Origin of the sequence: Leifsonia sp. A12D58 (assembly GCF_047530025.1) — a bacterium.
Lineage (GTDB): Bacteria > Actinomycetota > Actinomycetes > Actinomycetales > Microbacteriaceae > Cryobacterium.
Map to the genome: position 1 here is coordinate 860263 of NZ_JBLJAT010000001.1, position 228644 is coordinate 1088906.

At 62.7% G+C, this 228644-nt stretch carries 215 protein-coding genes, 10 tRNA genes, 1 pseudogene and 1 riboswitch (1 of these 227 running past the window's edge); of the genes and pseudogenes, 135 read left to right on the forward strand and 91 right to left on the reverse strand.

Annotated elements, in window-relative coordinates; all coding sequences use genetic code 11:
- Positions 1–2 precede the first annotated feature (2 nt).
- The 6 genes from ACMT3I_RS04165 (at position 3) to ACMT3I_RS04190 (ending at position 4522) form a co-directional block, all read left to right on the forward strand.
- The gene (locus ACMT3I_RS04165) at positions 3–338 is read left to right on the forward strand and encodes a spore germination protein GerW family protein (protein ID WP_414803173.1); all 336 of its coding nucleotides are present in this window, start codon (positions 3–5) and stop codon (positions 336–338) included.
- A 278-nt stretch (positions 339–616) separates the two neighbouring features.
- Positions 617–727, forward strand: a riboswitch (TPP riboswitch).
- 31 nt (positions 728–758) lie between these two features.
- Positions 759–1388, forward strand: a complete 630-nt coding sequence (locus ACMT3I_RS04170) for an ECF transporter S component (RefSeq protein ID WP_414803174.1) — start codon at positions 759–761, stop codon at positions 1386–1388.
- Positions 1388–2881 (forward strand): ABC transporter ATP-binding protein, encoded by a 1494-nt coding sequence (locus ACMT3I_RS04175; protein WP_414803175.1) that lies wholly within the window; start codon positions 1388–1390, stop codon positions 2879–2881. The genes ACMT3I_RS04170 and ACMT3I_RS04175 overlap by 1 nt, the downstream gene beginning before the upstream one ends.
- Positions 2878–3663 carry an energy-coupling factor transporter transmembrane component T family protein gene (locus ACMT3I_RS04180; RefSeq protein ID WP_414803176.1) on the forward strand — a complete coding sequence of 262 codons (786 nt, stop codon included), beginning with the start codon at positions 2878–2880 and terminating at the stop codon, positions 3661–3663. The genes ACMT3I_RS04175 and ACMT3I_RS04180 overlap by 4 nt, the downstream gene beginning before the upstream one ends.
- Positions 3650–4243: an AAA family ATPase gene (locus ACMT3I_RS04185; RefSeq protein ID WP_414803177.1), complete on the forward strand. Its 594-nt coding sequence runs from the start codon at positions 3650–3652 to the stop codon at positions 4241–4243. The genes ACMT3I_RS04180 and ACMT3I_RS04185 overlap by 14 nt, the downstream gene beginning before the upstream one ends.
- Positions 4244–4252: 9 nt before the next feature.
- On the forward strand, positions 4253–4522 hold the full coding sequence (locus ACMT3I_RS04190) for a hypothetical protein (protein ID WP_414803178.1): 270 nt from the start codon (positions 4253–4255) through the stop codon (positions 4520–4522).
- A 46-nt stretch (positions 4523–4568) separates the two neighbouring features.
- On the opposite strand, the gene ACMT3I_RS04195 is transcribed toward ACMT3I_RS04190, so the two are convergent.
- From ACMT3I_RS04195 to orn, 5 genes are all read right to left on the reverse strand, one after another.
- Complete coding sequence (locus ACMT3I_RS04195; RefSeq protein ID WP_414803179.1) at positions 4569–5828, reverse strand: hypothetical protein; 1260 nt, start codon at positions 5826–5828, stop codon at positions 4569–4571.
- A 49-nt stretch (positions 5829–5877) separates the two neighbouring features.
- Positions 5878–7122, reverse strand: coding sequence for a D-alanyl-D-alanine carboxypeptidase family protein (locus ACMT3I_RS04200; RefSeq protein WP_414803180.1), 1245 nt, complete (start codon positions 7120–7122; stop codon positions 5878–5880).
- Between the two features lie 24 nt (positions 7123–7146).
- A complete protein-coding gene (locus ACMT3I_RS04205; RefSeq protein ID WP_414803181.1) occupies positions 7147–7497 on the reverse strand; it encodes a metallopeptidase family protein in 351 nt (116 codons plus the stop codon).
- 55 nt (positions 7498–7552) lie between these two features.
- A tRNA-His gene (locus tag ACMT3I_RS04210) sits at positions 7553–7628 on the reverse strand.
- A gap of 46 nt (positions 7629–7674) precedes the next feature.
- Positions 7675–8295, reverse strand: coding sequence for an oligoribonuclease (gene orn / locus ACMT3I_RS04215; RefSeq protein WP_414803182.1), 621 nt, complete (start codon positions 8293–8295; stop codon positions 7675–7677).
- 80 nt (positions 8296–8375) lie between these two features.
- Between orn and ACMT3I_RS04220 the strand changes: the two genes are divergently transcribed.
- Complete coding sequence (locus ACMT3I_RS04220) at positions 8376–8636, forward strand: thioredoxin family protein (protein ID WP_414803183.1); 261 nt, start codon at positions 8376–8378, stop codon at positions 8634–8636.
- 26 nt (positions 8637–8662) lie between these two features.
- Here ACMT3I_RS04220 and ACMT3I_RS04225 read toward each other — a convergent pair.
- Positions 8663–8735: transfer RNA gene (locus ACMT3I_RS04225), tRNA-Arg, on the reverse strand.
- A gap of 76 nt (positions 8736–8811) precedes the next feature.
- Between ACMT3I_RS04225 and nadE the strand changes: the two genes are divergently transcribed.
- Positions 8812–9633 carry an ammonia-dependent NAD(+) synthetase gene (gene nadE, locus ACMT3I_RS04230; RefSeq protein ID WP_414803184.1) on the forward strand — a complete coding sequence of 274 codons (822 nt, stop codon included), beginning with the start codon at positions 8812–8814 and terminating at the stop codon, positions 9631–9633.
- 36 nt (positions 9634–9669) lie between these two features.
- On the opposite strand, the gene ACMT3I_RS04235 is transcribed toward nadE, so the two are convergent.
- From ACMT3I_RS04235 to ACMT3I_RS04250, 4 genes are all read right to left on the reverse strand, one after another.
- The gene (locus ACMT3I_RS04235; RefSeq protein WP_414803185.1) at positions 9670–10422 is read right to left on the reverse strand and encodes a hypothetical protein; all 753 of its coding nucleotides are present in this window, start codon (positions 10420–10422) and stop codon (positions 9670–9672) included.
- A gap of 83 nt (positions 10423–10505) precedes the next feature.
- Positions 10506–10730 carry a hypothetical protein gene (locus ACMT3I_RS04240; protein ID WP_414803186.1) on the reverse strand — a complete coding sequence of 75 codons (225 nt, stop codon included), beginning with the start codon at positions 10728–10730 and terminating at the stop codon, positions 10506–10508.
- Between the two features lie 77 nt (positions 10731–10807).
- Positions 10808–11755 (reverse strand): DMT family transporter, encoded by a 948-nt coding sequence (locus ACMT3I_RS04245; protein ID WP_414803187.1) that lies wholly within the window; start codon positions 11753–11755, stop codon positions 10808–10810.
- A gap of 3 nt (positions 11756–11758) precedes the next feature.
- Positions 11759–12766 (reverse strand): aldo/keto reductase, encoded by a 1008-nt coding sequence (locus ACMT3I_RS04250; RefSeq protein WP_414803188.1) that lies wholly within the window; start codon positions 12764–12766, stop codon positions 11759–11761.
- 17 nt (positions 12767–12783) lie between these two features.
- On the opposite strand from ACMT3I_RS04250, the gene msrA reads away from it, so the two are divergent.
- The 5 genes from msrA to ACMT3I_RS04275 all read left to right on the forward strand — a co-directional run bounded on the left by msrA (position 12784) and on the right by ACMT3I_RS04275 (position 16851).
- Positions 12784–13308: a peptide-methionine (S)-S-oxide reductase MsrA gene (msrA, locus tag ACMT3I_RS04255; protein WP_414803189.1), complete on the forward strand. Its 525-nt coding sequence runs from the start codon at positions 12784–12786 to the stop codon at positions 13306–13308.
- Between the two features lie 225 nt (positions 13309–13533).
- On the forward strand, positions 13534–14061 hold the full coding sequence (locus ACMT3I_RS04260) for a single-stranded DNA-binding protein (RefSeq protein ID WP_414803190.1): 528 nt from the start codon (positions 13534–13536) through the stop codon (positions 14059–14061).
- 38 nt (positions 14062–14099) lie between these two features.
- Positions 14100–14612, forward strand: coding sequence for a DUF6993 domain-containing protein (locus ACMT3I_RS04265; RefSeq protein WP_414803191.1), 513 nt, complete (start codon positions 14100–14102; stop codon positions 14610–14612).
- 5 nt (positions 14613–14617) lie between these two features.
- Positions 14618–16300: an energy-dependent translational throttle protein EttA gene (gene ettA / locus ACMT3I_RS04270; protein ID WP_414803192.1), complete on the forward strand. Its 1683-nt coding sequence runs from the start codon at positions 14618–14620 to the stop codon at positions 16298–16300.
- Between the two features lie 11 nt (positions 16301–16311).
- The gene (locus ACMT3I_RS04275) at positions 16312–16851 is read left to right on the forward strand and encodes an acyl-CoA thioesterase (RefSeq protein ID WP_414803193.1); all 540 of its coding nucleotides are present in this window, start codon (positions 16312–16314) and stop codon (positions 16849–16851) included.
- A 43-nt stretch (positions 16852–16894) separates the two neighbouring features.
- Here ACMT3I_RS04275 and ACMT3I_RS04280 read toward each other — a convergent pair whose 3' ends face one another.
- Together ACMT3I_RS04280 and ACMT3I_RS04285 are read right to left on the reverse strand one after the other, a co-directional pair.
- On the reverse strand, positions 16895–17389 hold the full coding sequence (locus ACMT3I_RS04280; RefSeq protein ID WP_414803194.1) for a Rieske (2Fe-2S) protein: 495 nt from the start codon (positions 17387–17389) through the stop codon (positions 16895–16897).
- Positions 17386–18264 (reverse strand): acyl-CoA thioesterase, encoded by an 879-nt coding sequence (locus tag ACMT3I_RS04285; RefSeq protein ID WP_414803195.1) that lies wholly within the window; start codon positions 18262–18264, stop codon positions 17386–17388. Before ACMT3I_RS04285 ends, ACMT3I_RS04280 begins: the two co-directional genes overlap by 4 nt.
- Positions 18265–18333: 69 nt before the next feature.
- On the opposite strand from ACMT3I_RS04285, the gene ACMT3I_RS04290 reads away from it, so the two are divergent.
- Positions 18334–19014, forward strand: a complete 681-nt coding sequence (locus ACMT3I_RS04290) for a hypothetical protein (protein WP_414803196.1) — start codon at positions 18334–18336, stop codon at positions 19012–19014.
- On the opposite strand, the gene ACMT3I_RS04295 is transcribed toward ACMT3I_RS04290, so the two are convergent.
- From ACMT3I_RS04295 to pepN, 4 genes are all read right to left on the reverse strand, one after another.
- On the reverse strand, positions 19015–20676 hold the full coding sequence (locus ACMT3I_RS04295; protein ID WP_414803197.1) for an FAD-binding dehydrogenase: 1662 nt from the start codon (positions 20674–20676) through the stop codon (positions 19015–19017). It lies immediately after the preceding gene.
- A gap of 52 nt (positions 20677–20728) precedes the next feature.
- The gene (locus tag ACMT3I_RS04300; protein ID WP_414803198.1) at positions 20729–21160 is read right to left on the reverse strand and encodes a globin; all 432 of its coding nucleotides are present in this window, start codon (positions 21158–21160) and stop codon (positions 20729–20731) included.
- Positions 21153–22409 (reverse strand): mechanosensitive ion channel domain-containing protein, encoded by a 1257-nt coding sequence (locus ACMT3I_RS04305; protein WP_414803199.1) that lies wholly within the window; start codon positions 22407–22409, stop codon positions 21153–21155. The genes ACMT3I_RS04300 and ACMT3I_RS04305 overlap by 8 nt, the downstream gene beginning before the upstream one ends.
- A 102-nt stretch (positions 22410–22511) precedes the next feature.
- Entirely contained in the window at positions 22512–25070 is a 2559-nt protein-coding gene (gene pepN, locus ACMT3I_RS04310; RefSeq protein WP_414803200.1) for an aminopeptidase N, read from the reverse strand.
- A gap of 149 nt (positions 25071–25219) precedes the next feature.
- Between pepN and ACMT3I_RS04315 the strand changes: the two genes are divergently transcribed.
- Positions 25220–26206 carry a DUF2332 domain-containing protein gene (locus ACMT3I_RS04315; RefSeq protein ID WP_414803201.1) on the forward strand — a complete coding sequence of 329 codons (987 nt, stop codon included), beginning with the start codon at positions 25220–25222 and terminating at the stop codon, positions 26204–26206.
- A 28-nt stretch (positions 26207–26234) separates the two neighbouring features.
- Here the strand turns inward: ACMT3I_RS04315 and ACMT3I_RS04320 are convergent, their stop codons facing one another.
- From ACMT3I_RS04320 to ACMT3I_RS04335, 4 genes are all read right to left on the reverse strand, one after another.
- Positions 26235–27671 carry an MATE family efflux transporter gene (locus ACMT3I_RS04320; RefSeq protein ID WP_414803202.1) on the reverse strand — a complete coding sequence of 479 codons (1437 nt, stop codon included), beginning with the start codon at positions 27669–27671 and terminating at the stop codon, positions 26235–26237.
- A gap of 108 nt (positions 27672–27779) precedes the next feature.
- A complete protein-coding gene (locus ACMT3I_RS04325; RefSeq protein ID WP_414803203.1) occupies positions 27780–28226 on the reverse strand; it encodes a MarR family winged helix-turn-helix transcriptional regulator in 447 nt (148 codons plus the stop codon).
- A 73-nt stretch (positions 28227–28299) separates the two neighbouring features.
- Positions 28300–28521 (reverse strand): hypothetical protein, encoded by a 222-nt coding sequence (locus ACMT3I_RS04330; protein WP_414803204.1) that lies wholly within the window; start codon positions 28519–28521, stop codon positions 28300–28302.
- A gap of 83 nt (positions 28522–28604) precedes the next feature.
- Entirely contained in the window at positions 28605–30095 is a 1491-nt protein-coding gene (locus tag ACMT3I_RS04335) for an SDR family NAD(P)-dependent oxidoreductase (protein WP_414803205.1), read from the reverse strand.
- A gap of 70 nt (positions 30096–30165) precedes the next feature.
- On the opposite strand from ACMT3I_RS04335, the gene ACMT3I_RS04340 reads away from it, so the two are divergent.
- The 6 genes from ACMT3I_RS04340 to ACMT3I_RS04365 all read left to right on the forward strand — a co-directional run bounded on the left by ACMT3I_RS04340 (position 30166) and on the right by ACMT3I_RS04365 (position 35994).
- Positions 30166–30768 carry a DsbA family protein gene (locus tag ACMT3I_RS04340; protein WP_414803206.1) on the forward strand — a complete coding sequence of 201 codons (603 nt, stop codon included), beginning with the start codon at positions 30166–30168 and terminating at the stop codon, positions 30766–30768.
- Between the two features lie 39 nt (positions 30769–30807).
- Positions 30808–31296 (forward strand): ribose-5-phosphate isomerase, encoded by a 489-nt coding sequence (locus tag ACMT3I_RS04345; protein WP_414803207.1) that lies wholly within the window; start codon positions 30808–30810, stop codon positions 31294–31296.
- Positions 31297–31298: 2 nt separating this feature from the next.
- Positions 31299–32297, forward strand: a complete 999-nt coding sequence (locus ACMT3I_RS04350; RefSeq protein ID WP_414803208.1) for an Fpg/Nei family DNA glycosylase — start codon at positions 31299–31301, stop codon at positions 32295–32297.
- A 10-nt stretch (positions 32298–32307) separates the two neighbouring features.
- Positions 32308–33804 (forward strand): amidohydrolase, encoded by a 1497-nt coding sequence (locus ACMT3I_RS04355; protein ID WP_414803209.1) that lies wholly within the window; start codon positions 32308–32310, stop codon positions 33802–33804.
- A gap of 116 nt (positions 33805–33920) precedes the next feature.
- Positions 33921–35321 (forward strand): sensor histidine kinase, encoded by a 1401-nt coding sequence (locus ACMT3I_RS04360; RefSeq protein ID WP_414803210.1) that lies wholly within the window; start codon positions 33921–33923, stop codon positions 35319–35321.
- A gap of 4 nt (positions 35322–35325) precedes the next feature.
- Positions 35326–35994, forward strand: coding sequence for a response regulator (locus ACMT3I_RS04365; protein ID WP_414803211.1), 669 nt, complete (start codon positions 35326–35328; stop codon positions 35992–35994).
- Here ACMT3I_RS04365 and ACMT3I_RS04370 read toward each other — a convergent pair.
- Both ACMT3I_RS04370 and ACMT3I_RS04375 read right to left on the reverse strand, forming a co-directional pair.
- Positions 35927–36556 carry a DedA family protein gene (locus tag ACMT3I_RS04370; protein WP_414803212.1) on the reverse strand — a complete coding sequence of 210 codons (630 nt, stop codon included), beginning with the start codon at positions 36554–36556 and terminating at the stop codon, positions 35927–35929. The genes ACMT3I_RS04365 and ACMT3I_RS04370 overlap by 68 nt on opposite strands.
- A gap of 416 nt (positions 36557–36972) precedes the next feature.
- A tRNA-Gly gene (locus ACMT3I_RS04375) sits at positions 36973–37043 on the reverse strand.
- Positions 37044–37365: 322 nt separating this feature from the next.
- Here ACMT3I_RS04375 and ACMT3I_RS04380 point away from each other — a divergent pair.
- The 11 genes and pseudogenes from ACMT3I_RS04380 to ACMT3I_RS04430 all read left to right on the forward strand — a co-directional run bounded on the left by ACMT3I_RS04380 (position 37366) and on the right by ACMT3I_RS04430 (position 47167).
- Positions 37366–37442 (forward strand) — tRNA-Pro (locus ACMT3I_RS04380).
- A 39-nt stretch (positions 37443–37481) separates the two neighbouring features.
- Positions 37482–38873, forward strand: a complete 1392-nt coding sequence (gene tig, locus ACMT3I_RS04385) for a trigger factor (protein WP_414803213.1) — start codon at positions 37482–37484, stop codon at positions 38871–38873.
- 156 nt (positions 38874–39029) lie between these two features.
- Positions 39030–39629: an ATP-dependent Clp protease proteolytic subunit gene (locus ACMT3I_RS04390; RefSeq protein ID WP_414803214.1), complete on the forward strand. Its 600-nt coding sequence runs from the start codon at positions 39030–39032 to the stop codon at positions 39627–39629.
- An 18-nt stretch (positions 39630–39647) separates the two neighbouring features.
- A complete protein-coding gene (locus tag ACMT3I_RS04395; protein WP_414803215.1) occupies positions 39648–40319 on the forward strand; it encodes an ATP-dependent Clp protease proteolytic subunit in 672 nt (223 codons plus the stop codon).
- Positions 40320–40349: 30 nt separating this feature from the next.
- Positions 40350–40526, forward strand: a pseudogene (locus tag ACMT3I_RS04400) (AAA family ATPase); the annotation flags it as partial.
- A 152-nt stretch (positions 40527–40678) separates the two neighbouring features.
- On the forward strand, positions 40679–41092 hold the full coding sequence (locus ACMT3I_RS04405; protein WP_414803216.1) for an AAA family ATPase: 414 nt from the start codon (positions 40679–40681) through the stop codon (positions 41090–41092).
- Positions 41093–41172: 80 nt separating this feature from the next.
- The gene (clpX, locus tag ACMT3I_RS04410; protein ID WP_414803217.1) at positions 41173–42453 is read left to right on the forward strand and encodes an ATP-dependent Clp protease ATP-binding subunit ClpX; all 1281 of its coding nucleotides are present in this window, start codon (positions 41173–41175) and stop codon (positions 42451–42453) included.
- A 72-nt stretch (positions 42454–42525) separates the two neighbouring features.
- A complete protein-coding gene (locus ACMT3I_RS04415; RefSeq protein WP_414803528.1) occupies positions 42526–43614 on the forward strand; it encodes a benzoate/H(+) symporter BenE family transporter in 1089 nt (362 codons plus the stop codon).
- A 27-nt stretch (positions 43615–43641) separates the two neighbouring features.
- On the forward strand, positions 43642–44481 hold the full coding sequence (locus ACMT3I_RS04420) for a methyltransferase domain-containing protein (RefSeq protein WP_414803218.1): 840 nt from the start codon (positions 43642–43644) through the stop codon (positions 44479–44481).
- Between the two features lie 63 nt (positions 44482–44544).
- Positions 44545–45972, forward strand: a complete 1428-nt coding sequence (locus ACMT3I_RS04425; protein ID WP_414803219.1) for a class I adenylate-forming enzyme family protein — start codon at positions 44545–44547, stop codon at positions 45970–45972.
- Positions 45953–47167, forward strand: coding sequence for a thiolase family protein (locus tag ACMT3I_RS04430; protein WP_414803220.1), 1215 nt, complete (start codon positions 45953–45955; stop codon positions 47165–47167). Before ACMT3I_RS04425 ends, ACMT3I_RS04430 begins: the two co-directional genes overlap by 20 nt.
- Before the next feature lie 34 nt (positions 47168–47201).
- Here ACMT3I_RS04430 and ACMT3I_RS04435 read toward each other — a convergent pair whose 3' ends face one another.
- From ACMT3I_RS04435 to ACMT3I_RS04470, 8 genes are all read right to left on the reverse strand, one after another.
- Positions 47202–47471 (reverse strand): hypothetical protein, encoded by a 270-nt coding sequence (locus ACMT3I_RS04435; protein ID WP_414803221.1) that lies wholly within the window; start codon positions 47469–47471, stop codon positions 47202–47204.
- A 5-nt stretch (positions 47472–47476) separates the two neighbouring features.
- Complete coding sequence (locus ACMT3I_RS04440) at positions 47477–47923, reverse strand: N-acetyltransferase family protein (RefSeq protein WP_414803222.1); 447 nt, start codon at positions 47921–47923, stop codon at positions 47477–47479.
- A complete protein-coding gene (gene valS / locus ACMT3I_RS04445) occupies positions 47924–50518 on the reverse strand; it encodes a valine--tRNA ligase (protein WP_414803223.1) in 2595 nt (864 codons plus the stop codon).
- Positions 50519–50628: 110 nt separating this feature from the next.
- Positions 50629–51315, reverse strand: coding sequence for a hypothetical protein (locus ACMT3I_RS04450; protein ID WP_414803224.1), 687 nt, complete (start codon positions 51313–51315; stop codon positions 50629–50631).
- Between the two features lie 99 nt (positions 51316–51414).
- Positions 51415–53112 (reverse strand): dipeptide ABC transporter ATP-binding protein, encoded by a 1698-nt coding sequence (locus ACMT3I_RS04455; protein WP_414803225.1) that lies wholly within the window; start codon positions 53110–53112, stop codon positions 51415–51417.
- Positions 53109–53972 carry an ABC transporter permease gene (locus ACMT3I_RS04460; protein ID WP_414803226.1) on the reverse strand — a complete coding sequence of 288 codons (864 nt, stop codon included), beginning with the start codon at positions 53970–53972 and terminating at the stop codon, positions 53109–53111. Before ACMT3I_RS04460 ends, ACMT3I_RS04455 begins: the two co-directional genes overlap by 4 nt.
- Positions 53969–54904 (reverse strand): ABC transporter permease, encoded by a 936-nt coding sequence (locus ACMT3I_RS04465; protein WP_414803227.1) that lies wholly within the window; start codon positions 54902–54904, stop codon positions 53969–53971. Before ACMT3I_RS04465 ends, ACMT3I_RS04460 begins: the two co-directional genes overlap by 4 nt.
- A gap of 3 nt (positions 54905–54907) precedes the next feature.
- Positions 54908–56545, reverse strand: a complete 1638-nt coding sequence (locus tag ACMT3I_RS04470) for an ABC transporter substrate-binding protein (RefSeq protein WP_414803228.1) — start codon at positions 56543–56545, stop codon at positions 54908–54910.
- 104 nt (positions 56546–56649) lie between these two features.
- Here ACMT3I_RS04470 and ACMT3I_RS04475 point away from each other — a divergent pair, with 104 nt between their 5' ends.
- From ACMT3I_RS04475 to ndk, 5 genes are all read left to right on the forward strand, one after another.
- Positions 56650–57267 (forward strand): TetR/AcrR family transcriptional regulator, encoded by a 618-nt coding sequence (locus ACMT3I_RS04475; protein WP_414803229.1) that lies wholly within the window; start codon positions 56650–56652, stop codon positions 57265–57267.
- Positions 57268–57521: 254 nt separating this feature from the next.
- Entirely contained in the window at positions 57522–60947 is a 3426-nt protein-coding gene (gene ileS / locus ACMT3I_RS04480; RefSeq protein ID WP_414803230.1) for an isoleucine--tRNA ligase, read from the forward strand.
- Positions 60940–62316: a bifunctional folylpolyglutamate synthase/dihydrofolate synthase gene (locus ACMT3I_RS04485; protein ID WP_414803231.1), complete on the forward strand. Its 1377-nt coding sequence runs from the start codon at positions 60940–60942 to the stop codon at positions 62314–62316. The genes ileS and ACMT3I_RS04485 overlap by 8 nt, the downstream gene beginning before the upstream one ends.
- Positions 62313–62693, forward strand: coding sequence for a DUF4233 domain-containing protein (locus tag ACMT3I_RS04490; protein WP_414803232.1), 381 nt, complete (start codon positions 62313–62315; stop codon positions 62691–62693). Before ACMT3I_RS04485 ends, ACMT3I_RS04490 begins: the two co-directional genes overlap by 4 nt.
- Positions 62690–63112, forward strand: coding sequence for a nucleoside-diphosphate kinase (ndk, locus tag ACMT3I_RS04495; RefSeq protein ID WP_414803233.1), 423 nt, complete (start codon positions 62690–62692; stop codon positions 63110–63112). The genes ACMT3I_RS04490 and ndk overlap by 4 nt, the downstream gene beginning before the upstream one ends.
- A 186-nt stretch (positions 63113–63298) precedes the next feature.
- Here the strand turns inward: ndk and ACMT3I_RS04500 are convergent, their stop codons facing one another.
- Complete coding sequence (locus tag ACMT3I_RS04500) at positions 63299–63898, reverse strand: vitamin K epoxide reductase family protein (RefSeq protein ID WP_414803234.1); 600 nt, start codon at positions 63896–63898, stop codon at positions 63299–63301.
- Positions 63899–64175: 277 nt separating this feature from the next.
- Here ACMT3I_RS04500 and ACMT3I_RS04505 point away from each other — a divergent pair, with 277 nt between their 5' ends.
- Positions 64176–66857, forward strand: a complete 2682-nt coding sequence (locus tag ACMT3I_RS04505) for an Rne/Rng family ribonuclease (protein WP_414803235.1) — start codon at positions 64176–64178, stop codon at positions 66855–66857.
- A gap of 104 nt (positions 66858–66961) precedes the next feature.
- Here ACMT3I_RS04505 and ACMT3I_RS04510 read toward each other — a convergent pair whose 3' ends face one another.
- A complete protein-coding gene (locus tag ACMT3I_RS04510; RefSeq protein WP_414803236.1) occupies positions 66962–67249 on the reverse strand; it encodes a DUF4031 domain-containing protein in 288 nt (95 codons plus the stop codon).
- Between the two features lie 221 nt (positions 67250–67470).
- Here ACMT3I_RS04510 and rplU point away from each other — a divergent pair, with 221 nt between their 5' ends.
- The 14 genes from rplU (at position 67471) to ACMT3I_RS04580 (ending at position 77726) form a co-directional block, all read left to right on the forward strand.
- A complete protein-coding gene (rplU, locus tag ACMT3I_RS04515) occupies positions 67471–67779 on the forward strand; it encodes a 50S ribosomal protein L21 (RefSeq protein ID WP_414803237.1) in 309 nt (102 codons plus the stop codon).
- A gap of 19 nt (positions 67780–67798) precedes the next feature.
- The gene (gene rpmA, locus ACMT3I_RS04520) at positions 67799–68056 is read left to right on the forward strand and encodes a 50S ribosomal protein L27 (RefSeq protein ID WP_092323831.1); all 258 of its coding nucleotides are present in this window, start codon (positions 67799–67801) and stop codon (positions 68054–68056) included.
- 77 nt (positions 68057–68133) lie between these two features.
- Complete coding sequence (gene obgE / locus ACMT3I_RS04525; RefSeq protein ID WP_414803238.1) at positions 68134–69849, forward strand: GTPase ObgE; 1716 nt, start codon at positions 68134–68136, stop codon at positions 69847–69849.
- Positions 69846–70643, forward strand: a complete 798-nt coding sequence (gene proB / locus ACMT3I_RS04530) for a glutamate 5-kinase (protein ID WP_414803239.1) — start codon at positions 69846–69848, stop codon at positions 70641–70643. The genes obgE and proB overlap by 4 nt, the downstream gene beginning before the upstream one ends.
- Positions 70644–70652: 9 nt before the next feature.
- Positions 70653–71921, forward strand: a complete 1269-nt coding sequence (locus ACMT3I_RS04535) for a glutamate-5-semialdehyde dehydrogenase (RefSeq protein ID WP_414803240.1) — start codon at positions 70653–70655, stop codon at positions 71919–71921.
- A 60-nt stretch (positions 71922–71981) separates the two neighbouring features.
- A complete protein-coding gene (locus ACMT3I_RS04540) occupies positions 71982–72188 on the forward strand; it encodes a hypothetical protein (protein ID WP_414803241.1) in 207 nt (68 codons plus the stop codon).
- Positions 72189–72202: 14 nt separating this feature from the next.
- On the forward strand, positions 72203–72802 hold the full coding sequence (nadD, locus tag ACMT3I_RS04545; RefSeq protein WP_414803242.1) for a nicotinate-nucleotide adenylyltransferase: 600 nt from the start codon (positions 72203–72205) through the stop codon (positions 72800–72802).
- The gene (locus ACMT3I_RS04550; RefSeq protein ID WP_414803243.1) at positions 72799–73671 is read left to right on the forward strand and encodes a hypothetical protein; all 873 of its coding nucleotides are present in this window, start codon (positions 72799–72801) and stop codon (positions 73669–73671) included. Before nadD ends, ACMT3I_RS04550 begins: the two co-directional genes overlap by 4 nt.
- A 58-nt stretch (positions 73672–73729) precedes the next feature.
- On the forward strand, positions 73730–74107 hold the full coding sequence (gene rsfS, locus ACMT3I_RS04555) for a ribosome silencing factor (protein WP_414803244.1): 378 nt from the start codon (positions 73730–73732) through the stop codon (positions 74105–74107).
- Positions 74108–74178: 71 nt separating this feature from the next.
- Positions 74179–74255, forward strand: a tRNA-Ala gene (locus tag ACMT3I_RS04560).
- Positions 74256–74739: 484 nt separating this feature from the next.
- On the forward strand, positions 74740–75510 hold the full coding sequence (locus tag ACMT3I_RS04565) for a TIGR00645 family protein (protein ID WP_414803245.1): 771 nt from the start codon (positions 74740–74742) through the stop codon (positions 75508–75510).
- A gap of 6 nt (positions 75511–75516) precedes the next feature.
- A complete protein-coding gene (locus ACMT3I_RS04570; RefSeq protein ID WP_414803246.1) occupies positions 75517–75924 on the forward strand; it encodes a YchJ family protein in 408 nt (135 codons plus the stop codon).
- Between the two features lie 134 nt (positions 75925–76058).
- Complete coding sequence (locus ACMT3I_RS04575; protein ID WP_414803247.1) at positions 76059–77105, forward strand: LLM class flavin-dependent oxidoreductase; 1047 nt, start codon at positions 76059–76061, stop codon at positions 77103–77105.
- 63 nt (positions 77106–77168) lie between these two features.
- Positions 77169–77726, forward strand: coding sequence for a hypothetical protein (locus ACMT3I_RS04580; RefSeq protein ID WP_414803248.1), 558 nt, complete (start codon positions 77169–77171; stop codon positions 77724–77726).
- A gap of 167 nt (positions 77727–77893) precedes the next feature.
- On the opposite strand, the gene ACMT3I_RS04585 is transcribed toward ACMT3I_RS04580, so the two are convergent.
- Positions 77894–78415: a hypothetical protein gene (locus ACMT3I_RS04585; protein WP_414803249.1), complete on the reverse strand. Its 522-nt coding sequence runs from the start codon at positions 78413–78415 to the stop codon at positions 77894–77896.
- Positions 78416–78504: 89 nt separating this feature from the next.
- Positions 78505–79422 carry a LysR family transcriptional regulator gene (locus ACMT3I_RS04590; RefSeq protein WP_414803250.1) on the reverse strand — a complete coding sequence of 306 codons (918 nt, stop codon included), beginning with the start codon at positions 79420–79422 and terminating at the stop codon, positions 78505–78507.
- 72 nt (positions 79423–79494) lie between these two features.
- Between ACMT3I_RS04590 and ACMT3I_RS04595 the strand changes: the two genes are divergently transcribed.
- On the forward strand, positions 79495–80433 hold the full coding sequence (locus ACMT3I_RS04595) for a DMT family transporter (RefSeq protein WP_414803251.1): 939 nt from the start codon (positions 79495–79497) through the stop codon (positions 80431–80433).
- 387 nt (positions 80434–80820) lie between these two features.
- Here ACMT3I_RS04595 and ACMT3I_RS04600 read toward each other — a convergent pair whose 3' ends face one another.
- The 3 genes from ACMT3I_RS04600 to ACMT3I_RS04610 form a co-directional block, all read right to left on the reverse strand.
- Complete coding sequence (locus ACMT3I_RS04600; RefSeq protein ID WP_414803252.1) at positions 80821–81441, reverse strand: DUF4232 domain-containing protein; 621 nt, start codon at positions 81439–81441, stop codon at positions 80821–80823.
- 318 nt (positions 81442–81759) lie between these two features.
- Positions 81760–82155: a hypothetical protein gene (locus tag ACMT3I_RS04605; RefSeq protein WP_414803253.1), complete on the reverse strand. Its 396-nt coding sequence runs from the start codon at positions 82153–82155 to the stop codon at positions 81760–81762.
- Between the two features lie 883 nt (positions 82156–83038).
- Complete coding sequence (locus tag ACMT3I_RS04610) at positions 83039–84010, reverse strand: zinc-dependent alcohol dehydrogenase family protein (protein ID WP_414803254.1); 972 nt, start codon at positions 84008–84010, stop codon at positions 83039–83041.
- A gap of 70 nt (positions 84011–84080) precedes the next feature.
- Between ACMT3I_RS04610 and ACMT3I_RS04615 the strand changes: the two genes are divergently transcribed.
- Positions 84081–84692, forward strand: coding sequence for a TetR/AcrR family transcriptional regulator (locus ACMT3I_RS04615; RefSeq protein ID WP_414803255.1), 612 nt, complete (start codon positions 84081–84083; stop codon positions 84690–84692).
- 226 nt (positions 84693–84918) lie between these two features.
- On the opposite strand, the gene ACMT3I_RS04620 is transcribed toward ACMT3I_RS04615, so the two are convergent.
- Positions 84919–85836, reverse strand: coding sequence for an NADP-dependent oxidoreductase (locus ACMT3I_RS04620; RefSeq protein WP_414803256.1), 918 nt, complete (start codon positions 85834–85836; stop codon positions 84919–84921).
- Positions 85833–86441 (reverse strand): TetR/AcrR family transcriptional regulator, encoded by a 609-nt coding sequence (locus ACMT3I_RS04625; protein ID WP_414803257.1) that lies wholly within the window; start codon positions 86439–86441, stop codon positions 85833–85835. Before ACMT3I_RS04625 ends, ACMT3I_RS04620 begins: the two co-directional genes overlap by 4 nt.
- Positions 86442–86503: 62 nt before the next feature.
- Here ACMT3I_RS04625 and ACMT3I_RS04630 point away from each other — a divergent pair, with 62 nt between their 5' ends.
- A complete protein-coding gene (locus tag ACMT3I_RS04630) occupies positions 86504–87400 on the forward strand; it encodes an oxidoreductase (protein ID WP_414803258.1) in 897 nt (298 codons plus the stop codon).
- Positions 87401–89063: 1663 nt separating this feature from the next.
- On the opposite strand, the gene ACMT3I_RS04635 is transcribed toward ACMT3I_RS04630, so the two are convergent.
- Both ACMT3I_RS04635 and ACMT3I_RS04640 read right to left on the reverse strand, forming a co-directional pair.
- The gene (locus ACMT3I_RS04635; RefSeq protein WP_414803259.1) at positions 89064–89459 is read right to left on the reverse strand and encodes a hypothetical protein; all 396 of its coding nucleotides are present in this window, start codon (positions 89457–89459) and stop codon (positions 89064–89066) included.
- Positions 89460–89792: 333 nt separating this feature from the next.
- Positions 89793–90365, reverse strand: coding sequence for a uridine kinase family protein (locus ACMT3I_RS04640; protein ID WP_414803260.1), 573 nt, complete (start codon positions 90363–90365; stop codon positions 89793–89795).
- Positions 90366–91069: 704 nt separating this feature from the next.
- Here ACMT3I_RS04640 and ACMT3I_RS04645 point away from each other — a divergent pair.
- Positions 91070–91990 carry an aminoglycoside phosphotransferase family protein gene (locus tag ACMT3I_RS04645; protein WP_414803261.1) on the forward strand — a complete coding sequence of 307 codons (921 nt, stop codon included), beginning with the start codon at positions 91070–91072 and terminating at the stop codon, positions 91988–91990.
- Between the two features lie 468 nt (positions 91991–92458).
- Here ACMT3I_RS04645 and ACMT3I_RS04650 read toward each other — a convergent pair whose 3' ends face one another.
- Entirely contained in the window at positions 92459–93007 is a 549-nt protein-coding gene (locus ACMT3I_RS04650; protein WP_414803262.1) for an RNA polymerase sigma factor, read from the reverse strand.
- On the reverse strand, positions 93004–93537 hold the full coding sequence (locus ACMT3I_RS04655; RefSeq protein WP_414803263.1) for a hypothetical protein: 534 nt from the start codon (positions 93535–93537) through the stop codon (positions 93004–93006). Before ACMT3I_RS04655 ends, ACMT3I_RS04650 begins: the two co-directional genes overlap by 4 nt.
- 497 nt (positions 93538–94034) lie before the next feature.
- On the opposite strand from ACMT3I_RS04655, the gene ACMT3I_RS04660 reads away from it, so the two are divergent.
- Positions 94035–94538: a GNAT family N-acetyltransferase gene (locus tag ACMT3I_RS04660; RefSeq protein ID WP_414803264.1), complete on the forward strand. Its 504-nt coding sequence runs from the start codon at positions 94035–94037 to the stop codon at positions 94536–94538.
- A 666-nt stretch (positions 94539–95204) separates the two neighbouring features.
- On the opposite strand, the gene ACMT3I_RS04665 is transcribed toward ACMT3I_RS04660, so the two are convergent.
- From ACMT3I_RS04665 to ACMT3I_RS04675, 3 genes are all read right to left on the reverse strand, one after another.
- Positions 95205–96017, reverse strand: a complete 813-nt coding sequence (locus tag ACMT3I_RS04665) for a hypothetical protein (RefSeq protein ID WP_414803265.1) — start codon at positions 96015–96017, stop codon at positions 95205–95207.
- A complete protein-coding gene (locus ACMT3I_RS04670; RefSeq protein ID WP_414803266.1) occupies positions 96014–96577 on the reverse strand; it encodes an RNA polymerase sigma factor in 564 nt (187 codons plus the stop codon). Before ACMT3I_RS04670 ends, ACMT3I_RS04665 begins: the two co-directional genes overlap by 4 nt.
- 475 nt (positions 96578–97052) lie before the next feature.
- Positions 97053–97853, reverse strand: coding sequence for an oxygenase MpaB family protein (locus ACMT3I_RS04675; protein ID WP_414803267.1), 801 nt, complete (start codon positions 97851–97853; stop codon positions 97053–97055).
- Between the two features lie 198 nt (positions 97854–98051).
- Between ACMT3I_RS04675 and ACMT3I_RS04680 the strand changes: the two genes are divergently transcribed.
- Positions 98052–98615, forward strand: a complete 564-nt coding sequence (locus tag ACMT3I_RS04680) for a YceI family protein (protein WP_414803268.1) — start codon at positions 98052–98054, stop codon at positions 98613–98615.
- 36 nt (positions 98616–98651) lie between these two features.
- Here the strand turns inward: ACMT3I_RS04680 and ACMT3I_RS04685 are convergent, their stop codons facing one another.
- The 4 genes from ACMT3I_RS04685 to sepH are packed head-to-tail and all read right to left on the reverse strand — an operon-like array spanning position 98652 to position 102699.
- Positions 98652–99308, reverse strand: a complete 657-nt coding sequence (locus ACMT3I_RS04685; RefSeq protein ID WP_414803269.1) for a TMEM175 family protein — start codon at positions 99306–99308, stop codon at positions 98652–98654.
- A gap of 20 nt (positions 99309–99328) precedes the next feature.
- Complete coding sequence (locus ACMT3I_RS04690; protein ID WP_414803270.1) at positions 99329–100366, reverse strand: FUSC family protein; 1038 nt, start codon at positions 100364–100366, stop codon at positions 99329–99331.
- Complete coding sequence (locus tag ACMT3I_RS04695; RefSeq protein ID WP_414803271.1) at positions 100363–101508, reverse strand: winged helix DNA-binding domain-containing protein; 1146 nt, start codon at positions 101506–101508, stop codon at positions 100363–100365. The genes ACMT3I_RS04690 and ACMT3I_RS04695 overlap by 4 nt, the downstream gene beginning before the upstream one ends.
- A gap of 21 nt (positions 101509–101529) precedes the next feature.
- Positions 101530–102699: a septation protein SepH gene (sepH, locus tag ACMT3I_RS04700; protein WP_414803272.1), complete on the reverse strand. Its 1170-nt coding sequence runs from the start codon at positions 102697–102699 to the stop codon at positions 101530–101532.
- A gap of 196 nt (positions 102700–102895) precedes the next feature.
- Here sepH and ACMT3I_RS04705 point away from each other — a divergent pair, with 196 nt between their 5' ends.
- Positions 102896–103189, forward strand: a complete 294-nt coding sequence (locus ACMT3I_RS04705; protein ID WP_414803273.1) for a DUF4193 domain-containing protein — start codon at positions 102896–102898, stop codon at positions 103187–103189.
- A gap of 12 nt (positions 103190–103201) precedes the next feature.
- Here the strand turns inward: ACMT3I_RS04705 and ACMT3I_RS04710 are convergent, their stop codons facing one another.
- Positions 103202–103651 (reverse strand): DUF3093 domain-containing protein, encoded by a 450-nt coding sequence (locus tag ACMT3I_RS04710; protein WP_414803274.1) that lies wholly within the window; start codon positions 103649–103651, stop codon positions 103202–103204.
- Between the two features lie 38 nt (positions 103652–103689).
- Between ACMT3I_RS04710 and dut the strand changes: the two genes are divergently transcribed.
- The 4 genes from dut to acnA all read left to right on the forward strand — a co-directional run bounded on the left by dut (position 103690) and on the right by acnA (position 108746).
- Positions 103690–104193 (forward strand): dUTP diphosphatase, encoded by a 504-nt coding sequence (dut, locus tag ACMT3I_RS04715; protein WP_414803275.1) that lies wholly within the window; start codon positions 103690–103692, stop codon positions 104191–104193.
- Entirely contained in the window at positions 104190–104813 is a 624-nt protein-coding gene (locus ACMT3I_RS04720) for a DUF3710 domain-containing protein (RefSeq protein ID WP_414803276.1), read from the forward strand. Before dut ends, ACMT3I_RS04720 begins: the two co-directional genes overlap by 4 nt.
- Before the next feature lie 35 nt (positions 104814–104848).
- Positions 104849–105631, forward strand: a complete 783-nt coding sequence (locus tag ACMT3I_RS04725) for a DUF3159 domain-containing protein (protein ID WP_414803277.1) — start codon at positions 104849–104851, stop codon at positions 105629–105631.
- A 268-nt stretch (positions 105632–105899) separates the two neighbouring features.
- Complete coding sequence (acnA, locus tag ACMT3I_RS04730) at positions 105900–108746, forward strand: aconitate hydratase AcnA (RefSeq protein WP_414803278.1); 2847 nt, start codon at positions 105900–105902, stop codon at positions 108744–108746.
- 122 nt (positions 108747–108868) lie between these two features.
- On the opposite strand, the gene ACMT3I_RS04735 is transcribed toward acnA, so the two are convergent.
- On the reverse strand, positions 108869–109354 hold the full coding sequence (locus ACMT3I_RS04735) for a GNAT family N-acetyltransferase (protein ID WP_414803279.1): 486 nt from the start codon (positions 109352–109354) through the stop codon (positions 108869–108871).
- Between the two features lie 54 nt (positions 109355–109408).
- Between ACMT3I_RS04735 and ACMT3I_RS04740 the strand changes: the two genes are divergently transcribed.
- Positions 109409–110071, forward strand: a complete 663-nt coding sequence (locus ACMT3I_RS04740) for a thermonuclease family protein (RefSeq protein ID WP_414803280.1) — start codon at positions 109409–109411, stop codon at positions 110069–110071.
- A gap of 12 nt (positions 110072–110083) precedes the next feature.
- Here the strand turns inward: ACMT3I_RS04740 and ACMT3I_RS04745 are convergent, their stop codons facing one another.
- Positions 110084–110245 (reverse strand): hypothetical protein, encoded by a 162-nt coding sequence (locus ACMT3I_RS04745; protein WP_414803281.1) that lies wholly within the window; start codon positions 110243–110245, stop codon positions 110084–110086.
- Between ACMT3I_RS04745 and ACMT3I_RS04750 the strand changes: the two genes are divergently transcribed.
- Complete coding sequence (locus tag ACMT3I_RS04750; RefSeq protein WP_414803282.1) at positions 110235–110639, forward strand: VOC family protein; 405 nt, start codon at positions 110235–110237, stop codon at positions 110637–110639. The two genes, ACMT3I_RS04745 and ACMT3I_RS04750, sit on opposite strands and share 11 nt — an antisense overlap.
- Positions 110640–110655: 16 nt before the next feature.
- On the opposite strand, the gene ACMT3I_RS04755 is transcribed toward ACMT3I_RS04750, so the two are convergent.
- Together ACMT3I_RS04755 and ACMT3I_RS04760 are read right to left on the reverse strand one after the other, a co-directional pair.
- Positions 110656–111303 carry a LysE family translocator gene (locus ACMT3I_RS04755; protein ID WP_414803283.1) on the reverse strand — a complete coding sequence of 216 codons (648 nt, stop codon included), beginning with the start codon at positions 111301–111303 and terminating at the stop codon, positions 110656–110658.
- Between the two features lie 104 nt (positions 111304–111407).
- On the reverse strand, positions 111408–112094 hold the full coding sequence (locus ACMT3I_RS04760; RefSeq protein ID WP_414803284.1) for a DJ-1/PfpI family protein: 687 nt from the start codon (positions 112092–112094) through the stop codon (positions 111408–111410).
- Between the two features lie 75 nt (positions 112095–112169).
- On the opposite strand from ACMT3I_RS04760, the gene ACMT3I_RS04765 reads away from it, so the two are divergent.
- On the forward strand, positions 112170–112706 hold the full coding sequence (locus tag ACMT3I_RS04765; protein WP_414803285.1) for a GNAT family N-acetyltransferase: 537 nt from the start codon (positions 112170–112172) through the stop codon (positions 112704–112706).
- A 64-nt stretch (positions 112707–112770) separates the two neighbouring features.
- Here the strand turns inward: ACMT3I_RS04765 and ACMT3I_RS04770 are convergent, their stop codons facing one another.
- Both ACMT3I_RS04770 and ACMT3I_RS04775 read right to left on the reverse strand, forming a co-directional pair.
- On the reverse strand, positions 112771–113484 hold the full coding sequence (locus ACMT3I_RS04770) for a DedA family protein (RefSeq protein ID WP_414803286.1): 714 nt from the start codon (positions 113482–113484) through the stop codon (positions 112771–112773).
- Between the two features lie 143 nt (positions 113485–113627).
- A complete protein-coding gene (locus tag ACMT3I_RS04775) occupies positions 113628–115106 on the reverse strand; it encodes a carboxylesterase/lipase family protein (RefSeq protein ID WP_414803287.1) in 1479 nt (492 codons plus the stop codon).
- 140 nt (positions 115107–115246) lie between these two features.
- Between ACMT3I_RS04775 and dxs the strand changes: the two genes are divergently transcribed.
- Together dxs and ACMT3I_RS04785 are read left to right on the forward strand one after the other, a co-directional pair.
- Positions 115247–117202, forward strand: coding sequence for a 1-deoxy-D-xylulose-5-phosphate synthase (gene dxs / locus ACMT3I_RS04780; protein ID WP_414803288.1), 1956 nt, complete (start codon positions 115247–115249; stop codon positions 117200–117202).
- A gap of 160 nt (positions 117203–117362) precedes the next feature.
- The gene (locus ACMT3I_RS04785) at positions 117363–118340 is read left to right on the forward strand and encodes an aldo/keto reductase (RefSeq protein WP_414803529.1); all 978 of its coding nucleotides are present in this window, start codon (positions 117363–117365) and stop codon (positions 118338–118340) included.
- A gap of 70 nt (positions 118341–118410) precedes the next feature.
- Here ACMT3I_RS04785 and ACMT3I_RS04790 read toward each other — a convergent pair whose 3' ends face one another.
- From ACMT3I_RS04790 to ACMT3I_RS04805, 4 genes are all read right to left on the reverse strand, one after another.
- Entirely contained in the window at positions 118411–120573 is a 2163-nt protein-coding gene (locus ACMT3I_RS04790) for a 3-hydroxyacyl-CoA dehydrogenase NAD-binding domain-containing protein (protein ID WP_414803289.1), read from the reverse strand.
- Between the two features lie 2 nt (positions 120574–120575).
- Positions 120576–121775, reverse strand: coding sequence for a thiolase family protein (locus ACMT3I_RS04795; RefSeq protein WP_414803290.1), 1200 nt, complete (start codon positions 121773–121775; stop codon positions 120576–120578).
- Positions 121776–121851: 76 nt separating this feature from the next.
- Complete coding sequence (locus tag ACMT3I_RS04800) at positions 121852–123048, reverse strand: ribonuclease D (protein WP_414803291.1); 1197 nt, start codon at positions 123046–123048, stop codon at positions 121852–121854.
- Positions 123041–123637, reverse strand: a complete 597-nt coding sequence (locus ACMT3I_RS04805; protein ID WP_414803292.1) for a DUF3000 domain-containing protein — start codon at positions 123635–123637, stop codon at positions 123041–123043. Before ACMT3I_RS04805 ends, ACMT3I_RS04800 begins: the two co-directional genes overlap by 8 nt.
- 25 nt (positions 123638–123662) lie before the next feature.
- Here ACMT3I_RS04805 and ACMT3I_RS04810 point away from each other — a divergent pair, with 25 nt between their 5' ends.
- Positions 123663–124892, forward strand: coding sequence for an alpha/beta hydrolase family protein (locus tag ACMT3I_RS04810; RefSeq protein WP_414803293.1), 1230 nt, complete (start codon positions 123663–123665; stop codon positions 124890–124892).
- Between the two features lie 15 nt (positions 124893–124907).
- Here ACMT3I_RS04810 and ACMT3I_RS04815 read toward each other — a convergent pair whose 3' ends face one another.
- Together ACMT3I_RS04815 and ACMT3I_RS04820 are read right to left on the reverse strand one after the other, a co-directional pair.
- The gene (locus ACMT3I_RS04815) at positions 124908–125348 is read right to left on the reverse strand and encodes a SufE family protein (protein ID WP_414803294.1); all 441 of its coding nucleotides are present in this window, start codon (positions 125346–125348) and stop codon (positions 124908–124910) included.
- A 23-nt stretch (positions 125349–125371) separates the two neighbouring features.
- Positions 125372–126274, reverse strand: a complete 903-nt coding sequence (locus ACMT3I_RS04820; RefSeq protein WP_414803295.1) for a sulfurtransferase — start codon at positions 126272–126274, stop codon at positions 125372–125374.
- Positions 126275–126457: 183 nt separating this feature from the next.
- On the opposite strand from ACMT3I_RS04820, the gene zapE reads away from it, so the two are divergent.
- Both zapE and ACMT3I_RS04830 read left to right on the forward strand, forming a co-directional pair.
- Entirely contained in the window at positions 126458–127513 is a 1056-nt protein-coding gene (zapE, locus tag ACMT3I_RS04825; protein ID WP_414803296.1) for a cell division protein ZapE, read from the forward strand.
- Between the two features lie 213 nt (positions 127514–127726).
- Positions 127727–128947, forward strand: coding sequence for an ammonium transporter (locus ACMT3I_RS04830; RefSeq protein ID WP_414803297.1), 1221 nt, complete (start codon positions 127727–127729; stop codon positions 128945–128947).
- 73 nt (positions 128948–129020) lie between these two features.
- Here the strand turns inward: ACMT3I_RS04830 and ACMT3I_RS04835 are convergent, their stop codons facing one another.
- Both ACMT3I_RS04835 and ACMT3I_RS04840 read right to left on the reverse strand, forming a co-directional pair.
- A complete protein-coding gene (locus ACMT3I_RS04835; RefSeq protein ID WP_414803298.1) occupies positions 129021–130463 on the reverse strand; it encodes a sugar porter family MFS transporter in 1443 nt (480 codons plus the stop codon).
- Between the two features lie 91 nt (positions 130464–130554).
- Positions 130555–132021: a sugar porter family MFS transporter gene (locus tag ACMT3I_RS04840; protein WP_414803299.1), complete on the reverse strand. Its 1467-nt coding sequence runs from the start codon at positions 132019–132021 to the stop codon at positions 130555–130557.
- Positions 132022–132237: 216 nt separating this feature from the next.
- On the opposite strand from ACMT3I_RS04840, the gene ACMT3I_RS04845 reads away from it, so the two are divergent.
- The 3 genes from ACMT3I_RS04845 (at position 132238) to ACMT3I_RS04855 (ending at position 135955) form a co-directional block, all read left to right on the forward strand.
- On the forward strand, positions 132238–134481 hold the full coding sequence (locus ACMT3I_RS04845) for an Ig-like domain repeat protein (protein WP_414803300.1): 2244 nt from the start codon (positions 132238–132240) through the stop codon (positions 134479–134481).
- A gap of 195 nt (positions 134482–134676) precedes the next feature.
- Positions 134677–135372, forward strand: coding sequence for a lysoplasmalogenase (locus ACMT3I_RS04850; RefSeq protein WP_414803301.1), 696 nt, complete (start codon positions 134677–134679; stop codon positions 135370–135372).
- A gap of 139 nt (positions 135373–135511) precedes the next feature.
- Complete coding sequence (locus ACMT3I_RS04855; protein ID WP_414803302.1) at positions 135512–135955, forward strand: hypothetical protein; 444 nt, start codon at positions 135512–135514, stop codon at positions 135953–135955.
- 252 nt (positions 135956–136207) lie between these two features.
- Here ACMT3I_RS04855 and ACMT3I_RS04860 read toward each other — a convergent pair.
- Positions 136208–136280: transfer RNA gene (locus ACMT3I_RS04860), tRNA-Val, on the reverse strand.
- A 171-nt stretch (positions 136281–136451) separates the two neighbouring features.
- On the opposite strand from ACMT3I_RS04860, the gene ACMT3I_RS04865 reads away from it, so the two are divergent.
- From ACMT3I_RS04865 to ACMT3I_RS04880, 4 genes are all read left to right on the forward strand, one after another.
- Positions 136452–136523: transfer RNA gene (locus ACMT3I_RS04865), tRNA-Gly, on the forward strand.
- A 61-nt stretch (positions 136524–136584) separates the two neighbouring features.
- Positions 136585–136655: transfer RNA gene (locus ACMT3I_RS04870), tRNA-Cys, on the forward strand.
- Positions 136656–136684: 29 nt separating this feature from the next.
- Positions 136685–136756 (forward strand) — tRNA-Val (locus ACMT3I_RS04875).
- 106 nt (positions 136757–136862) lie between these two features.
- Positions 136863–136934 (forward strand) — tRNA-Gly (locus tag ACMT3I_RS04880).
- Positions 136935–136994: 60 nt separating this feature from the next.
- Here ACMT3I_RS04880 and ACMT3I_RS04885 read toward each other — a convergent pair.
- Positions 136995–138854, reverse strand: a complete 1860-nt coding sequence (locus tag ACMT3I_RS04885; protein ID WP_414803303.1) for an FUSC family protein — start codon at positions 138852–138854, stop codon at positions 136995–136997.
- 107 nt (positions 138855–138961) lie between these two features.
- Entirely contained in the window at positions 138962–140182 is a 1221-nt protein-coding gene (locus ACMT3I_RS04890) for a glycosyltransferase (RefSeq protein ID WP_414803304.1), read from the reverse strand.
- 205 nt (positions 140183–140387) lie between these two features.
- Between ACMT3I_RS04890 and ACMT3I_RS04895 the strand changes: the two genes are divergently transcribed.
- The 15 genes from ACMT3I_RS04895 to ACMT3I_RS04965 all read left to right on the forward strand — a co-directional run bounded on the left by ACMT3I_RS04895 (position 140388) and on the right by ACMT3I_RS04965 (position 155406).
- The gene (locus tag ACMT3I_RS04895; RefSeq protein WP_414803305.1) at positions 140388–140942 is read left to right on the forward strand and encodes a HEAT repeat domain-containing protein; all 555 of its coding nucleotides are present in this window, start codon (positions 140388–140390) and stop codon (positions 140940–140942) included.
- Between the two features lie 65 nt (positions 140943–141007).
- The gene (locus ACMT3I_RS04900; protein WP_414803306.1) at positions 141008–142087 is read left to right on the forward strand and encodes a hypothetical protein; all 1080 of its coding nucleotides are present in this window, start codon (positions 141008–141010) and stop codon (positions 142085–142087) included.
- Positions 142088–142180: 93 nt separating this feature from the next.
- Positions 142181–144106, forward strand: a complete 1926-nt coding sequence (gene thrS, locus ACMT3I_RS04905) for a threonine--tRNA ligase (protein ID WP_414803530.1) — start codon at positions 142181–142183, stop codon at positions 144104–144106.
- A 1-nt stretch (position 144107) separates the two neighbouring features.
- On the forward strand, positions 144108–144680 hold the full coding sequence (locus tag ACMT3I_RS04910) for an HIT family protein (RefSeq protein ID WP_414803307.1): 573 nt from the start codon (positions 144108–144110) through the stop codon (positions 144678–144680).
- Positions 144681–144760: 80 nt separating this feature from the next.
- A complete protein-coding gene (gene pdxS, locus ACMT3I_RS04915; RefSeq protein ID WP_414803308.1) occupies positions 144761–145663 on the forward strand; it encodes a pyridoxal 5'-phosphate synthase lyase subunit PdxS in 903 nt (300 codons plus the stop codon).
- A gap of 10 nt (positions 145664–145673) precedes the next feature.
- Positions 145674–146264, forward strand: a complete 591-nt coding sequence (pdxT, locus tag ACMT3I_RS04920; RefSeq protein WP_414803309.1) for a pyridoxal 5'-phosphate synthase glutaminase subunit PdxT — start codon at positions 145674–145676, stop codon at positions 146262–146264.
- Between the two features lie 45 nt (positions 146265–146309).
- A complete protein-coding gene (locus ACMT3I_RS04925) occupies positions 146310–147074 on the forward strand; it encodes a YebC/PmpR family DNA-binding transcriptional regulator (RefSeq protein ID WP_414803310.1) in 765 nt (254 codons plus the stop codon).
- 7 nt (positions 147075–147081) lie between these two features.
- A complete protein-coding gene (gene ruvC / locus ACMT3I_RS04930; protein ID WP_414803311.1) occupies positions 147082–147723 on the forward strand; it encodes a crossover junction endodeoxyribonuclease RuvC in 642 nt (213 codons plus the stop codon).
- The gene (ruvA, locus tag ACMT3I_RS04935) at positions 147720–148394 is read left to right on the forward strand and encodes a Holliday junction branch migration protein RuvA (protein ID WP_414803312.1); all 675 of its coding nucleotides are present in this window, start codon (positions 147720–147722) and stop codon (positions 148392–148394) included. The genes ruvC and ruvA overlap by 4 nt, the downstream gene beginning before the upstream one ends.
- Complete coding sequence (gene ruvB / locus ACMT3I_RS04940; RefSeq protein ID WP_414803313.1) at positions 148391–149425, forward strand: Holliday junction branch migration DNA helicase RuvB; 1035 nt, start codon at positions 148391–148393, stop codon at positions 149423–149425. Before ruvA ends, ruvB begins: the two co-directional genes overlap by 4 nt.
- 75 nt (positions 149426–149500) lie before the next feature.
- Positions 149501–149899, forward strand: a complete 399-nt coding sequence (yajC, locus tag ACMT3I_RS04945) for a preprotein translocase subunit YajC (protein WP_414803314.1) — start codon at positions 149501–149503, stop codon at positions 149897–149899.
- A gap of 63 nt (positions 149900–149962) precedes the next feature.
- Positions 149963–151723, forward strand: a complete 1761-nt coding sequence (gene secD / locus ACMT3I_RS04950; RefSeq protein WP_414803315.1) for a protein translocase subunit SecD — start codon at positions 149963–149965, stop codon at positions 151721–151723.
- Positions 151723–152730, forward strand: a complete 1008-nt coding sequence (gene secF, locus ACMT3I_RS04955; RefSeq protein WP_414803316.1) for a protein translocase subunit SecF — start codon at positions 151723–151725, stop codon at positions 152728–152730. The genes secD and secF overlap by 1 nt, the downstream gene beginning before the upstream one ends.
- A complete protein-coding gene (locus tag ACMT3I_RS04960; RefSeq protein ID WP_414803317.1) occupies positions 152727–153080 on the forward strand; it encodes a rhodanese-like domain-containing protein in 354 nt (117 codons plus the stop codon). The genes secF and ACMT3I_RS04960 overlap by 4 nt, the downstream gene beginning before the upstream one ends.
- Positions 153081–153153: 73 nt before the next feature.
- On the forward strand, positions 153154–155406 hold the full coding sequence (locus ACMT3I_RS04965; protein WP_414803318.1) for a RelA/SpoT family protein: 2253 nt from the start codon (positions 153154–153156) through the stop codon (positions 155404–155406).
- A 698-nt stretch (positions 155407–156104) separates the two neighbouring features.
- Here the strand turns inward: ACMT3I_RS04965 and ACMT3I_RS04970 are convergent.
- Together ACMT3I_RS04970 and ACMT3I_RS04975 are read right to left on the reverse strand one after the other, a co-directional pair.
- On the reverse strand, positions 156105–157337 hold the full coding sequence (locus ACMT3I_RS04970; protein ID WP_414803319.1) for a DUF349 domain-containing protein: 1233 nt from the start codon (positions 157335–157337) through the stop codon (positions 156105–156107).
- Positions 157338–157439: 102 nt separating this feature from the next.
- Positions 157440–158330 (reverse strand): peptidylprolyl isomerase, encoded by an 891-nt coding sequence (locus tag ACMT3I_RS04975; protein ID WP_414803320.1) that lies wholly within the window; start codon positions 158328–158330, stop codon positions 157440–157442.
- 90 nt (positions 158331–158420) lie between these two features.
- Between ACMT3I_RS04975 and ACMT3I_RS04980 the strand changes: the two genes are divergently transcribed.
- The 11 genes from ACMT3I_RS04980 (at position 158421) to aroB (ending at position 169955) form a co-directional block, all read left to right on the forward strand.
- Positions 158421–159860, forward strand: a complete 1440-nt coding sequence (locus ACMT3I_RS04980; protein WP_414803321.1) for an AAA family ATPase — start codon at positions 158421–158423, stop codon at positions 159858–159860.
- Between the two features lie 201 nt (positions 159861–160061).
- Entirely contained in the window at positions 160062–160691 is a 630-nt protein-coding gene (gene rpsD, locus ACMT3I_RS04985; RefSeq protein WP_414803322.1) for a 30S ribosomal protein S4, read from the forward strand.
- A 129-nt stretch (positions 160692–160820) separates the two neighbouring features.
- Complete coding sequence (locus ACMT3I_RS04990) at positions 160821–161189, forward strand: DUF948 domain-containing protein (protein WP_414803323.1); 369 nt, start codon at positions 160821–160823, stop codon at positions 161187–161189.
- Between the two features lie 51 nt (positions 161190–161240).
- Complete coding sequence (locus ACMT3I_RS04995; RefSeq protein WP_414803324.1) at positions 161241–161465, forward strand: hypothetical protein; 225 nt, start codon at positions 161241–161243, stop codon at positions 161463–161465.
- Between the two features lie 54 nt (positions 161466–161519).
- The gene (alaS, locus tag ACMT3I_RS05000; RefSeq protein ID WP_414803325.1) at positions 161520–164174 is read left to right on the forward strand and encodes an alanine--tRNA ligase; all 2655 of its coding nucleotides are present in this window, start codon (positions 161520–161522) and stop codon (positions 164172–164174) included.
- A gap of 4 nt (positions 164175–164178) precedes the next feature.
- Positions 164179–164652, forward strand: coding sequence for a Holliday junction resolvase RuvX (gene ruvX / locus ACMT3I_RS05005; RefSeq protein ID WP_414803326.1), 474 nt, complete (start codon positions 164179–164181; stop codon positions 164650–164652).
- A complete protein-coding gene (gene mltG, locus ACMT3I_RS05010) occupies positions 164653–166236 on the forward strand; it encodes an endolytic transglycosylase MltG (RefSeq protein WP_414803327.1) in 1584 nt (527 codons plus the stop codon).
- On the forward strand, positions 166214–167113 hold the full coding sequence (locus tag ACMT3I_RS05015; protein ID WP_414803328.1) for a shikimate dehydrogenase family protein: 900 nt from the start codon (positions 166214–166216) through the stop codon (positions 167111–167113). The genes mltG and ACMT3I_RS05015 overlap by 23 nt, the downstream gene beginning before the upstream one ends.
- A 20-nt stretch (positions 167114–167133) precedes the next feature.
- Positions 167134–168345, forward strand: coding sequence for a chorismate synthase (aroC, locus tag ACMT3I_RS05020; protein WP_414803329.1), 1212 nt, complete (start codon positions 167134–167136; stop codon positions 168343–168345).
- Positions 168346–168366: 21 nt separating this feature from the next.
- Positions 168367–168870, forward strand: coding sequence for a shikimate kinase (locus ACMT3I_RS05025; protein ID WP_414803330.1), 504 nt, complete (start codon positions 168367–168369; stop codon positions 168868–168870).
- Positions 168870–169955 carry a 3-dehydroquinate synthase gene (gene aroB, locus ACMT3I_RS05030; RefSeq protein WP_414803331.1) on the forward strand — a complete coding sequence of 362 codons (1086 nt, stop codon included), beginning with the start codon at positions 168870–168872 and terminating at the stop codon, positions 169953–169955. Before ACMT3I_RS05025 ends, aroB begins: the two co-directional genes overlap by 1 nt.
- A gap of 65 nt (positions 169956–170020) precedes the next feature.
- On the opposite strand, the gene ACMT3I_RS05035 is transcribed toward aroB, so the two are convergent.
- The 6 genes from ACMT3I_RS05035 to ACMT3I_RS05060 form a co-directional block, all read right to left on the reverse strand.
- Positions 170021–171502 (reverse strand): SPFH domain-containing protein, encoded by a 1482-nt coding sequence (locus ACMT3I_RS05035; protein WP_414803332.1) that lies wholly within the window; start codon positions 171500–171502, stop codon positions 170021–170023.
- Between the two features lie 173 nt (positions 171503–171675).
- A complete protein-coding gene (locus ACMT3I_RS05040; RefSeq protein ID WP_414803333.1) occupies positions 171676–172533 on the reverse strand; it encodes a DUF4097 family beta strand repeat-containing protein in 858 nt (285 codons plus the stop codon).
- Between the two features lie 2 nt (positions 172534–172535).
- Complete coding sequence (locus ACMT3I_RS05045; RefSeq protein ID WP_414803334.1) at positions 172536–173540, reverse strand: aldo/keto reductase family protein; 1005 nt, start codon at positions 173538–173540, stop codon at positions 172536–172538.
- Positions 173541–173577: 37 nt separating this feature from the next.
- Positions 173578–175047 carry a DHA2 family efflux MFS transporter permease subunit gene (locus ACMT3I_RS05050; RefSeq protein ID WP_414803335.1) on the reverse strand — a complete coding sequence of 490 codons (1470 nt, stop codon included), beginning with the start codon at positions 175045–175047 and terminating at the stop codon, positions 173578–173580.
- A gap of 43 nt (positions 175048–175090) precedes the next feature.
- On the reverse strand, positions 175091–176146 hold the full coding sequence (locus ACMT3I_RS05055) for a zinc-dependent alcohol dehydrogenase family protein (protein WP_414803336.1): 1056 nt from the start codon (positions 176144–176146) through the stop codon (positions 175091–175093).
- 120 nt (positions 176147–176266) lie between these two features.
- The gene (locus ACMT3I_RS05060) at positions 176267–177169 is read right to left on the reverse strand and encodes a 3-methyladenine DNA glycosylase (RefSeq protein WP_414803337.1); all 903 of its coding nucleotides are present in this window, start codon (positions 177167–177169) and stop codon (positions 176267–176269) included.
- Between the two features lie 165 nt (positions 177170–177334).
- On the opposite strand from ACMT3I_RS05060, the gene ACMT3I_RS05065 reads away from it, so the two are divergent.
- Positions 177335–178102, forward strand: coding sequence for a hypothetical protein (locus ACMT3I_RS05065; RefSeq protein WP_414803338.1), 768 nt, complete (start codon positions 177335–177337; stop codon positions 178100–178102).
- Between the two features lie 27 nt (positions 178103–178129).
- Here ACMT3I_RS05065 and hutI read toward each other — a convergent pair whose 3' ends face one another.
- The 6 genes from hutI to ACMT3I_RS05095 form a co-directional block, all read right to left on the reverse strand.
- Positions 178130–179323, reverse strand: a complete 1194-nt coding sequence (hutI, locus tag ACMT3I_RS05070; RefSeq protein ID WP_414803339.1) for an imidazolonepropionase — start codon at positions 179321–179323, stop codon at positions 178130–178132.
- Positions 179320–180777, reverse strand: a complete 1458-nt coding sequence (locus ACMT3I_RS05075) for an amidohydrolase family protein (RefSeq protein WP_414803340.1) — start codon at positions 180775–180777, stop codon at positions 179320–179322. Before ACMT3I_RS05075 ends, hutI begins: the two co-directional genes overlap by 4 nt.
- Entirely contained in the window at positions 180774–182009 is a 1236-nt protein-coding gene (locus tag ACMT3I_RS05080) for an allantoate amidohydrolase (RefSeq protein WP_414803341.1), read from the reverse strand. Before ACMT3I_RS05080 ends, ACMT3I_RS05075 begins: the two co-directional genes overlap by 4 nt.
- Positions 182006–183739 (reverse strand): urocanate hydratase, encoded by a 1734-nt coding sequence (gene hutU, locus ACMT3I_RS05085; protein ID WP_414803342.1) that lies wholly within the window; start codon positions 183737–183739, stop codon positions 182006–182008. The genes ACMT3I_RS05080 and hutU overlap by 4 nt, the downstream gene beginning before the upstream one ends.
- 159 nt (positions 183740–183898) lie before the next feature.
- On the reverse strand, positions 183899–184402 hold the full coding sequence (locus ACMT3I_RS05090; protein ID WP_414803343.1) for a GNAT family N-acetyltransferase: 504 nt from the start codon (positions 184400–184402) through the stop codon (positions 183899–183901).
- Positions 184403–184939: 537 nt separating this feature from the next.
- On the reverse strand, positions 184940–186532 hold the full coding sequence (locus ACMT3I_RS05095; protein WP_414803344.1) for a DUF222 domain-containing protein: 1593 nt from the start codon (positions 186530–186532) through the stop codon (positions 184940–184942).
- 639 nt (positions 186533–187171) lie between these two features.
- Between ACMT3I_RS05095 and ACMT3I_RS05100 the strand changes: the two genes are divergently transcribed.
- Positions 187172–187618, forward strand: a complete 447-nt coding sequence (locus ACMT3I_RS05100) for a hypothetical protein (protein WP_414803345.1) — start codon at positions 187172–187174, stop codon at positions 187616–187618.
- Between the two features lie 82 nt (positions 187619–187700).
- Here ACMT3I_RS05100 and ACMT3I_RS05105 read toward each other — a convergent pair whose 3' ends face one another.
- Both ACMT3I_RS05105 and ACMT3I_RS05110 read right to left on the reverse strand, forming a co-directional pair.
- Positions 187701–188186, reverse strand: coding sequence for a DNA alkylation repair protein (locus ACMT3I_RS05105; RefSeq protein WP_414803346.1), 486 nt, complete (start codon positions 188184–188186; stop codon positions 187701–187703).
- 143 nt (positions 188187–188329) lie between these two features.
- Positions 188330–188650, reverse strand: coding sequence for a DUF4287 domain-containing protein (locus tag ACMT3I_RS05110; RefSeq protein ID WP_414803347.1), 321 nt, complete (start codon positions 188648–188650; stop codon positions 188330–188332).
- 141 nt (positions 188651–188791) lie between these two features.
- Between ACMT3I_RS05110 and ACMT3I_RS05115 the strand changes: the two genes are divergently transcribed.
- Positions 188792–190720, forward strand: coding sequence for a BCCT family transporter (locus ACMT3I_RS05115; protein ID WP_414803348.1), 1929 nt, complete (start codon positions 188792–188794; stop codon positions 190718–190720).
- A gap of 233 nt (positions 190721–190953) precedes the next feature.
- Positions 190954–191991 (forward strand): SDR family oxidoreductase, encoded by a 1038-nt coding sequence (locus tag ACMT3I_RS05120; protein WP_414803349.1) that lies wholly within the window; start codon positions 190954–190956, stop codon positions 191989–191991.
- Between the two features lie 38 nt (positions 191992–192029).
- On the opposite strand, the gene ACMT3I_RS05125 is transcribed toward ACMT3I_RS05120, so the two are convergent.
- Positions 192030–192728, reverse strand: coding sequence for a M50 family metallopeptidase (locus tag ACMT3I_RS05125; protein WP_414803350.1), 699 nt, complete (start codon positions 192726–192728; stop codon positions 192030–192032).
- A gap of 157 nt (positions 192729–192885) precedes the next feature.
- On the opposite strand from ACMT3I_RS05125, the gene ACMT3I_RS05130 reads away from it, so the two are divergent.
- The 3 genes from ACMT3I_RS05130 to ACMT3I_RS05140 all read left to right on the forward strand — a co-directional run bounded on the left by ACMT3I_RS05130 (position 192886) and on the right by ACMT3I_RS05140 (position 195932).
- On the forward strand, positions 192886–194082 hold the full coding sequence (locus ACMT3I_RS05130) for a Fic family protein (RefSeq protein WP_414803351.1): 1197 nt from the start codon (positions 192886–192888) through the stop codon (positions 194080–194082).
- A 207-nt stretch (positions 194083–194289) separates the two neighbouring features.
- Complete coding sequence (gene fdhA, locus ACMT3I_RS05135; protein ID WP_414803352.1) at positions 194290–195507, forward strand: formaldehyde dehydrogenase, glutathione-independent; 1218 nt, start codon at positions 194290–194292, stop codon at positions 195505–195507.
- A 104-nt stretch (positions 195508–195611) separates the two neighbouring features.
- A complete protein-coding gene (locus ACMT3I_RS05140; protein ID WP_414803353.1) occupies positions 195612–195932 on the forward strand; it encodes a DUF6457 domain-containing protein in 321 nt (106 codons plus the stop codon).
- 5 nt (positions 195933–195937) lie between these two features.
- Here ACMT3I_RS05140 and ACMT3I_RS05145 read toward each other — a convergent pair whose 3' ends face one another.
- Positions 195938–198262 (reverse strand): FdhF/YdeP family oxidoreductase, encoded by a 2325-nt coding sequence (locus ACMT3I_RS05145; protein ID WP_414803354.1) that lies wholly within the window; start codon positions 198260–198262, stop codon positions 195938–195940.
- 261 nt (positions 198263–198523) lie between these two features.
- On the opposite strand from ACMT3I_RS05145, the gene ACMT3I_RS05150 reads away from it, so the two are divergent.
- Positions 198524–199624 carry an ATP-binding protein gene (locus ACMT3I_RS05150; protein ID WP_414803355.1) on the forward strand — a complete coding sequence of 367 codons (1101 nt, stop codon included), beginning with the start codon at positions 198524–198526 and terminating at the stop codon, positions 199622–199624.
- Between the two features lie 66 nt (positions 199625–199690).
- On the opposite strand, the gene ACMT3I_RS05155 is transcribed toward ACMT3I_RS05150, so the two are convergent.
- Positions 199691–200068 carry a VOC family protein gene (locus ACMT3I_RS05155; RefSeq protein ID WP_414803356.1) on the reverse strand — a complete coding sequence of 126 codons (378 nt, stop codon included), beginning with the start codon at positions 200066–200068 and terminating at the stop codon, positions 199691–199693.
- A 78-nt stretch (positions 200069–200146) separates the two neighbouring features.
- Positions 200147–201025 carry an alpha/beta fold hydrolase gene (locus ACMT3I_RS05160; RefSeq protein ID WP_414803357.1) on the reverse strand — a complete coding sequence of 293 codons (879 nt, stop codon included), beginning with the start codon at positions 201023–201025 and terminating at the stop codon, positions 200147–200149.
- A 102-nt stretch (positions 201026–201127) separates the two neighbouring features.
- Here ACMT3I_RS05160 and ACMT3I_RS05165 point away from each other — a divergent pair, with 102 nt between their 5' ends.
- From ACMT3I_RS05165 to ACMT3I_RS05185, 5 genes are all read left to right on the forward strand, one after another.
- Positions 201128–203038 (forward strand): BTAD domain-containing putative transcriptional regulator, encoded by a 1911-nt coding sequence (locus tag ACMT3I_RS05165; RefSeq protein WP_414803358.1) that lies wholly within the window; start codon positions 201128–201130, stop codon positions 203036–203038.
- Between the two features lie 277 nt (positions 203039–203315).
- Positions 203316–204773: a catalase gene (locus ACMT3I_RS05170; RefSeq protein ID WP_414803359.1), complete on the forward strand. Its 1458-nt coding sequence runs from the start codon at positions 203316–203318 to the stop codon at positions 204771–204773.
- 43 nt (positions 204774–204816) lie between these two features.
- Complete coding sequence (locus ACMT3I_RS05175; RefSeq protein WP_414803360.1) at positions 204817–205125, forward strand: antibiotic biosynthesis monooxygenase family protein; 309 nt, start codon at positions 204817–204819, stop codon at positions 205123–205125.
- Entirely contained in the window at positions 205122–206159 is a 1038-nt protein-coding gene (locus ACMT3I_RS05180) for an NAD-dependent epimerase/dehydratase family protein (RefSeq protein ID WP_414803361.1), read from the forward strand. Before ACMT3I_RS05175 ends, ACMT3I_RS05180 begins: the two co-directional genes overlap by 4 nt.
- The gene (locus tag ACMT3I_RS05185; RefSeq protein WP_414803362.1) at positions 206140–206733 is read left to right on the forward strand and encodes a dihydrofolate reductase family protein; all 594 of its coding nucleotides are present in this window, start codon (positions 206140–206142) and stop codon (positions 206731–206733) included. The genes ACMT3I_RS05180 and ACMT3I_RS05185 overlap by 20 nt, the downstream gene beginning before the upstream one ends.
- 10 nt (positions 206734–206743) lie before the next feature.
- Here the strand turns inward: ACMT3I_RS05185 and ACMT3I_RS05190 are convergent, their stop codons facing one another.
- Together ACMT3I_RS05190 and ACMT3I_RS05195 are read right to left on the reverse strand one after the other, a co-directional pair.
- Positions 206744–207718 (reverse strand): NYN domain-containing protein, encoded by a 975-nt coding sequence (locus ACMT3I_RS05190; protein ID WP_414803363.1) that lies wholly within the window; start codon positions 207716–207718, stop codon positions 206744–206746.
- A 52-nt stretch (positions 207719–207770) separates the two neighbouring features.
- Positions 207771–208340, reverse strand: a complete 570-nt coding sequence (locus ACMT3I_RS05195) for a hypothetical protein (protein WP_414803364.1) — start codon at positions 208338–208340, stop codon at positions 207771–207773.
- Between the two features lie 132 nt (positions 208341–208472).
- On the opposite strand from ACMT3I_RS05195, the gene ACMT3I_RS05200 reads away from it, so the two are divergent.
- From ACMT3I_RS05200 to ACMT3I_RS05220, 5 genes are all read left to right on the forward strand, one after another.
- Positions 208473–209456, forward strand: coding sequence for a CHAD domain-containing protein (locus ACMT3I_RS05200; RefSeq protein ID WP_414803365.1), 984 nt, complete (start codon positions 208473–208475; stop codon positions 209454–209456).
- Positions 209457–209515: 59 nt separating this feature from the next.
- Positions 209516–209953 carry a type II 3-dehydroquinate dehydratase gene (gene aroQ / locus ACMT3I_RS05205; RefSeq protein WP_414803366.1) on the forward strand — a complete coding sequence of 146 codons (438 nt, stop codon included), beginning with the start codon at positions 209516–209518 and terminating at the stop codon, positions 209951–209953.
- Positions 209954–210065: 112 nt separating this feature from the next.
- Complete coding sequence (efp, locus tag ACMT3I_RS05210; RefSeq protein WP_414803367.1) at positions 210066–210626, forward strand: elongation factor P; 561 nt, start codon at positions 210066–210068, stop codon at positions 210624–210626.
- The gene (gene nusB, locus ACMT3I_RS05215) at positions 210626–211045 is read left to right on the forward strand and encodes a transcription antitermination factor NusB (RefSeq protein ID WP_414803368.1); all 420 of its coding nucleotides are present in this window, start codon (positions 210626–210628) and stop codon (positions 211043–211045) included. The genes efp and nusB overlap by 1 nt, the downstream gene beginning before the upstream one ends.
- Before the next feature lie 73 nt (positions 211046–211118).
- Positions 211119–211844: a DsbA family protein gene (locus ACMT3I_RS05220; RefSeq protein ID WP_414803369.1), complete on the forward strand. Its 726-nt coding sequence runs from the start codon at positions 211119–211121 to the stop codon at positions 211842–211844.
- 19 nt (positions 211845–211863) lie between these two features.
- Here ACMT3I_RS05220 and ACMT3I_RS05225 read toward each other — a convergent pair whose 3' ends face one another.
- Complete coding sequence (locus ACMT3I_RS05225) at positions 211864–212397, reverse strand: SixA phosphatase family protein (RefSeq protein ID WP_414803370.1); 534 nt, start codon at positions 212395–212397, stop codon at positions 211864–211866.
- 176 nt (positions 212398–212573) lie between these two features.
- Between ACMT3I_RS05225 and ACMT3I_RS05230 the strand changes: the two genes are divergently transcribed.
- From ACMT3I_RS05230 to ACMT3I_RS05290, 13 genes are all read left to right on the forward strand, one after another.
- Positions 212574–214049, forward strand: a complete 1476-nt coding sequence (locus ACMT3I_RS05230) for an APC family permease (protein ID WP_414803371.1) — start codon at positions 212574–212576, stop codon at positions 214047–214049.
- A 121-nt stretch (positions 214050–214170) separates the two neighbouring features.
- A complete protein-coding gene (gene pyrR, locus ACMT3I_RS05235; protein ID WP_414803372.1) occupies positions 214171–214734 on the forward strand; it encodes a bifunctional pyr operon transcriptional regulator/uracil phosphoribosyltransferase PyrR in 564 nt (187 codons plus the stop codon).
- Positions 214734–215684 (forward strand): aspartate carbamoyltransferase catalytic subunit, encoded by a 951-nt coding sequence (locus tag ACMT3I_RS05240; RefSeq protein ID WP_414803373.1) that lies wholly within the window; start codon positions 214734–214736, stop codon positions 215682–215684. The genes pyrR and ACMT3I_RS05240 overlap by 1 nt, the downstream gene beginning before the upstream one ends.
- Entirely contained in the window at positions 215685–217043 is a 1359-nt protein-coding gene (locus ACMT3I_RS05245) for a dihydroorotase (protein WP_414803374.1), read from the forward strand.
- Positions 217036–217635, forward strand: coding sequence for a hypothetical protein (locus ACMT3I_RS05250; protein WP_414803375.1), 600 nt, complete (start codon positions 217036–217038; stop codon positions 217633–217635). The genes ACMT3I_RS05245 and ACMT3I_RS05250 overlap by 8 nt, the downstream gene beginning before the upstream one ends.
- Position 217636: 1 nt before the next feature.
- Positions 217637–218818 (forward strand): glutamine-hydrolyzing carbamoyl-phosphate synthase small subunit, encoded by a 1182-nt coding sequence (carA, locus tag ACMT3I_RS05255; RefSeq protein WP_414803376.1) that lies wholly within the window; start codon positions 217637–217639, stop codon positions 218816–218818.
- Positions 218818–222105 (forward strand): carbamoyl-phosphate synthase large subunit, encoded by a 3288-nt coding sequence (carB, locus tag ACMT3I_RS05260; RefSeq protein ID WP_414803377.1) that lies wholly within the window; start codon positions 218818–218820, stop codon positions 222103–222105. The genes carA and carB overlap by 1 nt, the downstream gene beginning before the upstream one ends.
- Before the next feature lie 22 nt (positions 222106–222127).
- A complete protein-coding gene (pyrF, locus tag ACMT3I_RS05265; protein ID WP_414803378.1) occupies positions 222128–223015 on the forward strand; it encodes an orotidine-5'-phosphate decarboxylase in 888 nt (295 codons plus the stop codon).
- Positions 223008–223928, forward strand: a complete 921-nt coding sequence (gene gmk / locus ACMT3I_RS05270) for a guanylate kinase (RefSeq protein ID WP_414803379.1) — start codon at positions 223008–223010, stop codon at positions 223926–223928. Before pyrF ends, gmk begins: the two co-directional genes overlap by 8 nt.
- Before the next feature lie 113 nt (positions 223929–224041).
- A complete protein-coding gene (gene rpoZ, locus ACMT3I_RS05275) occupies positions 224042–224299 on the forward strand; it encodes a DNA-directed RNA polymerase subunit omega (RefSeq protein WP_414803380.1) in 258 nt (85 codons plus the stop codon).
- A gap of 26 nt (positions 224300–224325) precedes the next feature.
- Complete coding sequence (gene coaBC, locus ACMT3I_RS05280) at positions 224326–225567, forward strand: bifunctional phosphopantothenoylcysteine decarboxylase/phosphopantothenate--cysteine ligase CoaBC (protein WP_414803381.1); 1242 nt, start codon at positions 224326–224328, stop codon at positions 225565–225567.
- 15 nt (positions 225568–225582) lie between these two features.
- Positions 225583–226776, forward strand: a complete 1194-nt coding sequence (metK, locus tag ACMT3I_RS05285) for a methionine adenosyltransferase (RefSeq protein WP_414803382.1) — start codon at positions 225583–225585, stop codon at positions 226774–226776.
- Between the two features lie 2 nt (positions 226777–226778).
- A protein-coding gene (locus ACMT3I_RS05290; protein ID WP_414803383.1) for a primosomal protein N' crosses the window boundary here: on the forward strand, positions 226779–228644 show its 5' portion. The gene runs 174 nt beyond the window's last position; the window shows 1866 of its 2040 coding nt (coding positions 1–1866); it begins with the start codon at positions 226779–226781; its stop codon lies off the right edge, out of view.

A 228644-nucleotide genomic window follows, 5' to 3' on the forward strand; every position in this document is an offset into this window, starting at 1 on the left:
TCATGACGAATCTTGCACTCAAGCTTGCTGAGAATGCCCGCTCGATCGGCGTCTCATCCGCCTATGGAGATCCCGTGCAGATCGAAGGCGTCACCGTGGTTCCGGTCGCACTCGTGCAGTACGGCTTCGGCGCGGGTGGCCAGGACGCTGATTCCGGAGCCGATGGATTCGGTGGCGGCGGCGGAGGCGGCGTGTCGATTCCCATCGGCGCATACGTGAAGCACGGCACTTCGGTCAGGTTCGACCCGAACATCATCGCGCTGCTGACTGTCGGCATCCCCTTCGTCTGGGTGGCAGGGCGTGTGTTGATCCGCTTGATCCGCGTGATCAAGCGCTAGCAATCAGCTTGTACCGCGTCAGCTCTTACTGAGGCGTCTCCACGCGCGACGGCGCCATCCCGGCTTCGGCCGCAGGAATCGCGGCCAGTGCCATGGTCCGCTCACCGGTAACCCCTTGTGGATGCGCCGACGCCGGAGCATCCAGGTGCGGAGCAGAAACACCATCAGCCCTGCGAGAACCAGCAGAATACCGATCATGCCAGGCACTGCCTTCGGCGCGCAGCGATGACGCCTGCCCGAATTGATTCCATAGTGCGATTCTAGGCTGCGGCTATAATCGAACTGAACACGGGAGTCCGGTGAGCCGGGCTGAGAGGAAGCTTCTCAAGCTTCGACCGTCGAACCTGATCTGGATCATGCCAGCGCAGGAAGGCTTCTCTAACCCGTGCCCTGTATTAATCTACGGAAAGGGCACGATCAGTGCATTCAACAACAACTCAGACCGAATCCAGAACGAAAACTCCGGCCAGAAGCTATCGATGGCGTGTCGTTGACATCGTCGTAGCCAGCGTGATCGGTGTCGCAAGCGGACTGATCTTCGTCGTCTGGAACCAGGCAGCCAACCCGCTCAGTGGGCTGCTCCAGCCGGTACTTCCCGGCCTGCAGGCTCTTCTGGGTGGCGGATGGCTCTTCGCCGGCGTGCTCGGCGGCCTCATCATCCGCAAACCAGGAGCCGCAATTTACACCGAGCTCCTTGCGGCTGTGGTCTCGACGCTCATGGGCAACGAGTGGGCATCGCTCACCCTGGTTTCAGGGGTCGTGCAGGGACTGGGTGCAGAGCTTGTCTTTGCCCTGTTCCTCTACGCCAACTATCGCCTCTACGTTGCGCTGCTCGCCGGTGCGGGAGCCGGTCTCGCGCTGGCGATCAACGATCTGCTGCTCTGGTATCCGGGTTCTGCCGCAGCCTTCGCGAGCATTTACACGATCTCAGCGATCGTCTCGGGCGCTGTCATCGCCGGCTTGCTGTCGTGGCTTGCCGCCCGCGGACTTGCCAGGACGGGTGCCCTCAGCCGCTTCGCCTCCGGGCGGGAGGCCGGGAAGCTGGTTTGATGACCGGGTCATCATCACGCAGTACCTCAGCCGCGGGCGCGTCAGTCGTCGCCCGCGGCTGGGGCTGGCGCCATGCGGGTCGGCGAAAATGGGCGCTCTCCGGCATCGACCTCCGCATCGAGCCGGGTGAGAAAGTTTTGTTGCTCGGCACGTCAGGGGCAGGGAAATCGACGCTCATGCACGCCCTTGCCGGCGTGCTCGGCAGCGACGAAGAGGGCGAGGAGCGCGGCGAACTCAGAATCGACGGCGCCGACCCCCGTGCAACTCGCGGTCGTGCCGGACTGGTGCTGCAGGATCCGGATTCCCAGGTGATCCTGGCTCGTGTCGGTGACGACGTGGCCTTCGGCTGCGAAAACATGGGTGTGCCGCGTGATGAGATCTGGCGACGGGTCGCCACTGCGCTGGAGATGGTCGGTCTCGACCTGCCGCTTTCACATCCGACCTCACGTCTCTCCGGCGGCCAGAAGCAACGCCTCGCCCTCGCCGGAGTCCTGGCGATGCAACCCGGCTTGCTGCTGCTTGACGAGCCGACGGCCAATCTCGACCCTGTCGGAGTGCGAGAGGTGCGGGATGCCGTCGCACGGGTGACCGCGCAGACGAACTCCACCTTGATCGTGATCGAACACCGGGTCGCCATCTGGCAAGATCTTGTCGATCGGGTGATCGTGCTCGATCCAGACGTGGGGATCCTGGCTGATGGCACCCCGGACGACGTGCTGCGTTCCCAGGGACCGCGCCTGGCCGCCAGCGGTGTCTGGGTTCCTGGAATCGCGCATCACAGCATTCCGCGGCAACCCCTCGCCGCGCGGGCAGCATTCGGTACCTTGCTTCAGGCCGAGTCGTTGGCGATCGCACGCACGAAGGGCACGATCGTGCAGGCTGGCATTGACCTTGCCGTGACCGCGGGCGAAGTGCAGTTGATCACCGGAGAGAACGGTGCGGGCAAGTCAACTCTCGCGCTGACGTTGGCCGGCCTGCTGAAGCCGGCGGCAGGACGCGTCGTTGCGGCGCCACGCTTTTCTGACGGGGCTGGTACCGAACCGATCTCGTGGATATCTCGGGCGCTCTTGCCCCGGATTGGCACCGTCTTCCAAGACCCGGAGCATCAGTTCGTGGCTCACACCGTGCACGCTGAACTCGCTGTCGGGCCGCGGGCGCTCAAGATCGATGTGAAAACCATCGCCACCCGAGTCAGCGAACTTCTGGAGCGGCTCCGCCTGTCGCATCTCGCCGAGGCGAACCCGTTCACGCTGTCTGGCGGCGAGAAACGTCGTCTGTCGGTTGCGACGGTCCTCGCGAGCAAGCCGCGGCTCCTCATCCTGGATGAACCGACGTTCGGCCAGGACTTCCGTACCTGGCAGGAGATCGTCGGCCTGTTGGCCGAACTCGCCGATGAGGGCACCGGAATCGTGGCGGTCTCCCACGACGCTGAACTTGTCGCTGCACTTGCCGACCGGGTGTTCACCCTCGATTCCGCGGGAGTCGTGCAATGACCGATGTTCTCACGCCAGAGCGAGCAGACACGGCGATCGCCCGGATCAACCCTGTGGCCAAGCTCGCCGCATCACTTTTGCTGGCCGCAGTGCTTGTGCTCACCATCGACTGGGTATCCGCCGCCGTCGCCCTGGCGTGTGAATTCGTGCTGTTCTTCTTCGCCGGTGTGTCATTCAAGTCACTGATGTTCCGCACAATTCCTATCTGGATCGCGGCGCCGGCGGCCGCGCTCACCACGCTGCTCTACGGGCGCGCGTCGGGGGACGTGTACTGGTCGTTCGGCTTCGTGCACGTGACTGACGGTTCGATCGAGCTTGCGATCGCCACGTTCTTGCGCATCCTGGCCATCGGACTCCCCGCTGTGGTGCTCTTCATCACCGTCGACCCGACCGACCTCGCCGATGGGCTCGCGCAAGTGGTCCGGCTTCCGGCGCGATTCGTCCTTGGCGGGTTGGCGGGCCTGCGCCTGGTCGGCCTCTTCCTCGACGACTGGCGCGCGCTTGAGCTGGCCAGGAGAGCACGTGGGCTCGGGGATGGGCGCGCACTGGCCAGGCTCGGGAGCCAGGCATTCGCGCTTCTCGTGCTGTCGATCCGGCGGGGGAGCAAGCTGGCCACTGCAATGGAAGCCCGCGGCTTCGGTGCAGACAATAAGCGCACGTGGGCGCGCGAGTCGACGTTCGGTACAAGGGAATGGGCCTTGGTCGGCACTGGTCTGCTGATCGCCATCCTTGCGGTCGTGGCGTCAGTGGCAACGGGGAGTTGGAACTTTGTCCTCGGCTGACAACGGTGAGCGACGGCTGTGGCTTACTCCGTCGTCGGCGCTCGACGCGCTCACACGTGCGATCGCAGCCGCACCCGCGACTGCAGTGGTGCTCATCGACGGGCCGAGCGGAGCGGGCAAGAGCACCCTCGCCGATGACTTGGTCGCGAGCTGGCCGGGTGCCAGAGCGCCCCAGCTTGTGCGTCTCGACGACATCTATCCTGGCTGGAACGGTCTTGATGCCGGCGCAAGGCAGGTGACGGAATCGCTACTTGCCCCACGTCTGGCAGGCGAACCTGCCGCATGGCAGCGCTGGGACTGGACAACCCATACGCAGGCTGAATGGCATCAGGTGGATGCCGGCCAGCCATTGATCGTTGAGGGGTGCGGGGCGCTCGCCCGCGCGAACACCCCGCTCAGCGACATCCGCATCTGGCTCGATGCTGACGACCAGACCCGAAAGACGCGCGCCCTCGAGCGTGACGGCGGCGCGTTTGACGCATTTTGGGACCAGTGGCAGGCCGAATGGGAGGAGTACTACCGACGGGAGAATCCGGCGGAGTGGGCGACAATCCGCCTCTTTTCGAGCACCGGAGACTAGGTTGGTGCCATGACTAGTCCTGACTCAGAACCTCGTTACATCGCCGAGTTTATTGACGGTCCGCTTGAAGGGCACGTCGACTCCCGTGTGTTCATACACGGAAAGCACTCTCCCCGGATCAGCATGGTGGTGGCCGTCGAGGGGCTCGAATCTCTGCTGTGGTATGACGAAGTTGACAACAGGGACGTCGAGGGTGAGCTGCACGTTCGCTATGCGTTCGATGCAAGCGATAGCGACCCGTACGTTGTTGAAGACGGCCATGAGATCGACTACCCGTAGCTCGGTCGCTTGACTCAGCGCCTTGGAGAGTCAGTCCCTTGGAGAGTCAGTCTCTTCGAGAGTCGATGAGCGCTTCGATCGTGGGGATCGGATTCATCAGTCTCCAGCCCAGTCCTGGATCGCTCAGTGTGCCGTCGAGGATGAGGGGAGAGGCGACCTCGTTCGTGCCCGTGGTGACAACCGCGCGTCCGATGTCTGCCCCGGCGTGACCGGTGGAGATTTCCCTGAGAGTGATGTCCGGCCTCGGCGTCCGGCCCGTCTGCCAGCCCAGTTCGCTCCTCGCCGTGGCCACCACGCCGGAGGCCGTCTGACCCCATGCGGTGACATACGTCACGTAGACGTCGCCCTCTGTGAGCAGCGGCACTGAGCCCACCCCTCCGTGCGCACTGGCCATCAGGGCCGTCACGTCGGCAGTGAGCGTGTCGTAATCCGGTTCGCCCATGATCGCTCCGGTGAAGCTGTACACGCCGGCGTCGTCGCCCACAGGCGGAGTGGACAACGTCGCGGTGAACAGCAGGCAGATTCCTGCGGCATCCGTGGAACTGAGGGAGACCCCCATTACTCCGAGCTCGGGGAGGAACGACGTCGTGTTGATCACACCGGGCATGCCGGCAAGGGCCGCTGCCGGGTCAGCCAGCATTTCGCTGAAAACCGGTTCGGAGGCTGCGAGAGCGGTCAGTCGTGCGAGGTCAGTAGCCGTGCCAACGCTGGCGTCATGCAAGCCGTTGGTGTCAACGACGGTGATGCCCGTGAGGTCGTGCGCGGCGAGCCAGGCCGATGCTGCGATGAGGTAGGCATCCACCGAACCGAATGCCCAGGCGGCCAGGGTGTCTGCATGGTTGTTGCTCGAGCCGAGGACCATTGCCTGCAGCAGCTCGCGCTCGCTCCACGTATCGTCGACGATCACGGCGACGGTTCTGGCGCCATCCGCTGCGTAGTTGGCGTAGTACGCGAAGTCTGCGTCGGTGATCGTGACGGCCGGGCCGTCGTCGCCCGGCGCAAGCGGGTGGGTGTCCAGCACGACGAGGGCCGTGACGACCTTCGTAGCCGATGCCATCGGCAGCGGCTCAAGCTTGCCAGCGGATGCGATGGGCGCCAATCTCCCTGGCGCGATGATGGCGCTGGCTCCGTTACTTGGCATGACAGGCGGTGACGGAACAGACGCTGACATCGCGGGGGAAACCAATGTTGCCGTCGCAGCGGGCAGCGGGCCGATCAGGAGTGCCGATCCGTAGGCAGCGAGGGCAAAGACCAGGAATGACACGCCAAGGACGCCCACCAACCGGCCCAGACGAAAGGTATTCATGGCATCAGGCTAGTCACGCCCAGCCGAGACGGGCAGGGCGGTTCGTTGATTAGTGTGAGCGTGAGGCGATGAATGCGCCGATCACCGGAATGGGATGCAGCAGTCTCCAGCCTGGCCCCGGGTCGGTGAGCGAACTGTCAAGGACCAACGGCGACGACACCGGTGTGTCGCCCAATGTCATAGCGACGCGACCGACGGTTTTACCGGCACGGCCGGTGGAGACTTCGTCGATCGTGATGTCGGGCTTCGGGAACTCAGCGGAGAGCCAGCCCAGCTCGGTCTTGGGGGTCGCGACAACCCCAGAGGAGCTCTGGCCCCACGGAGTCTCGAAGGTGACGTACGCTTCCCCTTCGGACAGGATCGGAAGCTGGCTGACGCCGGCGCGTGCGCTGGACATGAGAGCCGTCAGATCTGCTGTGAGCGTGTCGTAATCCGGTTCGCCGATGAAGGCTCCTGCGAAGCTGTACGCGGTGTCTCCGGACCCCACAGCGCCGGTGAACAGGAAACATATACCTGCTTCGTCGGTGTAGCTGCGTGAAATGCCGGTGATGCCCTCTTCAGCCAGGAACGCCGTGGTGTTGTTCACCCCGCGCAGGCCGGTGAGCGCTGACGCCGGTTTGGCGAGGATCTGCGTGATCACCGGATCGGATCCGGCCAGGCCGGCAAGCTTCGCCAGGTCGACACCGGTACCTGCGCTGTCATCATGCAGGCCGTTGGCATCCGCCACCGTGATTCCTGCCAGGTCGTGCTCATCGAGCCAGGTGGTGGCCGCCGCGAGATAGGCGTCGACCGAGCCGAAGGCCCAGCGTGCGAGTGTGTCAGCGTGATTGTTACTGGATCCGAGGATCATTGCCTCGAGCAACTCGCGCTCGCTCCAGGTCTCGCCGGCAAACACGGCAACTGTCCTGGCGCCGTCCCTGCCGTAGTTGATGTAGTCGGCGTAGTCGGCGGCAGTGATCGTGACATCCGGTCCGGCGTCATCGATTGCGAGCGGCTTGGCGGACAACACAACCAGTGCGGTGACGATCTTGGTGGCCGATGCCATCGGCAGTGCCTCGGCCTGGCCTGCAGATGCAATCGGGGTACTGGCTCCCGTCGCAATGATTGCGCTGGCGCCGTCGGCGGGCAACTGCGGAGGCGACGGATTCGGTGCGGCGGATGCAGGGGAGACCAGAGTCGCTTGTGCGGCGGGGAGGGGCCCGATCAGCATTGCGGGGCCATAGAGACCGATGGCGAGAATGACGACAGCACCGCCCAGGATGCCAAGGAATCGACCTGGACGAAAGTTGCTCATTGCCTCAGGCTAACGCGGGACCGCTCACGCCCAGCCGAGCTCATGCAGCCTGTCGTCATCGATTCCGTAGAAGTGCCCGATTTCGTGAACCAGGGTGACATGAATCTGATCGCGAAGCTCGTCGAGATCGGCCGATACATCAAGAAGCGGTTCGCGGAAGAGGACGATTCGATCGGGCATGTCGCCAAATCCGTACTGGTCGCGTTCGGTGAGAGCGACGCCGTCGTACACGCCGAGCGTGTCGAGCGTGCCGTTCTCTGGTCGATCCTCGACGACGAAAACTACGTTCTCGAGTCCGTCGACCATGTCGTCGGGAAGAAGGTCGAGCTCATCGACGACGAGACGTTCGAATTCTTCCGAATCGATCTGGAGCATCAATCGGCCTCCCGTTACGAATTGAAAACTCGGGACTTGAGGACTTCGATTTCATTGGGGTGAGTAACGGGGATTGAACCCGCGACCTCCTGGACCACAACCAGGCGCTCTGCCAACTGAGCTATACCCACCATGTTTGCTTTCTTCCTTTCGGTCGAAGGCAACTCAAGAATACTATTACAGATTTTGGCCGTACGTTGACACGACCTCGGCCGCAATGGTCTTCGCCTGGTCGCTTGTGGGCCCAGGATCCGCGACAAATACAGCTTTTCGGTAGTAAGCAAGCTCGCGAATTGATTCCAAAATATCTGCGAGAGCGCGGTGTCCGCCGTCTTTTGCGGGCGAGTTGAAGTACGCACGGGGGTACCAGCGACGCGAAAGTTCTTTGATCGATGACACATCGACGTTGCGGTAGTGCAGGTGGTTGTCGAGGCGCGGCATATACCTGGCAATGAATCCACGGTCGGTGCCGATGGTGTTTCCGGCCAGAGGGGCCTTCTGCTCAGCCGGAACGAACTTCAGGATGTACTCGATCACTTCGTATTCGGCTTCAGCGACGCTGACGCCGTTCGGGATCTCTTCGATGAGTCCGGACGTCGTGTGCATGTTGCGCACGAAGTCGCCCATGTTCTCCAACGCCGAGTCATCAGGCTTGATCACGATGCTGATGCCTGGATCGAGGATGTTGAGGTCGTAGTCCGTGATCACTACCGCGATTTCAACGAGTTCGTCAGATTCCAGGTCAAGGCCGGTCATCTCACAGTCGATCCATACCAACCGGTCACTGCTATTTGTCATGCGTCGAGTCTAACGGGGGCCATTGGGCTAGCTGGAGGCGAGAGTGCAGAGTCTCTCTGCACGTATCTAGACTGGAACCCATGGAACTCACCCTGTTCTCCTCCTCCTTTTGTGACCCGTGCATTCAGACCCGATCGGTACTTGCCGAAGTTGAGCGTCTCGTGCCCAACGCGACGGTGCGCGTCGTCGACGTGGCATCCAACATCGACGAGTCGGAGGCCAGCGGCATCAGGTCGACCCCAACAGTCGTCGTGAAGAGCGAAGACGGCACAGAGGTGTTCAGGGCAGAGGGAGTGCCGTCGCTCGCGCAGGTGCTTGTTGCAGCTGCAAAGGCGATCTAGCAACAGCGTGAGCTGGTTGTACAGGGTGCCCCCGGCAGGATTCGAACCTGCGACCAAGAGATTAGAAGGCTCCTGCTCTATCCCCTGAGCTACGGGGGCGGCTCATCGATTCTATTACGAGCATTCAGGTCGCTCGTGCAGCGTCCGGTGGTCAACGGATTGGTAGATTCGTTTCATGCGAGAACTTCAGGCGCGAATCATCGCGGATTTCCAGGTAGCTCCTTCGATTGATCCCGGGGCGGAAATTCGCCGCAGGGTCGATTTCCTCAAGGCATATGTCGTGAAGACGGGTGCCAGGGGGCTCGTTCTCGGGATCAGCGGCGGGCAGGACTCATCGCTGGCTGGTCGCCTGTGCCAGCTGGCGAACGAAGAACTGCAGAACGAGGGCGTTCCAAGCACGTTTATCGCTGTTCGGCTGCCGTACAACACCCAGCACGATGAGGACGATGCCCAGTTGGCGCTGACGTTCATCAAGCCGGAACGGTCAGTGACCTTCAACATCCAGCGCCCCGTCGACGGCTTCGAACTCGAATTCGCCGACAGCCTCGGTGAAGAGATGAGCGATTTCAACAAGGGCAACGTCAAGGCGAGGTCGCGCATGATTGCCCAGTACGCCATTGCGGGACAGTACGGGTTGCTCGTGGTGGGCACCGACCACGCCGCAGAAGCCGTCACAGGCTTCTTCACGAAGTTCGGCGACGGGGGAGCAGACATCCTGCCACTTTCGGGCCTGACCAAGCGACAGGGCAAGCAGCTGCTCGTCGAGCTCGATGCGCCAGAGCGCCTCTACGTGAAGGTTCCGACGGCTGACCTGCTCGACCACAACCCCGGACAGACCGATGAAGCGAACCTCGGCATGTCGTATTCGGACATCGACGATTTTCTTGAGGGCACAGACATCGACGCGGATGTCGCTGATGCAATCGAGGCGCGGTACCTCGCTACAGAACACAAACGCCGCACGCCAGTGTCACCAGCTGATTCCTGGTGGCGCTGACGCACGGCGTCTGTTCGTGCTGAGTTGCTGAGGCGCCTAGCTGCCTAGCTGGCTGGCTTGCTGCGTGGGTACGGCTGCCGTTGGCTCTGCTGCAGGCGGTCGCACTTCGAGTGCCTGCACGTCGTCAAGCAGACGCTGGGTCTCTGTTGACGGTGATGCAGCATCACGAGGCGTGTAGCCGACTGTCGCACCTGCGAGAGGCGCTGCCGGTGCGAGCGGGGCCGCGAACTGTTCATGGTGCTGCTTGGCGACCCAGGCATCCTGGTCTGCGACGACGCTGCTCTCTGGAATGGCGCCGTGCGCCTTCCAGCGCTCCAGGTCGCCCTGGAAGATTTTGCGAGCTCGTGACGGCTTGAGCTGCCAGTCGACGAGGCGGTCCCGAAACTCGAGAACTGCCGGTTCGAGCTGGTAGCCGAAGGTGGCCGAGGTGCGCTTGAACTCGGCGAGTTGGTGTGCCGCCCAGTTCGCTGCAAGGCTCGAACCCTTCACAGGAAGCAAGCGAACCTGGATGTCGGCCTGGCCAACAGCACGATCCGCAAGCACCTGCTCCTGTGGAGTCAGCGAGTTCCACACGGAGGCCTCGGTGGCGGCATCCACCAGGGCGCCGATTGCCGCTGCGCGCAGCTCGCGATCGCGCTGATTGATGAGCCCGCGAACAGCTCCACGAGAGATCCAGGCAGCCAGCAGGCTGGCCAGGATGATCGCAATTACGAAGATGATCGCGCCATAAAAAACCGGGAGTGTGCTGGCTGCTGTGAGCCAGTCAACGAAACTATTCCACCACTGCATGTGCCGCACTTTACCGGCGCTGACCCTCGTTCGCGGGGAGTTTCAACGGCGCGCCACAAGACCTGAAACGGAGGGTCTGGACGTCAGGATCTGAAACAGTCTGCGGCGTCGTCGATGCGCCAAAAGACGCCCAGCTCGAGGGTTCGTGCCGCCATTGTGACGCGACGAGCAAGGAATCGATCGCCGTCGGCATCCGCTCTTCGTTCGATGTGTCCGAGAATCGCGCCCGACGAATCGGCGACCCTCCATAGGCCGTCTTTGACCTGCACGAGTGCGGGCGATCGTTGGATGCTACGTACTGCGGTCATGGAAAACCTCTCAGTGTCAGCCGGCCGCGTGAATGTGAATTCAGGCTAGAAGCAGCCACCGACACTGCACGTTGTGATCAGGAGCGCCGCGTGGCGAGGTGCTGACTGGCGAGATCGAGGTCAACAACCTTGTTCGAGCGGGCTGTCTGTGCAACGACGATGCCGATGAGCACCAGGATCGCGCCGATGATCTGCACGGTGTCAAGTGATTCCCCGAGCCAGAAAAACGCAAACGCAAAGGCGAAGATCACCTCCGATGCCGACACGATGCCTGCCGCTGTGGCTGTGAGGCGTGCGAGCGCCATGAACGACAGCAGATAAGGCGCAAACGAGCCGAAGACGCCGTTCCAGAGCAGCAGGCCCCAGAGCGGTGCGGCAAAGGCATCGAGAGATCCGCCCAGCGGGATCTGCTCGGTGAGTGTGCCCGGCTCAATGGTCCACCAGCTGCTGAAGATCAACCAGAACGCGCTCGCGAAGAGCATCGACCAGAACGAGACAGCCAGGGGAGACGTTGAGGTGACCTGGCGTTCGCCGACCAGAAAATACACGGCGAGGCAGACAGCGGCCAGAATCCCGAAAAGCACTCCGAGACCGTTGAGCGGGCTGGCCCACACCTGCGCGACGATCGCCATGCCGACGAGCACCGCCGCGATCGCGCCCCAGATTCGCGGCTTCACGCGTTCCTTGAACAGGAACCGCGCAATGACGGCGACAAGCAGGATTCCTGAGTACTCGAACATCAGCGCGATACCCACGGGCAGCAGGCTGATAGCCAGCGCGTAGAACCACTGGATCAGGGCAACCCCGGCGATGCCGAGAACGGCCATCACCAGGAGCTGCCTGCCACTGATCCTGAATGCTTGTCGGTTGGTGATGAGCAGAATGACACCTGCTAGCACAGTGATCGCGCACACTCGCGCCAACGTCAATTGTGCGGGCGTGATGCCCGACTCGACGATGAGCTTGGTGGTGCTGCCGTTCAACCCGAACAGCAGCGATGCGAGAAGTGCGTACAGGTAGCCCAATCGTTAGCCTCGGGCTGTGCCGTGCACGGCAAACGGCTCGATCATGGCGATTTCGTCCTCAGTGAGGGCTGGGAAGTCCAGGGCGCCGATGTTCTGCTCAAGCTGGGCGACACTGCTCGCACCGATCAGGACAGACGTGACGGCGTCCTGACGCAGGATCCACGTGACGGCCAGCTGGGCCAGAGTCTGGCCGCGTCCCGCTGCAATGGCGTTCAGGGCGTTGGCCCGTTCCAGGTACGTGTCGGTGAGCGCATTCTCCGAGAGGAAATGGCTGGTGGCCACCCGTGAATCCGCCGGCACGCTGCCGCTGAGGTAGCGGTCGGTCAGCAGGCCCTGGGCGAGGGGGGAGAAGACGATGCTTCCGACACCCAGTTCGTCGAGCACGGGGAACAGCTCCTCTTCGGGCTGTCGATCGAACATCGAGTATCGCGGCTGGTGAATCAGCAGCGGGATCTTGTGTTCGGCCAACGCCGCAGCGGCTGCCCGTGTCTGTTCTGGGCTGTAGTTCGACACACCGACGTACAAAGCCTTTCCCTGCTGCACAGCCGTGGCGAGTGCTCCCATCGTTTCTTCGATGGGAGTCTCGGGGTCTGGTCGGTGGGAGTAGAAGATATCGACATAATCGAGGCCCAGGCGGCCGAGGCTTGCATTCAGCGACGACAAAACGTGCTTGCGGGAGCCCCATTCTCCGTAGGGGCCCGACCACATGTCGTAGCCGGCCTTGCTCGACACGATGATCTCATCGCGGTACTGGCGGAAGTCTTCGGCGAAGATGCGGCCGAAGTTGGTCTCGGCGGCTCCAGGAGGGGGGCCGTAGTTGTTCGCCAGATCGAAGTGCGTCACGCCGAGGTCGAACGCGCGTCGAAGGATCGCGCGCTGGGTCTCGATCGGGCGTTCGTGACCGAAGTTGTGCCACAGACCGAGCGAAAGTGCAGGCAGCTTCAACCCACTGCGGCCGGTACGGCGGTAGGTCATGGAATCGTAGCGATCTGGGGAGGCATCAAAGGTCATGGGGTTACTCTATGACGGTGGAAACTTTTGTAGTTGCAGGCGGATGCTTCTGGTGCCTCGATGCTGTCTATCGCGTTCTTCGCGGGGTCAGCGACGTCGTATCGGGTTACACCGGCGGAACGGACCCGAACCCCAGCTATGAGGCAGTGTGCACCGGTCATACGGGACATGCCGAGGCCGTGGCCGTCACGTTCGATCCCGATGTGATCCCGCCCCGCGTCATCCTCGATGTCTTCTTCACGCTGCACGACCCGACCCAGCTGAACCGTCAGGGAGCAGACGTCGGAACCCAGTACAGGTCAGCGATGTTCTACGCCAACGATGAGCAGAAAGAGCTCTTCGAGGCGGCCAAGGAGCGTGCGTCCGAGTGGTGGGATGCCCCGATCGTGACGACCATCGAGCCTCTCGGTACGTTCTACGTTGCTGAGGATTACCACCAGGACTTCTTCGCCAAGAATCCAGGCCAGGGCTACTGCATGGCCGTCGCGGTTCCCAAGGTCAACAAGATCCGCAAGTCATACTCCGAGTACATCAGCGCCTAGGCGCGATACGTCGAGGCGGTTCCCCAACAGCACCGAGAGCGCCGGGGTATCCACTGGCGTGCACTCTTCCGACCTGACAGGGTCTTCTTCGTCTGAGACTGGGTGAACGCAGCCCGGGACGACGAAACTGGCACGAGTGGTTGATCCCGGGCTGTGCGTGCAGGCATCCGTTCTGTACAACTGCCGGACCACGTCCGGCGCACGACGTCGTGCCGGGAGAGCTCTATGAGTGACGTGATCACCCTGAGGGGAAAAGTGGGGTCGGCGCCGGTTCAGGTGGTGACGGGCGGTGGCCTGATCGTCTGCAATTTCAGCCTGGCGACCGATGTTCGGCAGCGTGACAAGGTGACCCAGAAGTGGATCACCAGCGGTACGAACTGGTACAGGGTTGCTGCCCAGTGGCACCTCTCGCACAACGTCGTCACCTCGCTGAAGGTGGGTGACCACGTCATCGTGGTGGGGGAATTACGTCTCACTCCCTGGGACAACGGTGTGCGTAAGGGCACGAATATCGAGATCATCGCCGACTCGATCGGGCACGACCTGTACTGGTGCACCAGCACTACGATTCCTGCACCGCCTGGCTCTCGTCACGGTTCGGAGCAGGCAGAGCAGCATGAGTGGGCGGATGCCGGCACTGACGCACATGATTCCCTTGCCGACGTCATCGATCCTGATACTGACGACGAGGTGCGCACCGGCGACGGATTTCTTCCAACGGGGACGAGCGGGTTTGCCAGCTTAGAATCGTAGCCAGCAGGCTCGCACCATGCGGCCAGGAAAGGACGAGTGTGTCGGGACTTCGCACGCAATCTGGCCGCACATTCGCATTGAAGACGTGTGCAGCAGCGCTGGTGGTCTTTGGTTCGCTCGGACTTTCCGCCTGCACGACTGCGCCGGTTGAACAGCCGACGAAGGCGCCGACGCCGACGCCGACCGAGGCTGCCGCGCAGGAAGCGCCCCCCGTGGCGTTGGTGCTAGCGCCAGAGAAGAGCGCCGCAGACAACCTCGAGTACTTCACCTCGGTCGCTGGCACCGTCGTCGAAGCCGATTCCAACGCGGGTGGCCGGGCATTCGTCGATGCACTCGTGGTCGGCGGATTCGACAGGGCGGCAATGCAGGTCACCGCCGACACCACAAGTGTCGACCTCGCCGCAGACTCCGTGCAGTTTTCTGTCGCCTTCAACGGAGAGTGCCTCGTCGGCCAGTACGGACCGGCCAGCGGCGGCGTCCAGAGCATGGTTGCTCCACTACTCGGTACCGGAACGTGTCTCGTTGGGGCCACTCGCCAAATAGACTGGTAGGCACTATGGCCGAATACATTTACCAGATGGTCCGCGCCCGCAAAGCGGTTGGCGACAAACTCATCCTCGACGACGTCACAATGTCGTTCTTCCCCGGTGCCAAGATCGGCATCGTTGGCCCGAACGGTGCCGGAAAGTCGACCATTCTCAAGATCATGGCCGGCCTCGACACCCCCAGCAATGGTGAGGCCAAGCTGACGCCTGGCTTCTCGGTCGGCATCCTGATGCAGGAGCCGGAACTCGACGAAACCAAGACTGTGCTCGAAAACGTGCAGGAAGGCGTTGGCCCAATCAAGGCCAAGCTTGACCGGTTCAACGCGATCTCAGCTGCAATGGCCGAGCCCGACGCCGATTTCGACACCCTGCTCGCCGAGATGGGCGTTCTGCAGGAAGAGATCGACCACGCCGACGCGTGGGACCTCGACTCCCAGCTTGAGCAGGCAATGGATGCACTGCGAACGCCGCCGGGTGACTACGAGGTCGCAAACCTCTCAGGTGGTGAGAAGCGTCGCGTCGCACTGACCAAGCTGCTTCTGCAGAAGCCTGACCTCCTGCTCCTCGATGAGCCCACTAACCACCTCGACGCCGAAAGCGTTCTCTGGCTCGAGCAGCACCTTTCCAAGTACCCGGGCGCCGTTCTGGCCGTCACTCACGACCGTTACTTCCTCGACCACGTCGCCGAATGGATCGCAGAGGTCGACCGCGGCCACCTGTACCCGTACGAGGGCAACTACTCGACCTACCTCGAGAAGAAGCAGGAACGCCTGCAGGTTCAGGGCAAGAAAGACGCCAAGCTTTCGAAGCGCCTCGCCGAAGAACTCGACTGGGTGCGTTCAAACGCGAAGGGCCGTCAGGCCAAGTCCAAGGCCCGTCTGGCTCGCTACGAAGAGATGGTCACAGAGGCCGAGCGCACCAGGAAGCTCGACTTCGAAGAGATCGTCATTCCTGTCGGCCCGCGCCTCGGTTCGCAGGTCATCGACGCGAAGAACCTCAAGAAGCAGTTCGATGACCGTGTGCTCATCGACGGCCTCAGCTTCACGCTGCCCCGAAACGGCATCGTCGGCGTGATCGGCCCGAACGGTGTGGGTAAGACCACGCTGTTCAAGTCGATCGTCGGCCTTGAGCCGCTCGACGGCGGAGAGCTCAAGATCGGTGACACCGTCGAGATCTCGTACGTCGACCAGACCCGTGGCGGCATCGACCCGAACAAGAGCCTGTGGGAGGTCGTCTCTGACGGCCAGGACTACATCCAGGTCGGCAGGACCGAGATTCCATCCCGTGCCTACGTCTCGACCTTCGGGTTCAAGGGACCAGACCAGCAGAAGAAGGCGGGTGTGCTCTCCGGTGGTGAGCGCAACCGCCTGAACCTCGCTCTCACCCTCAAACAGGGCGGCAACCTGTTGCTGCTTGACGAACCGACAAACGACCTCGACGTCGAAACCCTCGGTTCGCTTGAGAACGCGCTCCTCGAGTTCCCCGGTTGTGCAGTGGTCATCACACACGACCGGTGGTTCCTCGACCGCATCGCGACGCACATCCTTGCGTACGAAGGCACAGACGAGAACCCGGCAAACTGGTACTGGTTCGAGGGTAACTTCGAGTCGTACGAGCAGAACAAGATCGAACGCCTCGGTCCGGATGCGGCAAAGCCGAGCCGATCCACTTACCGCAAGCTGACGCGCGACTAAGTAGCCAACCGATGAAACTGCACGTGCCCATTCGGCTTCGATGGTCTGACCTCGATGCGTACGGGCACGTCAACAATGCTGAGATGCTGCGCCTCCTTGAGGAGGCGCGCATCCAGGCATTCTGGTTGACCGACGAAGAAAACGGTTCTGTCTTTTTCGATACGGCCGACCGGCCAGCAGCCGGCGCGAGCACGGCCGTCGGGGCCAGTACGGCTATTGGAGCCAGTACTGCTGTTCTCGACGGCCGGCCAGGCGCAGATACGCTGACGCTCATCGCCCGCCAGGAGATCGAGCATCTGGCGCCGGTGCCCTACCTCAGGCAGCCGATCGATGTGCGCCTCTGGCTCGGCAAACTGGGCGGTGCCAGCCTCGAGGTCTGTTACGAGGTCTGGTCGCCCGTCGGTGTCGATCCCTCTGTGCTGTACGCCAGGGCAAGCACCACAATCGTGCTCGTCGATGCGGCCAGTGATCGGCCGCGACGAATTAACGACACTGAGCGCGCCGCATGGACGCCATACCTGGACGAGCCGATCGAATTCAGGCGTCGCTAAGCCCAGAGACCATCTGGGACCAGCAGGGATCAGCTGGGTGCGCTCAGCCTGCGACGACCTCATCGCCGCTCACGCTGACGGCGACAGCTGGCAGTGGCTTCTTGGCAGGCCCGGCGATCACCTCGCCCGTCGTCGAGTTGAATCGCGAGCCGTGGCACGGGCAATCGAGCTCTTTCTTGGCTGGGGCGACCTTGCATCCCTGATGAGTGCAAATAGCGCTGAACGCCACTACTTTTCCCGTAGTGGGCTGCGAAATGATGATCGGCGCGTTGTCGAGGACTGCGGAGATCGATCCGCCCACCGGGATGTCGGAGAGCTTCGCGATCGCTGCACCAGGAGACTCGGCCGGGGGTGCTTCAGTAGCTGGTGATTCAGGAGTCGGTGCTTCAGCAGTTGGTGACGTCGTCGCCTGAGCTGTCTGGCTCGCGCCGGTGTCTGGCTCAGGACTGGAGCAGGCTGCCAGGGCAAGTGCCGCGCCCGCAACGCTGGTACCAAGCAGAATCGTGCGTCGTGGAACCTGGGCTGCGTTGGCCATCATGCCTCCTTGTTGGATGGAACCCTCACCATGCCCTCTTGGGCGACCGAGGCGAGCAGAATGCCGCTCCGACTGTAGATGCTGCCTGTCGCCAGTCCGCGACCACCCTGCGCTGACGGCGAATCCTGAACGTAGAGCATCCATTCGTCGACACGGCCGAAGCGATGCCACCACATGGCGTGGTCGAGGCTGGCAACCTTGAGGCCACGCTCGATCCAGGCGATCCCGTGGCGGCGCATCACGGGCTCCATGATCGAATAGTCACTCGCATACGCAAGTGCTGCCCTGTGCAGGTCTGGGTCGTCAGGCATCGGGCCGAGGGTCTTCATCCACACGGCCTGCTTGGCGGTGTGCTCACCGTCGACCGAGAGGTAGATCGGGGAGGGGACGTGACGGATGTCGAACGGGCGTTCAGTCGCCCAGTACCTGGCGATCGAGTGATCGACCTGCGAGAGGGAGTCTGCGGCGGTCGGCAACGACTCGGGGTCGGGGAGGTCGGCCGGCATCTCGATCTGGTGTTCGAGGCCTTCGTCGTCGTCCTGGAACGAGGCGATCATCGAGAGGATCGGCACGCCATCCTGATACGCCTGCGTGCGCCGGGTGGAGAACGATCTGCCGTCATGGATGCGATCGACCGAGAAGGTGATGTTCTGGTTGACGTCGCCAGGGCGAAGAAAATAGCCGTGCATCGAGTGGACATGTCGATCGTCAGGCACTGTGCGCATCGCCGCAACCAGCGATTGGGCAAGCACTTGCCCGCCGAAGACGCGTCCCTGTGGCATCCACTGGGACGGGCCTGTGAAGATGTCTTCGCTGGTGCGTGCGCCGGTATCGGTCAGATCCAGGGCCGCGAGAAGGGCTTCAATCGGTTTGTCCATGCTGTCTCCTGACCCGAGCGCTGCCGACGCGGCGCAAACCACAACTTACCTTGGTAGTTTAGACAGCAGATGAGCCAGTCATTTTCTCTTACAGATTCCCTCTCCCTTCGTGACCTGCAGGTATACCTGTCGCGCGCCAGTCGAGTCGAGGACGGTTCGGTGCGCCTGATTTCGGCAGCCGGCGTCCTCGCCGTCTACACCGCGATTCTGTATCCGCGCGGGTTGCTCGACACCAGCCCAACGGTGCTGGGTCTGCGCACATTCGCGCTCAGTGAACAGGTCGACCTCGATGTCGTTGTTCCTGTGCGATCGCTGCTCGATCGGGTAGCCCGCCTGCAGACGCTGAACGGCGAGGAATCGGATGAACCCGTTTCGATCTCTGTTCCCCTGCAGGTCAACACCGTGACCTGGGCCGGGATCTCACCGCCGCGCGGCGGCTGGAAGGCGCTGGGCCAGACGGATGCCGCGGTTCTGGAATCTGCTGCACGTGCAGGGATCGATGAGGTCGCGGCTGCGATCCCGACCGGGACGGGCGAACAGCTCGTTCAGCGGGTGCGCTCCGATGTGTGGAGCCGTCCCATCGACGCGCTCGAGCACGTGCCCGCCGGTGCCGGATTCGCTGCATTCAGCCTCGGGTTCCTGGCCGACGGCGATCCTGTCAATCTATTCGACACCGGAACCTGGACACGCCTCAGCACGAGTCGCGGACACGTCCTGGTGAAGCGCAAGGCCTGGTCGCTGAACTCCTAGCTACAGCGCCGCAACCACCGCGCGGCCGGCCGTGCGCCCGGAGAACAGGCATCCGCCCAGGAATGTGCCTTCGAGTGAGCGATAGCCGTGTACGCCGCCGCCGCCGAAGCCACTGGCCTCTCCTGCGGCGTACAGGCCTGGAATAGGCGTGCCGTCAGCGCCGAGAGCCCGAGCCGACAGGTCGGTCTGAATCCCACCCAGGCTTTTGCGGGTGAGGATGTGCAGCTTGACCGCAATGAGCGGACCGGCCTTCGGATCAAGCAGCTTGTGCGGGCTCGCCACACGGATGAGCTTGTCGCCGCGATAGTGCCTGGCCTGCCTGATCGCGTTGATCTGGGCGTCCTTCGAGAAGTCATTGTCGAGTCCGCGATCACGCCCGCGGATCTCGGCTTCGACCCTGGCTGCGTCGATCGTGACCTCGGGGGAGAGCCGCTGCATGCCCGTCAGGAGCTCCGGCAGGGTGTCGGCAACCACGAAGTCGACCCCGTGACGTTTGAACGCCTCAACGGCGCCTGGGGCGCCGGGAGTGACGCGCTTGGCGAGCAGCTTGAGATCCTTGTCGGTGAGATCGGGGTTCTGCTCACTGCCCGACAGCGCGAACTCCTTTTCGATGATCTTCTGAGTGAGAACGAACCAGCTGTAGTCGTATCCGGTTTTCTGAATGTGTTCGAGGGTGCCGAGGGTATCGAACCCAGGAAAGAGCGGAACAGGCAGGCGCTTGCCCGTTGCGTCAAGCCACAACGACGACGGTCCGGGCAAAATGCGGATGCCGTGGGCGGCCCACACCGGATCCCAGTTGGTGATGCCCTCGGTGTAGTGCCACATCCGGTCGCCGTTGATGAGCGTGGCGCCCGCCTCTTCGGCAATGCCGAGCATCCGTCCGTCGACATGCGCAGGCACGCCGGAGAGCATTGTCTTCGGTGGCGTGCCGAGCCGGGCAGGCCACCGCTTGCGAACGAGGTCGTGGTTGCCGCCGATTCCGCCGCTGGTCACGATGACAGCGGATGCCCACAGCTCGAAGTCACCGATCGCCTCGCGTGAGCTCGCAGCGCCACGCACAGCATTGCTCGGAGTGAGTCGGCTTCCCCGCACGCCGGTGACAGCTCCATTTTCGACGATGAGCTCGTCGACCCTGTGCCGATGCAGCATCGTGACCAACCCTGCAGCGACCCCGTCGCGTACCTCGGCGATGAACGGTGCAAGCACGCCGGGGCCTGTACCCCAGGTGATGTGAAAACGAGGCACAGAGTTGCCGTGCTCAAGCGCGGTGTACCCACCACGCTCCGCCCAGCCGACGACGGGAAAAAACCGTACCCCCTTCTCATGAAGCCAGGCGCGCTTCTCGCCTGCCGCGAAGTTGAGGTAAGCCTCGGCCCAGCGTTTCGGCCAGGCGTCTTCTTCACGGTCGAAGCCGGCGCTGGCGAACCAGTCCTGGGTCGCAAGCTGCAGCGAATCCCGCACACCCATGCGCCGCTGTTCGGGTGAGTCGATCAGGAACAGCCCTCCGAATGACCACCACGCCTGTCCGCCCAGGGAGGCGGCGGGCTCCTGGTCAACCAGAAGCACCCGCTTGCCTGCCTTGACGAGCTCAGCTGTTGCGACGAGACCGGCCAGCCCCGCTCCCACAACGATGACATCGGCTGTTGATGGTGGTGTGCTCAATGCGACTCCCTTGTCGGCAATGGTGCGCGGATCTGAAACGGCGAGCTGGGACTCAGTCGTCGAATGTATTGAGCATGGCGTGCGCTGCCCTGTCCAGATAATCCCACAACTGGTCCCGCTGCAGTGGCGGAAGTTCCATCGTGTCGAGCGCATTCTTCATGTGAAGCAACCAGCGATCGCGGGCATCGGGGTTCACCTTGAACGGCTGGTGCCGCATTCGCAGACGCGGGTGGCCACGCTGTTCGCTGTACGTGCCCGGTCCGCCCCAGTACTGCTCGAGGAACATGGTGAAGCGTTCGGCCGCTGGACCGAGGTCTTCTTCTGGATACATCGGCTTCAGGACAGGGTCGCCGGCAACGCCCTCGTAAAAGCGGCTGACCAACTGCTCGAAGAACGGTCGACCGCCGACCTGCTCGTAGAAGCTCGGTGTGACGGCAGCGCCGTTCTCACCGTCGCGCAGGTGGATTCCGGACTTCTCACTCATCGGTGGCCTTCGGGTTCGGGTTGGATGGGTTCTGGGCCGGCTTGTTGGCTGGCTTCGGTGATTCCGGCTTCGGTGATTCCGGCTTAGATGCAGCAGGCTTCTGTGCATCAGTCTTCTGCGTGGGGCTCTGCACTGTGCTGATGCTGCGGGCATCCCTGGAGGGCGAAATCGCCGTCGGTGAACCGATGTTCTTCGCTGCGGCGTCTCTGTCCGCTGCATCCTTCGCGGCCTGGGCTCGATCTGCCCGCGCCTTGGCCCTGGCCTGCTTGGGAGTGAGAACGGGTTCTTCAGAAACGGGAATCGGACGGGTACGCGGGGGCTTGGCGCCCATCACGCTTCCCGCGTTCTCGAACCCGGTCAGCACGACAGTGTTGAGCGACGGCAACTGGATGCCGAGCTCGTCAAGCCCCTTCTTCAGGCGCAGGCGAAGCTCGCGGCCGACATCGTCCTTGGCCGTTGTGCGAGTCTTCACCACGACGCGAATGATCATTGCCTCGTCAGAGATCGACTCGAGACCCCAGATCTCCGGGCGCTCCATGATGCGAGAACGCCACTTGGGGCTGGCGGCCATGTCGAGTGCGATGCGCAGGATTGAGGCCTGCACTTCATCGACGTCGGTGTCATACGGAACTGCGAGGTCGACGATGACTCGTGACCAGCCCTGCGACATATTTCCGACGCGCAGGATTTCACCATTGCGTACGAACCAGAGCGTGCCGTTCACGTCGCGCACCTGCGTGATGCGGATGCCGACGGATTCGACGACACCGGTTGCCGGGCCGAGGTCGACGACGTCTCCGACACCGACCTGGTCCTCCATCACCATGAACAGGCCGTTCAGGACGTCTTTAACGATGTTCTGGGCACCGAAACCGAGACCGGCACCGAGTGCAGCGGTCAGCAGGGCGAATGAACCGATGATGTTGCTGTCGATCTCGTTGACGATCAGGATGAGAGCGACAACGAGCAGGATGACGTTGACGATGTTGCTGAGGACTGAGCCCAGCGTGCGGGTGCGCTGGACGAGCCTGACGGCAGCCAGCGGCGAGGCCAGAAGCGATTGGGTGTCGTTGACGTTCTGCTTCTTCTTGGCGCCAGAGACGATCTGCCTGACAACACGTTCGATCGCGAAGTGCAGTACCCAGCGCACCGCAAATGCCACAACGATGATGATGATGATACTGACAAGTGGGCCGAGGAACGGGGTATCGAAAAAGACCTCGACTGAATTCCAGAATGTGTCGTCCATATGGTCGCCATTCTACTGAGCGTGGTTTGTGCGAACCCTGAGCCAACACCAGATGGCCCGACCATTTCTGGTCGGGCCATCTGGCTTTCTAGCGCGGAGAAACTACTGCGCGTCGCGCTCCTGAGCGGCAAGGGCGCGCTCAACACCGGCCAGGTTCTCAACGATCAGGCGGCGAAGTGCTGCTGGCTCTGAGTTGGCGTCGAGCCAGTCGCGCGTCTTGTCGACGAGCTCCTGGTTCACCAGCGGCGACGGGTAGAGACCGACAATGAGCTTCTCAGCGATCGCGTATGAACGCGACGCCCAGATCGGCTGCAGCATGTCGAAGTATGCGCTGACGAACGGTTCGAGCAGCGTGGTGTCATCAGCACGCAGGAAGCCTGCTGCCGTGACGCGCACGATGGTGTTCGGCGCGGTGTCCACGTCGATGAGCGACGACCAGGCCGCCTGCTTGCCCTCTGCCGTTGGGATCGCTGCGCGAGCCTGTGCAGCCGACTGTGCACCGGTTGCCGTGTTGTCGGCAGCGAGGGCAGCATCGATCTCTGCAGCCCCTGCAACTCCACCGGCGACGAGCGCAATGAGCAGCTCCCAGGCCAGATCGGTGTCGATCTCGAGTCCATCGAGCTTCTCGGTACCGTTCAGCAGCGCTGACACCGCAGCGAGCTGCGTGGGAGTCGACGCAACAGAGGCGAAGAACTTCACGAACTGGAACTGTGCGTCACTGCCGGCTTCTGCTCCCCGTGCAAGCTCGAGAAGTGCATCGCCGACCTCGGCCACGATCGCGTCGCGGTGCGCCGAAGTGACGTAGCTCGTCGCCGTCAGCACCAGCTGGCCGAGAACCGTGCGGAGCGTCGTCGACTCTGTCTCCGTCGCAATGTTGTTCAGCACCAGGCGTACGAAATCACGCGGCGCGGTCTCTGCGTCGCGCGTCGCATCCCAGGCCGAGCCCCAGACGAGTGAACGCGCAAGCGGGCTCTCGATGGCTGCAAGGTTTTCGATCGCCACGTTCAGGCTGGTCTCGTCAAGACGGATCTTGGCGTATGCCAGGTCGTCATCGTTGAGCAGGATGAGCGCTGGGCGGGTGTGACCGACCAACTCTGCGACATCAGTGCGTTCGCCGTCGACATCAAGCTCGATGCGGTTGGTACGAATGAGCTTGCCGTCCTGCAGCTCGTACATGCCGATGGCCAGACGGTGCGGGCGGATCGTCGGGTAGTCGGCGGCAGCAGTCTGCAGCACGGTGAATCCGGTGATGACTCCGTCGTCGTCGAGCGTGATCTCGGGGCGCAGCGTGTTGACGCCTGCCGTTTCGAGCCACAGCTTCGTCCACTCAGACAGGTCGCGTCCGCTGGCGGCCTCGAGCTCGACCATCAGGTCGCTCAACTCGGTGTTGCCCCAGGCGTGCTTCTTGAAGTACGCGGCGACACCGGCGAAGAACGCGTCGATGCCGACCCAGGCGACGAGCTGCTTGAGTACTGATCCGCCCTTGGCGTACGTGATGCCGTCGAAGTTAACGAGCACGTCTTCCAAGTCGTTGATCGTGGCAACGATGGGGTGGGTCGACGGCAGCTGGTCCTGCTTGTATGCCCAGCTCTTCTCCATAGCGGCGAAGGTGGTCCAGGCTTCGGTCCACTCCGTGGCTTCTGCCGTCGCGATCGTCGATGCCCATTCTGCGAACGACTCGTTCAGCCACAGGTCGTTCCACCACTTCATGGTGACCAGGTCGCCGAACCACATGTGGGCGAGTTCGTGCAGGATCGTGACGACGCGGCGTTCCTTGATGGCATCCGTCACCTTGGAGCGGAAGACATACGTCTCAGTGAACGTCACAGCGCCGGCGTTCTCCATTGCTCCGGCATTGAACTCGGGAACGAAAAGCTGGTCGTACTTGTCGAATGGGTACGCGTAGTCGAACTTCTCCTCGAAGTATGCGAAGCCCTGACGGGTCTTTTCGAAGATGTAGTCAGCGTCGAGGAACTCAGACAGGCTCTTGCGGCTGAAGACGCCGAGCGGGATCGTGCGGCCATCGCGTGACGTCAATTCGCTGCGCACGACGGCGTACGGGCCGGCGACGAGTGCAGTGATGTAGCTCGAGATGGTGTGAGTGGGAGCGAACGCCCAGGTCTTGCGCGCTGCGCCGGCCTCAGTCGTGCCTGCGTCAGTGGGAACAGGAGTCGGCGAGTTGGAGACGACTTCCCATTCGGCCGGGGCCGTCACTGTGAACGCGAACGTCGCCTTGAGGTCAGGCTGCTCGAAGACGGCGAACATGCGGCGAGAGTCAGGCACCTCGAACTGGCTGTAGAGGTAAACCTCCTGGTCGACGGGGTCGACGAAGCGGTGCAGTCCCTCACCGGTGTTGGTGTACAGCGCGTCGGCGACGACGGTCAGTTCGTTCTCTGCCGCCAGGCCATCAAGCTGAATGCGGATGCCATCGCTCACGACTGCGGGATCGAGGGCGGTTCCGTTCAGGGTGACTGAGTGGACAGTCTTGGTGATGGCGTCGATGAATGTCGAGGCGCCTGGGGTTGCGGTGAACTTCACCGTGGTGGTGCTGGCGAACGTCTCAGGCCCGGTAGTCAGGTCGAGCGTGACGTCATAGCTGGTAACTGCAACGAGCGCAGCACGCTCTTGGGCTTCGACCCTGGTCAGGTTTTCTCCGGGCAACGATTTCTCCAATTCGATTCAACGACTCACCAGCGCTCGTGGCGGCGGTGCACGATGATCAAGCCTAGCCATGATCATCAGGTGCATGGCCATGATCACCCACCACGGGGTTAGTGTGCAGGCATGGGCGGCAGCTGATGAAGGCCAGCATGGATCCCACGGCGGCAACGGCAGAACGATATCGCGCCTTCGCTGATGTCGAAGCGCGCGGTATGAGCGCCTGCTACGAAGCCTGGGCGCATGGCGTGGCAGTGGATCCACAGACAATCGCGTTCATCAACCGGCTGCCGGCCGCCAAGCGCCAGCCCAACCTTGTCTTCAGTGCCGCACGCCTTCACGGAGCGGGAGCGGGTTCGTATGAAACGTTCGCCCATTGGCTCGCTGAGCACTGGGATGAGGTCCAGAACACCTGCCTCACCCACGCGACGCAGACCAATGAAGCTGGTCGCTGCGCCACGCTGCTGCTGGCGCTCGCCGCACTCGACGGGCCGCTTGCGCTGATCGAGGTGGGGGCATCCGCTGGACTGTGCCTGTATCCCGATCGTTACAGTTATCGATATCACCGGCCAGACGGAACCGAGGTGTCGCTGCACCCACAGACTGGACAGAGCGCCGTTGTGTTGGACTGCGCAGTCAGCGGCCCAGTCCCAATTCCTGACATGCTGCCCGAGGTGATCTGGCGGGCAGGAATCGACCTGAATCCGTTGGATGTGCGAAATGAAGCGGATGTCGCCTGGCTTGATGCGCTGATCTGGCCTGAGCACGACGACCGGCGTGCGCGCCTGGCTGCTGCGATCACGATAGCCAGAGCTGAACCGGTCGAGATAGTGCGTGGCGATCTCAACGACACGATCGAGCAACTGGTGGCGCGTGCACCGGCAGGCGCCACGATTGTTGTCTTTCACACTGTGGTGCTCGCCTACCTCGACGAAGACGCTCGAGAGCGCTTCGCGGTGACGATGGCTCGCTTGCCGGTGCGCTGGCTGGCGAACGAGGGGCGCACTGTCGTGCCCGGTGTGGCGAAGCAGCTACATGAGTTGCCAGCCGTAGCGAGTGACTTCGTTCTATCGCTCGACACGATGCCGCTGGCGTTCACGCAACCGCACGGACGCACGCTGCGCTGGCTGAATGCGTAGCGAACGGATCGTGCGCCAGCTGCGATCGCTAGGCCGCTGCCGCCTGGAGGGCGGTTTCGGCGCGCTCCGCGCTGCCCCCTGCGAGGGCGCGGCTGAGTGATCCGCGCAAAGCCAGCCACATGACAACCCCCGCGACAAGTACGAGCCCCTCGCTGACCGTGAGCGCCCAGATAATGCCCCCGAGACCGAACCACAGATTGGCAAGAATCACGATCGGAATGAAAAGGATTCCCTGCGTCATTGACATGATTGCTGCCGGTAATGCGCGACCTGCTGCCATGAACAATGACGTGATAAGTCCGACGAAGCCGTTGAAAATCATTGACACAAGCTGCGCAGTGATGATTGTCATACCGAGGGCGAGCAATGAGGTGTCAGCCACGAACACGGAGAACACCTGATCCCGAAAGGCGAAGACGGCTGTTGAGAAAATGAGGGCGATGCTGCCGACAGCGATCGCCGCACCGCGTAGCGCTGCACGCAACCGAGCGCTGTCTCCCTTTCCGAATGCGTACGCGAGCAGCGGCAACACTCCGATGGTGACGCCCATGATGAGAAACTCGGGAACCTGCGCGATACGTACGCCGACCCCGATGGCAGCGAGTGGACCGTCACCGTAGCCTGCTGCGAGGTTGTTGAGCACAAGCGATGTGACGATGAGGAATCCGGCTTGCAACAGTTCGCTGACCCCGACGCCGAACACGGGTTTCACGACGGAGGGAGACAGCGTGAACCACTTCGGCGCGAGGCTCACCTGCTCGCTGTTGCGTGTCAGCCAGGTCACGAAGTAGGCAACGCTAATCACGTTGGCAAGGCCAACTGCCAGCGCGGCTCCGGCGACTCCCCAGTGCAGGACGAGGATGAACAACACGTCGAAGACCAGATTCATGATCGTGGAGATGATGAGCCCGTTCATCACCTGCCTGGCGGCGCCCTCGGCGCGCACGAGCTGCTCGAGACAGAATCCTGCGGCGAGAACCGGAACGAATGCGAGTGTGACGCCGACGAAGGCGCTCGTCGCTGGGACAGCAGCGCCGCTCGCGCCGAGCGCAGCGACGAGCGGATCGAGAAAGACGAGGCCGATGGCGCCGAGCAGCGCTCCGACAATCACGGCACCCCACACAGAGAACGACGCGACGTGCTTGATCTCGCCGGCTCGTGCCGGATCCTGTTCTGAGGCGCCGAGCAGCCGAGAGATGAGCGCGCTGCCGCCTGTGCCAAACACACCGCCAACCGCCATGACGAGTCCCAGGATCGGTGCACCGAAGGTGACTGCGGCGAGGAGAGTCGAATCGTGGAGTGAGCCGATGAAGCCGGCATTGATGACGTTGTAGATGGCGCTGACGATGAAGGCGGCTGCCATGGGGACGCACAAATGGATGAGGGCGCGCACGATCGGCGCGGTTGAGAGGTACCAGCGGTTGCTACCGGCGTTCTCGGATGCTGCGGGGTTCGAGCTGCTCATGGGTGCTCCCTTTCGGGCAGGACTGGGCCGTTTTCGGGCGTGGCTGAAGACGCGCCGTCGGACGCCGGCGCGGTGGAGGACAGGATGCGAGGAGCCCCGCCCTGTTGGCTAGGGTCGGGAGGGTCGCGGCAACTCTGCAGTCACCTTCGTAAGGAGTGCAGAGAGAGCGTCTCGTTCTTCCGTGTCGAGTGGGGCGAGGATGTCCTCCTCCGCGCGCTTCATGGCAGCGTCGAATCCTGCGACGAGATCGATGCCGGCCGCCGTGGCGTAAACGCGCTTACTGCGTTCGTTCCCGGCTTCAGTGCGCCGCTCAATGAGACCTCGACGCTCGAGTCCCTGCAACAGGCTGGAGACGCTCGCCGATGACGTACGCGTGATCTCGGCGATATCGCGCTGTATCGCGCCGGGATTCTGAACGAGGAACCCAAGCACGAAGCCCTGCTGGTGGCTGAGGTCGCGTTCGCGGGTCCACTCAAGGGCTGCCTGCTGCTGTGCCCAGCCGATCCAGCGGAGCAAGTCAAGACTGCTGGGGAGCGGTGTCTCTGATACCTTCATGGTTAGAACTCTAATTGTTAGAGTTCTAACTGTCAACTCTCATGCTGCAAATGCCTCGAGTTGGTCAGTACAGCTAGTCGACCAACTCGATCTGCGTCGAAATGAAGTGTTTCTCAGCCGGCGATAGCGTGACAGCGTCATCAGTGATCGCTTCGATGTGGCACAGCGAGCAGATTTCATTCACCACGTGCATGGGGACTGCCTCATCGAGATGAGCGACGATCCACTGCTTGGCGGGAATGTCGAGGTGCGGCCACCACTGCTCGATTGGCGGCAGAACGGTTGAATTCGGCATGTCAGCTCCTTGGTGCAAGACCGGTACGAGACCTCTGATGTGCACCTTCAACGATACGCGCTTGCCCGCACTCCGGGCAGGGGCTACCAGCTTCCTGGTTTGTAATCCTTGAGGAAGACACCAGTGAGGTCTTCGCCTGCCTCGCCGCGCACGATGGGGTCGTAGACGCGCGCTGCGCCATCCACCAGGTCGAGAGGGGCGTGGAAGCCTTCCTCGGCCAGGCGCACCTTGGTCGGATGCGGACGTTCATCGGTGATCCAGCCCGTGTCGACGCTTGTCATCAGGATGCCGTCAGACAGCATCTCCTTCGCGCTCGTGCGGGTGAGCATGTTGACGGCCGCCTTGGCCATGTTGGTGTGCGGGTGACCAGGTCCCTTGTAGCCGCGCCCGAAGACGCCTTCCATTGCAGACACGTTGACGATGTAGGTGCGACGAGCGGGGGATGACGCCATCGACGCCCGCAGGCGGCTCACGAGCAGGAACGGTGCAGTCGTGTTGCACAGCTGGACTTCGAGCATTTCGAGCGGGTCGACATCTTCGACGTTGGCCGTCCAGCTGTTCGCCTTGTGCAGGTCGGGCACCAGCCCGCCGGCATCAATGGCGGTACCGTCAGCAAGACGCTCAAGCGACGAGGAGCCAGGCGCCAGTGCGAGGTTGGTCAGGTCAGCTGCCGTGAGGCCACCCGTACCAGAGAGCGCTGCAGCCGCCAGGATGGGGTGGCTGGCCACCGAGGCAGCCAGAGCGAGCGGATGCGCGTCGCTGGTGTGCCCGAACGTCACGATCTCTGGCAGTGGGCCATCGGGCAGCGGTGACGACTCAGCCTCGACGAGGGGCGCGTACGACCCGGCAGAGCGACGCACGGTCTGCGCTGCATTGTTGATGAGGATGTCGAGTGGGCCTTGTTCTGCGACCGAATCGGCCAGGCCGATCACCTGGGCGGGATCGCGCAGGTCGATGCCCACGATGCGCAGGCGGTGCAGCCAGTCTGCTGAATCCGGCATGGCGGCGAAGCGGCGAACTGCATCGCGAGGGAAGCGGGTGGTGATCGTGGTGTGGGCACCGTCACGCAACAGGCGCAGGGCGATGTACATGCCGATCTTCGCGCGGCCACCGGTGAGCAGGGCGCGCTTGCCGGTGAGGTCGGTGCGGGCATCGCGCTTCTCGTGACTCATGGCAGCGCAGCTCGGGCAGAGCTGGTGGTAGAAAGCGTCGACGAGGGTGTACCGCTGCTTGCAGATGTAGCAGGGGCGGGCAACAAGGAGTTCGCCGGCGCTCGGGGCCTCGGTGCCCCGGGTGAGCTCGGCGCCACGGGTCTCGTCGTCGATCCTTGTCGGAGCGCCGGTCGCCGTCGCAGCGATGACATCGCGGTCAGCCTCGGCAATCGCCTGGCGCTTCTCTGCGCGGCGAACCACCTTGACAGACTTGAACATCTTGGCTGTCGCCTGGCGAACTGTGGTGAAGTCAGGGTCGTCAGGGTCGATGTCACTGAGGGAAGCCAGAACGCGGAGGGTGACCTCGAGATCATTCGGGTCGATGCCAGGCGCCGATTCGGGGAGGGAAAGCTCAGAGGTCATCAGAGAATTCTACGACGACCAGCCTGAAGGGCTGCCCAGATGAATGCGAGGACACCCTTAGGGTTGTCGCATGACTGATTCCGTTGACTTCTGGTTTGACCCGTCGTGCCCGTGGGCCTGGATGACCTCGCGGTGGGTCGACGAGGTGGCCCGTCAGCGCGACCTTGACGTGACCTGGCATGTGATGAGCCTGGCCGTGCTCAACGAGGACAAGGATGTCAGCGATGAATACAAGGCGTTCTTCCCTCGCGCACTGAAGTACACCCGTCTGGTGACGGCCGCACAGCAGCTGCACGGCCAGGAGATCGTCAAACCGCTCTACGATGCGCTTGGCACTCGCATCCACCCCGGCGACAATACGAACCCCGACGAGGTGATTCCTGCGGCGCTCGCCGAAGTCGGTCTGCCTGAGAGTTTTGCCGCATACGCGGACAGCGACGAGTTCGATGCAGAGATGCGCGCGAGCCACTTCGAGGGCATCAACAAAGTGGGTCAGGACGTCGGAACCCCGGTGATCGCTGTCAATGGCGTCGCATTCTTCGGCCCTGTCATTTCGCCGGCACCGAAGGGCGAGGAAGCCGTCAAGCTCTGGGACGGCGTCGTCGCCGTGGCCAGCTACGACGGATTCTTCGAGATCAAGCGCACGCGCACCAGAGGGCCGATCTTCAACTGAGTGCCAAAACAGCGGATGAGTGCTGAATAGACTGTTTTCATGCGCATCCATATCGCCACCGACCACGCCGGACTGGATTTCAGCCAGTACTTGATCACCCACCTCACTGAGGCAGGTCACGATGTGATCGACCACGGTCCGACGAGCTATGACGCACTCGATGACTACCCGGCGTTCTGCATCAACGCGGCGCAGGCAGTGGTGAACGATCAGGCTGAGGGCGTTCAGGCGCTTGGCGTCGTCTTCGGCGGTTCGGGCAACGGCGAGCAGATCGCAGCGAACAAGGTCGCCGGCGCTCGCGCCGCCCTGGTCTGGAACCTGAGCACCGCAACGCTGGCCCGCGAACACAACGATGCCAACGTCATCTCGATCGGCGCCCGTCAGCACAGCATCGAGGAGGCCACGAGCTTCATCGATGCATTCATCAACGAACCGTTCTCCGGGGACGAGCGTCACGCGCGTCGCATTGCCCAGCTCGCCGAGTACGAACTCACCGGCGACATCGCAGGCAAAGGCGTCGACCACTAGCCGTGCCTGAGGGACATTCGGTTCATCGCATCGCCCGTCAGTTTGCCCGCAACTTCGTGGGCCAACGGGTCGCTCTTTCCTCGCCTCAGGGCCGCTTCGCTGCGGGCGCTGCCGAACTCGATGGTCATGTGATGACAGACGCCAAAGCTGTCGGCAAGCAGATGTTCCTTGAATTCGACAACGGGCTGTGGTTGCGCGTGCACCTCGGCCTCTACGGCGCCTGGGATTTTGCCGGCGAAATACAGATGGATGCGACGATCGCGTCGGCGAATGGCCGTATGGGGCAGACCAACCAGCGCGGAACCGATATGGCGTTGGACACTGACCCGGTGTTCGATACAGACGGCGAGAACTCGATGCACAGCATTGGTGCGCCTCGGCGTACCAGGGTACGGATGTCGGAGCAGGAGAAAGAAACGGGGGAGATCGGTACGTTCCCGCCCGAGCCTGTTGGCCAGGTGCGGGTACGTCTGCTCACGGACACCGTCTGCGCGGACCTCCGCGGTCCGACCGCCTGTGAAGTGCTGACGCCCGACCAGGTCGATGCCGTGCTGGCCAGACTTGGACCGGATCCCTTGCTTGACTCAAGCAAGGCGGCCGAAGACAGATTCACGACGATGGTGCGCAAGAAGAACACGCCCATCGGTCTTCTGCTGATGGACCAGTCGGTCGTCAGCGGAATCGGCAATGTGTATCGAGCCGAGATGTTGTATCGGGCCAGGATCAATCCGTATACGCCAGGAAAGCTGCTGCCGGAAGAAACTGTCAGAGGACTCTGGCGCGACTGGGCGCACCTGCTCGAAATCGGTGTCACCACCGGCCAGATGATGACCATGGACCAGCTGTCGCCAGACGACTACGTCAAGGCAATGGCCAGCCGTGCTGACAGGCACTGGGTGTACAAGCGCGAAGGCCTGCCCTGCCGCGTCTGTGGAGTGCACATCACACTCGAAGAAATGGGCGCCCGCAAGCTGTACTGGTGCCCGAACTGCCAGAAGTAGCATGAGTGCCATGACGCTTGTTCTGCGCGACGCTCGACTGCCGGGCAGCGATGACGTCACCGATATTGAGATCCTGACAGCAGCGGATGGCACAGCAACCCTCGGACGCATGGGGTACCTCGGTCCTGGCAGCGCCGGTACCGACGAGCTTGATCTCTGCGGACGCTTCGTCGTCCCCGGCCTCTGGGACAATCACGTGCACTTCACCCAGTGGGCGCAGACATCCAGGCGTCTGAATGTCTCGTTGGCGACGTCAGCCGCCGAGACTGCTGCGCTGGTCGCCCGGCGTCTCGGCTCACAAACAGCACGTGCGGCGATCAATACTGAGACACTTGTCGGCTTCGGATTCCGCGATGGCCTCTGGCCTGATGTGCCGTCACGGGCAGTGCTCGATGCCGCGTCTGGGTCGGTTCCGGTTGTACTGATCAGCGGTGACCTGCACTGCTGCTGGCTGAACTCGGCAGCCCTTGCCCAGCGCGGGTATGGCGATCATCTCACCGGCCTGTTGCGAGAGGCCGCGGCATTCGCTGTAGTCGAAGAGCTGGGGCTCGTGGCAGAGGACGTGATGGACGGCTGGGTTGCCGACGCTGCGCAGGCTGCTGCGGCGCGCGGTGTCGTCGGCATAGTCGACATGGAAATGACCTGGAACCGTGACGACTGGGCGCGTCGTATCGCCGCGGGTAACACGGCGCTCAGAGTTGAGTTCGGTGTCTACAGCCAGGATCTCGACAGGGCGATCGCCATGGAACTCACGTCAGGCGCGATCGTCGACGGCACCGATGGCCTGCTCTCCGTCGGCCCGTACAAGGTCATCACCGATGGATCGTTGAACACCCGGACTGCGTATTGCTTCGATGAATACCCGGGGCTGGCCGGGCTGCCGGGGTCGCACGGGTTGCTCACCGTGCCGACGGACGAGCTCGTCAGCTGGATGCGGAAGGCCAGTGTCGCCGGCCTCAGGCCTGCAGTGCATGCGATCGGTGACCACGCGAACACTCTCGCCCTTGATGCCTTCGCAGCGGTGGGTTGTGGCGGCAGCATCGAGCACGCGCAGTTGTTGACCAGCACGGACATCGTCCGGTTCGCTGAGCTCGGGGTCGTGGCCAGCATGCAACCCGAGCATGCGATGGATGACAGGGATGTCGCAGACGTGTTCTGGGCGGGCCGTACCGAGCGCGCATTCATGCTCGCCAGCCTGCAGGAAGCAGGGGTCGAGCTTGCGCTCGGCTCTGACGCCCCTGTCGCGCCGCTTGATCCGTGGGTGAGCATTGCAGCGGCTGTCGGGCGCAGCCGGGATGACCGCGAGCCGTGGCACCTCGAGCAGGCGATCTCGCGGCAGGCAGCGCTGGCCGCCAGCGCGCGGGGTCGACATGCGGTGTCGAGTGGGGAGGTCGCCGATCTGGTTGTCTGTGAGATCGACCCTTACGTGGCATCCGTTTCGGATCTTCGGCAGATGCCGGTGGCCGCCACCATGTTGAATGGCCGGTTCACGTACTCCCGGCTCTAGCGTGTGACGGACGCGGGGGTTTACCCCCGGTCGTTTTCGGATGCGCACCCCATGCTGTTGATCGCTCCGCGCGGCGACACTGGATACAGGTCACAACACGTAGGAGAACTGATTTCATGAATACGTCATCGATGGATATGCCCATACGGCGGAGGGGATACGGCTCGCTGTGGGCAGGGGTGCCGCGCGAACTCGGATTCTTGCTTCTCACTCTCCCCGTTGTGATCGTTTCGTTCACCGTTCTTGTCACGCTCTTCAGCCTGGGTGCCGGGCTGGTCGCGCTCTTTGTTGGCCTGTTCGTCATCGTTGGCGCGCTCTACGCTGCCAGGGGGTTCGGCGCGTTCGAACTGACGCGGCTGCGCCTGGCCGGGCAGCCGCCTATCCAGGAGCCACGATGGAATCCCCGCAACGAGCCGGCCTCTGCGCTCCGTACTCTTCTCGGGCCCCTCGTCAACGGCCACTACTGGCTGTATCTGCTGCACGGCATGGTCGTGAATTTCACCGTGGGTCTGCTGACGTGGTGCGTCACGGTCGTCTGGGTGGCTGCTGGTCTCGGGGGAGTGACGTATTGGATCTGGGGATGGGTCACCTCGGGCAATACCGGTGCGAACCTGCACGAGCTCATTCTCAACTGGCTAGCGCCAGGCACGGTGCTGCCTGTCGATTCGCAGACGGCCGAGATCATCCTTCAGTTCCTGCTGGGCGTCGTGTTCCTGTTGACGTTGCCGCTGGTCACACACCTGTTCGTGCTGCTGCACAACGCCATCGCACGGGGGATGCTCGGGGCCTGGCCATCTGAGGCATTGCAGCAGGAAGTCGCCGATCTCTCGGCATCCCGTGGGGCAGCCGTCGCGGCCGAGAACCAGTCGCTTCGTCGCCTTGAGCGCGACATCCACGATGGTCCGCAGCAGCGGCTGGTGCGGATGCAGATGGATCTGGCCAGTGCCGAGCGCAAGCTCGACGCCGATCCGGAGGCCGCGAAGATACTCATCGACGAAGCGCGCGCCCAGGCCAGCGAGACGCTCGAAGAACTCCGTGCGCTCTCTCGTGGGCTGGTTCCGCCGATCCTTCAGGACCGCGGACTCGTCGCCGGGCTCGAGTCGCTCGCCGCGCGGAGCACGATTCCGGTGCAGATCGAGATGCACCTCGACCACACACAGGAGCTTCCGTCTGAGATCGAACGCAGTGCCTACTTCATCACGTCCGAGTTTCTGACGAATGCGGCCAAGCACTCGAACGCAACGCTGGTGCGTCTGCACGCAGCGCTCAGACGAGCAACAGACGGTACGAGCTGGCTCGATATCTGGGTGATCGACAATGGCAACGGTGGCGTCAACGTCACCGATGGTCATGGGCTTGCGGGACTTGACGAGCGTTTGCGTGGACTTCGCGGCATCCTGAGTGTCGACAGCACCCCCGCCGGGACCACGATGGGTGCTCACATCCCGCTGCCGGCAGCAGCTTCGGCACTGCAGCAGAGTCCGGTACTGGGCGAGAGCACGGCCCCCGTATCCTGAATGCATGACTGACGCTGTACCTGCTGCACGACCGCTTCGACTCGTCCTCGCCGAGGATTCCGTCTTGCTCCGCGAGGGGCTGGTACGACTCTTCGACGAGGCCGGGTTCGAGACGGTTGCAGCGTACGGCGATGCGGTGGGGCTCCTCGCGGAGATCGAGGCGCTGAAGCCCGACCTGGCGATTCTGGACGTGCGGATGCCACCGACGTTTCGTGACGAAGGCATCCAGGCGGCACTTGAGCTGCGAAAGCGGATGCCGGCCATCGGCATCCTGCTGCTCAGCCAGTATGTCGAGGGCACTTATGCCCACGAGCTGCTTTCTGCAGGAGAGGGCGGACTCGGTTACCTGCTGAAAGATCGCGTCGCATCGCTTGATGAGCTGCAGGACGCCGTTGCACGTGTGAGCGCAGGCGGAACAGTGCTCGACCCTCAGGTCGTCAAAGAATTGCTCGCCAGGCGCACTGATCCGCTGCGCGCATTGACGCCCAGGGAACGGGACGTGCTGGGCCTCATGGCCGAGGGACGCACCAACGCCGGTATTTCTGAGGAGCTGACTATCGGTGTTGGGGCAGTCGAGAAGAACGTAACTGCCATCTTTCAGAAGCTCAACCTTGAGGATTCGGGAACGGATCACCGTCGGGTGCTTGCCGTGCTGACGTTCCTGCAGCGCTAATTCTGTCGATGATGACGCCGACGGCCAGCGCGATTCCCACGCCGAGTGCAGCCCCCAGTACTGGCTGGTCCCGCACCCAGTGCCCGGCGAGCATTCCTATGAGAACCGAGTAGATCGCCCAGCAGCCGCCGGCCAGAACGGTAAGCGGCCAGAACCTGCGATACGAAAATCGGATGGCGCCCGCGGTCATGTTCACGGCGATGCGGCCAATGGGAATGTAGCGGGCGATGAGCAGCATCGTCGTTGCCCGCCTGTGCAACCCGCGTCTGGCCCAAGCGAAAGCGGTCAGCGCGCGACGGTGTCGCATCCAGCAAAAACGTTCGGTGCCGATCGTGCGCCCGAGCCAATACGCGATGTTGTCACCGACTGCGGCGCCGAGTGCCGCCAGCACGACGATGACGATGGGGTTGGGGGCTCCGGTGCTTACGCCGATCGCAGCCGCGACGACGACGATGCTCTCGCTGGGGACAGGCGGAAAGAACCCGTCCACCACGACGATGACGAAGACCACGAGATAGACCCAGGGGGAGTTCACTGTAGTAAGCAGAAAGTCCGAGAGCATGTCCATGCGAGCTGATCGATTCAGTTGGTTGTGGCGTCAGTACAGCGAATTCGTCGCCATTTCAGGCTAGAAGAGTGCGGGGAATTCGGCATCACTCCCGGGTTGTTCGACCGTCATCCGCGAGGATGACTGCGGGGAGTTGGCGGTAGCGCCACCAGGTTGATCGAGGAAGACGTCACAGGCGAAGCGCCGGAAATGTTCGCGCTGAGCGAAAAGCACAGCGAGGAATAAAACGAATGCAGAGATCGCCGTCGTCGAGTCACCTGACAGGTTCGACCTCATACCGGCGTATCGTCTCGCGCCCCCAGACACGAAAGAGATCACCCATGCACAACGGGTGTAAACGAGGGTCGGCACGCCCGGAATGCAAAAAGGACCGGCCACATGGCCGATCCTTTTTGCTGAATATTTTTCTGAGGGGCTGACGAGAATCGAACTCGCATCATCTGTTTGGAAGACAGAGGCTTTACCACTAAGCTACAGCCCCGAATCCGGCGTGTTTCCGCCGGGATTTCGTATTCAGTTATTGGTCACTCTCGCGCAAAGCACGGGATTGATGGGTACGCGTAGTCAGTGTGAAAGACAGAGGGTCTACCATTGACCTACATCCCCAAGCCCGTGTTCGCTGGGCACTCGAATAGCGTAGTACATGTTTGAGTGACCGATGTGCACCATCGATGTGACAGCTCGATGAAAGGCGTCGGTGACATCAGGCGTCCGATCCTGTGCAGTAGACTGACCGAGGTCAATCTGCGAGCTAGGTGAAAATCTGGGCATCGTGATTGATCAACCGGGTTGAAAGTAATGCCCGGGGCGTAGCTCAGCTTGGTAGAGCGCTCGGTTTGGGACCGAGAGGTCGCAGGTTCGAATCCTGTCGCCCCGACCATTTACCCCAGAACATCGTTCAATAACAGGAGATCCCTACGTGAAGTCCACGATCGAAAAGCTGAGCCCGACCCGCGCCAAGCTCACCATCACGGTGACGGCCGATGAACTCAAGCCGAGCATCACCCACGCATACGGCCACATCGCCGAGCAGATGAACATCCCCGGCTTCCGTAAGGGCAAGATCCCGCCGGCACTTGTCGACCAGCGCGTTGGCAAGATGGCCGTTCTCGAGCACGCTGTCAACGAAGGCCTTGACGGTTTCTACCGCGCAGCCGTTGAAGAGAACAAGCTCCGCCCGCTCGGTCGTCCGTCGGCCGACATCGTTGAATGGCCGAGCGACAAGGACTTCTCCGGAGACCTGCTGCTCTCGATCGAGGTTGACGTTCGCCCCGAGATCGAGCTGCCCTCCTACGAAGGCCTCAAGCTGACCGTCGACGCCGTTGAGGTGTCAGACGAAGAGGTCGCCGAAGAGCTCGACAAGCTTCGTAGCCGCTTCGGTACACTCGTCACCGTCGACCGCCCGGCCACCACTGGTGACTTCGTGCAGATCGACCTGAACGCGTCGATCAAGGGCGTCGAGGTCGACACCGCCAGCGGCATCTCATACGAGGTTGGCTCAGGCGACCTGATCCAGGGCATCGACGAAGCCCTCGAGTCACTCACCGCCGGCGAGACCACCACCTTCAACTCCGACCTTCTCGGTGGAGACCACGAGGGCGAGACTGCAGAGATCACCGTCACGGTGACCGCAGTCAAGGAGCGCGAGCTTCCCCCGCTCGACGATGACTTCGCTCAGATCGCCAGCGAGTTTGACACCGTCGAAGAGCTGAAGAACAGCCTCAAGACTCAGGTCGAGCGTTCCAAGGTCTTCGGCCAGGGCAGCCAGGCTCGTGAACTGCTCCTCGACCAGCTTCTTGAGGCCGTTGAGGTCCCGATCCCTGAAGCGATCATCGAAGACGAAGTTCACCGTCACCTCGAGGGCGAGAACCGCCTCGAAGACGCTGAGCACCGTGCAGAGGTCACCGAGTCGAGCGAGAAGACGTTCCGTCAGCAGATCCTGCTCGACACCATCGCTGAGGCAGAGAAGGTCCAGGTCAGCCAGGACGAACTGACCCAGTACCTGATCCAGGGCGCAGCCCAGTACGGCATGGACCCGAGCGAATTCGTTCAGGCGCTGTCGTCCAACGGCCAGATCCCATCGATGGTTGCTGAAGTTGCTCGCAACAAGGCACTCGCCATTGCCCTCGGCAAGGCAGAGGTCGTTGACTCCAACGGCGACAAGGTTGACCTCGCTGAGTTCACCGCTGTCGTTGCCAACGACGAAGCCGCTGCAGACGCTGAGGCAGACGACGCTGAAGAGGCACCGGCTGAGGCCGAGGCTGCTGAAGCAGAGGCAAAGCCGAAGAAGAAGGCTGCAGCCAAGAAGTAATTTTCACCTGCATTGCATAAAGGGCCGGATGTCGATGACATCCGGCCCTTTTGCCTTGTTTGCACCTCCCGCAATCTGCCGAGGGCGAACACGCCGGTTCTGGCGCGTTAGCTCCGATAGATTCAATTTCAAGCGATAACTGAAACGGAGCACGACATGGCCGACCAGACACCTACACCCGGTGTTTTTGACCGACTGCTGAAGGACCGCATCATCTGGCTCGGCTCAGAGGTCCGTGACGACAACGCCAACGAGATCTGTGCAAAGATCCTGCTGCTTGCCGCAGAGGATTCTGAGCGGGATATCTTCCTGTACGTCAACTCACCAGGTGGCTCGATCACAGCAGGCATGGCAATTTACGACACGATGAAGTTCGTGCCGAACGACATCGTGACCGTGGGCATTGGCCTTGCGGCATCCATGGGCCAGTTCCTGCTGTCCTCTGGCACGAAGGGCAAGCGGTACATCACGCCTAATGCCCGCGTCCTCCTGCACCAGCCATCAGGCGGATTCGGCGGCACTGCAGCCGACATCCAGACTCAGGCCAAGGTCATCCTTGACATGAAGAAGCGGATGGCTGAGCTCACGGCAGAGCAGACCGGCAAGTCGGTCGAGCAGATCCTCATCGACAACGACCGCGACAACTGGTTCACTGCCCAGGAGGCTCTGGACTACGGTTTCGTTGACCACCTGCGCGAGTTTGCGTCGGAAGTGGTCGGCGGCGGCGGCACCGACGACTCAGTGAACAAGAAGTAGAACGGGCAGTACACAGACATGGAATTCACGAATTTTGGTCACCAGGCTGGCGGACGCGCACCGCAGGCGCCAGAGGCTCGTTACATCCTCCCTACGTTCGAAGAGCGCACGGCATACGGCTACAAGCGCCAGGACCCGTACGCCAAGCTCTTCGAAGACCGCATCATCTTCCTCGGCGTGCAGATCGATGACGCATCCGCTGATGACGTCATGGCGCAGCTCCTCGTTCTTGAGAGCCAGGACCCCGACCGTGACATCGTCATGTACATCAACTCACCGGGTGGCTCGTTCACCGCGATGACGGCGATCTACGACACGATGCAGTACATCCGTCCGCACATCCAGACGGTCTGCCTCGGCCAGGCGGCATCAGCCGCCGCGGTCATCCTCGCCGGAGGTACCCCGGGTAAGCGCCTTGCGCTCCCGAACGCCCGCATCCTCATCCACCAGCCCTCAGCCGGTGGCCAGGGCGGCGGACAGGCATCCGACATCGAGATCCAGGCCGCTGAGATCCAGAGGATGCGCGAGTGGCTGGAAGAGACGATCTCCCACCACTCGAACCGCACCCCTGAGCAGGTTCACAAGGACATCGACCGCGACAAGATTCTCGGTGCATCCGAGGCACTTGAGTACGGCCTGATCGACCAGATCCTGACCTCACGCAAGAACGTTCCGACGCTCGTTAAGTAACGACACGTCACAACACAGAGACGTAACCCTATGGGCGCGGCGGATGAGTGGCTGACTGACAGTCGCCTTATCCGCCGCGTTTCTGTGTCTCGCGAACGCGAGGTCGACAGGGCAGTCTGGCCTGCGACGCTTCCCGCGGTGCAGAGCGTCATCGACGAGGGTTTCGACCTGGGCGCAGGCGTCACATTTCTGGTTGGTGAGAACGGCAGCGGTAAGTCGACGATCATCGAAGCCGTCGCCGCAGCTGTCGGACTCCCCGCAGAAGGCGGCACTCTGAACGGCGGTCAGACCACAAGGCAGAGTGAATCTCCGCTGGTCGACTGGCTTGATGTCGAGCGTGGGGCTGCGCGGCATGCGTCATGGGGATTTTTCTGCGCGCTGAGACGATGCACGGGTACTACAGCTATCTGGAGTCGCTCGACGGCAGCCCGGATGCCGACCTGCACGAGCTCAGTCACGGGGAGTCATTTCTCGAACTGCTCGATCGCAAGGCGAGCAAGCGTGGCTTCTACGTTCTCGACGAGCCGGAAGCCGCTCTATCGTTCACGTCGACTCTCAGCGTGGTGCGGGCGCTGTCGCTCCTGGCGGACAACGGCTCCCAGATCCTCTGTGCCACGCACTCACCCGTACTGGCCTCGCTGCCGGGAGCTCGCATCCTGGAACTCGGTGATTGGGGGATTCGAGAGTCTTCGTGGGAAGATCTGCAGATCGTTGGGGAGTGGCGTTCATTCCTTGTTGCACCCGAACGCTATCTGAATCGACTGCTGGAATGACGTTCGCCTGTCGCTGCGCAATGTTGTCTGTCGTACCAGCTAGGCTCAAATACAGCGACACCCACGAAGGAGGCTGACAGATGGCACGAATAGGCGAAAGCGCCGACCTGTTGAAATGCTCCTTCTGCGGGAAGAGCCAGAAGCAGGTGCAGCAGCTCATTGCCGGTCCCGGCGTGTACATCTGCGACGAGTGCGTCGAGTTGTGCAACGAGATCATCGAGGAGCGCCTCGCAGAAGCGGGCGAAGAAGAGGGCTCGAGCGAATTTGACCTGCCCAAGCCCAAAGAGATCTTTGGTTTCCTTGAGGAGTACGTCATCGGCCAGGAGGCCGCCAAGCGTGCACTCGCCGTTGCTGTCTACAACCACTACAAGCGTGTTCGTGCCCGCAGCACCCTCACCGCTGCCGAAGCGATGCACGACGATGTCGAGATCGCCAAGTCGAACATCCTGCTGATCGGCCCGACCGGCTGTGGCAAGACCTACCTCGCTCAGACTCTGGCCAAGCGCCTCAACGTACCGTTCGCCGTAGCGGATGCCACGGCCCTCACCGAGGCCGGGTATGTCGGTGAAGACGTCGAAAATATTCTTCTGAAGCTCATCCAGGCCGCTGACTATGACGTCAAGCGTGCCGAGACGGGCATCATCTATATCGACGAGATTGACAAGATCGCCCGCAAGGCGGAGAACCCGTCGATCACTCGCGATGTGTCTGGCGAGGGTGTGCAGCAGGCGCTGCTCAAGATCCTCGAAGGCACAGTCGCCTCGGTACCCCCGCAGGGCGGGCGCAAGCACCCGCACCAAGAATTCATCCAGATCGACACGACGAACGTACTGTTCATCGTTGCCGGTGCATTTGCCGGGCTCGAAGAGATCATCTCGTCACGTGCGGGCAAAAAGGGCATCGGCTTCGGTGCCCCGCTGCACAGCAAGGGCGACGACGAAAACCTGTTCAGCGAGGTTCTGCCTGAAGACCTGCACAAGTTCGGGCTGATCCCCGAATTCATCGGCCGGCTTCCGGTCGTGACGACTGTCACGCAGCTCGACCAGGTCGCGCTTATGCAGATTCTCACGGTGCCGAAGAACGCCCTGGTGCGCCAGTACCAGCGCATGTTCGAACTCGACGGTGTCGAGCTCGACTTCGAACAGCCGGCCCTTGAAGCAATTGCAGACCTGGCGGTGCTTCGTAAGACGGGCGCCAGAGGCCTGCGGGCGATCATGGAAGAAGTGCTCGGCCCGATCATGTTCGAGGTGCCGTCAAGCAGCGAGGTTGCCCGCGTCGTTGTGACCCGAGAAGCCGTGCTCGAGAATGCTGCCCCGACCATCGTGCTTCACGCCGAGCGTCGCGAAGAGAAGTCCGCATAACCCATCATTCAGCCGATCACCGCTGGCATCGTCGCCGCGATAACGGGTTTCGCCAGTTCGTTCGTTCTGGTCATCGCCGGGCTTCACGCTGTCGGAGCGAATGATGCCCAAGCGGCATCCGGGCTGTTGACGCTGTGCCTGCTTGTCGGAATCGTCTGCATCGCGCTGCCGCTGGTCTTCAGGATTCCGCTGTCCTTCGCGTGGTCGACGCCGGGTGCAGCATTGCTGGTTGCGGCCGGCGGCAGCACCAACAACTTCGGCGCTGCCGTCGGAGCATTTATGGTCTGCGGCGTGCTCATCGTGCTCAGCGGCCTCTGGCCGGCGCTTGGGCGTGCGATCACGAGCATCCCCAAGCCCCTCGCGAGTGCGATGCTCGCCGGCATCCTGTTTCCCATCTGCCTCGCCCCCGTGACGGCTGCCGTCGAGCAGCCGCTACTGGCCATTCCCGTCATCGTCGTGTGGCTGGTGCTGTTTCGGCTGGCGCCGAGGTGGGCAGTGCCCGCGGCAATGCTTGTCGCAGCGATCGGTATCGCCTTGACTGCAGGAACAGACTGGCTGAGCGCAAGCTCCTCACAGCCAGCTTTGGTCTTCACCGCTCCGGTCTTCGATCCGCTTGTCATCGTCAGCCTCGGTATCCCGCTGTTCATCGTGACGATGGCGGGCCAGAACGTTCCCGGTTTCGTGGTGATGTCGACCTTCGGGTACCGGGCTCCTCCGCGTGCGGTGCTGGTGAGCTCTGGCGTGGCAACAGCTGCCGGATCGGTCTTCGGCGCACACAGCATCAACCTGGCAGCGATCACGGCAGCGCTGATGGCGAGCCCGGAGGCGCATCCAGACAAGGACAAGCGCTGGATCGCGACAGTCTCGTCTGGCGTCGCCTACCTGCTGATCGGGCTGGGGGCCGGGTTTGCCGCTGCCCTCGTGTCTGCCTCCCCGCCGATCCTCATCACCGCCGTCGCTGGCCTTGCACTGCTCGGAGCGCTGGTGACCAGCGTGACGGGTGCGCTGGAAGACCCCGCACACCGCATCACTGCCATTGTCACGTTCCTGGTCACGGCATCCGGTGTGTCGATCATCGGCATTGGGTCGGCGTTCTGGGGTCTCGTCATCGGCGGCGTCCTCATGCTGTGGCTGGGTTGGAAACGCCCCGTACGCGCTTAGCCGACTTTCTGGCTGTAGCCTCGACTCATGCCTGACTTTCCAGACCCTGTTGACTCTCCCCAGCGCGACGAATACATGCATGGTCACCACGAGAGCGTGCTGCGTTCGCACGCCTGGCGCACCGTCGAGAATTCAGCGGCCTACCTGATCCCTGAGCTTGCCGCCGGTCTCGCCGTGCTTGACGTCGGGAGCGGTCCTGGAACGATCACAATCGACCTCGCGCGCAGGGTTGCGCCCGGATTCGTCACGGGTGTTGACGCCTCTGCCGATATCGTTCTGCAGGCGAGTGCCCTCGCGCACGACGAGGGCATCCACAATGTGAGCTTCCACGTCGGCGACGTCTATTCGCTGGATTTTGATGACAACACCTTCGACATCGTTCACGCGCACCAGGTGCTGCAGCACCTGGCCAACCCGGTAGCCGCGCTCAAAGAGATCAAGCGAGTGCTGAAGCCTGGCGGTCTGCTCGCCGCTCGCGACGTCGACTACGGCGGAGTCGTCTGGTACCCGGAGCTGCCCGGATTGGCATCCTGGATGAAGGTCTACCGCGAGGTCGCCTTCTGGAACGGGGGAACGCCGGATGCCGGTCGCGCCCTCAAGGCGTGGGCGCACCTGGCCGGATTCACCGGAGTGGTGAGCAGCGCATCGATGTGGTGCTTCGCATCAGACGCCGAACGTGAATGGTGGGGCGAGTCATGGGCAGCCAGGGCTACTGAATCGAGTTTCGCGGCCCACGCGATTGAATCGGGTTCTGCGACGCTGGCAGACCTACGCGAAATGTCTGCCGCGTGGCTGGGCTGGGCAGGTAACCCCGATGGCTGGATGGGCATGCCGCACGGAGAGATTCTCGCCCGCCTCGCCCTCTAATGCCTGGCGTGAATACGACTGGCGTGACTCTGACGGACCGTGTGAATGCCTGTCATTGATCGAGTGAACCACTGGGCTATGGTGAAGCCCGATGCGACGGCTGTCGTCGTCGGAACAGACTCTCTGACGTACGGCGAGCTTCAGACCCTGGCGACCGAGCGACTCCGTGGCACGGCGGGTGACACCCTGACCATGCTGTGCCAGCCGAACGGCACCGATGTGGCCGTCGGTTTCATGGCTGCTGTGGCGGGGACGGGGCGATGCGCAGTGCTTGATCCTCTTTGGCCAGGCGCGCAGCGTGACGAGATCGTTGATCGACTACGCCGCCTCGATGCTGCCGACCGCGATGCTGCCGAGCGCGATGCAGCCGATGGAGAGGCAGCCGATGGAGAGGCCATCGAGCGCGTGTTTGCTGACGGCCCCGGTGAGTCGGTATTCCTCTACGGACTGACCTCCGGGACCACATCGGTACCCAAGTGCTTCACCCGGACGCGAGCATCCTGGCAGCTCGCCTGCGCAGCCAGCACCGATTACTTCGGCGTGACTGAGCGGGAGCGCACCCTGGTTCCCGGCCCGCTCTCGGCCAGCCTGAGCCTGTATGCACTGACCGAGTCGTTATACGCCGGTGCGGCCATCCATGCCCTGTCTGTCTTCGATGTCGGAGCCGCTATCGACACCATCGTTCAGCACAGCATCACGCGGCTTGTCGCCGTGCCCGCTGCCCTGCGACTAATCGTCGAACGCGGTCAGGCTGCCGACGTCGACGGGAGTTCGATTAGCAGCGTTGTCAGTGCAGGTGCAGCGCTCGACGCCCGCACCCTCGCCGTTATCAGGCAGTGGATCCCCGGGGCAACCGTGTACCAGTACTACGGCGCTGCCGAGCTGAACTTTGTCTCCGCCGAGGTACTCGGAGATGTTGAGCGCGATGCCACAGCAGTCGGCGCTGCATTTCCCGGGGTGGAGATCAGCATCAGGGACAACGAAGGCAACGAGGTTTCCAGCGGCGTATCCGGTGAAATCTTCGTACGCAGCGCTTTGGTCAGCAATGGGTACAGCTGGGGCGACGATGGGCGCGCGTTCCGTCGCGAGGGGGACTGGTGCACCGTCGGTGACCTCGGCACTCTCGATGCCGATAGGATCCTGCACCACCTCGGACGTGGCTCAGACATGATCGTGACCTCGGGGCACAACGTCTACCCGCACGAGGTTGAAGCAACGATCTCGCGGATGCCAGGGGTCGATCAGGTGGTCGTGACGGGCACGCCTGACCCGCGCAGGGGCAGGCGTGTCGTTGCCGCGATCCTCGGCGACAACGACCTCTGCGCCGACGAGCTTCGCGGTGCTGTTGCCCAGAAACTTGCAGGGCCCAAGCGCCCGAGAACATACCTGCGACTGAAGGAGCTGCCCCTCACCCCTGCGGGTAAGGTCAGTCGTCGCTTGCTTGAACAGTGGATCGTTGAAGGAGACGCCCGTGTCAGACCCCTTGGCTGAGGACGGTTCCGGGATCGAGTCCCGCGTTGATCTCCGTAGAATTCCGGTGGTGATCCTTGGGCGTCGCACGGCCTTCGGACGCAAGAATGGATCATTGCGCAGCGTCCGTGCCGAACACCTTCTTGCCCCTGTGCTGCGCGCCCTGGTTGATGACTCGGGCATCCAGGCTGATGAGATCGACGACGTCATCATCGGTAACGCCGTCGGCGGTGGTGGCAACGTGGCGAGACTGGCTGCCCTCGACGGCGGCCTTCCGGTGAGCGTGCCAGGCCTGACCATTGACCGGCAGTGTGGGTCAGGGCTCGAAGCGATCGTGCTTGCCTGCCGACTGATAGCCGCAGGTGCCGGCAGCCTGTATCTGGCAGGCGGCGTCGACAGCTGCAGCACAGCGCCCCTCCGCGCCCATCGGCTCTCATCGACTCCTGAGCAGCCCGATTTCTATACGCGCGCCCAATTCTCACCGGACTCAATTGGAGACCCTGACATGGGTGTCGCTGCCGAGAACGTGGCTGCCCGGTATTTGATCGACCGAGATCGTCAGGATAGGTTCGCTGCGCAGAGCCATCGGCGGTCTCTCGCCGCACGGGCCGCGGGGGAGTTCGACACCGAAATCGTGCCCATCCAGACAGGCCAGGCGCTGGTCGAGACCGACGAAGGGCCGCGCGCCTCACTGGTTGAAGCAACACTCAGGCGTTTTCCCCCGGTGTTCGCGGCACACGGCACGGTCACCGCAGGCAATTCCTGCGCGGATGCCGACGGTGCGGTTGCCGTCATCGTGACGAGCCTGGCCAAGGCGAGGGAGGTCGGGTTCACCCGTTCGCTCCGCTTCGTTGACAGCGCTGCCGCTGGTGTCAACCCGCACTATCTGGGTGTCGCCGGTGCCGTGGCGACTGCCGAATTGCTCGAGCGCACGGAGATCACGGCGGGTGACCTGGCGCGAACCGAGTACACCGAAGCGTTCGCTGCGCAGGTGTTGGCCTCATGCGACCTGATGGGACTCGACGAGAACGACATCAACCTGCAGGGCGGAGCGCTGGCAGTCGGGCATCCGTTTGGAGCGTCGGGTGCCCTGCTCGTGCTGCGACTGCTGCAGCAGAGCGCTGCGACAGGAGCCGATGGTGACCTCGGGCTCGCCGCGCTCAGTATCGCCGGCGGCCTGGGAGTGTCGTCACTCTGGCAGTGGGGCGAAAGCTAGATAGCTTTCGTCCCACTGACGGAGTAGTTAATCGTTAGATCCAGTCGTCGTCATCGTCGTTATCGACGAGGACGGGCTGGGTGATGGTGGCGCTGTCATCCTTCTTGCTATAGCGGATGACGGTTCCATCGTCGAGTTCGATGACGGGACTGCCTTCCAGCCAGGTCAGCGTCCATCGCCAGGCCGATGTGTCAGTGTCGCCAGCGGCGAGCTCTTCTTCAACGGCATGCAGCGCGATTTCAACGACCTCGGGCAGGTCGGACGGCGCAGTGCCACCGAGCGGCCAACGGCTACCAAGTTGCATTGTTCCTAGACTTCCTGCTCGTAGGTGACCCATTCGGTGCGGGTCGCGATGTCGTCGTACAGGCGCTGGGCCGCTTCATTGTCTGCAGCCGTGAGCCACTGCACCTGGTGCAGGTGGTGCGCCTTGGCGTAGTCCTTCACGTAGGCCATCAGCTGGCGGCCGATGCCGTCGCTGCGGGAGCTCGGCACCACGTACAGGTCGTCAAGGAACAACGCCTGGTCAGCGCTCAGCGTGCGCGGGAACTCGCGGAAGTGAACGAATCCGACGAGTTCACCGTTCTCATCGACAGCAACTGCGCCGTCGAGATCGTGGTTCTTGTCGATGATCCAGCTCCAGACGCGGAGTGCCTTTTCATCGGTGAGCTCGCTCTCATAGAACTCGCTGTAGCCCTCGAAGAGTCCGAGCCAGGGGAAGAAGTCCTTGTCCCCAAGTGGACGTACGTGTACTGACATTCAGTTCTCCTCACTCTCTGACACTGTTTCAAGAACAATGTCAGTCACAGTCAGTTCATCCCCCTCAACAAATGTTAATTCGTTGATTCGACCAACTGCTCTGAGATCTTGAGCGGACTGGGCAAGCAAGCTCACCTCGTCCTGTGTACCGCTAATTACAGCAGAAACTACCGCAGACTTCTGAGAAGCTTTGGCATCAGTTTTTGCGCGTCGGATGCCCGTGAGTGCACGACTGGCCAGACCGAGCAGTGCAACGTTGCCCGTAGCGCCTGCTTCGAGGTCGGCGGCGCTGGGCCACGGCGCGGTGTGCACAGAGCCGTCATTCGACCATGACCACGCTTCTTCAGTGGCGAACGGCACGAACGGGGCGAACAAACGCAGCAGCGTCGACAGCGCGATACGGAGTGCGGCGACGGCCGAGGCCTGCGCGGCATCCTTCTCGCCGTACGCGCGCTCCTTGACCAGTTCAAGGTAGTCGTCGCAGAACGTCCAGAAGAAGCTCTCGGTGAGCTCAAGGGCGCGTGCGTGGTCGTACTTCTCAAACGCGGTGGTTGCCTGGGCAACGACCTCGCGCAGGTTGGCGAGCATGCTCGCGTCAACCGGCTCTGTGACCTGGGCGCTTGCGTCACCGTCGAAGGTGAGGATGAACTTCGACGCGTTCAGGATCTTGATCGCCAGACGGCGACCGATCTTGATCTGGGTCGGGTTCTGCGGGTCGAATGCGGCATCCGTGCCGAGGCGTGACGAGGCAGCCCAGTAGCGGACGGCGTCCGAGCCGTGCTGTTCAAGCATGCCGGCCGGCGTGACGACGTTGCCCTTGGACTTCGACATCTTCTTGCGGTCAGGGTCGACGATGAAGCCGGAGAGCGCCGCGTGCTTCCACGGGGCAACTCCGTGCTGCAGCTCTGAGCGCAGCATGGTGGAGAACAGCCAGGTGCGAATGATGTCCTGACCCTGAGGGCGCAGGGAGTACGGGAACACCAGGTTGAACAGCTCAGGGTCCCGCTCCCAGCCACCTGCAAGCTGCGGGGTGAGTGAGGAGGTAGCCCAGGTGTCCATGACGTCGACTTCGCCGACGAATCCGTTGGCGATTCCGCGCTGCGCCTCATCGAAGCCTGGTGCCGGCTCGCTTGACGGATCGACAGGCAGCATCTCGCGGGTGGCGAGGATCGGCTCGTCGAAGAGCGGGTTGCCGTCTGAATCGAGCGGGTACCAGACGGGCAGCGGTACGCCGAAGAAGCGCTGGCGAGACACGAGCCAGTCACCGGTGAGGCCGTTGACCCAGTTGTCGTAGCGCACCTTCATGAATTCGGGGTGCCACGCAAGTTCTGATCCGTGCTCGAGCAGGCGGGTGCGGAGCGCTTCGTCCTTGGCGCCGTTGCGGATGTACCACTGACGCGTTGAGACGATCTCGAGGGGCTTGTCGCCCTTTTCGAAGAACTTGACGGGGTGGACGATCGGCTTCGGCTCGCCGATCAGGTCGCCGCTGGCACGCAGCAGGTCGACCATTGTCTGCTTGGCGGAGAAGACAGTCTTGCCCACGAGCTGCTCGAAGGCGGCGGTGCCGGCCTCTGAGACGATGACCTCTGGCTTCTCAGCGATGATGCGGCCGTCGAAGCCGATGATCGCGCGGTTCGGCAGCGAAAGTTCACGCCACCAGACGACATCCGTCACGTCACCGAACGTGCAGATCATTGCGATTCCGCTGCCCTTGTCCTTCTGGGCGAGGTGATGAGCGAGGATCGGTACCTCGACGTCGAACAGCGGCGTGCGCACCGTGGTGCCGAACAGTGGTTTGAAGCGCTCGTCATCGGGGTGTGCAACGAGGGCGACACAGGCGGCGAGTAGCTCGGGACGGGTCGTCTCGATCTCGATGGTCTCGCCGTCAGGCTTGTGGAACGAGACGCGGTGGTACGCGGCAGGCTGGTCTTTGTCCTCAAGCTCGGCCTGGGCGACTGCGGTGCGGAACGTGACGTCCCAGAGGGTCGGCGCCATGGCCTGGTATGCCTCGCCGCGCTCGACGTTGCCGAGGAACGAGAGCTGCGAGGTGAACAGTGCCTCGTGGCCGATGGTGCGGTAGCTCTGCTTCCAGTCGACCGACAGGCCGAGTGTGCGCCAGAGCGCTTCGAACTGCTTCTCGTCCTCGGCGGTGAGGCGTTCGCACAGTTCGATGAAGTTACGGCGGCTGATCGGCTTCTGATCGGCGGCCTTGATGCTCTTGCCGTCTCCACCTTCGTATGGCGGAACGAATTCTCCGTCGTACGGCAGGGTCGGGTCGCAGCGCACACCGTAGTAGTTCTGCACGCGACGCTCAGTGGGCAGGCCGTTGTCGTCCCAGCCCATCGGGTAGAAGACCTTTTTGCCGTTCATGCGCTGGAAGCGGGCAACGACATCCGTGTGGGTGTACGAGAAGACGTGACCGATGTGCAGCGAGCCGGATGCCGTCGGCGGCGGCGTGTCGATCGAGTAGATCGACTCGCGCGTGGCGTTCTCACGGTCGAATCGGTAGGTGCCCTGGTCTTCCCAAACGGTTTCCCATTTGGTTTCCAACCCTTCGAGGGCGGGTTTTTCTGGGACGCGGTCGGCGGCGCTCATGATTCTCCGGTTCGTTATGTACGGCACCGTGTCGATGGTGAGGTGCCTCAAGTTTTCTCAGTCCAACTTACCGGTAGCGCGCAGTGTCGCGAAGTTGCCAGGCCAAGTGGCTAGCGCCGACGCCCGGAATTCCGCGGTGAGATCGGGGTGCTTGTCTGGACATCCGGGTGTTCAGACGGCAGCGCGTGCCGCTCACCTGCAGCCAAATGCCGCTGCTGCTTTGCCTCCCAGCTCTCAAGCAGCTGTCGTACAGACTCGAGCGCGGCCCACTCGACACACTCGGTGACCGGCTTGCCGCAGCTGCAGCGAAGCGGCTGATTCGGTTGCGGCTTGGCGTCACTCAGCTGGTGCTGGGTGCTGATGCGCCAGAGGGCAGCCATCGCTCGGTCGTAGCGCAGCAGGGCGGCATCGGTTTTGCGTTCGGCACTCTTGACCAGATCGGTTTCAAGGATCGCTCGAACCTCGGCCGACTGGGTCTGATCGAAATCGCGTGCAAGCACAGCACTGAACTGTGCAACCTGCTCCTTGGCTGCGTCAAGCTCGGCGATGAGCAACGCGATCGTCTGGTCGGCCGCCGCGGTCTGGGCAGCATGCTCGGCGAGAGCCCTTGCATACAAGTCGCTCCACAGTTGTACGTGGTCGGCGTCTCGGCGTTCAGCATGCGTGTTGCCGGTGTGGGCGACGCAGTGCGAGCAGACCACCTGATCGCTCGGGGAACTGAACACGAATTCCTGCGGGCTTCGGCAGCACCAGCACTGCACGGTGATCTTCTGGTGAAGCTGATACTGGTGGGCCACGAATACTCCTGGGTGACGGCGGGTGCGACGGCACGATTTTCACTGCGTGCTGACGCTGATCGTATCGGAGGGACGCCGTAGATTTCAGGTCGCCTCTTTTCAGGACAACCGGGGCACAGCGTCCAGAAGCTCACGCGTATACGGATGCTCGGGGTGAGCGAAGACCGTGCGGGTGTCGCCCTGCTCAACGATCCGGCCCGCCTGCATGACGGCGACGCTATCACTGACGTGCTGGATCACCCCGAGGTCATGCGAAATGAACAGCATGCTGAGCGACAACTCGCGCTGCAGGTCGGTGAGCACGTCGAGCACCTGGGCCTGAACTGTCACGTCGAGCGCCGAGACGGGTTCGTCGCAGACCAGGATGTCAGGACCGGATGCCAGTGCCCTGGCTATACTCACCCGCTGGCGTTGTCCACCGGAGAGCGTTGCGGGTCGGCGATCGAGCACCGTGCTTGCCAGTCCAACGCTGTCGAGCAGTCGACGCGCCTCCGCCAGCGTGTCAGACCGGCTGCGCAGGTTATGGTGCCGTCCGTCACCCCGCACAGCGTCGTGCAGGATGTCGCCGACCGACAGCCGTGGATCGAACGAGTCTTGCGGGTCCTGGTACACCACACCGATTCGTGCCCGGAGTGCTCGCTTGTCCCTCACCGATGCGGTACTGAACGGCCGGCCGAACAGGCGTACCTCACCGGCATCCGGTTCGGTCAATGCGAGGACGAGGCGAGCCGTCGTGGTCTTGCCTGAGCCCGACTCGCCGACAATGCCGAGCGTGCTGCCACGCTGCAGGCTGAACGAGATATCGTCGACGGCCGTTTGTCGGGTACCACCGCGCAGGACAAATGTCTTGGTGAGGCCAATGGCGTCAATGGCCGGTGAATGCTCATCGTCAGGGGGCAGCGTCGACTGCGTCGCGGTGCGGTCAGTCACGGGATGTGCTCGCGCACTCAGCCGGGTACCGCGCGGCTTGTCAACCGGAATGGCCGCGATCATGGCCTGGGTAACCGGATGCACGGGGGCCGTGAGTACCTCCGCCGTCTGGCCGATCTCCACGATTCGACCCTCGCTCATCACGGCAACGCGGTCGGCGATGCGTGCGACGACGGCCAGGTCATGGCTGACGAGCAGGACGGCGGTGCCGCGCTCCTTCAACGATTCCAGCAACTGCAGGATCTGCGCCTGTACCGTCACGTCAAGTGCCGTCGTCGGCTCATCCGCGATGAGGAGCGGCGCATCAAGGGCGATGGCGGACGCAATCAGGGCACGTTGGCGTTGGCCGCCGGAGAGTTCCCCCGACCGGTTCGCAAGCAACGACCGTGCATCCGTGCCCTGCAGCCCGACGCTAGCCGCGAGTTCTGCCACCCGAGTCTGGATACCGGCCCTGTCCAGTGACGTGTGCAGGCGCAGCGAGTCGGCGATCTCTCTGCTAATCGGACGCAGCGGGTCAAGAGAGCCGAGGGCGTCCTGCAGCACGAGCCCGACATCCGTTCCCCTTCTGGTGCGCCACGCACGTTCAGACAGCTCGAGGACTGACGACCCGCAAATCTGCAGCTCATCCGCCCGTACCCAGGCGCCTGCGCCGGCCAGTCCGAGCAGGCTTCGCGCTGTCACGCTTTTGCCAGAGCCTGATTCGCCTACTATCGCCAGGCACTCACCAGGCGCGATGCTGAACGACACCGAGTCGACGACAGCAGTGTGCGGGGCGAACCCGACGCTCAGGTTGCGTACCGAGACCACGGCGCTCGCCGCATCCCGGATTGGCGGAGCTGATGCCGGCAGGGGAGTAGTACGACTCATGCGTGTCGCATCCGTTTCTCGATGGCGCGGCCGAGCACTGTGGCCGTCACCGCTGTCAGCACGATGAACAGGCCAGGGAAGAAGCTCATCCACCAGCCCGTGGTGATGTAGGTGCGACCGGCAGAGAGCATTGCGCCCCACTCTGCGGCTGGCGGCTGAGCGCCAAGACCCAGGAATGACAGGGCAGATGCCCAGACGATGGCCTGGCCGATGCCCAGGGTGCCGAGCACGAACAGGGGAGCCAGAGTGTTGGGCAGGATGTGCCGACGCAGGATCTGCCCACGCGTGCGGCCGAGCGCGGTTGCGGCTTCCACGAACCCCGAGCCCCTGATCGAGATGAGCTGCGAGCGGATTATGCGTGCGTAGCCGGGGGCTGTCGACAGGCCGACAGCGATTGTCGCTGTCGCAGGCCCCGGTCCGAGGATCAGGATGAACAGCAGGGCCAGGAGCAATCCAGGAAATGCGAACATCACTTCGAGGAGTCGATTGACACCGAAGTCGACGGCCCTGCCTAGAGTTCCCGCGATTGTGCCGAGCACGACTCCGAGGCCGAGTCCGATCGCTGTGGCGACGAGTCCGATCAGCAGAGAGCTACCGGCGCCGTGGATGACTCGGGTGTAGATGTCCCGCCCGGATTCATCGGTACCGAACCAGTGGGCCACAGATGGCGAAGCGAACGCATCAACCGGATTGATGGCCAGGGGATCACCTGGCGCGAGAAGCGACGGCCAGATGCCGGCGACGACAATGAAGACCGCGAAGAGCACTGCGGTGATGTCGATGAATCCGATCCGGCGGGTTGCAGCGCTCTTCTGTACTCTGAACCGGCCAAGTCCTGCCTGTACTTCGAGTTCGCTCATGCGTTTCGCACCCGGGGATCGACGATGCGGCTGAGCGCATCGGTGGTTATGGTCATCAGGATGTAGGCGAGAGCAACAACGAGCACCACTCCGAGTACGACAGGGACGTCGCGTACCGTGACAGCGTTGAGCAGGGTGCGGCCAAGGCCCGGCCTGGCAAAGATCGTCTCGACGACCACAGCGCCACTGATGAGTGAACCGAACGCCCAGCCAGACAGGCTGATTGCAGGGAGGGCGGCATGCCGCAACACATGGCGCATCCGGATGCCGATGTCTCCCTCGCCCCGAGCCCTGGCCGAGACCACGAACGGTGCATCAAGGGCGGCGCTCATGGGTTCTCGCATCACCTGGCCGAGAAACCCGGCGAGCGGGATGGCCAGGGCGAGCATAGGCAGGATGAGGCCGATCGGCCCCGGCGTACTGATGGGCGGCAGCCAGCCGAGCCACGAACTGAACAGAACGATGAGGGCAGTCGCCAGCCAGAAGCTGGGCAGTGCTGCCGCGACGATTTCAATGCCGGACCCGATTGCCCAGGCGACGCGCCCCCCGCGCGTCGCCCAGACTACGAGCCCCACAGCGATCAGCCAGGCTACCGCCAGAGCACAGATCGCCAGGATTAGAGTTCCCCACAGCTGGGAAAGGATAAGTGGCGCGACATCCACCTTGAGCGCATACGAACGGCCCAGGTCGCCCGTGAGTAGCCGGCCCAGTTGAGCCAGATACTGCACGGGCAACGACTGATCGAGACCGTACTGGACGCGGACGGCGGCCAGTGCCTCTGGCGAGGTCTGCGATCCCGGCCCACCGAGAAGCGCCTCGGCGGGATCGCCAGGGATCAGCCGAACCGCGAAGAACGTCAGGGTCGCGACGGCCCAGAGCACGAAGACAGCGCCACCGATTCGCAGTAGGCACCACCGAGCGAGTTCTCTCACGCGTTAGTTCAACCACGCATCGTAGAAGGTGGGTGTCGATACTGTCGGCAGCGCCCTGACGCCCTCGACATTGGCACCAAGCAGGTAATGGTTCTGCTGGTCGTAGAGCGGCAGCACGTAGTAACCCTCGAGCAGCAGGTTCTGTGCATCCGTGTAGAGCGACGCACGCTCATCCGCTTCGGACGTCTGACTTGCTGCAGACAGGTAGCCATCGAGCGTCGGGTCATTCACCTGGGAGTGGTTGGCGAAGTAGCCGCTCGGCGCGGGAGTGATTCCATCTGAGTGGTAGAGGAAGCGCAGCACGTCAGGGCCGACCTTCGTATACGGGGCACTCACCGCGTCGTACGCATTGGAACCCAGGGCGGTGTACCAACTGGAGAGGTCCATCGGAGAGAGCGTCACATCGAAGCCTGTCTCCTTGGCCGTTGCCTGGATCTGTTCGAACACCGACTGTTCTGCGGGGATCGACTGGTTCGTGCTCACCGGGAAGACCACGCTCAGGCGCTTGCCGTCTTTGACGCGGTACCCATCGGCGTCCCTGGCCGTCCACCCTGCTGCATCGAGCAAGGTGTTTGCGGCATCAGGGTCGTAAGCAAACAGGTCGGGACGGGAGACGCCAAGGGGTTCGATGCTCGACAGTGCCGATGTCGAGCGGGCGGCGGTGCCGAAGAAGAGGCTTGAGACGGCGTCATCGACGTTCGCACTGCGCACAAAGGCTTCACGCACGTGTTCGTCGTTGAACGGCGCCTTGCCCGCGTTCAGCTCGATTCGGTTGGATGCTCCGGGCCGCGGGGCGTCGAGGTGCTGGATGTTCCCGCTCTTATCGGCCTGCACGATGGTGTCAGGCTGCGCATTGTCGATCACGTCGACCTCGCCGGCCTGCAGTGCGGCATACCGGGTGGCGGAGTCAGGAATGAACTTCCAGGTGATCTGGTCGAGGTAGGCGGAACCCGAGTGCTCGGCATCCGCTGGAGGGCTGGTGTACTCGTCATTGCGGGTGAGGGTGATCGAATCCTGCTTCACCCAGTCGGAGACGACGAAAGGGCCGGTGCCCACGGGGGAGAGGCAGTTCTCGTCGAGGGTCCTGGCCAGGGCTGTGGGTGATTCGATGGCGACCCATGGCTGTGACAACGATTCGAGCAGGGCGCTGTCTGGCGTGCTGAGGTGGATGCGGACGACCAGGGGAGAGACCGTCTCGGTGCTCGTTATCTTCTGCAGGCCGAGGTAGCCCGTCGACGACCCCGTTTCAGGATTCTGCACGTGAGCGATGTTCGCCTCGACTGCTGCGGCATCGAATGGAGTGCCGTCGGTGAAGGAAACCCCGTCACGCAGGGTGAAATCCCACGACAGGCCGTCGTCGCTGACCTGCCAGCTGTCGGCGAGCCACGGAATGATCGTGCCGCTGGCGTCGCGGGACACCAGGGACTCGAGATACTGCGTGCTCACCAGCGCTTGGGGGTAGTTGCCACCGACGTGGGGATCGAGACACGTCGGCTCGGCATCGCCTGATGCATAGGTGAGCGTGCCGCCAGGGGTGGGAGAGCCGTCGGATGCGCCAGGCGCCTGGCTCCCCGTGCATCCGGTGAGTGCAAGGCCAGCCAGGCTGGCCGTGGCGATGAGCAACAGGCTTGACTTCTTCATTCACGTCTCTTTCGCATGGCGAGGTCACCCGCCAACTGTGCAATTATTGGACTGAGTACATTAATCGTGCTCAATCTCTATCCTAGGGTCTGACGGAGGAAAACGTGATTCAGGCAGGTTCGGCCGGTGCAGGACGGCCACGCGGTTCATCGCGCGAAATGCTGCAGGAGGCGGCGGCAGAGTTGTTCCTGGAGCAGACATACGCGCGCACCAGCATCGACCAGATCACCCGTCGCGCCGGGGTGAGTCGCAATACGTTCTTCAACTACTTCACAGCCAAGAGCGACCTGCTCTGGGTCGAGGTCGACGCCAGCCTGGCCGAGCTTCCCACGGCGCTCGCCGCAATCGACGCCACAGTGCCGGTCGTGGATGCCGTCAAGCAGGCACTTCTCGAGGTTGCTGCAACGTTCGGCCCGTCGCGGGTACCGTGGGCGCTGACTCAATCCGACCTGATGGGAACGACTAATGACCTGGAGGCCTCTGCGCTGTCTCGACTTGCCGCCCAGGCCAGGCTGGTGACCGACATAGTTGCGCAGCGGACGGGCAGGGCGGGAGGCGATCTCATCTGTTCGAGCTTTGCCATGGCGGTGTTCGCCGCAGCGGGAGCCGGTGCCCTCAGCTGGGCAGCGGCTGGTGTCACGCGAGGCAATCTAGCGCAGTACGTCGACGACGCGGTGTCCCCGGTCTGTGCCGGATTCCGCCTGGAGTTGGGCTTCGGGTAGAATCGATGGCGAATGACGTCGATCCGGCTATCACCGGTGAGTCTTCGGAAGAACGAATCATCGCCTGTGCGGGGTGTTTCAAGTAGAACCGAACGGGTTCGGCCCGTCACAGCCGATGAATAAGCGGTCGCAGAATGTTTCGCACGTGTGGAACAGATGCGGCAAGCGAGGTGGTACCGCGGCGAATCCGACACGGATCGTTCGTCCTCGTGGAACAGGCCAGCATTTCCGTATTACGCCCGTCCAGGAGAAACATGACGTACCCCAAGGATTCAAGCTCAGCCTCCGCCACATCCGGTCAGGATGCACAGCAGGGCGTTGCAGCATCGCCGAACTTTCCGGCCATCGAGACCGAGGTCCTGCAGTTCTGGAAGGACGACGAGACCTTCCAGGCGTCGATCGACAACCGCGAGGGCGCCCCTGAGTGGGTCTTCTATGACGGGCCTCCCTTCGCCAACGGCCTGCCGCACTACGGTCACCTGCTGACCGGCTACGCCAAAGACCTGTTCCCGCGCTACCAAACGATGCGCGGCAAGCAGGTGCACCGACGCTTCGGCTGGGACACCCACGGACTGCCGGCAGAGCTCGAAGCAGAGCGTCAGCTGGGTATCACAGACAAGAGCGAGATCGAGAAGATGGGTCTCGCCGCCTTTAACGAGGTCGCCCGCGATTCAGTTCTCAAGTACACGCACGAATGGCAGGACTACGTCACCCGCCAGGCACGCTGGGTCGACTTCGAGAACGACTACAAGACGCTCGACATCACATTCATGGAATCGGTGATCTGGGCGTTCAAGCAGCTGCACACCAAGGGCCTCGCCTATGAGGGCTACCGGGTTCTCCCATACTGCTGGCGCGACCAAACCCCGCTGTCCAACCACGAACTGCGCATGGACGACGACGTCTACAAGATGCGTCAGGACCAGACGGTCACCGTGACCTTCCCTCTCGTCGGCACCAAGGCAGAGAGCCTCGGCCTGACAGCGGTGCGTGCACTGGCCTGGACGACCACCCCGTGGACCCTGCCGACCAACCTCGCGCTGGCCGTCGGCCCAGACATCCAGTACGCCGTACTGCCTGCAGGCCCGAACGGCACCCCGGATGCCACGGTGCTGCGCGAAGACAGCTCGAGCGTTCACCCCGGCGGAGCGACAGAAGTCCTCGGTGCCGAGTACATGCTGGCCATTGACCTGGTCGGCAACTACGCCAAAGACCTCGGCTACGACAGTGCCGAGGATGCCCTCGCTGCTGTCTCCCGCACGGTCACCGGATCCGACCTCGAGGGCGTCGAGTACGACCGCCTGTTCGACTACTACGCGGACACCGAGATCTGGGGCACTCAGAACGCCTGGCGCATCCTGGTCGCCGATTACGTCACGACGGCAGACGGTACAGGCATCGTGCACCAGGCGCCCGCATACGGTGAGGAAGACCAGAAGATCTGTGAGGCCGCCGGCATCCCGGTGATCATCTCGCTCGACGATGGCGGCAAGTTCCTCTCCGAGGTCACAGAGGTGGCCGGTCAGCTGTGGTCTGACGCCAACAAGCCGCTCACGCAGCTGCTCAAGGCTGAGGGACGTCTCATCCGCCAGGCCAGCTACGAGCACTCGTACCCGCACTGCTGGCGCTGCCGCAACCCCCTGATCTACAAGGCCGTGTCGAGCTGGTTCGTGCGCGTCACTGACTTCCGCGACCGTATGGTCGACCTCAACCAGGAGATCAACTGGGTTCCTGACAACGTCAAGGACGGCCAGTTCGGCAAGTGGGTGGCTAACGCCCGCGACTGGTCAATCAGCCGCAACCGCTACTGGGGTTCACCGATCCCGGTCTGGAAGAGCGACAACCCTGACTACCCGCGCGTTGACGTCTACGGTTCGCTCGACGAACTCGAAGCAGACTTCGGCGTGCGTCCGACCGACCTGCACCGTCCGTACATCGACGAACTGACGCGGCCGAACCCCGACGACCCGACCGGGCAGTCGACGATGCGCCGCATCACCGACGTGCTCGATGTCTGGTTCGATTCTGGTTCGATGCCATTCGCCCAGGCTCACTATCCGTTCGAGAACCGCGAGTGGTTCGACAGCCACAACCCGGCCGACTTCATCGTCGAGTACATCGGACAGACACGCGGCTGGTTCTACGTGCTGCACGTGCTCTCCACCGCACTGTTCGACCGTCCGGCGTATAAGAACGTCGTCAGCCACGGCATCGTGCTCGGCAACGACGGCCAGAAGATGTCGAAGTCGCTGCGCAACTATCCAGATGTCAACGAGGTCTTCGACCGCGACGGCTCTGATGCGATGCGCTGGTTCCTGATGAGTTCGCCTGTCCTCCGCGGTGGCAACCTCGTCGTGACAGAAGAGGGCATCCGCGAGGGTGTCCGGCAGGTCATGCTTCCGCTTTGGAGCACCTGGTACTTCTTCTCGCTCTACGCGAATGCGTCGGGTGAAAACGGCTATGAGGCCACCTGGCGCACCGATTCCACGGATGTGCTCGACCGCTACCTGCTTGCCAAGACCCGCGATCTGATCGAAGAGCTGACGCTCGACCTCGACAACCTTGACAGCACGTTGGCGGCCGGCAAACTGCGCGACTTCGCTGATGTGCTGACCAACTGGTACGTACGTCGGTCCCGCGACAGGTTCTGGGCAGGCGTCGCAGCTGACGGCACAGGTTCAGAAGCATTCGACACGCTCTACACGGTTCTCGAAACCGTCACCCGTCTTGCAGCCCCGTTGCTTCCGCTCATCTCTGAGCGCATCTGGCAGGGTCTGACCGGCGGACGCAGCGTGCACCTGACGGACTGGCCAGACGCGTCGGCGTTCCCGGCAGACGAGCGTCTTGTGAGCGCAATGGACCAGATCCGCGTGATCAGCTCCACCGTGCTCTCGCTGCGCAAGCAGGCCGGCCTCCGAGTGCGCCTTCCGCTGGCAGCGCTCACCGTCGTCGCAGCAGATCCGGATGCCCTGTCGGCCTTCGACGGTATCCTGCGCGATGAGCTCAACGTCAAGCGTGTCGAGTTCGCCCAGCTCGCCGATGACAGTGCGGCCTCGTACGGAATCACGTCGAAGCTGACCGTCAACGCCCGCGCAGCAGGCCCCCGTCTCGGCAAACGGGTCCAGCAGGTCATCAAGGCTGCCCGCAGCGGCGACTGGTCAGAAACCGACGGTGTCGTCACCGCCGGTGGGATCGAACTGGCAGCAGGTGAGTTCGAACTCGAACTCGCCGTCGACAACAGCTCAGAAGAGCGGGGCATCGCGTTGGCCTTGCTGCCCGGTGGCGGCTTTGTGCTGCTCGACACCAAAACCACCCCTGACCTTGAGGCCGAAGGCTTCGCCCGCGACATCATCCGTGCGGTTCAGGACACTCGCAAGTCGGCAGGATTCAATGTGAGCGATCGCATCCACCTGCACCTGGTCTTCGCCGACGAGGCGGATGTCGCGTCGTTCACGCAGGCCGTCGGCTCAGAAGGCGCCGTCGTGGATGTCGCAGCAGAGACACTCGCGACTGTACTGCGAGTGCACGAGCACGCACTCGACTCCCTGCCGTCCGAGTGGCTGTCGGCCGTCACAGGCGAAGTCGTCGAACACTTCGTGTCATACCCTGCCGGTCAATACGCAAACCGCGGCGGATTCCTCGTCGCAGTATCAAGAGAGACCCCGCTGATCAATGTCTAATTCATCCGACCTACCTGCAGACGCCTTCCGCGAGGCTGGTGACGCCGTGTACCAGGCGCTCCTCTCCCGTGTCGGCGAGGGTTCGCCCCAGCCGCGCCTCGAACCGACGAGGCGTGTCCTCGATCTGCTCGGCGACCCGCAGACGGCCTACCCGATCATCCACATCACCGGCACGAACGGTAAGACCAGCACGAGCCGGATCGCAGAGAGCATCCTGCGCGCGTACGGTCTGCGCACCGGTGTGCTCACCAGCCCGCACCTCGTCCGCTTGAACGAGCGCATTATGATCGATGGCCAGCCCATCAGTGACGAAGCGCTTGCCGAGAACTGGGCAGACATCATGCCGTACATCGGCATGGTCGACGCGGAGCTGGCCGAGGCTGGCGAAGAGACTCTGACATTCTTCGAGGCGCTGACCGTGCTGGCGTATGCCAGCTTCGCTGATGCGCCCGTCGACGTTGCAGTCATCGAAGTCGGTATGGGAGGGGAGTGGGACTCCACGAACGTGGCCGATGGCCAGGTCGCCGTCTTCACCCCGATCGCCCTCGACCACACAGCGCGCCTCGGAAACACCATCGCCGAGATCGCCAGGACCAAGTCGGGCATCATCAAGCCGGCGGCGTCAGTTGTCAGTGCAGCCCAGACGCCCGAAGCACGCACCGAACTCGAGCGTGCCGTCGAGCTGACCGAGGCCACCCTGGCCACGGAGGGCGACGGATTCGCACTGATCTCCAGCCAGGTCGCCGTCGGCGGACAGCTGATCTCGGTGCGTGGCCTCGCCGGAACGTACTCTGATGTCTTCTTGCCGTTGTACGGAACCCACCAGGCTCAGAACGCCGCTGTGGCCATCGCCGCTGTCGAATCGTTCCTCGGCGGTGGCAGCCAGCCGCTCTCCGACGAACTGGTGATTGAAGGGCTGGGCGGTGCAACGTCTCCCGGCCGTCTGCAGCTCGTCGGCATCGAGCCGAGCGTCTTTGTTGACGCTGCGCACAACCCGCACGGAGCAGCAGCACTGGCCGCAGCTCTCGGCACCTACTTCAACTTCGAAGAGATCGCTTTCGTCATCGGTGTCCTTGCCGACAAGGACTCCAGCGGAATCGCGTCTGCCCTGGCGCCGATCCCGGGTGCGTTCTTCGTGACGCAGTCGCAGTCAGACCGTTCGATCGCGGCTGATGAGTTGGCAGACACCATCGCCAGCCAGGTCGGCGATGAGCGGGTCTACCGCTTCGACGACCTGGTCGGTGCAGCGGATGCCGCGCGCACCTGGGCGAGCGAATCGCCCAAGCGCGCAGTCGTGATCACCGGATCAATCACCGTCGTGGGTGAAGCGCTTGCCCTCTCCGAAGCAGGGGAATGGATGACGCCGTGAGCGCCAGAGCAAACAAGACACCCAGGCCACGTCGCGCGCCGGCGGCTCCCTCTGTGAAGCGTTCACTCGCCTCGATCGTGCTCGGCTTCGAGCTCATCGTGGTGTTCCTGGCAGCACTCGTGCTGTTCGGACTCAAGTCATTGCCGCCCGCAGTCGCGCTCGGCGGTGGTGCGGTGCTCTGCCTGGTGATGGTCGCGACCCTCGCGATGCTCCGTCACCCGTGGGCATACGGTGTCGGATGGGCCATCCAGGTTGTCGTCATCGTCTGCGGATTCTTCAACCCCGCTTTGTTTATCGTTGGTGCAATATTCGCCGCCATGTGGACCTACTGCATGATTAACGGCGACAGAATTGATCGTCAGAAGGAGATCGCATGAGTACAGACATCGAAGAGACACTGGTCCTGGTTAAGCCGGATGGCGTTGCCCGCAACCTGACCGGAGAAATCCTGCGTCGGATCGAAGCCAAGGGTTACTCCCTCGTCGACATCAAGTTCCTGCAGGCTGACCGCTCGCTGCTGGCGAAGCATTACGAGGAGCACGAGGGCAAGCCGTTCTACGAGCCCCTCGTCGAGTTCATGGAGAGCGGCCCGATCGTCGCCATCCGTATCGCAGGCAACAGCGTCATCGAGGGCTTCCGCTCGCTGGCCGGCACCACAGACCCGACGACTGCCTCTCCCGGCACCATCCGGGGCGACCTGGGCCGCGACTGGGGCCTCAAGGTTCAGCAGAACCTCGTGCACGGCTCCGATTCCCCCGAATCCGCCGCCCGCGAACTCGGACTCTGGTTCAAGTAGGCCCCGAACCTCAGCGGGCACGAGGCCCGTACGCGAAACGCGCGGCTGCTGTCATCATTCGGTGACAGCAGCCGCGCGTTTTGTCGTGGTCGTGGCTTCGGTCGTGTGGTCGTACACCGCCGTACTTCGCGGGGCAGCGCACCACATCGCTGGGCAACGCAGGCATCACTCGCGGAACTGAGCGAGCTAGAGGCGGTGCAGCACATCCATCTGCACTTGTGCCAGAACCGCGACGACGATGTAGCAGGCCACGGAGATAAGGACTATCCAGGAATACCAGCCGGCTGCCAGCCGCCTGACAGATTCCTTTGCCGGAATATTGCCGGACTTCAGGTTGTATAGGGTCACGGCGAAGAACAGCGGGATGACAACAACCCAGGTCACCATGCACCAGGGGCACAAGATGTCGAGCACGTAAATGCTCTGTGAGATGAGCCAGATAACGAAGGCCATCGCACCGATCACGCCGACGTTCAGTCCCAGCCAGAACCAACGGGCGAATCGCGCTCCGGCCAGGATTGCCATGCCGATCGTGATGACGACGCTCCACGCCGCAATACCGATCAGTGGGTTGGGGAAGCCGAACAGCGAGCCCTGCCATGAATTCAAGTTGGTGCCACAGCCGATCAGCACGCTGAAGTTGCATGAGAGCTGCGCATCGGCATCCTGAAGCAGGTGGATCTTGTCGATGGTGAGCGCGAACGCTGCGGCGAAACCGATGGCGCCAGCAATAATGAGGAAAATTGCCAGCCCCTTGGGGGCGGTTCGGGGTTCTGTCTCAGACACCTTCGGATTATGACACGCGGCTGCACCACGTTCCTGCCGAATGCATGCGATAATTAAGAAAGTCATCTGAGCCGCGCTCAGAAAGACGCCACAGAAGGCTTAATGGGTGAAATCGCCCAGATTCATTGGTCCCACGACCAAAGGTATTAGCAACCAGAGCCAAGAGCCGGTTGCATCATTGAAGGATTCGTGAGGAAACGCCCAGGCGCTACCTCACACGAGAGAGTAACCGGATGGATGGCGCGGCCGCCTATACCGGTCAAGGAGTGCACCAGAGATGGTGGAAGACAACGACAACAAGAAGCGCAAAGGCCTTTTCGGCACTCGCAAAAATTCACGCAAAGCAGCGGTGACACCACCGCCGGTCGAAACACCGGTCGAGGCAGAACCCCAGACAGTGACCCCCATCGACGCTCCGGCGACGGTGACCCCCGTAGAGGCGGCTCCAGTGCAGAAGCCGGTAACGGATGTCATCGAGGCCGACGCAGTCGTGGCTGAAGCAGAAGCGACCGAGGCGCCCGCCGAGGTGAAGGAGCCGGTGCGTCGTCCAACGACGTCGCTGATCTTCCAGGCTCCCGACATCCTGCCGCTGCCGCCGCGCCAGAACGACCGTGACCAGCGTGACCAGCGCGATGATGACGATGAAGAGCCGTCGACGATTCGTCGTCGTGCGCGCCGCCGCAGTGGCGAAGAGAACCGTTCAGGGTCTGATGACCCGGCCAACACTGTCGTCAAGGTGCGTACGCCCCGCGAGCCTGAGCTCATCACTGAGCCGCAGCGCATCAAGGGCTCTACCAGGCTTGAGGCGAAGAAGCAGCGTCGTCGCGACGGCCGCGATGCAGGTCGCCGTCGTCCGGTCATCACCGAGGCTGAGTTCCTTGCTCGCCGCGAGTCCGTCGACCGCGTCATGGTCGTGCGCGCCAAGCACAACAAGATTCAGATCGGTGTTCTCGAGGACGGCGTGCTCGTTGAGCACTACGTTGCCAAGAACCAGGATGCGTCGCTGATCGGCAACGTCTACCTCGGTAAGGTGCAGAATGTGCTGCCCAGCATGGAGGCCGCATTCGTTGACATCGGACGCGGTCGCAATGCTGTGCTCTACTCCGGTGAAGTCGACTGGGATGCCGCAGCCGAGAACTCAGGAAACGCCAGCCAGGCCAGGCGCATCGAGCTCGCGCTCAAGCCGGGCGACAAGGTTCTCGTGCAGGTCACGAAGGACCCCGTCGGTCACAAGGGCGCCAGGCTCACCAGCCAGATTTCTCTGCCGGGCCGCTACCTCGTATACGTGCCGAACGGTTCGATGAATGGAATCAGCCGCAAGCTGCCAGACACCGAGCGCGCCCGCCTGAAGAAGATCCTCAAGGAAGTTCTTCCCGAAAACGTCGGCGTCATTGTCCGCACGGCTGCAGAAGGCGCGACCGACGAGCAGCTCACGCTCGACGTCAACCGCCTCACCGCGCAGTGGGCAGACATCAGCAAGCAGGTTGAAACAGTTCTGGCGCCTGCGCTGCTGCACAGCGAACCCGACCTGCTCATCAAGATCGTCAGGGACGTCTTCAACGAGGACTTCCAGAAGATGGTCATCTCTGGTGACGAGGCTCGCCAGACGATCGAGAACTACCTTCGTCAGGTCGCTCCCGATCTCGTTGAGCGTGTTGAGCGCTACGAGGGCGATGGCGACGCTTTTGATGACTTCCGTATCTCGGAGCAGATTGAGAAGGCTCTCGACCGCAAGGTCTGGCTGCCGTCCGGTGGCTCGCTGGTCATCGACCGCACAGAGGCCATGACCGTTGTCGACGTCAACACCGGCAAGTTCGTCGGCTCAGGCGGAAACCTCGAAGAGACTGTCACCAAGAACAACCTCGAAGCTGCAGAAGAGATCGTTCGCCAGCTGCGTCTGCGCGACATCGGCGGCATCATCGTCGTCGACTTCATTGACATGGTTCTCGAATCGAACCGCGACCTCGTGTCGCGCCGTCTGATTGAGTGCCTCAGCCGTGACCGCACGAAGCACCAGGTTGCCGAGGTCACGTCGCTCGGTCTGGTGCAGATGACGCGCAAGAAACTGGGCCTTGGCCTTCTCGAGTCGTTCAGCGAGAACTGTGAAGCCTGTGCAGGCCGTGGAATCATCGTGCACCACGATCCCGTCGTCAAGCACCGCCAGACCGCACAGCCGCCGCAGGAACGTCGTCCCCGCAGCAAGTCGGGTGGCAACGGCAATAACCAGGCCTCCAACAACAACGGTGGTAACAACAACGGTGGCGGCCGGGGTAACTCAAATTCCAACGCCAACGCCAACTCCAACTCCAATGGCAGCGCAGGCAATGGGGCAAGTGAGGCCAGCGCCAACGGTCACACGCAGTCTGCAGTCGGCACCCACGGAATCACCGAGGATGCAAAGCACGCACTCGCCCTGATTGCCGCGCGCACCATCCCGCACACCGGTGCCATCACGCTTCCGAGCGCAGAGGCAGTGCAGAAGGATGCAGCCAAGACGGATGCAGCCAAGGCGGATGCCGTGACAGCTGAAGCCACAACGGATGCAGCCGAGAAGTCGGCAGAGGTTCCGTCGCGTCGCCAGGAGCGCACCAGGTCGCCTCGCGGCGAGTCGGGGCGCGCCCAGCGGTCACAGGCAGCCGCTGATAAGGCTGGCGTTGAGAAGGCTGGCGTTGAGAAGGCTGAAGCTGCAGCAGTCGTCACGAAGCCAGAGGTGACCACGGGGTCGGCGACCGAGCCGGTGCCTGCCACCATCCTCGACATTCCCGTCACCACGTCTGCACGCAATAAGCGTCCGGTAAGCAAGCAGGTCACCGACCAGCTGCTCGATTCGGTTCTTGAAGCCTTGCCTGAGCCCAAGCAGCCGGGACAGGGCCGTTCGCGCAGTCGTCGAGTCTCGACCTCCGGCTTGTCAACCGCAGGGTCCAACCCTGTTGTGACCAAGCAGGGTTCAGACGACTAACTCTCAATCGCTGTCGTAACCGACCGCTTCGGCCCCTGGCTGAAGCGGTCGGTTGTTTAACGGCAGGTTCGCAGCTTGGAGTGATCTGTCCCCGTCACGGTGCGTCAGTGCGCGCGACGAGCGCGCTCAGCGCGTTCCTTGCCGCTCACTCGGAGCCCGCTTGCCTGTAAGCGACGAACGAGGTCCCGATATGAGACCGGAAGGGCTCCAGCGGCCACGAGGGCCTTATGGCGGGCAGCTGGGACGTCATAATGGTCAAGATCGAAGCTCCGACGAGGCAGATTATTGGCCTCGGCGAACGAATGCAGCTCTTCAAGTGACGTGTCACTGACTAAATGTGACCAGAATGTGCCGTGAGCGGGCCAGTCGGCACTGTCTATGAGCACTGTCATGGCATCATTGTAAGGAAGGCGATAGTGCGCAAGCACGATTCGCCCTCAGTTTGACCGGGACCCCCGGATCAGATAAAGTTGACCGTTGGTGTGCGCTGGGTGTCATCTCGCGCGTTTGCCAAGGTTTCCTGGTTGCATTGAACTGATTTGGTTGTGCAGCCCAGTAACTTTCCATAATAGGAATCGGAGCCCCAGGGGCTCCCCAGAGATAGGTACGTAAAGTGGTTTACGCAGTTGTGCGCGCCGGTGGCCGGCAGGAGAAGGTAGAGGTCGGCACCATCGTAACGATGGACCGAATCAAGGCTGACAAGGACGGCAACGTCGAGCTGGCCGCTGTGCTTCTCGTCGACGGCGACTCCATCACGTCTGACTCGAAGTCGCTGGCTAAGGTCAAGGTCACCGCCGAGGTTCTTAACGACCTCCGTGGCCCGAAGATCGTTATCCAGAAGTTCAAGAACAAGACTGGTTACAAGAAGCGTCAGGGGCACCGTCAGGAGCTCACGCGCGTCAAGGTAACTGGCATCGCCTAAGGCCTGAGGAGAAGAACAGATGGCACACAAGAAGGGTGCGAGTTCCACTCGCAACGGTCGTGACTCAAACGCACAGCGCCTCGGCGTGAAGCGCTTCGGTGGTCAGGTTGTCAGCGCGGGCGAGATCATCGTCCGTCAGCGCGGCACTCACTTCCACCCCGGCGTCAACGTCGGCCGTGGCGGCGACGACACACTGTTCGCTCTCGAGGCTGGCTCGGTCCAGTTCGGTGCGAAGGGCGGCCGCAAGGTTGTCAACATCGTGGTGGCTGCCGAGTAGGCATCCATAGCTTTTCAAAGGTGAGGGCGGGCTTCGGCTCGCCCTTACTTGTTTTCGCCACCTGAAAGGGGCAATTCATGGCCACATTCGTCGACCAGGTCACGCTGCACTTGCGAGCGGGCAACGGAGGCAACGGCTGTGTCTCGGTAAAGCGCGAGAAGTTCAAGCCTCTTGCCGGCCCCGATGGGGGTAACGGTGGTAGCGGTGGAGACATCACGCTCATCGCTGACCCGCAGGTGACAACACTTCTCGGCTTCCACCGAGCACCGCACCGCAGCTCCGCAAACGGCGGCCCAGGAATGGGTGACCACCGCAACGGCTACAGCAGCGATGAAGTAGAACTTCTCGTTCCGCTCGGCACCGTCGTCAAGGACGCCGAAGGAAACGTACTCGCCGACATGACCGAGCCTGGTTTCCGGCTCGTTGTCGCACCCGGCGGCCAGGGCGGCCTCGGCAACGCGGCACTCGCGACACTCAAGCGCAAGGCCCCAGGCTTCGCGCTCCTTGGAACTCTCGGCTGGGAAGGCGATGTCTTCCTCGAGCTGAAGACAGTTGCCGATGTCGCGCTTGTCGGTTACCCGTCGGCCGGCAAATCAAGCCTCGTCGCCTCGATCTCGGCCGCTCGGCCTAAGATCGCCGACTACCCGTTCACCACTCTTCAGCCGAACCTCGGTGTGGTGCAGGCGGGCGATGCCCGCTACACGGTCGCCGACGTTCCTGGCCTCATTGAGGGCGCCAGTGAGGGCAAGGGTCTCGGGCTCGAGTTCCTGCGTCACGTCGAACGCTGCACCGCCCTGCTGCACGTCCTTGACTGCGCAACCCTTGACCCGGGCCGCGATCCGCTCAGCGACCTGGAAATCATCAAGACAGAGCTGGCTGCCTACCCGGTACCCGAAGGACAGAAGCCGCTCCTCGAGCGCCCGCAGCTGATCGCCCTGAACAAGATCGACGTGCCCGAAGCTCGTGAGCTTGCCGAATTCGTGCGTGCCGATCTCGAAGAGATGGGCTACCGCGTCTTCCTGATCTCCACGGCGACGCACGAGGGCTTGAAGCAGCTGAACTACGCACTCGCCGAAACGGTTGAGGTGGGTCGCCAGGAGGCCGCTGCCCTTGCAGCAGTCAAGCCGCGCATCGTGTTGCGTCCGAAGGCTGTCGACGACGGCGGTTTCGTCGTCAAGGTCGAGGGTGGCTCGTTCGGTAACATCTTCCGTATCCTCGGCACGAAGCCTGAGCGATGGATTCAGCAGACAGACTTCAAGAACGATGAGGCCGTCGGATTCCTCGCTGACCGCCTGGCCAAGCTGGGTATCGAAGACGAATTGTTCAAGGCAGGAGCCGTTGCTGGTTCCACCGTCATCATCGGCCCTGGCAACGGTGTCGTCTTCGACTGGGAGCCCACGCTGACGTCGACGGCAGAGCTCATCACCGCTCCTCGTGGAACCGATGCGCGACTCGACGATTCACGCAGGCGCACAAGCAACGAGCGTCGCGAGACGTACTTCGGTCGCATGGACGCCAAGGCAGCAGCCCGCGCAGAGCTCATCCGTGAGCGCGAAGCTGGTCTGTGGCACAGCGAGGGCGAAGAGTTCAGTGGCGCCCTGTATATCGCGGGGCAGTCAGATGAGACTCCGGCCGACGCCGAACTCGATGGCTCCGAGCAGTCAGCGGATGTCGTTGCAGATGGTGTCGTTGCAGACGGTGTCGAATCAGATGCTGAATCGGTTGACGCTTCCGATGCAGACGTCGATGGCAGCGAATCGAAGAGTGTGAGCGTGGAGGGCGAAGCCGAGTGAGCATCCTCGAGCGGGATCAGGTCGCGGCCGCAGCGCGCATAGTCGTCAAAGTCGGATCTTCTTCGATCAGCGGCGAAAACGCCGGCCAGATTGCCCCGCTCGTTGATGCGCTTGCCGCGTCACACGCCAGAGGAGCCCAGATTGTTCTGGTCTCCTCTGGCGCCATCGCCACGGGAATGCCGTATCTGCACCTCAATGGGCGTCCGACAGACCTTGCGACTCAACAGGCTGCGGCCTCGGTTGGCCAGAACGTCTTGATCTACCGTTACCAGGACAGCCTTGACCGCTACAGCATCGTTGCAGGTCAGGTACTCCTCACCGCGGGCGACCTGGAGAATCCGTCGCACCGCAGCAACGCGCAGCGTGCAATGGACCGGCTGCTCGACCTGCGCATCCTTCCCATCGTGAACGAGAACGACACCGTCGCCACTCACGAGATCCGCTTCGGCGACAACGATCGCCTGGCCGCAATGGTCGCCACACTCATCAAGGCCGACCTCCTCGTTTTGCTCAGCGACGTCGACGCGCTCTACACCAAGCCGCCGCACCTTCCAGGGGCGACGCGTATCCACTCGGTTCGTCATGGAGATGAGCTTCCCGGCGTTGAATTCGGGGCGACGAGCGCCGACGGTGTTGGTACAGGGGGAGCGGTCACGAAGGTGTCTGCTGCTCGTATCGCAGCGGATGCCGGCACAGCTGTTCTCGTGACGGCCACCAGCCTTGTCGCAGAGGCGCTCAGGGGCGACGCTGTCGGCACATGGTTCGAGCCCACAGATCGCCGGACACTCCCGTAAACTTGCGGCATGTCGCAGACTGAGTCTTCCGCAACCGTACTCACCCCCATTCTCGATGCAGCTCGCGTCGCATCACTGTCGCTGGTGACAGCCACGACGCAGCAGAAGAACAGCGCGCTTCTGGCGATCGCTGAGCAGCTGCGGGGTAACGTTGCGTACATCATCGACGCCAATGCGCTCGATCTGGCGAACGGCCTGGCCAACGGCCTGGGCGACGGCCTGCTTGACCGCCTGACACTTGATGCCGCCCGGATAGAGTCGCTTGCTGAAGCCGTGACGTCCATCGCCGCCCTCGGTGATCCCGTCGGTGAAGTCGTACGAGGCAGCAGCCTTCCGAACGGTGTCAAGATCAGCCAGGTGCGGGTGCCATTCGGCGTAATCGGTGCCATCTATGAGGCGCGACCGAACGTCACTGTCGACATCGCGGCGCTGGCACTCAAGAGCGGGAACGCTGTTGTGCTCCGGGGCGGATCCGCCGCCGAAAACAGCAATCGCGTGCTCGTCACCCTGATCCAGGCCGCGCTGGCCTCCGTTGACCTGCCTGCCGAGAGCGTGCAGACGATCGATCAGTTCGGGCGAGAGGGCGCAACGCTGCTGATGCAGGCACGCGGCGCAGTCGATGTCCTGATCCCGCGGGGGAGTGCCAACCTGATCAACACCGTTGTGTCCGAATCCAAGGTTCCCGTCATTGAAACCGGTGCCGGCATCGTCCACATCTTCCTCGATGAATCGGCGACGACGCAGTGGGCTGTCGACATCGTGCACAACTCCAAGGTGCAGCGCCCGAGCGTCTGCAACGCTCTCGAGACTCTGCTCGTGCACGAGGCAGCAGCGGAGCGCCTGATTCCCGCGGTCCTCGCCAGGCTCGCTGCATCCGGGGTCACGATCCACGCCGACGATCGTGCCCGAGCGCTCTACCCGGACGCTGTGGCTGCGACCGACGACGATTGGGCCACCGAGTACATGTCACTCGACCTGGCCGTGCGGGTCGTCGACTCCCTCGATGACGCGATTGACCACATCCGTACGTACTCGACGAAGCACACCGAATCGATCATCACGAACGACCTGGCGAACGCGGAGCGATTCCTGAACGAGGTGGATTCTGCTGCAGTGATGGTCAACGCTTCGACACGATTTACCGACGGCGGCGAATTCGGTTTTGGTGCTGAAGTGGGAATTTCAACCCAGAAACTGCACGCACGCGGCCCGATGGGACTGGCCGAATTGACCAGCACTAAGTGGATTGTGCGTGGCACCGGACAGGTGCGCGCCTAGGCAACACTAGAATGGTTCGGTGGCGTAAGCCTCGACCGTGTGTGTGAATGGAGAATCCCCATGTCATTCGTGACTACCCTGCTTGCCGAGACCGAGCACGTTTCGCTCCCGATGCCGACGTGGGCATACGGCCTGATCGCGCTTGTGATCTTCATCGCACTCGGAGTCACCCTGTGGACTTACCGTGACGTCGCCAACCGCCACAGCGAAAAGGCTGCGGCCTACGCCAAGGCGCACGGCAACACATCCGGCCACGGCGGCCACTAACCGCTGGTATTCAGGTGACTGAAGCGGGTCGGCGCCCACGCATCGGTGTCATGGGCGGTACGTTCGATCCGATCCACCACGGGCACCTCGTGGCAGCAAGCGAGGTTGCGAAGAGTTTTGACCTCGATGAGGTCGTCTTTGTGCCGACGGGGCAGCCCTGGCAGAAGCACGACGTGACGCGGGCTGAACACCGCTACCTGATGACGGTGATTGCAACGGCATCCAATCCGAGCTTCACCGTGAGTCGGGTCGACATCGACCGCACGGGTCCGACGTACACGATCGACACGCTTCGCGATATTCATCTTGAACGACCGGATGCAGAGCTGTTCTTCATCACCGGAGCGGATGCCATCGCGCAGATTCTGGGTTGGAAAGATGTCCAGGAGCTCTGGGATCTCGCCCATTTCGTGGCTGTGAGTCGACCGGGACATGAGCTGACTGTTTCGGGATTGCCGAACCAAGACGTAAGCTTGTTGGAGGTACCGGCTTTGGCGATCTCTTCGACAGACTGCCGGGCACGGGTGAATCGGGGCTTCCCGGTCTGGTATCTGGTCCCTGATGGGGTCGTCCAGTACATCTCAAAGCATCATTTGTATCGGAGTGTGGCATGACGTTGGGTAACGACCCGCAGCCACTCACGCGGCGGCAGCTACGTGAACAGGCTCGCGGGCAGGAGCCTGCGCAGGCTGCAGATTCGACCGAATCCGTTGAGATCGTTGAATCTGTCGAGTCCGCTGAATCTGTCGAGGCCGTTGACGAGCCAGCGCGCACCCACCCCGCACCGACCGCGCACGACGAAGAAGACTTCGTCCGCGAACGCACGTTGAGCCGTCGTGAGTTGCGTGCCATGCTCGCCGCGCAGAGCGGCATTCCTGCCGAAGACGACGGCGTCGACGATCCGGTAGATCCACTCGGGTCAGCTGACCAGGACGCCACGGCGGGCGAATCTGCTGACGAGGCACGGACGAAGCTCAATCCGCCGATCGGTCACTGGTCTGTTGACCGCGAGGTTGACGAGCACGTGCAAATGGTTGAACGGCCCGCAGGATCGTTCGATCAGCTGATGTCGCGTGGTGTCGGTGCCGGTGGTATCCCCACAACGACCAACGCACTCATACTTCCCGCGATTCCACAGCAGGGAACGGCATCCGGACCGCTCACGAGCACGGGTGAGATCCTGATCACAGGATCGATCGATCTTCCGCGCAGTCTCGGATCGACGGGTCAGCATCCTGATCACTTTGATTCTGCGGACGTCGATCACATGCTCGACCAGCTCGATGAGGGCGTTTCTACGAGTTCTGTCGCTCCCGTGAGCGCCAGCAAGGCTGTGAGTACCCACACATCGACGCGTGGCGTCATGACGCCACCCAAGAAGAGCAGCGCGTCAGTCCCGATGATCCTGTCGATAACCGCGGCGGTTCTTGCCGTCGGTGTGATTGCACTGGTCTTCGCTGGATACCTGTTCAAGATTTTCTAATGCACCACCTTTCACCCCGCACGCTCCAGTCGTGCACAATGACACTGAGGTTTACCCGATGACTGCAACTACCCACGCTCTCGAGCTTCTCAAGGTGGCCGTCGCCGCCGCCGACTCGAAAGCGGGGGAGGACATCATTGCGATCGACGTTTCAGAGCCGCTGCCGCTCACTGACGTCTTCCTGATTGTCACCGGTCGCTCGGAGCGCAACGTCGTTGCAATCGCCGGCGAGATCGAAGACAAGCTGATCGAGTCAGGTACCAAGCCGCTGCGTCGCGAAGGCCGCGCTGAGGGTCGCTGGATCCTGCTCGACTTCGGAGACCTCGTCGTTCACGTCTTCCACGAAGAAGAGCGCGTGTACTACGGCCTTGAGCGTCTGTGGAAGGACTGCCCTGTCGTTCCCGTCGAGCTGCCGACCCGCGAAAGCATGAGCTAGTCTCGGTTTCGTTTTTCTAGGGATCGTGTAGTAATCTAAACAAGTTGTTTCGGAGGAATTCGAAACAAAATGGGTCCATGGCGCAGCCCGGTAGCGCACCTGCATGGCATGCAGGGGGTCAGGGGTTCGAATCCCCTTGGATCCACCATTAGAAGAAAAGCTCGGCACTGTGTGCCGGGCTTTTCTTCGTTTAACAGCGCCACGAAATAGATTCGAAAAAACTTCTTGAATCTTTCTTGAATCTTTTTTCGACCAATCTGGCTGTCTACACTGGCGTGATGCCTGAAGACCCAGCGTCGCGACCGTGCCTGGCTTCTTCTCTGTCAGGAGCAGCACAGCTCGTATACAACCGTTTCACCCGCGCGTGGCATCGAGAACACCCTGATGGCTCGCAGCAGGGGCTGATCGCTGCGTGGCGGCGCTACCGGAGTACGTCGGTCGACGTCCGCGGCCGCATCTAGGCATCAGGGCCGGAAGCGCCATGTCAGCGGCTGGCCACAGCGGCCGACGACCGCTCATGGCCGCTGTAGATCTGCTGACAATCCGTCGCATCGAATTCGCTGTGGTCTGAGAGGAACTTCAGATTCAATAAAATTGAACTCCCTCGACTCTGGAGTGCCTTTTTGTATAGCGTGCCGCCTCAACGTGAATATCGACCCCAGTCCGCCTGGCTGAAGAGCGTCGGATACCTCATCTTCTTCAGCCGTTGGCTGCAGGCACCGCTCTACGTCGGTTTGATCATTGCCCAGCTGATCTATGTCATCGTCTTCATGAACGAGCTATGGCACCTTGCCGTAGAGGTCGCGACCGACTGGTCGCACATCGACGAGTCAGTGATCATGCTCGGCGTTCTCGGCCTGATCGACGTGGTCATGATCGCGAACCTGCTGATCATGGTGATCATCGGAGGCTACGAGACCTTCGTCTCCCGCATCGACATCGACGGCCACCCTGATCAGCCGGAGTGGCTCTCCCATGTCAATGCAAATGTGCTCAAGGTCAAGCTGGCGATGGCCATCATCGGTATCTCCTCAATCCACCTACTGAAGACCTTCATTGGCATCAACGACCTCGGCGCCAACGGAGCGACCACCGCCGTCGACGAGACGACCAACATGACATATACGTCAGAGGGCGTGTTCTGGCAGGTCATCATCCACGTCGTGTTTATCCTGTCTGCACTGGCCCTCGCCTGGATCGACGCCATGTCTCAGCGGATGGAACACGGCCACATCCCGATCGAAAACGGCCTCGCTTCCGGCGGCCACGTCAGTCTTGGCCAGTCGGCCGCGGCCGATGCCGATGCCGAGCCTGCAGCCATCGAGCACTCCTGCACCTGCGGCCGTGACCACAGTGATGCCCACGCGCTGACCGCAGGCGACCGTGCGGGTCAGAACGTCTAAAGACCCATGACCAGCCCTCTCGTGCTTGATCAGGCCGGCCGCTGCCCCTGCCTGAGTGGCGAGGTCTATGGCGCGTGCTGCGGACCGCTTCACAGCGGTGCTGCAGCCGCTCCGACCGCTGAGCGATTGATGCGTTCGCGTTTCACGGCGTTCGCCTGCCACGACAACGCCTATCTCCTGAGCACCTGGGCGGCCTCCACCCGGCCGGCGTCTCTCGAATTTGATGCTGACATCCGTTGGACGCGCCTCGACATCCTGCGGACCGAGCGGGGCGGAATGCTCGACACGGTGGGCATTGTCGAGTTTCGTGCCTACTACCGCATTGATCGCGAGCCGCGCGAGCCGCGCGACCAGCACGAGGTCAGCACCTTTAGCCGCGAAAACGGTCGCTGGGTGTACGAGGGCGAACTCTAACCTCGACAGCCCCGCTCCAGCCCCAAGTCACAGCTGGGGGAATAGTATTCGTGCCGGTACGGTTCAGCGAATAGATGCGTATGCATCTAAATAGTATCCGGCGTCTGCGCCGGAAAAACGCGAGGAGTAGACGAATGGCGCACGAAATCGAATTGGGTCTCGACACCTTTGGTGACGTGACAGTCGACGCGAACGGCGAGATTCTCTCTCAGCCCCAGGTGCTGCGCAATCTTGTTGCCCAGGCCGTGCTTGCCGATCAGGTCGGTGTCGACTTCATCGGTATCGGAGAGCACCACCGCGAAGACTTTGCTGTCTCGGCCCCTGAGGTGGTCCTGGCCGCTATCGCTGGCCAGACCACCCGAATCAGGCTGGGAAGCGCGGTCACTGTGCTGAGTTCAGACGATCCTGTGCGCGTCTACCAGCGCTTTGCCACGCTCGATGCTGTGTCGGGTGGGCGCGCAGAGGTGATACTCGGCCGCGGCTCGTTCACCGAATCATTCCCGCTGTTCGGACTCGACCTCGGTCAGTACGAGACGCTCTTCGAAGAGAAGCTTGAGCTCTTCGCCGAATTGTTGAAGGAAGAACCGGTCACCTGGACGGGCACGACCCGTGCTGCGCTGAACAACCAGAGGGTGTACCCGACGACAGACTCCGGCTCAATCAAGACTTGGGTAGGCGTCGGCGGCAGCCCAGAGTCGGTCATTCGAGCGGCGCACTACGGACTCCCGCTCATGCTCGCCATCATCGGCGGATCCCCCCTCGCCTTCGCGCAGTTCTCTGACCTCTACCACAGGGCCCTCACCCAGTTCGGAAAGCCGATTCAGCCCATCGGCGTGCACTCGCCGGGCTACATCGCCGTGACCGACGAGCAGGCGCGCGAAGAGGCCTGGCCGCACATGAAGGCGATGCAGGATCGGATCGGTCGTGAACGCGGCTGGGGCCCGATGACCAGGGCCGACTTCGACCGCGCAACAGGCCCCGATGGTGCATCATTCGTCGGCTCTCCCGAGACCGTCGCACGCAAGATCGCCAAGGTTGCCACTGCACTTGGATTGAGCCGATTCGACCTCAAATACAGCAACGGCACACTCCCGCACGAGAAGCTCATGACGAGCATCGAATTGTATGGCACCGAGGTTGCGCCTCGCGTGCGCGAGCTGTTGGCTGAGGCTTCCGCCTGACTTGACCCCCTCGTCTGGGGGCCGCACAATGGGGCAACAGCGCATCGAGCAATGGAGTAACAAATGACGGATTTCTTCCCGACCGCAGAGACCAGGGTGCTGCCCCAGAACGCTGACGGCAGAGCCGACGAGACCCAGGTGATTGCTACTCAGGCGGCTGGGGGAGAACCCACGCCGACCGGAGACAATCCGGCCACGGACGATGATCGAACCGAAAACAAGCGTCCGCTGTTCAACGCGAGGGAATGGACGCCACCCAAGGGCGCGCTCGTTGTCGTCGTCGGGATGATCGCGCTTGCGACCGCATTCATCGTCATGTTGTTCGTGGACGTCACCCCGGCAAGCATCAATGCGCTTGCGGTCATCGCGACGCCCATTGCGGTGCTTGTCGCCGCTTACTACGGGATAACGCTCAGTATCCAGCAGGTGCGGAGCGAGCGCGCCGAGAAGGAGCGCGCGATTGCCAGGGCTGAAGCCGCAGATATCGCCAGTCGTGAGAGCGAGGTCTGGGCGGCTCAACTCGAAGCAGGGCTCCGCGTGGCAATGGTCAAGATGTCGTCAGCTGGCATTGGGACAGACGAGGTCACCAAGGCTGCAGGAACACCAGAGGGCTTCTTCTAACCAGAGTGATCCCACAAGGGCGGACAGCGCAAGCTGTCCGCCCTTGTTGTTATTGCGCGCCACTTCGAGATTTTTGCTGTCTCGCCCACGGCCACGTGATTGACGATACGGAAAACCGCATGGCTTCACGCGGTATCAGATCCGGCGCCGCTTCGGACAGGTTGGTTTCAGTCGAGGGCGGCAGAGCCACGCGCCGGGTAATCGGGCGGCAAGTAGTCCCTGACCGTGAGTGTGTACATCGCCGGCATATCCCACGCGCCGGGGACCTCAATCTCTTGGGTCGATGCTCCTGGATCAATCGCGGAAATCTCATATCCGTCCTCGGAGGAGTCCCAGTGGCCATCTGCATCCTGCACCAGTGTGTCCTGCTTCAGGTACAGACGGAGGTCCGTTGCGTCTCCGGTCTGGAAGTTCTTGAGCACGATCCAAACTGAACCGTCCTTCCGGCGCTGGATATCGACGGTGCCGGTGGTTTCTACTGCCTGCGATACGAACTCCCCGCTGAGAGGCAGTTGCTGGTCGAACTCGCTTAGCTCAGGTGTTTCGGCGGTTGCGGATGCAATCGGAGAGCTTGAGGCGGGCGCCTGTTGCGACGAAACAGGACTGGACGCAAACGCGCATCCGCCCGACAACATCGTGACCGGAATTCCGACCGCGCCAACCCATCGAAATGCCCGTATCCGCCCCATACGACCACCCTAGATGCCCACGCCGCATCAACCGGCGATTCGAGGCAAGCGAGGAAGCAGCGGGACGCCTGAATAGGCAGCGCATTCGGCTAGCGGATAGGCGGACGCCCTGTCAGGCCTTTCGCAATGGATCTGATCTGTGACAGCACCAGTTTCACGTTGGCGCGCTCGAGTGTTTCTGGTCGGGCGAGGCAGTCGATGTATCGGCCGAGCCCGGGATGGGCAAGTTGGCGGAGGACCAGTTCGGGATGGTCGTGGAGGTTGTTCGTGTACCGGGGCATCAGCGCGATGCACCCACTAGCGGCGACAACAGCGGCAGCGACGAGGAACTCGTTGATGCGATGCATGATGCGCGCCTCGCTGCCGCCGATGCCCGCAATCACTGTGAGAGCTTGCTCGAGTGGGAAACCCTCGTGCACGGCAACCCATGCCTCGTCGCGGAGATCCGCTGGTTCGATCGAGGCTTTCGCTGCCAGCGGGTGGTCGCGTCGGACGACGATGTCCAGGGGCTCAAACAGGAGCGGTTCCACGCGCACTGACGCCGGCCATGACGGGCTGCCGACCAGCCGGTGCGCGAGGACGAGGTCGTGGCCCGAGGTGAGGGGGGGGAAACGCTCTTGTGCCACGTCGAAATCGCTCAGACTGACGCGCGGCTGATCCGGGCTGTTCAACGCGGTGATAAGCGGACCGAACACCGCCAAGCCCGCACTGTGGAAAGCCGCCACTGAAACAGGGCCCGACCGGTCGCCCTGAAAACCTGCCACTGCCTGTCCGGCGCGTTCGAGCGCCACTTCGACGTCGATCGCCGCCACCGCCAGCGCCCGCCCCGCATCGGTGAGTGCCGTTCGTCGTCCGTCCTTGAACGTCAATGGGGCGGACGAGTGACGTTGCAATGCGCTGATCTGCTGTGAGACCGACGACGGTGTTACGTGCAGAGCCGCCGCGACGGCGGCAATGCTGCCCCGATCACTCAACTCTCTCAAAGCGCGAAGCTGGCCCAGTTCCATAAGTTCAAACTAAACCATTCGTCACGAAAGTCCTGTCTTGTCTTGTGCAAGGTTGAGCCGAACCATGGAGGAGTGACTACTTTTCTGACCCGATTCCGCGTCGACCTGCTCCTGCTCCTCGTTGCCGCCTCGTGGGGATCGACGTACCTCGCGGCCAAAGAACTTGTCTCTCCGAGTTCTGTGGTGGCACTCCTGGCGCTACGCATGCTGCTCGCCGCGGCCATCATGGCGGCAATCGTGGCCGCTCGGCGCAACCGTGTCACCGCTCCGGAACTGCGCGTGGGTGCGACCCTCGGACTATTGCTGGCCGCCGTGTTTACCTTCGAAACCTTCGGGATATCCCACACCTCGGCCACGAATGCCGGACTTATCATCAGCCTGACGATCGTGTTCACCCCAATTCTTGAATCCATCGCATCCGGTCGGCGGCTGCCCGGCAGGTTCTTCCTCGCCGCCATGATTGCCGTCATGGGGGTCGTACTTCTCGCCGGTAACGGCGCACTCCGCCCGCCGACTCTCGGCGACTTGCTTGTCCTTATTGCCGCAATCGTTCGCGCAGTCCACGTCACGTCGATGCATAAGCTCACTACCGAAAAGCCGATGGACTCGCTTCATCTCACGACGGTGCAACTAGCCACATGCGCGGCACTCTTCTCGGCGACATCACTGTTTTACGGCGACTCAATCCCGCACTTCCTCACGCAGCTCGACCCTGGACGCGGAATGCTCTTCCTGTACCTTGTTCTCGCTTGCACGGTCTTCGCCTTCTTTGTGCAAACCTGGGCGGTCAGGCGCACATCACCATCGAGAGTCAGCCTCCTCCTCGGGACCGAGCCCATCTGGGCCGCAATCATCGGAATCGCGATCGCCCACGACAGCGTGGGACTTGTCGGATATTGCGGTATCGCCCTCATCCTCGCCGGAACAGCGTGGGGTCGCTCCGTCGAGCAAGGCCACCGCCTCGCGGTCCACCCACCCGACCGCCAAGGGCCGACAGCTGTACCTGCATGAAATTTGGGTCTTTTTCTGGGCTCCGTTTCCGCAAGCCGGACGTCCGCAGAGACGCATGCAGACCGTTTCGCCACCGAGACAATCGTTTGGGCCGTCAATCCCGTATGGTCCGTCCGAGAAAATTCCCGGGCATGGGTCATCAAACGGACACATAAAAGCTGTCTTGGAACCCTGCGGATGCAAGTCAGGTCCGGATGGCTGGGCCTCCACATTCAGCGGTGCTGCGAACCCAGACAAAGTCTGTGGTAATTTCTGCGGCCACGGAGCCGGCGGCCTAGTAGGCCTTGATGGTGCCCTGTTCAGACGGGTCGCTGAGCTATTGGGCTGTAATGTGGGCCGCCGCGACACGGCGATAGCCTGCCGATCGCAGCATGGCATCGGGCGGAGTTATGATGCAGGAGTGCTTGGTCCTGCCGAGAAATCGCTCCGAGCATCGGCGCAGACCTGCAGATCGGCTGGTGCGTCGATGCCCGGCCCAGCACCGTCCGATGTGACGAGCACCCGGACTGTTGTCGCGGTCGTCGGTGTGCAGTCGTACGTGCCCACTTCCGTGAGGAGCGCTTGTACCTCGGCCGACTCGCCCGGGGCGAGAGCCCCGGGCTCGGGGTCGGCGATGCCCATCATCTTGTCGTCCCTGCTGGTGAGTAGGGTGCCGTCGGCGCCGAGCAACAGCACCCCGGGCCACCCGTAGTACGAGCAGGATTGCTCCGACACGTTTGTGAGCACGATCACGAACCCGTCCCGATCTGCCTCCGAAAGGTCGGGTCGGTCCACGAGCTCGGCGGCGAGTTGCTCGTCCTGACACCGATCGTTGGGCCAAACAGGATCCGCTGCCTCATTCTGCGGGGTCGCAGTCGGAGTCGCAGTCGGAGTCGCAGTCGACGTCAGCGCGCTGGCCGGCGATGATGCCGGAGTTTCGGCAGCCGCGGCGGCGCAGCCAAGCAGCGCAAGAACGGGGAGTGTGAACAGCGCGGCGAGGGCGGCGCGGCCATTTCGGGTCTTCAGCATGCGACGAATCCTTTGAACGAAACGGACAGAACTGAGGCGGTCTATGACAACTGTCTCGTTGACAGCGTCCGGATCTGAGGAAATGGTCCCTCGCAGTGCAGATCACCAGCTGCCCCGCCTGTAGCTGCAACGATCGAGAGCGAAACTCGCTCCGCGTCCCTATCCTCCCAGCGCGCTGTAACCGGCTTCGCCTCCGAAACGCACCCATTTCAGGTGACACAAGAGATGCGGCATCACCGAACGCGCACATTCGAGCCCTTACAACGCAGCGCGTACGTCTCGGGTACAGCCAGCTCGTGCCGTTAAAGCCTGTGGCTGTTAGCTCTTTGTGGCGGCATTCTGTGCTTGCAGCGTCTTCGACAGGTTAGTTGCGGCTATTTCTCGTCGCCGCTGGCGATGCCGGCTGGCTCCGATTGAACCACCGATAATGCCAACCGTGATGGTCAAAACTGCGCCGAGCCACGGTCCGAAAATCAGATTTGCGTTGGATAGAATCACTCGGTTTTCTCGTTCGTGCTCCGAGAGCAAACCCAACCATGCGTTTGGGCTGGCCAACAGCAAAATTCCGATCAAAACAACCCCAAGAATGTATTCCGCCCAGATGCCCGGTCTTGGCTCTTTCCGGTCGAAGAGCACGGCAAGGAGGCCCACGACAAGTGGAGAAACGATCGTCGCAAGAATCACGACCATCGGTTCTAAGAGAGCGGAGTCCATAGCTGAACACTACCTTTGGGATGATGCGCGTCCGCTCGCACGAACGGCTAGCTCTCGGCTCGGACGAGAGTTTCGGGGACACACGCATACCTTGGCGCAGCGGGCTCTGAGCATACGCAGCAGATGTGTCGGATTTTTCCGTGAAGCGACGATCGCCGCTCCTCGCTTTGCGGTGCACGGCCGGCCGGCCGCCAGTTGTGTCTCGAAACCCTAGGGATATGAGGCGTCTCACGAGCCACCTCTGGTAGGCGCCACGAGTGATCCGTAACCTATGGTTTGTGACACACATCGGTTATGAGACATCCCGCCCTGGTGAGCTTCTCTCCCGTCAGTAGCCGACAGGTCCAGCGCCAGGATCTAATTCGCCAGCTTCAGACAGTCTTGGTCGCGCTCAGTCTGCGCGCTCCTGCAACGGCAGGTATGGCCACAGCGGCAAGTAGCGCGGCGAAGCTTGCAGCAGTGAGCGCCGTCAGGAACCATCCAGGCGATTCCGTGAGTGACGCCCCAGACGCATCGAAATACCGGCACTCTAATCCAACTGGCCAGACCATGAATTCCCCGGCCGCGCCCCGCTCGAGGTCCGCGCCGGCGGGCAGATGCTGAGACATAGCGCATTGATAGTCCGGGCTGCGGGTTTCGTAGGCGGCACCCAAGATGGGAAGTCCACACACCAGCGCGAGCGCAAGAAGGACGCCCATCGTTCCGATCACAAGGCTGCGACTCATCGTCCGATGAAACCACATCGATGCAGCAGTCTGGGGACGTTCGGGTGGTAGCGGGTTTGCAATCCTGGCTGCTTCGGATTACGTCAGTTCAGAGTCTTGGATCCCATGGGATATGAGACGGGTCGATTGCGAGACACATCCGTCGGGTGCCCCTCAGGCTAGGGAGTGAGCACGATCCGGCCGAACACGACACCTAGGTCCATCTGACGGTGCGCTTCGGGAGCTTGATCGAGTGGCATAACTGCGTGGATGGCGGGGTGCAATTCGCCGCGCGTGGCAGCCTCAAACATGTCGATGCGAGCGGCGTCTCTCTGCTCTGTGGGTATCGATGCGAGGCTGAATGTGGCAAATGAACGCGACTGTTGAAATGCTTGCGTGAGGCGCGTGCCGAAGTCGGCGGGCGGAAATCCAGCTACGGCTCCGACGAGGATCATCCGACCATTCGGGGCGAGCCGGTCCATAAACGCCGGCACGTCTGCTCCACCTACGACGTCGATGATGACGTCGAACGACTCTGAGATTATCGAATCACCCTTGCCTGCGCGATCGAGAACTTCGGTAGCCCCGAGCTTTCTCAACTTACGACCGCGGTCGACCGACGAGGTGGTGACGGCAACGACCTTCGCACCGCCACGACGAGCGAGTTCCACTGTCGCGATGCCGATGCTGCCCGCTGCACCGCGCACCAGCACCGATTCGCCCGCCGAGAAGTGCGCGTGGGCAAGAGCGAAATGCGCCACGGTCGCTGCGCTACCGAGCGTCACTGCCTCGATCGATGTCAATGCGGCCGGGAGTGGTACCAGTTCGCTTGCGAGGGCGACCGCGAGTTCGGCGTAACCGCCGTCCGTCCCGGTGAATGCCCACACGCGACGTCCGATCCACGACGGGTCGACGTTCTCGCCGACAGCGACCACCGTGCCGCTGACCTCGCTGCCGGGGACCATTCCGATCGGAAATGAGGCCCCCAGGGTTCCGCGGCGTATGACTGCATCGACGCCGCCGACGCCGATCGCCTCTACTCGGATCAGTGCATGGTTTGCCTCCGGGGTCGGCACGGGAACCTCGATTATGGCCATTCCACTGGGATCTCCGAACTCCTGGATCACTACTGCGCGCATCATCTTCTCCATGTGGTTCTTCCTATGAGGTACGGTCAGAAGATTAGTGGACGCACCCGTCCGCTGATGGGAAATGGTAATCATGAAGGCACAGACGTCTCAGTTGCTACGCGTCGACGCGCAGGACAATCGCGACCGGATATTGGCGGCTGCACGGGTGCTGTTTGCCGAGCAGGGCCTCGATGTAGGCATGCGCGAGATCGCACGCCGCGCCCAGGTCGGACCAGCAACTCTGTACCGCCGCTTCCCAACGAAGCAGCATCTCATTGACGAAGCTTTCGCTGTCGAGCTGCGATCCTGCCGTCAGATTGTCGCCGATGGCTGCGCCAACGCTGACCCGTGGCAGGGATTCGTGTCCGTCGTGCACCTCCTGACGGCTCTCAACGTCCGCAATCGGGGATTCGTTGATGCATTCATATCGACCGACCCGTCAGCAGACGCTTTCTCGTCCCATCGCCGCGAGCTACTGCACATGCTTGCTGAACTAGCTCGACGCGCTCAGACCGCCGGCTCCCTGCGAGATGACTTCGTCATTCAGGACTTGGTACTTGTTCTTCTGGCGGGACGAGGACTCACCTCGGTTTCTCCCGCTGGTCGCGACATCGCCGCGAGCCGCTTCGCCGCGCTTGCCATTGACGCATTCCATGCGCCGGATTTGGGTGCGTGTGACACGACCCATTTGCCGGTCGGCTAGCGCACCCAGTATGTCCCAAGCGGTTGCGCCGGTTCCGTTGTCGCTGCGTGCCCGCTGAGCCCGCCCGATCAATGCCCGCGAAGGTGCACGAGTTGCACGTGGATTCGCGTCTCGTATCCCTACGGATGCGAGACAGGTCAAGATTCGAGACTAGTCTGTGGCTTTAGACGCCGGTTGGCGGGGTTTTGTTGCCGAGTGGTGGCGGGGCGGCCCGGTGTCGTGGTTGCTATATCGTGACGACTATTTTCCCGTGGGTGTGTCGTGCGGCTTGCGCGATGACGGCATCTTGAATGCGGGCGAGCGGGAATTCTTCGGCGATTGGGACGTGTAGTTGTCCGGCGAGGACGGCGTCGGTGATGGTGTCCATGGCGTGTGGGTCGGCGTCTTGTGCGCCGGTTGCTGAGACCCCGGTAGGCAGGGCTGTTCCGGCGGCAATTGCGGAGATCCGGCTGCTTGGGACTCCGAGCCTGAGGGCGGCGTGGACGGTTTCAGTTCCGAAGAGGTCGGTCGCGGCGGTGACGTGCGCGCCGGCCATTGCCGCGATCCTGTTGGCGAGGTCCGGGCCGTAGCCGATCGGTTCGGCCCCAAGTTCCCGAAGGAATCGTGCGGTTGTTGATGCTGCTGTGCCGATGACGGTGGCGCCGCCGAGCTTTGCGAGTTGTACGGCGAACACTCCGACGCCGCCTGCAGCGCCACCGATCAGAATTGTGTCTGAGGAGCTGACGCCGATGGCGGAGAGCGCCGCCGATGCCGTCAGTCCGGCAACGGTCAGGGTGCTCGCGACATCGTCGGGGATACCGTCCGGAGTGCGGTACACGGTGTCGGATCGGTCGACAATGAGGTGGTCCGCGGCGGCTCTGCTGGAGACGCTCCCAAAGACCCGGTCGCCTACGGCGTAGCCGAGGGAGGTATCCGTGACCTCATCGATCACGCCGGCGAAGTCGTGTGCGAACCCCGAGGGGACAGCGACACCGAACGCGGCCGCGAGAGCGGGCGTGGAGGAAATCATCCAGTCCATAGGGTTCAGCCCGATCGCTGTGACACGCACACGCGCCTCGCCCGGCCCCGGGTGCGGTTCGGCGATGTGTCGCAGGAGAAGCCGATCGGGTCCACCAAATCGCTCATAAATCACGACGCGGCTCACGAGCGCACATCCCGGGAATTGTTTCCCGGTGAAGCGATGAACCGGGGCACGGCGTTGTCCACGAGTTGTGGCACGGTCTCCGGCGATACTACGCCGCAGTTCACCAACGCGGCGATCCCTTGAAGCGCCGCCAAGAACACAGTCGCCGTCATCTCGGCCTCACCCACAGGCACGACCCCGTCGTGTTCTCCGTCGTGAAAGAGCTGCAAGAGCGGCTTGAACGTCCTGGCTGCGCTCGCGCCGATGACCCCATCACCATTTGCTCTCTCGTGCCGGAACATGACATCGACAAGGTTCGCCTTCTCGACGGCGAAGGCGACGTAAGCCCCCGCCACAAGGCGCGCTTGGCCTTGCAGCTCGGGTGTCGAAGCGATCGCCCGGGTAATTTCCTCGCCGAGCTGTTCGAAGCCTTCAACAGCCAGGGCCTGAAGAAGGTGTTGGCGGTCGGCAAAATGCCGAGCCGGCGCTGTATGGGACACACCGAGATCCCGCGCCAGCTCGCGAATCGACAACGTTTCCGCGCCACGATGACCAAGAACAGTCATGGCTCGATCTAGAAGAGCCTCCCGGAGATTGCTCCGCCGATAAGAGATATTTTCCGCCATGAGGACAGCCTACCCATCTGGTTGCCGTTGACAACACTGTTGGCACTGCCTACGGTCGGAGTATGACTCGACTTACTTCTGCCTCCCTCATTCCAGACCAGACCGGACGTACGGCGGTGATCACGGGTGGCAATAGCGGCATCGGCTACGCGGCGGCGGCAGCTCTCTCCGCAAAGGGTGCCCGGGTGATCCTCGCGAGCCGCGACCTCGACAAAGGCCGGGCCGCTGCGGAGAATATCGGGTCCGGTGCAGAAGCTCGTCGCCTTGACCTGTCCTCGCTGTCATCGGTGCGCGCGTTCGCCGATGGCATCGACGGATCGATCGACTACCTGATCAACAACGCCGGGGCCATGAGCAGCACCCGGCAGATCACCAGGGACGGTTTCGAAAGCCAGTTCGGCGTGAACCACCTCGGCCACTTCGCCCTCACGAACCTGCTGATCGATCGCGTCACCGCCCGGGTCGTGACCGTCAGCTCCGCCGCGTACAGCTCCGCGTCAATTGATTTTGACGACTTACAGTGGGAACGCCGCCCCTACAGTCCATTCGGCGCCTACGGACAATCGAAGCTAGCGAACCTGCTGTTCACAGCCGAACTGCAACGACGCCTCACGAGTGCCGTCTCACTCGTGCGCTCCAACGCCGCCCATCCCGGCTGGGCATCGACAGGATTCACCATCACCAGCGGGAACCGAGTCCTTGACCGCTTGAGCGCCCTCGCCACTCCACTGATGGCACACGGGCCAGAAGGAGGCGCACTCCCCACCCTCCTCGCCACCACCAGCGATATCCCCGGCGACTCCTTCGCCGGCCCCAGCCGATTCGGAGTCCGCGGACCCGCCACCCTGGTCGACCGCTCAGCGACAGCAAGCACCCCCCAGCTCGCACAACGACTCTGGACTGTTTCCGAAGAACTCACCCGCACCACCTTCCCGCTCGCTTCGAAGACCGCCGCCTAAACCATCGCGACCGGTCAAGAGCCCGCTGGGAATCACGGGCGCGAAGCTGTAGCGAATTCGTTCGTATCCGCTACAAGCGGGCGAGCTTGTTCGAGACGGCGAGGGCGTCCCGGATCTGTGCGGGCCAGTTCAGGGCACTTTGTAGTGTGACTGTTAGTGCTTTGTGGCGGCCTTCTGTGATCGCTAATTGGCGCATCGACCTGGTTATCCGCGTTGGCTCGGCGTGGGTGGTCAGCGTCTCGTATCCCATGTGTTTCGACACACTGAGGTTATGAGACAACTGCGAATGAACGTCCTATGGCATCGTCTTGGCCCGCCGCGATGTGCTCCACCTCATGAACTTTGCCTGGCGGCGGCTTTGGCGTCTTCGAACCCTTGAAGCCCCCAACGGATATGAGGTACTCAGGTTACGAGACACTAGAGCTTGCATTAGCGTCGCACGCTTTGAGTTCGGGATGAGTAACGGCTTGCGTTCAATTGCTCGATTGAGCTCACCAGGGGGAGAGATGGTCAAATCAATACAAAGGCGGGCGCGAGCTGGGGAGCTGATCACTTCGATTGCTGTGGTCGTCCTGGCCTGCTGCTCGAGACCGAGTTGCCCGCAGGTCGAGCCACATTCAGCTGCTGATGTGCGAGGGATGGTGGCGCTACGGGGTGCCTATGCGACGACCGCAGCGTCCATGAACTCGTCCCTGTGAATAATCGCGTAGAGGTCGTTGTTGCGCATGTCATTGCAGCCGCTGTTGTCGCGGCGGTCCTGACCGCGACACTGGCGGCAGGACAAGCTGCGTCAGTGTTGGGCAACGCCATCCTTGGGAACAATGACGCCGTTGTAGCTCAGGCTGCACGGACGTACGTAGCATTTACGGTCGTGCTGGGAGCGGTCTTGGCTGTCTTGGCCTCCGCACGGTTCTCCGAAAGCCGACGGCGGATGTGCGCCGCATGGGGTCCAAAGACCGCGATCGCAGCCCTCTTGGTAGTCCTCGTGCTCTTCGGATTCCTCGCGTTCAGTTTTATCCAGATCGAACCCCCGGACCCATGGACTGGACGGCAACTTCTTGCCCGGGACGCCCGAAATTGGTTACCGGCGATAACGTGCCTCACCTTCATCGGTGCGTTGTCCTGGAGCCTATTCTCGCCCACGACATATCTGAGGCCACACCGGCTACTTAGATCGGCCGCGGTGGTTGCCGCCGCCCTTCCGGGCGCCATCGCGGCATTGTGGTTCGTTTGGCGAGCATGACGGGTCGCCGCGAGGCGCTTCTTCCATCTCACCAAGAGCCCCAGCCGACGTGGTCCTCTCATATCCCATGGGATACGAGGCACTTGGGTTACGCGACAGTTGCCGACGCGAGCCCAGCAACGACCAAGATGACGATCCAGGCGACGCCGATCGACGGCACGCGCCGGGTTGTGCGGGCGAGTCTCGGATCAATTTCGGTCACATCCACGAGCCTATCGAGGACGCTCCACGCAGCACAGCGAACCGCACACCTGCAGCAGGGCAGCGTGCGTTTGCGTGGGCCATCTTTATTGACGTTCGGGGCCCACCGGGGCGAGACTGTCTTCTGGTCCCTACTCCACGCGTCCTGCCCGATTTCGGGGTGAGCCCAGAGAGATCATCGTCTCCCTTCCCACCGCGGTCGCTGTCGTAGGAGCGTTCCTACCCGCCGAAGAGATCGGCGAAGTACAGCGCACCGTTGATGTTGCCCACGCCGACAAAGATCATAGCCAACGCCAACAACACAGATATGCCCCCCGCCCACATCGCGCCCAACACGCGCGCTCCCGCTCGCGCCGATGAGAACCAGGAGAGGCCAGCCAGCACCAACGAGACAGCAGGAAGCAGGAGTGTGAAAAGCATGTCCCGTTTATGTTCGGTTGCCAAGGCAAGGTAGAACTCAGGCGGGTAGTCGTCGGGATCAAAAATGAACCCTGAGACAGCAAGGAGGAGCAACGAGACGAATGCGACGGCAATCACGATCCCGGCGAGAACGAGTGCGCCGGTCGACTGCCAGGGGCGCGACGGCGGATGATGAGGCGGCGTGAGCGAGTCCATACTGGCAGTCTCCCAGCCACAGAACGTAAATGCGTCATCATAGGGAGGGACAGCTGGCCATGCTGACACCTACGACATTGCAAGCAGGCATCAGCGGAAGCTGCTCACGTGAGGTGTCGATCACTTTTGGACTCGAAGGTGTCGTGTTTTCGACGTCCCACACCGCATCCGGCCCGGCCTGGAGACTGGCTCAATGTCTTGCAACCCATGGGTTTTGAAGCACTTCGGTTTCGAGACACCTCACCCATCAATCGGATCGCAACGGGCGACCGGCACAGCTCCTAAGGCCCGAGGTTTCCGACCAACGGAACGGTCTCGGTCAGCTACCGGCGCTTAGGCGGGGACGAATAGGCAATCGGCCGTTGGCCGTGGGTTGAAACGCGCGAAGAAATCTCGCTCGTTGGGCACCCAAACCTCGTCCCAGAGTCGATCGTGAGACCGCCCAAGTTGGTGGTCGCGGGCCTTGCCTCTTGCTGTTGCGACGGGGAGGTCGAGGTCGACCCAGATTGTGAGATCGAAGGCTCCGTCCAGATCTGGATGGAAAAGGCCGATCGCGTCAACGATAAGGACTTGGGCCGTCGGTATGGCCTCAGGAGCACTCAACTGCCGTGTTCCCCAATCAAAGCGACGGAAGGCACCAGGCTGCCCTTGTCGAAAAGGATTGAGCACTTCTTCGCGTAGGCGGATCCTTCCCACGCCGTCCCAGTCGGAGGAGCGCTGGTGGGATCTGTCAGGATCGAGGAAATCGTCTCCACGAATACGGGCGCTTCCTTCGATGGAGGCGGTCAATTGACGGGTGAGTGTGGACTTTCCCGATCCTCCGAACCCAGAAACACCGACAGTGATCGAGGAATCTTGACTGCGTAGATCTTCAATGGTGTCGATGATCGTTCGCGTTGTACTCACGCGCCCATCCTAGGAGGAGCCTCCTCGGTCCCCGCGAATCGGACCCGAGGAGAGTTCAAGAAGTCCTAATCGAACATCTCGTCTCCCTAGCGAATCGAGACGTCTCACCCTTCCGTTCGTCGCGGGTCGCGTCGCCGGGACTGGTCCCAACGTCTCGTATCTCATGGGTTTCGACACACGGCGGTTACGAGACAGGAGTGAAGTGCCCGCTATCGTGATGTTCCCCGCAAGAGGAACCGCATACGACGACGATGGATCATGAACTGGCGCGGTGACCGGCGGTGCCGAGATCGCCGTCGGGGATCGTGCGCCTCGTCATTAGTGGTGCGGCGTAGGGAGTGGTGGGGCGTGACCTGCGATCCATCAGCAACAAGTCTTCTCGGTATCGGCGTATCCATCGTGAGTCGGCGGCGGCCGAGCACTGGAAGCGCAGCGAACGTCAGCCTGCATGAATGACGAGCATGGCCATCCGGCGAGGTTCCTCGGGAGCGAGCGGCGCGTTCGGATGCGTCATGGCGACTTCTCTGCGGCGTTCGGGGAGATGAGTGCCTCCACCCGACGCTCGTCGCGGGAATAGGCGATCTCCTACGTCTCGTATCCTGTCACGCGACCGCGGAAGTTGAAGCGTTGCTAGCCATGGGTTCGACTGACCGTTAGGGGATCGTTGAAACACGCGAGCAAAGGCGTTGGCTACAATGTGCAGCATGAGTGGCGCGCATGATCTTGGACCCGTGCCTTCCCGCATCACTGTCGACAGCGAACTAGTGCAGCGGCTCATCGCCACCCAATTTCCCCGGTGGTCTGCCCTCCCTGTCACGCCGGTCGCCCTCGGCGGATGGGACAACTGGACATTCCATCTCGGCCCGGAAATGTCGATCCGCCTACCTAGCGCGGCTGAGTACGCCCTCGCGGTGGAGAAGGAGCAGCATTGGCTCCCCCAGATCGCCGGCCAACTCCCGTTGCCCATTTCGACCCCTCTGGGGAAGGGCCGCCCGAGCGAGGATTATCCGTTTTCGTGGTCCGTCTACGCGTGGCTCGACGGAGAGACGGCCGCCGCCGATCGCGTTGCCGACCCGCTTCGATTTGCTGAGGACCTCGCCAACTTCCTCGGGGCATTGCAACAGATAGACCCCACCGGCGGACCGCGCCCTGGTACGCATAATTGGTTCCGCGGCGGCTCGCTGCGCACTTTTGACGCGACAACACGAAACGCGCTGAGTGTTCTTAAGGGCCGAATCGACGTCGGGCTCGCGGAGGACATTTGGGGCGCGGCTCTGAGCGCTCCTTGGGATCGTGCGCCAGCGTGGTTCCACGGCGACATTGCTCAAGGCAACCTGTTGCTCGTCGATGGCCGGCTGGCGGCCGTCATCGACTTTGGAACCTGCGGCGTGGGTGATCCATCCTGCGATCTTGCGGGAGCCTGGACACTACTGACCTCGGAGGGTCGAAATGTGTTCCGGAACCAGCTGGACATCGACGCGCCGGCGTGGGCGCGTGGGCGCGGCTGGGCGTTATGGAAGACGCTTTCTACCTATGCGGGGACCTTCGACCAGAAGGACGACGAGTCACGCGCTGCTCACCGCGCCCTTGAAGCAATCTTCAACGAATACGAAAGCTCGAAGTGAATTGGCCGTCCGGTTAACGACGCTCTCTTAGACGTCTCAATTGGGGATATTCCTGCGCACTTAATTGGCCGCTCTCAACCGGGCGGGGGATGTGCTGCCGCCAACTGGCCGTTAGATTTGGTCCGAATCGAGCATTCGGACCGAACCATGCTTCTTTTCCGGGCACTACGCCCCCCCTCACTCGCGGACAATTCGGTGAACCAACTCGGCCCGCTGGCGTTCGGTCCACCAAACAAGATTCCCGCGCCGAGCTGACTCTTTCCCTACCGCCGTGACCGCGCCAGACGCTTGTCCTCATGCCGCTCGCTTCTGCAGCTCGTTTTTTCCGCACCGGGCTTGATGCGGGAGATGTCTAATGCCGCGCTGTCGCATATCCGATGGGTTACGACACGCTTAGGTTACGAGACAGCTCACCCATGAAGAAGTAGCACGGCTTAGGCGGCCGTGAATCGTTCTGGATCTGGCACATCACTTAGCTGCGGCGATCCGCAGCTCGTGGGGCGGTGCGCCGAAGTCCGTACGCAGAAGCTCACGGGCGCGCGCATACCGGGAGCGTGTGGTGGAGGCGGAGGCGTTCATCACGACCGCGGCCTGGGTGAGACTGAACCCTTCCCAGTGCACGAGTCTGACGAGCTCTTGGAGCCTCGGCGGGAGCCTGTTGATGGCCGCCCGAACGTCCTCGGCTATGTCGACGGACTCAGACTCTGTCGGATGGGCGAGGACAGCTCGGGTGAGTTCCAATCGCAGCCGTTCGACAGCGGCGGTTCGGCGCCGATTGGTTCGCCACGCCGAGGACAAGACTCGGGACGCGATACCGAACAGCCACATCCGGGCTTCCGTTTCCACGGCGGGGATTCGGTCTGCTCGCTTCCACGCCACGATCATGACTTCGCTGAGCAAATCGGCTGCGTCCGCGCGCGTGTCGAGACGCCGCTCGAAATAGGCGAGCAAATCCGACGAGTGGAGGCGCAGTGAACGAGTGAGCGTGGTCTCGGTCGATGCGCGGTCGTGGCTCATCGCTCCGCCCCGCCGCACTCGCCGGCGCTCTCAATCGTGAGACCCGCACTGGGGAGTTGCACGTTCTCCATCTGCTGGATCATGGCGTCTTGAATCGCCAGCGCGCGCGCCAGGGACTCGGGATTGGGCGCTCCCTGAGTGAGCTCGAGATATGCCCTGACGTCCACCGATTCGATGTCGAGACCCATTAGGTACTCGCGCGCCGCGATCAACGATGCAGTTTCCGATTTCGGGTTCGACGTGTCGACGACGCGGAATCCTTCCTTGCACCAGTCCTGACCGTTCGAATACGAGGTCTCATTGTCCGTATGCCCGAACCAGGCGAGCAGTGATGGCGCGGCTGCCGCGAGGGAGAGCCCGCCGCCGAGCAGTGCGACCGCTACAAGGCATGCGGTTACCAGTCTCGGACTCCGGCGCTTTCGGGGAGCCCGCTCTGTGACAAGCTCATCCATGGCGTGGGTCAGGTCCGGGCTGCGCACTGTGACCTGAGGCGGTGAGGCGGCCAGCCACCTGTCGAGATCATTGATCATGTAGTCCTCCTGGGGACGAACGTGGGCACTTACCTCTACATGTCCGCTCGACCTCGAAGCGTCCATTGTCGCAAGCAATTGCACAGCAGACGATATCGTCCGTTCAGCGGGCGTTGGATCGGCTCTTGCGCCATTCGCCGAACATGGCGCACCCTGCTTTGATCGACAACGGCCCATGCCGCCCAGTTGAGTGTTCCCTTGCGAGAAGCCTCAGAACCTTCGCAGCAGCCCAATGCGGTCCGTGCGTGTGTGAGCTGTCTCGTATCCAATGGGTTTCGCGACAGTTGGGTTATGAGATACTCCAGCATCGATCGGCTCGCTATTGGACGGTCGGCACCCAGTTCGCGGAGTCGCACAAGCGGACCCTCCCCGCGAATTCTGCGCTGTTCTCGAATCCGCTGGGGACGGCTCGGACTGCCTGTCCAGCGATGGACTCGCGAAGAGCGATAGACTGCTGATATCAAAACCTTCACCCGGCCGGGTGGAGGTTTTTCTGTATGACCACTTCACCGAAATCATTTTGCGTTCTCGCTGCTGGCGAAGAGCACCGCCCTCTGCTCGAACAGCTCTGGACGATGTTCCGACACGATATGTCCACGTTCACGGGAGCGCTTCCTGACAACAACGGGCGTTTCCGTCAAGAACGCCTGGACGCAGGATTAACCGAGCCGGGCTGGGCCGTGTACCTGTTTTGGCTAGGTTCGTCACCCGTTGGGCTGGCAGTGGTGCGCGGGCTCGATACCGACGAACGGATCATGAGCAGCTTCTTCATCGTGCATGGCGCGCGCCGCTCCGGAGTTGGCAGAGCCGCGGTGAGACACATTACAAGCCTGCAACCCGGAACATGGTCAGTCGCGTTCCAGGACAGCAACACGGTGGCGTCTCGGTTTTGGTCGACCGTGGCTGCTGAGGCAGACGGTCACTGGACGCTGGAGCATCGCGAGGTACCTGGCCGCCCGGCCCTTCCGGCCGATGCCTGGGTTCATTTTCGAGTCCGATAGCCGATTCCTAGCCGGACAGGTTGAAGGTCGCTGAACCGACTGCCTCTACACCCACGGATGTGGTTTTCGGCGTTCTGTCACAGTTATTTGTCGCATTAGCCTTGATCCGTGCTGCGTCAGAGCGGGAGTAGATGTCTCGTATCCGATGGGTTTCGACACACTGAGGTTATGAGACACCTCAGGTATTGGCATCGGCCCCGACGTCGGAGCTGACGGCGACCCGTATCAGCGGGCAGAAAGTCGTCCAATGAACGGACGAATCCTTGCAAGTGGTTTGAAATAAGAGATTCCAAACCCGCTCCGACTCGACACTGCCTCCTACAGGAAGCAGCCCGAAGGGGTCAGGTGGCAACTGTCGTCGCTATAGAGTTCTCGGCGGGACACCCGCACCAGGCTCTCTTGATCGAATGAAAGGAGCTCCTGCTTGTCCTTCGTTCGTGGGTCCATCCGTACTCTCTCGGATGGGCGAGACGGTCTCATGACCCGAGGATACGAGGCGCCTCATCCCGAAAGGTGCAGCACTTCATGTCAGCGATCTATTGGGCCGACAGGCGATCGTTGCTGGGCCGCGCCGTCGTTGTTTACGGAGCAGGGGGGGGGTAGATCGACTGCGTCGGGGCGGATGGCCGATGACGCCGAGGGTGATTCCATGCCCACGGTCTCGAGCTACTCCGGAAGGACGGGCTGGGCGTCGGTCATGACGGTCCCGTCCGTTAGAGTGAGGCTGTATTTGAGGTCGGGTGCGGGGCCGCCGTTGCCTTCGGTGGCCTCCCCAAAAGCGTGTCCGGGCCACCAAGCGATGAACCGACCGTCGTCGACGGTGGCGTGGACCAGGTCGCCATCAGCCGTTGTGATGCTCACGGCGGTAACGTCGCTACCGACATCTCCGATATTGAAAGCCGCCGCGGGCGATGCTCCCAGTCCGAACAGCCCCCTTTCAGAGAACTCAGTGATAGACCCTTCGGTGAACTCTCCGCCGATTGGGGTTGCGCCTTCGCCCCCGGTTGAGCCAGCCATAACGTGCTCGGGTTGGGTCGCACCGACCGGCAAATACAGGAGGCAAGTGGCTGTCTTGAAATCATCCGTAACTGCGGCGATCCCGATCCAATCGCCTCGTCGTTCAGCGAGGACAACTTCGGCCCCGGGCGTGCCTGCGGCTTCTATGCAGGCGGCGCCCGCAATGGTTCGTTCGTTCGTGGTGACGGAGGTCGGGACTACCGTCCACGACGCATAGGCAGGGGCCGGTGTGAGTGCGCCGGTGAGCACAAGCCCAGTTACAGCTGCGGCGGCAAGCCCCGCCACAGCCAACGGCCAACGCCGACGTGAGGTCGAGGACTGCGTCGGCGCTTGCTCGAGGATCGGCGTCAAAAGAATTTGTTCCTTGCGGGCGTCGGTTCGACGTTTGGTTGCGTCATCGCCCTCCACCTTGGGCGCGATATCAAGGGCCTTCAGGGTGCGTGTCAGATCGTGATCGTTCATGCGGGCATCTCCGTCGTCGAATGTGCGGGTTGTAAAGAGGGCGTTGGGGCGGTGCCGTCCATGCTGCGGCGTAGTGCGTTGCGGGCGCGATGGAGACGAATGCGATACGCCGACGCGCTGATTCCAAGTGCTTTGCCCGCGGCCACCGCGGGCAGCTCCTCCCACAGCGCTAGGGACAACACCTCCTGCTGGCTATTCGAGAGCAAGTGCCAGGCGGTGATGAGGTCCAGCTGAAGGGTTACAGCATCTGGATTTAGATTGCTTGTTGAGCGTGTCGAGTTGGCGATCCGTACGCCGAGCTGCGCGTACCGCTCTCTCGAGCGGTGGTCATTGAGCAGACAGTTCCGAGCCACACCGAATAGCCAAGCGCGCGCGGCATCCTTTGTGAGTGGGACATCATCGAAGCGCCGCCAAGCGATCAAAAACGCCTCGTGAGTGAGATCCTCGGCTACGTCGAAGTCCGCTCGACGCCGGATGAAGCGAAGCACATCAGCATGGGCACTGTCATATAGAACGGAGAATCGTTGCTGTCGAGTCGGGACGGTTCCAGGTGGGCTCATACCTAGTACATGTCCCGAGTTAGGGCGATGTTACAAACTCGGGTCTGGAAAATCACGAGCTTGGCCTGCCGAGACGTTCCATCCCGTGCTCGGGCTCAAGTGCAAAAAGAAACTGAGAATGCATAGCCTCATTGAACTCGGCTCAGAATAGCCACACAACAGCGTGGGTCCAATCCGATTGTCACATCAGTCTCGTAACCCTAGGGATATAAGACATCTCATGCTCCTGACCTGCAGTTTTGCAATATTGCCGGAATTTCGTGGCTCGGCGAGTCTCATAACTACGTCGCATAACCTCTGAGCTAAATTAAAGTAGTCATCGTTAGTTATGAGACACCGCGGGAGCGGTGCGAAGAAGCTGATCGGCCACGCGAGGGTACGACACAACAACTAGCTCGCGTGTGAACTCACAGCCTTTGCGCGAGCAGCCTGGGAAGCCGCACCCTTTCACAGATCTCTGTCCGCGTGGCTTCCTTCACACGTCCGCTCGCCCGCCGGGCGTTTCGATGCGACTCCGGAGCACGCGCAGGTAGTGGTTCTTCGGCCATTGTCGAAGCGACCGGGGGAGTTTCGGGTAGATCAGGCGGGTGAGGCCCATCACGCGGTCAAAACGCTTCTGCCGCCTTGCTGACCACTGCAGCTCAAACGGCTCCCTGAGCTCTGCCGGGAGCAGTCCTGTAGTGATCAGCCGGCCCAGGGGCATCATGGCGCGCAACCACAGTGGTCCGCTCCGGGGATGAAGCAGCGCATGTGCGGCTGCGACGGCGGCTGGCGAAGGCACGAGAGTGACGAGTCGTGAATCCCAGTAGCGTGCGAAGTCGGCACGAGTCCGCGGCCAGTATCCGCTCGGAACCTGCAGCGATGTCGCGAGCTTCTCGTAGCCGTCGTAGAGTTCGTCGGCCACAGCCGGCTCGAGATTGCCGAAGACGAGGCCGTACATGGTTGCGGCGGAGTCGTACAAGGTGCCAGCAACCCAGAGCTGCAGCTCTGGGTTGAATGCGTTGTACGACGGGCGATGAGCCTGCTCGCCTTCGGCGGCCCCATGTACCGGAACGTGGGCGCGATTAACACGCCTGACCACCTCGGCAATTTCGTCCGGTGTGCCGAATGCGACGGTGTACACATACGTGAGGGTTGCGTGAAGTCTGTCGAGCGGCCTGGTCACGAAGTCGCTGTGTTCGGCCACCCCGCGGCCCACTGCCGGGTCGGCGAGCTGAAGCAGGATTGCGCGCCCGCCAGCAGCGATCAGTACCGATTCGCCGGCGAGGTCAAGCATGTGCCACGTCTCCCTGGGTAGGAGGTCGAGCATAGCGGCACCAGTGCTGACGCTTCCGTCAGTTGACTCAAAGTGTTCATTTACCATTTCCAAAAAATGTCCACTCATTCGGAATAACTCGCAGGTTCATGCGCTTGCATACATCTATGGGCAGGGAAACTGTCCGATGACTTCCATCAGTTCACACAAGGAGCACGCATGAGCGACACACTGGCTACCACCATCCCCGGCTACAGGGCAGGCACCTGGACCATCGACCCCACGCACAGCGAGGTCGGCTTCAGCATCCGTCACATCATGATCAGCAAGGTCAAGGGCAAGTTCGAGACGTTCAACGCCACATTCGTCACTGCTGAGAACCCGCTTGAGTCGTCCGTCACCGCTTCGGCAGCGGTCGCTTCAATCAACACCAACGAGGCGAACCGCGACGGCCACCTTCGCACCGGCGACTTCTTCGACGCAGAGACCTACCCGACGATCGACTTCGTCTCGACCGGCGTGCGTGAGGTCAAGGGCGACTTCCTCGTCGACGGCAACCTGACCATCAAGGGTGTCACCAAGCCCGTCACGTTCGATTTCGAGTTCGGTGGCTTCGGCCAGGACCCGTACGGCAACTACAAGGCCGGCGCGACGGCTAAGGCCGACGTCAACCGTGAAGACTTCGGTCTGACCTACAACGCGGCACTGGAGACCGGTGGCGTGCTCCTCGGCGAAAAGGTGACCATCACCATCGAGCTGCAGGCTGTTCTGAACCAGGCGTAATCAACGCTCAAGCATTCCAGCTGCACAAGCGGGGCCTCACGAGTCGTGGGGCCCCGCTTTGTGCGTTCGGGCCCGACCGGCCAGGCGCGTGACCAGCGGACCGAGAGCGAACAGCAGGAAGGCGTACGACCCCACGAAGCCCGAGAGTGCGACGACAACGATGCCGGTAATAACCGCAATGATCCCGCCAATCCTGTTCGCGGAGACGAATACCGGGCCGGTGTGCGGTTGCAACAGCTGTCTGGCCGGCTTCGTCGCGTAGAACCACTGACAGGTTCCGAACAGGATCACGAAGAGGAATGTCACCGGCAGTACCATCTGGCCGATGAGGTAATCGGAGTATTCACTGTTCAGACTCGTCGCAAAAGGCACAAATACGACGCCGAGCAACCGGATAATGTTCAGCCAGATCATGATGCTGTCAACAGCGACGATGTATTCGAATTGGCGAACGTGCAGGCTCCAGAGGAGTCCGAGCAACAAGAAGCTGATGACAAAGCTCAGGATCGCCGGGCCTTGCTTCAGCAGGGCATGCCATAGTTCGGCGTTTGAATTGACATTGCCGATGGCATCGACGCTGAGGTTCAAGACCAGCAGGGTGGCTGCGATTGCGAAGACGCCGTCTGTGAAGGCTTCGAGGCGCCTGGTCGACAGAGTGCGGGGAGCGGATGTCGATGCCACGGGGTTCGTCATGGCGGGAGCCTACTCCCGCCCTACTCTCCTGTGATCTCCTCGCGAACACGGCGCAGATCTTCCATCAGCGATCCGATCAGGATCCAGTGCTGGGGATGCGGAGTGTGGATACGTAGTGGCGCTGTCAATGCCGGCTGGGATTCAGCCTCGGGAACGGGGACGTTTTCCGGATCCTCAGTGTGTCTGCCGAGCAGGCGGAGGTCGTGGGCGGCGCGTTTGAGCTCGAGCGAGAGCGCACGAACAGTCGGCTCCAGGTGCAATGAATCGTCGTAGTGGTCTCTCACCGCGCGGGTCATGCCGATGGCCCGCGTGACGAGCGTCGAGAGCTTCTCGTTGAGGTCGATCTCGGCCTGGAGCTCTTCCCTGAGCTTGCCCTGCCTGGGATTCAGCGTGAGGCTTTCGTCTGCCTGGCCTATAGCCTTGTCTGCTGCCGTTTGCATCGGACGCAGCAATCTGGCCTCAATCATCATCTCCTGAAGTTCGGCCGACGTTCGTGGCTTGATCAGGGCGGCCGCCACGTTGTCGAGCGTGTTCGCGACCTCGCTGACCAGGCGGGCAACGGCATCCTTTGCCGGCGCGAGTGCCACAGGCGGCACGATGATCACATTGACCAGCAGCGCGATCACCGCGCCGATGATCGTCTCGATGATCCGTTCTAGTGCGTAGTTGGGGGTCGATGCGCCGATGGAGAGCACCAGCATGGCGCTGATCGGAATCTGGTTCGACGAGCCAGGGGACAGCCTGAACAGCCAGGACAACATGACGCACAAAACGATCGCGAGCAGCACGATCCAGGTTGAGCTCCCGAAGAAGAATCCGACGCCGTATGCGATCAGAACACCGAGGATAACGCCAATGCTGCGTTCGATCGCCTTGCTGAGCGACTGGTTAATGCTGGGTTGGACGACAAGAAGTGCAGCGATGGCCGCGAAGACAGGAAGCTCGCCTGGCAGGAGCAGTTGGGCGACAAGCCACGCGAGGATCATGGCGACCGACGTCTTGACGGCTTGCAGGAGCGGTACGCGATCCTCAGTCCGAATTGTTGCGGTCACTTTCACGACTTCAGGTTATCGCTCCCCGTGAGGACATCCACAGTGCGGCCGAAGAAGCGGCCGTATGCCGCAACCGATCGTGCGAATCCCGCGGTAGCGCTCCCACTGAGCGGGGTAAACGGCTGCGCGGTCACAGCGAGAGTCGACTTTTTGCCAGGTGGTTTTCGCCACGTTCCTACGATCCGACCGCCCACGACGATGAGTGGCAGAAACATTCCGTTCTTGCCTGGTACGACTTTCTGATAGTCATCGGCAGAGATGATGAGCGAGCGGTCCTGATAGCCGAGCAGATACTCGTCAAATGGGCCGAGGGTCATCACTGGGCTGCGCTGGCGATGGCGGGGCAGGGCGTCATTGGCCCCGGGGGCTTCGCCCGATGCCACGCAGAAATAGCGCTCACCATCGACCGACAGCTCGCTCAGCGCAGCTGCGGCAACGGAAAAACCACGTTTGGCATCGGTGAGCGTGAGCTTCGTCCACCAAGCGAAGTCGGTGATGGTTGCAGGGCCATGCCCGGCGAGGTAGCGGAGCACGAACTCTCCGAGTGCCTCGTCGCGCTCAAGAAGCCGGGGAGCAGGCACCCATTCACTGAGTAGAACCAGCATCTGCTGACCGTTCACCTCGCGCCCCCAGCACAGTACGCCCGTCTGGGCGAGGTGCCAGACGAGGTGATAGCCGCGCTGTCCTGTCGTCGCGATGCCGTGGGATTCAAGTGCCGCCATGAACTGTGCGCGGGTGAGTTCGCCGCCGCCGCCCAAGACCTCCAGAGCCACCGCACGCGCCTGGGCAACGGTGTCGGCGTCGAGTTCCAGTTGCTTGCGCCGGGTGGTGGTGCCGGCGATCAGGCGAGCGGTGGTGAGCTCAAGCATCCAGTTCAACTCGCGGGCGGGCACAAAATGGAGGGTGCCGCGCATGGGCCAGGACCTGACGAGAGTGCCGGCATCCAGCGCCGCGGTTACGTCGGACTCAGCGCTGCCAGGAGCCCGGACGCCGAGCGCCCATTTTCCGCCGATGAAATCCTGCGCCTGCACGGCGAGCATCCGTTCGGCTACGTCGACAACGCTCGACGTAGCCTGAGAATCGGCTGCGAGTAGCTGCGCAGACAAGCGCAGCCCCACGATGTCTCTTCGTGAGGCTGCGATCACCATGAATTCGGTGGTTGTCCGGGATTAGGCCAGGTCGTCGTCGGTGCGGGCGCCGAACACGATTTCATCCCAGCTGGGCATCGAGGTTCGGCCACGCTTCGTCGGTGTTGCGTTGGTTCGCGCCTGTGCCTGAGCGGCCTGGGTGGCCCACACGTTCTGAGTGGGAGCTGGGGCCGGCGCGGGCGCTGGCGCTGGCTCAGGAGCCTCTGGTTCTGCCGATGCGTCATCATGTGCATCAAGTCTCACCAGCGCTTCGAAAGCGGAAGACGGCGACTCGACGAGTCGGATTCCCTGCGGGGAAGCCGGTAGTTCGTCCGGTGTTGCACTGGTCTCGTCTTCGCCGAATGAAGCGGCTTCGCGTTCTCCGCGTCGACGGCGAAGTGCCTCAAGCAGATCTGCTGTCTCGCTGAGCGACTGGGTCGGCTCGTCTGCGCGCTTGATCGCGGCCCGTGACACGGCGTCGGTGGTTCCTGCCGGACGGCTGTATGGCAGCGGTTCAAGCAGGGGAGCTGTGTCGTTCAGGATTTCGTCAGCGAGTGACTCCCTGAACGTGAATGCGCCACTGTCGAAACGGGAAATATCAGCTGCACTCGTTTCAGCGCCGACAGCACGCAGCCGGGGGATGAGCGCACCCTTCAGGTCGCCCTGCTGGGAGAGCGCAATTGCTTCGCTACCGATAGGGGTGAGCGAGTTCTTTTTGGGCTCAAAGCCCCAGCGGGCATCGTGGTCGATGTCATCAGCTGTGAATGACAGCTTGACGATCCACCCTCCTGCCGGCTCTTTCCAGCTCGCCCAGCGTTCGTTCGTGGCGCCGAGCGCAGCGAGTCGTTCGCGGATGACGCTGCCGAAGTTGGCATTGTCATCGAGCGGGTCTGGATCTATGGCGGTGTGCACCGGCACGCTGAGCGCCGATGTGACGACGTATTCGCGCTCGGCGACAACCGGCCCCTCGAACCGTCGTACGTAGTCGAGCGAGGCTCCTGTGACCGCTGCGACATCCTCGGCGGACATTCCTGAACGGATGTGTGCCTGGATTTCACGCGGCGACAGCTTGGGGCCTGACGACGATTCCGTTTGGGTTTGGCGAAGCCGGGACTGGAGAACTTCGTCAATGGCGATACGGAAACGATCGCCATCTTCTGACGCTGCAAGCAGCGCCCCGTTCTCGACTCCGATAACTTTCAATTCCTGCATGGCGAAAGCCCTCTCGCGATCACTGTTGGGTAAAGACTGTCACGCATAGGGCCGTTTCTGCGGGAATACAGCGGGCGTGCCGGAAGTTGAGAAAATAGCTGGCCAGATAAACAGGACAGTGGTTTGCTATTCCTCTCGGATTGATGCAAACTATGGCCGCCGATTTCGTTTGATCGGCGTAACTGAATGGATGGGCATGGCAACCGATTACGACGCACCGCGGAAGACCGAAGACGACTCTGAGTCGATTGAGGCTCTCAAGGAGCGTGTGCCTGACAAGATGTCCGGAGTAGTGGATGTCGACGACGCTGACAATCCAGGTGGGTTCGACCTTCCTGGTGCTGACCTGTCAGATCTCGACCTCGATGTCGTCGTCCTGCCCCCGCAGGCCGACGAATTTACCTGCGTACAGTGCTTCCTGGTGAAGCACCGCTCGCAGATGTCACACGAGACCAAACTCGGTCCGGTATGTCTGGAGTGCGACGCCTAAGCGTCCACGCTCCTACACTGTTGGCCGTCGCGATCCATTGATCGCGGCGGCCAATTTTTTTGGCTGCCTTGTCGAAATCAGCCAGTACGGCGCAGGGTCGTTCGGGTCGAGGATCGGAAGACGCACCACTGGCTGCACCCATCCACGGATGAGGAGCCAGGCCCTGGCATCAAGCTGTGTTCCGCGCTGGGCAGTGGCCTCAGCGCCCTCGTACACCTCGGGCTCTCCGAGCATTTCGGTCCGGATCCGGGCATTTCCCGCGGTCAGCACGCCGTCAGCGACGGTGATAACCGGTGAGGTGAGCGTCAGGATGACCACGCAGCCGCCGTAGAGAATCACGGCAGTGATGATCCCGGCGAGTGCCGAGATCGGCGCAAAGACCAGCATGCTGGCGGGGATGACGAGCGCGGTGAAGATGAATATCCAGGGGGTGGGCCAGAGTTTTTCACGATATGCAGGCATGGCTCTATTCGATCAGACTTCTGCACTACCCTCGACACGTGGCAGAAAGCGTCGAAGTACTGATAACCGCGTCCGTTGTTCCCAGTTACGCCCACCCAGGCGATGCAGGAGCAGACCTTCACTCAACCGAGGCCCTTGTTCTCGGCCCAGGTGAGCGAGCCCTCGTGGGCACCGGAGTGTCGATCGCACTCCCGGACGGATGCGCTGCGTTCGTCGTGCCTCGGAGCGGCCTGGCCGCGAAGCACGGCATCACCATCGTGAATTCCCCTGGCACAGTCGATGCCGGCTACCGCGGCGAGATCAAGGTCACGCTGCTGAACACCGACCTGACGAGCCCGTACGAGATTTCAGTGGGCGATCGCATTGCCCAACTCATCATCATGCCCGTCATCCGGGCCAACTTTGTTCCCGTTGATCGCCTGCCGGGCAGTCAGCGTGGCGAAGGCGGATTCGGATCGACAGGTTTTTCCGAACATCAGGCAGCACCGACCACCGCTCAGGCGGATGCATCGGTCGCCGACACAACAGGAGGAACCCTGTGAGCGACACCCAGAACCCCGACGAGTTTCCTGAACCGCTGGAAAAGTCGGCCCCGGAAGACCGTGAGACCGAAGGTCCTCTCGACGAGTCTGAGGCGAACCCTGTTCGCCCATACGTCGACCTGGGCGGAATCAAGATCCTGCCCAGGGAGGGCCTGCACCTCCGCCTCGAGATCGAAGAAGGAAGCAAGCGCGTTGTAGCCATCGGCCTCGACTACGCCGGCTCCACGCTGCAGGTCCAGCCGTTCGCAGCGCCGCGATCAAGTGGACTGTGGCACGAAATCCGCGACCAGATCGCAGACCAGATCGCCAAGCAGGGCGGCACGACGACCGAGCGCGAAGGCAGCTTCGGACCAGAACTCGTCGCAGAGATTCCCGTAGCAGCGGGTCAGGGCGCTGGTGGAACCACCCGCATTGCTCGATTCATTGGCGTCGATGGTCCTCGCTGGTTCCTGCGTGGCGTCATTGCCGGTGAAGGTGCAGTAAACGTCGAAGCCGCGCAGCAGATCGAAGACCTCTTCAGGAGCATCGTCGTCGTTCGTGGCAACGCACCTATGCCGCCCCGCGACTTGATTCCGCTTCGGATGCCGGCCACGCCAAGCGGCGAGCCGACAGACGCCTGATCCCACGCACGCCTCACAACCGGATGACTCAAGCCATGACCAACGCCAATTCGCGTAACGACGACGAATCATCCTCAACAGAGCCGGGCGCCGACCAGTCGGTGCCCGGCGCACTGGGCCAGGGCCTGGCGGCTGCAGCCAAGCGCAGTGGTCTGGGTCAGGTGGCTGAGGGGCAGGCGCCCACCGGCGCTGCGCTGCTGAAGGCGATGGGTGGCATCCGAGGGCTAGCCGAGACGATCCTGCCTGGGCTCGTTTTCCTTGTCATCTACACGTTCACCTTCAACGTGCCGCTTTCGCTTGCCGCGTCTGTCGCCGTTGCCGTGGTGTTCACCGTCATTCGGATCATCGGCCGCACGCCGGTCACACAGGCGGTCGCCGGACTCATCGGAGTCGCGGCATCCGCTGTGCTCGCACTGATCAGCGGCAGGGGCAGCGACAACTTCGTTCTTGGTCTGCTCACCAACGCCGGATACGCACTCGCGCTGCTTGTTTCGCTCTTCGTGCGGTGGCCGCTCATCGGGTTGGCCGTCGGTTACCTGATGGGTGACGGTCTGGCCTGGCGCACCAACAAGGCCAAATTCAGGGCGATGCAGCTGTTGACGCTGTGCTGGTTCGGCATGTTCGCCGCGCGCCTGATCGTTCAGCTGCCGCTCTACCTCGCAGACAACGTCAGCGGACTCGCGTTGACCAAGCTGCTGATGGGTATTCCTCTGTACGCACCGCTCCTGCTGGTGTCCTGGCTCGTCGTTCGGGCGATTTACCGTCCTGCCGCCGTCCCCACTGATGCGCCGGCTGGCGACACGCCCCCTCAGTCGTAGCGCCAGAACGATTCTCAGCGGTCAGCTGCTCGTATCCGGAATAGAGTTCTTCTATCGTTTCGCGAAACGCCGCGGCCGGGTCCATGGCCGGGAATAGCACCGAGACCAATGCTAGAGTTATCTCGACGTCGAGATAGTTTGGCGCACAGAATCGGCTCACCGTATGGGATGCGAGTAAGGCTTACCTTGCTAGCTCCATCGGGTTGTGGCCACAAAGATTGATAACGGCCTGCGGCTTTCCGTCGGCTTCCACGAAGGAGAGGGCATCGTGTCTGAGCCAATCAATACGACGGTAAACAGTTTTGGAGCAAAGGACACCCTGCGCGTCGGGCAGACAGACTATGAAGTCTTTCGCCTCGACGCCGTAGCCGGTTACGAGAAGCTGCCATTCAGCCTGAAGGTGCTGCTCGAGAACCTTCTCCGCACCGAAGACGGCGCCAACATCACCGAGGCGCACATCCGTGCCCTGGGCGAATGGGTTCCCACCGCTGAACCAGACACCGAGATCCAGTTCACGCCGGCACGCGTGATCATGCAGGACTTCACCGGTGTTCCCTGCATCGTCGACCTCGCCACAATGCGTGAGGCTGTCGAAGCGCTCGGCGGCGACCCCAAGAAGATCAACCCGCTCGCGCCAGCAGAGATGGTCATCGACCACTCGGTCATCGCAGACCTCTTCGGCACCGAGAACGCTTTCGAGCGCAACGTCGAGATCGAGTACGAGCGCAACGGTGAGCGGTACCAGTTCCTCCGCTGGGGCCAGACCGCATTCGACGACTTCAAGGTCGTACCGCCGGGAACCGGAATTGTCCACCAGGTCAACATCGAGCACCTGGCCCGCGTCACCATGACCCGCACGGTCAACGGGGCTCTCCAGGCCTACCCTGACACCTGCGTCGGCACCGACTCGCACACCACGATGGTCAACGGCCTCGGTGTGCTCGGCTGGGGCGTCGGCGGAATTGAAGCAGAGGCTGCCATGCTCGGCCAGCCCGTTTCGATGCTTATCCCCAAGGTTGTCGGCTTCAAGCTCAACGGCGCGATCCCCACCGGTGTGACCGCGACGGATGTCGTTCTCACGATCACCCAGATGCTGCGTCGCCACGGCGTCGTCGGCAAGTTCGTCGAGTTCTACGGAGCAGGCGTCGCCCAGGTGCCGCTGGCCAACCGTGCCACCATCGGCAACATGAGCCCCGAGTTCGGCTCGACGGCTGCCATGTTCCCGATCGATGACGTCACCCTCGACTACCTGCGCCTCACCGGCCGCAGCGACGAGCAGGTTGCGCTCGTTGAGGCGTACTCGAAGCTGCAGGGCCTCTGGCACGACGCATCCGCTGAGCCCGTCTTCAGCGAGTACCTCGAGCTCGACCTCAGCACGGTTGTTCCCTCGATCGCCGGCCCGAAGCGCCCCCAGGACCGCATCGAGCTGTCCAAAGCCAAGAGCCAGTTCGAGATCGACCTCGACAACTACGCCACCCCGATCTCGGGTGTCGATGCGGCGCTCGAGGGCACCTTCCCCGCTTCAGACCCGCTCGGTTTCACCGCGCAGGACGAAGACAGCGCCCACGATCTGTCGCACCACTCGCACGAGTCGCGTCACCACAGCCACAGCCCCGCGAAGCACACGCAGCCCACAGAGGTTGCGTTGGCCGATGGCCGCGAGTTCACCATCGACAACGGTGCAGTTGCAATCGCGGCAATCACCTCGTGCACGAACACCTCGAACCCGTCAGTCATGCTTGCGGCCGGTCTGCTGGCCCGCAACGCATCGTTGAAGGGCCTGAAGAGCAAGCCATGGGTTAAGACCACGCTCGCACCTGGCTCGAAGGTTGTCACCGACTACTACGCGAAGGCCGGCCTCAACGGCTACCTCGAAGACCTCGGTTTCTACCTCGTCGGTTACGGCTGCACCACGTGCATCGGTAACTCCGGCCCGCTTGAAGACGAGATCTCGGCTGCGATCAACAAGAACGACCTCGCCGTCACCGCCGTTCTCTCCGGAAACCGCAACTTCGAGGGTCGCATCAACCCCGACGTGAAGATGAACTACCTGGCCAGCCCGCCGCTGGTCATTGCATACGCACTCGCAGGGTCGATGAACTTCGACTTCGAGACGGATGCCCTCGGTAAGGACCACGACGGCAACGACGTGTTCCTGGCAGATATCTGGCCAGACGCCGCCGAGGTGCAGAAGACCATCGACGAGTCCATCGACTCGGGCATGTTCGAGACCCAGTACGCCGGTGTCTTCGAGGGTGACGAGCGCTGGAAGTCGCTCGAGACGCCGACCGGCGCCACCTTCGAGTGGAACCCGGAGTCGACCTATGTGCGTCGCCCCCCGTACTTCGAGGGAATGACCATGGAGACCACCCCGGTGTCCGACATCCAGGGTGCCCGCGTTCTGGCCAAGCTTGGCGACTCGGTCACCACCGACCACATCAGCCCGGCCGGTTCGATCAAGGCGGATAGCCCTGCAGGTAAGTACCTCGACGAGCACGGCGTTGCTCGTGCCGACTACAACTCGTACGGGTCGCGCCGCGGAAACCACGAGATCATGATCCGTGGAACCTTCGCCAACATCCGTCTGAAGAACCTGCTGCTGGATGGCGTTGAGGGCGGCTACACCCGCGACTTCACGCAGCCAGAGGGCCCGCAGTCGTTCATCTACGACGCATCGCAGAACTACCAGGCTGCCGGCACCCCGCTGGTCATCTTCGGTGGCAAGGAGTACGGCTCCGGCTCGTCACGCGACTGGGCGGCCAAGGGCACCAGCCTCCTCGGCGTCAAGGCAGTCATCACCGAGAGCTTCGAGCGCATCCACCGCTCGAACCTGATCGGTATGGGTGTCGTTCCGCTGCAGTTCCCGGCCGGAGAGACCTGGGCATCGCTCGGCCTCGACGGCACTGAGTCCGTTTCGATCACGGGCCTCGAAGAGCTGAACAACGGCACGACGCCGAAGACGGTTCGCGTTGTTGCAACCCCGACTGAGAACTCGCCGGCCGGCAAGGCCGTCGTCGAGTTCGACGCCGTGGTTCGCATCGACACCCCGGGTGAGGCTGACTACTACCGCAACGGTGGCATCCTGCAGTACGTGCTGCGCTCACTCGTCGCGTAGTCGTATCGTCTAGACGCTTCGTCTCACACAGAAGGGGCCGGATTCGATTGAATCCGGCCCCTTCTGCATGCCCGCGCCCCGTGTGGCGGCTCGCGCCCGCTCTAGCGGTAGCGGCGTGCCACTCAGGGCGCGGTAGTGGGGCGCAGAACGCGCAGCATCGCGAAGTTGGTCAGCGCAACGCCGCGCAGGACAGGCTCGCGCTGCTCGGTGACGACGAACCCGTGCGCGGCGAAGAACGGGCGCGCTGTCAGGCTGGCGTGCGTCGTGAGCGTCTGGATGCCGCGCGCCAGCGACCGGTCGACCACCTCGTCCAGGAGGGCCGTCGCCACCCCGCGCCTGGCCCAGTCGGGGTGCACGAACATCATGTCGATGTAGCCGGTCGCATCGAGGTCGGTGAAGCCGATCACCCGGGAAGAGCCGTCGTCGACAGCGACGAGAGTTTCTGCCTGCATCCGCTTCTGTGCCCAGGCGCCAGCGTCCCGGTCGCTGGGGGCCCATGCGGCGAGCTGCGCTGCGGTGTAATTACCGGCGGCGGTTTCGTGGACAGCGCGAGTGAAGATCTCGAGCGTTGCACGAGCATCAGTCGGCTCGTATAGGCGAATCAGCACGTGAAGAATTCTAGGTGCGCAGACCCAGCGCATCGCGTGCCATACGCTCTGAGGGTGCGTAGGAGAAAATTCGGCTGGTTGGGCAGGTTCATCGTCATCGCAGTCGGCGTCGCTGCGCTCGTCGCGTTTATGCCGCTGATCGGCCCGATTGTCGCGAACTCGCCATCGACCGTCAAAGGCTTTCTGTCGTCGGCAGCGGATGTCAGCACGTCGTCAGACGGGCCGGCCAGCGTGGCCGACGATTCGCCGGCAACCGCTGCGGAAGCGGCGGAGCCAGTCGCCCTCTCAGTGCCTGCACGTCCTGATAGTGCAGCGCCGATGGTCGTCGACTATGTGCACGACGGCGACACCTTGTTTCTTGTGCCCGCTGACGGATCGTCAGGGGACAGGCTCAAGGTTCGCCTGATCGGCCTTGATACCCCCGAGATCGGAGACAACGCCGAGTGCTTCGGTGCGGAGGCGACCGAGACCCTGCGAGCACTGTTGCCGGAGGGCAGCCAGGTGTTCGCGGCCGCAGACCTCGAGCCCACCGACAAGTACGGCCGCAGCCTCTTCTACCTGTGGACAGCGGACGGCAGCTTCGTGAACTATGAACTCCTGGCACAAGGTGCTGCAGGCACGCTCTCGATTTCGCCGAACATCGCGTACCAGGATGTCTTCCGCGCCGCCGAGGAAGCTGCTCAGGCCGCATTCGTCGGGCTATGGGGAGCTTGCTAGCGCCCCGAGTGGCTAGACGGAACGCTTGCGTGCCACGACCATCGCTCCGACGGCGATACCGGTAATGAGCAGACCTCCGACGCCGAACAGCAGGGGAGCCAGCGGCGTATCCGCAGGCGACGGGCTGTCGCTCGTGGTCGCCTGACTCGTGAATACTGAATGGATGGAACGCAACCTGCTTGTCCCGGAACTGTCAGTTCGCGACCTCGCCGCCAGCCTCGACTTCTATGTCCACGGAGTTGGCTTCGCTGTGGCCTACACTCGCTCAGACCCGGCCTTCGCCTACCTGGACCTCCGGGGCGCTCAGCTGATGCTCGAGGAAGACCATGAGGAGGCGTGGACCACCGGTTCCCTCGACGGGCCAAGAGGGGCAGGGTTCAATTTGCAGATCGAGATTCCCGATGTGCTCGCTGCAAGCAACCGTCTCACCGGAATGGGTGTCTCACCTTTCAGAGAAGTGACAGAGAGCACGTACGACACAGCCGAAGGGCCGTGGACACAGCTCGAGTACCTGGCTCAAGACCCCGACGGTTACCTCATTCGCCTCGTGCAACGACTCTCGACCTGACGCACGAGTGCCGACCTTATGGGGTGCCAGCGGGGGCTGGCGCGTCAATCGCGAGTTTCAGGCCGATCGCGCCGAGGAGTGTGCCAGTGACCCATTTCTGCCAGCGTATCCATGCGGGCTTGCGCTGCAGGAACAGGGCGACTGAGCCTGCGGCCAAGATGATCGCACCGTTAACCGCGACGCCGACGAGGATCTGGATCGCGCCGAGCTGGAATCCTTGTGCCACGATGCTGCCGGCGGCAGGGTCGATGAACTGCGGGATGAGCGCGAGGTAGAGGATCGCGACCTTCGGGTTGAGCAGATTCGTCAGGAGCCCCATACGGAAGAGTTTGCCGAACGAGTCCCGAGGAAGTTCATTGGTCTCGAACAGCGATTTCCCTCCCGGCCGAAGCGTCGTGTAGGCGAGCCAGAGGAGGTAGATGGCGCCCGTGACCTTCAGTGCGATGAACAGCCACGGGACGACGAGGAAGATTGCCGCTAACCCTAGGTTGGCCATGACCATGTACACAACAAAGCCAACCGCGGTCCCGGACAGTGACATCAACCCGGCACGCCATCCCTGGCCGATGCTGCGAGAGACCAGATACATCATGTTCGGCCCGGGGGTGAGGGCGAGCCCAAGCTCGATGAGAGCGATACCGGCGGCGGCGGACAACGAGATCATGCACGCTTCTTTCATGAGGTGGATTCAACGGGCATCCCCCTCGATGCTGCACCCAGTCTCCCATTCCTTAGAGCTCAGGCACGATGCACCTGTGTCGTCGTCGGCTATTTCTCGGACAGCGCGGCAGCCGCTTGCCGCACCGGGTCCAGCCTTGTCGCTTCGGCGTCTCGCCGGCCCGCCGTGATCCAGTCCGGGGGAGCGTTCTTCGGGGATCCCGTTGCGAAGGGCGGCTCAGGGTCGTATTCGATGGTCAGCTGGATTCGCTCTGCAGCTTCACGACCTCGAAGGTTTTCCACGAGAGAGAGCGCAAAGTCGATACCGGAAGATACTCCAGCACCAGTGATGACCGCGCCGTCGCGGACGACCCGCTCGCTCGTGGGAATTGCGCCCAGCTCGGAAAGCATGTGGAGGGATGCCCAGTGGCTGGTGGCTCGTTTTCCTTTGAGGAGTCCCGCGGCACCCAGAACGAATGAACCCGTGCAGACGGACGTGACAAAGGAGGCCGCGTCGGCTTGGCGGCGGATGAAGCGAAGCACATCGCTGTCAAGCATGGCGTCGAACGCTCCCGCTCCTCCCGGGACGAAGAGCACATCCGACGGCGGGGCGGTATCGAACGTTGCGGTGGGAACGATCGCCCACCCGCAGTCCGTCACGACCGGGTCGAGAGTTCGTGCCGCGAGAACAACGCGGGTATTGCTCATCCGGGCGAAGATCTGCGCGGGGCCGGTGAAATCCAGTTGAGTGAGCTGCGGGAAAAGCGCTACGACAATCGTGATCTCGGCGTCAAGCATGTCTCAAACATAGCGATGACAAGCAGGTCGGAACGCATCCGATGGCCCTGTTCCGGTATGCGTCAGACTGGTGAGATGCTCAAGGATCTCTCGCTGCCGGCTTCTCTCGCGATACGGAATGGCTCTGTCACGCTTCGCAATGCCACCGAAAGGGACCTCGACGCCCTCATGCAGCTGTTGGCCGACGACACTATCAGTGCCACACGCGGCGATGTCGGCGATGCAGACGACCGACCTGCGTACCTCGCGGCGCTCCGCGCAATCGTCTCGGACCCGGCGAACGCCCTCATCGTGACCGTCGACGCTTCTGACACTCTGGTCGGCACAATGCAACTGACGCGCATCCCGGGAATGGCCAGGAGGGGATCAACGCGCCTTCTGGTGGAGGCGGTGCGAGTCAGGGGCGATCAACGTTCGAGCGGCATCGGCAGCGCCATGATGCGGTGGGTAACGGATGTCGCAGCCCGCGAACTTGGTTCGAGCCTTGTGCAATTGACATCCGACGCCGCACGGCGCGACGCGCACCGGTTCTACGAGCGTTTGGGCTTCACTGGGTCGCACATAGGATTCAAATACCGAGTCACCAACGGTCACAGGTCAAACCAGCGATGACCAATCGGGCGTGCGATTGATTCCGGGCGTGCCTGGCCGCCCTACCGCCGGGCCGCTCTGCCGCTCAGTCTGACGTTGCGAGTGACTTCGCGTCGTCGGATGCGATGGGCCGCTCGTCGGCCTGCGCGGCGCGAGACCGACGGGTGCGGAGGGCAGTGCGCCCGGCCTTGCTCAGTTCGAGCAGGATCGGAATTCCCGAGATCAGGATGATGCCGATGATGAAGAACTCGGAGTACGTGGCGACAAACTCGATCTGGCCGAGGAAGAAGCCGACCAGGGTGAGACCGACGCCCCACAGGAATGCGCCGACCAGGTTGAACGAGATGAATGTGCGGTAGCTCATCCGGCCAACACCTGCTGCAACGGGAACAAAAGCCCGAAACACTGGCAAGAAGCGCGCCAGGATGATTGCCTTGCCGCCGTGCTTCTCGAAGAAGGCATTGGTGCGCTCAACATTCGCGGGGTTGAAGAACTTGCTCTCTTTACGCCTGAAGATCGCCGGCCCGGCTTTTCGGCCGAGGAAGTACGCGAGTTGGTCACCGGCGAATGCCGCGACGAAAATGACCCCAGCTGTTAGCCAGATCGGGAAGTCGACAAATCCAGTCGCCGTCAGCAATCCAACGGTGAACAGCAGGGAGTCGCCGGGCAAGAACGAGAGCACGATCAGGCCGGTCTCCGCGAAGATGACGGCTGCGACGCCGATCAGGATGAACGGACCGAACCAGTGGATCAGCCAGTCGGCATCAAGAAAGTCGATACCCAGGAGGGTGGGGTGCATGGGAAGGAGGTTCCTTTCGGCGGGCCGCGGCCAGAAGTATTCATCACACGGCACGTATCAGCTTTGAGAATAACAGGCATGCTGGGGAGAGCCCTTTGAGCAGCCAGCGATCGGTACGCAGCGGTAGTGTCGGCCAGAGTGCCCTACTTGCGCCACGCTGCGCGTTCAGCGTCGCGAGGTGCGTGCGTAACGGGGTTGGCATCGCCGTCCCAGACCTTCACAGGTCGAAAGGCGTTCCAGGCCGGCCAGCCCGGGTTTCCTGACCTGGCGAACTCCACCCACGCCGAGTGCATGGCGCTGGCGAGAGGCTGGGGTGCGTCTGGACCCGCTAGGGCCGTGGCATCCTCGCTGGCAAGGGCGTCGAAGACGAAGCCGAGTTCCAGTGCGTGGCAGGCACCGAGATCTTCGACGGGTGAGCGCCAGGAGAATTCATACACGTGGGTCGCCGCCTCCCGTTCGGTCAGGCGCGCGTCGGCGATCTTGTTGATGGGTACCCGCAGCAACAAGTCGGTGGCCAGTGCCCCGAATAATTCGCCGACGCTGGCACCGGGGCGGTTGCGGCGATACATCGCCACAGTGCGTGGTGAGATCTTGAACGTGAGCATGGCCGCGGCGATGTGCAGCCAGCCGATCTTCTTCAGCAGCCCGGTAGGAATGAACCAGAGTCGGTATTCCTCGGTGTTCGACCCGATGAGCAGGGGGATGTCGGATCCCGCTCCGACGGAGATCGCTTCGGCCGGGTCGGCGAGAATCAGATTGTCGTCGATCGTGAGGTTGAATGCCGGGCCACCGGTCAGGGGAGTGGTGCCGGCGGTTACTTCGCGCTGGGCCTCGAGAAGTCGATCTGCCCTGATTCCGGCGAAGGCGGCACGGGTCGCCTTCACACCCAGGTTCCTGGCCATCAGATCGCTGATCCCCTTGGTCTTCGCTCGGGGTCTGGCATCCGGTGGTCCACTCTGCATGATCGCCTTGTCGAACAGGTCGCGGGCGTCTGGATGGGCAAGCAGCGCTGCGATACAGATTGCACCTGCCGATTCACCCATCACCGTGACGTTGTCGGGGTCTCCACCGAACTGGGCAGCATTGCGGCGTACCCAGCGGAGCGCTGCAACGATGTCGGCAAGGCCGAGATTGGTGTCAGCTCCATCGATCACCGAGAACCCCTCAGCGCCGAGCCTGTAATTGACGCTGATGAACACCGCTCCGTCGCGGGCGAAGGCTGTCCCGTCGTAGACGGGCAGCGCATTCGAACCACGCGTCAACGAGCCGCCGTGTATCCAGACGATCACCGGATGCCAGCGCACGGTCGGCGTCTCGGACGGCGCCCAGATCGCCAGGTTCAAGATCTCATCGCCCGGCACTGTCACCGTCGACAAATATCGCTCCATGCCGCCGGAGTACGGGAGTTGTGGCGGCGTCGGTCCGTGACGCCCGCAGTCGCGTTCATCGTCGTGCGACGGCGCCGGCTGTGGGGGAGCGAAACGGTTCGGGCCGACAGGGGCAGCGGCATACTGCACGCCCAGGTATCTGTCGACGCCGGCGACGCGAAGTCCGCGGATGATGCCGGTCTCGATTACAACGGCCGGAGCGATGTCTGCTCCGGTAGTTTCAGGCTGTGTCATGGTTCTCCCTACGGGCGCTCATTCCACGCTCATCATGCCCGACATTGGGACGTGGACGCTTTACCACGTGCTCACCCAGCCGAGCAGCGTAGAATTGCGAGAACTGTTCGACCGGCTTGCCGGTTCATGAAAGGTAGTGCATGACCCTCCTCGAGTCGATTAAAGGTCCTCGCGACCTCGATGCTCTCTCGAAGGATCAGCTGCTGCAGCTCTCCGCCGAGATCAGGGATTTCCTCGTACAGGAGATCGCAAAGACAGGCGGGCACCTCGGCCCCAATCTGGGTGTTGTCGAGACGACGATCGCCATCCATCGGGTCTTTGACTCGCCCAAGGATGCGATCGTGTTCGACACCGGACACCAGTCATACGTACACAAGCTCCTGACCGGGCGTCAGGACTTCAGCAGGCTGCGCCAGAGCGGCGGCCTCGCGGGTTATCCGCAGCGTTCAGAGTCCGAGCACGACATTGTCGAGAGTTCACACGCGTCAAGCTCACTGTCGTGGGCAGACGGCATTTCTCGCGCATTCACCATGACCGGCCAGAACGACAGACACGTCATTGCAGTCGTCGGCGATGGCGCACTCACCGGCGGTATGACGTGGGAAGCGCTGAACAACATCAGCGACGACAACGACCGTCGCCTGATCATTGTCGTCAACGACAACGGTCGCTCCTATGCCCCGACGATCGGTGGCATGGCTCGCTTCCTCAACACGGTGCGCACCCGGCGCAGCTACCGAAACCTCTACCTGTCGAGTCGTGAGGCGTTCGACCACCTCGGCGCTCCAGGACGAGCTGTCTATCGCGGTGTGCGCGGCGGCCTTCACGGGTTCCTCAGCCGGTTCTCCAATACCGAGGCGCTGTACTCCAACCTCGACATCAAGTACATCGGCCCCGTCGACGGTCACGACCTCGACGCTCTCCAGGAGGCACTGTCCCAGGCGAAGGGCTACGGCGCGCCGGTGATCGTGCACACGATCACTCAGAAGGGCAAGGGCTACGACCCTGCCGTCCAGGACACAGCCGACCAGTTCCACGCCGTCGGTCAGATAGACCCAGAGACAGGCGAATCTGTCGAAGCTGCAGGCAACCCGAGCTGGACCTCGGTATTCGCCGACGAGCTGCTGAATCTGGCCACGGCCAATCCCCGTCTTGTCGGTATCACTGCGGCGATGCTCCGTCCGACAGGTCTGCACCGCATGGCAGAGCGTTTTCCCGACCGCGTTCACGACGTGGGGATCGCAGAACAGCACGCCGTGACATCCGCTGCCGGCCTCGCCTTCGGCGGACTTCACCCGGTAGTCGCCCTCTACGCCACCTTCATGAACCGTGCGTTCGACCAGGTGTTGATGGATGTCGCACTGCACAAGGCAGGCGTCACCTTCGTTCTTGACAGGGCCGGTGTCACAGGCCCCGACGGCCCCAGTCACCACGGCATGTGGGACCTGGCGATCCTGCAGGTAGTGCCAGGCATCAAGCTTGCTGCACCACGTGACTCGATCCGCCTGCGAGAAGAACTCGCCGAAGCTGTCGCCGTCGAAGACGCACCGACCGTGCTGCGCTTCCCCAAGGGCAGCACCGGTACTGAATTCACGGCTCTTCGTCGCCTTGACGACGGCGTCGACGTGCTGCACGAGTCGGTCCAGCACGACGTGCTGATCGTGACAGTCGGGCCGATGGCCGGCATGGGCCTCGAAGTTGCGGAGCGCTTGGCAGCCCAGGGGATCGGCGCGACGGTCATCGACCCGCGCTGGGTCGTTCCTGTGCCGAAGAGCGTCATCGAACTGGCCAGGTCGCACCGCCTGGTGGTGAGTATCGAGGATGGCATCAGGGTCGGTGGCATCGGCACGCGCATCCGTCAAGACCTGCGTGAAGCCGGCGTCGACACCGCGGTGACCGAGTTGGGGCTGCCAGACGAGTTCCTCGACCACGCAACGCGTGCTCAGATCCTGGAGCATGCTGGCCTCACCTCGCAGCAGATTGCCCGCGACGTGATCGATATGGTGCTCGGCAGCAAGTTGCCGCGGGCCAGGCCGCTGTCCGCAGACGGTACGAACACCGGCTCGATTCCGCTCACGCAGCGCCCCGCAGAGTAGCGCCAGGGGCCGAGCCTGAGAATCCGCCTAGGTGGTGCCACAGGCTGGGCGCCGAGGGTTGCCTGCCCCACCGGACAGGGTTAGCGTTTGGCCGGTCGTTGGAGACCGTCTCACCCTCTGTCTGAGGTGCTCCGGCGGCAGGGAGCAGGGGTTGTCGACCATGAAGCACATCACGCTGGGAACCGGTGGCCTCGAGGTATCGCGCCTTGGGCTCGGCTGCATGGGAATGTCTGCTTTCTATTCGGGTGCAGGCAGCGACGATGCCGAATCGATCCGGACGATCCACCGCGCAATCGACTTAGGCGTGACGCTACTCGACACCGCCGAGATGTATGGCCCGTATCTCAATGAGGAACTGCTGGGACGCGCACTCGTGCAACGGCGCGACGAGGTGGTGATTGCCACGAAGTTCGGCACGATCCTGCACAGGGGAGACGGGTCACGCGGCCTTGACGGCAGCGCAGAAAACGTGCGGCTGGCTGTCGAAGGGTCACTGACCCGTCTGGGCACTGACCGTATCGACCTGTACTACCAGCACCGAGTCGACCCAAACACTCCGATCGAAGAAACAGTCGGGGCACTGTCTGAGCTGATCAGCGAGGGCAAGATCCATCACTATGGACTCTCGGAGGCGGGACCAGAGACCATCAGGCGTGCCCATGCTGTGCATCCGATGACCGCTCTGCAGACCGAATACTCGCTCTGGACTCGAGACCCCGAAGCCGAAATCCTGCCGCTACTGCGCGAACTTGGCATCGGCTTCGTCGCGTACTCGCCGCTCGGGCGGGGGTTCCTCACCGGAGCCATCCGCTCGGTTGATCAGTTCGACGCCGATGACTTCCGCCGGGCCAACCCCCGTTTCGAGGTCGATAACCTGGCGGCCAACGCGCGCATCGTCCAGCAGGTGGATGCTGTGGCGGCCGAGCTTGATGCCACTCCGGCTCAAGTTGCCCTGGCGTGGCTGGTGGCGCAGGGCAATGACATCGCGGCGATACCGGGTACCAAGCGGGTTGAACGGCTTGAAGAAAACGTAAGAGCTGATGCCCTCGAACTCAGTGCCGACCAGCTCGCTGCTCTGGATGCAATCGAGGCGCCCGCCGGGGATCGCTACGCGGATATGACGCCGCTGAACCGCTGAACTGCTTGATCGCTTCACACACAGGGCGGGCCCGATCATCTCATGGTCGGGCCCGCCCTGTGTGTGGCCGCTACGCGCTGGCCGAGACCAGGGCCTCGCTGCCTACGCCGCGCACAGGCGGGTGGTGGAACGTGTCACCGAAGACGCGTTCGCTGGCGCCGACCCTGTCGAGGTATGGCGTGATGCCACCCATCTGGAACGGCCAGCCTGCACCGAGGATCATGCAGAGGTCGATGTCTTCGGCCGCGTGAACAACCTCGTCGTCGAGCATCCGCTTGATTTCGTCTGCCAGGCCATCTTCGACTCGACGAAGGATCTCGTCGCCCGTCATCGCCGTCGTGCCGCCTGACACGATCTTCACGGCGCCCTTGTCGAAGCCCTTGACCTTGCCCTTCGAGTCGCGCTCGAGGATGCGGCCGTACTCTGCGAGCTTGTGCAGGTTCTCGCTCTCAAAGAAACGATCGGGGAATGCCGCGTGGTGCGTGTCGAGCACGTGAGCCCCGACCTTGAGGCCGACGAGCTCGAGCAGCTCGAACGGGGTCATCGGCAGGCCGAACGAGTCGAGCGCGTGGTTGACCACATCGAACGGGGTGCCAGTGTCGACTGCGTTCATCGCTTCGCCGAGCAGTTTCGCCAGGATGCGGTTGACCACGAAACCAGGGGTGTCCTTGGTGATCACGGCAGTCTTGCGCAGCTTACCCGCGACGACCATTGCCGTTGACAGGCTCTGCTCGTTCGTCTGCGGGGCGTTCACGACCTCGATCAGCGGCATCACTGCAACCGGGTTGAAGAAGTGGAAGCCGACCAGGCGCTCTGGATGCTGAAGTTCTGCGCCGATCTGTTCGACGGAGAGCGACGACGTGTTCGTTGCCAGGATGGCGTCCGGAGCGATGTACTGCTCGATTTCGGCGAAGACTGCCTGCTTTACGCCGAGTTCTTCGAAGACAGCCTCGATGACCCAATCGCAATCAGCGAAGTCCGCCTTGTTGGTGGTGCCGGTCACAAGGGCCTGCAGGCGGTTGGCCTCATCCTTTGTGATGCGTCCCTTGCCTTCGAGGGCGGCGATCTCATCGTGGATGTACGCGACACCCTTGTCGACACGGGCCTGGTCGAGGTCGGTGATGACGACGGGAACCCGCAGGCGACGAACGAACAACAGGGCGAACTGGCTGGCCATCAGCCCTGCGCCGATGACGCCAACCTGGGTGATCGGCTTGGCGAGGGACTTGTCCGGAGCGCCAGCAGGCCGCTTGGCGCGCTTCTGCACCAGGTTGAATGCGTAGATGCTCGCTTGCAACTGGTCACCGGTCACGAGTGTGGCAAGTGCGTCGTCTTCTCGCTCGAAGCCCTCGGCCTTGGTGCCGCCCTTGGCTGCCTTCAGCAGGTCAAGTGCCATGTATGGCGACTTCGCGACTGTGCCGATGCGGCTCTCGAGCATCTTGCGGGCGATGCCGACCGCGGCATCCCACTTGACGAGGCGTTCAACCTTGCCCGGGGTGTTGGGCCTGGACACCTTGGTGGTGCCGGCGATAACGCCGTCGGCCCAGGCGATCGACTTCTCCAGGAACATCGATGACGGGAACATCACATCCGCGATACCGAGCCCAAGAGCATCTTTGCCCTTGAGCGTGCGGTTGTTCTTGAGCGGGTTCTCGATGACGACCTTGAGGGCGTTCTCGATGCCGATGAGATTCGGCAGCAGGTACGCACCGCCCCAGCCGGGAATCAGGCCGAGGAACACCTCGGGCAGTGCGATCGCGGGAACCGATTCGTCGACGGTGCGGTAATCGGCGTTCAGACCGATTTCCAGGCCGCCACCGAGTGCCAGCCCATTGATGAACACAAACGACGGCACACCCAGCTCTGACTGCTTGCCGAGGGCGTAGTGGCCGAGCTGTGCCAGCTGCTTGCCGACGGCGAACGACGGAATCTCGGCGACCTTGCTCAGGTCTGCACCGGCGGCCAGGATGAACGGCTTACCCGTAACGGCGACACCGTGGACCTCTCCGCGAGCTGCACGCTCCTTCAGAGCATCCATTGCCGCTGCGAACTCGAGCAGGGTTACCGGGCCGAGGGTGTTCGGCCTGGTGTGATCGCGTCCGTTGTCGAGGGTGACAAGTGCAAGGGTGCGGCCACCAGAGATCGGAACGTCACGCACATATGAGTGGGTGACGACCTCGTCGTCAGACAGCGCGACGAGCGGGCCGAAGTCGATTGTTGAGTAGTCGGTCATCGCTATTTTGCCTTCCGATTGAAGTGCGGGTTCTCCCAAATAACTGTGCCGCCCTGGCCGAGACCGACGCACATCGCAGTCAGTCCGTAACGGACCTCAGGGTGCTCGCGGAACTGCGCGGCGAGCTGGTTCATCAGACGCACGCCTGAGGACGCCAGCGGGTGGCCGATGGCGATTGCGCCGCCCCACTCGTTGACCCTGGGGTCGTCGTCGTCGATACCGAAGTGGTCAAGGAACGAAATGACCTGCACGGCGAACGCCTCGTTCAGTTCGAACAGGCCGATGTCAGTGATGGAGAGGCCTGCCTTACGCAGCGCCTTCTCCGTCGACGGGACGGGACCGAGGCCCATGACCTCCGGCTCGACGCCGGCGAAGGCGAAGCTCACCATCGTCATCTTGACGGAGAGGCCGAGCTCCGTGGCTGTGTCGCCACTGGCGAGCAGGCAGGCCGTCGCACCGTCGTTCAGACCCGATGCGTTACCGGCAGTGATTCGGCCGTGGGGACGGAACGGAGTCTTCAGCGCGGACAAGCCCTCCATTGTCGTCTCGGGACGGGGCGCCTCGTCACGTGTGGCCAGGCCCCAGCCTGACTCGCTGCGGATGGCGACTGGCACCAGATCGGGCTGGATCTTGCCCGCCTCGTATGCAGCGGCAACCTTCTGCTGGCTGCGCAGTGCATAGCGGTCTGACCGCTCTTTCGTGTACGAGGGGAAACGGTCGTGGATGCGCTCCGCTGTCGCCCCCATCGCGAGTGCGTCTTCGCTGACGAGTCGCTCAGAGAGGAACCGGGGGTTGGGGTCGACGCCGGCACCCATGGGGTGTCGTCCCATGTGCTCGACGCCACCGGCTATGGCCAGGTCGTACGCGCCGAAACCGATAGCTGAGCCCATGGTGGTGACGGATGTCATCGCGCCGGCGCACATACGATCGATGGCGAATCCGGGCACTGACTTCGGCAGCCCGGCCAGGATCGCGGCCGTGCGGCCGAGCGTCAGGCCTTGGTCACCGGTCTGGGTCGTTGCAGCGATTGCGACGTCATCGATGCGATCGCCTGGCACGCCAGGGTTTCGCTCCATCAGGCCGATGATCGCCTTCACCACCAGGTCGTCTGCCCGGGTGTTCCAATACATGCCTTTTTCGCCGGCGCGCCCAAACGGGGTACGAACGCCATCGACGAAGACGACTTCTGCTCTCTCGGCCACTTTGCCTCCATTGTTGGATCAGATCAAAAACGATCCTACGGGGGGCAAAATTACAGACAGAATCCTTTGACTGTTTCTACGAATCCGATTCCGGTGCCGCGTCGATCGTTTGGTGGGCTTCCACAAAGGCATCGGTGATTAACTGTGCAGTTGCTTCAATCTGCCACGGCCTGGCGCCGAGCGTGCGGAGTGCGTCCGACACAGATTCAACCGTGACAGGCTCCGGCGGAGTCCAGGCCAAACGACGCAAATACTCAGGCGTGAGCAGATTTTCGATGGGGATCTCGAGCTCTTCGCCTCGGACGACCAGGGCCGCACGAGCAGCCTTGTATCGCACGTCTGCCTCAGGGTTGCGGTCGGCCCACGAGCGCGGCGGGGGCAACGTATCACCGTTGGTCTTGAACGATGGAAGGTCTTCGGTGGTAAGACCTGCCTGCACGGCGGTCCACCAGCGATCGAGCTCGCTTCGGCTTGCGCGTCCGCTGAACTCACGCAGTTCGGCCAGCGCATGCTTGGATGCCGGCGCGACCCGGGCTGCGGCGACAAGGGAGGCATCAGGTACGAGCCTGCCCGGCGAGACGTCGAGCTGCTGCGCGAGCTCATCCCGTGCCTGCCAGAGTTCACGCGCAATCGCGAGGTTGCGCTGGCCGCGCACCGAGTGCACACCAGACAACTTTCGCCACGGGTCTGGCCGCTGCGCCTTTGTTTCCTTAGCGAGGGTTGCAGCGAATTCTTGATCTGCGATTTCAGTCTTGCCTGCCTCGGCGAGCATCTCGACCATACGATCGTGCAGATCCGGAAGGAACTCGACGTCGAGCGCCGCGTAGACGAGCCACGACTCTGGCAGCGGCCTGGTCGACCAGTTGGCTGCCGAATGCTCCTTGGCGAGATGCGTGCCGAGCAGCTCCTCGACGACAGTGCCGAGGCCGACTCGGGGAATGCCGAGCAGCCGGGCAGCGAGCTCGGTGTCAAAAATGGTAGCCGGGTCGATGCCGACCTCGCGCAGGCAGGCGAGATCCTGGCTTGCCGCGTGCAGAATCCATACTTCATCGGAGAACGCGTCGTTCAGCTCGGAGAAGCTGCCGATGGCCGGCGGGTCGAACAGGAACGTGCCTGCGCCGCGTCTGAACACCTGGATCAGGTATGCACGTTGCGAATACGTGAATCCGGATGCGCGTTCAGCGTCTATACCGATGGGCCCTGTTCCCTGCGCCAACGTCTCAATCGCTGCAAGGTAGTCATCCCGAGTATCGATGACCTGATGATCAGCCACGTGCGGCCCTCCTGGCAGCCAGCGAACTCACGCCTTCGCCTGCCGGGGGCAACCCGGCCAGCATGCACAGGAGCTCACCCCAGCCTTCCAAATGTGATGCCAGGTTACGACCCAGCGGCGTCCAAGACGCCCGAAGTTCAATTTGCGCGCCGTCGCCCTGCTGTGCGAGTTCACCAAAACCTGAGGAAATGATCTTGGTGGCAGTGCCTGATGCGGCCTCGTAGTGGGCACCGTGGGCTTTGAGTGCATCGACGAGCCAGGACCACGCGACTTCAGCGACGAACGGATCGAGTCCGATGTCGGTTTCGAGCGGGGCTTGAGCGAAGCAGACGACACGGAACGCGCCACCCCACTCTTCGGGCTCTTCCGGGTCGTAGAGCAGAACGAAGCGACCGGTACCGAGGTCGGAGTCGCTGCCATGCCTGGCTGGCTTGACATCGGCGGCGAAGGCGATTGCGTACGGCGCGAGGCCGGATGGGGCAGTCATTTCGTGAACAACAAGGTCGTCGCGGGTAGCACTTGCGCGAATTGACTCGCAGGCTGCGGTGAAGACCGCTGGTGGCGGTTGCTGATCTTGTGTTTCGGGCACTTCTGCAGACTAGAGTTTTTTCCAGGTGCTGTCGCTCCGGCACGCCGAACTTCTGGAGGTGTGCCTGGTGCGCAAACGTGGTCGAGATCGTCAATCACTCTCGGTCGCTGAGCTCTCGGGGTTAGCAATCGGGACTGCAGCAATTTTTGCTGCCGCTGCCTTGTCGACGCTCGCGGCCGTCATGGCCCGAAAGGTGGTGACGCCACCGACTCGCAACGAAGAGGACGTGCGGATCCTCGGTGTCGACGATCACGCGCACACCGTGACTCTCAATTCGACGGGTCAAACGATTCTGCCTGGCCGATATGGGCTGTGGTTCAACAAGGACACCGGTCACGCGAGGATTGGAGAAATCCTCTCGTCGACGCCGACAACGGTGACCCGCACCCTGATCGATGTCGATTTCGGCGACATCCACTCGGCGAAACGCGGAAGAACCGGCGCCTGGTTCTATTTGGGACCCTGGGATCTCGAGCTGCCGTTCGAGAACGTCGAAATTCCCACGTCGCTCGGAAACGCCCCGGCCTGGCTGATTCCTTCAGCACACTCAGCTCAGTCAGGTCGGTGGGTGATCCAGGTGCACGGCAGGGGAGTGCGCAGGCAGGAAGCGCTGCGGGCACTGCCGGTATTCCACGAGGCTGGCTTCACCGCGTTGCTTGTGTCGTATCGGAACGATGGTGACGCACCCCAGAGCAACGACAAGCGCTACGGTCTGGGCGACACCGAGTGGCAGGACGTCGATGCCGCGCTCGAGTACGCGGCGGCCCACGGAGCTACAAGCGTGGTGCTGATGGGGTGGTCGATGGGCGGTGCCATCGTGCTGCAGGCGGCAACCAGGTCGACGCACCGCGAGCTGATCAACGGGATCGTGCTGGACTCTCCGGTCGTCAATTGGAATGACGTTCTGGCCTACCAGGGCAAGCTACTGCGGCTGCCGGCTCCTGTCGCAGTGGGAGCGGTACATGTGCTCAGTCAGCGCTGGGGCGGACTGTTCACCGGTCAGGAAGCGCCGATCGATTTTCATCGGCTCGACTTCGTGGCCAGGGCAGGCGAACTCGCCCTGCCGATGCTCGTGATGCACAGCGATGATGACGGTTACGTGCCATCAACGGCATCCAGGCAGCTCGCCGAGCTTCGGCCAGACATCGTCACATTCGTGCCGTTCACCGTGGCTACCCACACGCGACTGTGGAACTACGACCGTGACAAGTGGAATGCGGCGATCGCCGAGTGGTTGGCCGTCGTCACTCGTTAGCAACACGGTTACCGCTTACGAAGCGGTGCGCTCCCGAAGCTGGCGCTTAGTGCGGGCAAGCATGGCTGTCATACCTCTGATTCGCAGGGGAGAGACAGCCTGTGTCAGTCCGATCGTCAGTGGGTAGTCATCCGGAACGTCGAGCACGGCGTCGACGCTCAGGCCATCAAGGCCCTGCGCCAGGATTGACGCAAAGCCGCGCGTGGTCGGCGACTCCCTGGGGGCTGTCGCGTAGAGATGAACCGCACCTGCCTCGTCGACCTCCACAAAGATGTAGACCGGTGACTGGCACTCCACCACGCGCTCAAACAGATCGGGATGATCCTGGTAGCGCTCAGGCAGCCCGGGGAGTTCGCCCGAGAACTCGAGCAGGAGCTGCAGGCGGTCCGATTGCTCAAGGGAGAGGAAATCCTCTCGGATCTCAGTCAGCTTGGCGGGAAGTTCTGTTGAAGTCATCTCGACTAGTGTCCCACGCCGTTCTAGCGCGGAGCTGGGGCTTCACCGGGTTCGTTGCCGACCGCGATCGGTACTCGCACTGAGCTGCCCCATTCTGTCCAGGAGCCGTCGTAGTTACGCACGCCATCAAAGCCGAGCAGGTGGGTGAGTACAAACCAGGTGTGGCTTGAACGCTCACCGATCCGGCAGTATGTGATCACATTGTCGCCCGGGGCCAGCCCGGCCTCGCCTCGGTAGATCGCCTCGAGCTCCTCGCGGGACCTGAAGGTCGCATCCGGTGCCGCAGCGCGTGCCCACGGCACTGAAGCTGCTGACGGAATGTGGCCGCCGCGCAGAGCACCCTCCTCGGGGTAAGCCGGCATCGTGGTCCGTTCGCCCGAATACTCCTCGGGCGAACGCACGTCGATCAGCGGGTTGCCGAAGTGTGCGAGCACGTCCTCACGGAATGCGCGAATCGGTGCGTCGTTGCGTGGCACAACCGGGTAGTCGGCCTGATCAACGGGAGTGGCTGCAGTGGTCAGTTCCCGGCCTTCGGCGATCCACTTGTCGCGCCCGCCGTCGAGCAGACGAACGTCTTCGTGGCCGAAGAGAGTGAAGACCCAGAGGGCGTAAGCGGCCCACCAATTGTTCTTGTCGCCGTAAATCACCACTGTCGAGTCACGCGCGATCCCCTTGGATCCGAGGACCCTGGCGAACTCGTCCGAACCGATGAAATCGCGCTCGACCGGATCGTTGAGGTCGGTGTGCCAATCGATCTTGACGGCTCCAGGGATGTGGCCTGTCTCGTAGAGGATGACGTCTTCGTCTGACTCGACGACGACCAGACCGTGGGTGCCGAGATGTTCCTGCAGCCAGTCGGTCGAGACTAGACGCTCCGGGTGGGCATACGCGGCGAATTTCGGTGCCGGGTCGAGTTCGACTGACATGGTGAACCTCCAGAGGGCGCCGGCCGGCGCAAGAAATCGGGGTGAGTGCGGATTAGGCTTGTGACCTGCCCGCGTATCGAATCTACGCAATCCGGGCGAGCACCGCTTACATGCGGTAACCCTTTGAAACACGTGAAGCCCAGACTTCAGTGTTGCCTGACCGAGAGATACGGGAAATCGGATATGACGCACGGCGCCACTCAGCGGGCCGATCGGTTGATCGATCGCACACCGAACATCACCGGTGCAGAGATCGTTGCCGATCTGGTTCCACCGCCCCAGTTCGAGAGCGCTTCATTCGAGTCGTATCGACCTGACGCCGACTTTCCGTCGCAGGCCGCGGCAGTATCGCGACTGGGTGAGTTCGCTGGAGTCTGGCGTGCGCAGCAACGGCCGGGAGGATTCTTCTCTCGCAACCGCAAGGTGAAGGCTGAACTGCCCGGTATCTATCTCGACGGTGGCTTCGGTGTCGGTAAGACCCACCTGCTTGCCTCGCTTTGGCACGCGGCGCCAGGGCCGAAGTACTTCGGCACATTCATCGAATACACCGCTCTTGTCGGTGCCCTCGGCTTCGCAGACACCGTCGCTCAGTTGAAGGGCGCCAAGCTGATCTGCATCGACGAATTCGAACTCGACGACCCAGGCGACACGATGATGATGACCCGGCTGCTCGGCGAACTCATCGCAACGGGAACCCGGGTCGCGGCGACATCCAACACGCCACCGAACTCTCTGGGTGAGGGCAGGTTCGCTGCCTCCGACTTCATGCGCGAGATCCAGGCCATGTCGTCGAACTTCGAGACGCTGCGAATCGATGGCCTCGACTATCGCCGCCGCGACACCGAGGGGCGCGCAACGACAGTGGAGCCGGAAGGACTCGATCACATGGTCGATTCACTGATCCAGCGTGGTTCGAGCGTGACTGAAGATGACTTCGGTGCGCTGATGCGCCACCTGGCGACCGTGCATCCGTCGAAATACATCAAGCTGATCCGCAACGTCGATGTCATCGGCATCAGGGATGCCTTCTTGCTCACCAATCAGACCGATGCGTTGCGGCTTGTCGCATTCATCGACCGCGTCTACGACGCCGAGATCCCGATCATCTCAAGCGGCCTGGCGCTGAATGACGTCTTCGACGCCGACATGATGAATGGCGGCTACCGCAAGAAGTATCAGCGGTCGCAGTCTCGGATGGTCGCGCTGACCACGGGGGAGCTACCTCCGCACAGCGCTTAATGCGCCACGGCGGTTAGCGCCCCACAACGGTTTCATGGGGTTCCGAAACATCCTTTTAACATCATCGGCCTGTCCGTAACCGGCTCGAAACATCCCGGGGTACCTGTCGAAATGTCGAGGATCGAGTATGGGCATACCCGAGATGGACGTGCTCCTCGTGAACACAGCCTCACTCGCGGTAAACCTGAAACTCGAGAGGTGTGAGGACAACCTATGGACACGGGCAGCATTGCTTGGGGAATAACAGCCACCGCATTGGTTCTGTTTATGACCCCCGGCGTCGCATTCTTCTACGGCGGTTTGGTCAAGGCCAAGAGCGTCGTCAGCATGATGATGATGAGCTTCGGCGCACTGGGATTGATCAGCGTGTTGTGGATTCTCTACGGCTTCAACATGAGCGCAGTCGACGGCCCGACGCAGTTTGCGGGCAACCCATTCTCCGACTTCGGTCTCGGCGCACTGGCAACGGGCGATTCGGCCAACACCGACCTGCTGGGCGCCACATACGGTGCTACCTTCGCGATCATCACCGTCGCGCTGATCTCGGGAGCGATCGCTGATCGCGCCAAGTTCGGCTCATGGATGATCTTCGCCGGTATCTGGGCGACGCTCGTCTACTTCCCGGTTGCGGCCTGGGTCTGGGGCGGCGGCTGGATCATGAGCCTCGGTGACACTCTCGGCCTCCCCGCTGTGATCGACTACGCAGGTGGTACCGCAGTCCACATCAACGCCGGTGCCGCAGCGCTTGCGCTGGCCATCGTCCTCGGCAAGCGTGTCGGCTTCCAGAAGGGCATCACCAAGCCGCACAACGTTCCTCTGGTGCTCATCGGAGCCGCAGTGCTGTGGTTCGGCTGGTTCGGCTTCAATGCCGGTGCTGAATGGCTGAACGGGCTCGAGAACGTCGGCATCATCGTCATCAACACCCTCGGTGCAACGGCCGCGGCAATCATCGGCTGGATCATCGTCGAGAAGGTCAAGGACGGCAAGGCGACTGCTGCTGGAGCGGCATCCGGTGCAGTTACCGGTCTGGTCGCCATCACCCCGGCGTGTGCAAACCTCGAACCAGGCTGGGCACTGCTCCTCGGTGTACTCGCCGGTGCAGTTTGTGCCATGGCGATCGAACTGAAGTTCAAGCTCGGCTTCGATGACTCGCTCGACGTCGTCGGCATCCACCTCGTCGGTGGCCTCATCGGAACGCTGTACCTCGGCTTCTTCGCCATCGACACCGGCCTGTTCACCGGTGGCGACTTCGGTCAGCTCACCGTCCAGGCGATCGCAGCATTCTCCGTGATGATCTACTCCTTCGTCATCGCGCTGGTGCTCGGCTTCGCCATCGAGAAGACCATCGGATTCCGCATCAAGCACGAAGACGAGCTCGCAGGTGTCGACACCTTCGTCCACGGCGAAGAGGGCTACGCACTCGAAACGGTCTAGTCAATAATCACGGCAGACGCCTTCGGGCGGTGGGCGGTGAGGCAAGCGGATGTGTCACACACATCACGCATCCTCACCGCCCTTTGTCTGCACCTGGCTTCTTCTTATTGACAAAGAGCGTATCGGCCTCCTCGAGAGACATACCGTTCGTTTCCGGCACCACTCGGAACACGAAGATGAACGATAGCGCGGCGAATACGGCATACATGCCGTACGTGAAGACCAGGGAGAAGGCCGCGAGCGGTGGGAACGACACGGTGATGAGGAAGTTCGCAATCCACTGAGCGGATGCTGCCAGGCCGAGCGCACGTGCCCTGATCGAATTCGGGAAGATCTCGCCGAGCAGCACCCAGACTACGGGTCCCCACGAGGCTCCGAACGAGATGACAAACAGGTTCGCGGCGATGAGGGCGATCGGGCCCCAGATTCCGGTGAGCGAGGGAGCGCCGTCCACTGTGACGGCCTGCGAGAACGCAATCGCCATAACCGCGAGCGTCACGGCCATTCCGGCGGAGCCGAACAACAGGATGGGGCGACGACCGACCCTGTCAACCAGAGCGATGGCGACGAGGGTGACCAGGATGTTGGTCACCGCCGTATAGACCGAAATCGTGAACGAATTGCTCTCGTCGAATCCGACAGACTGCCACAGGGTTGTCGAGTAATAGAAGATGACGTTGATGCCGACGAACTGTTGGAACATCGAGAGCGCGATGCCCACCCAGACAATGGGCTTCAGCCCGAATGCCGGTCCGCGCAGGCTGCCTGGTTTGAGGGCGCGCTGGTCGATCTTGATGCTTTCCTGTATATCCCGCAGTGATCGATCAAGCTCATCGGCGGGGACGATGGTCGCCAGGATGTCTCTGGCTCGATCGTCTTTACCCTTCTGGATGAGGTAACGGGGCGACTCGGGCAGGAGTAGCGCGATCGCTCCATAGACGACGGCCGGAACGGCTGCGGCCAGGAACATCCAACGCCACGCTTCGAGACCGAGCCACAGTTCGTTCGAAGCCCCACCCGCCGCTCCAGCGAAGAGCGCATCGGAGAGCAGCGCAGCGAAGATTCCGACGGTGATGGCGAGCTGCTGCAGAGAACCCAGCCGGCCGCGCATCTTTCGTGGGGAGATCTCAGCGATATAGGCGGGCGCGATCACCGACGCGATGCCAATGCCGAGGCCGCCGATGACACGCCAGAAAATCAGGTCCCAGACCGAGAACGCCAGTCCAGTGCCAAAGCTGCTGACCAGGAAGAGGACTGCCCCGACGACCATTGTCGGGATCCGCCCCCACCGGTCCGAAATGCGCCCCCCGAGGTATGCGCCGATTGCGCAACCGATGAGTGCGCTGGCAACCGCAAACCCGGTGAGACCTTCCGAGAGGTCGAACTCACCTGAGAGGGCGTCGACGGCCCCGTTGACGACTGATGAATCGAATCCGAAGAGGAAGCCGCCGACGGCTCCCGCGACGGCAAGCGCGATGACTCGCGCGGTATGCGAGTTGTTCGCTGATGTGGCCACGTTCCGACGCTACATCGACAAGCCCGCCGAGGGGATAGGCAGTTTCGGTCGGTTTCGCCTCAGGTGGTGCGCAACAGCATCCGCTTGCGTGTTAGACCCCGACTCCCTCTTCCACGGGGGTGGAGGGAGCGGTGCCCTTCTTCTTTTTCGAGACGAAGAGCGTTTCGGCCTGTTCAAGTGACATGCCGTTGGTTTCTGGTACGAGACGGAACACGAAGATGAAGGAGAGCGCTGCGAACACGGCGTACATGCCATAGGTGAGCACCAAGGAGAGTTCGGCCAGAGGTGGGAACGAGACGGTGATCAAGAAGTTTGCAATCCACTGAGCGGATGCCGCCAGGCCGAGCGCGCGCGCCCTGATCGCGTTCGGGAAAATTTCGCCGAGAAGCACCCAGACGACAGGGCCCCATGAGGCGCCGAACGAGATGACGAACAGGTTCGCGGCGATGAGCGCAATCGGTCCCCATGCCCCCGTGAGGGAGGGCTCACCATCGACCGTGACGGCCTGTGAGAAGGCGATTGCCATCACGGCGAGGGATACGGCCATGCCGGCGGAACCGAACAGCAGGATGGGACGGCGACCGACCCTGTCGACGAGCGCGATAGCGACGAGTGTCACCGCAATGTTGGTGACCGACGTAACGACAGAGATCGTGAAGGAGTTACTTTCGTCGAAACCGACTGACTTCCACAGCGTTGTCGAGTAGTAGAAGATGACGTTGATGCCCACGAACTGCTGGAACATCGACAGGGCGATGCCGATCCACACGATGGGCTTCAGGCCGAATGCACGGCCGCGCAGGCTACCGCTTGTCTTGGCGAGCTTGTCAGCAGCGATGCTGTCCTGAATGTCACGCGTCTGGCGTTCAAGCTCGTCGGCGGGGACGATCGTCGCCATGATGGCGCGCGCCTTCTCTTCCTTGCCGTTCTGCATCAGGTAGCGAGGAGACTCGGGCAGTAGCAGTGCGATCACGCCGTACACGATTGCGGGAACTGCACTGGCGAGGAACATCCATCGCCATGCCTCAAGGCCGAGCCAGAGTACGTTCGCGGCGCCATCCGCTGCGTTGGCGAAAATCGAATCAGACAGTAACGCGGCGAAGATGCCGATCGTGATCGCGAGTTGCTGGAGTGATCCGAGGCGTCCGCGCATCTTGCGGGGTGAAATCTCGGCGATGTATGCGGGAGCGATCACCGATGCGATCCCGATTCCCAGGCCGCCGACGATGCGCCAGATGATGAGATCCCACACCGAGAAGGCAAGTCCGGTGCCGAACGCGCTCAGCAAGAAGAGTGCAGCGCCGACGAGCATCGTGGGGATGCGACCCCACCTGTCAGCGAGACGCCCTGCGGCATAGGCGCCGATGGCGCAGCCGATGAGGGCGCTGGCGACGGCGAAGCCGGTGAGCGCTTGGGAGAGCTCAAACTGGCCTTGGAGCGCATCGACAGCTCCGTTCACAACCGAAGAGTCAAAGCCGAACAAGAAGCCACCTACGGCGCCTGCGACTGCCAATGTAATGACTCGGGCGGTCTGGGAAGTGCGGGCTGAAGATTTCACCCTACGACGTTACATTGCAAAAGAAGCTGTCTTGACCGCCTGGCCCATGCTTGGGGGGTTGAGGGGGAGTTGGCAGCTTCTTTCTTGACGTGTTCTAGCCCGCAAAGTGGGGTCAACGCATGCTGCGGTTTCGCAGAGTTCCCCTCCCGAGCGCTGCTAGCGTGTGGATTCGTAGCGACTCGCTACAGGTTGTTACGAACTGAAAAAGGTTACTGGATGCACCGCCGCACTACGCCTGCCCTCCGCCCCCGCCCGCGTTCAATCCGGGGCTCCCGTTCCACGTTTGGCGGCGCTGGGGTGGTGGCGCTGCTCGCCCTGCCTCTGGTTGCCGTGGCTCTTCCGTCGCCGAGTGCGCAGGCAGCCCCGTCAGCCCTTCCCGCCACCGCGACGACTACTGCCGTCGTGGGGCGCGTCGCTGTGCATGGCCAGACCGGCAACGGATATTCGTTGCAGGGCGGTACCGTTGACCCGCAGACCAACCGCCTGTACCTGGCGGATTCCACTGCAGACAATGACCCGAGCCTCGCGATTGTCGAGCTGGACACGAACTCGGTGCGCAGTGTTGTGCTCGGCGGCCCGGCTGGCGCCACCGCGATGGACGCCGCAGTATCGTCCGTTGACGGGTCTGTCTATGTCGTGCAGACAGCTCCAACAGCCAGCGCATCGGTGGTCTCGATCGTTGACCCAGACGCCGACTACACCGCATCGACTCCACCGACGGTGTCCGTCGGTTTCAACGCTCAGAAGATCGACGTTGGCGCCGATGGCCGTGCATACGTCACGAGCCTCGACGACGGAACCGTGTCTGTGCTGTTGCCGGTGGGAGGGCCGACGAAACTGGCGGTCGTGCAGACGCTCACTGGGCTCGCGACGGCGGAGGCGACGACGGCGCTGGATGCGACACGAGGCGTGCTTTACATCGCAAGCGAGCGAACGAGCACGATCACATCTATCGATGTGTCGGCGAGTCCGGCCGCGGTGAACGGCACGTTTGCCGTCGATGATGCGCCAACTGGAATCTCGGTGGACGCGGCAACGGGAGATGTGGTCATCGTTACCCCTGATTCGAATTCCGTCTCCTGGTTCACTCCGACAGTCGGCGGGAGCATCGCGGCCCCGAACCGTACAGAGGCACTGGCGACCGATGCCTCTGACACGTCCGGCGCGTTCGTTCTGCCCCTGTCGGCTAGCGTCCGAGCCGACGGTAGCACTCTCGTCGTTTCTCAGGTGAACGGCACAACGACCTCATTCGTCTCTGTGATACCGGCGGTGGTCGACGCACAGCACCCAGTGCGGATGGTCGCAGTGGGCGACCTGGCATTCTGGGGAATCGAAGATTCCCGCGCCGGTGGCACCCTCTACGTGCCGAACGCCGGGAACGGGAATGTGTCTGTGATCACTGACGTGACTCTTGCGTCGGTTCCAGCCCTCGTGTCGTATGGGGCCACGGCGTCACTCAACGCAACCCTCGCTCGCGCCGATGGCCAGCCGATCACGGCATCCGTTGCTTTCACGGATGCCGGTGGTGCGTCACTCGGTTCAGCGCCCGTTGACACCAATGGCCTCGCGTCTCTCGACCTCGGTGTGCGCGCCGTCGGTGACGTGCAGTTCACCGCGTCAGTTGCAGTGCCATCCACGCTCTCGCTGGCTGTGAGTGGCAGCGCGACGACTAGCAAGGCCCAGACCACGACAACCGTTGTGCTTGATCGAACCAGCGTATGGGAGGGTGCTGATGCCGTAGTCACCATCTCGGTGGTCGGTGCCCATGGCGCGAGTGGCACCGCGCCCACGGGTGCCGTCACTCTTCGTGACGGCACGGGCGCAGCTCTGGGTCGCGCGGTATTGGATGCAGGCAGTTCACGTGTGGTGCTCGCCGGCCTCTCAGTGGGCACAGCGAAGCTCACGGCGACCTACGACGGTGACGACTCGTACCTGGCATCTACATCCGCTGGTGTGGCGCTCACGGTCGCAGCGCGCACGCCCGATCTCGTCCTTGACAATTCCGAGTTGGTTGTGGGCGGCGAGGTCACGCTACAGCTGACCGGTTTTGCGCCGAACGAGAGTGTGGATCTTACGCTGCACTCCGACCCGATTCGGCTGGGCTCCGCGACGATGAACGCTACAGGAAGCGGTTCATTCACGTTCACGACGCCTGTTGTCGACCCAGGCAACCACACGATCATCGCTGTGGGTGCGGCGTCGGGCCGGACGGTTTCGTTCTCCGTCACGGTTGCGCAGGCACCGGTCGTGCTCCCGACCCCGTCCCCAGCACCCACCCAGAGTCCCGCACCCGCAGCATCAGCGCCAACTCCGGTTTCCAGCCAGAGCGGGGCATTGGCATCAACAGGAGTCGATCCGATCGGATCCGGCGCCGCAGCTGGCGGACTCGTGCTTCTTGTGCTTGGCCTGGTCATGATCGCGATTCGTCGCAATCGACGATCAGTGTTTCGGCAGGACTAGCCGTTCAACGAGTAGGCACAGGACGCACCGCGGGCGCCGCCATCGAACAGGGTTCGGGGCGGCGTTCCGCGTCTCTGTGCTCCCATACGACAGCGGATGTCATTGCCAGCCGCGATTGGGCACCGAAACGTCGTGCAACGTGGGGGAGTCTCAGTACAGTGAGTGGGACATCTGTCCCACAGCGAAGTGAGTATCGTGCCACATTCCCGCACAACAGTCCGACCGTCATCCGTTGTCGCGTTTCTGCCACTCATGGTGGCCAGCGCGGTTCACCTGGTCGCGATTCTGCTGTCTCTGGACGATGTCGTGGTCTGGACCAAGCCGTTGCTCATGCCTGCGTTGGCAATCGGGCTTGTCTGGGCAGCGCCGATTCGTCGCTCCCGCGTGATCGTGCTCGGGGTCGTTGCCCTGTTCTTCTCGTGGGCGGGAGACGTCACGCTCGTCTGGTTCGTTATCGGGCTGGCGTGCTTCCTCATCGCGCACATTGCCTATCTGGTGCTGTTCGTCACCCAACTGGCTGTGCGCCGGATGCAATGGTGGGCCATGGGCTACGCGGTCTGGCTCGTTGTACTGCTCGTGCTGCTGGTGCCGAACACCGGCGATTTGGCGATCCCGGTCGTTATCTACGGCACAGTACTGTGCGGGATGGCGGCAGTCGCGTCTCGCTGCAACCGCTGGATCGCGCTTGGCGGGGCGTTCTTCGTGGCCTCCGACTCGATCCTGGCCATCAACCTCTTCCTGGATCCGGGCATACCGGTGGTGCAATTCTTGATCATGGGCACATACATCGCTGCCCAGACGCTTATCGTGTGGGGAATCGTTCAGTACGAACGTCGAAGGGTTGTGGCGCCGGCTCCAGCGCTCGCTGATCCGGTACGCAACCCCGCGTAGACTTGACAGCCGCAAGCGACCGAGGCGCCACGATCTGGGGCCGTACGCGTTGAGGCGACCGCCGTTTGGCGTGCTCACCTGCCGGATCCGGCACGACGCGTTCCGTCACGCTTGCACGCACTCAAGGAGAACCACAGAAATGAAGTCGACCCGTATGGTCACAGTCGCAGCCATAGCCCTTGGCGCTGCAGTTGCATTCACCGGATGTACTGCCGACGCCGCATCCACAGATACCTCGACTGCCGTGAACGTGTGCAACGAGGTGCGCGACATCACCAACGGCGCCCTCAACACACTCGCGGGCGACATCACGACAGATCAGGCGGCAACCGCAGGCTACTTGGGCGAACTGGCTGCACGCGCAGACGCCCTTGTCGGATCCGTTGACGACTCGGCTGCAGACAAGGCGTTCACCGAGTTCTCTGCAGAACTCAGCGCGGCTGCCGACTACGTCGCGGCAGCTCCAGTGCCGGCTGCGGATGCGACTGAAGACGACGCCGAGGCAGACCCTCAGCTCACCGCCACCGTTGCTGCTGTGCAGGACGCGGCTGCTGAGGCCAAGGCGAACTGCAGCGCGCAGTAGCGCGAGCGCAATTCACGCCGACAATCGCCGGGCTGGCACGCAGAGTGACCAGCCCGGCGATCGTCGTTTGAGCAACCCGTACTGGTTCGGTTTGTCGGGCGCTGGCCAGGTTGAGATCCTGAGCGTGTTCGGAAAACAGGGCGAGCGTATGCACCTCAGCGCACGATCCACGTCGTCGACCCACGTCGTCGACGCAGCCCTGATCCAGTGCGTAGAAACAAAAAACCCCCGGGATAACCGGGGGTTTTGTTGTGGGCGATACCGGACTCGAACCGATGACCTCTTCGGTGTGAACGAAGCGCGCTACCAACTGCGCCAATCGCCCATGCAGTCGAACTATGTTCAACCGCGATTTACGATACTAGTCCACGGGCGGAACGCGGCGCACATCGGCAGGCGCGAAACGCCGCTCAGTTCTTCAATTTGGTTTCCACGCCCGCTTCGGTATAAAGTCTTCTACGTCGCAGAGATGCGGTAAACAAAAACAAAACAAAGTGCGGATGTGGCGCAGTGGTAGCGCATCACCTTGCCAAGGTGAGGGTCGCGAGTTCGAATCTCGTCATCCGCTCGAATGGAACAGAATCGCCTCGAAAGGGGCGGTTCTCTTCATTTGGTGCAGAACCCAAAATGGTGGATTGGCCGAGAGGCGAGGCAGCGGCCTGCAAAGCCGTATACACGGGTTCGAATCCCGTATCCACCTCAATTCTTGAGAACTAGTTCACAAGATATGGGCGATTGGCGCAGCGGTAGCGCGCTTCCCTGACACGGAAGAGGTCACTGGTTCGATCCCAGTATCGCCCACAGTAAAACCCCCGAGAAACCGGGGGTTTTGTTTGTTTAAGTTGGTCACGTGAATTGTGCATGCACGACCAGCTTGAACTCGAGAAATTCCTCCGAGAATTTTTCTGCGGATGTGGCGCAGTGGTAGCGCATAACCTTGCCAAGGTTAGGGTCGCGAGTTCGAATCTCGTCATCCGCTCAGATTCAAAAATTAGTTTCACGAAGAAGCCCGCCAGGGAGATCTGGCGGGCTTCTTCGTTTAATTCGCCTGGCGGTCTGGCAGCGTCTGGAGCAGATGCTGCTTGGCAGAGCCAACCTGCCTGGCCAGGTCCCACAGCGTCGATGACGCCGCGCCGGAAGTCTCTGGCGCGGTGCCCTGCTCGCTATTGCCCGTCAGGTCGTCCGGGTTCAGCGCCTGGATGATCTGGTCAAGATCATCGCGGGTCAGCTCTGTGCCGTCGGCCAGGGCTGTCAGGTCGCGCAACCCGGTGCGCAGCTTGTCGAGCTCGTCGAGCTGCCTGTCGTCGAGGCGATCGCGGTCAGGTACCAGCTCGTCCTGCATCCGTGTGGCGTCCCTGAGCAGGGCGATTTGCTCAGGTGGCAGTTGACCCGTGCCGTTCGAAGAGGCACGGAGCGCGGCTTCTGTTGCCTCTGTCGCCTTCTCGATACGTCGCCGTAGCGGCGCGGGTCGAAAGCCGGGGATCACTGTGAAACCCAGTACAACTCCTACCAACACCGCGCACACAGTGAGCCCCACATACTGCACCAGGAGGTTGACCGCGTTCAGATCGCGGGTCACGGAGTTGAAGCCGACGCTGACAATGACCATGAATGCGCCGCCCAGGGCCGGGCGGGTGACGATGTACCACAACCCCAGGCACAGGGCGACGACGGCTATGGCTGTGAGGTAGGTGGACGGCACTACCAGCAGGATCACCGCGACAGCAAGTGAGCCGGAGACCAGTCCGATAATCTTGTTTCTCGACTTAGTCGCGGTGTCACTCAAGCTGGTCTGGAGGATGCTGAACGTGGTCAGCAGCGTGGTGGAGACCAGCGGGTCACCCCGCTCCAGACCTGAGGTGATCAGCAGCATCAGTAGAACAGCGAGCGCGGTGCGGAGCGCGTGCCTGACCTGGATGGACTGCAGCCTGGCAGACGGGTGGAGCACCGCGTCCTGGAGTCGGTGGCGCCGGTGGCGATCAAGCTGAACTGGGGTGGTGTCGTGCTCCAGCATTGCTCGTTCGACGGCGTCCAGGGCGCGTGTTGTATCGGTGAACGGTGCCTCGGTGCTGGGGGCCGACGCAATCAACGAGGCACTGGCGGGCATGTCCCGCCTGGGCTTGGCCTTTAGCTCCTCGGCGAGCTCGTGAGCCCGCCCTCTCAGCTCGGCGGCGTCTGCGGTGCCGCCAGCGTTCGCCAACTCTGCGGTGTGCAGGGCCAGGCGATAGCGGGATGCCCCTTCGAGCGCGTCGGCGAGCCAGCGCTGCCGGCCGTCGCTGAGCCAGGTGCCGAACGCGGTGGCGGTCGCGGCGCTTGGATCGTCGGCGACGAGTATCTCGGCTATCTGCTCTCTTGTCGGCTTGGAGGGATCAGAGATTCCCATCAGGATGCGCAACAGGAGCGCTACGACGACGCCCGCAATGGCGGCTGCGAACACCTGCTGGTGGTCTGCGCCGCCCATAGGTGCGTAACCGTAGCCGAACATCGTGGTCATCCCCAGCCCCAGTCCGGCGTTACCGAAGCGTGAACCGAGCAGCGGAAGCAGCGCAGCCACGAAGGTGAGGATCACCACGAGCGCGATCGCCGCGGGGCGCGAGGCCTCGGCCACCAGGCGCGGGACTGCCGCTGCGAAGACCAGCAGCGGCCCCATCACCGCGGTGATGCGGAGGTCGGCTCTGAGCGGGCCGCCCATGAATGCCACCAGCGAGAACATGCCTGTCAGCCCGCCGATGATCCCGGCTGCGCCTGCCCCCCAGGCATCGGCGAGCAGTACGGAGGGGAGCACAACTATGATCATCAGCACCATCAGCATCGGGGTGCCTTTGGGACGCTTGGGATGCGTAGTGCGCTTAGGGCGCTCGGGGCGCTTGGGCGCTTCGGTGATACCAGAGCCGTCCACGTGTCCTCCTCGACGTTGGTGGCGCGTTTATGCCGATGGTAGGTCGGATAGCGCGGGATGGCCAGAGGTGGCGGCTGTGGGTCCGGCAGCGTGCCGGGGGTTCGTGTTTATGCTGTGCTGATCGCGGACAGCGCTCCGGCTCGTTCGTGCGTCTTCGCCCTGGCGTCCCGATAGAGCTCTTCATAGCGCTTGGTGATCGCTGTGCTGTCGTGGGTGAGGGAGTGTTCGTATGAGTGACGCCTCATGGCGGTGTATGCCTCGTCGGGGAGCGTCAGAATCGTCTCGATGGCGTGTGCGAGCTCAGCGGGGTTCCGTGGCGGCACAAGGATGCCGTTCAGTCCTCTGTCGATGAGATGTGGCAGTGCCATGGCATCCGCCAGTACCACGGGCACGCCACTGGCCATCGCCTCAAGGGTGGCGATGCTCTGCAGTTCGGCTGTCGACGGCATCGCGAAGAGCGACGCTTGCGTGTAGAGCTCGTCGATCTGGGCATCAGTCACTCGGCCGTGGAACTGCACTCGGTCGGCGATGCCCAGCGAATCGGCAAGTTTTTCAAGACGGCGCAATTCGGTGCCGCCGCCGACGATGTCGAGGTGGGCATCGAGGGCGACTGACACCTGCGCGAAAGCCTGCAAGAGCGTGTCCAGGCGCTTTTCGGCGTCAAGCCGGCCAACGTAGAGCACCCGGTTTCCCGGTGGCCTGGTGAAGTGAGGGGCGAATCGGCTGAGGTCAACACCGCACGAGAGGGGGATCACAGAGCCGACCGTCGTGTTCTTCGCGAGGTAGTTGGCAGCGATCGGGGTGGGGCTGGTGACGATGTCTGCCTCGCCAAGCACAGAGGATGCCAGATTCCAGCCAAACCGCGTCAGTGGTGGGTGGAGTTGGCGGGGGAGTCCGCTGTACTCGATGATGTTATCCGGCATGACGTGGTTGGTTGCGACCAACGGAATATGCCTGGCCCGCGCCGCGATGCTGAGTGAGCGCCCGATATTGATGAACGACTGGATGTGAACGACATCCGGCTCGATTTCGTCGAGAACACTACACACGGCTTTGGCGATCTCCCATGGAGGGGGAAAGCGGATCCAGTCGTGCAGGAGCCAGCGGACGCTCCGTAGGCGGTGAACCGTGATCAGCTCGCCATCGAGCAGTTCGGTCGCGGTGCTACTCGAGAGATTCGTTGACGGCGCGACGACGTGCACCGAGTGCCCGCGGCGCGACAGCCGAACGGCGAGGTTGCGGGCAAAGCGCGCGGCACCGTTGATATCTGGTGCAAAAGTATCTGTTCCGATAAGAACGCGCATCGGACGCGTAGACGTGTCAGGCAACGGTGTGTATTCCAATCTCGTAGACGGCGACTCTGTGTCATCAGCGGGTGGGGATTGCCGTTGTCGGCTTGATGCTAGCGCACTCTCATTTCGAATAAATACACGCTGTCTACTGTGCCTAGCAGAATCCTCCTGATACAAGCGCACACGGCGCATGTGGCGTTGCCAGCATCTGGCCAGTGCAGCACGGTAGCCTTGAGAGGTTATGCGCGCCGAATCAGAGTCACAGCCCACCGTCCCCGTCGATCTTCCGCTTGCCGAGCGACTGGATGCGGCGGTGGCCAGATATACCGAAGCCGGCGTCCTGTCCCGCGCAGTCGCCCTCACAGAGGGCGCAATGGCCGGAGAAGACTTCCTCCTCTATGTCGGGGGTCGCCACGCCCAGGGGCTGCTCGACGGTGCTCCCGCCCTGTACTGGCCTGAGCTCTGGGGGATGCGTGCGCTGCTGCATGTGTGGGACCCTTCAGCCGGAACCGCAGTGAAGGCCGGCCTGGAGAACCAGGCGTGGCGTGTACGCGAAATGGCCGCCAGAGTGAGCCAGGAACGCGAACTCAATGTCGCGTCGTCGCTGGTGACCCTCCTCACTGATGAATCAGCACGTGTTCGTGCCGCTGCCGCCCACGCTCTCGGTGCGTGCGGCCGCGAAGAAGACCTCCCGGCCCTTGAAGCGCGTTTGCGCGATCCCGACAAGGACGTTCGTCGCGCTGCCCAGCAGGGTCGCGACCAGTTACGTCGCCGCTTCCCGCAGCCAACCGAATAATTCTGCCGGCTAAATATTTTGCGCTGCCCTCGGCTTTCGCCGGGGGCAGCGCTAGTGTCACGGATGTGCTCACGTCGACGCCGGCAACCGTTCGTTCCACCGTCCACACGCATGCCACGCGAATCGAATCCCGGGCCATCATGGTGGCCGCAGGCGCCTTCATTCTCTCGGCGCTCACCGCTCTGATCGTGATGCGCGGGATCACCCTGCCGCTGTGGAAAGACTTGTCGGTCGGAGTGCTTGCCATCCTCGCGGGGTCGGTTGTCGGCGCCGCAGCCTACGTGCTGAGCGCATATGACACCAGGAGCCGCAACGCAGCGACGACAGGCGTGAAACTGCGACTCCTGCGATTCGCCTGGGATACAGCCGCACTCACGTTCACTCACGTCGCCGTCTTCGCGATGCTGTGCCTGGTTCTGTTCTCGACTCTGCAGGACGCCTTTCTGGGGCTTGAGGTCGATGCCCTGACCGGGATGGTGCTTGTTGGCGTGGCCGGAGCAGCCTGCGGCTATTTCCTGTACCTCTCGGCGTCGTCGATGACCGCGTACAAGATGTCGAGCCTGCTCGCGGTGTTCCTCAGCAGCGGAGTGCTGCTGAGCATGACAACGGCGAGCGATCCGGATTGGTGGCACGCCAACTTCAGCAGTCTCGGCACGACAACTGATATATCCGGCTTCGCCTTCAACGCGACACTGACCATCGCCGGCGCGACGATCACGATCCTCGCCGACTACCTCACCAACGACCTGATGCGGTGGACGGCGCAGCAACGGGGCGAGGCAACCGCGCATATCAGCGTGGTGAAGTGGGCGCTCGTCACGATCGGCATCATGTTGGCTTTCGTCGGGCTCGTGCCCGTTGACGAAATCCTGCTCATTCACAACATTGCTGCCTCTGGCATGGTCGTGGTGTTCTTTGCATTGATGATCGGCCTGCGAAAGCTCGTGCCTGGCTATCCAGAAACGTTCTTCGTTCTGAGCTACGGCTTTCTTGCCGCGATCATCATCGCCGCGGTGATGTTTTTTCCCGTCGGCTATTACAACCTGACAGCTTTCGAGTTGATCTCAGCGGCTCTCATCTTCACCTGGCTAGTGATTTTCGTACGCAACACCGCCGCTGTCACTGCAGATGCTGAGTCCCCGTAAAGTTCTCCCACTAAAGTTAACGGGTACACCAAAACAGGGAGTTATTACGTGGCTGACGGCTTTGAGCTATTCACTGATCGATCTGTTGTCGCAATGCGCGTCAACGGCGAGCTCAAGGATCTCGCAACAACGATAACTACGACGGATGTCGTCGAGCCGGTCACCATCGATTCGCCCGATGGTTTGAACATTTTGCGCCACTCTGCAGCCCACGTGCTCGCGCAGGCCGTGCAAACGATCAACCCAGAAGCCAAGCTCGGCATCGGCCCGCCCGTCACCGACGGTTTCTACTACGACTTCGATGTCGAGCAGCCATTCACGCCAGAAGACCTGAAGGCCATCGAGAAGTCGATGGACCGCATCATCCGCTCTGGCCAGCGTTTCGTGCGCCGTGTCGTCACCGACGACGAGGCCCGCGCTGAGCTCGCGAATGAGCCATACAAACTTGAGCTGATCGGCCTGAAGGGTGGAGCAGCATCCGAGACCGAAGACAACGAGTCAGTCGAGGTCGGTGGCGCAGAGCTCACCATTTACGACAACGTCGACCCGAAGACGGGCGAGACGGTCTGGAAGGACCTCTGCCGGGGCCCGCACCTGCCGAACACCCGCATGATCGGCAACGGCTACTCGCTCACCCGCCTGGCCGCCGCGTACTGGCGCGGTTCTGAGAAGAACCCGCAGCTGCAGCGCGTCTACGGCACGGCATGGCCGACCAAGGACGAGTTGCGCGCATACCAGGCGCGCATGGAAGAGGCAGCGAAGCGCGACCATCGCAAGCTCGGTGCAGAGCTCGACCTGTTCAGCTTCCCCGAGGAGATCGGTTCAGGTCTCGCGGTGTTCCACCCCAAGGGCGGCATCATCCGTCAGGAGATGGAGAACTACTCGCGTAAGCGTCACACCGAGGCCGGATACGACTTCGTCTACACGCCACACATCACCAAGTCGAACCTGTTCGAAACCTCTGGGCACCTCGACTGGTATTCAGACGGCATGTTCCCGCCCATGCACCTCGACGAGGAGCGCGACGCTGACGGACACGTCACCCGTCAGGGCGTCGACTACTACCTCAAGCCGATGAACTGCCCGTTCCACAACCTCGTCTTCCGTTCAAGCGGCCGCAGCTACCGCGATCTGCCGATGCGCCTGTTCGAATTCGGCAGTGTCTACCGCTACGAGAAGTCCGGCGTTGTACACGGACTCACCCGTGTGCGCGGCATGACGCAGGACGACGCTCACATCTACACGACCCGCGAGGGCATGAAAGAGGAGCTCACAAGCACCCTCAACTTCGTGCTTCAGCTGCTCGCCGACTACGGCCTGAACGATTACTACCTCGAGCTGTCGACCAAGGACCCGAAGAAGTTCGTCGGTTCTGACGACGCGTGGGAAGAAGCGACGGCGACGCTGGCCGAGGTTGCGGCGGCATCCGGTCTCGAACTCGTTGCAGACCCAGGAGGAGCCGCCTTTTACGGCCCCAAGATCTCGGTGCAGGCACGCGACGCCATCGGTCGCACCTGGCAGATGTCGACGATCCAGCTCGACTTCAACCTGCCTGAGCGCTTTGACCTCGAATACACAGCGTCTGACGGAACCAAGCAGCGTCCCGTGATGATCCACCGTGCACTGTTCGGCTCGATCGAGCGGTTCTTCGCTGTGATCACCGAGCACTACGCCGGTGCATTCCCCGTCTGGCTCGCTCCTGTGCAGGTCGTCGGCATCCCGATCAGCGAGCAGTTCGGACCGTTCCTTGACGAGGTCATCGGAAAGCTCAAGGCCGCCGGTGTGCGTGCAGAGGTCGACAATTCTGACGACCGCATGCAGAAGAAGATCCGCAACCACACCAAGGCCAAGGTGCCATTCCAGCTCATCGTGGGCGAAGAGGACCGCGCCAACAACGCTGTCAGCTTCAGGTTCCGCGATGGCACGCAAGAGAACGGTGTGCCGGTCGATGACGCGATTGCTCGCATCCTCGCGTCCATCGAGTCTCGTGCGCAGGTGACGACACAGGGTCAGGTCTAACGTGAGTGCGAACTTCCCAGAGGACGCCGCAGGCGTCGAAGTGGAGAACTCGTCAGAGTTCGCCGCTGTTCCTGATGCCTTCCAGCGCCTCTGGACTCCGCACCGCCTGGTCTACATCCAGGACGGGCAGCAGCCGCACCCCGATGACTGCCCGTTCTGCCTCGCCCCGGGAATGGATGACGAGAAGGCACTGATCGTTGCCAGGGGAAAGCACGCATACGTACTGTTGAACCTGTTCCCGTACAACAGTGGCCACCTCCTGGTCTGCCCGTACCGTCATGTTGCGACATATGACCTGGCGACACCGGAAGAGGTTGCCGAAATTGGTAGCCTCACCCAGACGGCGATGCGGGTGTTGAAAGAGGTGTCGCACTGCGATGGCTTCAATCTCGGCATGAATCAGGGCCGGATTGCAGGGGCGGGAATCGCAGAGCACCTGCACCAGCACATCGTTCCGCGCTGGGCGCTCGACGCGAACTTCTTCCCGATCATCGCTGGCACGAAGGCGCTTCCGCGTCTGCTCGGCGACGTCAGGCAAGAGATCGCCGACGCCTGGCCCAGTGACACCGACTAAGTTTTCTCACTCAACGCCGTACTGGCCGCTGGAGCCCTGCGGTACCTGATGCACCATCACGCAAGGAATAGAATCCACGTATGACTGAGACCACTCCCGCAGAGCAGTTTGGCTCCAGCCGCGTCAAGCGCGGCCTGGCTGAGATGCTGAAGGGCGGCGTCATCATGGACGTCGTCACCGCAGAGCAAGCACGTATCGCAGAAGACGCCGGCGCCGTTGCCGTTATGGCACTCGAGCGCGTTCCGGCCGACATCCGCTCACAGGGCGGCGTTGCCCGTATGAGCGACCCCGACCTGATTGCGGCGATTCAGGCCGAGGTATCGATCCCAGTTATGGCCAAGGCCCGTATCGGCCACTTCGTCGAGGCGCAGGTTCTGCAGGCCCTCGAGGTTGACTACATCGACGAGTCAGAGGTGCTGAGCCCGGCCGACTACGTGAACCACATCGACAAGTGGAACTTCACGGTTCCCTTTGTCTGTGGCGCGACGAACCTGGGTGAGGCACTGCGCCGCATCAACGAAGGTGCGGCGATGATTCGCTCGAAGGGTGAAGCCGGTACCGGTGACGTCTCAGAGGCGACCAAGCACATCCGCAAGATCAAGGGTGAGGTCGCAGCCCTCGCCGCGCTGAGCAAGGACGAACTGTACGTCGCAGCGAAGGAACTGCAGGCCCCGTACGAGCTCGTTGTTGAGATCGCTGCGACCGGCAAGCTTCCCGTCGTGCTATTCACCGCCGGTGGCGTCGCAACACCTGCCGACGCAGCAATGATGATGCAGCTCGGTGCAGACGGCGTGTTCGTTGGCTCTGGCATCTTCAAGTCGGGCAACCCGGCACAGCGCGCGGCCGCGGTCGTCAAGGCTGTCACCTTCTACGACGACCCCAGCGTTATCGCTGAGGTCTCGCGCGGACTCGGAGAGGCAATGGTCGGCATCAACGTGTCAGACCTCGCCGCCCCGCACCGCCTCTCAGAGCGCGGCTGGTAATACACAACAGATGATCGTTGGAGTTCTCGCCCTGCAAGGCGATTTTCGTGAGCACGCACAGGTGCTTCGGTCGCTCGGCGCAGAGGTCGAGTTCGTACGTCGCCCGGAAGAATTGGCCCGCGTCAGCGGCTTGGTGATTCCGGGCGGCGAATCCAGCGTGATGGACAAGCTGTCGCGCACCTTCGGGCTCGCCGAACCGTTGAAGGCCGCCATTCGCGGCGGGCTTCCGGTGTACGGCACCTGCGCGGGACTAATCATGCTTGCCGACACGGTGATCGACGGCATCGCAGGCCAGCAAAGCCTCGGCGGCCTCGACATCGCTGTACGCCGCAATGCGTTCGGCTCGCAGACCGCATCGTTCGAGACTGATCTCGACATCCCCGCGGTCGGTGAAGAGCCAGTCCACGCGGTCTTCATTCGTGCCCCCATCGTCGAGACTGTCGGGCCTGCGGCAACCGCTCTGGCCTCTGTGGCGGATGGTCGTTGCGTGGCCGTTGAGCAGGGAAATCTGCTCGGGACGTCTTTCCACCCCGAAATTACGGGCGAATACCGTATTCACGAGTACTTTTTGACAAAGGTTGCAACTGCCGGCCTGAACTAGAATGGCTAGGCAGCAGCACTATGAGAGCGACACAACGGGAGATTCATGTCCGGGCATTCCAAATGGGCGACTACTAAGCACAAAAAGGCAATCACCGACTCTCGTCGGGCCAAGGCTTTCGCCAAACTGATCAAGAACATCGAAGTCGCAGCCAAAATGGGCGGCGCCGACCTCTCTGGTAACCCCACGCTGGTGGACGCCATCCAGAAGGCCAAGAAGACTTCTGTTCCGAACGACAACATCGATCGCGCGGTCAAGCGCGGCGCCGGCCTCAGTGGCGAGTCCGTCGACTACATGAACATCATGTACGAGGGCTACGCAGCGAACGGCGTCGCCATCATGATCGAGTGTCTGACCGACAACAAGAACCGGGCTGCAGCCGAAGTTCGCACGACCATGAGCCGCAACGGTGGCACCATGGCAGATCCAGGCAGTGTGGCGTACAACTTCCACCGCAAGGGGATCGTTGTCGTTCCGCACACCGAGAACGTCACTGAAGACGACGTTCTGATGGCAGTTCTCGACGCCGGCGCAGAAGAGGTCGTCGACGAGGGCGAGACCTTCGATGTGTTCTGTGAGCCCGGCGACCTGGTTGCCACCCGCACCGCGCTACAGGATGCCGGCATCGACTATGACTCGGCCGACGCCGCATTCGTACCGTCGCTCAAGGTCGAGGTCGACGTTGAGACCGCTCGCAAGGTGTTTCGCCTGATCGATGCACTCGAAGACCTTGACGACGTGCAGAACATCTACAGCAACTACGACATCACGCCAGAGGTTCAGGCCGAACTTCAGGCTGACGAGGAGTAGCAACCGCATGTCGGTCCGGGTGCTCGGCATCGACCCCGGGCTGACGCGCTGCGGCGTCGGCATTGTCGACGTCTCAGGCAATCGCTCCGCTCGGCTCGTCGACGTGACGGTGCTCCGCACAACGCCTGACATGCCACTCGAGCAGCGTTTGTTGTCGATCGGTGACGGTCTCGAGGAACTCCTCGATCGCCACAAGCCACAGTTCGTTGCACTGGAGCGTGTTTTCGCCCAGCAGAACGTGAGCACGGTCATGGGTGTAGCCCAGATCAGTGGCGTCGCGATGCTGCTCGCAGCCCGGCGCAGCCTGCCCGTCACACTCCACACGCCGAGCGAGGTCAAGGCCGCGATCACCGGCTATGGCTCCGCCGACAAGAAGCAGGTCGGTACGATGGTTGCCCGCATCCTTGGGCTGGCAGAGATCCCGAAGCCTGCGGATGCCGCTGACGCACTGGCGTTGGCGATCTGTCATGCCTGGCGCACGGGGGCGGCAGGCGGCGCCCTGCCGACAACCTCGGTATCTGGCGTGGTGTCAGGAGCTGGCAGTGCGGCGGCTCGGGGAACCGGCGCACAGACGCCGGCCCAGAAAGCATGGCTCGCCGCTGAGCGTGGCGCGGCAGCGTCGGTGGCTCCCCGTAGTCTGAAGAGGTGATTTCTTCAGTTCGTGGTCTTGTCCTCTCCGCCCTCGGTTCAACGATCGTCATTGAGGTTGGGGGAGTCGGACTGGCGCTTCAGGTGACCCCGGCGACGGCGTTTTCTGTGCGCGTGGGTGCCGAAGCGCGACTGTCAACCACACTCGTCGTCCGAGAAGATTCCCTGACGCTCTATGGCTTCAACTCTGCCGACGAACTCGCAGTGTTCGAGCTGCTTACCGGCGTCACCGGCGTCGGTCCCAAGTCGGCACTAGGGGTACTGGCTGCCCTTACTCCGTTGCAGATCGCACACGCCGTCACCGTTGACGACGACAGCGCGTTCCGCAAGGTTAGCGGCATCGGCCCGAAGACGGCCAAGCTGATCGTGCTCTCGCTCGCCGGCAAGTTGAACGCGATCGCGCTTGCGGCTCCAGCGGCCGTACCCGGAACGCCTGGTGGAGCCACAGGGGGCAACGCAGCCGCTGTATCCGCTGGCGTGCAGGCTGCACTGATCGGCCTGGGTTGGTCGGAGCGGGTTGCTGCTGAGGCCGTCGATGAGATTTTGGCAGAGACCGGGGGAGACGAGCCCATCGTCGTCGGCACCATCCTGCGTCTGGCGCTGGCCAAGCTTGGCCCGGCCAGGCAGTCGACGGCATCGGCCGCCGCAGCGACGCGCGGTGCTTCATCATGAGCGACGACCCGAGCATCGAACTGACGAACCCAGCCGTCGACGGAGATGTTGAGCTTGCCTTTGAAGGCGCTCTTCGTCCGCAGAGCCTCGATGAGTTCGTCGGCCAGCACAAGGTGAGGGGTCAACTGCAGTTGCTGCTGACCGCGGCAACGATGCAGCAGCGAACGCCAGACCACATCCTGCTTGCTGGGCCTCCCGGTCTCGGAAAGACAACGCTGGCCATGATCGTGGCGCACGAAGGCAACCGGCCTCTCCGGATGTCGAGCGGTCCGGCGATCCAACATGCAGGCGACCTGGCCGCTGTCTTGTCGTCGCTCGTTCCCGGTGAGGTGCTCTTTATTGATGAGATTCACCGGATGGCTCGCTCGGCCGAAGAGATGCTGTACCTGGCAATGGAAGACTTCCGTATCGACATCATGGTCGGTAAGGGTGCCGGCGCAACGTCGATTCCGCTCGACCTCGCGCCGTTCACCCTGGTGGGGGCTACGACGAGGTCTGGACTGCTTCCAAACCCATTGCGCGACAGATTCGGTTTCACTGCCCACCTGGAGTTCTACTCAGACGACGAACTTGCCGAAGTACTGGCTCGCGCTGCGATGCTCCTTGGCCTTCCCGTCGACAGCGAAGCACTGGCCGAGATTGCCGGTCGCTGCCGTGGCACACCGCGTATCGCGAACCGGTTGTTGCGCCGTGTGCGCGACTACGCCCTGGTCCACGGTGGAGACCCCGATATTGCGGCGGTTCATGCAGCTCTCGAACTGTACGACGTCGATGAGGTCGGCCTCGATCGGCTCGACCGCGAAGTCATGAATACGATCTTGACCCGTTTTGGGGGAGGGCCAGTTGGCCTGAATACTCTGGCTGTTTCTGTGGGTGAGGAGCCCGAGACGATCGAAGCGGTCGTTGAGCCCTTCCTGGTACGGATAGGCTTCCTCACGCGTACACCTCGAGGACGAGTGGCGACTCCGCGGGCCTGGCAGCACATGGGCCTTCGCAATCCGCAGCTTGGACTCACCCTTGATGACTTATAATTCAAGCTGGTTCGCACGGTTCCGCGCTCACGCACCGCGGAAGTCGCACCGCAATTCGGAAGGTTTTACAGTTTTATGGATCCGTTGACACTCATCATGCTCGCCGTACTGGCGTTGCTCGTTTTCTTCATGTTCCGCAACAGCCGCAAGCGCCAGAAAGACACCGCTTCGCTGCAGTCGAAGATGGTCGCCGGAGCCAAGGTCATGACGAACTTCGGCCTCTTCGGAACCATCGTCTCGATCGATGAAGAAGAGAACAAGGTTGCGCTTGAAATCGCACCGGGCACCATCGTTGAGATTCACCGCCAGACGATCGCTCGCGTTGTCGAGCCCGTTGCCGATGACGAAGAGTCAGCTGACGCAGTAACCAGCCTTGACAGCACTTCTTCGTTGAATGAGCCGGAGTTCGGCGAGCGTAACAACGACGTCTCTGGCGACGTTTCAGGTGACGAACCCAAAAAGGGCGACGCGTAACTAATCCCTCTCCCGTGCCCGCGCAATAGAGCGCGGGCACGAGCATAGAAAGCTGAGTTCAAGGTGGCAAAGTCGTCGACCCCGGTCAAAAAGGCCTGGCGTTCCCTGAGCTGGCTGGGCGTGATCATCGTCGGTCTGTTCGCAATCAACGCCGTTGGCGTGATGACCGGTAGTGGTTCATGGACTCCGAAGCTCGCGCTCGACCTCGAGGGCGGTACCCAGATCATCCTGGCGCCCAAGCTCGAGTCAGGTCAGACAGTTTCGTCTGAGCAGCTCAACCAGGCAGTCTCGATCATCCGTCAGCGTGTTGACTCCTCCGGTGTCTCTGAGGCCGAGATCAACACCCAGGGTGGCAAGAACATCGTTGTGTCTATCCCAGGCACGCCTGATGAAGAGACGATCAACCGCATTGAATCATCGGCGAAGCTTGAGTTCCGGCCCGTCCTCGTCGCTGGACAGCCGTCGAACTCCGCCGTTGGTGCTGATGGAACAGCAACGCCGACACCGGCAGCACCCGTCGATCCGAGCCTTGAAAGCACGCCGACTGTCAGCCCCACCGATGCCAGCGACCTGAACTACGTCACGCCTGCCCTACAGGCCGAGTACGACGCTCTCGACTGCAGCACCCTTGACACCTCGCAGGTCGCCCCGGCAAATGAGCCGCTCGTCACTTGTGAAGCCGATGGTTCGGTCAAGTACATCCTCGGCCCTGTCGAAGTCAGCGGCGAGAACATCAAAGACGCGACAAACGGACAGGTCACGACCTCGAGCGGTGCAACCACCGGCGAGTGGGCAGTCAACATCGTCTTCGACAGCACCGGAACCAAGCAGTTCGCTGAGGTCACCACGCGCCTCAGCGGTCTGACCGGCGTACAGAACCAGTTCGCGATCGTTCTTGACGGCAAGGTCATCTCGGCGCCGCGCACACTGGCGGTCATCACCAATGGCGAACCACAGATCACCGGTTCGTTCGATCAGGATTCCTCGAAGGCCCTCGCCGACCAGCTGAAGTTCGGTGCGCTGCCGCTCAGCTTCGTTGTGCAGAGCCAGGACACCATCTCTGCGACGCTGGGTTCCACCCAGCTGACCAGCGGATTGATCGCCGGCCTCATCGGTCTGATCCTCGTTGTCATCTATTCACTCCTGCAATACCGGCTGCTGGGTCTCGTGACCGTCGCCTCGCTTGCGGTTGCGGCTGTGATCACCTACTTACTCATCACGATCCTGTCGTGGCGGGAAGGCTACCGACTGTCGCTGGCCGGTGTCGCCGGTCTAATCGTCGCCATCGGTATTACCGCCGACTCGTTCATCGTGTACTTCGAACGTGTACGTGACGAGTTGCGCGACGGGCGCGGGCTGGTGTCATCAGTCGAAGCCGGCTGGAAGCGCGCGATTCGAACGATCCTGGCCTCGGACACCGTAAACTTCCTGGCTGCCGCCGTGCTGTTCATCGTTGCGGTCGGAAACGTGAAGGGCTTCGCTCTCACGCTGGGACTGACGACCATCGTCGACGTTGCCGTCGTGATGTTGTTCACTCACCCCATATTGCAGCTGCTGTCGAACACGAAGTTCTTCAACGAGGGCCACAAACTGAGTGGTCTCGACCCCCGAGCACTCGGCGCGGTGTACCGCGGCCGTGCGCAGTTCGCTCCGTCGGCCGCGGTCTCCCCGACGAAGGCGGCGTCCGCCAGTCGTGAGGCCGCAAAGAGGCAGACGATTGCAGAACGTAAGGCAGCCGAACTCGCCGGATCCAGCAGCTCCAAGCCTGCAAGCACTGATGCGCCGAACAACACTGATGCGCCGAACAAGGGGAAGGATTCCTAATGGCTAGTTTCGCCCAGTTCGGTAACGACCTGCACACCGGCAAGCGCTCATACAACATCGTCGGTCGACGTAAGACCTGGTACCTCGTCGCCGGCATCATGATCTTGATCGCCATCGTCGGCCCGTTGCTTCGCGGCGGTTTCGTCTTCGGCATCGAGTTCACCGGCGGCTCGGAATTCGTCGTCTCGGAGGTGACGAGCCAGGACCAGTCGATCGCCAACGATGCTGTCACCAGCGTCGTTCCGACGGCCGTCGCCAAGGTGACCACCGTCAGCGACTCGGCCATCCGCGTTCAGACAGACCAGATGACAGGTGAAGAGACTCGCGCGGTGGGCGTAGCCCTTGCCGAGGCATACGGGGTTCCCGAAGATCAGGTGACCTCCTCGTTCATCGGCCCGTCGTGGGGTGCTGACATCACCGGTCAGGCAATCCGAGGTCTGTTGATCTTCCTGGCCCTGGCTGCTGTTGTGATGGCGCTGTACTTCCGCACCTGGAAGATGGCGTTGGCCGCAATGATCGCTCTGGTACACGACCTCATCATCACCGCTGGATTCTACGGAATCACGGGCTTCGAGATCACGCCTGCTGCGGTCATCGGCTTCTTGACGATTCTCGGCTACTCGCTCTATGACACCGTGGTGGTCTTCGACAAGATCCGTGAGAATACCAGCGCAGAAGGCCTGGAACGACGCACATTCGCTGAATCGGTGAACCTTGCGGTCAACCAGACCCTCGTCCGCTCGATCAACACCTCGGTCGTTGCCGCGCTTCCGGTCGCCTCGATTCTCTTCATCGGTGCATTCGTACTCGGTGCTGGCACGCTGCGGGACATCTCTCTCGCACTGCTGATCGGCATGCTCGTCGGTGCATACTCGACGATCTTCATCGCGTCGCCGCTCTACGCCCAGCTGCGTGAGGGCGAGCCTGAGATCCGCAAGCGCGACAAGAAGATCCTCGCTGCCCGTGCGAAGGCAACCACAGGCAGCGCCGTGGAAGCTGGCGTATGAGTTCGTTTCACGATGCGTCGGCTGCCGGTCCAACGGCAGTCGATGCGGTGGATGCCATCCGTCTCGTTGGGGCGGGCGACGCCTGGCTTCTCGACGTGCGTGAGGGCTACGAGTGGGCAGACGGCCACGTGGCCGAGGCCCACCACATCCCGATGGCTGAGCTGGGCGCCAGGCAGAGTGAGATCCCTGAGGACCAGCTCGTCCTGGTGATCTGTCACTCGGGCGGACGGTCTCGGCTGGTGACAGACGCACTCGTTCGCGCGGAGTACAACGCGAAGAACGTCGAGGGCGGCATGGAGGCCTGGCTCGCCTCTGGCGGGCTGACTATCAGGGACAACAGCGATAATTGAATGATTGGGTAGCTGACGCCTCTTTCGGCGTCAGTATTCGTATGGTGGGGGCCAACAAGAACGAAGGTGGATCATGACGGAAACTTCTGTCCCGTCTGCTGCCTCGCTGCGCCGTCTCGTACCGCGCATTTTCTCGAGGGCTCAGCCGGCCGGAGCTGTCGACACATTACTCAAGACAGTCAGGATGCATCATCCCAAGGCTGACCTGGGGATCATCGAACGGGCATACACCGCGGCAGAGAGCGCCCACAGCGGTCAGAAGCGTCGCAGCGGCGAGCCCTACATCACGCACCCGATCGCGGTAGCCCAGATCCTGGCCGATCTCGGTATCGGCCCGAAGACCATCGCTGCTGCCCTGCTGCACGACACCGTCGAAGACACGGCGTACACGCTTGACCAGCTGCGCGCCGACTTCGGTGATGAGATCGCGATGCTGGTCGACGGCGTCACCAAGCTCGACAAGGTCAAGTACGGGGATAGCACCCAGGCTGAGACCGTTCGCAAGATGATCGTCGCGATGTCCAAAGACATCCGGGTACTCATCATCAAGCTGGCCGACAGGCTGCACAACGCTCGCACCTGGGGCTTTGTCCCGGCGGAGTCAGCGGCCCGCAAGGCGACAGAGACGCTCGAGATCTATGCTCCGCTCGCGCACAGGCTGGGTATCCAGGCCATCAAATGGGAGCTCGAAGACCTCTCATTCGCGGTGCTGTATCCCAAGCTGTACGCCGAGATCGAGAGCCTGGTCAAACAGCGCACCCCGCAGCGCGAAGAATTCGTGCAGCAGGTCATCGACGCGATCAACGACGACCTCAAGGCCTCACGCATCCGTGGCAAGGTAGCCGGACGCCCGAAGCAGTACTACTCGATCTACCAGAAGATGGTTCTGCGGGGTCGTGAGTTCGACGAGATCTACGACCTGGTCGGCATCCGTGTGCTGGTGAACTCGGTGCGGGACTGCTACGCGGTCCTTGGCGCCATTCACGCCAGGTGGACGCCGCTGCCCGGCCGCTTCAAGGACTACATCGCCACCCCGAAATTCAACCTGTACCAGTCGCTGCACACGACGGTGCTCGGCCCGAGCGGTCGTCCCGTTGAAATCCAGATTCGTACCCAGGAGATGCATCAGCGCGCCGAGTTCGGTGTGGCGGCTCACTGGAAGTACAAGGAGCAGGTCAACGGCAAGTCAAGTGGCCTTGGCCCGAAGAGCGACACCGACATGGCGTGGCTCGCACACATCTCCGACTGGCAGGCAGAGACCAGCGACCCCAACGAGTTCCTCGATTCGCTGCGCTATGAGATCGGCGCCAAAGAGGTCTACGTGTTCACCCCGAAGGGGCGGGTCATTGGTCTTCCGGCCGGCGCAACCCCCGTGGACTTCGCATACGCAGTGCACACCGAGGTTGGGCATCGCACCATGGGGTCCAAGGTCAACGGGCGTCTCGTTCCATTGGAGAGCGAGCTCAACACCGGTGATGTCGTCGAGGTCTTCACGTCGAAGAACCCTGATTCTGGTCCAAGCAAGGACTGGCTGAACTTCGTCAAGAGCCCGAGGGCTCGCAACAAGATTCGCCAGTGGTTCACCAAGGAACGCCGCGACGAGGCGATCGAGCAGGGTCGCGACGCGATCGCCAGGGCGATGCGCAAGCAGAACCTGCCGTTGCAGAAGCTGATGAACCAGGATTCATTCGCCGAAGTCGCCGCGCTGATGAAGTACGAAGACGTGTCTGCGCTCTACGCCGCAGTCGGTGAGGGCCATGTCTCGACCCAGTCGGTGCTTGAGAAGGTCGTGTCGACATTACAGAACGTCGACGAGGCTGAGGGCGCTGACATCCCCATCGCGCCGAGAGGGCGCACACAGACGCTGCGCAACAGCGATTCAGGTGTGCTTGTACGTGGAGCCCCAGACATCCTTGTCAAGCTGGCGAGGTGCTGCACGCCGGTGCCAGGCGACAAGATCGTGGGCTTCATCACCCGCGGATCCGGCGTGTCAGTGCACCAGGCGTCGTGCCACAACGTCGAGTCGCTGCTGAAAGAGCCAGAGCGGATGATCGACGTCGAGTGGGCGCCCACCTCGAAGAGCCTCTTCATGGTGCAGATCCAGATCGAAGCACTTGACCGCTCCGGGCTGCTGTCTGACGTGACACGCGTACTGTCTGAGCACCACGTCAACATCCTGTCGGCAACAGTCAACACATCAAGCAACCGCCTGGCGCTCAGCCGGTTCGTGTTCGAGATGGGGGACACCACCCACCTCGACCGTGTGCTGAATGCCGTACGTCGCATCGATGCGGTGTATGACGTGTACCGGGTAAGCGACGGCTAGATCCCGGGTCGCTGCGGCCCCGGTCGCTAACTGGGCCCTGGCGCGCTGGATTCTTCCACGCGCCAGGGCTGCATACTGTCGACCGCTCTGCAGAAGCGGATGCCGCTCGACGGCGTCGCCCTGCAGCGTCGTGCACGAGACAAGGAGTGCGGCGAGCACGGGCACCAGCTCATCGTCACTCGCGTCGAGCGTTCTGGCGAGGTCGACGACGGTGCGAAGCGGCGTGGTGACGATCGCTCCGCCGAGATCGATTGTCTCTGCCGTTATCCCGGTAACCTCACGCAGCTGATAGCGGGTCGAGAACGCGACGTGCGCACGTGCGCTGGTATCGACACAGAAATTATGCCGATGAGGCTCCGGAGCAGCGTCGAAGATCCAGGCTGCAGTGAGTCGCTCGGCTATCGCCCTGGCCGGCACCATCGTTGCCGCGGCCAGCGCGCGTTCACGAGCACCGTCGGGTTGGTCGATCGGACACCACACGTCGCCGAGAGCGAAGAGCTCGCCATCCATTCGTGCGCTGCAGAGCTCAGCGAGCGGGAGGTCATCGGTTGAAAGCACAGGAGCCAGGCGAGTCGTCATCGGCCCACAGTGAGCCTCATCCGCATGCTCGTCGGCACGATGCCGTCATCTGTGGACGGCGCACGACGAAGCCCCGCTGTGTATAACCAGCGGGGCTTCGTATATGCAGTGGACGAGCGTTATTGTCCGATGGCCTTCAGCCAGGACTGCTTGGTCTCAAGGGCTTCCTTGGCCGCTGCGATGGCCTTGGGGTCCTTGCCTGCCTCAGCCTCGGCCAGTTCGGCCTCCAGCTTGGCGATGGCATCGTGCAGCTGGCCGGCGAGTCCTTCGGCGCGAGCCTTGGTCTCGGGGTTGTTGCGCTTCCAGTGATCGTCGTCGAGCTTACGTACAGCTGCTTCGACCTTGCGCAGGCGCTCTTCGATGACCTTGACCTGGTCGCGCGGGACCTTGCCGATGGCATCCCAGCGACGCTGCACCGAGGTCAGTGCGGTGCGTGCCTTGTTGCGGTCGGTCTCATCCAGGATGAGCTCGGCCTCGGTGAGCAGCGCGAGCTTCTCTTCGAGGTTGCCAGCGAACTCTTCGTTCTCGATGGCGTCGACTTCGGACTTCGCGGCGAACAGCACGTCTCCGGCAGCCTTGAACTTCGCCCACATGGCGTCGTCCTGCTTCTTGCCAGAGCGACCGGCGAGCTTCCACTCTTCGAGAAGTTCGCGGTAGGCCGGGATGCCGTCTGCGCCACGAGGAGCGAGCGCTTCAGCCTGGCTGATGAGCTGCTGCTTGCGGTTGCGAACGTCGCGGTGTGCGCTGTCGAGGTCGGCGAAGAACGCCTTGCGGTTCTGCTCGATCGTGGTGCGGGCTGCGCGGAATCGCTTCCACAGCTCGTTCGCCTCGTTCTTCGGAATGCGCGGCGCGTCGTGCTGGTGTGCCTGCCACTTGGCGAAGAGTTCGTCGAGAGCGGCGCTGGCCTGCTTCCACTGGGTCTTTGCGGGGTCTTCGGCGGCGAGGCGCTCGGCCTGCTCAACGATCTCGGTGCGCTCGGCCAGGGCTGCGGCAGACGCGGCCTTTGCTTCGGCGCTCTGCTGCTCGGTGAGCTCGGTTACGGTGCCACCGAGTGCGCCGAGACGCTCAACGAGTGCTGCAAGGTTGCCGACCGCGTTTGCGGTGGCGACAGTCTCCTGCAGGTGTGCGACGGCCTTGGCGATGTCGGCTGCCGGGGCGCCGCCACGGGCGCGCTGCTCGAGCAGGGTCACCTGTCCGTTGAGTTCGACGTACTTGCGCTCGAAGTACGCAAGGGCTTCTTCTGGCGTTCCGTCTGGGTACTGGCCGACGGCACGTTCTCCGGATGCCTCGCGCACGTAAACCGTGCCGGTTTCGTCTACGCGACCCCATGGTTGCTGATCTGTCGTAGTCAAGAGCCTCACCTTGCTGATGTAGTTGCGTTCTCACGAACGTTGGAATAACGGCACCAGCCTATTGCAATGCCGCTGTGGAAACTGATGCCGTGGAAACGGATACTACTGAATTGTGACGGATGTGATCGTCGTCGGAACTGCAGGGGTTCCATCGGTGGAGCCGTCTGCGACGCCCGCATCAGTGATCTGCGCCTTGAGCTCGTCGAGCCCGCTGGTCACTTTGCCGATCACACTGTAGCCGCCCGCTGCATCAGCGGGAATAGTTGTGTCGTCGTACACGATGAAGAATTGGCTGCCGTTTGTGTACGCATTCCCACCCTGGCGCGCCATGGCGATCGTTCCAGCCGGGTAGACCCCGTCTGCCGGCGCATTTTCAATGGGCCCGTAGTTGTAGCCGGGGCCGCCGCTGCCGTTGCCTGACGGGTCGCCACACTGGAGAACGAAGAAACCGCCGTTGGTCAGACGGTGGCACGAGACATCCTGGTAGAAGCCGCTCTGGATGAGGCTGATCGTCGATGACACAGCCTGCGGTGCCGTTGCGCCGTCGAGCTCGATGCCGAGGGGAACCGAGTTGAGGGTCATCTCCCCTGTCCAGACGCGGTTCTCCGCGAGGTCTGCCGATGGCACGTCACCCGTGTTGGCGCCCGATTCCGGAGTGGCGCTCGACGTGGGCGTCGGAGTTGCGCTTGCCTCAGCATCGGGAGTGCCTGGACCGCCGTTGAAGAAGAGGAGCTGGGCGCCAACGGCCAGGACCAAGACGACAACGAGAGCGGATGCCGCAATCACGTTGTCTCTGGCCCGACGCTTCTGCTGGTGCTCGTTCACTGCGCGCCTGGCCTGGTAGCCGCGAACGCGTGCTCGGGTCTCGCGTGCCTCACGGTCTTGCTTACTACTAGGTGCCACGTCGATCCTCCCGGACGCCAGCGTCGATGGGGAGACCATCGGCTGATAAGACAAAAAGAGGCCGTACAGCTTGCGCATGTCTTCGGCCACGATGAACTCTACGCAACAAGCGTGACGGTGGCCAAATAGCCGCGCGGGCACTCGTCGGGCAATGTCAGCGGCACAAACTACGCTGGTTGTATGTCGGATGCTCAACTAGGCCTGCGCGGCGGCGCAACGCCCCTCGCAGTGCGCATGCGCCCCAAAAGCCTGGACGAGGTCGCCGGGCAGCGTCACCTGTTGACCCCCGGTTCACCCCTGGTCAGCCTTGCGTCAGACAAAACGGGGGAGCGTGGCTCTGTCTCCGTCATCCTCTGGGGTCCGCCTGGCACGGGCAAGACCACTCTGGCCCAGGCGATCGCTCATAGCTCCGGTCGACGCTTTGTTGAACTCTCGGCAGTCAATGCCGGTGTGAAGGATGTGCGGCTCGTGATGGAAGAGGCGCGCACGAGCCGCGACCTCTACGGGCTGTCCACTGTGCTGTTCCTCGACGAGATTCATCGCTTCACCAAGGCGCAACAAGATGCCCTGCTTCCCGGTGTAGAGAACGGTGTTGTCATCCTGGTCGCCGCGACGACAGAGAACCCCTCGTTCTCTGTTATCTCTCCGCTGCTGTCGCGGTCACTTCTCCTGACACTCGAAACACTGAGCGACGACGACCTCGGTGTTGTCATCGATCGTGCAGTCGAAGATCCGCGCGGACTCGCCGGCCGCTTCGTGCTTGAGCTAGAAGCACGCGCCACGATCATCCGACTGGCTTCCGGCGACGCGCGCAGGGCCCTCACGGCACTTGAAGCGGCTTCGGTGTCTGCGGCGTCGGGGTTTGCGGCGTCGGGGTTTGCCCCCGAGTCTGATGCGGACACCGAGTCTGATGCGGACACTGAGCCTGATGCGGACGCTGAGTCTGATGCGGACACAGAGTCTGAGTCTGACGGCATCGCCAAGCCCGTCATCACGACCGAGATCGTCGCGTTGGCTGTCGACCGCGCGTTGCTGCGATACGACCGCAACGGTGACGAGCACTACGACGTGATCAGTGCATTCATTAAATCGGTACGCGGCTCAGACGTCGATGCTTCGTTGCACTACCTGGCCCGGATGATCGAAGCAGGCGAAGATGCCCGATTCATCGCCAGGCGCATCATCGTGCTGGCATCTGAAGACATCGGTATGGCCGATCCACAGTCTCTGGTGATCGCGGTTGCGGCGGCAGATGCGGTTCAGTTGATCGGCATGCCAGAAGGCCGTATCCCGCTGGCCCAGGCTGTTGTGCATCTGGCGACCGCTCCCAAGTCCAACGCCGCATATATGGCAATCAACGCTGCAATCGCTGACGTCAAGGCCGGCAAGGCGGGGCGCGTGCCCAAGCACCTTCGCGATGCGCACTATGGCGGAGCGAAGCGACTCGGTCATGGCAAGGGCTACAGATATCCGCACGACGATGCCCTGGGCGTGCTTACGCAACAGTATCCGCCGAACGAATTGAAGAACGTGCGCTACTACGAACCGACTGAGCATGGCAATGAGCGGGATGTCTCGGCGAGGCTCGCAAAGATCCGCAAGATTGTGCGTGGCCAATAGCCGGCTGGCCCAGTCGAATGTGTTAGTCTGGTCGCTGCCTACTACTGGTTTTGGCGCGCGGCTGTGACCGAGACCAGAAAGTTGGGATTCGCTCTGTAGCCGAGCGGCCCGCGGCAACACCCCTCTGACTTTCCCCCGGCATCGCTCTGTTCATCATCGGTTGCCAGGGATTCCCTGTTTGAGATCCATCGAAAGGACACCGTGTCTACCAAGTCACGTACCCGTAGCAAGACCCGCCTCTCGCGCGCACTGGGCATCGCCCTGACGCCGAAGGCAGCCAAGTACCTCGAGAAGCGTCCGTACGCTCCGGGCGAGCACGGCCGCACCAAGCGCAAGGCTGACTCCGACTACGCAGTTCGTCTGCGCGAGAAGCAGCGTTTGCGTGCCCAGTACGGCATCCGCGAAGCCCAGCTGAAGATTGCCTTCCAGGAAGCTCGCAAGACCCAGGGCCTGACCGGTGAAAACCTGGTCGAGCTGCTCGAAATGCGTCTCGACGCTCTCGTGCTGCGTGCAGGCTTCGCCCGCACCACCGCACAGGCTCGTCAGATGGTCGTGCACCGTCACATCCTCGTTGACGGCCAGCTTGTCGACCGTCCGTCCTTCCGCGTGAAGCCGGGTCAGACCATCCACGTCAAGGCCAAGAGCGAGAGCATGGAGATCTTCCAGGTCTCCGCAGCCGGCGGACACGTTGATGTCCTCCCCAAGCTGCCGCCGTACCTCGAGGTTGAGCTCGACAAGCTGCAGGCACGCCTCGTGCGTCGCCCGAAGCGCGCAGAGGTCCCCGTGACCTGTGAAGTCCAGCTCGTCGTTGAGTACTACGCAGCACGCTAAGTAATTCATTAGCTTGAGTTTCTGAACTACGCTAAAGGGCGGATCATCCATCGGATGGTCCGCCCTTTGCTTTGTGTGGTGCATGGCTGATTGCGATGCATTCCGAAACTGGAATGAAAGGTGTTGCCTATGTCAGCTGGAGATATCGCCGGACTGATCGCGGCCGCTGTGTTTGCTGTGCTTGTCGCATTCCTCGCGATTCCGCTGATCAAACTGGGCCGCGTTTTCGATGAGACGACAACGGCGATCCACGAGATGAGCGAGGGTATCGCCCCGCTGCTCGAAGAGAGCACCACCACGATCAAGGAAACCAACAGGCAGCTGGCCAGGGTCGACACCATCACGAGCAACGTCGCCGAGGTCACCGGAAACGTCTCAGCTCTTGTGGCTCTTTTCGCTGCGACAGTCGGTGGACCGCTGATCAAGCTTGCGGGTTTCTCCGCCGGCGTTCGTGCCGTATTTCAGGCAGGAAAACCGGCGCCACGCCGCCGTTCATAGACACAACCACTACTCTTGATTTCATACCAACTCACTTCAGGGAGCATTGTCATGAAGAACTTCATCTGGTTTGTTGTGGGCCTCGGTGCCGGTTTCGTTGTCGCGCACGAGGTCAACAAGACGCAGCAGGGCAAAGCATTCTTCTCCGAACTCGATACCAAAGCCCGCGAATTCGGTGAAGCCCTTTCCGACGGTTACCGGCAGCGCGAGGCAGAATTGCGTGCCGCACTGGGTGGCGATTCCGACGACGCATCGGCCCCCACAAGCACCAACTAGCACTATCCACTGAGTACTATCAACTCTTTCATCCCACTCTGAACTACGGAACACATGCAGACTGCTGACATTCGCGGGCGCTGGCTCGATTTCTTCGCCGATCGTGGACACACCGTCGTCCCGTCCGCTTCCCTGGTAAGCGACGACCCCACACTTCTCTTCACAGTTGCAGGCATGGTGCCGTTCGTGCCGTACCTCACCGGACTGGTTCCTGCACCGTACCCGCGTGCAACTAGCGTGCAGAAGTGCATTCGCACGAACGACATCGAAGAGGTCGGGAAGACGCCTCGTCACGGCACGTTCTTCCAGATGGCCGGAAACTTCTCGTTCGGCGACTACTTCAAGGAACAGGCGATTGAGTACGCCTGGGAGCTCCTCACCAGCACGGAGTCCGCCGGCGGCTACGGCTTCGACGAGAAGGACCTCTGGGTCACCGTCTACGAAGACGACGACGACGCATTCGCGCACTGGCGGAAGCTCGGCTTGCCGGAGAAGCGCATTCAGCGCCTCGGCATGGACACCAACTACTGGTCGACCGGCCAGCCAGGCCCCGCAGGCCCGTGCTCCGAGATCTTCTTCGACCGCGGACCGTCGTACGGCATCGACGGCGGCCCCGCTACCGACGACGACCGCTATGTCGAAATCTGGAACCTCGTGTTCATGCAGTACCTGCGTGGCGAGGGAACGGGCAAGAACGATTTCGAGATCCTGGGCGACCTGCCCAAGAAGAACATCGACACCGGCATGGGCATGGAGCGCGTCGCGTTCCTCAAGCAGGGCGTCGAGAACATGTACGAGATCGACCAGGTTCGCCCGGTACTCGATCGTGCTGCCGAGCTGTCCGGCCGTCGTTACGGTGCAGACCACGGCGACGACGTGCGGATGCGCATCGTCGCAGACCACGTGCGTTCCTCGCTGATGCTCATGAGCGACGGCGTGATGCCGTCGAACGAGGGCCGCGGTTACATCCTGCGCCGTCTGATGCGTCGGAGCGTGCGCGCCATGCGTCTGCTCGGCGTTGAGGACGCAACCTTCCCCGAGCTGTTCCCCGCATCGCGTGACGCCATGAGCGCTGCGTACCCGGAGGTCAAGGCAGACTACGGTCGCATTAGCCAGGCTGCCTATGCAGAAGAAGAGACATTCCTGCGTACGCTGGCCAGCGGTTCGAGCGTGCTCGACCTCGCTGTGGCAAAGACCAAGGAAGCCAAGAAGACCGAGCTGGCCGGCGACACCGCTTTCCTGCTGCACGACACCTACGGCTTCCCGATCGAGATCACCCTCGAGATGGCTGAAGAAGCTGGGCTCAAGGTCGACCGCGAAGCGTTCAACACGCTGATGTCCAAGCAACGCGCAATGGCCAAGGCGGATGCCAAGGCCAAGAAGACGCACCTGGCCGACCTGTCGGTCTACAGCGCCTTCCGCGCTGCCGGTGAGACGCTGTTCACCGGCTACGACGAGCTGCAGACCGAATCGAGCATCCTGGGCCTGATCGTCGACGGGATGTCGGTACCGAACGCCGTTGCAGGCGATATCGCTGAGGTCATCCTCGCCGAGACGGCGCTGTACGCCGAATCAGGTGGACAGGAGGCCGATGCTGGCCTCATTGTCGGCCCGGGCTACGAGCTCGAAGTGCTTGACGTGCAGAAGCCCGTCAAGGGACTGATCAGCCACAAGGTGCAGGTTCGCTCAGGCGAAGTGACCGTCGGCGACAGCGCCACCAGCATCGTCGACGAGAACTGGCGTCGCGGTGCACGCCAGGCACACTCAGGAACCCACATCCTGCACGCTGCCCTTCGTCAGGTGCTCGGCCCGAACGCGCACCAGTCTGGCTCGTACAACAAGGCCGGCTTCTTCCGTCTCGACTTCTCGTGGAACCAGGCGCTTTCGCCTGCCACCCGCAGCGAGATCGAAGAGATCTCGAATAACGCCATTCGCGACAATCTTCCCGTCGTGACGCGCGAGCTTCCGCTGGATGAGGCCAAGGCGCTCGGCGCCATGGCGTTGTTCGGTGAGAAGTACGGTGAGCGTGTGCGCGTCGTCGACATCGGCGGCCCGTGGTCGCGCGAGCTGTGTGCGGGCACCCACGTGTCGAGCAGCGCTGAAATCGGCATGATCAACCTGGTGAGCGAAGCATCGGTCGGATCCACCAACCGTCGCGTCGAATCGCTGGTCGGTCTCGAAGCCTTCAAGGATCTCGCAGCGGAGCGCGCCATCGTGTCGCAGCTCACGTCGAACCTCAAGACGCCGCGTGAGCAGCTGCCCGAGCGCATCAACGACCTGGTGCAGAACCTCAAGGCCGCTGAGAAGAAGATCGCAGCGTTCGAGGCTCGTGCGCTGACCGACAAGGTTCCCGCACTTGTCGCTGCGGCAGAACGCGTCGGTGACGTGCGCATCGTCACGCAGGATCTTGGCACGCTCAACTCGGCAGACGACATCCGGATGCTGGTGACGGCAACGCGTGAGCGTCTCGGCAGCGACCCAGCGGTCATCGCGCTTGCCGCAACAGTCGGCGAAAAACCGGTTGTGATCGTTGCGACGAACCAGGCAGCACGCGACCAGGGCCAGCGCGCAGGCGCTTTGGCCAAGGTGGCGGCCGGTGTTCTCGGTGGCGGCGGCGGCGGCAAGGATGACCTTGCCCAGGGCGGCGGCACCGACGTGACGGCGATTCAATCAGCGCTTGACGCTGTGCGCACGGCAGTGGCGCGTTAGTCATATGCGTCACGGCGTCCGACTAGGGATTGATGTGGGCAAAGCTCGTGTCGGTGTTGCTCGAAGCGACTCACACGGGATGCTTGCCACCCCCGTCGAGACAGTGGCCAGGGATGCGGGTGGAGTCACCGACTTCGCCCGCATCGCGGCAATTTGCCTGGAGCTTGAACCGATCGAGATCGTCGTCGGCCTGCCGCTTGCGTTGTCTGGCTCCCATACTGCATCGACGAATGACGCTGTGGAGTTTGCAGCGGCACTTGACCGGGCACTCGACATCCCGATTCGTCTCGTCGACGAACGGCTGTCGACGGTGTCGGCCCAGTCGGCGCTTCGAGCGTCTGGGCGCAAGGCCAAGACGCAACGTCCGGTTATCGATCAGGTTGCTGCGACTATCATTTTGCAGCACGCTCTCGACACTGAGCGTGCCTCGGGAATGCCGCCTGGCTCACCCGTGGAACCGACTGAAAGGCCGCTGTAGTTGTCGATAATTCCCCCAGATCCCGAGCAGGATTCCGCAGCGTCGCAGGATCCAGGCTCAGCTGCTCCCGCTCCGACGCGCCGATCTCGCCGCTCCGCTAGGCAAGCTGAGGAACGCGCGGCGGAGGAGGGGGAGCAGACGCCCGTAACCCCACCCGTTTCGGCGGCATCCGTTCCCCAAGCGGGGACGCTGGCAGGCCTGGTCACCGATCCTCACGTCGAGCCGTCGACACCGGCAGTTCAGCAGGACATACCGGGAGCTCAGCAGGATGCTGATCCATTCAACTGGAGCGACTTTCTCGGTGGAGCGTCTGGTCGAAACGACAGCGGGCCACACGCGATTCACCCACCAGCAGACCCTCACCCTGGGTCGGCCCATCACCGTGCTGGTCCCCACTCGCATCTTTCTACTCAGCACGAGACGAACGAGCCTCGCACCGAACCAGGGGACACGCCCGGTGTCGGCACCCGTTTCAGTCGGCGCGCACAGCTGGCCACCGAACCACCCCGCGAGAAGAAGAAGCGCAAGGGCGCATGGGGATGCCTCATTGTGCTCGTGGTTTTCGTCGCGCTTGCCGGCGTTGCAGCACTCACGCTGCAGGGTCCGATCAGTCAGTTGATCGCTGCGACCCAGCCGGCTGCCGACTACACGGGCGCAGGATCCGAGGATGTGATCATTGTCATCCACGATGGCGACAACGGTCACGACATCGCTGAGACGTTGGTAGCCGCTGACGTCGTGGCGAGTTACGACGCCTTCTACGACCTGTTGCTCAAGCAACTGCCTGCCCCTGTTTTTCAGCCTGGCGCATACCAGATGAAGACTGAGATGAGTGCAGCCGCCGCGCTGAAGGCCATCAACGATCCGGCGAACAAACTCGAGAACACTGTGCTTGTCCAAGAAGGACTGGCAGAGGCCGACGTGCTCATCTCGCTCTCAGAGACACTCGATGTGCCGCTGGCTGACGTGCAGGCTGCTGCCGCGGACGTTGCCTCATACGGTCTTCCCGCAGAGGCGACCAGGCTTGAAGGCTTCTTGTTCCCTGCGACATACACGTTTGATCCGGGCACGACCCCGCACGATGCGTTGCAGACGATGGTCAACAGGCAGTTCCAGGCCCTCGACGAGGCCGGAGTAGCTCCCGCTGACCGGTGGAATACGATTGTGCTCGCGTCGCTGGTGCAGCGTGAAGCCGGGCTGAAGGACGACTTCTACAAGGTCTCCCGCGTCTTCAAGAACCGCCTCGACCCCGCACAGTGGCCAAGCGGACTGATGCAGTCGGATGCGACTGTCGCGTACGGAACCGGCAACACGCACCTGGTCACCACAACAGATGCCGAGCGCGCAGATGCAAACAACGCCTACAACACCTACGTGCACCCCGGTCTGCCAATCGGACCGATCTCCAACCCCGGCGACCTCGCCATCGATGCGGCGCTGCATCCGGCAGACGGTTCCTGGCTGTTCTTCGTGACCTGGAACCTCGACACCGGCGAGACGATTTTCTCGACGACTGCCGAAGAGCATGACGCGGCGGTGGCTAAGTGGTTAGCTTGGATGGATGAACACCCAGAGTATGGCTAACCGCCTCGCGGTACTTGGCTCACCGATAGCGCACTCGCAGTCACCTGCGTTGCATCTGGCCGCCTACAAAGCTCTCGGCCTCGACTGGGAGTACGAGGCGGTCGAGGTGAAATCGGGCGAGCTGGCAGCGTTCATCGCCAGCCGTGGGCCCGAATGGCGCGGACTCTCGCTCACCATGCCGCTCAAGCAAGAAGTACTTCCTCTGGTCACTGATCTCTCACGTGTTGCGCAGCTGACCGACGCGGCCAACACCGTGGTGCTCGGCGAGATGAACGGTGAGCGCACGCTGTCGGGTTTTAACACGGATGTGACCGGCATCGTACGGGCACTGGCCGAAATCGACGTTTCGGCCGCTACCCATGTTGCCATTCTCGGCGCGGGGGCGACGGCAGCGTCTGCACTGGCCGCTGCCGCTGAGATCGGTGCAGAGTCGGTCGAGGTCTTCTTGCGCACGCCGTCGAAGGCTGCTCCGCTCGTGGCGTTGGGCCGTACCCTCGGCCTCGTCGTTGGCGTCTCTGAGCTGGCCGCAGCGGCATCCGGTGCACGTGCCGACGGCACAATGAGCAGCGATGTCGCACCATTCCCCGACGTGACTCCGGATGTCGTGATCAGCACGTTGCCCGGTGGTACCGATCTCGGCGACCTCTTCAGCGCTGAAGTTCGAAGCCGCGTGCCGCTGTTCGACGTGGCGTATTCGCCGTGGCCGAGCGCGCTAGCCCAGTCGTGGACTGCCGCAGGAGGTCAGGCGGACTCTGGACTCGGGATGCTGCTGCACCAGGCGCTCATCCAGGTGCGCATCTTCGTCTCTGGCGATCCGTTCGCCCTGTTGCCCGACGAAGAGGCAGTTCTCACCGCCATGCGCAATGCACTGGCCTGAGCGCATGCCAGAATAGAAACATGCTTCGTTGGCTCACCGCCGGAGAGTCCCACGGCCCCGAACTCATCGCTATTGTCGAGGGTTTGCCCGCTGGAATCCCGGTCACTCTTGATGCGATCCGTCTCGATTTAGCGCGCCGTAAACTCGGCTATGGGCGAGGTGCGCGCATGAAGTTCGAGCAGGACGAGTTGAACATCTCCGGTGGTGTTCGTCACGGTCTCACGCTCGGCAGCCCGATCGCCGTGCGCATCGGCAACACCGAATGGCCCAAGTGGTCAGAGGTAATGAGCCCTGAGCCCGTTGACCCGAGCACTCTGGTGCGAGGTCGTGGTGCCCCGCTGACGCGCCCGCGTCCCGGCCACGCCGACCTTGTCGGTATGCAGAAGTACGACTTTGACGAGGCCAGGCCCGTTCTTGAGCGCGCAAGCGCCCGCGAGACCGCCGCCCGTGTGGCGCTCGGCGCTCTCGCCCGTGCGTTCCTCGCAGAGCTTGACATCACCCTCGTCAGCCACACGCTCTCGATTGGCCCTGTGCGCGTGCCAGAAGGCTCTCCGCTGCCTGTGCCGAGCGATGTCGACCTGCTCGACGCTGATCCGCTGCGCTGCTTCGACCCTGCTACCTCTGAACTGATGGTCGCAGAGGTAGATGCCGCGCACAAAGAGGGCGACACCCTGGGTGGCGTCGTCGAGGTTCTGGCATACAACCTTCCCCCCGGGCTCGGCTCGTACGTGCACTGGGACCGCCGTCTCGACTCGCAGCTCTCCGCTGCACTGATGGGGATTCAGGCGATCAAGGGTGTCGAGGTTGGCGACGGCTTCCTCACCACGACCCGCCGTGGCTCCCAGGCGCACGACGAGCTGTTCCAGTCCGCGGATGGCATCACTCGCTCGAGTGACAAGGCCGGCGGTACAGAGGGCGGCATGAGCACGGGCACCGTGCTCCGGGTACGCGCAGGCATGAAGCCGATCGCGACGATTCCGCACTCGCTGCGTACCGTTGACGTTGCGACCGGTGATGCGGCTTCCGCTCACCACCAGCGCTCTGACGTGTGTGCAGTTCCGGCAGCCGGCGTGGTAGCTGAGGCCATGGTCGCACTCGTGCTGGCCAACTCGGTGCTGGAGAAGTTCGGTGGCGACTCGGTCGCTGAGACCCGTCGCAACCTGGAGTCCTACCTCGCTCACATCCCGGAGAACCTGAAGACTCGTGGCGAGAGCGTCCCGGACTTCGAATGACGACGGCGTCAGGTGAGTGAGATGCTGCCTGTCGTCCTGATCGGACCGATGGCGGCGGGAAAGAGCAAGATCGGGTCCCGTGTCGCCGCGGTGCTCGATCTGCCGTTCATCGATACCGACATGGTGATCGTCGACCGGCATGGTGCGATCTCGGACATTTTTGCAGCTGAAGGCGAAGAGCACTTCAGAGAACTTGAGGCTGAAGCGATCGCCGAAGCACTGGGCGCTGGCGCTGGGGCCGGTGCAATCATTTCGATCGGCGGCGGGGGAGTGCTGCACCCGGCAACCCGAGAGCTACTGGCCGATGCCGCAGTCGTCTACCTGTCAGTCGATGCCGACTCGGTGAAATCCCGGATCGGCGGCGGCAAGCGTCCGTTGCTGAAAAACGGGCTTGCCGACTGGCTGCGCATCTACGAAGAACGTCGACCGACCTATGAAGAGTTGGCGACAATCCATATCGACACGTCCAACCGGGACATCGACTCCATCGCCGACGAAGTAGCGGCCTGGGTAAGAGGGAAATAGTGACCGAGACAGACACCACAGTCATCACCGTCAGCGGACAGGACAGCTACCCGGTCTTCGTCGGCAGGGGGTTGCTTGCCGACAGCATCGCCGAGCAGCTCGGTACCGGCGTCAAGAAGGTGCTGATCGTGCACACCTCGACGCTCGGTGCCCGCGCCGTTGCGCTGCGCGAGAGCCTGATGGACACGTACGAGGTACTCATCGCCGAGGTGCCTGACGCCGAAGCGGCCAAGCGCGTTGAGGTTGCCGCATTCTGCTGGCAGGTCATGGGCCAGGCCGATTTCAGCCGAACGGATGCCGTCATCGGTTTTGGCGGCGGAGCAGTCACCGACCTCGCCGGATTCGTTGCTGCGACGTGGCTGCGTGGCGTTCGCCTTGTGCAGGTGCCGACGAGCGTGCTCGGCATGGTCGATGCGGCCGTCGGCGGCAAGAACGGCATCAACACGGCAGAGGGCAAGAACCTGGTGGGAACGTTCTATGCGCCGGCCGCCGTCATCTGCGATCTCGACACCCTCGACGACCTGCCCCGCAACGAGATCCTCGCCGGCTTCGCCGAGATCGTAAAGGCCGGATTCATCCAGGTTCCTGAGATCCTCGACATCATCGAAGCGGATGTCGACGTCGCGACAGACCCGACGACGCCCGAGTTCCGTCGCCTCATCGAGTTGTCGGTCGAGATGAAGGCTCGTGTCGTCGGTGTTGACTTCAAGGAAGCCGGCCTCCGTGAGATCCTGAACTACGGCCACACCCTCGGCCACGCCATCGAGCACGCTGAGCGGTACGGCTGGCGCCACGGTGCTGCCGTCGCTGTCGGCATGATGTTCGCCGCCGAGCTGGGCAGCCTCACCGGACGCCTGCCCGTCGAGGTCGTCGACAGGCACCGCAGCATCCTCGAATCGCTGACGTTGCCCACCACGTACCCGGTCGGCCGCTGGAAGACTCTGCTGGCCACCATGCAGCGCGACAAGAAGACCCGCAGTGGCATGCTGCGCTTCATCGTGCTTGACGACATCGGCAAGCCGACAGTGCTTGAGGGCCCAGACGCCTCGCTGCTGTTCGCTGCCTACCAGGCGATCGGTTCCTGATACAGGACTCTTAACAACGTTCGGCCGACACGGGATTCCGTGTCGGCCGAATGCTGGTTAAGCAATTATTCGGCTGCTGCGCCAACCGGTTCGCTGGCGTCGGCGCCACTGTCAGCTCCGACCCTGGAATCTGCGTGGGCTGCCAGCTCGCCTCTGGCGTGCGCCTGATTCACGCTGGTGCCGATGGCGCCGCCGGCTGCCCCAGCGGCCACCCCACCGAGGATGCCGCCGAGCAGGTCCTTGATACCGACGCCCATGGTTGAGTTCAGCACAGCATCGACTTCGGAGAAGCCTGACGCGACGTTCTTGGACAGCTGCGAGGCGCCATCCGTTGAAATCACGGTCAGCTGATCGATGTTGCCGACGGGGGCCGCCAGCTCGTGCGCGATTCGCGGCAGGGTCTCGATCAGGCGCAGCTGGATGAGGGCATCCGACTGCTCAGCAAGTGCCTGTGCCGAGAGTCGTGTTGCCTCGGCCTCTGCAGCACCGCGGGCGCGGATTGCATCAGCCTGTGCTTCACCTTCTGCGCGGATGGCCTGAGCAGCGGCGACGCGGGCGTCGCGATCACCGGTTGCAGCGGCAACGGCGGCCTCAGCGGCCGCAGAAGCGGTTACCCGCACACGGTACGCCTCGGCATCCGCCACAGCGTTGACCTCAGACTCGAGCTCGGCCTTGCGCAGCTGGGCACGGCGCTGGGCAGTGGCCTCCTGTTCGGAGACGACTGCCTGCTGGGCCTTGGCTTCGGCGAGCGGACGAGCGGCGGCAGCCTCGGCCGCAGCCTTGTCGGTGTCGAGCTGGAGTGCGGCCCTGCGCAGGGCGAGCGTGTTCTCTGCCTCGGCGACAGCCTGTTCGGCTGCAATGGCCGCTTCGCGAGCCTCACGGGTAGCCAGGTGCTCTGCGACCTCTGCCTGACGGCGCACCTTGGCCTGCTCGGCTCGACCGATGTCACGGATGTAGTCGTTCTCGTCGGTGATGCCCTTGATCTCGAATGAGTCGACATCCAGGCCCTGGTTGGCGAGCGACTCCCTGGCCGTGGCGAGCACCGAAACGCCGAGTTCGTCGCGCTTCTGGATGATCGTCATGACATCCGTTGCACCGATAGACGACCGCAGCGAGCCAGAGAGTACTTCCTGGGCAAAGCTGTCGATGTTCTTGTCCTGGCCGAGGAACCGCTGGGCTGCGGCGCGAATGGCAGCCGGGTCGTCGCCGACCTTGACGATGGCGACGGCGTCAACGGTGAGCGTGATGCCGTTCTTGTCCTGGGCGATGGCGGTGATCTCGATCGCGCGGCTGCGCAGGCTGATCTTGTGCGCCTTCTGGAAGAACGGCGTGAGGAAGACACCCTGGCCGTGCACGATGCGCTGGCCTGACTGCTCGGTGGTCGCGCCGTCCACGGTTGTCTTGCGCGACTTCTTGCCCGTGATGACGAGCGCTTCGTCTGGCCCCGCGTTCTTGTAAACGGTCTTCGCGTAGATCAGCGCGACGAGCAGGACGACCACACCGAGAGCGATGAGACCGGGAATTGGGCCGAGGAAAAAGTCGAACATGGAGTCCTTCCGGCGCAGCTGAAAGCGGCGCGAGCAATGAAGCGAGTGGTAAACGGGCTTACATGCGCACGGCGCGTGGGTATGCGCCGGTGCGGGTCCAGTCTCGCAGAGCGCAGCCCGCGACCATACCCCCGCTTGGGGGAGTATGCATCGCGGGCTGACGGGCCAGCGAATCAGCGGTTCGTGGACTCCACCTTCACTGCACCGTTCGTCGTCTCCAGGGTGATGGTGCGTTCAGATGCATTGTCGCTCGGCACGGTGCCAGTGTTCACATTGCCGTTCACCGTCGTGGCGTTGATGAGGTAGGTCGCGCCGTCGGTCGGCACCCGAACCTGGATGGCGCCGTTCGTGGTGCGTGCCTCCACCTCGGCTGGCGGGCGAGCGAATTCGAGCTCGATACTGCCGTTCGTCGTGCTGGCCTCGACATCTGCCGAGCCGATGTCATCCGCTCTGATCCCGCCATTTGACGTGTGGAGCGAGAGATCACCGCGTGTGCCTGAGGTTTTGATCGAACCGTTGGTCGTGGACAGCTCAAGCTCGCCGGTCAGGCCGCTGGCGGTGATGCGCCCGTTAGTGCCCTCGAAATCCAGGTCGACTCCGGCCGGAATGGCGATGGCGAGCGTGACATCACACCGACTGAAGAACCAGCCGTTGGCGCAGCCGCCGGTGATCTGCGTCTCACGACCCGATGTCGTCGCGGTAAGCGTCGGCGTGGGCCCCGAGTATGTGCCTGTCATGCTCACGTGTACCTGATCGTCGGAACTCGGGCTGAAGGTGACGGTGGCATTCGGCACAGTGACGTCGACGCTTGAGCCGGCAATCACATCTGCTTTCTCAGAGACAGACGTGCCCTGAAAGCTGCTGAACACGATGACAAGCGCGACGATGACGACGATGATCAACACCAGGGGGAGTGCCACGAATAGCAGCAGCTTGGCGGTCAGCGAGAGCTTGTGGGGTTCGCGTGAAGCCGGGGCCTGCTGCGGGGGTAGAGGCTGCTGTGAGTGCGGGGGAAGCGGTGGGTTCGTCATCGTCATACCGGCCGTGCCGCCGGCGACACGGTCTGAGCTGGATCGCGCTCGGCGACGCCGCCCACTGCCTCATCTATGCGCGCCAGCACATCGGCATCAAGCGTGACACCGCTTGCACGCACGTTGTCTACGACCTGCTCCGGGCGTGATGCACCCATGATGGCGGATGCCACGTTCGGGTTCTGCAGCACCCAGGCCAGAGCGAGCTGCGCCATGGTCAGGCCTTGCTCGGTTGCAATGGGTTCGAGTTTCGCAACGGCCGTGAGCACCTCGTCGCGCATGAAGCCGGTGACGGTGGTCGCTCCACCCTTTTCATCCCGAGCGCGGGATCCCTCTGGGGCAGGGGCACCAGCCTTGTACTTGCCGGTGAGTACGCCCTGGGCGACCGGCGACCAGACGATCTGGGAGATGCCGAGCTCTTCGGATGTCGGCACGACGGTATCCTCGATGACCCGCCACAGCATCGAGTACTGCGGCTGGTTCGAGATGAGCTGGAAGCCGAGGTCCTTGGCCAGCGCAGCGCCCGCTCGCAGCTGGTCGGCATCCCACTCCGAAACGCCGATGTAGAGCGCCTTGCCGGCCCGAACGATGTCGGCGAATGCCTGCATCGTTTCTTCAAGCGGCGTCTCGACGTCGTAGCGGTGAGCTTGGTACAGGTCGACGTAGTCGGTCTGCAGGCGCATCAGTGAGCCATCGATTGACTCCATGATGTGCTTGCGTGAGAGCCCGACGTCGTTGTGGCCCTTCGGTCCTGTCGGCCAGTAGACCTTGGTGAAGATCTCGAGCGACGCGCGACGTTCTCCCTTGAGTGCATCGCCGAGCACGACTTCGGCCGCGGTGTTTGCGTAGGCATCAGCCGTGTCGAACGAGGTGATGCCGGCATCCAGTGCAGCTCGCACGCACCGGGCTGCCACGTCGTTCTCCACCTGGGATCCGTGGGTGAGCCAGTTTCCGTATGTGATCTCTGAGATCTTGAGTCCGCTGTTACCGAGGTATCTGAATTCCATGCTGCAACGTTACGCCCGGCGTGGCCATCCTGTCGGGCTATTCGGTCGGGGTACTGACGCGTTTCGGCAGCATGAACACCAGCAGGAAGGCGACGACGCTGAAGGCGGCGCTGACGGCCAGCGCGTTAGCGGATGCCGAGGCGAATGCGTCCGCTACGGCCGCCTGCGTGTTGGCCGTTACGTGGATACTGCCGAACAACACACTGCCGATGATCGCGATGCCGATGGCACTTCCGATGCGCTGCATGACGCTGATTACGCCACTGGCCGCACCCGCTTCTGTACGGTCGACGGTGGCCACGATGAACTGCACATTGGGGGCGATGAAAAAGCCGTTGCCGAGCCCAGCCAGGAATAGCGGGATGAGCAACGCCCAGTGATTCAGATCGCTGGCCGGGGTGAGCAGGAGCACCAGCCACACCCAGATGAGCCCGATTGTGACGAGCGCTGTGCCCATGACGAGCACTGTACGACCGAGCGCTCGCGATAGACGGTCGCTCAGCGCGGCGCCGATGATGCTGCCGATGGCGAATGGCACCGACACCAGGCCCGATTCCAGCGCCGTATGCCCCAGGCCCGCCTGCCAGAGCAGGGAAATAGTGAAGAAGATACTGGTGAAAGCTGCAAAGTAGACCAGCGCCAGGATCACGCCGCCGCTGAAGGCCGGATGCGAGAACAGGTGCGGAGGTACCAGGGGAGAGCCACCCGCTTTGGCTACCCGCACCTCCCAGAACGCGAACGCAGCAAGCAGCAGAACGCCGACAGCGAGCGTGACGTATGTCCACGGCGGCCAGCCCTGGTTCTCGCCTTCGATCAGGGGAACGAGCAACGCGATGAGTCCGCCGGACAAGAGCGCAAGGCCGAACAGGTCTGTAGCCGACTTCGCCGCCTTCTCATGGCGGCCTGGCAAGAGCAGTGCGGCGGCGACCAGCGCGATAACGCCGATCGGCAGGTTCACCCAGAACACCAGGCGCCAGCCTTCTGTGTCGCCGAACGCCTCAATGATGAGGCCACCGAGGATCGGTCCGATTGCCGTTGACACACCGATCACAGCGCCCATGATGGCGAAGGCTTTGCCGCGCACGCGACCAGGGAACATCAGCTGGATCATCGCCGTCACCCCGGGAACAAACACACCACCGGCCAGGCCCTGGATCACGCGCCAGATGATCAGCTCGAGGTCGGTCTGGGCGAGGCCACAGAAGAAGCTGGCGACCGTGAAGAGGGCCAGGCCGCTGAAGAACACCCATTTGTGACCGATACGGTCACCGACACGACCCGCAGGAATCAGGGCGAGCCCGAACGCAAGTGCATAGCCGGAGATGATCCACGACAGTGTCGCTTCTGACGCGTTGAGTGTCGTTCTGATCGAGGGGAGCGCCACATTGACGATCGTGGTGTCGAGCAGGGCCATGAACATGCCGATGAGCAGCACGACGAGTGCGTTCCAGGCCCCTCGGGGCACCGTTGAACCCGTGGGGGCTGGCTGGGCTGCTGAATCGGCCATGGTGTCGTCCTTTCGCGCACAACGAGGCTACAGCGGCAGCTGGTCAGGCGTTGAGAATTACTTTGAGCGCCTTGGTCTCAGCCGCGCGACCGAAAACGTCGTACGCCTCCATGATGTCCCCGAGTGCGAACGTGTGACTGATGAACTGATCGACAGGCAGCTTCTGTTGGGTGACCATCTTCAGTAGGGTCGCCGTGGTGTTGGTGTTGACCAGTCCAGTAGTGATGGTGATGTTGGAGATCCAGAGTTCGTCGAGTGCGAGGGTGACCGACGTTCCGTGAACACCCACGTTGGCCACGTGGCCGGCAGGGCGCACGATGTCCAGGCACATCTGGAATGTGGCAGGCACTCCGACAGCCTCGATTGCAACGTCGACACCCAAGCCGTCTGTGAGAGCCAGAACCTGCTCCTTCCAATCTGCGGCGCTGGAGACCACGCCGTCGGTCGCCCCAAAACGTTTGGCCGACTCGGTGCGGTTGGCGTCGAGGTCGACGGCGATAATGCGCGAGGGGCCATAGAGCCCGGCAGTTGCGATGGCTGCGAGGCCGACCGGACCTGCCCCCACGACGGCGACGACGTCCCCCGGCTTGACCATGCCGTAGCGCACCCCTATCTCGTGGCCGGTCGGCAGGATGTCTGAGAGCAGGGTTCCGCGCTCCGCCGACACCCCGGCTGGCAGCGGATACACCGATGTCTCTGCATACGGCACCCGCACGAATTCGGCCTGCGTGCCATCGATGAGGTGGCCGAAGATCCAGCCGATGCCCGGTGCGCCCTCTTCGCCCAGGCAGTGCGAGAAGACACCCTGCTTGCAGTAGCTGCATTTGCCGCACGCCGAGACGCAGGAGAGGATCACTTGATCGCCGACGCTGAGCGTCGTGACGGCATCCCCGATCTCGGTGATCGTGCCGACACCCTCGTGGCCGAGGATACGACCAGGGGTCACCGCGGGCACGTCGCCCTTCAGGATGTGCAGGTCGGTACCGCAGATCGTCGTTGTGTCGATCTTCACGATGACGTCGGTGGGATGTTGAATCTCGGGCTTCGGCACGTCTTCCCATGCCTTCTCGCCCGGCCCTTTGTACACAAGTGCTTTCATGACAGCTCCCTCGCCGTGGATCTACGTGAGTACGCGAATGAGCGTCGCCCCACGTGGCGAGGCACCCAATTTTCCCGAGGCTACCGCAGAGGTCTGGCCCGGGACAGGGGGTTGTGCGGGCTACAGGAGAGGGCGCGCGCCGGCCAGCGCCACGGCGTCGATGACCCGTTGGCGCAGTACGTTGCCGCGTGCGGCGAAACCCCGCTGCTGGCGTACGTAATCGGCTTTGCCTGTCGGGGTCTCGACGGCGACCGACTCGTAGCCCCACGCGCTGAGGTCGTACGGCGATGCACGCATATCGAGCTGGCGGATGTCGGCGGCCAGATCAAAGCAGTCGAGCAGGAGATCGCCCGGGATCAGCGGGCCGAGCTTGATCGCCCACTTGTAGACATCCATGCCGGCGTGCAGGCAACCCGACTGTTCAAGCTCTGGCTGGTTCTCTCGCGTCGGGCTCAGTGCATTCAGGCCCGTCGCTGCTGGGGTGAAGAAGCGGTACGCGTCGAAATGGCTGCAGGCGATGCGGCTGCCGACAACGACCTCATCGGTCGCAGCCTGCCCGATACGCAGCGGGGCCTCGTGCCTGTGCTCACCCTGGCGGAAGACCATCGCCCACTCGTGCAGGCCGAAGCAGCCGAAATTTGGTGTGCGCTTGATGGTGTCTGCGAGCAGCGTGGTGATGAATGTGATGGTGCGTGCCTTCGCCTGCAGGAATGCAGTGGTGTCGACCTCAAGGTCTGAGTCGCCGCGTACTCCGGTACCGCCACCTGTGCCTGCGCTGCGGTACCACTTCCAGCTGCCGCGCTCGTCGCCTGCGGCATCCACCAGAACGACACCAGCGCCCGGGTGCCAGCGGCGCAGCAGCCCGGGGCGCAGCGGGTAGTAGGTGAAGAGAAAGTCGTTGACCGGATGCGTCTCACCGCGTTCTACACGTTGTCGCCGGCCGAGAGACAGGGCGTCGGCGCGTTGCTGGTGCTGCTGCTCGAGAGCACGCCATTCGGCGGAGTCGAGAAAAAGGGGCACCATGAGAGGCTACTCGGCTGGGGCGCGACTCGGGCTCAGGGCACGGTTCGGCATTGACTCAGACGACTCGCGGATAATGGAGAGGGGAAATTTGTCCCGACGGGCGGAGAAAAGGCCGCACGTAGTGAATCTGGAGAATTGATGACAACTCGTATACAAGATGTGTGGATGGCACCGTTGGCCCTGGTCAACGCGGCGATCGGTTTGGTCGCCAGCGTCCTTCTCATCCTGATGTTCGTCATTGAGGTGCCATTCAACGGCCCGTATGCCTTCGGCTCGGGGTATGAGCTGCTCGCGGCGGCAGGCTGCGTGATTTCGGCTGTCCTGGTGATCAAGATCAGTGCACGCCTCGCCCCCAGCGCCGCCTCGCGCACATTTCCGCCCCTGGTTTTCATTGCACTGATAATCGGCGCAATTGCCGCAGTCCTGGTGACAATCAATGTGTTTGACGCGCTGGTCTGGATCCTGGTTCAAGCGGCCGTGATCTTTGTGGAAGCCGCCTGGATGTTCTGGGTCAATCGCCAGTTGGTCGCTGAGGGCGCCATCCGATCCTGGACCGGTTCGCTCGGACGCTTGATCGGTCTCGGCCTGATGATTGGACTGCCGTTGGCCGGCATCGGCCTGACGCTTCAGGTGCTGACGATTCCGCAGATCCTGCTTCTCGGTGTCGGTGTTTTCCTGGCCGGTGGCGTTTGGTTGATCTGGCCGTTGTGGTGGCTGCTCGTCGGCACTCAGCTGCGACGTCTTGACGGGGCAGCAGGAAACTCGCGGTCATCCGCAGGAAACTCGCGGTCATCCAGTGGCGGTTCACGCCCGTCAACCGGCGGAACCCGGTCATCAACGACCGGCTCCCGACCGACAGCGGGCAGGACAAACGCTACGAGAAGCGTCAGCGCGGCAACTCCGACTCGCGGCTCGGGGCGCCGTAGCGCCTAGCGTCCCAACGCAGTCGTGGAAGCAAGATCAGTCACGCAACCGTTCTATGCATGAGCTGATGCCACGACGCCAGACCGCAGCGGTCAGCGGCACGCCGGGGCGGTAAGCCAGATGCGCGACGGAGGGGGCATCCAGCACGTGCAGATCGGCGTGAGAGCCGACGGCCAGTGAGCCAACGGCATCCGGGCCAGTCTCGACGCCGAGTGCACGGGCGCCGCCACGGGTGGCTGCCCAGACTGCCTCCTCGACGGTTAGTCCCATCTGCAGCACGGCGGTTGCCACGCAGTACTGCATCGACGTTGTGTACGAGGTACCCGGATTACAGTTCGTCGCAATGGCGATGGTGGCGCCGGCATCCAGCAGTGTTCTGGCCGGAGCGAGAGGCTCCCGGGTCGACAGGTCACAGGCCGGGAGCACGGTGGCGACAGTAGCGGATGCGGCGAGCGCGGCGACATCCCCTTCGCTCAGGTAGTTGCAGTGGTCGACGCTCAGCGCGCCAAGTTCCACGGCGAGCGCCACGCCGCCACCGTGGCCGAGCTGGTTGCCGTGCAGACGGAGGCCGAGACCGGCTGCTCGGCCGGCAAGCAGGATCTCGCGGGCCTGATCGACGTCGAAGGCTCCGCGTTCGCAGAAGACATCGATGAAACTCACCCAGGGCAGCACAGCGTCGAGCATCGGGCCGGTGACCAGGTCGATGTAGTCGCGGGTGTCGATGCCCTCGGGTACGAGGTGGGCGCCGAGGAATGTCACGACATCGGCTGTTTCGGAACCGATGCGGGCCGAGCGCTGTTCGGTCTCGACGTCGAGGCCATAACCGGTCTTGGTCTCCAGATACGTGGTGCCCTGACGCTCGGCTTCCCGGCGGAGGCGAACGAGCGTGTTCTGCAGTTCTCCGTCTGTGGCAGCCCTGGTGGCCCGCACGGTTGTCGCGATGCCGCCCGCCGCATACTTCTGACCGGCCATCCTGGCCTCGAACTCGGCTGACCGATCACCGGCGAACAGCATGTGGCTGTGGGAGTCCACCCAGCCGGGCAGCAGCGCGCGGCCGCCGATGCTTGTTCGGATGTCGGCGGCCGGTGCTGATGCGGCGTCACCGATCCAGGCGATACGACCGTCCTGCACGATGAGTGCCGCGTTGGTGCGGCGGGACTCACCGTCGACCTGCGTGGTGAGCTCGCCGATGTCGGTGATGAGTTCGGTGGGTGCGCTGGTATCTGTCATGATGCCATTTCGTTGGTACGGGCGGCGAGTACGCTGAGGGCGGCACGGAGGAGTACTGCCGGGTCGGTCACTGTGCCCGGCGTTGCGGGGCTATACAACTGCCCGTCGACGGCAACCAGCCGCCCGCCGACGATCACCTGGAGCACATCGGATGCGGTGGCCGTAAGCACCAGTTGTTCCGTCGCGCTCCCGGTAGTACGCACCGACCCTGCATCCACCTCGACGAGATCGCACCAGGAGCCCACCCTGATGCCGCCGTGGCCGAGCCCGAGTGACTGATAGCCGGACTCTGTCAGTGCGGTCAGTAGCTCAGCAGGATTGAACCTCCCGCGAAATCCGGTTGCCAGGCGTTCTCCGGCCTCCAACCCTCGAGCTTCGAGGAACGGGTCGACGACAGCGTTCTGGTCGGAGCCGAGGGCTATGCGTGCTCCCGCATCGGCGAGCGCCCTTGCTGGGCCGATGCCATCGGCGAGATCGGCCTCCGTCGTCGGGCACATCACCACGCCTACGCCTGCATCGCCGAGGAGTGCGATGTCTCTGGCGCTCAGATGAGTGGCATGCACCACGCTGAGCCGAGGGGAGAGAGAGCCCAACTCGTCGAGAAGCTCGGTCGGGGTGAGGCCGTACTCGGCCAGGCAATCGATATTCTCTTGCGGTTGCTCAGAGAGATGGATGTGCAGGGGTGTCTTAGCGGGGAGGCCATCGAGGATTGTACGGATGTCATCCCGGGTGAGTGCCCGTACCGAGTGCAGCGCTGCGCCGAGGACGACGCTACTGGCGTCCGGTATTCCTGCAGTGGTGGCAACGCCCGTGCCATCGGCACCCAGCAGCTGGTTCAGGCTGTGCCAGCGCTTGAGCCAGCCATTCGCTGAGCCGTCACCGAATCGCCGTTGGTCGGCCGAGAGCTCCGCACCGATGCCGCCACGCAGGTAGCTGGTGTCGAGCAGCGTCAGACGGATGCCCACCTCCCGTGCTGCGGACACCAGCGCCAACTCCATGGCGTGCTCTCGGGAGTCGGGCGGCCCGGGAAGCTCGGGCAGCCCCGACTGTCCGGCCAGTCCGTGCTGCGAGCCGTATGGCGTGCCATCCGGTGAATGGTGCACGTAGTGGAACTCACCGACGGCCGTCCAGCCCGCGGTCACCATCTCGGCGAACACCGCCTTGGCCAGGTCGTAGTAGCTGGCGGGGTCGAGAGCGGCCGCTGCGGCATACATTGTCTCGCGCCACACCCAGAATGTGCCGCCATTGGCATGAGTTCGGCCACGCAGTGCCCGGTGAAAGGCATGCGAGTGCGCATTGGCCATACCGGGAAGCACAGTGCCGAGGCGGACGTCGCCGGCGTGCGCTGCGACATCCGCTTCGATCCGGGTGATCTGGCCAGCGGAGTCGGCGTGGATACGCACAGCCTGCGTGGCTACACCCCCGATGAGCGCGCTCTCGCACCAGTAGATCATTGCAGTAGCTCCCTGAGGACAGATTCGAGTGCGGTCACGCCGGCTAGGCAATCGTCGAGTTCGGCGAATTCGTCTGGCGAGTGCGAGATGCCGGTGGGGTTCCGTACGAACAACATCGCCGACGGTACGACGGATGCCAGTACCCCTGCATCGTGTCCGGCTCCTGTCGACAGGGTGGGAATGCCTCCCAACGTGCTGGCGACCTGGCTGCGCAGTTCAGGGTCGAGGTGGACGACGCTGCTCCAGGACTCTTCGGTCACCAGAACGGCGCAGTTCTCTTTTGTGGCGGCATCCGCGGCGAGCGCTTCTATATCGGACACCAGGGCACGGGTCTCTTCGTCGGTCTCTGCCCGCACATCGAGGGTGGCGGTCACCGTGCTGGCGATGACGTTGGTGCCGCCGGGGATGGCATCGATCCGACCGACGGTCGCCCGACTGCCCTGCGCGTAACTGCCCTCGCGTGCCCGTGCGGCGTCCCTGATCGCCACTGTTGCCCGGGCCGCGGCGATCATCGGGTCGCGTCGGCCGTCCATCGGCGTTGCCCCGGCGTGGTTACCCTCCCCGGTGAAGCGCAGCTGCCAACGGCCATGGGCCAGGATCGACGACGCGACGGCCACCGGTTCGCCCAGGTCGATGAGACCACGTCCCTGCTCGACGTGCAGCTCGATGAACAGCCCGATGCGCTCGAGAGCCTCGGAATCGCGGCCGATGTGAGCCGGGTCGAGTCCGGCGCCGGCCGCAGCGGCATCGAAGCGGATGCCATCACCGTCGGTCAGCCCTCGCGCCCGCTCGGGTGAGATGGCCCCTGTGAGCAGGCGTGACCCGAGGCAGGCCACCCCGAAGCGTGAACCCTCCTCTTCGGCGAACACGAGGATGGCGCAGGGCCTGCGGGGAGTGAATCCGGTGGACTGGAGGCGGGCAATGGCATCCAGGGCGCTGATCACGCCCAGGGGGCCGTCATATGCGCCGCCGCCGGGTACCGAGTCGAGATGGCTGCCGGTCACGACAGCGTTGCTACCGGGCGCACCCCACCAGGCCCAGATATTGCCGTTGCGGTCGGTTTCGACGTCCAGGCCGAGTCTGACTGCGCGTTCGATGAACCACTCGCGCAGTTCGAGCTCTGCCGGTTGCCAGATGTGGCGGGAGTAGCCACCGCGGGAGGCATCACGGCCAGTGCCATTGATCTCGGCGAGACCAGCGAGGGTACCGTGTGCCACTTCGGTGAGGGTCATGACTCGGTCATGGGGATACGCAGGCCACGCTCCTGGGCCACCTCCGTGGCGCGCTCGTAGCCGGCATCCACGTGGCGCATCACGCCGGTACCCGGATCATTCACCAGCACGCGCTCGATCTTCTGCGCCGCGAGATCTGTCCCGTCGGCGACAAGTACCTGCCCGGCGTGGATGGACCGACCGATGCCCACACCACCACCGTGGTGGATGGAAACCCAGGTGGCTCCGGAAGCCGTGTTGAGCAGGGCATTGAGCAGCGGCCAGTCGGCGATGGCGTCCGATCCGTCTGCCATACCCTCTGTCTCCCGGTATGGAGAGGCGACAGAACCCGAGTCGAGGTGGTCGCGTCCGATGACGACAGGGGCAGACAGCTCACCGGATGCCACCATCTCGTTGAACTTCAGGCCGGCCAGGTGTCGCTCCTTGTAGCCCAGCCAGCAGATACGTGCGGGCAGGCCCTCGAAGTGCACCTTCTCCTGGGCAGCGGTGATCCAGCGGTGTAGGTGTGCGTCGTCGGGGAACAGCTCGAGGATCGCCTTATCGGTTGCTGCGATGTCTGCTGGGTCACCAGAGAGGGCGGCCCAGCGGAACGGGCCCTTACCCTCGGCGAACAGGGGGCGGATGTAGGCCGGGACGAAGCCAGGGAAGTCGAATGCGCGGTCATAGCCCCCCAGACGCGCTTCAGCCCTGATGGAGTTGCCATAGTCGAACACCTCGGCGCCGGCATCCTGAAATTCCACCATCGCCTGCACCTGCTTCGCCATGGCCGCGCGCGCTCGCAGGGTGAAGCCCTCGGGGTCTGCCGCAGCCAGGGTGTGCCACTCCTCAACGCTGACACCCTCGGGGAGGTAGTTGAGCGGATCGTGAGCGGATGTCTGATCGGTCACGATGTCGATGGGTACCCCACGGCGTAGGAGCTCGGGGAACACTGTCGCCGCATTGCCGACAACACCGACGGAGAGAGCCCGCCCTTCTGCCTTGGCCGTCAGCACACGGGAGAGAGCGTCATCGAGGTCGTCAGTCATCTCGTCGAGGTAGCCGTGGTCAACGCGACGGGCAAGACGTGCGGGATCGACATCCACGATGAGTACTGCGCCGCCGTTCATTGTCACGGCCAGGGGCTGGGCGCCGCCCATGCCGCCTGCACCACCGGTGAGGGTGAGAGTACCGGCGAGGGTGCCGCCGAAGCGCTTGTCGGCGACGGCGGCGAATGTCTCGTATGTACCCTGCAGGATGCCCTGGGTACCGATGTAGATCCAGGAGCCGGCTGTCATCTGTCCGTACATGGTGAGACCGGCGGCTTCGAGCTTGCGGAACTCAGGCCAGGTCGCCCAATCGCCCACCAGGTTGGAGTTGGCGATGAGCACGCGGGGTGACCATTCGTGGGTACGGAAGACACCGACGGGCTTGCCCGACTGGACGAGGAGGGTCTCATCCGCTTCCAGGGTGGTGAGGGTGCGCACGATGGCGTCGAATGCCTCCCAGCTGCGGGCAGCTTTGCCCGTACCGCCGTAGACCACCAGATCGTCCGGACGCTCAGCGACCTCAGGGTCGAGATTGTTCATCAGCATGCGGATGGCAGCCTCGGTCTGCCAGCTCTTAGCGGTGAGAGTGTTACCCCGGGCTGCGCGTACAGGGCGAGCTATGGAGGGGGCGGAGACAGGGGATGACGTCTGCTGTGCTGCCTGCGGCTCCGGCGTCTGCTGAGGTTCCTGCTGCTGAATGGCCATGGGTTCATTGAAGCTGAGCGCGCTCGCCGAAGCACCGTGTGTGGGGCGGGTTGTGTCTGGTATGTCAGACAGTCGCCAGAACGGGGCGGCGAGAGCTGGCTGCTAGTTGCTGGTTGCTGGTTGCCGGTTCCTAGTAACTGGCCGCTGGCCGCTGGCTGCTTAGAGCTGCATGCCCAGGACAGTACGGACGGGGATGTTGCCACCACGGTCGTCAGTGACCCGCTGCATCCCGATCTTTTCATCGACGCGCTCAGAGGCCCGGTTGTCAGGATGGATGATGGCCACGAGGTCAGTAGCGTCGACGTGTCCGCGTGCGAAGTCGCGGCAGGCCGTAGCTGCTTCTGTCGCATATCCGTAGCCCTGTAGTTCAGCGCGAACGTGATACCCGACCTCAAGCATGGGTGAGCCGTTGACGTCCTGCCAGGTAAGGCCGCAATCGCCGACAAATCCACCATCGAGTGTCTCGATCACCCAGAGGCCATAGCCGTGTGCGGCATAGTTCGCTTGGTTCCACTGGATCCAGGCGGCAGCTTCGTCGCGCGACTTGGGCGCTGGATAGAAACGCATGACGTCGGGGTCGCCCAGCAGTGCGGCCATATCGTCCAGATCGGAGTGGGCCATCTCTCGGAACTGCAGCCGAGCCGTGGGTAGGGGATGCGTCATATGGCCACGATATCTAACCAGCGGAGGCGGTACGTCACGGCGGTTAGCACCTGCTGGGGTAAAACAGCCACGGGTCGCTTCACCGCCAATGGGGGAGTACTGCTGCACCTGCCCAAGGCTCAGGTACGGGCGTTGTTTCCGGATGCGTCTGCCTTCGCCACACGGGAGACGCCGATACTCATGACACGGTACAGAGCTACTCGCGCCTGACCTGAATTCTGGAGGAGTTACGTGAGAGGGGATATATTGCGCCGAGGATAGTGATGCCCGGTGTCGCATCCATCGTTATCGATCTCCGTCGTCGGTGTTCGTGATCACGTGGGTTCTGCCGGTGCATCCGGTGCTTCCCTTGCTGCTGGTGTTTGCAGTGCTGTGAGTTCTTCGTGGTGCTGGCTCCCGCGTGTCTTCGCTGAGCTGGCTAACTAGAGTGTGGCGCTCGCCGAAGCACCGGGACGTTTCGCGCTCCCCCTGTGATCGAGACGTGCTGGGCATGGTGAGCGAGACGTGCTGGGCGCTGGGCCAACTCGCCCGGCCGGCTCACAGCCCGGTGAGGGTGTGCTGAGTTGCACGGTGCTGGCCGCCGGGTCGCCAGAGTTGTTCAGGATCGAGCCAGGGCGGTGCCTTGATCTGAGGCGCGCCCTTCACCATTCGGATCTGCCAGCCGGAGGTCTCGAGGCTGTGATGGTGGTACCAACAGAGGAGCACTCCATTATTGATGTCGGTTTTTCCGTTGGATTGCCAGGGGATGACGTGGTGGGCTTCGGTCCAGGCCGGTGGAGTGTCACAGCCTGGGATCGCACAGCCGCCGTCGCGGGCGGCCATCGCTCGACGCTGCTGTCGGTTGAAGATCCGCTCAACTCGGCCGAGGTAGAGCACTTCGTTATTGTCGCTAAAAACGATCTTTTGGTAACCGCCGGCGCAGATCATCCGCTGCACGGTGCGCAGCGAGACCGGGGCTTCGACGCCGTCGATCCAGCCGACACCATTCTCATCGGCGAGGTCGCGAGCGTTGACGTGCTCCATGACCGTCGGGGCGGACCCGCCGATCGTGGGAGCGTGCGGGTCGCGAGCTGCCGCGTCGTACAGGCCGCGGAGTACATCGGCGCGTTTCTCCGCTGCAGTGCGGCCATCGAATGGAATGGGGGCCTCTGGAAGTTCACCGGAGTCGATGCGGGCCTGTTGTTCGGCTTCAGCTGCTTGCTCGGAGAGCGAGGGGAACGCCGGACTCCTGCCGGTCAGGTCGTCGGGATCCGCCAGGTCGTCGGGATCGACGGGGTGGCCGGGATCGGCCAGATGTGCGTCTGGGAGCAGGCCACCGTTTCCCGGCAGCGGGGCGTGCGCGGCCAGAAAGGGGTTCGTGACGCCATCGATGATGCCGCGCATCTCCGGCGTGACACCGCCATGCAGTGAATAGAGGCCATTGCGCAAGCTCCCGAAACTGAAGTGGCTGCGCGCCTCATAAATATCATCATTCGGCGCCGCACCGTCGGGATCGAGCCGAGCCACCCACACAGCCACCTGCCCACGGATCGAATCCGCATCGAACGCAAACCCTGCATTCGGCATACCGGCTGTCGTCTCGGTGACCATCCCGGTTGCCGCGGCGACGAGCGCATCCTCCGCGACGTCAAGCAGGTCAGGGTCGACCCGGGATCGAATCTCGCCCAGCCCTGTCACGATGGCCTCCGCTGCATCCACGCCCAACTCACCCGCGAAAAAGGCATCCGCCACAAGCGGAAAGAGCGGCGGCAAGACCTGCGTCAGCTCATATCGGGGCAGCACCTGAACGCCCAGCTTCAACCGGCGAGCCACCTCGCGGCCCGAGATGCGGGTCACTTCGACGATGAGATCGCGGCCATTGCGACATCCGCGCTTGCGTGCCAGAGAATCCTTGCCGAGCCACCTCGCAGAACGCCGCTCAACATCGGTCGCGGCGGCAACCCTGGCGGCATCCGTCATGTGGCCGAGGGCCTCTGCCTCGGCCAGCACGGCAAGCGCATCATCATCAGCCAGCAGCGGCAAAGACGAGTCGGCCAGCGCGGCAGCGACCAGTGACCTGGCCTGCTTCAGCGCCACGACAAGCGGAAGAGCCGTCGAATGTGCGGATGGTTTTTCACTCAGGAGAGTCATGGTGTCATCGCGTCACGCTCGGTCGCCCCATTGGGCGGCGAGGCCGGAGTTGCGGTGGAGAAGGTCATAACACAATCATTCCAGTTTCGTAGGTATGTTCGAAGGAGGCTCGCATTCTGTGGAAACTTCGAGAGTCAGGCCCCTTGTGGAGGAGCGACGGCGGCCGATAGCACCCGTCGATTCGCCCTGGTGGATCTGCCGCCGTGCAAGGCCGAGCGCTAATCAAGACCTGAGCGAGGTCTACCGCCTCCGAAAGACAGAAACTCACGGCATCCGCCCCTTTGGCGTCGTTGCTGAAGCCAGCGAGTACCGAACGCCAACTGGTCACGTTCGATGACGTAACGCCGCTGCACGGCCCGCCATCGGAGACGAGCTCACCGCTTACCGGGCGCGAGAAATCATCATCGCGCATGCATTGCGCGTGCATGGTTGCCACAAGTATTTTCATGCTGTCCTCCTACGTTGGTTGGGACTGCACAGTAGTGGCGCTAGAGGGCGCCACTGACGTTCAAGCTCGCGCTCGGTCGTCCCGATGATCGTGCGGGAACTCGCCGGCGCTTCCAGCAGGGCGAGGTCTGCGTAAGACGAGCCAGCGCCCAATCGCGCTACTGTTCACAAAGCGCTGGAGGTGAGCACGATATGCAACCGAGTATTCTGACGAGAATCGCGTGGAGAACCCTGCTCGCGCTGGTGATATTCAATGCGATTTCGGCCGTGGGCGGAGCCATCGCCATGCTTTTCACCAATGGCCTCGGCATGCCCCAATCGGCGCTGGACGGTGGCCCATTCACGTCGTACTTTCTGCCGGCGCTGATCCTGCTGATTGCCATAGGTGGCACCCACACGCTCTCGACAGTGCTGCTACTGAGACGCAGAAAGTCGTGCCTTTTCTGGACAGCCGTCGCCGGGTTCGCGATGATCATCTGGATTCTGACCGAAACGGCAATCATCCGAGGATTCAGCTGGTTGCAGGGCATCTACTTCGGCGCTGGAGTCGCGGAGCTCGCGCTCGTTTTCGCCATGCTGGGGATCGTGTCGTGGTTGCCTCGTATCGACCTGGGCATCGGCAAAACACCTAAATCGTGAAGCTCGCCCGCGAATCAGCGCAGCGCGCTTACGGCATCCGGCAGCCGGCAACAGCGCGCCGGATGCGGATGCCGGATGCCGACTAAGCGCCATCCAGCACGATCTGGGCAGCACGCCGCAACGAGAGGTTGTCCTCCTGCGACCAGCGCTCGATGATCACATCCGCTTGCTGTCGTGCCGTTCCGGTGAGCCCCACGAGCAGCGGGCGGATGACATCGACGGCGAGCGGATCTGCCAGCGCACTCACGCCTGAGTCGCGGAGGAAGCCCTCGAGGCGAGTCAGATCGGAATTACGGAGGAGCCGAACGTTCGACTGCAGCAAGACGATCGCGGCCAGTCGCAGCTCGAACACGGGTTCAGCCCAGAGCTCAGAACTCAGCGACGTGATCTCGTCGTGGGTCAGGCCGGGGTAGCGGCGCGCCATGTCCCTCATCGTGCCGCGGATGGCTCCGACCGACGCTCCATAGAAGCGGAGTTCGCTTTCGAGCCGTGATTTCGCCTCGGCGGCTCGAAACCAGTCGCCCTCGTTCTGGAGCGTGGCATCCACGAATTCTCCGGCAGCGCTCACCTCTCTATTGTCGCTGCCGTGGACACGCGCAGATGCAACGCCAAGCACCTGACAAGCAGAAAACTGCACGCTGACATGCCGGGCTCGCCCGGCCGGAAAATAGGCTACGAGCCGACCGGCAGCCACCCTGCGGCGCTGGCTCTTTAGTGGGCCGCAGTCGGGGCAGCGGAAGGTGCAGCAGGCTTACTCGCCTTCCCATCCAGCCAGAGCGTGTCGGACTCATCGCTGTGCGCAGTGCCAGTACCCACGTGCTTGGCGTCGATCTTCGCGCCGTTCTTGATCACGTGCACAAGCGCCATGGCGTGACCGCGGCCCAGATCGTAGTCAGCGTTGAGCCAGTCGACGATCACACCGGACTTCGTCGCTGGATCGTCGTATCCACGCTCGTGCGCCAGCTCGATGAACTGCCGGGGCGTGAGTCCGGTCTTCTCTTCGATGTTGTCGAGGTAGGCCTGAAACGACATGTCTTTCTCCCTCGAACTGTGAACTGTGAACTGTGAACTGTGAACGATGCTGGCGTCTGGCCATGCAGAATGATGCTCCAACGAAGCCCGCAATCGCACAAGCCCTCGACCTCTGCCCACACTGCGGATAGCCTCGAATCCATGGCCACGAGCACGCATCGCTCACCCGTCCGCCGCTGGGTTTTCTGGCCGGCGGCATCCATCGTGGTGATCTTCGCGACATTCGCCATCGTCACACCGGAAGCGGCAGAAGTACTCTTCACCACGATTCAGGCAGGCATCGTCAACACGTTCAACTGGTATTACGTGCTGATCGCCACGTTCTTCGTGGTCTTCTGCTTGTGGGTCGGTTTCAGTCGGTTCGGCGACATCAAGCTCGGCAAGGATGACGATAAACCCGAGTTCTCGTTGATGAGCTGGTTCTCACTGCTCTTCGCCGCCGGCATGGGTATAGGCCTGGTCTTCTACGGCGTGAGCGAACCGCTCAGCCATTTCGTCCACCCGCGGCCGGGCATCACGGGCACTCCTGAGCAGCTGGCGGAGCAGGCACTGAGCCAGACCTACCTGCACTGGGGCATCCACGCCTGGTCGATTTACGTGGTCGTGGGCCTGGCTCTGGCCTATGCGATCCACCGCCGCGGCCGACCTATCTCCATCCGCTGGACACTGGAGCCACTGCTCGGCAAGCGGGTTCGGGGCGGCTGGGGCAACACTATCGACGTAATCGCCCTCGTCGGCACGCTCTTCGGCGTCGCGACGTCGCTGGGTCTCGGCGTACTGCAGATCAGTGCGGGGCTCTCGGCGGCGAACATTGCCGAACCGAACGTGACAACGCAGATCGTCATCATCGTGGTGATCACGGCACTGGTGCTGTACTCGGTGCTCTCCGGCGTGACGCGCGGCATGAAGTGGCTGTCGAACACCAACCTGATCCTGGCTGGCCTGTTTCTTATCTACGTACTTTTCGTGGGACCGACGACGTTTCTGCTGCGTGAGTTCGTGCAGTCGCTCGGTGACTACCTGCAGAACTTCATCGGACTCTCGTTCAACGTCAATGCCTTCACCGGCACGGCGGGGGAGCAGTGGCAGGCCAGCTGGACATCGTTCTACTGGGGCTGGTGGATCTCCTGGGCACCGTTCGTGGGAATCTTCATCGCTCGCATCTCGCGCGGGCGCACGGTGCGACAGTTCGTATTGGGCGTCATCCTGGTGCCGACGCTGATCGGCATCCTCTGGTTCAGTGTGCTCGGCGGCTCGGCTATCGCCCTGGAATTGAGCGGTACAAGTCTGTTGCTGCCGGACGGCAACGTCGACCTTGAAGGATCGTTGTTCGCCCTGCTCGCCCACTTGCCCGGCACTGCATTCCTCAACATCGGCGTGATCATCATCATCGTGATCTTCTTTGTCACCTCGGCAGACTCCGGTGCTCTCGTGATGGGCATGATCGCCACAGGTGGCGACCTTGAACCACGCCGCTGGGCACGCATCTTCTTCACGTTGATCACCGCCGTCCTCGCGACTGCGCTACTGCTTTCCGGCGGCCTGTTGGCGCTGCAAACCGCCGCGATCATCATCGCTCTTCCCTTTAGCGTCGTGATGCTGTTGATGTGTTGGTCGACGATCATCGCGTTCACGCGGGAGCGCGCAGCTTTCGAGAAGGCGCAGCGTGCCCATTTCATTGACCGGATCGGCGAGCACTACGGGCTTGAAGTTGAGGGCCCCATCGAGCGAGGCATCACCGTGGTCTCGCCACGCTGGCTGAGACGATTCGCACGTGCTGCGCCGCGGCAGACGGATGCGACAAGCCGGCTGGGCGAGGGCACCAGCGCGGAGACGGGAGCCGACTCGGGCTCGACCGCGAGTTTTGGACCTGGTGTGGCGTCGGGAACGGGTGCAGCGTCACGGGACGGCTGGGTCGCGGATGCTGCAGCCTCCCGTGAGGCTTCCGATTCCGGCAGCGCCGGTGAGGGTGGACCGGAGCACGGCTCGGACAGCGGCTCGGACGACAGCTCGGATAGCGGGCCGCCTGAGGCAGCCCCGGGCTCGGGAGATTCTGACCCGAAGTCGTGAGTCGTCATCGACGTTGTCATCCAGGCGCCGTCAAGCGCTCAGCGACGTCAGCATCGCCACAGCCGTTATGGCATAACACGCTTCGCGTGCCAGTTGTGTGCATCATGTATGCAAGAAAACGCACGAAAATTACAGTGAATGGAACGCAATTCCAGTGAAGGGTATTCGCGCTGAAACGCTGCGGCGCTATTCGTTCTCGCACCTGACCAGTACGGTCGATCCAGGAGGTCGACATGAGCGACGAACTGGTTCTGGTCACCGGCGGCACAGGATTCGTGGCGGCCCACTGCATTGCGCAATTGCTGGAGCGCGGATATCGAGTGCGCACCAGCATCCGCTCACTCACCCGCGAAACCGATGTGCGCATGATGCTCAAAGTCGCTGGCGTCAACCCGGGTGATCGACTCTCATTCGTGACCGCCGATCTGCTGTCGGATGCCGGCTGGCCAGAAGCCGTCGAGCACTGCGATTTCGTTTTGCACGTTGCGTCGCCGTTTCCGGCGCGTGCCCCCAAGGATGAGAACGAGCTGATCGTTCCCGCCCGCGACGGTGCGCTGCGGGTGCTGCGCGCTGCACGTGATGCCGGCGTCAGACGGGTAGTGCTCACATCATCATTCGCGGCTGTTGGCTACGGACGTCCGCCGACCGCCGTGCCGTTCATTGAAGAGGTGTGGACCAATATTGACGGTCAGGGCGTCGGGCCATACCCGAAGTCGAAAACCCTCGCTGAACTCGCCGCCTGGCATTTCATTGCCACCAGCGGCAGCGCCATGGAGCTGGCGGTGATCAACCCTGTCGGCATCGTGGGTCCTGCGCTCAGCGCAGACACGTCGACGTCCATCGAGCTGCTCCGCGGGCTGATGAACGGGGTTGCGCCGGCACTTCCGCGCATCTCCACATCATTCGTCGATGTGCGCGACGTTGCCGACCTGCACCTGCGCGCGATGGTCGACCACGCGGCAGCGGGTGAACGCTTCTTGGCGGTAGCAGGGGAGCCGATGCAACTCATGGCGGTCGCCCGGCTGCTTCGCGAGCGGATGGGCCCTGCCGCAGCCCGCGTCCCCACGCGCGTTCTGCCTGACTGGCTGGTGCGTGCTCTCGCCTTGGTCAACCCGGCGCTGCGCCAGATCGTGCCGCAGTTGGGCCAGCCCAAGCGGGTCTCCAACGAGAAGGCCAGGCGGATGCTCGGCTGGGAGCCGCGGTCGAACGAAGAAGCGATCCTGGCGACCGCCGAGAGCCTCGTGCGGTTGGGACTTGTTCCACGGGGCTAGCGAGCGGAATGCTGGTGAGTAGTAGTTGGCGCTCCGCACTAACGCGCCAGGTACGTCTGGAGCGCGACCCACGCGCATCCGCCGATCACGATCGCGAACACCAGCAGCCAGACCGGCGACGGAACGCCGGTGTGCCGGTACAGGATGTACGCGTCGGAGGTCTGCAGCTGCGTACGGCGCCGTGTGTGCACGCTGATCACTGTGGCAAGACCTCGCACCGACCCCACCAGCAGGGCGGATCCGACGACGAGCAGCGCATAGCTCTGCACCTCGGGCGTCGCGTAGAACCAGAGCACGATGCTGGTGGCCGCCGAACCGAGCACCACAAGCACGCCGAACAGGTTGCGGATCACCACGAGCGTGAGCACCAGGATGACCCCGCCCGCAAACAGTGCCAGCGCCGTGTATCCGCTGAAGACGCTCCAGAGCAGGGCGGCTCCGACGATCGCGGGTGCCGGATACCCGAACAGCCCGCTGATTACGAGACCGAACCTGCCACGCCCGCTACTCAGCGCCTCACCCGAATGATTGCGGCGCAAGCGGATGCCGTGCACCACGCGCCCTGTAAGGATTGCGGCGATCGCGTGCCCGAGCTCATGCACGAGCGTGGTGAACAGCCCGAAGTGCTGCCAGGTGAGGCGAGGGATGCTGAGTGCCGCCGCTATCACGAGGATTGTCAGCATGATCTGCGGCGAGACGTCGATGGGTGTTGTCGGCGTGAAGAGCGTGGACCACAAGGAGGTCAGAGGCGAAGTATCGATAGTGACAGTGTGACGGATGCGACCCTGACAGTTCGCTCACCGGCGTCAAGCTGTCGCACTGCGCCTGAACTAAGTCAGAAGAGCCGCACTCCATACCTATGGATAACCCACTAACCATATGTATGCTGGTTCCATGTCAACGTTTGAGCAGGGGGCGGCGTGGCCGGCACTCGGCCAGGAGCAGCGGTCGTGGCACAGCGTGCAAGACGAGTACGGCTCGCGCACGCAGAAGCGGCTGGCGACCGGGCCCTATCTGGCCGCTGTACCCGCATTTACCACCGACTTGAGCATTCCGCTTGATGGTGAGTTGCTCGCTGTAACCGAGGAGGCCGCCACCGAGCTCGCACGGTTCGATGCCGAAGTCGGCCAGATCGCCGCGCCATTCGCTTCCATTCTGCTGCGCACGGAAAGCGCCTCCAGTTCAGAAATCGAGAATCTCACCAGCGGCGCGCGACAGATCGCCCTGGCGGAGCTCGGCGAGCACGCCTCGAGAAATGCGCAGCTCATCGTCGGCAACGTTCGGGCGATGCAAGCGGCCCTCGCCCTGTCTGAATCTATTGACGGCAGTGCCATCCTCGAAATGCACCGCGCCCTGCTTGAGCACAGTCATCCCGACATGGTCGGCCATTGGCGCGACCAGCAGGTCTGGATCGGCGGGGGGAATCTCGGTCCGCACACCGCGCAGTTCGTACCTCCCCATCACGATCGAGTGCCGGCCCTGATGGACGACCTCGTGGACTTCGCCAATCGCGATGACCTCCCTGTGCTGGCCCAGACCGCAATCGCTCACGCCCAGTTCGAGACGATCCATCCGTTCCCCGACGGCAATGGTCGGGTGGGCCGCGCTCTCATTCAGGCCATGCTGCGCGGCGGCAAGCTCACTCGAAACGTGGCAGTTCCGGTGTCTGCGGGATTGCTCCACAACACTGGCCAGTATTTTGACGCTCTCGGCGCATACAGGGTGGGCGACATCGCGCCGATCGTTCGATCGATCGCTGATGCGTCATTTGCCGCGGTGTACAACGGACGCATCCTTGTGGCCGACCTGAAGGCCGTGCGGCTGGAGTGGGTCGGTCGCATTACGGCGAGGCGTGACTCTTCAGCACACCGCCTTGCGGATATCCTGCTGCGCCAACCGGTCATCGACAGCGCTGCGGCGGCAACAGAACTCGGAATCTCAACAGTGAACGCCCAGGTGGCAATTGACCGGCTCGTTGAGGCGCAGGTCTTGACTCAAATCACCGACGGACGTCGCAATCGGATCTGGCTGGCGAAAGACATTGTGCGGGTACTTGACGAGTTTGCGGCCAGAGCCAAGCGACGCCGGTAACGGATGCGACCCTGACGGTTCGCTCACCGGGCGCGCCACTCGCGCACTGTTGACACTTCCTCAGATGTAGCCCACGATGGTGGGCACACCGACCCGACTGCGCAATGACGCATTCAGTGCGGGCTGGGGAGAGCGCTGATTGTGGCGCCCATATACACGAGGGCCTCGGTACCCCGGACAGGCCCATCACCGTAGAAGGGAAGATCCATGGCAGGCAACAGAGGAGTCGCGTACGAGGGAAAAGGAAAGGTTGAGGTCATCGACCTCGACTATCCGACTTTTGAGCTGAAAGACGGTCCTGGGGTCAACCCGGCCAATATCGGCCGAAAGGTGCCACACGGTGCCATCCTCAAAACAGTCGCAACCAATATCTGCGGATCGGACCAGCACATGGTCCGCGGTCGCACGACAGCGCCGCAGGGCCTTGTCCTCGGCCATGAGATCACCGGAGAGGTCGTCGAGGTCGGTCCTGACGTCGAATTCATCAAGGTAGGCGACCTGGTTTCGGTGCCGTTCAATATCTCGTGCGGCCGCTGTCGCAACTGCAAGGCGCGCAAGACAGGGATCTGTCTCAACGTGAACCCCGATCGCCCGGGCAGCGCCTACGGATACGTAGACATGGGTGGCTGGGTCGGCGGTCAGGCCGAGTACGTGCTGGTGCCATATGCAGACTGGAATGCCCTGAAGTTTCCCGACAAGGACCAGGCCATGGAGAAGATCATGGACCTGGCGATGCTCTCCGACATCTTCCCCACCGGCTTCCACGGCTGCGTCACAGCGGGTGTGGGCGTGGGGTCGACGGTGTACATCGCCGGAGCGGGCCCCGTGGGACTCGCCGCGGCAACGGGAGCGATGCTGCTGGGGGCATCCGTCGTGATCGTCGGCGACATGAATGAGGAACGGCTGGCCCAGGCACGTAGCTTCGGCTGTGAAACCGTTGATGTCAGCAAGGGGTCCCCGGCCGAGCAGATCGACCAGATCCTCGGTGTGCCAGAAGTCGACTGTGGCGTCGATGCCGTCGGGTTTGAAGCCAGGGGACATGGGTCGGATGCCGGACATGAGGCACCGGCAACCGTGCTCAACTCCCTGATGGATGTCACGGCGGCAGGTGGGGCGCTGGGTATTCCGGGGCTCTATGTGACGGGTGACCCGGGAGGAATCGACTCGAACGCCCAGAAGGGTTCGCTGTCACTCAGTCTCGGTACCGGGTGGGCAAAGTCGCTCGCTTTCACCACCGGCCAGTGCCCGGTGATGAAATACAACCTGGATCTGATGAAGGCGATCTTGGCCGACCGCGTGCACATCGCTAAGAACGTGAACGCCAAGGCGATCTCGCTCGATGACGCACCGCGTGGCTATGCCGAATTCGATTCGGGTGCGGCTACCAAGTACGTGCTGAATCCCAACGGATACCTCAAGGTATAACCGGTAACCGAATCGGCGTTGTGTTGCCAGCTGTGGCGCGGTGAGTATTCACCGCGCCACAGCTGTCGCTTGCGCGGGTACGATGTCCGCAACGAAGGAGCGTCATGGCCAACATCGAAGAAGATGAAGATAAAGTTCTGACCGACTGGAGCCGTCGTCTCGTCGACGCCCTGCAAATTCTGGATTTCACTGTCGACACCCAAGAAATTCTGGGGTTGGCCGGGCACGCTGCCCATGCCGTCGTTCGCCCTGCAGCTCCGCTGACAACGTTCATTGTCGGCTACGCAGCCGGACTCGCGGCCGCAGGCGGAAAGAGCCAGGAAGCGGCTGTCCGTGACGCCACAGCTGTTGCGCTCCAGCTCTGCCGCATGCAACAGAGCACTGAAGATCCGAGCGCTGAAGGCTGGACAAAGACCGGGCAGTAGCCGCGTTACACAGCCTCGACAGACGGTTCAAGGCGCACGATTATCGATTTCGACACCGGGGTGTTGCTGCCCTCCGCTGTGGCGTCGAGCGGGACAAGAACGTTCGCCTCTGGAAAATACGCCGCGGCGCATCCTCTGGCCGTGGGGTAGGCGACGACTCTGAACCGTCTGATCACGCGATCGACGTTGTCACTGAACTCGCTGTGCACGTCGACCAGCTGGCCATCGACAATGCCCAGATCCACGAGATCGTCTGGGTTGACGAACACCACCTGACGCCCGTTCTTGATTCCGCGGTATCGGTCGTTGAGGCTGTAGGTCGTGGTGTTGAACTGATCGTGCGAGCGGATGGTCTGCAGGATCAGTCGGCCGCTCGGCCGCTCAATATGCTCAAGGTCGTTGACGGTGAGCATCGCTTTGCCCGTCGGCGTCGGGAACGTGCGCGTATCGCGCGGCCCGTGCTGGAGCACGAATCCGTCCTTCGCCCTGATTCGAAGGTTGAAGTGAGCGAATCCGGTGACGACGCGAGAAATGTGGTCCCGGATGATGTCGTAGTTGTTCTCAAAGCCGGCCCAGTCGATCGTGCCTGAGCGTCGGCTGGCGCCTGTCCCTGAATTACCCAGGGTTGCCCTGGCGATACGACTGACAATGGCCACTTCAGATAACAAGCCGGGCGCGACTGGCTGAAGGCGGCCGTGCGAGGAGTGCACGGCGCACACTGAGTCTTCAACAGAAACGAATTGCTCGCCGGTTGCCTGCACGTCGATCTCGGTTCGCCCCAGTGTCGGCAGGATGAGCGCTTCTGCACCGACAACGGCGTGCGACCGGTTGAGCTTCGTGGATATCTGTACGGTCATCTCGGTGTTCTGGAACGCCGCATCCGTGACCGTCGTATCCGAAATCGCCGCAGCAATGTTGCCGCCGAGCGCGACCCAGACCTTCACCTTTCCGTCGCGCATGCCCCGGATCGCATCGACGCTGTCGATTCCGTTGGCACGAGGAGGGGCGAAACCGAACTCCTGCTCGAGCGCGTCCAGAAAAGCTGGTGGCATCTTTTCCCAGATGCCCATGGTGCGATCGCCCTGTACATTGCTGTGTCCCCTGATCGGAGATGCTCCGGCGCCCGGCTTGCCAATGTTTCCGCGCAGCAGCAGCAGGTTGATGATCTCCTTTATCGCGGGGACTGCCTTTTTGTGCTGCGTAAGCCCCATCGCCCAGGTGATGATCACCCTGTCGGCCGCGAGATAACGCTCAGCCAACTCGTCGATCTCGTCGACGCGGAGGCCTGTTGCTTCGAGCACCGCCGCTTCGTCGAGGTTCGCGAGGTGGGCGGTCAGTTCGTCAAGGCCGTCGCAATGCTCTGCGAGGAATTCGTGGTCGAGGACGGTGCCAGGGTGGGCCGCTTCAGCGTCGAGCACGCGCTTGGAAATGGCCTGCAGGAGGGCCATGTCGCCCCCGAGCCTGATCTGCAGAAACTGGTCGGCGAGCCCGATGCCGTGGCCGATCAGCCCGCGTACTTTCTGAGGGTTCTTGTACCGCATCAGACCGGCTTCTGGCAGCGGATTGATGGCGACGATGTCGGCGCCGGCCTCTTTCGCGTCTTCAAGGGCGGTCAGCATCCGTGGGTGATTGGTGCCCGGGTTTTGCCCCATGATGATGATCAGATCGGACTTGGCGAAGTCGTTGTAGCTGATCGTGCTCTTGCCGATGCCGATTGTTTGCCCCATGGCGAGGCTGGTCGACTCATGGCACATGTTTGAACAGTCGGGCAGGTTGTTGGTTCCGAAGGCGCGCACGAAGAGCTGGTAAGCGAATGCTGCCTCGTTGGATGTTCGCCCGCTGGTGTAGAAGGCTGCTTCGTCTGGAGAGGCCAAACCCGCCAGCTTCTCGCCGATGATCGAGAACGCGTTCTCCCAACTGATCGGCCGATAATGGTCTTCCCCTGCCGGCTTGTAGACCGGCTCGACCAAGCGTCCCTGCATCCCCAACCAGTACTCGGATTTGGTGAGCAGGTCGTCGATCGAATGCTCTGCCCAGAAGCTCGTGGGAACCGTGACCGGTGTTGCCTCCCAGGTCACGGCTTTCGCCCCGTTCTCGCAGAACTCCAGCGCCTTGCGATGATCAGGATCCGGCCAGGCGCAACTCATGCAGTCGAACCCGTCCTTCTGGTTCATCGCTGTGAGGGTCTTGAGCGCCCGCGAGACGCCCATTCCGCCAAAGGCCGGAACCATCGAGTGGACGATGCCCGGGATGCCTGCTGCCGACGTGCCTGGCTTGCCGATCTCGATGTCGTCGTCGTTGACGTCATCGATCGGTGGCTTGTGAGTCATGCTGAGTGCCTTCCCTCGCCTGTCCGAAAACTCCTGAGAGTACCTACCGGCAAGCGGATGCCGCGGCGCCCTGCTGTGACCTGGTCACGTCTCAGGCCTATCAGGTAATCAGGACCCGCACAAGATTCCGGGCTGGCCGGGGAGCGCGCTCCACGCGGTAGGGTGGGCAAGATACACAAGACTCACAAGATACACAAGACTCACAAGATACACACGCAGCACAACACTCACCCACTTCACTGGTGCTCACAAGGAGATCCCGTGAACAACCCATTCAAGCCGTCAGCAGGCGCGACACCGCCTGAGATCATCGGGCGGGTCGGCGTGCTTGACGAATTCGCTTACGGACTGCGGCTCGGTTCTGGCGCGCCAGGGCTGCTGACTATCTTCACCGGAGCTCGGGGTATCGGTAAGACTGTCATGCTCGGCGCTGCCCACGATCTCGCCAGGGAACAAGGGTGGGCCGTCATCTCTGAGACAGCGACCCGTGGATTCATGGGCAGGATCGGCGAGTCCATGCGCAGGCTGCGCGACGAGTTGGGTGACGGTCCTCCGAGTCGCCGCATCACGGCGGTCGCCGCAGCCGGATTCAGCGTGACAACGCAGCTGCCCCCTGAGAAGCAGGTCGACTGGCGGATCACCGGTGAAAACCTCCTCACTCTCCTCGACACGCACCGTACCGGACTGGTGATCACCGTGGACGAGATCCACGCCGCCGATCGGGGAGAGATCGCCCAACTCGCGGCGTACGTTCAACACTTCATTCAGGACGGACTGCCCATCGGCCTTGTGTTCGCCGGTTTGCCGGCGGCCGTGTCCGACCTGCTCAACGAGGGCGTTGCCACTTTCCTGCGCCGTGCGGACAAGATAGATCTCCACGCCGCCGCTGTCCGTGACGTTGAGACGTCTTTCACCAGGACGTTTGCCGACGCTGGTTTCCCGCTGTCTCTCGATCTTGTACAGCGCGCTGCCGCGGCCACCGGCGGCTATCCATTCCTCATCCAGCTGGTCGGGTACTTCCTATGGAAGGAATCAGAGCAGGCCACTGCAGAATTGGATGTAGATGCCGTGCAGCGAGCCATCGACGCGGCCCATCGGCGCAATGCCAGAACGGTGATCGAAGCGGCACTGTCGACGGCCTCCAGAAAAGACCTGGACTTCCTGCGCGCGATGTCCATCGACGATGGGCCAACCGCCGCTGGTGACATCGGCCACCGCCTCGGTGCTAAGCCCAACACGGTGGCCAACTACCGCGGCCGCCTGATTGCCGCCGGGCTCATCGAACCAGCTGGGTACGGACACATCGGCTTCGCGATCCCCGGCCTGCGGGAACACCTGCGGAGCAGCGTCCCTCGAGGGTGAGCACAGCGCCACCGACGGCTGCCGGCGCCGAAGGAGCGAGTGAGCCCGCCCAGTCAATCCGCCGAGTTAGTCCACGGGTGGGTGTTCTGCGATGCAGAAGAGGTTGCCCTCCGGATCGGCCATGGTGGTCCACTTCACGTGCGGGAATTCGTCGAGGACATCCCACTTGTGCGTGGCACCGAGACCGAGAAGACGTTCGACCTCTGCCTCCCGTGATCCCCATGGAACAGTCAAATCCAGGTGGGAACCCTGGTGATCGGGGCGCGAACCGCTTTGGGGTTGGAAGAACATGCCAAACCCTCCGGGGAACGCCGGAGGCAGGTAAACCGCGTCGCCCCCTGGCGATGGCACTGCGCCGGTAACGGATGCCCAGAATTCGGCCAGCGTGGCCGGATTCTGGGCATCCATGTTGACCGCGCCAAGGGTGATCTGATGAGTTGTCATGGTGGCAACGCTAGCAAGGGCCACCGACGACCTCACCCGGTCCGCTTCAGACGTTCCCCAGTTGCCTACAAGTGGCGTCTAACGCGCGAGGAGGTCGCGGAGGGCGCTGATCACCTCGGTTGGCGCCTCTTCGGCCATGAAGTGGCCTGCCGCGAGTGTGCGGTGGTCAAGGTCAGACGCCCACGCGCCCCACAGGCCGGCGGCGTCGTACCCGAGCGCCGTGCCCCAGTCCTGCTGAATGACGGTGACGGGGATTCCGAGAGTTCGTCCGGCCTCGCGATCCTCGCGATCATGGCGGAGGTCGATACCGGCAGAGGCCCTGTAGTCAGCAACGATCGACGGGATCGCTTCACGGGAGGCGCGGAGGTACTCGGTGCGGTACTCGGCAGGAATAGCGTCCGGGTTGGCAACCCAGTCGTCGATGAACGTGCCGAAAAAGTTGTCGGCCGTCGCCTCGATCATGGGTTCGGCCACTCCTGCCGGCTGCGCCATGAGGTAGAGATGCCAAGCAACTTTCGCGTCTGCGCCGCCCAGAATGCTCCACATGTCGAGCGTGGTCAGCACGTCGAGGGACAGGAGGTGTGTGATGGTGCCTGGGTGGTCGAGGGCGGCCCTGATCGCGACGAGTGCACCCCTGTCGTGACCCGCAAGTGCGAACGTTTCGTGTCCCAATGCGCGAGCGACTTCAACAACGTCGGCGCCCATGGTGCGCTTCGAGTAGGTGTCCTCTGATGACTCGTCCGGCTTGTCGCTGGCACCATATCCCCGAAGGTCGGGGCAGATGACCGTGTGGTCTGTGGCCAGGTCGGCGGCGACGTGCCGCCACATCAGGTGGGTCTCTGGAAAACCATGCAGCAGAACGACAGTCGGGCCGGTACCTGCGACGGCAACACTCACTGAGACGCCGTCGGCAACGGGAACCCGACGGTAGTCGAAATTCGGAAGGGTGATGGTCATGGGAGCTCCTTGTAATGTGTGGGAAATTGGCACTGCGTCCACAATGGGGCTCGTCAATCAGCGCCCGATCAGCCCGCAGTTGCAGCGAGCTAAGGTGGTCAGGTGAGCGAGCTCAAGATTCGTGTTCTTGGCCCTATCGAGGCCGAGATCGACGAAACCCCGCTCCGAATTTCGAAGTCGCGGAACCGGGAAATCCTGGGGCTACTCGTATCGAGACACGGCAACGCGGTATCGACGCGCTGGCTGATTGACGAACTCTGGGATGACCCCGAAGCGGGCGCGGTTGGAGCGGTACGGACGTTCATCGGCGAGCTTCGCCGCGTCATTGAGCCGGATCGGCCAGCGCGTGCGGCGCCAAGCGTGCTCGTCACGGTTGGCAATGGATATGCGCTGCGCCTGCCGGTGGACGGCGTTGACATGTGGCGTACTGAGCGGGCGTATGGCGAGTCGATGCGCGCGTCTCCGGAGAGTGCAGAACTGCAGCTTTCGGCAGCCATGAGCGAATGGCGCGGAGCGGCATTTGCCGAGTTCGGCAGCAGGCCGTGGGCGCACTCAGAGCGTGCTCGCTTGGACGCACTGCGCGCAGACGCCGTTGAACGGCTTGCCGATGCCCGCCTTGCTCTCGGGCGACCCGCAGAAGTCGCGCCGTTGCTCGACGAGCACGTTGTGACCTATCCATGGCGAGAGGGCGGATGGCGGCTACTCGCTCTCGCCCTCTACCGTAGCGAGCGGCCAGGTGAAGCCCTCGCGGTACTCCGCCAGGCCCGCGCTCATCTGGCAGGGGCACTCGGGTTGGAGCCCGGCACGCGGCTCGCAGAGCTGGAACGAAACATCCTGCGCCAGGATCCGATTCTGGACGCACCCAAACGAAACGAATCAATTCTCCTGCGCACGGCGGCTGCTCACGTCACTGTCGGTGCTCGTGCCCAGCTTGAGGGCACCAGCGCCCTCCTCGCCGGACTTGCCGTGTCTGGCGGACTAGCGTTCGCCGCAGAGCAGCGCGGAGAGACCATCCGCGCTGCGGAAGACCTGGGCGATGCGGAATTTGCCGCTCGGGTGATCAGCAGCTTTGATGTCCCAGGAGTGTGGACTCGTTCCGATGATCCAGTCCAGTCGGCCGTTGTTGTTGACGCCGCTCTCCGCGCACTCGCCACTCTTCCTCCTGAGGGCTCTGACCGTCTGCGGGCTCGGTTACTCGCGACGGTGGCAATGGAGTCGCGCGGAACAGCGAACAGGGGCGAGGAAGCCCGCGAAGCTGAGCGCGTCGCTCGAAGACTCGGCGACCCCCAACTGCTGTGCTTCGCCCTGAGCGCGCTCTACATGCAGAGCTTCGACGTCGCAGGACTGTCTGCCATCAGGGAAGGGATCGCAGACGAACTCGTCGCGACGGCGCAGGCCGCTGAGCTGCCGACCTTTGAGATTCACGGACACCTGATCCGAATGCAGGCGCTGTGCGCACGCGATGACATGCCAGGAGCGGCTCGTGAAGCCGACACGATCGATGAACTTGCTCGACAGCACGAGCGTCCGCTGGCACGGGTCTTCACGGCGTGGTTCCGCCATGTCTTCATGGGCGCGGCGACGACTCCACCGACGACTTTACCGACGACTCCACCATCGGGTTCGGAGATGCCGGGCTTCGCCAACGGCCTGGCCGCATTCGCAGAGCTGACCTCAGCGCTGCGCGCTGGTGCCGCGTTGCCCGACGGTGACTTCGGCCCGTACGAGCCATGGACGAGGCCGCTGCTGCTCGCTCGATCTGGTCACGATGACGAGGCATCCGCTGCCCTCGACACCATCCCTGAGCCGCCCTCCGACTTGATGCTCGAAGCGACGTGGGTCCTGGTCGCCCACGCCGCACTCGAGACCGGGCACCTCTCGGCTGCACGTCGTGCACTCGCGGCACTCGCCCCTGCTATCGCAGAACGGGCCGCAGGCAGCGCCGTCGTCGACCTGGGGCCGGTGGCTCCGGTCGTGAGTGCATTGGCCGAATACACGAAGATACGTCCCTGACAGATTCAGTGTGAGCTGACGGCTCAGCTCGGCTCGACGGGCCCAGAGAACCTCGGCTCGACGGGCCCAGAGAACGTGGGACCGCCCCTCACAAAGTTGTTGCGCCAGCCTGTGATGTTGCAGAGTCTCCTTGACCCCATCGACACGGCGGGAGTCAGATGGAATTGCTGGTTGAGAAACCACTCTCGGATGATCCGCTCGTGTGACGGCCTCTGCCGGTAACCCGCCGATCCCTTTCAGGTTCTGGAAGGGCGCATTTCGAGCGAATGGGGAAACTATGTCAGACGAGAACTTCACCACGACCAGTGCCGGTATTCCGGTAGCCAGCGACGAACACTCGTTGACTGTCGGCCCCGATGGGCCGATTATTCTGCACGACCACTATCTCCTCGAGAAGATGGCCCAGTTCAACCGTGAGCGGGTGCCTGAACGGCAGCCGCATGCAAAGGGCGCCGGCGCATTCGGCCATTTTGAGGTGACCAATGATGTCAGCGCGTACACCAAGGCCGATCTGTTTCAGCCGGGGCGCAAGACCGATCTGCTCATCAGGTTCTCCACCGTTGCTGGCGAGCGCGGCAGCCCCGACACCTGGCGTGATCCGCGCGGGTTTGCGATCAAGTTCTACACCGCGTTCGGCAACTACGACATGGTCGGCAACAACACCCCGGTCTTCTTCATGAAGGATCCGATGAAGTTCATGGATTTCATCCGGTCGCAGAAGCGCCGCGCTGACACCAACATGCGCGACCACGACATGCAGTGGGATTACTGGACTCTGTCGCCGGAATCGGCGCATCAGGTTACCTGGCTGATGGGTGACCGGGGCATCCCGCGCAACTGGCGTCACATGAACGGCTATTCAAGCCACACCTACATGTGGGTCAACGCGACGGGTGAAAAGTTCTGGGTGCGCTATCACTTCAAGACTGACCAGGGCATCGAGTTCATCCCGCAGGCTGAAGCGGATGCGTTGGCCGGCATCGACGGCGACTACCACACGCGTGATCTGCACAGAGCGATCGAAGGCGGTGACTATCCGACCTGGACGCTGAAGATGCAGATCATGCCCTTCGCCGAAGCCAAGGACTATCGCTTCAACCCGTTCGACCTGACTAAGTCCATCTCGCAAAAGGACTACCCGCTCATCGAAGTCGGAAAGATGACCCTCAACCGAAATCCCGACGACTATCACACCCAAATCGAGGAGGCGGCGTTCGACGTGAACAACCTCGTCCCTGGCATCGGTGCCAGCCCCGACCGGATGCTGCAGGCACGGATATTCTCGTATGCCGATGCCCACAGGGCCCGGATCGGCACCAACTACAACGAGATCCCGGTCAATACGCCGCACGCGGCTGAAGTTCGGTCGTACTCCAAAGACGGGGCCATGCGTCATCACAATCCGGGGGATCCGGTCTACGTGCCGAACTCGAAGGGTGGGCCGGTTGCCGATACCGAGCGCTTTGGCGAGGCGGCAGTCTGGTATGCCGACGGTGATCTGGTTCGCACGGCCGCGTCCCTCCACCGCGATGACGATGACTGGGGCCAGCCGGGCACTCTCGTGCGAGACGTGATGGATGACGCAGCGCGGGACCGGCTTGTCAGCAACGTCGTTGGGCACCTGCTCGACGGGGTCACGGAACCGGTGCTTGTGCGTGCATTCGCGTACTGGCGGAACATCGACCAGAACATCGGCGACCGCGTGGAGAAAGGCGTGCGAGCCGGGGCGAGCTAAACAACGCTGGCTGCACGCCGCACATCGCTGCCATAGTGGGGCGATGATCACAGAACATGCCCTGCTGCCCGTCATAAGTGGGCAGGAGGAACAGTTCGAAGCGGCGTTTTCACGTGCGCGCTCCATTATCGCGTCGATGCCTGGCTTTGCCGGGCTGACCCTGTCGCGGTGCATGGAGCGGCCGAATATGTACCTGCTGCTCGTGAGCTGGACGCGCCTGGAAGACCACACGGAGGGGTTCAGGGGCTCCCCGGAATATCAAGAGTGGCGTGCGCTCCTTCATCCCTTCTATGACCCATTTCCGTTGGTCGAGCACTTCGAGACAGTCAGCTTCGTAGGACAGCCGCTATGAAAATCCTGATCCTCGGCGGCACAGCCTGGCTGGGGCGTACGATCGCGACGACGGCCATTGCCGCCGGACACGACGTGACCTGCCTCGCTCGGGGAACTGATGTTGCCCCTGGCACGGTAGTGGTTCGTGCCGACCGAGACCGTGACGACGCACTGGCATCCGTCAGCGGCGAGCTGTGGGATGCAGTCGTCGACGTCTCCAGGCAACCCGGGCAGGTTCGACGTGCGGTTCGAGACCTCGAGCCGGTAGCGAATCGCTATATCTTCGTGTCCAGCGGCAACGCATATGCCTCCCAGGAGGAAGTCGGCCAGGATGAGGATGCACCCACTCTCGACCCCTTGGACGCCGACGTGATGGCGTCGATGGATGACTATGGTGCCGCGAAAGTTGCCTGCGAGAACGCTGTCGTGGCGGGCTTCGGCAGTGACCGCACGGTGATCGCGCGGGCGGGTCTCATCGGGGGACCGGGGGACGCCAGCGGCCGAAGCGGATACTGGCCCTGGCGATTCGCCCATCCTGCAAGCGACGACGGCGCAGTGCTCGCGCCGGATGCGGCTGAATTACCGACAGCCATCATCGACGTGCGCGACCTGGCCGCCTGGCTCGTGCAGCGGGCAGAGGGCGGACCCACTGGGGTGTTCAACGCCGCGGGTACACCGGTTCTTTTCCCTGAGCACCTCAGTGTGGCCAGAGCTGTCGCCGGTCACACCGGCTCCATCGTGCATGCGCCGGAGGACTGGCTCACTGATCGTGGTGTCGGCGAATGGTCAGGTGCGCGATCCCTGCCGCTCTGGCTCGCCGATCGATCCTGGTACGGCATGAATGCGCGCTCGAATGCGCGGGCTATGGCCGCCGGGCTTGTGTTGCGGCCGCTCGCTGACACGCTTGCCGACACTCTCGACTGGGAACGTGCCAAAGTGGAGAGCGGGCCGCATGGGGCCGGGCTCACTGATAGCGAGGAACGTGAACTCCTGGCCAACTTAGACCGGCGCTTCGATGCAGAAGGAGGGGGCCATGGGCCTGGTGATCTGTGACATCGCGATCTCTGTCGATGGGTTTTCGGCCGGGCCGAACCAGAGCCTGGAGCATCCGATGGGAGTGGGCGGCGATCAGCTGTCCCGCTGGATGTTTGAGCAGCCCGACGAGAACGCTGCGGTCATCGAATCGATCGTCGATGCCGGCGCGTTCATCATGGGGCGCAACATGTTCAGCCCGGGGCGCGATGACTGGGATGAAGACTGGACCGGCTGGTGGGGTGCTGACCCGCCCTATCACGGGCCCGTCTTTGTGCTCACCCACTACCCGCGTGACCCGATGTTGATGATCGGGGGTACAACGTTTTTCTTCGTGACGGATGGCATCGAGTCGGCGATGACGCAGGCGCGGGCCGCCGCGGGGGAACGCAACGTATCGATCGCCGGTGGCGCGAACACGGCACGGCAGTACCTGAAGGCCGGACTGATCGACGAACTGCGCCTGCACATCGCACCCGCCGTGCTCGGTGCAGGCGAGCGACTGTTCGACGGCGTCGCCGACGTGAAACTTGAGCAGGTCAGCTCGACGAGCAGCAGCCTGGTCACCCACGTGAATTACCGCGTACTGCACTGATTTTCGGCAACTACCGCGACTTACGCAGTCGCAGCCGTCTGGCTCCCGACGGGCTCTGATCATCGAGCTCGACCACATCGTTGCGGGATTTCACGAAGTCGTAGAACTGTGAAAAACCCAGTGCCCGCTCCTGGAATGTCGGATCCATCCGCTGCATCTGTGGTTTCACCTCGGCGGCGAATTGCCACTCGCGGTCGTTCTTGTCCAGCAGCGTGAGCGCTCGAACGAGCAGGTCGGTCGCTGCTTTCTGTGCCTTCGCCCCGGCAGCGGTGGCTGTGTCAGCATCCGTTTCAACCTTCGCAGGGTGCCTGCTCGCAGCGACCTCCGCCTTGGCGAGGATGGTGGCGGCATCCGTCACACCTGGCAGGTCGTCATAGTCGGCGAACTCATCGCAGGCTGCAGCGAGGGAGGTGCTTGTCGCGCCAGCCACGCCGATTCCCACGACGTAACGACCGAGCCGCTTGCAGCGCTGAGCTAGCGGGATGTAGTCAGAATCGCCGGCCACGATCACCACGTGGGTGAGTTCGTCCAGTCGGAATATGTCTTCAACGACATCGACGGCCAAGCGGATGTCTGCACCGTTCTTCAGCGACGTCACCGTCGGAAACAGCTGGGTCAGGTCCACTGCCCGCCCGATGAGCTGCTTCTGGTAGCCGGCATTCACGGCCGCCGACCAGTCGGCATATGCCCGGCTGATCACGATCGAGCCAAATGAGGAGGCGTAGTCGAGGATGGCGCCGATGTCGACGGTGGCCAGACGCATCCGTTTTGTGATCTCGGGATCGGACTCGGGGTTGGCGACCAGGTGATCGCGCACCTTGTCACGGGAAAACTGATTACGTCCGTGTAGTTGGTTGTAGCGGGAGATCACGATGTTGTCGAAGTCGAGATACACCGCGACCCTGGCCGGTGACTGCTCTGTCATGTGCGCTCCCTGGTGGTCGGCAACGAGCTCCGAAACGGATGCCCGAATTGCTTCAAGCATTCGGTATGCGTTGCGTGGGCACAAGCCCTGGAGCGCGCCGCATTACCGAGCCCTAGGGAATGTCGGGGCTGGCCAACTGGATTGAGAGCACTGACTGGCCAGCGACCGATGTGTCGCCGACGATGGCCAGGAACCACGACGTTGCGTCGTCCTTGCTGCTGACGAGTCCGCTGAGGAACGGATCGGCCTCGGTTGCGACATCTCGGTTTATCCAGCCAGATGACTCGAGGATCGAGACGATCTCGGTTGCCGCCCGCACCGCATCAACTGATGGTTCCAGGGTGATCGGGCGCAGGATGCCGTAGTAGCGGCCAACGCTCTCTGTCTTGTCGACGAACTGCGCGTGGTCGTCGACATTGATGATGAGGGCTGGGTCGATGAGGGCTTGTACGGCCGCAGCGATGCGCGTCGTTTCGGCGCTGATGGTCTCTTCATTCAGGTCGGTCGGCACAATTGCGGTCACTGACGACACCACTGTGGCTTCAGACGACGACGCGTCCGGCGAATCGGTGTTTGCTGTGGTGGGTGCGGGCGTGCCAGAAGCGCTGTCGGCGCCGGCAGCGGTGCATCCGGTGAGCGCGAGAGCACCCACGAGTAATACTGTCGCAGCCGCAATTCTCATAGTGCGAGTTTACGTGCGGCACTCTGGGAGATTCATCGGGCTACTCTGCTCGAACGCATTCACTGTGGGCGGCCGCAGGGGTTCAATGGTGCGTAGCCGGGGGTTTTTCGGCATGCATCCTTTGGGGGAGCGATGGCTGCATCGAGCAGGGCGGCGAACGAAGGTGACTCGTATGACCCGTTGTCGAAGCTGGATGCCACGAGTGCAGCAACCGTCGTTGTGACAGCGATGCGTGGGCTAGTCATCGGGCTGAACGGTGCCGACCCGGCTGTGCGCGCCGCTCGGGCGATCCAGGGATCCGACGCGGTCCACGACATGCGGCGAATCACCCGCCAGTTGCGCAGCCTGCTCGCCACCTATCGATCGCTCTTCGCTCACGCTCCGGTGGCGCAGCTTCGGGCGGAGTTGCAGTGGCTGGGCCGGATGCTCGGTGTCGCGCGAGACGTCGAAGTGCGCCGGAGTCGTGCGGCCCGCGAGCTCCAGTTGATTCCGATTGACGATGAGTCGGCGTGGATCCGCCTGGTCGACGCCGACCGCCGCGACTACGCCGCAGCACTGGCGACGTTGCGCCAAGTGCTCGACGGAAGACGGTATGCCCGGTTGCTCGACGGCTTAGACGAATTCGTTGCACATCCGCCACTTCGGAAGCGTGCCTGTCGTCCGGCCGACACCGTGTTGGTCGCAGCCGTCCGCAAGCAGGTGACGGTGGCGCATGCCACAGCGGATGCCGCCCAGGCGTCTGACAGCGATCGCGAGGCTGCGCTGCATGAGGCTCGCAAGGCGTTGCGCCGCCTGCGCTACTCGATCTCGGTGCTTGCCGACGCATCATCCGCCGGAAAAAAGGGAAGGTATTGGCACCCGAGTAAGAAGTTGCGGAGGATCGCAGCGACGGCGAAACCGGTGGTGTCTGCCCTCGGCGCACACCGCGACCGGCTGCTCTTCTCTGAGCATGTGATGGTGGTGGCCAGGCAAGCACGCGCAGTCAGCGAAGATACCTTTGTGTACGGACTGATCATCGGACGGCTGAGTGAACGCACACGTGCTGGCCACGACACGTTGTTGGTCGAGCTGCGTTCAGCGGTGCGTCGGATAGCGAAACTGTCGCGTGATGCCTAGGTGGCACGGCCACCCACCTACACCGCAATTGCAGCCGTCGCACTCACTAGGCTGGGAGAATGCGCACAATTCTCGTCCTCAACGGCCCGAACCTCGGCCGTCTCGGTAGCCGCGAACCCGATGTCTATGGTGCGGCCAACCTTGAAGACCTGCGCGCATACCTTGTCGCCGAAGCGCCGGATGATGTCACCATCGACCTGCGCCAGACAGACGATGAGGCCGAGCTCATGCACTGGCTGCACGGGGCGGCCGACAGCAAGACCCCGGTCATCCTGAACCCCGCGGCTTTCACTCACTACAGCTATGCACTGCGGGATGCGGCCACCCAGGTGACCAAGGGCGGCACTCCGCTCATCGAGGTGCACATCTCCAACCCGCACGCGCGTGAGTCGTTCAGGCACAACAGCGTCATCAGCGAGATCGCGACCGGAGTCATCGCCGGCTTCGGCTTTGACTCATACCGGCTGGCACTGGACTACCTCGTGCGACTGCAGTAGTTTCCCCGGCCTCAGCCGTATTGCTTGGCTTTGGCTCCCGGCCACCCTGCAACTACACTCGTTTGAGGTCGTTTCTGACCATATCTTTCCTAATCGAATGGATCACCCTTTCATGGCATCTACCGCCGACATCAAAAATGGCGTCGTACTGAAGATTGACGGCCAGCTCTGGACCGTCATCGAGTTCCAGCACGTGAAGCCGGGCAAGGGCGGCGCCTTCGTGCGCACCAAACTGAAGAACGTCGTCAGCGGCAAGACCGTTGACCGCACCTACAACGCCGGTGCGAAGATCGAGACCGAGAACGTCGACCGCCGCGACTACCAGTACCTGTACGCGGATGGCGACTCCTATGTATTCATGGACGTCTCTGACTACGACCAGCTGTCGGTCCCCGCAGCAGTCGTCGGTGACGCAGCTAACTTCATGCTTGAGAACCAGATGGTCACCGTTGCGCTCAACGACGGCAACCCGCTGTACGTGGAGCTGCCGGCATCAGTCGTGCTTGAGATCACCTACACAGAGCCTGGCCTGCAGGGCGACCGCTCGACCGGTGGCACCAAGCCCGCGACGGTTGAAACCGGCTACCAGATCCAGGTGCCTTTGTTCCTCGAAACCGGAACCAAGGTCAAGGTTGACACCCGCACCGGTGACTACCTCGGCCGCGTCAACTAGTGAGCGCCCGCACCAAAGCACGTAAGCGCGCGCTCGACATCCTGTACGCAGCGGATGTACGACAGATCACTGTCGCGCAGTCCCTGGCAAACGAGGCCGAGCGGGCCGCGAGCGAACCGTCTCGCGCAGCCTCCTGGCTGTATGCCCGCGAAATCGTCGACGGGGTCGTAGACCACGCAGACGAGATCGACGAGCTGATCACCACGTACTCACAGGGCTGGACACTGTCGCGTATGCCGGTCGTTGACCGCGCAATCCTGCGCATCGGCATCTGGGAGATCCTCTTCAACGACGCAGTGCCGCACGCCGTGGCCATTGATGAAGCAGTCGAGTCCGCAAAGACTCTGTCGACCGATGATTCCGCTGGATTCATCAACGGACTGCTCGGCCGCATCGCGCAGACAGCTCCGTCGTCCTAATAATCACCATCTCGTCGTAGACGCGCATCACGAGCTCGACGAAGACTACGAACACCACGAAGGCGTACCGATCATGGCTCACTCGTCCAGCACTTCCCGTCGAATCTGGTCGAGTGCAGCCGCGATCGCGCTCGTCTCGGTTGTCACCCTGGGCCTGGCTGCCTGCGCACCCGAACCCAGCGCTCCCAACAGTGCAGTGACAGGTGCAGAACTGCCCGTCGCCACCGGAACCGCCGGTGCTGCGCACCTCGACGATGGCTACCTGCAGGTGGGCACCGGGGCGAAGGTCGTTGATGTGTACGTCGACCTGATGTGCCCGATCTGCGGAGTGTTCGAAGAGACCAACGGTGCCAACCTCACCGAGCTTGTCGATTCAGGCGAGATCACACAGCGCATCCACCCGATGAACTTTCTCAATCGGGCATCGAACGGTACCGACTACTCCAGCCGGGCCGCCGCCGCACTGACCTGTGTTGCCGCCTCAGACGAGAAGCTGGTGCTGCCGTACCTGTCTGCCCTGTTCGCCGAGCAGCCCAAAGAAAACTCGGACGGCCTGACCGATGACGAACTCATCTCGATCGCCGAGAAGGTCGGGGCAACGGATGTCGCAGATTGCGTCAACGCCGGCACCTACATTACCTGGGTGCAGAGCGTGAACGACAAGGCGCTTTCAGGTCCGATCGAGGGCGCAGACATCGAAGCCGTCAAGGGCACGCCCACCGTACTGGTGAATGGCAAGAGCTTCCCCGGCGCAGTCAATGACGCTGCAGCGCTCGAAGCGTTCATCGCAGCAAACTAAAGACGCGGCCACGACCCACTTACCGAGGTTTGACGAAGTTCACGAGCTTGGCGTCATACCCGTCGAGCTCGCCCCATGGCTTGTCCACCTCGAACACCATCAGCGCGCTCGTCGGAACATGCTCGGCCGCCCGCTGGTAGGCATCTGGGTCTGAATCGCTGGATGCCAGATGCATCGCCAACTCCTGCACGCCAGGCATATGCGCGATCACCAGCAGGGTCTGCACCGAGTCGGGCACATGGTTGACGATCGACAGCATCCGGGGTGCGGATGCAGCATAGAGCGCATCGTCGAGCTGCGGCGCGGGAGCGGCATCGCCGAGCTCACTGCAGACGAGTTCGCAGGTCTGCCGCGTGCGAACCGCGGATGAACTAACGACGAGGTCGGGCACACATCCGTTCTCGTGCAGCCACGCGCCGGCCAGCGGAGCCTCCTGCCGGCCACGATCGTTCAAGGGCCTGTCGTGATCCTGCACACCTGGCGGCCAGTCCGACTTGGCATGCCGCATGATCACCAGGCGTCTGAATGCTGTGTTGCCGCGCTGCTCAGTCATGTCACCAGCCTAGGACTGCTCCAGTCGTCGCTGAATGGCAGCAGAACGCCGGCGCAAACCTTGTCGGATTCTCACCCGAATTCGCCTGTGTCGTGCCGCCTGACCGTTGTAGTGCACCCTCCTGAGGAATAGCGTCTGCACTGACACACGTACTGCGTCGTACGAAGGAGCACCTGATGGCCGACACCGATGTCTCACGCACACAGCCTCCTCAGCATGAATTGCAGGCCGATGGAATCACGGCCGCCGGTTCTATTGTGATGGCCGTCGCCGGCAGCGCTCCTGCCTATTCGATCGCTGCAACGACGGCAACGCTCGTTGCGGTCGCAGGTCTTGCGAGCCCCGCGGCTCTGCTCTGGTGCGCCCTGCCGATGCTCGGGATCGCCTGGGCCTTCGCCTATCTGGGCCGAGCGGATGTCAACGCGGGCGCCGCGTATTCCTGGGTAGGTCGAGCGCTCCACCCGATCCTTGGCTTCTTCTCAGGCTGGGCGCTGGTGGTGTCGGCGACGATCTTCATGGTTGCCGGGGCGTTGCCTGCAGGGGTGATGACAGTTGCCCTGTTCAGCCCCGAAAACATGGACAATGTGGCGGTGGTGACGTTGGTTGGGGCCGTGTGGTTTCTGATCATGGCTACCTGCGTGCTGATCGGCGTTCGCATCACGGCGCGCGCCCAGTGGATCATGTCAACGATCGAAGTCACCATCCTCGTCGTCTTCGCCATCGCAGCGATCGCGCACGCCCTGACGAGCAGCCACGGTGGCCCGTCATTCTCGTGGGACTGGTTCGGCTTCAGTCACTTCACCGGTACCGGCGCATTCGTGGCCGCTGCGCTTGTCGCCGCCTTCTACTACTGGGGCTGGGATGTCGCGGCAAACCTCAACGAAGAGACGAAGAATGGCCGCAAGGCATCCGGTATCGGCGGCCTCGTCGGAGTGATCATCGTCTTCGTGCTGTTCGAGATCTTCACCATCGCGACTCTGGTGATCCTGCCGACCGCGACAATTGCCGCCAACAGCGGCAATGTGCTCGGCGTGCTCGGCGATGCCGTCTGTCCGGGCATCGGCGGAAAGATCCTGATCGTCGCCGTGATGCTCTCGACGATCGCCACTCTGGAGACGACGCTCATCCAGGTGACGCGCACCCTGTTTGCGATGGGTCGGGATAACACAATTCCTGCAGCATTCGGCCACTCGCACCCGAAGTGGCGCACCCCGGCCTTTGCCACGCTCGTCGTCACCGGGGTCTCGGTTGTTTTGTTCATCGGCTCGAATTTTCTGGGTAGCGTCGGAGACATCCTGAGTAATGCGATCAGCTCCATCGGGCTGCAAATCGCCTTCTACTACGCGCTTGCCGGTATCGCGGTGGTGGTGGCGTATCGAAAGATCATCTTCAAATCGGTGAAGAACTTCATCTTTATCGGCCTGTGGCCCGGCATCGCCGCCCTGTTCATGGTGCGGATCTTCGTGGTGTCCATTCCCTCGCTCGACACAATCGTTATCGTCATCGGGCTCGGCGCACTCGCACTTGGCATCGTGCCGATCATCCTCTATTGGAAGAAGGGTGCAGCGTACTTCTCCCGACGACCCCTCGAGCTGCCAGACGAACTGGATGCGACGGCACCCGACGACATCGACCTGGACGCCCCGCGATAGTCAGCGCCAGCCACGCACGCGGCGAACGGCGTGGGGCGCATCCGCTGGCTGCTAAGCTGGACGAGTACTTTGACATCCTTTAAGAGCCGTCCTGTGAGACGGGGAAGGAGGTCGGTTTTTTATGGCGCGAATCGTGCTGCAACAAGCTGACATCACCCGAGCGTTGACTCGAATCTCTCACGAGATCCTGGAGTCCAATCGGGGACCAGACAATCTCGTCATTCTCGGCATTCCGACTCGGGGCATTCTGCTCGCGCAGCGGATCAGCGAGACCATCCGTCGAATCGAGCCAGCGGCCACCGATATTGCGGTGGGCACACTCGACGTGACGATGTATCGCGACGACCTCGGGCGCACCCGCACCCGCACGCCATCGCCGACGCTGATCCCCGGCAGCATTGACGGCAAAACTGTCGTACTTGTCGATGACGTCCTTTATTCAGGGCGCACGATCAGGGCTGCACTCGACGCGCTGAACGACCACGGTCGCCCGCGCATCGTCCGGCTGGCCGTTCTGATCGACCGTGGGCACCGCGAGCTGCCGATCCGTGCAGACTTCGTCGGCAAGAACCTGCCGAGCTCAGCGTCAGAACGCATCAACGTGCACCTCGACGAGACAGACGGAGACGAGTTCGTGAGCATCGAAAACACCGACGGGTTCAGCACCGACGGGGGTGCCGAGTGATGCGTCACCTACTCTCGACCAAGGAACTCTCCCGCGACGCAGCAATCAACCTGCTCGACATCGCCGAAGACATGGCGGATGTGTCAAACCGCGAGGTCAAGAAGCTCCCGACGCTGCGTGGCAAGACGGTCGTGAATCTCTTCTTCGAAGACTCGACCCGCACCCGTATCTCGTTTGAGGCTGCAGCCAAGCGCCTGTCAGCGGATGTCATCAACTTCAGTGCCAAAGGCTCGAGCGTCTCGAAGGGCGAAAGCCTGAAAGACACCGCACAGACGCTTGCGGCCATGGGTGCCGATGGTGTCGTCATCCGTCACCATGCCTCAGGCGCACCGCAGGTGCTCGCTGAGAGCGGCTGGATCGACGCCGGAATCATCAACGCGGGGGATGGCACGCACGAACACCCGACCCAGGCGCTGCTTGACGCGTTCACCATCCGTCGACGTCTGCACGGTGACGCGTCCAGGGGCAAAGACCTCGACGGCGTCACGGTCACGATCGTCGGCGACATCCTGCATTCCCGGGTCGCCCGCTCCAATCTCTGGCTGCTGAACACGCTGGGCGCCGAGGTCACATTCGTGGCTCCGCCCACGCTGGTGCCCACTGACACGTCTGCCTGGCCAGCCACGATCGGCTTCGATCTTGACGACGCGATCGACGCCCAGCCCGACGTCATCATGATGCTGCGAATCCAGGCCGAGCGCATGAACGCAGCGTTTTTCCCGAACAGCCGTGAATACGCGAGGCGCTGGGGGCTCGACGATGCGCGTTTCGCACGCCTCGGGCCGGATAATATTGTGATGCACCCTGGGCCCATGAACCGTGGCCTTGAAATTTCTTCGACGGCGGCCGATTCGGCCCAGTCGAGTGTGCGCGAACAGGTCACCAATGGCGTGTCAGTCAGGATGGCGGCGCTGTACCTGCTGCTGTCCGGTGACCGGGAGGATTCATAAATGTCGACTGAACGATACCTGATCAAGGGTGCGACGCTGCCTGATGGCGCGCGTGCAGACATCCTGATTGCTGACGGTCGGATCGCCGACCTGGGCGCCACCGTGTCGGATGCCGGCGCCACCGTCATCGATGCAGACGGCCTGATCGCCCTCCCTGGCCTCGTCGACCTGCACACCCACTTGCGCGAGCCGGGCTATGAGCAGAGTGAGACTGTGCTCACCGGTAGCCAGGCTGCAGCGGTCGGCGGCTTCACGAGCGTGTTCGCCATGGCCAACACCTCGCCTGTGCAGGACACCGCCGGTGTCGTCGAGCAGGTCCTGGCGCTGGGGGAGTCTGCAGGGTACGTCCGAGTGCAGCCGATCGGCGCTGTGACAGTCGGACTCGCGGGCAAGCAGCTCGCTGAGCTCGGGGCCATGGCAGCCAGCCGTGCCCAGGTGCGGGTCTTCTCTGACGACGGCTTCTGTGTCTCCGACCCACTGCTGATGCGCCGCGCACTCGAATACGTGAAGTCGTTCGACGGCGTTGTCGCCCAGCACGCCCAGGAGCCACGTCTCACAGAGGGCGCCCAGATGAACGAGGGCGCGCTGTCGGCCGAACTCGGTCTGACCGGCTGGCCGGCCGTCGCCGAAGAGTCGATCATCGCCCGCGATGTGCTCTTGGCAGAGCACGTCGGGTCACGACTTCACGTCTGCCACGTGTCAACCGCTGGATCGGTCGACGTGGTGCGCTGGGCCAAGGCCCGCGGCATCAACGTGACAGCAGAGGTCACCCCTCACCACCTGCTGCTCACCGAAGAACTCATCTCCGGCTACGACGCTCGATACAAGGTCAACCCGCCACTGCGTCGCCGTGAAGACACCGAGGCACTCCGCGCTGGCCTGGCCGATGGCACCATCGACATCGTCGCCACCGACCACGCCCCGCACCCGGTTGAAGCCAAGGATTGCGAGTGGGATGCCGCGGCCAACGGCATGGTGGGGCTCGAATCCGCGCTGTCGGTCGTGCACGCCTCGACGGTGGCCAACGGCCTGCTCGGCTGGAACGACGTCGCCCGGGTGCTCTCGCACACGCCGGCGCGCATCGGCCGCATTGATGACCAGGGTCAGCCGATCGAGATCGGCGCACCCGCAGAACTGACGCTGTACGACCCTGCAGCCTCCCGCGTCTTCGGTCAGAACGACCTCGCTGGCAAGGGCATCAACTCGCCGTACCTCAGCATGTCGTTGCCCGGTCGCATCATCGCCACCTTCCACCGCGGATACGCGACGGTGCTCGACGGCCAACTGCGCGATGCGGCATCGGTTCACGCCGCAGCCCAGGCCGCGACGGCGTCGGAAGCGGTGAGCGCCCGTGGATAGGACAGCCCCCACGATCATCGTCGTTGTCGTCGTCCTTGGCTTGCTGCTGCTGATGGCACGCAGTTGGCGCAAACGCAGCGCCCGTGACTCAACGCTGGCCGCCGGTTATGTGTTCCCGGCAGAAACCGCAACACCGGCTGGCGCACAGAGTTCGTCCACTACCGACGCCCCGGTGTTCTACGTCGCGACGACTCCGCGCGAGCGCCCACTCGAGCGTCTCGCAATCCGGGGCCTCGGGTTCCGCGCCCGCGGAGTGCTCGCAGTTCGTGTCGACGGCGTCATCATCGACCTGGATGGTGAGCAGCCGGTCTTCGTGCCGGCCAGCGCCATCGAGACGCTGACGAAGGCCAGTTTCGCCATCGACCGCGGTGTCGAGACCGACGGCCTCGTCGTCCTCGGCTGGCGTCTGGCGGGTTCGGGTGGTGTGGCCGAGTCCTCAACTACATCAACTTCCCCCACGGGGTCGACGATTTCGGTCGACAGTTACTTCCGCATCGTCGACCAGGCCGATCGTGCCCGGATCGTTGATGCGATTCGATCCATTGCTCCAGGGGTCATCGACCCAACTGGCACCACTGAAAGTGAGGCGTAGCGTGAGCTACTCAGGCAGCATTCCCACCAACGGGACGGCCCAGGCCGTCCTCGTGCTCGAGGATGGCAAGCGATTTGTCGGCAAGGCATACGGCGCAACAGGCCAGACGCTTGGTGAGATCGTCTTCGCCACCGGTATGACCGGATACCAGGAAACCCTGACCGACCCGTCGTACGCCGGCCAGATCGTGCTGATGACCGCCCCGCACATCGGCAACACCGGCGCGAACGACACCGACATGGAGTCAGCGCGAATCTGGGTCTCCGGCTTCGTTGTGCGTGAGCCCTCCCGTACAGTGTCGAACTTCCGCTCGCAGCGCAGCCTCGATGACGACCTCGAGTCGAACAACGTCGTCGGTATCAGCGGCATCGACACACGGGCAATCACCCGTCACATCCGCTCAGCCGGTGCAATGCGCGCCGGGATCTTCTCCGGCGACTTCCTGAAGCTGTCTGACTCTGAGCAGCTTGAGCTCGTGCAGAACGCAGCCCAGATGCGTGGCCGCAACCTCTCAGACGATGTCTCGACGGTCGACCCGTACTCGCTGCCTGCCCAGGGCGAGCGCATTGGGTCCGTCGCCGTGCTCGACCTCGGTGTGAAGAAGTCAACACTCAACTACCTCGCTGAGCGCGGTTTCGAGGTGCTGGTGCTGCCGCAGACGGTCACGGCCAAGGACGTCTTGTCGCTGAACCCCGACGCCCTGTTCTTCTCGAACGGGCCAGGCGACCCCGCGGCATCCGATGCCCACGTCGACCTGCTGCAGGAATGCCTGCGGGCCGGCCTGCCGTACTTCGGCATCTGCTTCGGCAACCAGCTGCTCGGCCGTGCACTCGGCTTCCGCACCTACAAGCTGCCGTTCGGTCACCGTGGCATCAACCAGCCCGTGCTCGACAAGGCAACAGGCCGGGTTGAGATCACCTCGCAGAACCACGGCTTTGCCGTTGACATGCCCATCGAGGGCGAGCTCGACTCGCGCGCCGGATTCGGCCGCGTCGAAGTGAGCCACTACAGCCTGAACGACAAGGTGGTTGAAGGCATCCGCTGCCTCGACATCCCCGCGTTCTCTGTGCAGTACCACCCGGAGTCTGCGGCTGGGCCGCACGACGCCAACCACCTTTTTGACCGGTTCAGGGACGTCGTCATGGCCCACCAGAACGCTGCAGGAGCAGGAGACTCGAAGTAATGCCAAAGCGCGACGATATTAACAGCGTCCTCGTCATCGGATCGGGTCCGATCGTTATCGGTCAGGCCTGCGAATTCGACTACTCGGGCACCCAGGCCTGCCGCGTGCTGCGCGAGGAAGGCGTGCGCGTCATCCTGGTCAACTCGAACCCGGCCACCATCATGACCGACCCCGACTTCGCCGACGCGACGTACATCGAGCCGATCACACCCGAGATCATTGAGTCGATCATCATCAAGGAACGCCCTGATGCCATCCTGCCGACACTCGGTGGCCAGACGGCGCTGAACGCGGCGATCCAGCTGCACGAGCTCGGCATCCTGGAGAAGTACAACGTCGAACTCATCGGTGCGTCCTTCGAAGCGATCAACAAGGGCGAAGACCGCCAGATCTTCAAGGACCTGGTCATCGCTGCCGGCGCAGGCGTCGCCCGTTCATACATCGCCCACACCGTCGAAGAAGCCGTCGGCTTCGCAGAAGACCTCGGCTACCCGCTCGTCGTGCGCCCGTCATTCACCATGGGTGGCCTCGGCTCGGGCTTCGCGTACACCGAAGAAGAGCTGCGCCGCATCGTCGGCGACGGCCTGCACCAGAGCCCCAACACCGAGGTGCTGCTCGAAGAGTCGATCCTGGGCTGGAAAGAGTACGAACTCGAAATGATGCGCGACACGGCTGACAACACAGTCGTCGTCTGCTCAATCGAGAACGTCGACCCCGTCGGCGTGCACACCGGTGACTCGATCACTGTCGCCCCCGCACTCACGCTGACCGACGTCGAGTACCAGAAGCTGCGCGACATCTCGATCGACATCATCCGCGCCGTCGGCGTCGACACCGGTGGCTGCAACATCCAGTTCGCCATCGACCCGGCCGACGGCCGCATCATCGTCATCGAGATGAACCCTCGTGTCTCGCGCTCATCAGCACTGGCCAGCAAGGCAACCGGATTCCCGATCGCCAAGATTGCCGCGAAGCTTGCACTGGGCTACCGCCTCGACGAGATCCCGAACGACATCACCAAGGTGACGCCGGCCAGCTTCGAGCCGACGCTCGACTATGTCGTCGTCAAGGTGCCGCGCTTCGCGTTCGAGAAGTTCCCGGCAGCAGACCCGCGACTGACCACCACCATGAAGTCAGTCGGTGAGGCCATGGCTATCGGCCGCAGCTTCTCCTCTGCACTGCAGAAGGCACTGCGCTCCCTGGAGAAGCGTGGCTCGTCGTTCCACTGGGGACCAGAGACCCGCTCGATCGACGAACTGCTGGTCGAGGCCGAGATCCCGACCGACGGCCGCATCGTCACCGTGCAGCAGGCGCTCCGGAAGGGCGCGTCCATCGAGCAGGTCTTCGAGGCCACCAAGATTGACCCGTGGTTCCTCGACCAGATCGTGCTCATCAACGAGGTAGCCGACGCCATCGCCGCCTCAGAAACACTCGACACCGACACCCTGCGCACTGCGAAAGACCACGGTTTCTCCGACGCCCAGATTGGTGAGCTCCGCGGCTTCGGCGAAGCGGATGTGCGCAAGATCCGTCACATCCTCGACGTGCGTCCGGTCTTCAAGACCGTCGACACCTGTGCAGGGGAGTTCCCCGCACTCACGCCGTACCACTACTCGAGCTACGACCAGGAGACTGAGGTCATTCCGAGCGACCGCAAGAAGGTCGTCATCCTGGGCTCAGGGCCGAACCGTATCGGTCAGGGTGTCGAGTTCGACTACTCCTGTGTACACGCCTCGTTCGCGCTGTCAGAAGCCGGCTACGAGACGATCATGATCAACTGCAACCCTGAGACTGTCTCCACCGACTACGACACCTCAGACCGCCTGTACTTCGAGCCGCTGACGCTCGAAGACGTGCTCGAGGTCATTCACGCCGAAAGCCAGAGCGGAGAGCTCGTTGGCGTCGTCGTACAGCTCGGTGGCCAGACAGCACTCGGCCTGGCCAAGGGCCTCGAGGCCGAAGGCATTCCGATTCTCGGCACGACGCCTGAGGCGATCGACCTCGCCGAAGAGCGCGGATTGTTCTCCGAGATCCTCGACAATGCCAAGCTGCTCGCACCGCGCAACGGCACAGCGACCGACTTCACCGGTGCCGTCACCATTGCAGAAGAGATCGGCTACCCGGTTCTGGTACGTCCGAGCTACGTGCTCGGTGGCCGCGGTATGGAGATCGTCTACGACAGTGCTTCGCTGGCCGACTACTTCAACCGCATGGCCGGACAGGGCATCATCGGCCCATCGCACCCGCTGCTTGTCGACAGGTTCCTTGACGACGCGATCGAAATCGACGTCGACGCGATCTACGACGGCCACGAGCTCTACATCGGTGGCGTCATGGAGCACATCGAAGAGGCCGGCATCCACTCCGGTGACTCGAGCTGCACCCTGCCGCCCGTCACTCTCGGTCGGGCAGAGATCGATCGCGTCCGCGACGCAACGCTGGCCATCGCAGAGGGAATCGGCGTGCGCGGCCTGCTGAACGTGCAGTTCGCAATCGGCGCTGGGGTGCTCTACGTGCTCGAGGCCAACCCCCGCGCTTCGCGTACAGTTCCGTTCGTAGCCAAGGCGCTCGGCATCACACTGGCCAAGGCTGCCTCGCTGATCATGGTCGGCAGGACGATCGCCGAGCTGAAGGCGGAGGGCAAGCTGCCCCTGATCGATGGCTCGCGCGTACCGATGGATGCACCGGTCGCCGTGAAGGAAGCCGTGCTTCCGTTCAAGCGCTTCCGCACCAAGGAAGGCAACGTCGTCGACTCAGTGCTCGGCCCGGAGATGCGTTCAACCGGTGAGGTCATGGGCATCGACCGCGACTTCCCACGTGCGTTCGCCAAGAGCCAGCTGGCCGCATACGGCGGAATGCCTGACTCTGGTACCGTCTTCGTCTCGGTCTCAGACCGCGACAAGCGCGCCATCATCCTTCCCGTGCTGCGCCTGCAGCAGCTCGGCTACGACATCATCGCCACCGAGGGCACCGCAGAGGTGCTGAAGCGCAATGGAATCGACGCCCGCATCGTACGCAAGTACAGCGAGAAGACCAGCGAATCCGACGATTCAATCGTCGAGCTGATCAAGCGCGAAGAAGTCCAGGTCGTCATCAACACGCCCGGTGGCGGTTCGGCTCGTGCAGATGGCTACGAGATCCGCGCGGCAGCCGTCGCCGGTGACCTGCCACTGTTCACGACGATCGCCGAGCTCAGCGCAGCTGTGGGCTCGATCGATGCAGTGAAGGAAGGCTTCACCGTGACGTCTCTCCAGGAATACGCCCTCGCCCGCGCAGCCGCGCTCTAAACCGAAACACACATAGCAACACATGACACAGCAACAACCAAGCGTTACCGTCCCCAGCTTCGGTGAGCGTCTCGAGCAGACGTTCACCGAGCGGGGGGCGCTCTGTGTGGGGATCGACCCACACTCCTGGCTCCTGTCCGAATGGGGCCTGCCAGACTCCGCCGCCGGTGCCGAATCGTTCGGACGCACCGTCGTCGCGGCAACGGCCGGCCAGGCCGGTATCGTCAAGCCGCAGGTGGCTTTCTTCGAGAAGTTCGGTTCAGCCGGCTTCATCGCACTCGAACGTGTACTGGCTGACGCCCGAGCCGCCGGTCTGCTCGTGATCGCTGACGTCAAGCGTGGCGACCTCGGAACCAGCGTCGAAGCGTACGGCCAGGCCTGGCTCGGTGCCGGCTCACCGCTTGAAGTTGATGCCATCACCGTCAACGCCTACATGGGCGTCGGCTCGCTCGACTCGACGTTCGCGCTTGCTGCCTCTGGCGGCAAGGGAGTCTTCGTGCTTTCTGCCACCTCAAACCCAGAAGGCCCGTCGATTCAGCAGGCAGTCGTCTCAGCCGGTGAATTTGCCGGTCAGAGTGTCGCCAGTGCTGTGCTGGCCGACGTCGCCGCACGCAACGCGGCAGCAGGGACTGGACTGCTCGGCTCGATCGGCGTCGTGCTCGGCGCGACGATGGACCTCGGTTCATACGGAATCGATATCACGTCTGCACCGAGCTCAGCGCTCACTCCGGTGCTCGCTCCAGGATTCGGTCACCAGGGTGCAGATGTACGAGGTCTGCACAACCTCTATGGCGGATACGCAAGTGGGGTTATCGTGAGTGAATCGCGTAGCATTTTGTCGTCCGGGCCAGCAGATCTTTCCCGCACGATCGCGCACCGAGTAGCTGAGGCAGGAGCGGTCCGTGGCTGAGCAACGTCCCACCCCACCCGAAGTCGATCGTGTAGCGGCTTCCCGGGCAGCAGTGGCAGCCCGTCGCGCCCGCGCGGCCGTGAAAGCGGATGTCGCGGCAGGCAGGCGCACAGCGCTTGACGTGCTGTCGGCAGCGGTGAAAGACCCGGCCGGCGTCGAAGGGCGCCTGCGCGTGACCGAACTGCTCACCAGCATCCCGGCCATCGGTGTCACCAAGATGCAGCGCATCATGAGCTCACTCGACATCTCGCCCTCGAAGCGTTTGGGCGGCCTCGGTACGCACCAGCGTGATCGACTGCGCGATTTCCTGTCGACCAAGCCGACGGCCAAGCGCGGCAACGCTGACAGCAAGCTCATCGTGCTCGCCGGCCCGACTGCCGTCGGCAAGGGCACCGTCGCCAACTACATCAGGGAGAACTACCCGGATGTGCACCTGTCGGTCTCAGCGACAACGCGGGCACCCCGACCTGGTGAAGTTGAAGGCGTCAGCTACTACTTCGTCGACGACGCTGAATTTGATCGCATGATCGATGAAGGCGAAATGCTCGAATGGGCCCAGGTGCACAACGCGCACCGCTACGGCACGCCCCGCGGACCCGTGGACGCAGCGATCGCCAAGGGCGACAGTGTGCTGCTCGAGATCGACCTGCAGGGTGCCAGGGCAGTGCGTCGCGCGATGCCTGAAGCCCGATTGGTCTTTTTGTTGCCACCCAGCTGGGAAGAACTTGTGCGTCGTCTGATCGGTCGCGGCACCGAGGATTCCGCGGAACAGACCCGCCGATTAGAGACCGCGAAGCTCGAATTGGCCGCTCAGGGCGAGTTCGATTACCGTGTCGTGAACCACGACGTGGCCGAAGCGGCCAGAGAAGTCGTAGACTTGATGGAGATTCGCAAGGCATCTGCGCGCCCATAAGCCGTATTTGGTCTTGATTTCAGCGTCAGGCCCGACGCCGCAGCACAGTTTCACTGCGCATTATTCACTGCGCACAATGCAGTTACGTACATTGCACTTAAGGAGTGTCACCAATGGCTACCAAGCTCACTGGCATCATTGATCCGCCCATCGACGACCTGCTTACCAAGGTCGACTCCAAGTACGCCCTGGTGATCTTCGCGTCCAAGCGTGCTCGTCAGATCAACGACTACTATGCAGACCTGCACGAAGGCAGCCTGTTCGACAACGTCGGCCCGCTGGTCGACTCGACCATCGACGACAAGCCGCTGTCCGTTGCTCTGCGCGAGATCAACGAAGACAAGCTCGTCGCCAAGCCGATCGTCGAATAACCAGAGTCAGAGCACGAGCGCGTACGGTGTTGGCTTCACGCACGATCGTCGTTGGTATCACCGGCGGCATCGCAGCGTATAAAGCAGTCAACGTTGTACGCGCTTTTGTGTTGCAGGGGCATTCGGTGCACGTCGTGGCCACTGAGGCCGCGCTGCGCTTCGTCGGTAAGCCAACCCTCGAAGCCATTTCTCGCAATCCGGTGAACGTCGACCTCTACGAGGGTGTCGCCGAGGTGCGTCACGTGGCGATCGGCCAGTCGGCCGACTTGATCGTGATCGCTCCTGCTACCGCGAACACCATTGCGAAGTTGGCCGCCGGCATCGCAGACGATCTGCTGGGCAACACGGTGCTGGCCAGCACCGCACCGATCGTGCTCGCGCCGGCGATGCACACCGAGATGTGGAACAACAAGGCCACCGTCGCCAACGTTGCCACGCTGCGGGAACGCGGCATGACGATCGTCGGTCCCGGCGTCGGACAGCTCACCGGCAGCGACGTCGGTCCCGGCCGCATGGAAGAGCCGGATGTCATCGTTCAACGCGCGCTTGATGTGCTTGACGCGCAGCCGACGGTCGACTCGGACGACCTGGCGGGCAAACGCGTCGTGATCAGTGCAGGCGGCACGAGAGAACCCCTCGATCCCGTCCGCTTCCTTGGCAATCGGTCGAGTGGCAAGCAGGGCGTCGCATTGGCCCTCGCCGCTGCAGCCCGCGGTGCATCCGTCGTGCTGGTCGCGGCGAACCTCGACGTTGCAGTCCCCGCGCACGTCACCGTGCACCTGGCCGGTTCCGCCCTCGACCTTGAGCAAGCGATGCGTGAAGAGTGCGTGAGTGCCGACATCGTGATCATGGCTGCCGCTGTCGCCGACTACCGGCCGACCGAGATACGCGAGGGCAAGATCAAGAAGGAAGACACGGGCGACACTCTCACGTTGACGCTGGTCAAGAATCCCGACGTACTCGCCGGTCTGGTCGAGACTCGTCGCGCCGGGCATGCGCCCGCCGGCCAGCAGATCGTCGGTTTCGCGGCCGAGACAGAGCCGGATGCCGACAAGCTGCTCGCGCTCGGCCGCGGCAAGATCGCCCGCAAGGGCTGCGATCTGCTCGTTGTCAACCGCGTCGGCTGGTCAGAGGGCTTTGCCACAGACAGCAATGAAGTCATGATCCTCGATGCCCGCGGAGATATAGTAAATGAGGCTTCCGGCAGCAAAATGTCGGTGGCCAATCGCATTCTTGACGTGATCGTCCGAAACGATTCCTTCAACTAACAACAGATGGGCCCCATGAGCGACCTTCGCCTCTTCACCTCTGAATCCGTGACTGAAGGTCACCCAGACAAGATCTGTGACCAGATCTCCGACTCGATCCTCGATGCGCTGCTCGCTGAAGACCCGAACAGTCGTGTTGCGGTTGAAACTCTCGTCACCACGGGGCTCGTGCACGTCGCCGGTGAGGTCACCACCAACGCATACGTCGAGATCCCGTCGATCGTGCGCAAGACGATCACCGACATCGGCTATAACTCCTCAGACGTCTGGTTCGACGGTCGCTCATGTGGCGTCGAGATCTCAATCGGTGGCCAGTCTCCCGACATCGCCCAGGGCGTCGATAACGCATACGAGACTCGCGAAGGCGACAGCGTCGACGACTTCGACCGTCAGGGTGCAGGCGATCAGGGCATCATGTTCGGCTATGCGACGACTGAAACGCCCTCGCTGATGCCGATTCCGATCTGGATCGCGCACCGCCTGGCCGAGCGCCTCGCTGCCGTCCGCAAGTCGGGTGAACTCACATACCTGCGTCCAGACGGCAAGACCCAGGTCACCATCGGCTACGACGGAATCATTCCGCGCACCGTAGAGACAGTCGTCGTATCGACCCAGCATTCACCCTCTGTATCGACCCACCGCTTGCGCGCCGAGATCGAAGAACTGGTCATCCGCCCGGTACTCGCCGGCGTCGAGCTTGAATCAGCAGCGGCACGCACACTCATCAATCCGACGGGTCGTTTCGAGATCGGTGGCCCGCAGGGCGACGCCGGACTGACAGGCCGCAAGATCATCATCGACACCTACGGGGGAGCGAGCCGCCACGGTGGCGGTGCGTTCAGCGGTAAAGACCCGTCGAAGGTCGACCGCTCAGCGGCGTATGCCATGCGCTGGGTTGCCAAGAACGCCGTCGCTGCCGGACTGGCCGAGCGCCTCGAGGTGCAGATCGCATACGCGATCGGCAAGGCATCCCCTGTCGGCCTCTACGTCGAGACCTTTGGCACCGGAACGATGTCAGATGAGCGCATCACTGCGGCGATCCGCGAGGTGTTCGACCTGCGCCCTGCTGCAATCATCCGCTCACTCGATCTGCTGCGCCCGATCTACGCGCAGACGGCGACATACGGCCACTTCGGCCGCGAACTGCCCGACTTCACCTGGGAACGCCTCGACAGGGTCGACGACCTGAGAAGCGCAGCCGGGCTCTGACGATGACGCACACCGGCCTTGTGGCGCGGGTGCTCATCGACTCCCCGCTGCCGCAGCTCGACCACCTGTTCGACTACAGCATTCCAGCCGAGCTGGCTGACATCGCCTTGCCCGGCGTGCGCGTCAAAGTGCCGTTCCGAGCGGGAAGGATCGCCGCCGGCTACCTCATCGAGGTAACGGATGCCGGGGCGGGCGGGCCGGGGGGCGAGCCAGCCTTTACCGGTACGCTCAGCCCACTCGACTCTGTGGTCTCAGCCGTACAGGTGCTGACCCCTGAGGTGGCCAGGTTGGCTCGCCAAGTGGCCGATCGGGCTGCAGGAAACGCGAGCGACGTCATCCGTCTGGCCGTGCCACCCAGGCAGGTTCGGGCAGAGAAGGCGTGGCTGGCCGCCAGGGCGGCCCTGGCTGCCGAGGCCGATGGCTCCGATGCCGGTGATGCTGCCGCCCCTGAAAGTCCCGCTGGCCTCAGCGCAGCCGGATTCGACGGCTACCGGGCCGGTGTATTCGACGAACTCATCGCAGAACGCAAACGCGTCGCCGTCGCAGCTGTACCCCGTCTGCTGCAGTTGGCCAACGGCACAACCATCGGCCACTGGGCTCATACCCTGGCCGAGTTGGCTGCTGTCACGCTGCAGGCCGGACGCTCAACGCTGTTGGTGCTGCCTGACTACCGCGACCAGGATCAGGTCGAGGCCGCACTGGCGCAGCTCGTGCCTGGCTCCTCGGTCAGCCGGGTGGATGCCAGACAGACCGGCACAGAACGCTATCGCGCCTTCCTCGCCTGCCTGACCGACGAACCGCGCATCGTCGTCGGTAACAGGTCTGCGGTGTACGCACCCGCCCCCAACCTCGGCCTGATCGCCCTGTGGGACGACGGAGACCCGCTGCACGCCGAACTGCACAGCCCGTACGTGCACGCCCGTGATGCCGCCCTGATACGCCAGCAGGAGTCAGGTGCTGCCCTGGCCTTCTTCAGCCACTCGCGCAGCGTTGAGACACAGCGCCTGGTCGAACTCGGCTGGCTCGGCGAGATCCACCCTGAGCGGGTCGTACACCCCAAAGTCATTCCGACCGCGTACCAGGCATCGCCAGACGAACAGGCAAGAGTGGCACGCATTCCAACGGCAGCGTGGCGTGCAGCCAAAGAAGCGCTGGCAACCGGCCCTGTCCTCGTGCAGGTGGCCAGCCCCGGCTATGCGCCGGTGCTCGCCTGCCAGACCTGCAAGCAGGCGGCACGATGCACGAACTGCCAGGGCCCACTCGGCCTCACGACGGCCGGCGCAACGCCGTCATGCCGTCTCTGTGGCGCCTTGGCCGTCTCGTGGCAGTGCAGCCACTGTGAGGGCCGTACGTATCGCTTGGTCACGATCGGCACCGCCAGGACCGCCGAAGAACTCGGTCGCGCTTTCCCCGGTGTGCGAGTGATCATCGCCGACGGTGAGCACACCATCCAACACATTGATGCGCAACCGGCTCTCGTCATCGCTACCCGCGGCGCCGAACCGATCCCAACGGGCGGCTACCACGCCATCCTGCTGCTCGATGGCGAGCGGATGCTGGCGCGAGAGTCGCTGCGCGTCGGTGAAGACTGCCTGCGCTGGTGGTCGAACGCCGCAGCCATGGCCGCGCCAGGCGCATCGGTTGTGCTCGTCGGCGTTGGGGGAGCCCTGGCCCGTGCGCTGAACTCGTGGCAGCCAGAAGCGTATGCCGCGAGTGAGCTTGCCGACCGCAGGGTGCTCAGGTTCCCTCCCGCCGTTCGGATAGCATCTGTTACCGGCACCGACGATGGCGTCGCCACAGCTGTCGCCGAATTCGCGGACCAGGCCGGAGTCGACGTGCTCGGCCCCGTACCGGCAGATTCCGGCAAG

What these genes read in the sequence shown, in the direction of transcription:
- ACMT3I_RS04960 (WP_414803317.1), top strand. Translation starts at nt 152,727, where the DNA reads ATGAGTTCGTTTCACGATGCGTCGGCTGCCGGTCCAACGGCAGTCGAT.
- ACMT3I_RS04600 (WP_414803252.1), bottom strand. Translation starts at nt 81,441, where the DNA reads ATGCTGAAGACCCGAAATGGCCGCGCCGCCCTCGCCGCGCTGTTCACA.
- ACMT3I_RS04625 (WP_414803257.1), bottom strand. Translation starts at nt 86,441, where the DNA reads ATGGCGGAAAATATCTCTTATCGGCGGAGCAATCTCCGGGAGGCTCTT.
- ACMT3I_RS05170 (WP_414803359.1), top strand. Translation starts at nt 203,316, where the DNA reads ATGTCAGACGAGAACTTCACCACGACCAGTGCCGGTATTCCGGTAGCC.
- ACMT3I_RS05095 (WP_414803344.1), bottom strand. Translation starts at nt 186,532, where the DNA reads ATGACTCTCCTGAGTGAAAAACCATCCGCACATTCGACGGCTCTTCCG.
- ndk (WP_414803233.1), top strand. Translation starts at nt 62,690, where the DNA reads ATGAGTACAGACATCGAAGAGACACTGGTCCTGGTTAAGCCGGATGGC.
- ACMT3I_RS05225 (WP_414803370.1), bottom strand. Translation starts at nt 212,397, where the DNA reads ATGACTGAGCAGCGCGGCAACACAGCATTCAGACGCCTGGTGATCATG.
- ACMT3I_RS04680 (WP_414803268.1), top strand. Translation starts at nt 98,052, where the DNA reads ATGAGCGACACACTGGCTACCACCATCCCCGGCTACAGGGCAGGCACC.
- ACMT3I_RS05055 (WP_414803336.1), bottom strand. Translation starts at nt 176,146, where the DNA reads ATGAAAGCACTTGTGTACAAAGGGCCGGGCGAGAAGGCATGGGAAGAC.
- ACMT3I_RS04610 (WP_414803254.1), bottom strand. Translation starts at nt 84,010, where the DNA reads ATGGAGAAGATGATGCGCGCAGTAGTGATCCAGGAGTTCGGAGATCCC.
- ACMT3I_RS04980 (WP_414803321.1), top strand. Translation starts at nt 158,421, where the DNA reads ATGTCGGATGCTCAACTAGGCCTGCGCGGCGGCGCAACGCCCCTCGCA.
- metK (WP_414803382.1), top strand. Translation starts at nt 225,583, where the DNA reads ATGAGCGACCTTCGCCTCTTCACCTCTGAATCCGTGACTGAAGGTCAC.
- ACMT3I_RS04650 (WP_414803262.1), bottom strand. Translation starts at nt 93,007, where the DNA reads ATGAGCCACGACCGCGCATCGACCGAGACCACGCTCACTCGTTCACTG.
- ettA (WP_414803192.1), top strand. Translation starts at nt 14,618, where the DNA reads ATGGCCGAATACATTTACCAGATGGTCCGCGCCCGCAAAGCGGTTGGC.
- valS (WP_414803223.1), bottom strand. Translation starts at nt 50,518, where the DNA reads ATGAGCGCCGCCGACCGCGTCCCAGAAAAACCCGCCCTCGAAGGGTTG.
- rsfS (WP_414803244.1), top strand. Translation starts at nt 73,730, where the DNA reads ATGACTGCAACTACCCACGCTCTCGAGCTTCTCAAGGTGGCCGTCGCC.
- fdhA (WP_414803352.1), top strand. Translation starts at nt 194,290, where the DNA reads ATGGCAGGCAACAGAGGAGTCGCGTACGAGGGAAAAGGAAAGGTTGAG.
- ACMT3I_RS04645 (WP_414803261.1), top strand. Translation starts at nt 91,070, where the DNA reads ATGAGTGGCGCGCATGATCTTGGACCCGTGCCTTCCCGCATCACTGTC.
- ACMT3I_RS04190 (WP_414803178.1), top strand. Translation starts at nt 4,253, where the DNA reads ATGACTAGTCCTGACTCAGAACCTCGTTACATCGCCGAGTTTATTGAC.
- orn (WP_414803182.1), bottom strand. Translation starts at nt 8,295, where the DNA reads ATGACAAATAGCAGTGACCGGTTGGTATGGATCGACTGTGAGATGACC.
- ACMT3I_RS05130 (WP_414803351.1), top strand. Translation starts at nt 192,886, where the DNA reads ATGTCAACGTTTGAGCAGGGGGCGGCGTGGCCGGCACTCGGCCAGGAG.
- ACMT3I_RS05045 (WP_414803334.1), bottom strand. Translation starts at nt 173,540, where the DNA reads ATGGAATTCAGATACCTCGGTAACAGCGGACTCAAGATCTCAGAGATC.
- rpmA (WP_092323831.1), top strand. Translation starts at nt 67,799, where the DNA reads ATGGCACACAAGAAGGGTGCGAGTTCCACTCGCAACGGTCGTGACTCA.
- ACMT3I_RS04585 (WP_414803249.1), bottom strand. Translation starts at nt 78,415, where the DNA reads ATGGGGCGGATACGGGCATTTCGATGGGTTGGCGCGGTCGGAATTCCG.
- ACMT3I_RS04845 (WP_414803300.1), top strand. Translation starts at nt 132,238, where the DNA reads ATGCACCGCCGCACTACGCCTGCCCTCCGCCCCCGCCCGCGTTCAATC.
- ACMT3I_RS04755 (WP_414803283.1), bottom strand. Translation starts at nt 111,303, where the DNA reads ATGATCTCGTTGTCCGCCGCCGCCGGTATCGCTCTCATCGAGCTTGGG.
- ACMT3I_RS04390 (WP_414803214.1), top strand. Translation starts at nt 39,030, where the DNA reads ATGGCCGACCAGACACCTACACCCGGTGTTTTTGACCGACTGCTGAAG.
- ACMT3I_RS04165 (WP_414803173.1), top strand. Translation starts at nt 3, where the DNA reads ATGACGAATCTTGCACTCAAGCTTGCTGAGAATGCCCGCTCGATCGGC.
- ACMT3I_RS04665 (WP_414803265.1), bottom strand. Translation starts at nt 96,017, where the DNA reads ATGAACGATCACGATCTGACACGCACCCTGAAGGCCCTTGATATCGCG.
- ACMT3I_RS05025 (WP_414803330.1), top strand. Translation starts at nt 168,367, where the DNA reads ATGCTGCCTGTCGTCCTGATCGGACCGATGGCGGCGGGAAAGAGCAAG.
- pdxT (WP_414803309.1), top strand. Translation starts at nt 145,674, where the DNA reads ATGATCGTTGGAGTTCTCGCCCTGCAAGGCGATTTTCGTGAGCACGCA.
- ACMT3I_RS04235 (WP_414803185.1), bottom strand. Translation starts at nt 10,422, where the DNA reads ATGCAGTGGTGGAATAGTTTCGTTGACTGGCTCACAGCAGCCAGCACA.
- ACMT3I_RS04925 (WP_414803310.1), top strand. Translation starts at nt 146,310, where the DNA reads ATGTCCGGGCATTCCAAATGGGCGACTACTAAGCACAAAAAGGCAATC.
- ACMT3I_RS05115 (WP_414803348.1), top strand. Translation starts at nt 188,792, where the DNA reads ATGGCCACGAGCACGCATCGCTCACCCGTCCGCCGCTGGGTTTTCTGG.
- ACMT3I_RS04325 (WP_414803203.1), bottom strand. Translation starts at nt 28,226, where the DNA reads ATGAAGGTATCAGAGACACCGCTCCCCAGCAGTCTTGACTTGCTCCGC.
- ACMT3I_RS04305 (WP_414803199.1), bottom strand. Translation starts at nt 22,409, where the DNA reads ATGGACGACACATTCTGGAATTCAGTCGAGGTCTTTTTCGATACCCCG.
- ACMT3I_RS05015 (WP_414803328.1), top strand. Translation starts at nt 166,214, where the DNA reads ATGAACACCCAGAGTATGGCTAACCGCCTCGCGGTACTTGGCTCACCG.
- ACMT3I_RS04895 (WP_414803305.1), top strand. Translation starts at nt 140,388, where the DNA reads ATGCGCGCCGAATCAGAGTCACAGCCCACCGTCCCCGTCGATCTTCCG.
- hutU (WP_414803342.1), bottom strand. Translation starts at nt 183,739, where the DNA reads ATGGCCATTCAGCAGCAGGAACCTCAGCAGACGCCGGAGCCGCAGGCA.
- ACMT3I_RS04365 (WP_414803211.1), top strand. Translation starts at nt 35,326, where the DNA reads ATGACTGACGCTGTACCTGCTGCACGACCGCTTCGACTCGTCCTCGCC.
- ACMT3I_RS05230 (WP_414803371.1), top strand. Translation starts at nt 212,574, where the DNA reads ATGGCCGACACCGATGTCTCACGCACACAGCCTCCTCAGCATGAATTG.
- ACMT3I_RS04300 (WP_414803198.1), bottom strand. Translation starts at nt 21,160, where the DNA reads ATGAGTGAGAAGTCCGGAATCCACCTGCGCGACGGTGAGAACGGCGCT.
- nadE (WP_414803184.1), top strand. Translation starts at nt 8,812, where the DNA reads ATGCGAGAACTTCAGGCGCGAATCATCGCGGATTTCCAGGTAGCTCCT.
- ACMT3I_RS05065 (WP_414803338.1), top strand. Translation starts at nt 177,335, where the DNA reads ATGGCACCGTTGGCCCTGGTCAACGCGGCGATCGGTTTGGTCGCCAGC.
- ACMT3I_RS04815 (WP_414803294.1), bottom strand. Translation starts at nt 125,348, where the DNA reads ATGACTTCAACAGAACTTCCCGCCAAGCTGACTGAGATCCGAGAGGAT.
- ACMT3I_RS04440 (WP_414803222.1), bottom strand. Translation starts at nt 47,923, where the DNA reads ATGTCAGTACACGTACGTCCACTTGGGGACAAGGACTTCTTCCCCTGG.
- obgE (WP_414803238.1), top strand. Translation starts at nt 68,134, where the DNA reads ATGGCCACATTCGTCGACCAGGTCACGCTGCACTTGCGAGCGGGCAAC.
- ACMT3I_RS05195 (WP_414803364.1), bottom strand. Translation starts at nt 208,340, where the DNA reads ATGAGAATTGCGGCTGCGACAGTATTACTCGTGGGTGCTCTCGCGCTC.
- rpoZ (WP_414803380.1), top strand. Translation starts at nt 224,042, where the DNA reads ATGGCTACCAAGCTCACTGGCATCATTGATCCGCCCATCGACGACCTG.
- ruvC (WP_414803311.1), top strand. Translation starts at nt 147,082, where the DNA reads ATGTCGGTCCGGGTGCTCGGCATCGACCCCGGGCTGACGCGCTGCGGC.
- ACMT3I_RS04285 (WP_414803195.1), bottom strand. Translation starts at nt 18,264, where the DNA reads ATGGACAAACCGATTGAAGCCCTTCTCGCGGCCCTGGATCTGACCGAT.
- ACMT3I_RS05040 (WP_414803333.1), bottom strand. Translation starts at nt 172,533, where the DNA reads ATGACGAACCCACCGCTTCCCCCGCACTCACAGCAGCCTCTACCCCCG.
- ACMT3I_RS04770 (WP_414803286.1), bottom strand. Translation starts at nt 113,484, where the DNA reads ATGCACCCCACCCTCCTGGGTATCGACTTTCTTGATGCCGACTGGCTG.
- ACMT3I_RS04195 (WP_414803179.1), bottom strand. Translation starts at nt 5,828, where the DNA reads ATGAATACCTTTCGTCTGGGCCGGTTGGTGGGCGTCCTTGGCGTGTCA.
- secF (WP_414803316.1), top strand. Translation starts at nt 151,723, where the DNA reads ATGGCTAGTTTCGCCCAGTTCGGTAACGACCTGCACACCGGCAAGCGC.
- ACMT3I_RS05155 (WP_414803356.1), bottom strand. Translation starts at nt 200,068, where the DNA reads ATGACAACTCATCAGATCACCCTTGGCGCGGTCAACATGGATGCCCAG.
- ACMT3I_RS04785 (WP_414803529.1), top strand. Translation starts at nt 117,363, where the DNA reads ATGAAGCACATCACGCTGGGAACCGGTGGCCTCGAGGTATCGCGCCTT.
- ACMT3I_RS04670 (WP_414803266.1), bottom strand. Translation starts at nt 96,577, where the DNA reads ATGAGCCCACCTGGAACCGTCCCGACTCGACAGCAACGATTCTCCGTT.
- clpX (WP_414803217.1), top strand. Translation starts at nt 41,173, where the DNA reads ATGGCACGAATAGGCGAAAGCGCCGACCTGTTGAAATGCTCCTTCTGC.
- ACMT3I_RS04660 (WP_414803264.1), top strand. Translation starts at nt 94,035, where the DNA reads ATGACCACTTCACCGAAATCATTTTGCGTTCTCGCTGCTGGCGAAGAG.
- ACMT3I_RS04965 (WP_414803318.1), top strand. Translation starts at nt 153,154, where the DNA reads ATGACGGAAACTTCTGTCCCGTCTGCTGCCTCGCTGCGCCGTCTCGTA.
- ACMT3I_RS04635 (WP_414803259.1), bottom strand. Translation starts at nt 89,459, where the DNA reads ATGGACTCGCTCACGCCGCCTCATCATCCGCCGTCGCGCCCCTGGCAG.
- ACMT3I_RS05075 (WP_414803340.1), bottom strand. Translation starts at nt 180,777, where the DNA reads ATGATCTACTGGTGCGAGAGCGCGCTCATCGGGGGTGTAGCCACGCAG.
- ACMT3I_RS05190 (WP_414803363.1), bottom strand. Translation starts at nt 207,718, where the DNA reads ATGCTTGAAGCAATTCGGGCATCCGTTTCGGAGCTCGTTGCCGACCAC.
- ACMT3I_RS04855 (WP_414803302.1), top strand. Translation starts at nt 135,512, where the DNA reads ATGAAGTCGACCCGTATGGTCACAGTCGCAGCCATAGCCCTTGGCGCT.
- ACMT3I_RS05035 (WP_414803332.1), bottom strand. Translation starts at nt 171,502, where the DNA reads ATGTTCGACTTTTTCCTCGGCCCAATTCCCGGTCTCATCGCTCTCGGT.
- aroC (WP_414803329.1), top strand. Translation starts at nt 167,134, where the DNA reads ATGCTTCGTTGGCTCACCGCCGGAGAGTCCCACGGCCCCGAACTCATC.
- ACMT3I_RS04570 (WP_414803246.1), top strand. Translation starts at nt 75,517, where the DNA reads ATGACCAGCCCTCTCGTGCTTGATCAGGCCGGCCGCTGCCCCTGCCTG.
- ACMT3I_RS05145 (WP_414803354.1), bottom strand. Translation starts at nt 198,262, where the DNA reads ATGACTCACAAGCCACCGATCGATGACGTCAACGACGACGACATCGAG.
- zapE (WP_414803296.1), top strand. Translation starts at nt 126,458, where the DNA reads ATGACGCACGGCGCCACTCAGCGGGCCGATCGGTTGATCGATCGCACA.
- efp (WP_414803367.1), top strand. Translation starts at nt 210,066, where the DNA reads ATGGCATCTACCGCCGACATCAAAAATGGCGTCGTACTGAAGATTGAC.
- ACMT3I_RS05090 (WP_414803343.1), bottom strand. Translation starts at nt 184,402, where the DNA reads ATGACGCATCCCCTACCCACGGCTCGGCTGCAGTTCCGAGAGATGGCC.
- ACMT3I_RS05175 (WP_414803360.1), top strand. Translation starts at nt 204,817, where the DNA reads ATGATCACAGAACATGCCCTGCTGCCCGTCATAAGTGGGCAGGAGGAA.
- ACMT3I_RS05050 (WP_414803335.1), bottom strand. Translation starts at nt 175,047, where the DNA reads ATGGCCGATTCAGCAGCCCAGCCAGCCCCCACGGGTTCAACGGTGCCC.
- ACMT3I_RS04705 (WP_414803273.1), top strand. Translation starts at nt 102,896, where the DNA reads ATGGCAACCGATTACGACGCACCGCGGAAGACCGAAGACGACTCTGAG.
- ACMT3I_RS04590 (WP_414803250.1), bottom strand. Translation starts at nt 79,422, where the DNA reads ATGGAACTGGGCCAGCTTCGCGCTTTGAGAGAGTTGAGTGATCGGGGC.
- carB (WP_414803377.1), top strand. Translation starts at nt 218,818, where the DNA reads ATGCCAAAGCGCGACGATATTAACAGCGTCCTCGTCATCGGATCGGGT.
- ACMT3I_RS04995 (WP_414803324.1), top strand. Translation starts at nt 161,241, where the DNA reads ATGAAGAACTTCATCTGGTTTGTTGTGGGCCTCGGTGCCGGTTTCGTT.
- ACMT3I_RS04485 (WP_414803231.1), top strand. Translation starts at nt 60,940, where the DNA reads ATGTCTAATTCATCCGACCTACCTGCAGACGCCTTCCGCGAGGCTGGT.
- ACMT3I_RS04335 (WP_414803205.1), bottom strand. Translation starts at nt 30,095, where the DNA reads ATGACCTCTGAGCTTTCCCTCCCCGAATCGGCGCCTGGCATCGACCCG.
- ACMT3I_RS05245 (WP_414803374.1), top strand. Translation starts at nt 215,685, where the DNA reads ATGTCGACTGAACGATACCTGATCAAGGGTGCGACGCTGCCTGATGGC.
- ACMT3I_RS04250 (WP_414803188.1), bottom strand. Translation starts at nt 12,766, where the DNA reads ATGACCTTTGATGCCTCCCCAGATCGCTACGATTCCATGACCTACCGC.
- ruvX (WP_414803326.1), top strand. Translation starts at nt 164,179, where the DNA reads ATGCGTCACGGCGTCCGACTAGGGATTGATGTGGGCAAAGCTCGTGTC.
- ACMT3I_RS04280 (WP_414803194.1), bottom strand. Translation starts at nt 17,389, where the DNA reads ATGATGGCCAACGCAGCCCAGGTTCCACGACGCACGATTCTGCTTGGT.
- pyrF (WP_414803378.1), top strand. Translation starts at nt 222,128, where the DNA reads ATGACACAGCAACAACCAAGCGTTACCGTCCCCAGCTTCGGTGAGCGT.
- ACMT3I_RS05180 (WP_414803361.1), top strand. Translation starts at nt 205,122, where the DNA reads ATGAAAATCCTGATCCTCGGCGGCACAGCCTGGCTGGGGCGTACGATC.
- ACMT3I_RS04455 (WP_414803225.1), bottom strand. Translation starts at nt 53,112, where the DNA reads ATGAGTCGTACTACTCCCCTGCCGGCATCAGCTCCGCCAATCCGGGAT.
- ACMT3I_RS04630 (WP_414803258.1), top strand. Translation starts at nt 86,504, where the DNA reads ATGACTCGACTTACTTCTGCCTCCCTCATTCCAGACCAGACCGGACGT.
- ACMT3I_RS04360 (WP_414803210.1), top strand. Translation starts at nt 33,921, where the DNA reads ATGAATACGTCATCGATGGATATGCCCATACGGCGGAGGGGATACGGC.
- ACMT3I_RS04725 (WP_414803277.1), top strand. Translation starts at nt 104,849, where the DNA reads ATGACCAACGCCAATTCGCGTAACGACGACGAATCATCCTCAACAGAG.
- ACMT3I_RS04435 (WP_414803221.1), bottom strand. Translation starts at nt 47,471, where the DNA reads ATGCAACTTGGTAGCCGTTGGCCGCTCGGTGGCACTGCGCCGTCCGAC.
- ACMT3I_RS04550 (WP_414803243.1), top strand. Translation starts at nt 72,799, where the DNA reads ATGACGTTGGGTAACGACCCGCAGCCACTCACGCGGCGGCAGCTACGT.
- ACMT3I_RS04200 (WP_414803180.1), bottom strand. Translation starts at nt 7,122, where the DNA reads ATGAGCAACTTTCGTCCAGGTCGATTCCTTGGCATCCTGGGCGGTGCT.
- ACMT3I_RS04510 (WP_414803236.1), bottom strand. Translation starts at nt 67,249, where the DNA reads ATGACAGTGCTCATAGACAGTGCCGACTGGCCCGCTCACGGCACATTC.
- ACMT3I_RS05160 (WP_414803357.1), bottom strand. Translation starts at nt 201,025, where the DNA reads ATGACCATCACCCTTCCGAATTTCGACTACCGTCGGGTTCCCGTTGCC.
- ACMT3I_RS04470 (WP_414803228.1), bottom strand. Translation starts at nt 56,545, where the DNA reads ATGAAGAAGTCAAGCCTGTTGCTCATCGCCACGGCCAGCCTGGCTGGC.
- ACMT3I_RS04685 (WP_414803269.1), bottom strand. Translation starts at nt 99,308, where the DNA reads ATGACGAACCCCGTGGCATCGACATCCGCTCCCCGCACTCTGTCGACC.
- ACMT3I_RS05220 (WP_414803369.1), top strand. Translation starts at nt 211,119, where the DNA reads ATGGCTCACTCGTCCAGCACTTCCCGTCGAATCTGGTCGAGTGCAGCC.
- ileS (WP_414803230.1), top strand. Translation starts at nt 57,522, where the DNA reads ATGACGTACCCCAAGGATTCAAGCTCAGCCTCCGCCACATCCGGTCAG.
- ACMT3I_RS04175 (WP_414803175.1), top strand. Translation starts at nt 1,388, where the DNA reads ATGACCGGGTCATCATCACGCAGTACCTCAGCCGCGGGCGCGTCAGTC.
- ACMT3I_RS04605 (WP_414803253.1), bottom strand. Translation starts at nt 82,155, where the DNA reads ATGGACTCCGCTCTCTTAGAACCGATGGTCGTGATTCTTGCGACGATC.
- ACMT3I_RS04290 (WP_414803196.1), top strand. Translation starts at nt 18,334, where the DNA reads ATGAGCCAGTCATTTTCTCTTACAGATTCCCTCTCCCTTCGTGACCTG.
- ACMT3I_RS05120 (WP_414803349.1), top strand. Translation starts at nt 190,954, where the DNA reads ATGAGCGACGAACTGGTTCTGGTCACCGGCGGCACAGGATTCGTGGCG.
- ACMT3I_RS04205 (WP_414803181.1), bottom strand. Translation starts at nt 7,497, where the DNA reads ATGCTCCAGATCGATTCGGAAGAATTCGAACGTCTCGTCGTCGATGAG.
- aroQ (WP_414803366.1), top strand. Translation starts at nt 209,516, where the DNA reads ATGCGCACAATTCTCGTCCTCAACGGCCCGAACCTCGGCCGTCTCGGT.
- ACMT3I_RS04710 (WP_414803274.1), bottom strand. Translation starts at nt 103,651, where the DNA reads ATGCCTGCATATCGTGAAAAACTCTGGCCCACCCCCTGGATATTCATC.
- ACMT3I_RS05240 (WP_414803373.1), top strand. Translation starts at nt 214,734, where the DNA reads ATGCGTCACCTACTCTCGACCAAGGAACTCTCCCGCGACGCAGCAATC.
- pdxS (WP_414803308.1), top strand. Translation starts at nt 144,761, where the DNA reads ATGACTGAGACCACTCCCGCAGAGCAGTTTGGCTCCAGCCGCGTCAAG.
- ruvB (WP_414803313.1), top strand. Translation starts at nt 148,391, where the DNA reads ATGAGCGACGACCCGAGCATCGAACTGACGAACCCAGCCGTCGACGGA.
- ACMT3I_RS04395 (WP_414803215.1), top strand. Translation starts at nt 39,648, where the DNA reads ATGGAATTCACGAATTTTGGTCACCAGGCTGGCGGACGCGCACCGCAG.
- ACMT3I_RS04320 (WP_414803202.1), bottom strand. Translation starts at nt 27,671, where the DNA reads ATGAGCAGCTCGAACCCCGCAGCATCCGAGAACGCCGGTAGCAACCGC.
- ACMT3I_RS04275 (WP_414803193.1), top strand. Translation starts at nt 16,312, where the DNA reads ATGAAACTGCACGTGCCCATTCGGCTTCGATGGTCTGACCTCGATGCG.
- ACMT3I_RS04535 (WP_414803240.1), top strand. Translation starts at nt 70,653, where the DNA reads ATGTCGCAGACTGAGTCTTCCGCAACCGTACTCACCCCCATTCTCGAT.
- yajC (WP_414803314.1), top strand. Translation starts at nt 149,501, where the DNA reads ATGGATCCGTTGACACTCATCATGCTCGCCGTACTGGCGTTGCTCGTT.
- sepH (WP_414803272.1), bottom strand. Translation starts at nt 102,699, where the DNA reads ATGCAGGAATTGAAAGTTATCGGAGTCGAGAACGGGGCGCTGCTTGCA.
- ACMT3I_RS05140 (WP_414803353.1), top strand. Translation starts at nt 195,612, where the DNA reads ATGGCCAACATCGAAGAAGATGAAGATAAAGTTCTGACCGACTGGAGC.
- ACMT3I_RS04405 (WP_414803216.1), top strand. Translation starts at nt 40,679, where the DNA reads ATGGGGATTTTTCTGCGCGCTGAGACGATGCACGGGTACTACAGCTAT.
- hutI (WP_414803339.1), bottom strand. Translation starts at nt 179,323, where the DNA reads ATGACAGATACCAGCGCACCCACCGAACTCATCACCGACATCGGCGAG.
- ACMT3I_RS05080 (WP_414803341.1), bottom strand. Translation starts at nt 182,009, where the DNA reads ATGACCCTCACCGAAGTGGCACACGGTACCCTCGCTGGTCTCGCCGAG.
- ACMT3I_RS04460 (WP_414803226.1), bottom strand. Translation starts at nt 53,972, where the DNA reads ATGAGCGAACTCGAAGTACAGGCAGGACTTGGCCGGTTCAGAGTACAG.
- ACMT3I_RS04765 (WP_414803285.1), top strand. Translation starts at nt 112,170, where the DNA reads ATGCTCAAGGATCTCTCGCTGCCGGCTTCTCTCGCGATACGGAATGGC.
- ACMT3I_RS05185 (WP_414803362.1), top strand. Translation starts at nt 206,140, where the DNA reads ATGGGCCTGGTGATCTGTGACATCGCGATCTCTGTCGATGGGTTTTCG.
- ACMT3I_RS04330 (WP_414803204.1), bottom strand. Translation starts at nt 28,521, where the DNA reads ATGCCGAATTCAACCGTTCTGCCGCCAATCGAGCAGTGGTGGCCGCAC.
- ACMT3I_RS04820 (WP_414803295.1), bottom strand. Translation starts at nt 126,274, where the DNA reads ATGTCAGTCGAACTCGACCCGGCACCGAAATTCGCCGCGTATGCCCAC.
- ACMT3I_RS05110 (WP_414803347.1), bottom strand. Translation starts at nt 188,650, where the DNA reads ATGTCGTTTCAGGCCTACCTCGACAACATCGAAGAGAAGACCGGACTC.
- ACMT3I_RS04675 (WP_414803267.1), bottom strand. Translation starts at nt 97,853, where the DNA reads ATGCTTGACCTCGCCGGCGAATCGGTACTGATCGCTGCTGGCGGGCGC.
- ACMT3I_RS05200 (WP_414803365.1), top strand. Translation starts at nt 208,473, where the DNA reads ATGGCTGCATCGAGCAGGGCGGCGAACGAAGGTGACTCGTATGACCCG.
- ACMT3I_RS05060 (WP_414803337.1), bottom strand. Translation starts at nt 177,169, where the DNA reads ATGGTGCCCCTTTTTCTCGACTCCGCCGAATGGCGTGCTCTCGAGCAG.
- ACMT3I_RS05100 (WP_414803345.1), top strand. Translation starts at nt 187,172, where the DNA reads ATGCAACCGAGTATTCTGACGAGAATCGCGTGGAGAACCCTGCTCGCG.
- ACMT3I_RS04775 (WP_414803287.1), bottom strand. Translation starts at nt 115,106, where the DNA reads ATGACACAGCCTGAAACTACCGGAGCAGACATCGCTCCGGCCGTTGTA.
- dxs (WP_414803288.1), top strand. Translation starts at nt 115,247, where the DNA reads ATGACCCTCCTCGAGTCGATTAAAGGTCCTCGCGACCTCGATGCTCTC.
- ACMT3I_RS04830 (WP_414803297.1), top strand. Translation starts at nt 127,727, where the DNA reads ATGGACACGGGCAGCATTGCTTGGGGAATAACAGCCACCGCATTGGTT.
- pyrR (WP_414803372.1), top strand. Translation starts at nt 214,171, where the DNA reads ATGGCGCGAATCGTGCTGCAACAAGCTGACATCACCCGAGCGTTGACT.
- ACMT3I_RS04615 (WP_414803255.1), top strand. Translation starts at nt 84,081, where the DNA reads ATGAAGGCACAGACGTCTCAGTTGCTACGCGTCGACGCGCAGGACAAT.
- ACMT3I_RS04790 (WP_414803289.1), bottom strand. Translation starts at nt 120,573, where the DNA reads ATGACCGACTACTCAACAATCGACTTCGGCCCGCTCGTCGCGCTGTCT.
- thrS (WP_414803530.1), top strand. Translation starts at nt 142,181, where the DNA reads ATGCGCGTCAACGGCGAGCTCAAGGATCTCGCAACAACGATAACTACG.
- ACMT3I_RS04655 (WP_414803263.1), bottom strand. Translation starts at nt 93,537, where the DNA reads ATGATCAATGATCTCGACAGGTGGCTGGCCGCCTCACCGCCTCAGGTC.
- ACMT3I_RS04990 (WP_414803323.1), top strand. Translation starts at nt 160,821, where the DNA reads ATGTCAGCTGGAGATATCGCCGGACTGATCGCGGCCGCTGTGTTTGCT.
- ACMT3I_RS04580 (WP_414803248.1), top strand. Translation starts at nt 77,169, where the DNA reads ATGACGGATTTCTTCCCGACCGCAGAGACCAGGGTGCTGCCCCAGAAC.
- ACMT3I_RS04750 (WP_414803282.1), top strand. Translation starts at nt 110,235, where the DNA reads ATGGAACGCAACCTGCTTGTCCCGGAACTGTCAGTTCGCGACCTCGCC.
- ACMT3I_RS04575 (WP_414803247.1), top strand. Translation starts at nt 76,059, where the DNA reads ATGGCGCACGAAATCGAATTGGGTCTCGACACCTTTGGTGACGTGACA.
- ACMT3I_RS04540 (WP_414803241.1), top strand. Translation starts at nt 71,982, where the DNA reads ATGTCATTCGTGACTACCCTGCTTGCCGAGACCGAGCACGTTTCGCTC.
- ACMT3I_RS04240 (WP_414803186.1), bottom strand. Translation starts at nt 10,730, where the DNA reads ATGACCGCAGTACGTAGCATCCAACGATCGCCCGCACTCGTGCAGGTC.
- ACMT3I_RS04695 (WP_414803271.1), bottom strand. Translation starts at nt 101,508, where the DNA reads ATGGTGATCGCAGCCTCACGAAGAGACATCGTGGGGCTGCGCTTGTCT.
- ACMT3I_RS04340 (WP_414803206.1), top strand. Translation starts at nt 30,166, where the DNA reads ATGACTGATTCCGTTGACTTCTGGTTTGACCCGTCGTGCCCGTGGGCC.
- ACMT3I_RS04220 (WP_414803183.1), top strand. Translation starts at nt 8,376, where the DNA reads ATGGAACTCACCCTGTTCTCCTCCTCCTTTTGTGACCCGTGCATTCAG.
- ACMT3I_RS04315 (WP_414803201.1), top strand. Translation starts at nt 25,220, where the DNA reads ATGGATCCCACGGCGGCAACGGCAGAACGATATCGCGCCTTCGCTGAT.
- ACMT3I_RS04505 (WP_414803235.1), top strand. Translation starts at nt 64,176, where the DNA reads ATGGTGGAAGACAACGACAACAAGAAGCGCAAAGGCCTTTTCGGCACT.
- ACMT3I_RS04355 (WP_414803209.1), top strand. Translation starts at nt 32,308, where the DNA reads ATGACGCTTGTTCTGCGCGACGCTCGACTGCCGGGCAGCGATGACGTC.
- ACMT3I_RS04370 (WP_414803212.1), bottom strand. Translation starts at nt 36,556, where the DNA reads ATGCTCTCGGACTTTCTGCTTACTACAGTGAACTCCCCCTGGGTCTAT.
- ACMT3I_RS04260 (WP_414803190.1), top strand. Translation starts at nt 13,534, where the DNA reads ATGAGTGACGTGATCACCCTGAGGGGAAAAGTGGGGTCGGCGCCGGTT.
- ACMT3I_RS04420 (WP_414803218.1), top strand. Translation starts at nt 43,642, where the DNA reads ATGCCTGACTTTCCAGACCCTGTTGACTCTCCCCAGCGCGACGAATAC.
- ACMT3I_RS04760 (WP_414803284.1), bottom strand. Translation starts at nt 112,094, where the DNA reads ATGCTTGACGCCGAGATCACGATTGTCGTAGCGCTTTTCCCGCAGCTC.
- ACMT3I_RS04180 (WP_414803176.1), top strand. Translation starts at nt 2,878, where the DNA reads ATGACCGATGTTCTCACGCCAGAGCGAGCAGACACGGCGATCGCCCGG.
- alaS (WP_414803325.1), top strand. Translation starts at nt 161,520, where the DNA reads ATGCAGACTGCTGACATTCGCGGGCGCTGGCTCGATTTCTTCGCCGAT.
- ACMT3I_RS04345 (WP_414803207.1), top strand. Translation starts at nt 30,808, where the DNA reads ATGCGCATCCATATCGCCACCGACCACGCCGGACTGGATTTCAGCCAG.